Raw genomic sequence first — 228,548 nt, 5'->3', positions numbered from 1 at the left:
ATGTGCGCAGGCTAGTCGCCGGGCGTGGGAGCGCAATGACGGTCACCTTTGCGTGTCAGGTCTTCTCGCCTGCCGGTACTCCGGGTCCGCAAAAAAAAGGCGCCCCGAAGGACGCCCGCTCTTGCGATTCCCGATTCCCGATTCCCGAATCCCAGCTACTCACGCACCCAGGTCTGCGTACGGCCCAGCGCTTCGATGCCGACGTAGCCGCGCATCTGCAGCTTCTTGCCGCCTTCGGTCAGGGTGATCTTGGCCTTGTAGGTCTTGCCCTTGGCCGGGTCCAGCACCGAGCCGCCATCCCATACGGCGGTGCCGTCGGCCTTGAGGCCCCACAGGATGGTCATGCCCTTGATCGGCTTGCCTTTCAGCGCGCCGTCGCACTTGTCGCACATCGGATTGGGGCCATTGTTGGACTGCAGGATCTCGACCACCTTGCCGCTCAACGTGCCGTTGGCGGCCTGTTCGATCTGCACCACCGACTTGGGCTTGCCGGTCTCGTCGTCGATGGTCTTCCAGCGACCCACCGGCGAATCGGCGGCCTGGGCCAGCAGCGAGGCGGCCGCCAGCGGCAGAGCCACCATCAGGGTCTTGAAGGTCTTGCGCATGGTTCCCCTCCCAGGGATTGCTGTGGCCGCCGTCGGCGGCCTGATGGCGAATGTATACCGTGGGGTATGGTGGCGGAAAGCCGCACTGCGGGATGCGTTCATGCGTTGCCGGCGCGGCATTGGTACGCGCTGGCTCGGCAGTGCCGGCGAGCTGGGCGCGGCATTTCGGGAACGGTCGACGCTGGTCAGGACTTCGACCCGGCGGTGCCGATGCGAATCCAGGCCTGGAGCATGCTTGCGTCGATCAGGTTTTATCAACTAGCCACCCACGTAGCCGCTGTCCCGCCTTACAACATTGCGTTCGACACGTGCCGTCTTGCCGTAAGCGCGGGGGGGGGGGGCACGCTGCCGGTGCATGCGCGCAGCGCGACTGTGCGTGGCGCGGTAACCACATTAGCCGCAACGCCGACGTCAGCGTGGGATACCCCCCGCCCGCCAGCGCGGCAGAGCAGCTGCAGTTAGCCGATCTCGTACAGCTCCAGCGGCAGATCGTCCGGATCGGCGAAGAAGGTGAACCGCCGGCCGGTGTATTCGTCGATGCGGATGTCTTCGGTGATGACGCCATGGGCGTTGAGATGCGCCACCGCGCTATCCAGGTCTTCTACGCGAAAGGCCAGGTGACGCAGACCGCGTGCTTCTGGGCGGCTGGGGCGCAACGGGGCGTTGGGGAACGAGAACAGCTCGATCTGGCTGCCGTCGGGCAGAGCCAGATCCAGCTTCCACGAATCGCGCGCCTGGCGGTAATGCTCGTCGAGCACGCGCAAGCCCAGAATTTCGCAGTAAAACTGCTTGGAGCGCGCGTAGTCGCCCGCGATGATCGCCACATGGTGGATGCCGGCCAGCATCATGCTGCGCTCCGCTGCCATACCGACAGATCCTGTTGCTGGCAGCGATCAACCGCCATCACCGCCTCGCGCAGATCCAGCGCGCGGCGGTGTGGCGCATGCGCAGGTAGCGCGCAGCGTGCGCGGGGCGGCAACGCTGCAGGCAGGCGCAGGTAACGTGTGTCAGACATGACGGTGCTCCGCAAGATCGGCACGCGAGCATACCCGCGCCTGCCTGAAGTGCTTGTACAGCGTCACAGCTCGCCACCGCATGGCTGTGCTCGCCTGCATGCGCGTGGCAGGATGGTGCGCCGCCCATCAGACCGACGCATGCCAGACCCTTCTTCCAGCGCCGCACCGCAGTTCCAGCGCAGCATGCAGGTGCGCCACCTGGTGATGTTGTCGCTGGGTGGGGTGATCGGCACCGGGCTGTTCTTCAACACCGGCTACATCATCGCCAGCACCGGTGCGCTGGGCACGGTGATCGCGTATCTGATCGGTGCGCTGGTGGTGTATCTGGTGATGCAATGCCTGGGCGAACTGGCGGTGGCGATGCCGCAGACCGGGGCGTTTCATGTGTATGCGACGCGCTATCTGGGGCCGGCCACCGGGTATGTGGTGGCGTGGTTGTATTGGCTGACCTGGACGGTGGCGCTGGGGTCGAGCCTGACTGCCGCAGCGTTCTGCATGCAGTACTGGTTTCCGCAGAGCCCGGCGTGGCCGTGGTGTCTGTTGTTCTGTGCGCTGATCTTCGGCTTGAACACGGTGTCGGCGCGTTGGTTTGCCGAAGGCGAATTCTGGTTTTCGTTGATCAAGGTGATCACGATTTTGGTGTTCATCGTGCTCGGTGGCGCGGCGGTGATCGGCCTGCTGCCGTTGGCCGATGGTGCGCCTGCGCCCGGCTTGCGCCATCTGCGCGCCGATGGCTGGTTTGCGCACGGCACGTTGCCGATTTTGATGACGATGGTGGCGGTGAACTTCGCGTTTTCCGGTACCGAATTGATCGGCGTGGCTGCGGGCGAAACCGCGCAGCCGGCACGCGCCATTCCGCTGGCGATCCGCACGACGCTGGTGCGGCTGGTGGTGCTGTTCGTGGGTACTGTGCTGGTGCTTGCTGCCTTGCTGCCCGCCAGCCAGGCGGCCGTCGAGACCAGCCCGTTCGTGCGCGCGTTCGAGTTGCTGGGCATTCCGTACGCGGCGGACATCTTGAATGCGGTGATCCTGACCGCGATCCTGTCGGCGGCCAATTCGGGCCTGTATGCGGCGGCGCGCATGCTGTGGTCGTTGGCCAACGAAGGCACGCTCCCGGCGCGCCTTGCGCGCCTGACCCGTCGCGGCATTCCGTTGCCGGCCTTGCTGCTGAGCATGCTGGGCGGTCTGCTGGCCCTGCTCACCGGCGTATACGCGGCCGAGACGGTATTCGTTGCGATTTCCGCGGTGTCCGGCTTTGCGGTGGTGGTGGTGTGGCTAAGCATCTGCGCATCGCATTACCGCTTTCGTCGGCAGCTGGTCCGCGACGGGATTGCCGTGGAGACGCTGGCCTATCGCGCGCCCTGGTATCCGTGGACGCCGATCCTCGGATTCTCGCTGTGTTTGCTGGCCTGCATCGGCTTGGCATTCGATCCGCAACAGCGCATCGCGCTGTGGTGCGGCATCCCCTTTGTGGCGCTGTGTTACGGCGCCTATGCGCTGACCCAATGGCTCGCGACCAGGAGACTGCACGCATGACGATTCTTCCCCGCCAGCCGCGCGCAACTGCGCCGTTCAGTGCGGCGCTCCAGCACGATGGCTATGTGCTGCTGGATGGCGCGCTTGCCACCGAACTGGAACAACGCGGCTGCGATCTCAACGATGCGCTGTGGTCGGCGCGCGTGCTGATGGAGCAACCGGAGCTGATCTATCAGGTGCATCGCGACTACTTCGCTGCCGGCGCGCAATGCGCAATCACCGCCAGTTACCAGGCCACGCCGCTGGGGTTCGCCGCGCGCGGTCTGGATCTGGCGCAATCGCAAGCGCTGATCGCACGCAGCGTGGCCCTGGCCGCACAGGCGCGTGCCGATCATCTGCAGGCGCAGCCGCACGCTGCGCCGTTGTGGGTGGCAGGCTCAGTCGGGCCATATGGCGCGTATCTGGCCGATGGCTCGGAGTACCGTGGCGACTACGTAGTGCCGTTGGCGCAGCTGATGGCGTTCCATCGCCCGCGCATCGCCGCGTTGGCAGCGGCGGGCGTGGATGTACTGGCCTGCGAGACGCTGCCGTCGGCGAACGAGATCGTGGCGTTACGTCTGCTGCTGGAAGAGTTTCCGCAATTGCATGCGTGGTTCTCTTTCACCTTGCGCGATGCCGACCATTTGAGCGATGGCACGCCATTGGCGCAGGTCGTGCCGGCACTGGATGCCTGCGCGCAGGTAATTGCGGTGGGAATCAACTGTATTGCGCTGGATCGGGTCACCACCGCCTTGCACAGCCTGTCGGCGCTGACCGCCTTGCCGCTGGTGGTGTATCCCAACTCGGGCGAGCACTACGACGCTGGCGATAAGCGCTGGCATGCCGGCGATGCGCCCGCGTGCACCCTGGCCGACCAGCACACGCAGTGGCTGGCCGCAGGCGCGCGGTTGATCGGTGGCTGCTGCCGCACCACGCCGCGCGATATCGCCGCATTGGCCGCGGCGCGGGCGGTGGGTTGAAGGCACCACCCTCGTCGGTGGCGCGCCTTGAGGGGACGCCTCAAATCGGCGAGCGTGGCCGCTGCAGCACCCGCAACCGGCAACCGGCAACGTCATGCCGGTGTTGAGCGACGCATGCCAAGCGCAGATCCGCACCCAGGTCTAACACCAGCTTGAACGCGACGGCCGATAACCCTTCCATCGGCCGCAATCGCCGACCTCAGCCTTTCAGCGCTGCGATCCAGCGCTGGATCTTGTCCTGCAGGATCTCCAGCGGCACCGAGCCGTCCTTGAGCACTTCGGTATGGAAGGCACGCACGTCGAAGCGCGGCCCCAGCTCGCGCTGCGCCTGCTCGCGGAGCTGCGCGATCTTCATCTCGCCGACCTTGTAGGCCAGCGCCTGGCCGGGGATGGCCATGTAGCGGTCGACTTCGGCTTCGGCATCGGTGCGGCTCATCGCCGAGTTGTCCAGCATGTAATCGATCGCCTGGGTACGCGTCCAGCCCTTGCTGTGCAGGCCGGTATCGGCGACCAGCCGGATCGAGCGCCACAATGCGTTTTGCAGATAGCCGTAGGTGTTGTACGGGTCCTGATACAGCCCCAGCTCGCGCCCCAGCGATTCGGCATACAGGCCCCAGCCCTCGATGTAGGCGGTCTCGCCTCCGAGGCGGCGGAACTTGGGCAGGTCGGTCAATTGCTGCTGCAGCCCGAGCTGGTAGTGGTGGCCGGGAATCGCTTCGTGCAGGTACAGGCTCTCCGCTTCCCAGGTCTTGCGCGAGGGTAGGTCGGAGGTATTGACGTAAAAGATGCCTGGCGTGCCACCGTTGCTGCCATTGACGCTGGGACGCATGTACGAGCCGTTGGCCGCCGCTTGTGCCCGCTGCGGTTCCACCGCGCGCACTTCCAGCGGCGGCATGCCCTGGATGTTGAACAGGCGCGGCACCGCGCCCTGCACGCGCCCCTGCAGGCCACGGTAATAGTCCAGCAACTCGGTGTCGCTGCGGAAGCTGAAGCGCTTGTCGGTCTGCATGAACTTGTAGAACTTGGGCAGGGTGCCGCGGAACTTGACCTGCTTGGCCAGCGCGGCGATTTCGCCCTGCAGGCGCGCGACCTCGTCCAGCCCGATCTGATGGATCTGCTCCGGGCTCAGATCGGAGGTGGTGCTCTGACGCACGTCGTAGGCGTACCACGCCGCGCCGTTGGGTAGCGCCGCCAGGCCATCGGTATCACGGCAGGCGGGCAGGTATTCGGTGGCGATGAAACCGCGCAGCTCCCGGTAGGCCGGCATGATGCGCACTTCGATCAAGCGCTTGTATTCGGCGGTGATGCGCTGCTTGTCGGCTTCGGGCATATCGGCCGGCAGGTTGCGCACCGGGCCCCAGAACAGGCTGTCTTCGGCGCTGCGCGCGATGATCGCATCCAGTTGCGGCAGTACTTTCTGCATCAGCACCTTGGGCTGCACCACCCCGGCCTGCATGCCGGCGCGCATGTTGGTGATGGCCTGATCGAACAGGTCGGGAATGCCCACCGCACGCCGCGACCAATTGTCGTAGTCCTTGACCGTCTTGAACGGCTGGGCGCCGGTGCCCGAGCCCAGCACCACCGCAATGCTGGCGATGTTGTAGAACTGGTTGATCGGCAGCATCCAGCTGGGGAACTGCTCGGCGGCCAGCGCACTGCGCGCATCGCGCACGAAGATCTGGTAGCTGAGCAGGTCCTGCCCGCTCAGGCCGTCCGGCCCCAGCGCCTCTGCCTTGCCCAGCCACAGCACGGTGAAATCATGCGACTGCTGGCGGAACGCCGGCGACAGGAAGTTGGGCAGCTGGTCGTTGTAGCGGCTCTCGCCCTGAAAGGTGGCCTGCAGCGGGTTGAGCTTGAGCGAGGCGTCCCAGTACTGGTCGTAGAGCAGGTTGAGCTGCTGGGCCTTGGTCAGCACCACCGGCGCGGCGACTGCGCGTGGCCTGGCCTTGGCAGCCTTGCTGCCCTTGGCCGTCTTCGAGGCCTTGGCCGCCGGCTTGGTGGTCTTTTTGCCTTTGCTCGCCTTCGCGCGCGTTTGCGTGGTCTGTGCCTTGGCGGTCTTCTTCTTGGCCGCATCGGCGGGCGCTGCCACTGACAGGCTCAACACAGCGGCGAGGGCCAGCGACAGCAGGCGGGAAAAGCTGAGGGGCATTACCGGCTCCGGAAACAAGCGAGCGGGGAGCTTGCCCGATCCGCACCATTACGGCCAGCTATCCGGAGCATGCGGCGCACATGCAATTCAGATGCGGCACGGGCAGGCGCAGTGCATCGTTGGAATGGTGCGCTGCGATAACGCACCGCGCAGCGTGCTGCCACGGGCACAGCCGGCCACGGGCAGGCAGTGTGTGGGCGGGGCGCCGCCTTTAGAAAGGCTCAAAAAGCGTAGCGAGCAGTCGTCAGGTGGGTGTGGACGGCGCGGAGGAACCGGCGCGTACGAACGGTACATGCCGCACCGAGCACCGGCCGCGCCCGCCTGGTGGCTGCCCAGTTGCTTTGCTAGCTGCGCTTAGTCGGCAGCGGCTTCTTCGCGCAGCTGCTCGGCGCGATCGGCGCCCAGATACGCGCTGATGGCGCGGCGCGCGAGGTACAACAGCGGAATCAGGGCGATCGCAAAGCCCATCTTGTAGACGTAGTTGAGCGTGCTCACCGCCAGGAACTGGTCGATGGACCAATGCTGCGGGCCAAGCACGAAGGCGATGTAGATCACCACGAAGCTGTCCACCAACTGCGACACTGCGGTGGAGCCGGTGGCACGCAGCCACACGTGTTTTTCGCCGGTGACCTTGCGGATGCGATGGAACACCGACACGTCGATCAACTGGCCGAACAGAAACGCTACCAGCGAGCCGCCGATCGTCCACAAGCCCTGCCCGAACACCGCGGCGAACGCCGCTTGATAGTCCGGCACACCCTGGCTCTGCGCTGCGGTCACCCACCAGCCGGCCGGCGCCAGGGCAATGGCCGCGAACGCAAACACGAAGCCGTAGCCGATCAGCGCCACCGCCACCCACGAGATGAAACGCACTCCGCGGCTGCCGAAGAACTCGTTGATGGTGTCGGTCATGATGAACACCACCGGCCATAACAAGGTGCCGGCGGTGAAGCTGAGCGAGCCGGTTTGGCCGAACAGGTTCCAGTTCAGCGGTGCGATGCCGAGCGTGTCTTCCAGCGCGAAGATCTTGACGCCGATGAACTCGGCCAGCGCTGCGTTGACGCAGAAGAACGCCGCCAAGGCAATGAACAGCCGGACCGCACGGTCGTCGAGGGTACGCGTGTGTGTCATGGCATCAGCGATCCGCAGTACGGGTGAAAGGAACCGACTCCGGCGAAACCGCGCCGCCGGAGATGATGAAACTCATCGCCTGATCCACAGTCCAGTCGGTGGGCGTGAGCAACTCCACCGGCACGATTTCCAGATAGCCGGAGGTGGGGTTGGGCGTGGTCGGCACATACACCGCCGCCAGCTCGCGTCCGGTGCCTTGCTCCTTGATCACGCGCGTGACCAGGCCGACCGACTTCATATCGCGATGCGGGAAGTCGATCAGCACCACGCGCTGCGTGCTGCCGGGCTGGGTCTGCAGGATGTCGAGCAATTTGCGCGCGCTCTCGTAGACCACGCTGGCCAGCGGGATGCGCCGCATGATCGCCTCGAACCAGCGCAGCAGACGCTGGCCGATCACCCGCCGGCTCAGGATGCCGACGAACAGGATCGCCGCCACCGTGGCGACCAAGGCGATGGTGTTCTGCACCCACAGCGCCTTGATCCAGCCCAGGTAATCGGGAAACGAGGCGGCGATGCGCCCGGACAGCGGCACCACCCAGGGGCTGCTGATGCCGGAGAGCAGCGAGAAGACGAACTTCACCACCACCCAGGTCAGCCAGACCGGCAGCAGGGTGAGCAACCCGGTCAGAAACACGCGTTGCAGGGAAGGGCGGGTGTGCGGAGTGGGGGATTCGGACATCTGCGTAGTGTAGGCATTCGGCCGCGTCCGGTGCAGGTGGGGTGGGGATTTGGGATTGGGCAGTGGGGATTGGTAAAAGATGCGCTGCTGCGTGGCGAAACATCGCCATCGAGCGGTGGCACGTTGAGTGCAGGCCACTCTCTACTTCTGCCAGAACAAGGTGCGCGTCGCTGGGTGCGCGTAGGACAGCGGCGACTGCCTGGGCGACGGGGCCCGACACCGCCTTGCTCAAGCGAAACACCGCTTTCGGCGGGCGGTCAGTGGTGCTGTCTCGGCCAGCGGGGCGCGGTTGTCCGTCGGACGGCTGTCGATATTTTTGCATCCTGAAATACCGCACTGTTGATTGTCTCGATGCGCCTCCGCTCAGGTTGTCGTATGGGCGCGCTGTCGCACTAAGATGTGCCTCTCTCCAGGGAAGGTTGAACGCGCATGCTCGGCAAATTCCTCAAATCGGCGTTGCTGGGTGTTTGCATCCTGCTGGCAGCGTTGGTGGCGCTGTATGCGGTCTCCAGGCATTGGCCGATTCCCGAGGCGCAGCGTCAGGCGCTGGCGCAGCTGCGGCAACCGCCGCCGCCGTTGCGCGACACCAACATGTTCGTCGCGCTCTGGTCGCTGTCGTATGCCATGCCCGAGACGCAGCGAGAGAGCTTGCTGGCCGAGGATGTGGAACGGTTCAACCGGTTGCCGGCAGGCACGCCATTTCAGAGTGCTGCGGCGCGTCTGCCGGGCCCGCCGCGCTGGCCATCGTCTGCCCCTGCGCTGTGCAGCGCCAGTGCCGGCGGCTGCCTGGAGCGGGTGCGCCAGAACCCGCAGGCCTATGCCGATGCGCTGGCCGCGCAGGCGCCGCTGCTGGCCAGGCTGCGCGCGCTGGCCACGTACGCCGATTACCGCAGCCCGTTCCGCGCAGACATCAATGCGCCGCTGCCGGAGCTGCCACCGTTATCGTTGTCGATGACCGGCAACGCAGTGGACTTCGTGCAGGGACATACCTTGCAGGCGTTAGCGGGTGTCTGCGCCGATGCGCAGACTGCGCGGGTGTTGCTGCGCAGTGGCGACAATCTGGTGATGCCGTTGATCGGCGCGGCGATGTTGCGCGGCAATGCGCATCTGTTTGCCGACATGCTGGCCGAACTGCCGGCGCAGCACCCGTTGCCCGCACTGTGCGCTACTGCCTTTGCACCGCTGGCGGTGGAGGACATCGCGCTGTGCAATGCCTTGCACGGTGAATCGCGCATGGCGTTTTCGCTGCTGCAGGACAGGGTGCTTGCGCAAGACGGCAACCTGTCCTGGGAAGAGCGCATGTCGCTGCGCATGTTCGATCGCGAACGCACCCAAGCCTTGCTCGCACCGACCTATACCTGGGCCTGCAGCGCACCGGTGCGTACCTTGCTGGCGCAGGATCAGCCGGTGCCGCAGGCATGGATTGCGGCGCCTCAAACGGCATCGGTGGCCTGTGTCGCCAATGCGATGGGCTGCTTGCTGGCAAGTGCAGGGCAGCCGGACTACGCCAATTACCAGCACAAGATGCAGGACACCGCCGCTGCGTTGCGCGCGCTGTCGGCGCTGCAGTGGCTGCGCGATCGCCCAACCGATGCAAGGCCGCTCGCGCAGCGGCTTGCCGAGCTGCCGCCTGCGTTGCGCGGGCAGGCACGCGCGCTGCAGCCGGGCCCCGACGGCAACAGCCTGCTGCTGCACCAGTACGCACGGCCGGAAGGCAACGCGGCTGAAGACCGCTGGCCGTTGGCCGGCAGTGCGCTTGCGGCAGCGCGCCGGGCGACGACGATTCAGTAACAAAAGCGCCTTTTCGATGTGCCTGGCACGCGCAGACCGATTGCGGATACGTACCGCGGTTGCCTGTGCAAAGCAGCCAGTGGCGGCATCGGTCGAGCGTTGGAGCCGCGCGACAATCAGTCGCCGCAAGTGACCGAACGCAGCGATTGCCTGTTGCGTGCCGCGTGCGAAAGACGCGTGGTCATCAAACAATCCAATGCTGAAAACCAACATGCCGCATCCTTGCGGGACGCGGCATGTGATCGAGCAACGACTCGTTAAGACAAAACGCATGCACATCGAGTCAGCACAGTGCAGCGCGCTGACCAAACACCGCGTTTAGAACCGGAAGTTCAACCACCCCATCACGAAGGTCGAATCGCCGTAGCCGGCCTTTTCCAGCGCTGGACCGGCCATCAGGTGCTCGGCGCGGAAGGTCACCGACCAGTTCGGATCGATGTTCCAGGTGGCGTTGATACGCGGCATGGTGCCGATGCGCCGCTCGCCGGTGCTCTGGGTGCGTGCGTAGGCGCGCGCCTGGTTGTTGTAGATCGCATCGCTGGTGGTCTGGCGCCACAGGGTTTCCCATTCCAGGTTCACGATGAGCTTGGAGGTGGGCGAGAACGTGAAGGTCGGCGCGGCAGTGACCAGGTTCACCGGGCCGAAGAACGTGGCCCAGCTGAAGTAGATCGTGTTGCCATAGAGGAAATTGTTGTTGCGCAGCGTGCCGGTACCGGACGTGCCGCCGCCGCCGGAGGCGATTTCGCTATGAAAGCCCAGGCGCGGCTTCCAACCGGTGTCGCTCAGTGTCCACGCATTGGAGGTGCTGGCCATATAGGCGCGCAGGTCGCGTCCGCCGAAACTGCCGCGCTGCACGGTCACGAACGAATCGGTGCGCAGTTTGCCCACGTTGCCCCACAACCGCAGGCCGTAATAGTTGCGATTTTCTTCGGCGGTCTGGCGGCCCCAGAGCTGATTGTCGTTGCGGAACTGATAGAAGAACGGCTCCAGATACATCGGCTTGGCGGTCGGCAACCGATAGCCACCCACCACGCCGCGGAAATGCCGCGAGCGGTCGATGCGGTCGTCGCCCAGGCCTTCGGTGCCGTCCAGGTTGAAATTGAAATCGAACAGATCCACACGGGTCTTGTCGCCGATGGCCCAGGCGCGCGCACCGTTGAAGGTCACGAAGATATCGGTGTTGTCGCGCAGCGCCATCAAGGTGACAGGCCCGTCGACGAACACCTGGCGGCCCACACGCAGACCGGTATCGGCGCCGCCGATGTTGCCCTTCACGTCGAAGAACACCTGTTGCAGGATCGCGTTGTTTTCCTGGGTGCCGGTCTTGGCGCCTTCGTTGCGTCCATCCAGGCTGCCGTGCGCCAGTTCCGTATACAGACGGAAGTGCTCGCCCACATGCAGGTCCGCACCGAAGAACGCGCGCAGCAGGTATTGCTGCTGCGAATGGCTGCCGGGAATCAGGCCAGGATTGGTGATGGTATTGCTGCGCAGGCGCAGCTCGTTGCTGAGCGAGACGTAGATATCGCCCGACGCAGTGAGCGGGATGTACTTGAGCGGATCGAACGGGCTCTTGCGCTTGGACGGGTCCTTCAAATACGACCAATCTTCGGCCCAACGCACCTGCCACATGTTGCCGCCCTGCTTGGCGCCCCAGCCCTGCGCTTCGAGCGGATAGCCCTTGGCGGTGGCGGGCGCGGCGGTGACCGGCGGCTTGGCGGGCTCCGGTTGGGTCTGTTCGGCATTGGCTGGCGCAGGTTGTGTCTGCGCAAAGCCCAGTACCGGCAGCGCCAACCCGATCGCAAGGCACAGGCGCCGGGTGGCTCCAAAAGAAGTTTCAGCCGTGGCCGGCTGCGCCAAGCGTGTCAGTTGCATCGTATCGCCCCATCGAAAAGTGAAAAACCCCTGAGCGAAACTTATCGGCACGGGGGACGTCGACTGTAGTTAAGCCGTGCTAGAAAGGCAGTAACCCAAAGGTTCTAAGCTCATGAACGCACTAGGGTTTGCGCGGGCGGGCGCTAGTGGTGCGGCGATTGGGGAGTCGGCAGTGGGGATTCGCAACGGCGGCGCTGCGGGATGCGGTGAACTTCATTGCGATACCAATAATGCTCAACGTGGCTTGCCGACCAAGCCTTGGCCTTGGCCTGTGCGACTCCCCAAAAGCGACTCCCCAATCCCCGCCCATGACTACCGGCACATTCGCTATAGCTAGGTTCTACATAGCATCACCTTCGACCTAGCGGAGATGGCCGATGAGCGAGCCGGATGTCTACCTGCGTAAATTTCAGAAGGAGTTGAGTGCTGGCACGGTGTCGCTGGCCTTGCTGGCGGTGCTGGCGCAGGCCGATGAGCCGCTGTACGGCTATCTGATCGCCAAGCGGCTCGAGCGGCTGGAGGGTGTGCTCAGCGGCAAGCAGAGCGCCTTGTATCCGGTGTTACGCAATCTGGAAGGGGCGGGGCTGTTGCACAGCCATATCGAGCCGTCTGCATCGGGGCCGCCGCGCCGCTATTACCGCATTACCGACAGCGGGCGTGACTGCCTGCGCCAATGGACCGCCGCCTGGCGCGCCACCCGTGATTCCGTTGATTCAGTGCTGGAGGGGACCCACTCATGATGACGATCGCACAGACACGTCCGTTGCCGACCACCATTGCCGATTACCTGACGCAGTTGCGCCAGGCGCTGGCAGGTGCCGATCCGGCGATGGTCCAGGATGCGCTTTACGACGCCGAAGAATATCTGCGCGCCGAGCTTGCCGAACAGAGCGGCAAGAGCGAAGCCGAGGTCATTGCAGGGGTCGCCGGCAGCTACGGTGCGCCCGAGGAAGTGGCCGAGATCTATCGCGAAACCGAGGTCACGGTCAGCCGCGCGTTGCGCCCGCCACTGCCGCCCAAGCGTCCTTCATTGATCGGCAAGTTCTTTGGCGTGGCCGCCGACCCGCGTACCTACGGCGCGCTGTTCTACATGTTGCTGTCGCTACTCACCGGCGTGTTCTATTTCACCTGGGTGGTCACCGGGGTCAGCCTGTCGCTGGGCCTGTTGATCCTGATCATCGGTGTGCCGCTGATGGTGCTGTTCTTCGGCTCGGTGCGCGTGTTGTCGCTGGTGGAAGGACGCATGGTGGAAACCTTGCTCGGGGTGCGCATGCCGCGTCGCCCGCAACATCCGGGCGTGCAAGGCGGCTGGCTGCAGCGCATCGCTGCGATGTTTACCGACGTGCGGACCTGGAGCACGCTGCTGTACTTCGTGTTGATGCTGCCGTTGGGCAGTGTCTACTTCACGCTGTTTACTACTCTGCTGAGCGTGGCGTTGACGCTCACTGCTGCGCCGCTGGCGCTGTTCTTCGATCAAGGAATGTCCATCACCTGGGACGGGCAGGTGATCGTGATGCCGCTGATGGTGGTGCCGTTGTCTCTACTGGGGGTACTGTTGCTGTTCGTCACCCTGCATGCGGCACGTGGGATAGGCACGTTGCACGGCATGCTGGCCAAGCATCTGCTGGTCAAAAGCGGTGATGCGGATGCGTGATGATCGAGAGTAGCGTGCAACACGCGCGTGGCCATAGCGCAGCGCACTTTGCATGCCGCGTTTTACATTGCCTCTCGATTTTTCAGCATAAAAAAATCCCCGGACATGCCGGGGATTTTTTGTTGTGCAGATCAGGCGCGCTTGCCGCGTTTGCGAATCGGCGTGACGGTAGCCGGGTCGCGGCTGCCCACCGGGTCTGCGTCATAGCGCGCAATGAATTCGCGCACCTGCGGGTAGACCACTTCGCGCCAACGACGGCCGCTGAAGATGCCGTAATGGCCGGCACCTTCCACCACCAGATGGCGGCGGTGCGCCGCATCGATACCGGTGCACAGATCGTGCACCGCTTCGGTCTGGCCGAGGCCGGCGATGTCGTCCAGTTCGCCCTCGATGCTCAACAAGGCGGTGTTGCGGATCGCCGACGGCTTGACCAGCTGGCCGTCCACTTTCCACTTGCCCTGCGGCAGCAGGAAGTCCTGGAACACCACACGAATCGTGTCCAGGTAATACTCGGCCGGCATGTCGAGCACGGCGTTGTACTCGTCGTAGAACTGCCGATGCGCCTGCGCATCCTGCAGATCGCCCTTGACCAGATCGGTGTAGAAATCCCAGTGCGACATCACGTGCCGGTTGGGGTTCATCGACAGGAAACCGGCGTGCTGCAAAAAGCCCGGATACACCTGGCGGCCATGTCCCGGATACGGGAACGGCACGGTGTGGATCAGGTTGTTCTGGAACCACTCGATGCCGTTTTCCGTGGCCAGATTATTGACCTGGGTGGGGCTGCGGCGTGCATCGATCGGCCCGCCCATCATCACCAACGAGCGCGGCGTGGGCTCGTCGTTGGTCGCCATCAGCGACACCGCCGCCAACACCGGCACGGTGGGCTGACACACGCTCACCACATGCAGGCGCTCGGCGCCGATATGGCGGATGAAGTCCTGGATATAGGTGATGTAGTCCTCGAGCCGGAATGCACCGGCTTCCAGCGGCACCATGCGCGCGTCCACCCAATCGGTCACATAGACCTTGTGGTTGCGCAGCAGGGTGCGCACGGTGTCGCGCAGCAGCGTGGCGTGATGGCCGGACAACGGCGCCACCACCAGCACGGCCGGTTGCTCCTTCATCTTGCCGATCAGCTCAACGTGGTCGCTGAAACGCTTGAAGCGCAGCAGACGACAGAACGGCTTGCTCAGCACCTCGCGTTCGATGATCGGCAGCGAGTGGCCGTCGACCTCGACATCGTCCAGCGCCCAGGCGGGCTTTTCGTATTCCTTGCCCAGCCGATGGAACAGCTCATTGCTGGCCGCCATACGTTCGGCGCCGGGAAGCGAGGCCCACAGACTGTCGGGGTCGGAGAACATCTTGGCGTTCGCCTGGGCCTGATGCACCCAGGGGGCTAGCAGATTGCGGGTCAGCTCATGCAGTTGATAAAGCATTCCACCCATCCGTGCGGTTTTGCTGCCGCGCAGCATACCGGGTTTGGCGCATTTGCACCTTAATGGGGCTCCGGACGGTAGACGCTGTCACAGAAGCTAGGGCAGGCGTAAGCAGCCTTAGCTGCCGCTGGTCGTGGTCTTTCGAGCGGCTTCGTACGGCTTGAAGACCGCGTTCGCCGGCAGGGTAAGCCTCTGTCTCCCTGCCGGAGAGGGGGGCAGGGTACGGGCGAAGCCACATGTGCATCCAACTTTCTGTGGCTTCGTCCGTACCCTCATCCGCCCCTGGGGGGGTACCTTCTCCCGGTGGGAGAAGGAACAGCTCGCTGGGCTGGAAGATCGCGCTCGCCCGCAGGGTAACGGCGGGTCTGACAGGAGTAAGCCCTTCTCCCTGCGGGAGATTGGTGAGGGTACGGAGCGACGCTACACACGATAACTGCCTCAAACAGCCAACGCTGCGTCAACCATGCTCCAGTGCCGACGCCTCACTGACCAACTGCGGCGACAACCAGCAATGCGAACCCAGCGCAGCGAATCCAGCGCTGGCAAAGCGCTTGCGATACCAGCGCGCCGGGCGCGGTTGGAAGCCGTCGTGGTCGCCTTCGAATGCATCTTCCTGCGCAAAGGTCTCCAGAAACGCCACGCCTGCGCACATCTCGGCCAACCCTGGCAGGCCCTGGTTGAATTCGCGCGTGGGCACGTAATGCAGCACGTCCGCGCAGATCAGCAGATCCACTGGTGCGCAGGGACGTAGCCAGACGAAATCGCCAAAGCGGGCAGGGTGGATCTGACGGCTGCGTCCGTAGCGCTGCACGGCGTACGCGCTGCTGTCGAAGCCCAGGTAGCTGAGCTTGGGCCGCAGCGCCAGCAAGGGGGCGCGCCAGGCAGCTTCGCCGCAGCCGATATCCAGCACGCTGCGGATCGGTCGCTCCAGGTAGTACTCGGCCTGTGCCACGGCAAGTGCGACCTTGCGCCGCAGCCGGGCCGGGTCGGCTAGCCCGGCATCGCGGTACCAGCGGCGGAAATACTGGGCGTCGTACTTTTTTTCGTCTGACTGCTGCATGGGGCTCAGCTGCTTTCGCGTGCGCGGATAGGTGAAAATGCGGGTCATCCTACGCGAGCCAACGGAGCCAGCGCATGACCCTGTATGTGTGGATCAAAACCTTCCATCTGTTGTTCGTGATCTCCTGGATGGCGGCGGTGTTCTACCTGCCGCGCATTCTGGTCAACATCGCCGAAGCCGGCAGCGAACCCTCCGTGCGTGCGCGGCTGGTGCTGATGGGCCGCCGCCTCTACAGGTTCGGCCACAGCATGCTCGGTCTGGCGCTGCTGCTGGGCGCGGTGCTGTGGCAAGGCTACCGGGTGATACCCGATTTCCCGACGATGGTGACCGGCGGTTGGCTTCATGCCAAGTTGTTCGCGGTGGCGCTCATCCTGGCGCATTACATCGTGGCCGGGCGCTGGTTGAAGGGTGCGGGCCAGGGCCGCGCGGTCCCGAGCGGGCGGGCGTTGCGCTTGTTCAACGAGGTGCCGGTGATTCTGCTGGTCGGCGTGATCTGGCTGGTGCTGGCCAAGCCGTTCTGAGCACGTTCTGCACTGCGCCCGGAACACGCCTGCGCGGTTCGGTTTCGCAGGCGCGGGACGCTGCCTCTGCTGTCGGATCTGCATGCGGACCTTGTGTCGTGACGCATCACGCTGCCGTCGGTCGGTGGCCAGCCACTGACCTGACAGATCGATCTGCGCACGCGATGCAGCCACGGCCGGTGATCACTGGATGACGCTTGAGTCAAACCGCGCCGCGAAGCGGCGTCGGCTTGAATGCATTGCGAGACATCAGAGCCACGGAGCCTGCCCTTGGACAACGTTGGCGTAATAGCTCACGTTAGCTCGGACTGCGTAGATCGCGGCGAATCCGTAGCCTACCGCTCTCCCGAGCTGACCGAGGCCTACGAGCTCCAAGAGGGTTGCCAGAGCAATCGCCAGAAGCACGTAAACAACGGCCTGACGCCAGAGCCCCTTTGCCAAGAAATAGAACGGCCCCAGCAAGAATGCAAGCCAGTTGAAGTTGATTCCTCTCCTTTCGCCACTTCTCAGGGAGCGAAAGTCTGGCAGCTTTGTACCACCCGCCTTCGCGATCACCTTGAAACGCTTCTTCCATGTATCCGATACATTCAAGCGATCAATGCGATCTTCCTGGATGGCGCGCGGCACTGTTTCAGCGGTTGTGGGCATGGGGTGTAAACGCCATTAGAGTTGTATGAGTCTATCCGTAGAATCTCCAACGTGATGTCTAACGCACGCGGCAGGCGTAGTGAGGTTATGCGCCTGTCTGCTGTTGCTTGAGAAACATCTCCAGATAGATTTTCTGGTGTCCGGCAAATCCCCTCCTGCCATACAGCGCATAAATTTTGCCGAATACAGCGCAGGCGCGTGCGTCATTCCCGAGCTGAAGCATCGCTTCGCCTTCGGTCATCAGGACAAGATGATCGGTGTGGCCTGGATCGTCGTACATCAGTGCCATCACTTCGATCCATGTTCGCACGTTCTCCTCGTCGCGCCGGTCGGCATAATCCTTCACGAAACTTGCAGACAGGCTTTGCGGGTAGTCATCCCAATGCTGTTTGGGCTCGGGGATCAGCGCCCAGGCCCTTAGTCCCAGGGCGAGCGATTCCGCCAGGGCGCCGCTGCGAAATGTCTGTGCGGAATGCTCCAGCAAGTGATCGATCTCGGCTTTGAGACCTGCCTCGATGTCCGGCTTTCTCTGCATGATTGGTCGCCTTGATCAGATTGCCGATCGATTCAATGCAGGTCGCCTGTAGCTGCGCAGGTGCCTGCGAGTGACGATTGGATCAGGCGCTGGCGTCCAACTCGCTCAGACCCTTGCGCGCCTGGTCGATCCAGCTGCGTTGCTCGCGCTGGTAATGTTTGGGCGAGGCCGCAGCGCGACGCACCACCTGGTCGAACACGGCCTTGGCTTCCTCCGGGCGCGCGGCGCGTTTTAGTAACTGCGCATAGCGCACGCGTGCTTCTTCGCCTGGGTAGCCCTGCACCAGCGTCTCGTATTCGTGCAGCGCTTCTTCGATGGTGCCGCTGCTTTCCACCGCACGCGCGTACAGCAGATGCCCGTCATGCGAGCGGAAGTTGGGGTTGGCGGCGATCAAGGCATCCAGGGTCTGGCGGGCCTGCGCGGCATTGCCAAGACCGAACTGCGCCTGCGCCAGCCCCAGCATCAGGTCCGGGTCGTCGCGATACAGGCCGCGCAAGGCGCCTTCGTACACCTCGGCGGCCTGCGCATAGTTGCCCTGTTCGAGCAGGGTGCGGGCCAGCTGGCGGCGGTTTTCCGGGGTGTCGGACACGTCCAGTTTGCGTGCGGCATCGCGCTGCTCGCGTTGCGGGTCCAGCTTGCGGCGCACGCGCTGCAAGCCACGCCGTGCGGTCGGGTCGTTACGCATGTCCGGGATGACCGCGACAAACGCGTAGATCAATACGGCCAGATACGAAAACGTCAGCAGGATCAAGATCCAGTACAGCGGCCGGCCGCTGCGCACGACATGTACGCAGCAGGCGATTTGCAACACGATCGACAGAAGAATGAGTGGGCTCATGCCGGTAGGAGTCCTTGTCCCTGGTGCAAGTTCCTCGTGGCTCCGCCAGGCGGAGCCGCAGGATTCAGTTTCCTTCGTAGGCGCCGTAGCTGCGCAGGCGCTCGTAACGCTGTTGCAGCAGTGCTTCGACCGGGATTTTCTCCAGCGCGTCCAGCTCGTTGAGCAGCACGGCCTTCAGGCGCTTGCCCATCTGCTCGGGATTGCGGTGTGCGCCGCCGGTAGGCTCGCGGATCACCTTGTCGACCAGACCCAGACCCTTGAGGCGCTTGGCGGTGAGGCCGAGCTGTTCGGCGGCGTCCTTGGCCTTGCCCGCATCCTTCCACAGGATCGAGGCGCAGCCTTCCGGCGAAATCACCGAATAGGTGCCGTATTCCAGCATCAAGGTGCGGTCGCCGACACCGATGGCCAGCGCGCCACCGGAGCCGCCTTCGCCGATGACGGTGCAGATCACCGGGACTTTCAGCTCGGCCATTTCCAGCAGGTTGCGCGCGATCGCTTCGGATTGGCCGCGTTCTTCGGCACCGATGCCGGGATAGGCGCCAGGGGTGTCGATGAAGGTCAGCAGCGGCAGCCGGAAGCGCTCGGCGAGCTTCATCAGGCGCAGCGCCTTGCGGTAGCCCTCCGGGCGCGGCATGCCGAAGTTGCGCGCCACCTTGGTCTTGGTGTCGCGGCCCTTCTGGTGCCCGATGATGACCACCGGCCGGCCGTCGATGCGGCCCAGGCCGCCGACAATCGCCTTGTCGTCGGCATAGGCGCGGTCGCCGGCTAGCTCCTGGAATTCGTCGCAAATGGTGTTGATGTAGTCCAGCGTGTAGGGGCGCTGCGGGTGGCGCGCCAGCTGCGAGATCTGCCACGACGACAGGTCGCGGAAGATCTGTGCGGTGCGCACGCGAGCCTTGTCGCGCAGCGCCCGCACCTCGGTCTCCACATTGACTGCAGGCCCTGTACTGGCGTTGCGCAGTTCCTGGATCTTGGCTTCCAGATCGGCGATGGGTTGCTCGAAGTCGAGGTAGTTAGGATTCATGCAATGGCGTCGTCAACGTAAGGCGGGGAGTGTAGCCGAATGCGTCCGATGGACCCGTACGGTGGGGTTGGGAGAGGAATCGGGAATGGGGAATCGGGAATCAGAGCAAGACATCGGGGGTTCGCCCTTGCGATTCCCCATTCCCGACTCCCCATTCTCACGCCCACGGTGGGCTGTACTTGATCTTCACCGTACGCACCGCCGGGTCCGCGCGCAGGCTGTCCATCAGGTGCTGGTCGATGCGCACCGAGTGGCTGCCATTGAGGTCGAGCATGCCGGCCACGCCGCCGCCGGGGGCGCGCAGCAGCAGATCCAGACGTAGCGGCGTCTTGCCGGGGCGGTGCTTGGCCAGCAGGGCGTCGATGCGCTTGAAGGCCTGTTTTTCGCGCAGATCCAGGCGCAGCGACAGCCGTTGCGCATGATCGGCGCAGATCTGCTCGTAGTCCCAGCATTGGCGGATGCGCAGGCTGTAGCCGCCGTTGAATTCGTCCTCGCGCAGGCCGCCCTTGACGATCAGGATGCGGTCGCGGGTGAGCAGGTGGCCGAACTCGGCCATCGCATCGGAGAACGCGCTGCATTCCACCCGCCCGCGGCCGTCTTCCAGCTGCACGAACACCTGGCTGTCGCCCTTGCGGCGCACGCCGACCACCAGGCCGGCCAGGATCGCGCTGATTTCCGGGCGCCAGGCGCGTTTTTCGCCATCGCCGCCGCCCCCGCCGCCGCGTTGCTGTGAGGCCAGGATCTTTTCCAGCGACCCAAGATCGCAGCCGACCAGCTCGCGCACTTCGTCGCGGTGCGGGTCGAACGGGTGGCCGCTGAGGTAGAAACCCAGCGTTTCGCGCTCGCCGGTGAGCAATTGGCCCAGCGGCCATTCCTTGCTCTCGGGCAGATCCAGGCGCATTGCCGGCGCGCTCGGGTCCGGCCCGCCGAACAGCGAGTTCTGCCCCGAGGCGCGTTCGCGCGCCATCTGCTCGGTGGCCTTCATCACTTCCGGCAATTGCAGCATCAGCGAGGCGCGGTTGGTGCCCAGGCCATCCATCGCGCCGGCATTGATCATCGCTTCCAGCGTACGGCGATTGAGCTTTGCGGTGCCCACGCGCGTGCAGAAATCCAGCAGCGTGGTGTACGGGCCGCCACGCTGGCGTTCTTCGACGATCGCCTCGCATGCGCCCTGGCCGACGCCCTTGATCGCGCCCAGACCGTATTGAATCGTGTCCGGGCTGGCGGCCTCGAACATGTAGGCCGATTCGTTGACGCGCGGCGGCTTGACGGTGAGGCCGAGGTTACGCACTTCATCGAGAAAGCCGACCACCTTGTCGGTGTTGTCCATGTCCGAGGACAGCGTCGCGGCCATGAATTCGGCCGGGTAATGGCGTTTCAGCCACGCGGTCTGGTAGCTGACCAACGCGTAGGCGGCGGCGTGCGACTTGTTGAAGCCGTAGCCGGCGAACTTCTCCATCAGGTCGAAGATTTCGTCGGCCTTGGCCGCGCTCACGCCGCCCTTGGCCGCACCTTCGCGGAAGATTTCGCGGTGCTTGGCCATTTCGGCCGGTACCTTCTTGCCCATCGCACGACGCAGCAGGTCGGCGCCGCCCAGCGAATAATCGCCGACGATCTGCGCCATCTGCATCACCTGCTCCTGATACACCATGATGCCGTAGGTGTCTTTCAGGATGACTTCGGTGCGCGGATCGGGGTACACGATTTCCTGCTGGCCGTGCTTACGCGCGTTGAAGTCCGGAATCAGGTCCATCGGGCCGGGGCGGTACAGCGACACCAGCGCGATCAGGTCTTCGAAACGGTCCGGGCGCGCGTCCTTGAGCAGGCGGCGCATGCCTGAGGATTCGAACTGGAATACCGCGCCGGTATTGCCCGAGGCGAACACGCCCTTGTAGGTTGGCACGTCGTCGAGAGGAATGGTGGTGATGTCGACCGGGTCGATGCCGGCGCGCGCATGGCGCACGTTGATCGCCTTGACCGCCCAGTCGATGATGGTCAGCGTGCGCAGGCCGAGGAAGTCGAACTTCACCAGGCCCACCGCTTCGACGTCGTCCTTGTCGAACTGGGTGACCGGATTCTTGCCGCGGCCGTCTTCGTCGTGTTCGGCGAACAGCGGGCAGAACTCGCTCAGCGGTTCGGGCGCGATCACCACGCCACCGGCGTGCTTGCCGGCGTTGCGGGTGAGGTCTTCGAGCTGGCGCGCCAGGTCCATCAGGTCGCGCACGTCGTCTTCGACCTGATAGCGCTGGATCAGATCCGGCGAGGCCATCTCCGAGTCCTTGCCTTCGCCCATCGCATCCTTGAGCGTGATGCCCAGGATGTTGGGGATCAGCTTGGCGACGCTGTCGACCAACCCGTACGTGAAGCCGAGCACGCGCCCGGCGTCGCGCACCACCGCCTTGGCGGCCATGGTGCCGTAGGTGATGATCTGGCTGACCCGCTCGCGGCCGTACTTGCGCGCCACGTAGTCGATGACTTCGTCGCGGCGATCCATGCAGAAGTCGATGTCGAAGTCGGGCATCGACACGCGCTCTGGATTCAAGAAGCGCTCGAACAGCAGGTTGTACGGCAGCGGGTCCAGATCGGTGATCTGCAGTGCCCAGGCCACCAGCGAGCCGGCACCGGAACCGCGGCCCGGGCCGATCGGGATGCCCTGATTCTTGCCCCACTGGATGAAGTCGGCAACGATCAGGAAGTAACCGGGGAAGCCCATCTTGATGATGGTGTCCAGCTCGAATTCGAGCCGGTCGACATAGTCCTGGCGCGTCTTGCCCGGGGCGATCGGGCTCTTTTCCAGGCGTGCGGCCAGACCGTCGCGCGACTGGCTGCGGATCCAGCTGTCCAGCGTCTCGTTTTCGGGCACCGGGTAGGCGGGCAGGAAGTAGGTGCCCAGTCGCATCTCGATGTTGCAACGCTGCGCCAGCGCATGCGTGTTGTCGATCGCATCGGGCACGTCGGCGAACAGCGCGGCCATTTCATCGCCGGACTTCAGGTACTGCTGGTCGCTGTAGTCGCGCGGGCGCTTGGGGTCGTCCAGCACGCGGCCGGAGGAAATGCACACGCGCGCCTCGTGCGCATTGAAGTCGCTGGCATACAGAAAGCGCACATCATTGCTGGCCACCACCGGCAGCCCGCGCACGCCGGCGGCATGCAGGGCGAACTGGTTGAAGCGTTCTTCGCCGGCGCGCCCGGTGCGGGTCAGCTCCAGGTGCAGGCCATCGCCGAACACGCGTTGCCAGTCGGCGAGCTGTTGCTCGGCCAGATCGGCGCGGCCCTCGGAAAACAGGCGGCCGGCCAGGCTGTCGCGGCCGGCCAGGGCGAACAGGTTGGCGTGCCCGGCCTGCAGCCATTCCGGGTGGATCGCCACGCCGCCTTCGGGGCGGTGGCCTTCCATCCAGGCGCGCGTCAGCAGCCGCGACAGGCTCAGGTAGCCCTCGCGGTCGCGGCACAGCAGGGTCATGCGCCAGGGCGTCATGTCCGGGGTGGCGATCATCACGTCGGCGCCGGCAATCGGCTTGATGCCGACGCCTTCGGCGGCCTTGTAGAACTTGACCAGCGCGAACAGGTTATTGAGGTCGGTGACCGCCAGGGATGGCATGTCGAGCTCGACCGCGCGGCTCAGCAGGTTGGCCTGCTTGGCCTTTTTCGGGTCAGCCTGATCCGGTTTCTCGGGCACGCGGATAGTGGAATCCGCCAACGAGAACTCGGTGTGGACGTGCAGATGGACGAAACGGGAAGTGGACATGCGAGACCGGAATAATGCGCGGTCAGGGTACCGGCGGGGGCGGGGACGAACAAGGCTTGACAGGTGGGGGCGCGACGCGGGATCGGGCAGCAGGAACCCGGGAAAGCGCTGAATCGCCAGCTGCCGGGGCCTTGGGGAGGCATTTGGCTGATGAGGAATTCAGGTTCTGTGCGGGTAGAAGCAACCATGGCTGCAACCCCATCGACGGATTGCACGATGTGCAGATGTTCCGATCACAGGTCCCGAGGAAAGACCAAACCAACGGTGCCAGAACGCCCGCCGCCTATGGCCGGACAACCAGCTCCACGACCTGCAGCTGTTCCGGGTCGCAGGTCCCCGGTCCCGGGTCCCGGCTTTCACGGTCTTCCAGCGCCAGCCGCACCGGCGCAAAGCTGCGGCGATGTTGCGGGCATGGCCCATGGGTGCGCAGCGCGGTCAGATGCACCGGCGTGGCATAGCCCTTGTGCTGGTCGAAGCGGTATTCCGGATGCTGCGCGTGCAGGTCGTGCATCAGCCGATCGCGGGTGACCTTGGCCACGATCGAGGCGGCCATGATGGCGCGATCGAGCGCGTCGCCGCCGATCAAGGCCTCGGCTGGGCAGGGCAGCCCCTTGGGCACGCGGTTGCCGTCGATGCGCGCAAACCCGGCCACATGCGCCACGCCTTCCACCGCCCGCCGCATGCCCAGCATGGTGGCCTGGTAGATGTTGATGCGGTCGATCTCTTCGCTGTCGATCAACACCACCGACCACGCCAGCGCCCGGTCGACGATGCGCGCATACAACTGCTCGCGGCGCTCGGCGCTGAGCTGCTTGGAATCGTCCAGCCCGTTGATGCGCGGCTTGCTCGGGTCGAACACCACCGCCGCCACCGCCACCGGCCCGGCGAGCGGCCCCCGGCCGGCTTCGTCGACGCCGGCATAGAGCCGGGACTCGGGACCCGGGACCGGGGACCCGGGAAACAGCGACAGTTCGGTGCGGGAAGCTTTCATCCAGAGTCGCTCGCCCCGGTCCCCGGTCCCCGGTCCCCGGTCCCGACCAGCCCCGCCACCGCATCGGCCGCGCGCGCAGAAGCATCGCGGCGGAGTTCGGCGTGCAGGGCCAGATAACGCGGTTGCAGGGCGGCCACCTTGTCCGGGTGCTTGAACCAATCCAGCAGCGCCACGCACAGCCGCTCCGGGGTGCAGTCGTCCTGCATCAGCTCTGGGGCGAGGTCGGCGTTGGCCAGGATGTTGGGCAGTGCGTAGCGGTTGACCTTGAGCAGGCCCAGCGTCTTGACGATGCGGTAGGTCAGCGGCGCGACCTTGTAGCCCACCACCATCGGCCGCTTGACCAGCATCGCCTCCAGCGTGGCGGTGCCCGAGGCCAGCAGCACCACATCGGCCGCCAGCATCGCAGTGCGCGCCTGGCCGTCGAGCAGGTGCGAGCGCATCACCGGCAACGAACTGCGCGACAACTGTTCGGCCAGCAATTGCTTGCAGCCCGGGTTGGCGGCGGGGACCAGCACATGCAGGTTGGGCAGGTGCTCGGAGACCAGCCAGGCGGCCTGGAAGAAGGTGTCGCCCAGCTTGCTGATTTCGCCATGCCGGCTGCCCGGCAATACGGCCAGCACGGTGCTGGAGGCGGAAATTCCCAATGTGGCGCGGGCCGCCTCGCGGTCGGCCTTGTAGGCGATGTCGTCGGCCATCGGGTGGCCGACAAAGCGCGCATCCACGCCGTGCTTGGCGTAGATCGGCGGCTCCATCGGGAACAGGCACAGCACCAGGTCGGCGCTGGCGCCGATCTTCTCGGCACGTTTCTCGCGCCATGCCCACACCGACGGGCTGACGTAGTGCACGGTGCGAATGCCGCGCTGCTTGAGCCAGCGTTCGACCGGCAGATTGAAATCCGGCGCATCGATGCCGATGAACACGTCCGGCTTCCACGCCAGCACGCGCTCGCGGAAGGCGCGGCGTAGCTTGAGCAGGCGCGGCAGATGGCGCAGCACTTCGGTCAGCCCCATCACCGCCAGCTCGCTGGCATCGAACCAGGTCTGGCAACCGGCACCGCGCATCGCATCGCCACCGATACCCGTAAATTCCGCATCGGGATACCGCAGCCGCAACTGCGCAATCAGCCCGGCGCCCAGGATGTCGCCGGAGGCTTCGCCGGCGATCAGGGCGATGCGGGGCGCGCGCTTGCGCGCGCCGGGAATCGGGAGTGGGGAATGGGGAATCGGTCGTGCAGTCGGAACGCTGCCGACCGACGGGCCGTTGCGCTGGCCGTCCACGATTCCCGATTCCCGATTCCCGATTCCCGTCATCGCAGCAACGGCCTTTCTGCCGCTTCGATGAACTCGAGCATGCCGCGGACGTCTTCGCTGTCCTTGGCTTGTTCGGCCAGTTGCAACTTGGCGTCGGCCAGCGGCAGGCCGGCGACGTACAGCGTGCGGTAGGCGCGCTTGATGGCGGTGATGCGCTCGGCATCGAAGCCGCGGCGCTTGAGGCCTTCGCTGTTGATGCCGCGCGGGCGGCCCAGCGACTCGCTGCCGACCATGGTGAACGGCGGCACGTCGCCATTGGTCAGCGCGCCCATGCCCAGGAAGGCGTGTGCGCCGATACGGCAGAACTGATGCGCGCCGGCAAAGCCGCTGATGATCACGTAGTCGCCCACGGTGACATGGCCGGCCAGCGTGGTGTTGTTGGAGAACACGCAGTGGTTGCCGACATGGCAGTCGTGCGCCACGTGCGTGTAGGCCAGCATCCAGTTGTCGTTGCCGACCACGGTGATGCCGCCGCCGCCGCCGGTGCCGCGATTGATGGTGACGAATTCGCGGATCACGTTGCCGTCGCCGATCGTAAGCTCGGTGCGCTCGCCGGCGTATTTCTTGTCCTGCGGTTCGCCGCCGATCGCCGCATGCCCGATGAAGCGGTTGTTGCGGCCGATCCGGGTCGGGCCGTGGATCGAGCAATGCGGCCCCACCTCGGTGCCCGCCCCGATCTGCACATCGGGGCCGATCAGCGTAAACGCCCCAACGCGCACATCGTCGGCCAGCATGGCCGATGGATCGATGACGGCGGTGGGATGGATCAAAGGTGTCGAATCACGCATCGTCTCTCACTCCGGGAGCGGGTCATTACCTGGCGCCGGCGCACATCACCTCGGCACTGGCCACTACTGCGCCATCCACCTTGGCCTCGCCATAGAAGCATCCCACGTTGCGGATCAGGCGCTTCATCTGCACCTCCATGATCAGCACATCGCCGGGGATCACCTGCTTGTTGAAGCGGGCATTGTCCACCTTGACCATGTAGAACAGCTGGGACAACGCATCGCGGCCCAGGCCGAGCTGGGTCATCACGCCACCGACCTGCGCCAGCGCTTCGATGATCAACACGCCAGGCATCACCGGACGGTTCGGGAAGTGGCCCTGGAAGAACGGCTCGTTGATGCTGACGTTCTTCTGCCCGACGATGCGCTTGGCGTCCAGATCCAGTTCGATGACCCGGTCGACCAGCAGAAACGGGTAGCGGTGCGGGATCAGCGTGTGGATCTGGCTGACGTCGATCGGCAGCTCGTAAACGGGGTGACTCATGCGTTCTCCTTGCCCACAGCCAGGATGCGCCTTGCCAGCGCATCGAGTTGTTTGAAGCGCGCGGCATTCTTGCGCCACGTGCGATTGTCGGTGAGGGGGGTGCCGGACGAATACTCGCCCGGCTCATGGATGGAATTGCGCACCACCGACTTGCCGGTGATGACGACCTTGTCGCAGATCTCCAGGTGGCCGACCACGCCGACATGCCCGCCGAGCAGGCAATAGCGGCCGATCTTGGCGCTGCCGGCGATGCCGGTGCAGCCGGCGATCGCGCTGTGCGCGCCGATCCGGCAGTTGTGCGCAATCTGCACCAGGTTGTCCACGCGCACGTCTTCTTCGAGCACGGTGTCTTCCAGCGCGCCACGGTCGATGCAGGTGTTGGCGCCAATCTCGCAATCGTCGCCGATCACCACACCGCCCAGCTGCGGCACCTTGATCCAGTGGCCGGCATCCATCGCCAGGCCGAAGCCATCGGCGCCGATCACCGCGCCGGGATGAATGCGCACGCGCTTGCCCAGCCGCACCCGGGTGACCAGGGTGACGCGGGCGATCAGCTCGCTGCCATCGTCCACCACGCAGTCTTCGCCGATGATGCTGCCGGTGCCGATGATGCAGCCATCGCCCACGCGGCTACGCGCACCGATGCTCACAAACGGCCCGACATGCGCGCCAGGCGACACCTGCGCGCTGGGATCGATCACCGCCATGGGATGAATGCCGGGCTCGCGCACTGGCGCCACGTCGAACAACGCGGCGATCTTGGCGAATGCGGTGTACGGGTCCTTGGCAACCAGCACGGTGCCGTGCGCCGCCTCGGCATCGTCGGCGCGCACCACCACCACCGCAGCGCGTGTCTCAGCCAATTGCGGCCGATAGCGCGGGTTGGACAGGAAGCTCAGCTGGCCGGCTCCAGCGTGCGCCAGCGTCGCTACCCCGGTGACCTCAGTCGCGCCGTCGCCCACGACGGTCAGACCAAATTGTTCGGCAATCGCACTGGCGGTCAGGGGCATCAGGTAAACCTCGCGTAAACAGTAAGTGGCTGTTTTTACCGAAAAAAAACATCGCCAAGAATTTGCTAAACAGTCAGGCGTATCTGTTGCTTGGCCGCAACCGAGCGGCTAACCCAGGAAGAAGCATATGAAAACTCTCCTCTCCATGTTTGCCGGCGTCGTCCTGCTGGGCGCAGTCAGCAGCGCTTCGGCCGATGATCTTTCGCAGCAGCGTGCCGACGCTCAGAACTTCTGGGACCAGCAGGTCCAGTGTGTCGATACATCCGATTGGAGCGGGACGGCGAGCTGCCTGAGCACGCTGTTCCAGAGCTACTTCTGAACCCGTAACGCGTCTGGTACCACAGACAAACAATGGCGGCCCGACCAGTCGGGCCGCCATTGTTTTGCGTGCGTCTTAGAACTGGCCGCCGAAGGTGAACTGCAGGCGCTCGATCTCGTCGTTGTCTTCCTTCTTCAGCGGGAACGCGTAGCTGATCGAGATGGGGCCGACCGGGGCGCGCCACAACAGCGCCACACCAGTAGAGGCGCGCAACTCGTTGGCCTTGAAGTTGTCCACGCCGTCGTACACGTTACCGAAGTCGAAAAACGCCGACACGCGCGCCGACGGGCTGTCGAACAGCTTCGGGAAATACATTTCCACCGAGCCGACGGTCTTGAACGAACCACCCAGTGGCTGGCCGCGCGTGAAGCCGTTGATCGGCTCCGAACGCGGACCCAGGGTATTGTCTTCGAAGCCGCGCACCGAGTTGGTACCGCCGGCGTAGAAGTTCTCGTAGAACGGCAGGCCGGTCGCAGTGATGGTGCGCGAGGTGCCATTGGGGCCGGCCACGACGCGAGTGCTGTCGTTGCCGTAGCTGTCGCCGTAGCCCAGCTCGAAGCGCGTGTTCAACACCAGCGCCGGGATGATCGGCCAGTAGTTGGAGATCTGGTAGTTGAGCTTGTAGTACTCGACCGTGGAACCGGGCAGGGTGGTTTCCAGGCCGACGCGCTGGTACATGCCGCGGGTCGGCATGAAGAAGTCGTTGCGGGTATCGCGCGCCCAACCCAGTTCGCTGCGCCAGGCATGGAAGGTGCGTGTGCCGATCGCATCGATGTAATCGACGATCGCCTGCGGCGTGGTGCCCGGAAAGGTGGTGATCTGGTTGCTGTCGATGCCGATCATGGCCGAGACGGTGTCGTTCTCGGTGATCGGCACGCCGAACACCACCTGCGCCGAACCGTTCTTGCTGTTGAACTGCGCGGTGTTGAAGTCCGAGTAATCCAGCGAACGCCACGACAGGTTGTAGCCCAGCGACACGCCGTCGTCGGTAAAGAACGGGTTGGTGTAGGAGAAGGCGTAACGCTGCTGGAAGGTGCTGCGCGAGGCTTCCACCGCCACGCGGTTACCGCCGCCCAGGAAGTTGTTCTGCGACAACTGCACCGAGGTGGTCACACCGAAGCTTTGCGAATAACCCAGGCCGAACACGAAGCTGCCGGAGGTGGTTTCCTTGACGTCGTAGATCACGTCCACCTGGTCGTTGCTGCCAGGTACCGCCGGGGTCTCCACGTTCACCGACTCGAAGTAGCCCAGGCGTTGCAGACGGATCTTGGAACGGTCGATTGCCGCCTGCGAATACCAGGTGTTTTCGAACTGGCGCATTTCGCGGCGCAACACTTCGTCGGAGGTGCGGCTGTTGCCCTTGTAGAGGATGCGGCGCACGGTCACGCGCGGGCCGGGCACCACCTGCAGGTTCACCGCAACGGTGCGGTCCTCGCGGTTGGGGGTCGGAATCGGGTTGACCTTGGCGAACGCGTAACCGACGTTGCTCAGCGTGTTGGTGATCGCATCGGAGGTGTACTCCAGCAGCGCGCGCGAGAAGATATCGCCGGCCTTGGGAATCACCAGACGCTCGATATCGGCCTGCGGCAGCACGGTGTCGCCGGTGACCTTGATGTCGGAAATCTTGTACTGCTCGCCCTCGGTGACGCCGGCGCTGACAAACATGTCGCGCTTGTCGGGGCTGATGGCCACCTGGGTGGAGTCGATGCTGAAGTCCACGTAGCCGCGGTCCAGGTACCAGGAGTTGAGCTTCTCCAGGTCGCCGGACATCTTTTCCTTGGAGTACTGGTCGTCGCGGCGATACCACGAGGCCCAGTTGTGCTCCTTGGATTCCCAGTTCTCCAGGATGTCTTCGTTGGCGAACTTTTCGGTGCCGATCAGGTTGACGTGACGGATCTTGGCCGCCTTGCCTTCCTTGATCGCGATGGCCACATCGACGCGGTTGCGGTCCAGCGGGCTGACGGTCGGGGTGATCTCGACGTTGTACTTGCCGCGGTTGTTGTACTGACGGGTCAGTTCCTGGGTCACGCGGTCCAGGCTCAGGCGGTCGAAGGTGCCGCCTTCGGTCAGGCCGATATCGCCCAGGCCCTTGAGCAGCTCTTCGGACTTGATGTCCTTGTTGCCGGTCACAGTGAGCTTGTTGATCGCCGGACGTTCCTTGACCGTGATCACCAGGATGTTGCCCTGGCGGTCCAGCTGCACGTCTTCGAAGAAGCCGGTGCGGTACAGCGCCCGGATCGAGTCGGCCACCTTGGCATCGTCCACGGTGTCGCCGCGGTTCACCGGCAGATACGTGAACACGGTGCCGGAAGCGATGCGCTGCAGGCCGTCGACGCGGATGTCGCTGGCAACGAACGGCTCTGCGGCCAGGGCAACGGCTGGCAGGCTGAGGCCGGCGGCGAGAGCGAGGGCAAGCAGGCGGCGAGTGGGAAGACGCGTCATGTCACATCCGGTTGGAGTCGATTTCGGGTGTTGCTGGGTGCCGGCGTATGACGACGACAACAGGCGGAAAGAGTGGAGCAATTTCATCGTGGAACCAGGCCGAGGATATCGTTGTAGAACGCCAGTCCCATCAACCCGGCCAGGACCGCCAGGCCGACATATTGCCCGGCAATCATGGCCCGTTCGCTGATCGGGCTGCCCTTGACCAACTCAATAAGGTAATACAGCAGATGCCCACCGTCCAAGATCGGGATGGGCATCAGGTTGATGATCGCCAGGCTGAGCGACAGCAATCCCAGAAAATACAGGAACCAGTCGAGCCCGCGTTCGGCCGAGGCGTTGGCCGCGCGCGCAATCGTGACCGGGCCGGAAATGTTCTTGACAGAGGCCTGGCCGGTGAGCATGCGCTTCATCATGCCCAGCGAATCGGCGGTCATCTTGCCGGTTTCGCGGATCGCCGCCGGCACCGCAGCAAAGACGCCGTACTGCTGGCGGCTGTCGTATTCCGGCGCCGGTGCGGCGGCCGGGCGGACCCCGATCATCCACTGGCCCTGCGGCGATTTGCGCGGTGCGATTTCCAGCGCCAGGCGGTCTTCGCCGCGCGCCACTTCGATCATGCCCGGCCCGCCGTGCGCGCCCAGCGCCTGCACCTGCGGAATGATGTCTTCGGCCGAGCGGATCGGCTGGCCATCGATGGCCACGATGCGATCGCCCGGCTTGAGCAGGCCGTCGGCCACCGACCCTGGCACTACCTCGGCAATCACCGGCGGCTGCAACATGAACTGCCAGCCGATGCCGGCCAGCGATGCCACCCGGCGCTCGTCGAAACCGACCGGCAACTGCGAAAGACGCAAGGTGTGCTCGTTGTTGCCGCCACCCTCGGCGGCGGTGCGGACCTGGATGTCGCGCTTGTCCATCGCCGCGGTGGTGAGCTGCATGCTGGCATCGCTCCAGCTGCTCACGCTGCGTCCGTCGATGCGCACGATGCGCTCGCCCGCTGTCAGCCCGGCTTCGGCGGCCAGGCCATCGGCGCGGCCGACGGTGGCCGAATAATCCTGCTTGCCGACCACGAACATGGCCCACAGCATCGCCATGCACAGCAGCAGGTTGGCGATGGGGCCGGCAGCTACAATCGCGATGCGCTGCCACACCGTCTTGCGATTGAACGCCTGATCCAGTTCGGCCGGGTGCACGTCGCCTTCGCGCTCGTCGAGCATCTTGACGTAGCCACCCAGCGGAATCGCGGCCACCACGAACTCGGTGCCGTGGCGGTCGCGGCGCATCCACAGCGGCTTGCCGAAGCCCACCGAAAACCGCAGCACCTTGACGCCACAGCGGCGCGCGACCCAGAAGTGCCCGAATTCGTGGAATGTCACCAATAGACCCAGGCTGACGATCATCCACCAGACCGAACCGATGAAATCACCCATGGATGCAACTCGGCTGCGTGGATCGATCAGGCATGAAGGGCGTGGTTGGCGAGGGCGCGTTCGGTGATTTGCCGGGCTTGCGCATCGGCAAAAAGCAGGATGTCGAGGGAGTCGGCATTGTGCCGTGGGAGCGTTGTCAACGTGTGTTCGACCAACGCAGGGATCGCTAGGAAACCTATCTGGCCCTGAAGAAACGCTGAAACAGCCACTTCGTTAGCTGCGTTCAGGATCGCAGGCGCGGTTCCGCCGGCGCGCAGAGCCTCCCAGGCCAGGCGCAGGCACGGGAATGCGGCTGTATCGGGCGCTTCGAAATCCAGCCGCCCCTGTTGCAGCAGATCCAGTCCTGCCACACCCGATTCCACCCGCTCCGGCCACGCCAGACCCACCGCCAAGGTGGTGCGCATGTCCGGCAGGCCGAGCTGGGCCAGGGTGGAGCCGTCGACGAACTCCACCAGCGAATGCACCAGACTCTGCGGGTGCACCAGCACATCGATCTGCTCGCCGGTCAGGCCAAACAGATGATGCGCCTCGATGACTTCCAGGCCCTTGTTCATCAGGGTGGCCGAATCCACCGAGATCTTCGGGCCCATCGACCACTTCGGGTGCGCAACCGCCTGCGCGGGCGTCACTGCCGCCAGCGCGGTGCGATCCCAGCCCCGGAACGGGCCACCGGAGGCGGTCAGGACCACCCGACGCACGCCGCGGCTGGCGTCGCACGAGCGCAGGCATTGGAAAATGGCGCTGTGTTCGCTGTCGATCGGAATGATCTCCGCGCCTGCCGCGGCCGCGGTGCGGGTCAGCAGCTCGCCGGCCAGTACCAGCGATTCCTTGTTGGCCAGCAGCAGGCGCTTGCCGGCGCGAGCGGCGGCCAGGGTCGAAGGCAGGCCGGCGGCGCCCACGATGGCAGCTACCACGGTGTCGCAGGCATCGCTGCCGGCCAGCGCATCCAGCGCCGCTGTACCGGCGTGCGCCTGGGTGGCGAGGCCGGCGGCACGCAAGCCGTCACGCAGGGCCGGGTACAGCGCCTCGTCGGCAATCACCGCATGCGCAGGTCGATGCGTGGCGCATAGCGCCAGCAAGGCATCCACCTGGCGGCCCGCGGACAGCACGCTGACGCGCAGCCGCTGCGGATGGCGGGCGATCACGTCCAGTGCCGACGTACCGATCGAGCCGGTCGCGCCGAAGACGGCGACCTGGCGGGGAGAAGAGCCAGCCATGCTTAGAATCCGAGAATTTCCTTGCCGAGTGCGAACACCGGCAGGGCGGCGAGCACGCCATCGATGCGATCCAGCACGCCGCCGTGGCCGGGAATCACCGTGCCCGAGTCCTTGGCGCCGGCGTGGCGCTTGAGCAGGCTTTCGAACAGGTCGCCGAGCACCGACGCCAGCACCGCAACTGCCGCGACCAGAACCAGTTGCGGCACATGCGCCAGGGTCAGCCCGGCCAGCCAGCCGAACGCGCAGGCCACCGCGATACCGGCAACCATCCCGCCGAGCAGGCCTTCGATGGTCTTGTTGGGGCTGATGCGCGGCGCCAGCTTGTGCTTGCCGAACGCGCGCCCGGCGAAATACGCCCCCGAGTCGGCCGCCCAGACCATGGTCAGGGCGGTCAGCAGCCAAAGGTTGCCCTTGTCCGGGTTGGCGTGCAGCAGCACCAGCGCCGCCCAGGCCGGAAGCACCGCCAGGGTGCCGGCCGCCAGCTTGAGCGCGCGCGCCTGGCCGTTGCCGTGATCGGCGCCAAAGGTGAAAAAGCGTAGCCACAGCAGCGCCAGGACCCACCAGACCACTCCCACCAGGGCGGCGATTTGGAACAGCACCATGGAACCGGCCGAGGCCCACACCATCAGCACCATCAGCAGCAGATTGAGCATCAGCAGTACGGTGCGCGGCAGGCTGTCGTCGATGCCGGAGAGCTTGAGCCACTCCCACAGACCGGTCAGGAACAGGATCGCCGCCAGCGCCGCCAGCCATTGGGTGGGCAGCAGCACGATCGCGCAGATGGCGAGCGGCGCCATGATCAGCGCGGCAATCACGCGGGTCTTGGTCATGCGGAGGAGATCTCCGTCGCCTTGTCGGCGATCTGGGCACTGGTCAGGCCAAAGCGGCGTTCGCGCCCGGCATAGTCGTCCAGCGCCTGCTGCAGCACGCCGGCATCGAACTCCGGCCACAGGGTTTCGGTGAACCACAGCTCGGTGTAGGCCAGCTGCCAGAGCAGGAAATTGCTGATGCGGGTATCGCCGCCGGTGCGGATGAACAGATCCGGCGCCGGCAGGTCGGCCAGTGCGACCCGGCTGGCCAGCAGGGCCTCGTCGATCTGATGCGGTTGCAGACGCCCGGCAGCCACCTCTTCGGCCAGCGCACGCGCGGCCAGCGCGATGTCCTGGCGGCCGCCGTAACTGGCTGCGATGCTGAGCACCAGCCGCGCGTTGCCGGCGGTGGTGCGCTCGGCAGCGGCCATGCGCTCGCGCAGCGGCGCAGCGAAGCGGCTGCGCTCGCCGATGAAACGCACCTGCACGCCGCGCCGTTGCAGTTCTTCGACCTCGCGGTCCAGCGCATGCAGAAACAGCTTCATCAGCGCATCGACTTCCTCCTGCGGACGGCCCCAATTTTCACTGGAGAACGCGAACAGGGTGAGTGCCGATACGCCTTTTTCCAGGCAGAAATCGATGGTGCGGTTGACCGCCCGCGCACCGGCGCGATGGCCGATCATGCGCGGACGTCGCCGACGCTGCGCCCAACGCCCGTTGCCATCCATGATGATGGCAATGTGGCGCGGTATCGCGTCGGTAGAAGGGACTGGATGCATGGCAGGCGATGCCACGATCAGACCGTCATCAATTCCTGTTCCTTGCCCTTGACGACCTCATCCACATCCTTGATGGCCTTGTCGGTCAACTTCTGGATGTCGTCTTCGGCGCCACGGGCCTCGTCTTCGGTGACCTTCTTGTCTTTCAGCAGATCCTTGACCTGCTGATTGGCATCGCGACGGATGTTGCGGATGGCCACCTTGCTGTCTTCGCCTTCGCCATGCACGGACTTGCTGAGCTCCTTGCGGCGCTCCTCGGTCAGCGGCGGCAGGTTCAGACGGATCACGGTGCCCACCACGGTCGGGGTCAGGCCCAGATCCGAGGCGTACAGGGCTTTTTCCACATCCTTGATCATGCCCTTGTCGAACAGGCTGATCACCAGCGAGCGGCCTTCGGACACGCTGATGCTGGCAACCTGATTGAGTGGGGTATCGGTGCCGTAGGCCTTGACCTTGATGCCGTCCAGCAGCGCCGGCGAAGCGCGGCCGGTACGCACGGTGGTCAGTGAATGGCGCAGAGCATCGATGCTCTTGGTCATGCGCGCCTGCGCGTCTTGTTTGATCTGGTTGAGCATCGCCGGAATCCGTGTGGAGCTGAATCCGGGGATTATAGCCGGGACTGGGGTTTCACGACTCGCCGGCCTGCATGGGCCGGCGCAGCCGGTTCACCTGCCTGGCGCATTCACGCCAGGCGATGCGGTGGATCGGGCGCGAGAAGTGCCAGGCTCACGCTTTCACGAATCTCAAATTCCGATTCCCGAATCCCAAACCTCAGCTACGGCCCTGTACCAAGGTGCCGATCTGCTCGCCGCGCAGGATGCGCAGCAACACGCCGGGTTCGCTCATGCCGAAGATGCGCAGCGGCAGGTCGCTGTCGCGTGCCAGCGCGAAGGCGGCGGTGTCCATCACTTCCAGGCCCTGCATGATGACTTCGTCGTAGGTCAGGCTGTCGTAGCGCACCGCATCGGTGTGCTTTTTCGGGTCCTTGTCGTACACGCCATCGACCTTGGTTGCCTTGAGCAGCAGGTCGGCACCGATTTCGATCGCGCGCAGCGCCGCGCCCGAATCGGTGGTGAAGAACGGGTTGCCGGTGCCGGCGGCGAAGATCGCGATACGGCCCTTTTCCAGATGACGCATGGCGCGGCGACGGATGAAGTCTTCGCAGACGTCGTTGATCTTGATCGCGCTCATCACGCGCACCTTGGCGCCGAGCTTTTCCAGCGCGTCCTGCATGGCCAGCGCGTTGATCACGGTGGCGAGCATGCCCATGTGATCGCCGGTGACCCGGTCCATGCCGCTGGCAGCAAGACCGGCGCCGCGGAAGATGTTGCCGCCGCCGATCACCAACGCGACCTGTGCGCCGGCCTGCTGCGCTTCGATCACTTCATGGGCAAGGCGGTTGATCACCTTGGGGTCGATGCCGTAATCCCCGTCTCCCATCAGCGCCTCCCCGGAAAGTTTGAGAAGAATGCGGCGATAGGAAAGTTCAGACATGGGGGAGACCTCGGGGGTGGGGGACGGCAAACGCCGGCAATTCTAGCGGAAGCCTGCCACCGGGCGTGGTAAAAATTCCTTTGTCGTCATCGAGGTGACGCGCTGCTCAGTGTGCCCGCGGGTTCGGTGGCGTCGGGACATCGGTCGCATCGTAGGCGGTGACGCGGTTGCGGCCGCGATGCTTGGAGCGGTACAGCGTGCTGTCGGCGGCCTGCAGCAGATGTTCGATGCTTTCGAACTGGCGCTCGATGCCGCCATGCGTGGCCAGGCCCGCAGAGAAGGTGATGTGCAGCGGGCCGCCCTGCAGTTGCGCCATCGGCGTGCGCGCGGTTTCGGCAAGGATGCGCTCGATCACCATCAACGCCGCATCGGCAGGCGTGTTGGGCAGGATCACCAGAAATTCTTCGCCGCCATAGCGCGCCACCAGGTCGCTGGTGCGCACCATGCGTTGCAGGGTTTGCGCAAAATTACGCAACACCTCGTCGCCGACCAAGTGGCCGTGCGCATCGTTGACGCGCTTGAAGTCGTCCAGGTCGATGAAGGCGATCGACAGCGGCCAGCTCTGCCGCGATGCCAGCTCGAACTCATGTGCCAATGCGGTGCCGAGCTGATGCCGGTTGAACACGCCGGTCAGCGCATCGCGGCTGGCCTGTTCGGCCAGATGACGCATGCGGTTTTCCGATTCGTCGGCGTGTCGGCGCGCTTCGGCCACGTCCTGCAATTCGCGCAGGGTACGCAGCGTCGCCAGCTCGCGCGCCTGCTCGAAGATCAGCTGGATGTGCTCGGGTTGCGGCACGCGGATGTCGAATAACGCTTCGAGCTCGGGCAACGATTCGGCGATGCGTTCGATCACTTTTTCGAAGCGTTCCGCGTCCAGTTCCAGCACGTCCTGCGCCTGGCGCTGCGCATGCTCGGTGGCGGTGGCTGCACTGGCGGAGAGCCAGATGTCGGCCAGGCGCCCGGATAGCGCGACGCAGGCCATGAAGGGTTCCAGGCCCGCTGGTTCTTCTTCGCTTTGCGCGATCGCGTTCTGCAGGTAGTGCGGCAGCTGCCACTGGTGCGCAAGCCAGGCGCCGATCTCGGCGTGGGTGGCGCCCAGGTGTTCGCGTTCGGCATCCAGCAGCGATGCATTGTCGGTGGCCTGTTCCAGCAGCGGCGCATACAGCTCGGCCGCGCCTTGCAGCAGCGCCAGCTTGCCGATGTCCTGCAGCAGGCCGGCCAGCATCAATTCTTCGGGTTTGCGGATGCCGTAGGCCTGGCCCAGGATGCGACTGGCCAGCGCGCATAGCCCGGCGCGACGCCAGATACGCTCGTGCAACGGATGGGCGGCGAACGTGCTGCGCACGCCGTGCACCATCGAAAACCCCAGCGCCAGGCTCAGGGTCGCGTTGAGGCCGAGCATGGTCAGCGCTTGGCCCAGGTTATCGACACGGCGGCGACTGGCATACAGCGGCGAATTGGCCACGCGCAGCATGCGTGCGCTCAGTGCCATGTCCATGCCGATGACCTTCGCGGCGGTGGTCATGTCCACATCCGGGTCCTGCGCCAGCTCGATAATGCGCAGCGCGACGCCGGGCGGCGAGGGCAGGTTACGGCAGTAGTGCAGGGCGGCCTGAAGATCTGGTTGCATGAGTCATCGCCAACAGTGAGCGCAAGCATACAGCTGCGTTCGGTGAGTTTGAGCACGCCACGGCTCGCAATCGCTGCGCTGGAACGCATGCGTGAGGGGTGCTGAGAGTCTGGTTGGCATCTAGGCTTAGCGGCACGGCCGACGACATCTATAGCGTCGAGGTCGGTTGCAGGCACCACGGATGTGTGCGCTTCAGCTTCGCGCGCTTCGATGCAGCGCGGAGTGGCAAGCAAAAAAAAGCCGCGGCATGGCCGCGGCTTTTTTTTACGCTGTGGCGAAGATCAGGCCAGACCGGCCTGCTTCATCACTTCGGCGGCGTAGTCTTCCACCACCTTCTCGATGCCTTCGCCAACGGCCAGGCGCTGGAAGCCGATCACGTCGGCACCAGCCGCCTTGACGGCCTGCTCGACGGTCTGATCGGTGTTCAGCACATACGGCTGGCCGTACAGGGTGACTTCGTTGACGATCTTGCTGATCTTGCCGCTGATGATCTTTTCAAGGATTTCGGCCGGCTTGGACTTGTCCTTCTCGGACATCTTGGCCAGTTCGATTTCCTTTTCCTTGGCGACAAACTCGGCCGGCACGTCGGATGCCTTGACGTGCGGCGGGTTCATGGCAGCGATGTGCATCGCGATACCGCGCGCCAGCTCGATGTCGCCGCCCTTCAGCTCGACCAGCACGCCGATACGGCCGCCGTGCACATAGGCTGCGACGTTGTTGGCGCTGTCGATACGGACCAAGCGACGCACCTGCAGGTTCTCGCCAACCTTGGCGATGACCGCGGCGCGGCGCTCTTCGATGGTCTCGCCGCTGTCGAGCTTGACGCTCTTCAGCGCATCGGCATCGGCGACGTCGGAGGTCAGTGCAGCGTTGGCGACGACCTCGGTGAAGGCCAGGAAGTTCTCATCCTTGGCGACGAAGTCGGTCTCGGAATTGACTTCGACCAGCACGGCCTTGCCGCCGGCCTGTGCAGTGGCGATGCGGCCTTCGGCGGCAACGCGGTCAGCCTTCTTGTCGGCCTTGGCCAGGCCCGACTTGCGCAGCCACTCGGCAGCGGCATCGATGTCGCCAGCGTTTTCGACGAGTGCTTTCTTGCACTCCATCATGCCGGCGCCGGTGCGCTCGCGCAGTTCCTTGACCAGGGAAGCAGTGATTTCCATGGAATTACCTCGTATGGACGAATGCGTACGGCGGAAATGTTCCGCCAGTGAGGAGACGGTGCAGCATGCGGGCCGTCCCCGTAAGAATCTTTGGTGGCCTCAGCGACGGGGCGCGATGGACCCGTCGGGGCTGCGGCCGCCCAGCATGGGGCGGCCGCATTGCATGCCGATTACTCGGCAGCCGGTGCCGCAGGTGCTTCAGCAGCAGCGGCCGGTGCGTCGGCCTTCTTCTCGGCGGCCTTCTTGGCCGGGGCGCGACGGCCCTTGCCTTCGTCGCCGGCGTCAGCCGAGAACTCTTCTTCGCGCACCGACGCCGAGTTCGGCGCAGCCGCCTTGCCTTCCAGCACGGCATCGGCAGCGGCACGTGCGTACAGCTGCACGGCGCGGATGGCGTCGTCGTTACCCGGGATGGCGTAGTCGACCAGGGCCGGATCGTAGTTGGTATCGACCACCGCGATCACCGGGATGCCAAGCTTCTTGGCTTCCTTGATGGCGATGTCTTCATGGCCGATATCGATCACGAAGATCGCGTCGGGCAGGCGGTTCATTTCCTTGATGCCGCCCAGCGATGCGTCCAGCTTTTCGCGCTCGCGACGCAGGCCCAGCACTTCGTGCTTGACCAGCTTTTCGAAGGTGCCGTCGGTTTCAGCGGCTTCCAGTTCCTTCAGGCGGGCAACCGACTGCTTGACGGTGCGGAAGTTGGTCAGCGTGCCGCCCAGCCAGCGCTGGGTCATGAACGGCATGTTGCAACGTTCGGCTTCTTCCTTGATCGACTCGCGCGCGCTGCGCTTGGTGCCCAGGAACAGCACGGTGCCGCGCTTCTGCGCGATCGAGGAGAGGAAGTTCATCGCGTCGTTGAAGAGCGGAACGGTCTTCTCGAGGTTGATGATGTGGATCTTGCCGCGTGCGCCGAAGATGTACGGCGCCATCTTGGGGTTCCAGTAGCGGGTCTGGTGGCCGAAATGGACGCCGGCTTCCAGCATCTGACGCATGGTGACCTGAGGCATTGAAAAACTCCTGGTAGCGGAATCGCCGAGCGCAGCTGTTGTTTGAAGTCAGCGCAGGGAGTGCGGATATTGCGAAGACGCTCGCATCACACGCACAAGATTCCGGGGTTGGGCTTCCCTGTTGCCTCCGCGACGAACCCTGTGTGAGGGCACCCCGGCACGGATGGCGGCAGCAGGTGTGGATTCGTCGGTGACGTCCGACGTGGACGATGCAATGCGGCAAAGACGCAAAACAGCCGGCGGAGTATAGCCGCCAGGCCGGGTGTATGCAATCTGGGATTCCAGCGGAGCTGCGGACCGGCGGGCGCGTGATTCAGGGCTGCAGGGCGAGGGTGGTTTCGGTGTCGCTGTTGACGCGGGCCACGAAGCGGCCCAGACCGGCCGATAGTGTGGCCGGTAGCAGCCATTGCCGGGTCTGGCCGGGCAGCACATAGCCGGCCAGATCGTTGCCGATGCTGTGGCGGGTCCCGCCGGCATCGATGAAGGCCAGGTCGGCCAGGCGGGCGTGGTGCACGCCGGCATTGTAGACGTGCAAGGTGCGGCCGCTGCCCTGCCCGGATAGCGTCGCCTGTAGCTGAGGGTGCGGCTCGCCCGGCTCGCTCGGCATCGCAAACACCGGCGTGGAATAGCGCAGCAGCTCGGCTTCATCGCCGACCGCGTGCTGGGTCACCACCAGCCGATAGCTGTCTTCTATCCGGGCCGGGCTGGGGCCGAGGCGGATGACCCGCAACAGCTGGCGGCCTTGCGCCGGGATTTCGAACTGGCTGGGGCTGACGGTGGCGCCGGTGGCCGGTTCCAGCAGCTCGCGCCCGCCGTCCTGGCGCCAGCGGTAGAGCTTGGCGTCGGCGCGCCAGGGTTGCGCGGCCTGGTTGTAAAGCCACACGGCCGCCTGGTTGCTGTCGGCCGGGATGTGGGCGGTGGTCGGAGCGATGGCGATCTCGGCAGCGCCAGCGTGGCCGCTGGCAGCCATGCAGAGCAGTCCCAGCATCGGCAAGCTCCAGCTCCAGCGCGGACGGGCGGCGGCCATGCTCAGAATGCGATGGTGGTGATGCGCGCTGCACCGACAGGCGCAGGCCCGGCAAGTGCGCTGGCGTCCTGGCCGGTGCTGGTAGTCGAGAGGGCGTCCACGGTGAGCGATGGCTGCACAACCGCGACCGGCGTGCCGCGCGAGCAGCTGGCGCGCGGCGGGGTGGTGCGCAGCTCGCAACCGCTGAGCAGACGCAGGCCGATGTGCAGGCTGGAGTTGTCCGGGCCACGGTTTGTCGACGCGGTTGCGGCAGCGGCGCTGCAAGCGAGGGCGACCAGCGTGAAGCACTTAATCAGGGTGACCGGCGTCATGAAGGCAATCGTTTGCATTGGAGACGTTACAAATAGCGACGCCCCTGGTGCGAACTTAATTAACGGTCAGTAAGTGATCGAGACGGTCACCGTGTCGTTGTAGGCGCCGGCGATGGGTAGCTGCGGCGCCGGCGCGCGGCCATAGACCGTCACCGTCTGCGCGACCCCGTTGCCGGTGCCGGCCAGGGTATCGACCCCGATCGTGGTGCCCCAGCGGCTGCTGCGGCCCGGGTCCTTGTAGAGCTCGTAGGTGATGAAGTTGGCGCTGCTGGCGTGGCGCATCCGTCGGGTGGTGCCGCTGGCGTTGACGCCGACGTCCAGGCCGATGTTCCAGGCGGTGCGGTTGGTGCAGGCCAGGCTGATGGTCGAGCTGCGGTCGATCTGGGTGTCGATGCTGCCGGCGATGCTGCCGAAATCCAGATCGGTGGTGACATAGGTATTGCAGCGCGCCGGCACATCGGCCGAGGCGGTGAACGGGAATGCATTGCTGGCGGTCTTGGCGCCGCTGCCGCCCGTGTTGCAGTTGGCCGGCGACTGGATGCCGCCGATGATGCTTTCGTTGTAGGCGTAGCGCATCACCGTATCGGCGCCGCCGAAGCTGCTGGTGTGGTTGCCCACCGACAGCGTCTGGCTGCCGGGAATGCGTCCGTAGAAGGTGACCGTGGTGGTCTGCGAGCCGCCGACCAGGATCGGTACCGAATAGGCGAAACTCAGTACCAGCGGCGACGGCGTGCTCGATCCGGTGGCGCCCCAGACCTGCGTGCGCGCCGCATCGCTGTAGATCTGATAACTCAATGCATCGCTGGTGGCGTTGAGCATGCGGCGCGGCGTATACACGCCTGCGCTGGCACTGCCGGGCCCCAGGTCCAGGCACAGCGTCACCCGCGCCTGGCCCAGCACGCTGAGCGCGGTGGTGGCGCAGGACACAGTGAAGCTCGCGACCGCATCGGTGGCGCCATTGGCGGCCACGTTGCCGAAGGCCAAGGGCGTCCCCAACGTCACCGTGCAGGTGGTATCGGCATGCGCCGGCTGGCTGGGCGTCAGCCACAGCAGTGCAAGGCTCAGCGCAAGCAAGACCCGCCAGAGCGCATGCACGCTCACGGCGCCGGCTCCGCGATGCAGCGCAACGGGCCGACCCGCGGAATGCGGCCGGCGTCGGCCGGATAGGCGAACTGCGCGATACAGCGGCCTTCCGGCAACTCCACCAGGATGCGGTTGTCGTTCTGCAGATTGTCCAGATAGCTTTCGCCGTCGTAGCCGACTACCACGCGTTCGGCATCGCCTTCGCGCTGCGCCACGCTGCCCACTGGCACCGGTGCGCCGTTGGCGTCGTGCAAGACAATCACCGCAGACCGCACGCGGGTGATGCCAAAGCGCACCGCCACCCCGGATTGCTGACGCGGCGTCACCGTGGTGTCGACGCGATCCACGCGCAGATCCGCCGGCAGGCTCAGCGTGTCGATCGATAACTGATTGCGCTGCCACGATTGCAATGGCGTCACCAACAAGGTGCCGCGTGCATCGGTGACGCCGATCAAGCGGTTCTCCAGCCGTACCGGAATGCCGGCCTGGCCGTCGGTGGACACCACCGCGAACGCGTCCTGGACGTCGCGTGCCGCAAAGCTGCGGCCGTCCATCCACACCAGGCTGCCGCTGGCGCTGGCGTAACCGAACCTGTTGCCGTCCTGGGTGGCCACGCCAAAGTTGTAGCGGCCGATGCGGTTCAACCAGCCCAGCTCGGCCAGCCCGCCGCTGGCATCGTCGCCGGTGCGTGCCTGCAGGCGCCAACCGATGCCGCCCAGGTCGCCGTCGCCGGGCAGCGGTTGGCTGACATCGGCCACAAACCCGGTGCGATTGCCGTTGCGCTGCATCGACGCGCTGGCCTGGCGCAATTCGCCGAAGGTGGTGGACAGCGACAGATACAGGCTGCGGTCGCTGCGGATATCCAGGTTCTGATTGCCGGATAGATTGGCGGCCCAGTTGCGCCCGAAGCTGCGCGACCAGAACACGCTGGCATAACGCGAGGTGTCGCCTTGCGGGTAGCTCAGGCGCACATAGCTGGTGCCCAGCGAGCCGATCGGGTCGACGTTGACGCCGAACGCGGCGCGGTCGCTGACGCGCGCCGGCAGGCTGCCCTGCAATGCGCCCAGATCGCGGTAATCGCCGTGGGTGCGCTGGGTGCCCAGATTCACGTTGAAACGCCGGTTATTCCAGGCGTAGCCCAGCACAGACTGGCCGCCACGCAGCGCATGCATTCTGCTGTGTGCGTAGGCCGCATTGAACACACCGCCAGCGCCGAGCAACCACACCCCGCCTGCGCCAGCATTGACCACGCCGCCGCCGGCTTCGGTGTGCGCCTCGATGGTGAAGTCGTCGCGCAATCCCTTGCGCAAGCTGGCGCTTGCGACCGGATGCGAGGCATAGGAAAACGAACGCACACCGTAGTCGCGGCGCAGCTGGCCGATGCCTGCCGACCACTCGGAAATGCCGCGCGCCAGCAGTTGCGGCGTGCCGTAAAACGCGAAGTCCAGCCGACGCACCCGGCCGAAGGCATCGGTCACCACGATCTGCGCCTGCCCGGTGCCGCTGATTCCCGGTTGCGCGGCCAGTTGAAACGGCCCGGCCGGTACCTGGCCGCTGTATTGACGCAGGCCATCGACATACAGCTCCACCGTGGAGGGCGCCGCCGCTTCGGCCAGGAAGCTGGGCGTTGGGGTCAGCACGCGATACGGCTGCAGCGCGTAATTGCGGCCGATCTGCACGCCGCCCAGCCGCAGCGAACGGCTCCAGTCGACGAAGCCGCTATAAAAATCGCCTACCCGCAGGCTGGTGGCGCTGTCTGGAAAATCCATCTGCCAGGCGCTGTCCAGGCGCACCGCCTCGCTGCGCCAACGTTGGTCCTGCGGGCGGTCGTAGGCCAGGAAGACGGCCGTGGTATCGACCATGCCGCGGCCCAGGCCGAAGCCGCGCAGTTCGGTGGCCAGCGACATGCTGCTGGAACCGGCATTGCGCGTGGCATAAAAGTCGTAATTGAGCAGCATGCCCGGCGATGCGGTGGCGCTGGGCGGAGCGACTTCTTCCGGCTTGAGGATCGTGGTGGACAGCGACAGCTGTGCCAGCGGCACCTGCAGCGCGAGCCGCTGCAGTGCGGCGTCGTAGCGCACTTCCACATCGGGCAATAGATCCAGATCGATCAATGCGTCCGGTGCGCGATCGGCCAGGATGAAGCCGAGTTTGCGCAGCGTTTCCACCGAGCCACGCAGATGACCGTCGACCAGTTCGAACGGCGCCAGGCCGCGGTCGGCCTGATTCAAGGTGACGTCCAGATACAGCGACTGCGCTTGTGTGGCGGCGGCCGGCGCAACTTGGTCGGGCAACGCTGCGACATCGGCCAGGTCGCCAGCCATGGCGTTCGCCAGCGCGGTGGCGGTCGCAAGCAGCGTCATCGCCAGCCGGGCCGCATCACGGCGCCGCAGGCGCGGCCAACAGGGTGCGTTCGTTAGCCTCACCATTGATCCTTGCGACAATGGAACCGCGGCCGAACTGCGCCAGTGGTGCGCCCAGCGACCAGCGCATGGTCTGGCCCGGTAACACGTAGCCGACCAAGCCGTTCAAGGTGGTCTTGGTTGCGCCATCGACCCGGTGCTGCAGATCGGCGACCTGCGCATGCCCGGAGCCGCTGTTGCTGATCTGAATCTGCGCAGTGCCGTCGGTGCCGGCGACCACCTGCGCGCTCAGCGAGGGCGTGTGCTCGGTCTTGCCGTGCGGCAGCACGAAGATCGGCACCGAGTAGCGCAGCACGAACTGCATGCCCTTGCGATCGGCATCGGCGCTGGGCAGTTCGTCGACGATGATGCGATAGCAGAGCTCCTGGCGAGTGGGCGCAGGCCCGGCGCGGATCACGCGAATCAGTTGGCGCTCGCCTGCAGCCAAGGTGCGCATCGGCGGGCTGATCAGGATTTCCTGGGTCGGATCGAGCTGGTCCTGCCCATCGCGCTGGGTCCAGCGATAGGCGCGGGTCTGCACCTGCACCGGCGCGCCGCCACTGTTGCTCAGCCATAGGCCATCGGCGGTCTGTTCGGCGCTCAGGGTCAGCGAGGTCGGCGCCAGCTGCAGGCTGGCCGCCCGTGCAGGCGGCAACAGCCAGGTGCCGCTCAGCGACAGGCCCAGGGCCAGTCCCAGCGGGACCAGCCACGCACGAAGGCGCGACGGCAACGGTTGCGATGGCATACGTGAGCTCAATAGACGATGGTCGCGGTGATCGTGTCCTGGTAGCTACCGGTCGCAGCGTTGTTGACTGACGGGTTGGTCACACGACCGTAGACCGGGTAGACCTGGTTGATGCCGGTGGCGGTGCGGCTCAGGGTGTTGGTGCCGGTGGTGCTGCCCCAGACCGTGCTGCGGCCCAGATCCTGATAGAGCTGGTAGGCGATGAAGTTGTTGGTGGTGACCAGCGGGTCGGCGTTCTTCATGCGGCGGGTTGTCACATCGTTGGCGGTGCCCGCGTTGCTGCCTGCGCTCAACGCGATGTTGTAGGGCGTCAGCGCGGTGCATTGGGCGGTCACGCTGCCGTTCGCATCGGCGTTGGCGGTCGAGGTGGAGAGCACCGAACCGAAGTCGACGTCCGTGGCGGAGGCGGCGGTGATGGTGCAAGCCTTGGTGACGGCGATCTTGACGGTGAAGGTGGTGGTGTCTGCTGCAGTCGCCATGCCGATGGTCGAGAGCAGGCCGAGGGAGAGCAGGACAGGGTGGACAGTACGCATGGACATTTCCTTGACCGGTCAGGTCTTTGGTGGCGCGACGAGGTGTCGCCCTCCCTGCAATGCATCGGTCGTGCCAAACATAACGGTGAATTCATCTTGTATCTAGCTGTTTTGTTTGGTTCTTTTGCCGGATTTGCGATGTCCTGCAGATGACTCCGCTCATGCAATATTTGACGCGCGAAGAACTGCGTCACACATGAATAGGCGCTGGCGACGGTTTCCTGTTGCCCGGTCCGTTTGTGCTGTCGACACAACGTCCTGCAAAAAACGCTGACGCAAGTCGTTCAGATTCAGCCCGGATCGGCGATAATCGGGACCATGAGCGTCAATCTAAAAACCAAAGAAGAAATCGAACTGATGCGTATCGCCGGTCGTCTGGCCGCCGAGGTGCTCGACATCGTTGGCCCGCACGTCAAGCCGGGCGTGACCACTGCCGAGCTCGACCGCATCTGCCACGACCACATCGTCAACGTGCAGGGCACCATTCCTGCCAACGTCGGCTATCGCGGCTTTCCCAAGAGCGTGTGCACCTCGGTCAATAACGTGATCTGTCACGGCATTCCGAGCGCGGCCAAGGTGTTGAAGGAAGGCGACATCGTCAATATCGATGTCACCGTCATCAAGGACGGCTGGCACGGCGACACCAGCCGCATGTATTACGTGGGCACGCCGTCGGTAATGGCCAAACGCCTGGTGGACACCACCTATGAAGCGATGTGGCGCGGCATCCGCGCGGTCAAGCCGGGCGCCACGCTGGGCGATGTGGGCCATGCGATCCAAAAGTTTGCCGAGGCCGAACGTTTCAGCGTGGTGCGCGACTACTGTGGCCACGGCATCGGCAAGGTCTATCACGACGAACCGCAGGTGATGCATTACGGCCGTCCGGGCGAAGGCCTGGTACTCAAGCCGGGCATGACCTTCACCATCGAGCCGATGATCAACGAAGGCACCTATCACCATAAGACACTGCCCGACGGCTGGACCGTTGTGACCAAGGACCGCAAGTTGTCCGCGCAGTGGGAGCACATGGTCGCGGTGACCGAAGACGGCGTGGATGTGCTCACGCTGTCGGCCAATTCGCCCGCGCCGGTATGACCGACACGCCGGCGGATCGACCCGACCCGGGCGTCGCCGGCGATGCGGAATGGGCCGCGCAGGCCCGTCCGCTGCTGGTGCACGCGGACATGCGGTTGTGCAAACGCTTCGATCAGGGCGAGCCGATCGAACGGTTGGTTGCGTTACGCGCACGCGCAGTCGACCAGTTGATGCGCAACGCCTGGACCCGCTGCATCCCAGCCGATAGCGGCCTGTCGTTGCATGCGGTTGGTGGGTATGGCCGCGGCGAGCTATTTCCGCGTTCGGACGTGGACGTGTTGGTACTGGGCGACAGCGCTGTGCAGCAGCGCCACGAGCAGGCGCTGGCCCGCTTGTTCGCGTTGTTGTGGGACGTGGGGCTGCCGATCAGTCACGCGGTGCGCTCGCCGGCGCAGTGCACCGCCGCGGCGATCGATCAGACTGTGCTCACCGCGTTGATCGAGTCGCGGCCGTTGGTTGCCGATGGCGACGCGCGCGCGGCACTGGCTGCGGCGATCGCGCCGCAATGGGTGTGGCCGCCGCGCGATTTCTTCCAGGCCAAGCGCGAAGAATTGCTGGCACGGCATCAGCGGTTTGGCGACACCGCCGATAACCTCGAACCCGACATCAAGGACGGCCCGGGTGGCCTGCGCGATTTGCAGACCCTGGGCTGGATGGCGTTGCGTGCGTTCGGGGTCAAGGATCTGGAAGCATTGGTCGGGCTGGGCCATGTCGGCTTCGACGAAGCGGCTGCATTGCGGCGCGAGCGCGAAGAACTGGCGCGGCTGCGCTTCGGCCTGCATATCGTGGCCAACCGGCCGGAAGAACGCCTGCGTTTCGATTATCAAAAGACCCTGGCGCAGCGGCTGGGCTTTGCCGACGACCCGGAAAGTCTGGGCGTAGAAAAAATGATGCAGCGCTTCTACCGTAGCGCTGCGTTGATCCGCCGGATCAGCGACCGGCTGCTGCAGCGCTTTGAAGAACAGTTCGATGGCGACGCGGTACCGGAGCCGCTGGGCGACGGTTTCAGCTTGCGTCGCGGCTACCTGGCCGCCGATGCCGACAGCTGGCCGGATGGCGATGTGCTGCGGGTGTTCGCGCTGTTTGCGCAGTGGGCCGCGCATCGCGATGTGCGCGGGCTGCATTCGTTGACCGCACGCGCGCTGGCTGAAGTACTGCAGCAACTGCCGGCTTACGACGTGGCCGATGCCGCCACGCGCGACCGTTTCATGGCGCTGCTGCGCGGCCCGCGTGCGGTGGAAACGCTCAATCGCATGGCGCGGCTGGGTGTGCTGGGGCAGTGGATTCCGGCGTTTGCCAGTGTGTCCGGGCGCATGCAGTTCGACCTGTTCCACGTCTACACGGTGGACCAGCACACGCTGATGGTGCTGCGGAACATCGCGCTATTCGCCGCCGGCCGTGCCGACGAGCGTTTTTCGATCACCCACGAAGTCTGGCCGCGCCTGCGCAAGCCGGAATTGCTGCTGCTGGCCGGGTTGTTTCACGACATCGCCAAAGGCCGTGGCGGGGATCATTCCGAACTGGGCGCAGTGGATGCGCGCGCGTTCTGTCTTGCGCATCGGCTCAGCGAAGGCGATACCGAACTGGTGACCTGGCTGGTGGAGCAGCACCTGCGCATGTCGGTGACTGCGCAAAAGCAGGACATCTCCGACCCGGAGGTGATCCATCGCTTCGCCACCCTGGTCGGCACTCGCGAGCGTCTGGATTATCTGTATCTGTTGACCTGCGCCGACATCGCCGGCACCAGCCCCAAGCTGTGGAATGCGTGGAAGGACCGGCTGCTGGCGGATCTGTATTTCGCTGCGCGTCGCGCGCTGCGCGAAGGCCTGGAACATCCGCCGCCGCGCGCCGAACGCTTGCGCGAAGCGCGCGACTCCGCACGCGCGCTGATGCAGGCGCAAGGCCATGACGATGCCACCATCGACCGCCAGTTCGCCGGCATGCCGGACGAAAACTTCCTGCGCTTCCGTCCCGAGCAACTCGCCTGGCAGGCCGTCTCGCTGATCGAAGTGCAGATCGGCCAGACCCTGGTCAAGGCGCGTCGTGCGGTGCCGGACAACGATGCGTTGGAACTGTTCGTGTATTCGCCAGACCGCGATGGCCTATTTTCGGCGATCGTCGCCACGCTGGATCGCAAGGGCTACGGCATCCATCGCGCGCGCGTGCTGGATGCGCCGCACGATGCGATCTTCGACGTGTTCGAAGTGCTGCCGCAGGAAGGCTATGCCGATGGCGATCCGCAGCGTCTTGCCGCCGCGCTACGCCAGGTGCTGGCCGGCGACCTGCAAAAAGTACGGCCATCGCGGCGTGTCGTACCTCGCCAGTTGCGGCATTTTCGCTTCGCGCCGCGGGTGGAATTCAGCGAAAGCGCCGGCGGCCGCCGCACCCGCATCAGTCTGGTCGCCCCCGATCGCCCCGGCCTGCTGGCCGATGTCGCGCATGTCCTGCGCATGCAACATCTGCGCGTGCACGATGCGCGCATCGCCACCTTTGGCGAGCGTGCGGAAGATCAGTTCCAGATCACCGACGAGCACGATCGCCCGTTGTCCGAATCCGCCCGGCAGGCCCTGCGCGATGCGTTGTGCGCCTGTCTCGACCCCACCTAGTCCGTCCGGAGACCCCATGGCCACCACCAAGAAGACCGCGCGCAAGCCCGGCGCCACCACCGCCAGCGCCGCACCCAAGCGCGCAGCCACCTCCACCGCCAAGGCCGGAAAGACGCCCGCAGCAGACACGACCAAGCCGGTCGCGAGCGTCGGCAGGAAGGGTGCCGTCAAGACGGCGGCGGGCAAGGCCGCGCCGGTCAAGAACACCGCTGTAAACAAGGCTGCTGTAAAGAAGCCTGCTGAAAAGAAGACCGCCAGCGCACCGCGCGTGGCCAGGCAGGCGACCGGCGTGGTGTCGGCGCCAGCTGCAAAGAAGGCGGCCGCTGCGAAGAAACGGCCGATTGCCGAGCAGGCCGTGCACAGCGCGGCAACCCATGTGGGTAACGATGAACTGAAGTTCGGCATCGAAAGCGCCTTCGAGCGCCGCGCCACCTTGACGATGGACGAGATCGACGGCTCCACCCGCGCGATCGTCACCCGCGTGATCGATGGCCTGGAGAGTGGCGAATTCCGCGTGGCCGAGCCGGACGGGCAGGGCGGCTGGACCGTCAACGCGTGGCTGAAGAAAGCGGTGCTGCTGTATTTCCGCGTCAATGAGATGGCGGTGATCGACGCGCAGCCGGCGCCGTTCTGGGACAAGGTGGAATCGCGCTTTGCCGGTTTCCATGAAGCCGACTTCCGCAAGGCTGGTGTGCGCGTGGTGCCCGGTGCGGTCGCGCGTCGCGGCACCTATTTCGGCAAGGACGTGGTGCTGATGCCGAGCTTCACCAATATCGGCGCCTATGTCGGCGAAGGCACCATGGTCGATACCTGGGCCACGGTGGGTTCGTGCGCGCAGATCGGCAAGCACTGCCATCTGTCCGGCGGTGCCGGAATCGGTGGCGTGCTCGAACCGCTGCAGGCCAGCCCGACCATCATCGAAGACCATTGCTTCATCGGTGCGCGGTCGGAAGTGGTCGAAGGCGTGGTCATCGGCCATCACAGCGTGATCGGCATGGGCGTGTTCATTTCGCAGAGCACGCGGATCTACAACCGCGCTACCGGCGAAATTTCCTATGGCTATGTGCCGCCGTACAGCGTGGTGGTATCCGGCCAGTTGCCGTCCAAGGACGGCTCGCATTCGCTGTATTGCGCGGTGATCGTCAAGCAGGTGGATGCCAGGACGCGCAGCAAGACCAGCATCAACGAGCTGCTGCGCGGTCTGGCCGATTGAGTACCGCACACGCCCCTGCCGGCACCTTGCTGTCGCGTCCAGCCAGCGGCTGGATACGATGGGGCATCCCGGCGCTGTGGCTGAGCTGGGTGGCTGTCTACGTGGCGGGCTCGCTGGCGCGCGACGGCGTCCCACAGCAGCTGGATGTGCTGCGCTGGCTGGCGCCTGTCGCGATGCTAGGGCTGACCGTGCGGCATATCGTGTTGTGCAGGCGATGGGCGCAGGTGCGCGATGCCGGCGATGCGCTGGAGATCGTGCAGCAGGGGCGGTCGCAGCGTGTGGACCTGGCGCAGCTGCGTGCAGTCGATCCGGCCTGGCTGGTTCCACCGGTGCGGCTGGCGTTGAAATTCCACGGTGAGCGCGCACGGGTGGTGTTCCTGCCTGCGCGCGGGCAAGACCCCACCGCGTTGGCCACCACCCTGCTGGCGCGTGCAGGCGCGCACCAGGCAGTTGAAGAGAGCACGACATGACCACGTTGTATGGATTGAAGAACTGCGACACCTGCAAGAAGGCCACCAAGTGGCTGGACCGCTTCGGTGTCGCTTACACGTTTGTGGATTACCGCGACAACAAGACGTCGCCGGAGACACTGCTGGAGTGGGCCGGCAAGGCGGGCGGATTCGATGCCCTGATCAACAAGTCGTCCACCACCTGGCGGCAGCTGCCCGGCAACAAGAAGGCGCCCGGCTCGGAGGCGGAGTGGAAGCTGTTATTGCGCGAGTATCCGCAGCTGATCCGCCGGCCGGTAGTGGTGACCGATGACGGTGCATTGACCCAGGGCTTTTCCGATAACGGCTTCAAGAAAGCGTTTGGTGTGGGCTGAGCAGCTGCAGTCGCGACGGTGCCGGCAATGCCGCCGCAGCGGTGGCTGGTGCGGTGGCGATAGACGGCCATGCTGGGTGCAGTTTGGACCGCCGTACCACGACGCGCCGCGAGCGGTGATCAACGCGCGCGGCGCGGACCTGATCAGTGCGCTTGCTCTACGCTGTCCATGATCCATCCACGCCGCTGGTGCGGCCTCGCTATGGTGATGTTTCGATGAGTGATGTGCTGGATCTGACTCGTGATTTGATTGCACGCGCCTCGGTGACCCCGGTGGATGCCGGCTGCCAGGCCGTGATCGCGCAGCGCCTGGCCGCTGCCGGATTCGCCTGCGAACACCTGCGCTTGGGCGAAGTCGACAATCTGTGGGCCACGCACGGGAGCGGCGCGCCGGTGCTGGTACTGCTTGGGCATACCGATGTGGTACCGCCTGGCCCGCGCGAGGCGTGGACCAGTGATCCGTTCGATCCGCAGATCCGCGATGGCGTGCTGTACGGGCGTGGTGCCGCCGACATGAAAGGCAGCGTGGCTGCGTTCGTGATTGCCGCCGAGCAGTTTGTCGCCGCCCATGCGGAGCACCTCGGCACGTTGGCGGTGTTGTTGACCTCCGACGAGGAAGGCGATGCCATCGATGGCGTGCGGCGTGTGGCCGATCTGTTCCGCGAACGTGGGCAAGCGATCGATTGGTGCATCACCGGCGAGCCATCGTCCACCGAGCGGCTGGGCGACCTGCTGCGGGTTGGACGCCGCGGCAGCCTGTCCGGCACGCTGACCGTCAACGGCGTGCAAGGGCATGTGGCGTATCCGCACAAGGCGCGCAACCCGATCCATCTGGCAGCGCCCGCGTTGGCCGAATTGGTCGCACGGCGCTGGGACGACGGCTTCGAAAGTTTCCCGCCCACCAGCCTGCAGATTTCCAACATCCATGCCGGCACCGGCGCCAATAACGTGATCCCCGGTGAGCTGCAGGTGGCCTTCAATCTGCGTTACACCCCGCAGTGGGATGCGTCGCGTCTGGAGGCAGAAATCACCGCAGTGCTGGATCGCCATGCGCTGGATTACAGCGTGCGCTGGCACCGCAGCGGCGAGCCGTTCTACACGCCCGAGGGGCGCCTGCGCAGCGTTGCGCGCGAAGTGTTGGGCCAGTTCGCCGGCGCACCGCCGGAAGAGAGCACCGGAGGCGGCACCTCCGATGCGCGCTTCATCGCGCCGCTGGGTGCGCAATGCATCGAGGTCGGCCCGGTCAACGCGTCGATCCACCAGGTCGACGAGCATGTGCGCGTGGCCGATCTGGAGGCGTTACCGTCGCTGTACCGCACGCTTGTCGAACGCTTGTTGATCGGTTGAGCGACCATTGCGCCGCCGTCGTTGCCGCTGAAACAGTTGCGCCAGCGAAAACGAACGGTTAGCGTCGCCTGCATGGTCATCCGCCTCGCCAAGCTTAATAACGCCAACCGCAACACGCTGCGCGCGAATAATCGTGCGCGGCCGACGCGGGTCTGCGACTAGGCGAAGTACACCCAAACGCCCAGGAATCAGAAAACCCGCATCGGCCGATGTGGGTTTTTTTTTGGGCGTCACGTCCAAGCAGCATGCTCGTCCGCCGGCCATCCATCCCCGCAGTTTCATCAGGAGTGTTTCCATGTGTTCCATCTTCGGCATTTTCGGCCTGCAACCCGGCGACGATCTTCAGGCCCTGCGCCGGCAGGCGCTGGAATGTTCGCAGCGGCAGCGGCATCGCGGTCCGGACTGGAGCGGCGTGTATGTCGACACCGGCGCGATCCTGGTGCACGAGCGGCTGGCCATCGTCGACCCGGCCGGCGGCTCGCAGCCCTTACTCTCGGAAGATGGGCAGCTGGCCTTGGCGGTGAATGGCGAAATCTATAACCATCGCGAACTCAAGCAGGAGCTGCAGCAGCCGTACGCCTTCCAGACCGGCTCCGATTGCGAGGTGATCAACGCGTTGTATCGCGAAGATGCGCCGGCCTCGTATCTCAACCGCCTCAACGGCATCTTTGCCTTCGCACTGTGGGACAAGGCGGCCGGGCGCGTGATCATCGCGCGCGACCCGATCGGCGTGGTGCCGCTGTACTGGGGACATGATCGCGAAGGCCGCCTGCGGGTGGCCTCCGAGCTGAAATCGTTGGTCGACGATTGCGCCGATGCCGCACAGTTTCCGCCGGGCCATTGGTACGACAGCGCCACCGGCGCCTTGAGTCGCTACTACGAACGCGCCTGGCGCGAATACGGCGAAGTGGAAGGCGTGCAGGTGCAACTGCAGGAATTGCGCGAAGCCTTCGAGCGGGCGGTGCATCGTCAGCTGATGACCGACGTGCCGTACGGCGTGTTGCTCTCGGGCGGCCTGGATTCGTCGTTGGTCGCAGCCGTCGCCGCGCGTTATGCACGGCATCGCATCGAAGAAAACGACACCACCGAAGCGTGGTGGCCGCGCCTGCATTCGTTCGCGATCGGCTTGAAAGGCTCGCCCGATCTTGCCGCTGCGGAAGTCGCCGCCGCAGCGCTGGGCACCGTGCACCACGGGTTCGAATACACCTTCGAAGAGGGCCTGGACGCGTTGCCGGAAGTGATCCGTCACATCGAGACCTACGACGTGACCACCATTCGCGCGTCAACGCCGATGTTTTTGCTGGCACGGCGCATCAAGGCCATGGGCGTCAAGATGGTGCTGTCGGGCGAAGGCAGCGACGAAATCTTTGGCGGCTATCTGTACTTCCACAAGGCACCGAACGCGCGCGAATTCCATGAGGAGTTGGTACGCAAGCTGGATGCACTCAACAACTTCGATTGCCTGCGCGCCAACAAGTCGATGATGGCCTGGGGCGTGGAGCCGCGCGTGCCGTTCCTGGACCGCGAGTTCCTGGATGTGGCCATGCGCATGGATGCCAGTTTCAAGATGATCGACAAGACCAGCACCGGCGCCACGCGTATGGAAAAGGGCGTGCTGCGCGAAGCGTTCGCCGGCTACCTGCCCGAATCGATCCTGTGGCGGCAGAAAGAGCAGTTCAGCGATGGCGTGGGCTACGGCTGGATCGATGGGCTCAAGGCGCATGCCGCCGCGCATGTGAGCGACCGCGAGCTGGCCGCGGCCGACCGGCGTTTTCCGGTCAATCCGCCGCAGACCAAGGAAGCGTATTTCTATCGCAGCCTGTTCGAGCAGTTTTTCCCGAGCCAGGCGGCGGCAGAAACCGTGCCGGGCGGCAAGTCGATTGCGTGCTCGTCGCCGACCGCGATTGCCTGGGACGCGAGTTTTGCCGCGATGGCCGACCCGTCGGGCCGTGCGATCGCCGGCGTGCACGAACAGGCACTGGCCTCGTAAGGCGCGTTGCAACTGCAGCGGCCGGCATGCGCTAACGCGCTGCCGGCCGTTCTGTAGTGCGCGTGCTTATTGCTCGTGGCGCACGCAATAGCCGTAGCGCTGCGGCTCGATATCCACACCGGCCACATCGGCTTGGTTGTTGCGCCACAGGTTGGGCTTGAAGTCGGCCGCGGTGCAGTTGGCGGCACGGTCCACGCCGATGGTGTAGGTGAACGGCGTATTGGAGAAGCGGTTGTTCTCGAACACGTTGTCCTGACTCATGCTGTTGTCCCAGCACAGGATTTCCGGCGTGCGATAGCGGATGGCGCAGGCCAGGAACACGCCGGCCACCTTGTTGCCATCGAACACGTTGTTGCTGAAGCGGTTGCGCCGCGCATCGGACAGATAGATGCCCTGACTGCCGTTACGTTCGAAGCGGTTGTTGCGGATCTCGCTGTCTTCCAGATGTTCGGTGGTCAACCCGGCCGCCACGTTGTCGTGGATGTAGTTGTTGACCATGGTGACCTTGGCGGTGCGGTTGAACGACACACCGTCCCAGATCGCGCCGGACACATCGTTGTTTTCGATAGTGATCTCGCGCGTGTCGTATTCGCTCAACAGACAGGCGCTACGGCACTTGTTGACCTGCAACCCGGCCAGGCGAATGCCCTGGCCGGAGCGCACCACCACCGCGCTGTTGCTCAGGTACGGGCGCTCGGGCATGAATTCCTTGTCGCCGGTGCTGGCAACGATCTGCATGTCTTCGATGCTGACATTGCGGATCACGCCGGTCGGCTGCTGGTTTTCGTAGTCTCCCACCACCAGTGCCGGTTGCTGCACGCCATCGGCCATACGCACTACCGTGCTTGGGCCTTTGCCGCGCAAGGTCAGGTTGCCGCGGTGGATCGAGACCAGCCCACTGAGCGGAAATTCGCCTTTTTCCAGGCACAACACCGACGGCGTATCGCCTTGCGGCAGTTTGTCGATGGCCTTTTGCAGATCCTGCCCCGGCTTCACCTTGGCGGTGCAGCTGGCGACAGGCGCGTCGGGTGGGCCGGATTTAGCCGGTGGTGCGGCCGAGCAAGCGGCTGCAAACACCAGGGGCAACAGGGCGGAAACGGAGCGGGCAAGCTGAGGCATGCGGATTCCGGTCAGTGAGGGGAGGGGGGCGATCGGTGTGGAGAGATCTCCAGATCGCGACGGCCTCTAGTGTGTCCCACCGAACGTTAAGTTCCAGCCCATGACGGCCTGCGCGATTCGGCGCAGGTTCATTGCGTGGCAATCGTGCGCAGTGCAACTGTGCTTCAACGCGCAGTTGCGGTGGTGGCGAGTGCGTGTTGCATGGACGCAAGCGTGATGGCGATGCTTGCCGGATGGCGACACCGTCGTTGCAAGCGTCGCGTGCTGCAGATGTTTGAGCGACGAGTCGCCGTGCTCAGAAGGTATAGGCCAACTGCGCATAGATGCGTCGCGGCTCGCCCGGAAAGTGCCCGCCACGCGCATTGAAGCCGCTCATCGCGTACACCTTGTCGAACAGATTCTTGACGTTGATCTGCAGCTTCCATGCGTCCCATTGCGTCTGCCAGCTGATGTCGTAGATGGCGTACGGCTTCACGCGCTGGCCGTCCAGGCTGACGCGCTCGCCCACGTAGTCGGCGCCGAAAGCCACCGCCGAGCGCCAGGCCGGCAGGTCATAGCGGGTCCACAGCCCGAGCGTGTTGCGCGGTGCGTTGGCGAAGCGATCGCCCGATGCATTGGTGATGCCGTCGCTACCGGCATCGAGCACGCGCGCATCGTTGTAGGCGTAGGTCAGGTTGAGCACCCAGCGCTGGGTCAGATCGGCCAGCAGGTCGACCTCCAGCCCTTCGCTGCGCACCAGGCCCAGCGCAGATAGTTGGTTGACGCCATCGACGACGCTGCCGTTGGCCTGCACGATGTTGCTGCGCTCGATGCGATACAGCGCGGTGTTGAGCGTCAGGCCGCCATCGTTGAGCGCGGTCTTCAGGCCAAGCTCCCATTGCTTGCTGCGCTCCGGGTCGAACGGCCCGCCGACGCTCGCATCCTGATTTGCCGCGTCCTGCGGCACAAACCCGCTGGCGTAACTCGCATAGGCATTGACGCCATCGCGCAGCACGAAGGTGCTGCCCACGCGCCAGCTGAGGTCGTTGCCGGTGATGCGCGAGCCATCCAGCAGGTTGTCGTCCTTGAAGCCATCCCAGCGCAGTCCGGCCATCGCATACCAGCGTGGCGTCAGCGTCAGTTCGTCCTGCAGATACGCGCCGTAGCGCAGGCTGCGCGTGCTGGTGGCACGCCAGGGCAGCGTGTCCAGACCGTAATCGTAAAAGCCGCTGCGCCCGTAGACTGGGTTGAACAAGTCGATGCCCGGCACCGGCCCGCGCACGCGTCCGCTATCTGCGGTATTGGCCGTTTGCGCACGGAAATCGGCGTCCAGGCGATAGTAATCGGCGCCCATCAGCAGCTTGTGTGCGATGGCACCGGTACTGGTGCGGAACACCGCATTGACGTTGCTGGAAATCGCATCGTTGTCGCGGTACTGGTTGCGCAATTGCCGCGTCATCCATTCGGCGGTGCCGTCGCGATCGCGGTCGATCAAGCCCATCGGCTCGTGATAGATCTGGTGCTCATCGTTTTTGAACCAGCGCAGCGCCATGTCCACATCCCACGCACTGGAGGGCGCAAACCGATACTGCGCGAAGGCAACTTTGGCACGCATGTCGAGAAAATCGGTGGGCTCGTTGTGGTTCCAGCGACGGTCGGTGAGGAAATTGCCGTCGTCATCGACCGGCACGCCGCGCAGGCGATTGCCGCCCAGGTTCTGGGTGATATCGGTGTATTGCAGGATGAGCTCGCCGGTGTCGCCGACGTCGAAGGCCACCGAGGCATCGCCGATCTGGCTCTGGCTATCGGTGTTCCGGCGAAAGCCATCCTCGCCATCGGCATAGGCGCCGATGCGATAGCGGATGCGGCCGTCTTCGCGCGCCGGGCCAGTGGCTTCGAACGACGCTGCGCCGAACGATTGATTGCCCAGCTGCAGCTCCACGCGCCGCTGCGTCTGGTGCGCAGGCTTGCGGGTGACGTAGTTGATGACGCCGCCGGGTTCGCCGCCGCCATACAACGCACCCACCGGGCCCTTGAGCACTTCCACGCGTTCGATGTTGAACAGCTGCGGCACCGAGAAGCCTGCATACGGATCGCCACGCAGACCGTCATACAGCACGTTTTCCTGGCGAAAACCCCGCAAGGTGACGCCCGCGTAGCTGAAGAAACTGATGCCGCTGATACTACGATACAGATCGGTGATCTGGCGCGCGGCCTGGTCGTCGATCAACTCGCGCGGCAGCACCTGCACCGATTGCGGCACCAGCGACAGCGGCGTATCGGTGCGCGTGGCGACCGCTGCATCGTCGGATTTGTATAACGTCTGCGCACGACCGACCACGTTGATGCCATCGAGTTCGGTGACCGCAGGCGGGCTGCTGGTGTGCTGAGCGAAAGCGGAGGGCGAGGGCAGGGCAAGCGCAGCGGTCAGCGCGGTGACAAGAAGCGTGGGGCGCATTGGTTGTTAATGATAATGGTTATCAAGTGCATCTTATCATGCTGTGCTCGCTTGATGACATGCCCCGCCAGCCATGCGGATGCCTGGACGCTAAACGTGCAGATGTGCAAGGTGCAGCATCCAAAACGCCAAACGCCAAACGCCAAACGCCAAACGCCAAACGCCAAACGCAAATCATAAGCGTGGCTAACAAAACGTAGCCAGCAGTCGTCAGGCGGGGGGCGCGCGGAGTAAGCGGAGCGTATGCGTGGTCCATACCGCATCGAGCACCGGCCGCGCCCGCCTCGTGGCTGCACAGTCTTTTTGTTAGCTGCTCTACATGCAGACGTCAGAAGTGCAGCGCTCTCCTGCTTCCGATGGGAGAGGGTGCCCGAAGGGCGGATGAGGGGACGTACGAAACCTCGTGGTGTCTGTCATGCACAAGCCGCTTGAAACAAGCCGAGCATGCGTCGCATCGCACACCATCGGTCGCATGGCGTGCGCACGTACCCTCACCCCAACCCCTCTCCCGCAGGAGAGGGGCGACTGCGGCTCGACCATTTCTTCGGTTGCGTCGAGACCGGTATCCGACAGATCGAACAACGCCAGCGCGCTTACTGCGGTTGCAAACGCAGCGTGTGGGTTGTGGTGGTCGGCAGGAATGGCGTGGGGCGGCCATGCACCCAATCGTCGTGGCCCGCCCCCCAAAACGGCGACAGCGGATGTCCGCTCTGACCGCCGGGCATGTGCACGATGCCGTCCTGTTCGTGGCCGGGCGACACCACCATGCGTTCGGAGGCGCCAAAGGCCGGGCCCTGGACGCGCGGCATGTCGCGGTCGCCTGGGAGTTGGTCGGCCGGCATGCATAGCCAGCGCGCGGCCAACGCCGGCAGCGCGCGAGCGATCGGGTGGCAGATGGCGGCGGTATTGCGCTCGCCCCAGGTGCGCTTGTCGAGTGGCTGGCCTGGGGCGGCCTGCGCCATCAACTCCGCCTGCGCATTGCGTGCAGCATCGCTCAGCAATTGGTCCCAACTCGCAAAGGCAGGTGGCAGCAGGTTGGCGGGGCGCTGCTGCAAGATCGGCCAGACGATGCCTTCCAGCTGTGCGCGGCGCGGCGTCAGGAACTGCTCGCCCAACGCGGATTGGGCGGGCGCCAGCAGACCGGCTTCTACCGCATCGATGGTCTTGCTGCGGAAATCGCGCACGATGCTGTAGCTGGCCGACGTGGTGGATGCATGGCCGTCCCACTGGCGCGTTGCTTGTTCGATCTGCTGCAACGCCGGGTCTTTGCTGTGCTCGACCACGCTGCGCAACAGCTGCCACCACCGCGTCAGCAACAGCGCACGGTCGTCCAGCTGGATCGCCAGCAGATCGCGCTCGCTAAAACGCTGCTTTGCGAACAAGTCGTCGCGGATCTGTTGCGCACGCGCGCCGAGGTCGTAGCCGGCGTTGCCAAGCGTGGCCAGTTGTTGCGTGTCGACCACGCGGCTATTGGCTGTCCATAGCCGATGCGAGGGCGGGTCGATCAATGCCGGCGCCGCATCGCTGCGTACCGGCCATGGCATGCAGGTGGGCGGCGGTGTGCCGGCCGGCGCAGGAGGTGTGGGCGATGTCGGCTGCGCTGCGGAGGTCGCAAGCTCGGCAATGCCGGTCGGGCCGCATCCGGCATTGCGCGCAGGACGTGCGCCGATCAGGCGCCAGGCGATACGCCCGCTGCGGTCGGCCAGCAACAGGTTCTGTGCCGGAATGCTCGAGCGGTCGGCCACTTCAAATGCGCTCTGCAAGTCGCGTGCGCTGCTCATCTGCGCGAAGTCCAGACGGATCGCGCCTGGCAGCTGCGCGGCCCAGCGTAGCGCCAGCAGGCTGCCATCCGGGTTTTCATGCAGGATCGGCCCCCACGCCGCTTCGCGTACTTCCAGGCGCACCGGCGCCGCGCCCGCCACACGAATCGTTTCGACATGCGTGGTCAGGGCTTGCGGATGCTCGGGCGTGGCGGCGGGAATCCGCGCAAAGTCGGCGGTGTCGATATAGCTGTTGGTGAACGCCCAGGCCACATGGCCATTGCTGCCGACCACCACCGCGGGCAGGCCGGGCAGGGTGAAGCCGGTGACGTCCACCTTGCCGTCCGGCGCCGCGGTGTCGGGATAGCGCAGCCGCGCGCGGAACCAGATGTTGGGCGCGCGCAGGCCCAGATGCATGTCGTCGGCGACGATGGCGCGGCCGTCGGCAGTGAGGCTGCCATCCACCGCAAAATTATTGCTGCCCGGGGTGGGGTGCTCGGCAGGCGGTGTAGCGGGCGGATGCGGCAAGCGACGCAGATCCAGCGCAACCGCATCGGGTAACACGGCATCGCCGTGCGCGGCGCCGAACAGCGGCGCATCCCAGCTGGAGCCTTGATGATCGAGCAGCGCCGCCAGGGCGGGCGGCACCACGGCGCGGATGCGCGCGGCAGCCAGTTCGGTCTGATTGTCGCTGTCCTGCAGGTCGGCATACATCGCAAGGCCAGTGAGGATGGAGTCGTCCAACGTCCAGGCGCGCGGGGTCTGGCGCAGCAGCAGATATGGCCACGGCCGCACCGGCAGCGCGGCCAGACCTGCATTCACGCCGTCGGTGTAGGCCTGCAGAGCCGCGCGCTGGCTGCCGGCGGCGATGTCCAGGTTGGCATGCACGCGTGCGCGCAGCCGATGCACGCGGTTGCGCTTGTCCAGATCCACCGCCTTGGGACCGAACAGTTCGGACAATTCGCCGGCAGGCGCGCGGCGCATCAGGTCCATTTCGAAATAGCGCTCCTGCGCATGCACGTAGCCGAGTGCGCGCATCGCATCGGCCTGGCTGGCCGCGTCGATGGTGACCACGCCGTTGTGGTCGCGCTGCACGCTGACGGCGGCGGCCAGGCCGGTGAAGGGCGTGTCGCCATCCAGCTGCGCAAGGCTGCCGCGCAGCAGCAGATACAGCGTCAGGCCGGCGGCGAGCACCAGCACCACAGTTGCCAACATCAGCCGGGTCAGCCATTTGCGCATCGTCTGTTCCTTGGAGCGTGGTTCATGGGTAGCCGACAGACCTGGGCCGGCAGTGGGGCGGGAGCAGCAGCACTGGCGCATCAAATGCATGCCGGCCGATACCACCCGTTTGCCGCTGCGCTGTGGTGGTGTGGGTCGTCTCAGTGTGGCCGCAGATCATGACCGCGAGCGGTCTTGCCGCAAGCGCAACTGAAAGTGATTCCGATTAGATCATTGCCCGCCGGCTTAGTGCACCATGCGCGCATTGCGTTGCTGGAGCACACCATGAAAGGCCATCCCGAAGTCGTCGACTACCTCAAGCAGCTGCTACGCGGCGAACTGGCGGCACGCGACCAGTATTTCCTGCACTCGCGCCGCTACGAGGATCAGGGCCTGATGGCGCTGTACGAGCGCATCAATCACGAGATGCAGGAAGAAACCGAGCACGCCGACGCATTGCTGCGTCGCATCCTGTTCCTGGAAGGCGACCCGGATATGCGTCCGGCCGAGTTTGCGCCAGGCAAGACCGTGGTCGAGATGCTCGAGCGCGATTTGGTGGTGGAATACGAAGTCCGCGCGGCGCTCGCTGCCGGCATGAAGCTGTGCGAAGAGCACGGCGATTACGTCAGCCGCGACATGCTGCTCAAGCAGCTGCAGGACACCGAAGAAGACCATGCCTGGTGGCTTGAGCAGCAGCTCGGCCTGATCAAGCGGATCGGTCTGGAGCTGTACCAGACCTCGAAGATCGACAAGGGCCACGTGGCCGGTTGATTGCGGGATCGCTGCTGACCGTTGTGCGGTGCAAAGCCGCGCGGCGGTGGCGGAGGTGGCCTCGGCATATGGGCCAGCGCGATAGACGGCCCACGCATCGATTGCGCCAGATCGGCTCTGCTGATCTCATCGCTCTACCGCTGGTCGAGCTGAGATAGATCACCGGCGTGGTGCCGACGTTTTCGTCAAGGCCGTCCAGACGTCGAGAGTGGCGTTGCAGACCTTGTCTCGACGTTGCCTGCGGTCAGCCGCGGTAGCCGACACCGGCGGTGAGGCCGGGTGTCAGCTGCGTTGCAGGCGATATACCGCGGTGTAGAGTGCGGTGACGCCATCGGCACGGAAGCGCGGTTCCTGCTCCAGGATGTCGCGCTGTTCCAACTGCTGCACCTGCCATTGCGCCTGAAACAGCGTCTGCACCTCGGACGTATCCACCGCGAAGGGTGGGCCGGCCTTTTCGGCTTGCGGATAATCCAGCGTGATCAGCAGCCCGCGACACATGGCAGGCAAGCGCGCGTAGGTGGTTTGCAGATACCGCCGGCGCAGATCCGCCGGCAAGGCCACCAGCGCAGCACGGTCGTAGACCGCCGTGCAATCGGCCAATACGCTTGCGTCCAGCGCAAAGGCGTCGCCGCAGATGATTTCGATGGGGCCGGCGACGAAATGTTCGCCAGCGCTGCTGGTGTGGCGCTGCGGTTGCAGGTTGGCCTCATCGAAGAACTGCGTCACGGCCAGCGGCGAGAGCTCCACGCCCAGGACACGATGGCCTTGCGCAGCCAGCCAATGCATGTCCAGTGTCTTGCCACAGAGCGGCACCAACACGCATGCAGCGCGTGGCAACTGCAGTGCGGGCCAGTGCTTTTGCAGCAGCGGCATCACCTCATCCTGATGAAAGCCGGTCTGTCCGTCCTGCCAGCGCTGTAGCCAGAAGTTTGTGTCCATGCTGTTGCCTTGTTGGTTGCGTTGACGAGTGACGTAGTGGCGGGAATAGCAGTGACATCTCAGATCTAAAGGAGCCGATCAGACCGCACCGCGCCCGGCATCCGCGCGACATGCACACCGACCATCTTGACTGGTCCTTGCCCGCCCGCCGTCGCGGGACCTTATGCGGCATGGATGCCGCATAAGAGCTTACATGGACGTACTTGCAGCGTGTCCTGCGATGGTGGGCGGGCAAGGGCCCTGCAGTAAATCCGCAGATCAACCACGCTACAACCGACGCATCCGCACCGTGCGAGGCAGAGCTTGAGCTTCAGCGTCGTCTCGTTGTTCCAAGCCGAGCTGATCGAGGGCGCGATGCCCTCAGCGCTCGCGGGACACGTCGTATATCCATCCATGGAGACTCCGTGGCGACATTCATGTCGCCACAGGGTCCCGCGAGCGCTGAGGACATCGCACCTGTAATTTGGCCGTGTGCTGATAGGAACCACAACGCCGGCCGCGCCTATCTGGCGGTGATTTTATTAGCCACTCAAAACGCCCGGACAACGTGCAGTCGCGCGGCGCGTCAGCGAACCACCGTTAATGAGCTTCCAGCCTGTCCACCTTTTGTTGCGCCTCAGTGAATCAGGGCTCAGCGTCAGTGCCAACCGTGCCGCCGCGCATCACCGCGATGACAGACCGTTACTGCACTTCCAGTCCATCCACCTTCTGCCACCCGCGCGGCAACAACGAGCCGCGACTCGCACGTGTGCCCACATACGTGTCCAGATCCTTGAACGACAGGCTCATGGTACGTGCGCCGCTGCGGACCAGCAGGGTGTTGCCCGGTGCCACCGCGACCACCGCCACCACGCGCTCGGTGCCGAGTTTGGCCTTGGGGATCTCGATGATCTTGTTGCCTTTGCCCTTGTCCAGCTCGGGCACGTCGGTGGCCGGCACCGCCAGCAGGTTGCCGGCGCTGGTGACGGCGACGATGCGGTCGGTCTGCGGGTTGCTCACCTGCGCCGGGCTCAGCACATGCGAGCCGGTGGTCAGGTTGAGCATCGCCTTGCCGGCCTTGTTGCGGCCGGTGAGGTTTTCGAAACGGGTCACGAAACCGTAGCCGTGCGAGGACGCCAGCACGAAGCGGGTGGTGTTGTCGGCACTGGCCATGACCTGGAACGACGCGCCCGAGGCCGGCGAAAAACGCCCGGTCAGCGGTTCGCCGTTGCCGCGCGCCGAGGGCAACGTGTGCACGGCAGTGGAATAGGCGCGGCCATCCGAATCCAGAAACGCCACTTGATGGGTACTGCGGCTGCGCACTGCGGCCAGCAGGCTGTCGCCGTCGCGATACGACATGCCGGCCGGATCGACCTCGTGACCCTTGGCTGCGCGCACCCAGCCCTTTTCCGACAGCACCACCGTCATCGGTTCGCTGGCGACCATCTCGGTTTCGTCGATCGCCTGCGCGGCGCCACGCTGCACCAGCGGCGAGCGACGTGCGTCGCCGAACTTCTTGGCGTCGGCGGTGAGCTCGTCCTTGATCAGCTTCTTCAGCTTGGTCTTGCTTTCCAGGATGGCCATCAACTGCGCGCGTTCCTTGGCCAGCGCTTCCTGCTCGCCGCGGATCTTCATTTCTTCCAGGCGCGCCAACTGACGCAGCTTGGTTTCCAGGATGTATTCGGCCTGTTCCTCGCTGAGCGCGAAACGGGCGATCAACACCGGCTTGGGTTCGTCTTCGCTGCGGACGATGCGGATCACTTCGTCCAGATTGAGGAAAGCGATCAACAAGCCTTCCAACAGGTGCAGGCGACGCTCGACCTTTTGCAGGCGATGGTTGAGGCGCCGGGTGACGGTATCGCTGCGGAAGGTCAGCCACTCGGTCAGCAGCTGGCGCAGATTCTTCACCTGCGGCCGGCCGTCCAGACCGATCACATTGAGATTGACGCGGTAGCTGCGTTCCAGATCGGTGGTGACGAACAAGTGGCCCATCAATTGCTCGGCATCCACGCGGTTGGAGCGCGGCACCAGCACCACCCGCACCGGGCTGGTGTGGTCGGATTCGTCGCGGATGTCTTCCAGCCACGGCAGCTTCTTGGCGCGCATCTGCTGGGCGATCTGTTCAATCACCTTGGACGGCGATACCTGATACGGCAGCGCATCGATGACGATGTTGGCGTGTTCTTTTTTATACGTGGCACGTGCGCGCACGCTGCCATGGCCGGTCTCGTAGATGTTGCGCAGGTCGGCAGCCGGGGTAATGATTTCCGCAGTGGTCGGGTAGTCCGGGCCCAGCACGTGCTCGCACAGGTCGGCGACCGTGGCATCGGGGTTGTCGAGCAGGCGCAGCAGCGCGCTGACGATCTCGTTGAGGTTGTGCGGCGGTACGTCGGTGGCCATGCCGACGGCAATGCCGGTGGTGCCGTTGAGCAGCAGGTGCGGCAGGCGCGCCGGCAACCAGGTTGGCTCTTCCAGGGTGCCGTCGAAGTTGGCCGCCCAGTCGGTGGTGCCCTGGCTGATTTCGCCCAGCAACACTTCGGCGATCGGGGTCAGCTTGGACTCGGTGTAGCGCATCGCCGCGAACGACTTGGGATCGTCGGTGGAACCGAAGTTGCCCTGGCCTTCGATCAGCGGGTAGCGGTACGAGAACGGCTGCGCCATCAGCACCAGCGCTTCGTAGCACGCGCTATCGCCGTGCGGATGGTACTTACCGATGACATCGCCCACGGTGCGCGCGGACTTCTTCGGCTTGGCGGCCGCGTTTAGGCCGAGCTCGCTCATGGCGAAGATGATGCGGCGCTGCACCGGCTTCAGGCCGTCGCCCAGGAACGGCAGGGCGCGGTCGAGCACCACGTACATCGAATAATCGAGATAGGCGCGTTCGGCGTACTCGCGCAGCGGCAGCTGTTCGAAGCCGTGGAAGGTGGGGCGGGTCAGATCGGTCATGTAAAGCCAGGTCCTGCGAAAGAAGAGCCCGCACCAGAGCGCGGACTCGAAGAGCGCCGATTATCCGGATGCGGCGGGGGATGCCAAGCCGCGCGCGTGGCCGGCAGCCAGATAACGGGTGGGCGGAGCGCCGAAATGGCGGTGAAACACACTGACGAAGGCACTGGGGCTGCTGTAGCCGAGCTGGTCGGCCACCTGCGCCACCGCGCTGCCCTGGCTGAGCCGGCGCAGGCCTTCGGCCAGCCGGGCCTGCTGCCGCCATTGCGCAAAACTCAACCCGGTCTCGTCGCGAAAATGCCGGCTCAGGCTGCGCGGCGACAGCCCGCCCCAATCGGCCCAGGCATCGAGCGGGCGCGGGTCGGCGGGGGTGGCGAGCAATTGCCGGGCAATCCGCACCAGGCGGCGGTCGGCCGGCATCGGCAGGTGCAGGTGGTCGATCTGGACCTGGCATAGCTCGTCCAGCAGCACCGCGGCCAGCCGTTGCTGGGCGGTATCCAGCGGCTGATCCAGCGGCCAGCTGGCGGCGCGCATGATCGCTTCGCGGGCCAGCCCGGTCAGCCGGATCACCCCGCCTTGCGCGGGCAGGGCGGCGCAGGCATCCGGCCGCACCACCACGCCCCAGCCGCGCATCGGACCGGCCAGCTCCACGGTGTGCTGCTGGCCGGGCGGCATCCAGCCGGCGCAGCCCGGCGGCAGCGACAGCGCGCCCTGTTCGGTATGCACGGTCAGCACGCCTTGCTCGACGACCATCAGCTGCCCGCGCACATGCGCATGCCATGCGGTTTCCGGTGCCCATACCGCGCGCAGGTCGGCCAGGAACGCGATCAGCACCGGGCCGTCGGCCCATTCGAAGCTGCCACGCACGCCGGGCGGCAGTGCATCCACCGTCGTTGGCGGGTTTTCGATAGTCATTGGCTTGATTGTATTACCAGGCCAGCCAAAGCGGCGCGTAAGGTGACAATTCCTTGCTGACGGTTTAATCCCGGTTGAGATATTTGCGTTGACAAATATATTTTTCAGAACAAAATGTGTCGTATGAATTTAACGCCCACCGCTCCGCCGTCGTTCGGGTTGCTGTTGCGCCAAGTGCGCGACGCGCTGATGCGCCAGCTCGATGCCGAGATGAAGGGCGAGCTGCCCGATTTCGGTTTCAGCCACTACGTCGGTCTGAAGATCCTGGCAGTGCGTTCTCCCTGCACGGCCAACGAACTGGCGCAGGCGCTGGACCAGACGCCGAGCGCGGTGACCCGCCTGCTCGACAAGCTCGAGGCACTGGGCGCGGTGCGGCGCGAGCCGCATGCCGAGGACCGGCGCGCGCTGCAGATCGTCATGACCGAGCAGGGTGTGGCGCTGTGGGAACGGCTGCGCTTGCGTGGCGAACGTGCGATCGAGCATGGCCTGCGCGACCTGGATGCCCCTGAGCGCGAGCAACTCACCTCCCTTCTTATCCGTGTCCGCGATGCACTCAACTCATGAACGCTGCTAGTTCCTTCATCCAGACGCTGCGCCCGCGCTCGATGCGCCTGGCGCGGCCGCTTGTTCTCACCGCATTGACGCTGGCGCTGGCGGCCTGCGCCAGCAGCCGTGGGCTGGCGCCGCAAGGCACCGTGCTCGACGCCAGCCAGCTGCATGCCGAGCGCACCCTGGCGCAAACCTGGCTGAGCCCGGCGGCATGGCCGGCCAGCGATTGGTGGCGCGCGCTGGGCGATGCGCAATTGAATGCGCTGATCGGCGAAGGCCTGCAGCACAGCCCCAGCCTCGACGCCGCCGACGCGCGCCTGCGCCAGGCACAGGCCCGTATCGGCACCGCGCAGGCCGATCGCGGCCCCAGCCTGTCGGTCTCCGGCGGCTACGCAGGCGTGCAGTTGCCGGAATCGGTGGCCGGCGAGGAACGCGGCGGACGCTTTGGCGGTAACGGTCAGCTGGTGGTGGATTTCCGCTACGGCGTGGACCTATGGGGCGGCAAGCGCGCCGCCTGGGAAGCGGCAGTGGACACCGCGCACGCGGCCGAGGTGGATGCGCAGGCAGCGCGCCTGAACCTGTCGGCGGCGATCGCCGAAGCCTATGCGCAGCTCGACTACGCCTGGCGTCTGCACGATGTGGCCGACGAAGAACTGGCGCGCTCGCGCAAGACCGTGGAGCTCACCCAGCAGCGCCGCAGTGCCGGCATCGACAGCGATCTGCAGCTGCGTCAGGCGCAGGCCCGGGTGCCGGCCGCACAGCAGCAGGTGCAGTCGGCGCAGCAACAGATCGACGAGGCGCGTAACGCGCTGGCGGCGTTGCTTGGCCAGGGTCCGGACCGCGGGCTGGACATCGCACGCCCGGTGCTGGGCGCGACCATTGCCGCGCAGCTGCCGAGCAACCTGCCGGCCGATCTGCTCGGCCGTCGCCCGGACGTAGTGGCTGCGCGCTGGCGCGTGGAGGCGGCCGACAAGGACATCGCCACGGCCAAGACGCGCTTCTATCCCAGCTTCAACATCATCGCCCTGGGCGGCGTGGTGAACCGCGATGTCGGCCAGTTACTGGAAAACGCGTCGGTGTTCGGCGTGGTTGCGCCGGCATTGAGCCTGCCGATTTTCGACGGCGGCAAGCTGCGTGCCAGTCTGGCCGGCAGCGACGCCCAATACGACCTGGCGGTAGCCGACTACAACCAGAAGGTGATCGCGGCACTGCGCGAAGTGGCCGACCAGGCCAACGCAGTACGTTCGCTGGAGCAACGCGCACGTGCGCAGGACGACGCCGTGCAGACCGCTGCTGCGGCATTCGATCTGGCTCAGCAGCGCTACCGCGCCGGTATCGGCGGCTATCTGGACGTGCTCAGCGTGCAGGAGCAATTGCTTGTCGCACGCCAGCGTATGGCCGGGCTGCAGTCGCAACAACTTTTGGCCTCGGTGAGGTTGCAGCGTGCGCTGGGCGGCGGATTCACGCCGGAGCCCGCACACACCGCGCCCACTTCCGCACAACCGAATTCCTGAGACATCGACGATGAGCCAGACGACTCCAACTTCTTCCCAACCCGCGCCCGCCGCACCCAGCAAGCGCCGTGCGGCGCTGCGCATCGTGGCCATTGTGGTGATCCTGGCGATCATCGGCATCGTGACTTGGTACGTCCTGGTCGGGCGCTGGTACGAGGACACCGACGACGCCTACGTGCAGGGTAACCAGGTGCAGATCACCCCGATGGTGGGCGGCACGGTGGTCAGCATCGGTGCCGAAGACGGCATGCGCGTGGAACGTGGCCAGCTGCTGGTGCAACTGGACCCGGCCGATACCGCAGTGGCGTTGCAGCAGGCCGAAGCCAATCTGGCCAAGACCGTGCGCCAGGTGCGGGGTCTGTACCGCAGCGTGGAAGGCGCGCAGGCCGAGTTGTCGGCACGCGAAGTCACCTTGCGCAGTGCCCGTGCCGACTTTGCGCGACGCAAGAATCTTGCTGCCAGCGGCGCCATCTCCAACGAAGAACTGGCGCATGTCCGCGAAGAACTGGCTGCCGCCGAAGCGGCAGTGAGCGGCTCGCGCGAGAGCTTCGAGCGTAACCGTGCGTTGATCGACGACAGCGCGCTGTCCAATCAGCCGGATGTGCAGACGGCTGCAGCGCAGGTGCGTCAGGCCTATCTCAACCACGCGCGTACCGGTGTGGTGGCACCGGTGTCCGGCTATGTCGCACGCCGTTCGGCGCAGGTTGGCCAGCGCGTGCAGCCGGGTAGTGTGCTGATGGCGGTGGTGCCGCTGGAGCAGGTGTGGGTGGAAGCCAACTTCAAGGAAACTCAGCTCAAGCACATGCGCCTGGGCCAGGAAGTGGAGCTGCATTCGGATCTGTACGGCGGTGGCGTCGACTACACCGGTCGCATCGAGAGCCTGGGCCTGGGCACCGGCAGCGCGTTCTCGCTGTTGCCGGCGCAAAACGCCAGCGGCAACTGGATCAAGATCGTGCAACGCGTGCCGGTGCGCATTGCGGTGGACAGCAAGCAACTGGCCGACAACCCGCTGCGCATTGGCTTGTCGATGAAGGTCGACGTCAATCTGCACGACCAGCAGGGCAGCGTGCTGCCGACCAAGCTGGCGACCGGTTCGGTGTTCTCCACCGATGTGTATGCGCAGCAGTTGCAGGCTGCCGACGCCGACATCCATCGCATCATCCAGGACAACCTGCCGTCGCAGGCTGCCAGCAAGGCGGGCTAAGCCACCATGTCTTCGCAAGCTCCCACCGCGTCCGGCGGCCCGGCGGCGCCGGCGCCCGCTGCCGGCTTTCGTCCGGCCAGCGTGGCGTTGTGCACCATGGGTCTGGCCATGGCCTCGTTCATGCAGGTGCTGGACACCACCATCGCCAACGTCTCGTTGCCGACCATCGCCGGCAATCTCGGCGCCAGTTCGCAGCAGGCCACGTGGGTCATCACCTCGTTCGCGGTGAGCACGGCGATCGCGTTGCCGCTGACCGGCTGGTTGAGCCGGCGCTTTGGCGAGACCAAGTTGTTCGTGTGGTCCACGTTGGCCTTCACCATCGCCTCGCTGCTGTGCGGGCTTGCCCAGAGCATGGGCATGCTGGTGGTCGCGCGCGCGCTGCAAGGGTTTGTCGCCGGGCCGATGTATCCCATCACCCAGAGCTTGCTGGTGTCGATCTACCCGCGCGAAAAACGCGGGCAGGCGCTGGCGTTGCTCGCAATGATCACCGTGGTCGCGCCGATTGCCGGGCCGATCCTGGGCGGCTGGATTACCGACAACTACAGCTGGGAATGGATCTTTTTGATCAACGTGCCGCTGGGCATCATCGCCAGCAGTATTGTGGGCTCGCAGTTGCGGCATCGCCCCGAACAGCTCGAAAAACCGCGCATGGATTACATCGGCCTGATCCTGTTGGTGGTCGGCGTGGGCGCATTGCAGCTGGTGCTGGACCTGGGCAATGACGAAGACTGGTTCTCGTCCGACAAGATCGTGGTGCTGGCCTGTGTCGCCGCCGTGGCGCTGGTGGTGTTCGTGATCTGGGAACTCACCGACAAAGACCCCATCGTCGATCTCAAACTGTTTCGGCACCGCAATTTCCGCGCCGGCACCTTGGCGATGGTGGTGGCGTATGCGGCGTTCTTCAGCGTGAGCCTGTTGATCCCGCAGTGGCTGCAACGCGACATGGGCTACACCGCGATCTGGGCCGGCCTGGCCACCGCACCGATCGGCATCCTGCCGGTGTTGATGACCCCGTTCGTGGGCAAGTACGCATTGCGGTTCGATCTGCGCATGCTGGCCACCGTCGCCTTTATCTTTTTATCGTTCACCAGCTTCCTGCGCTCCAACTTCAACCTGCAGGTGGACTTCAGCCACGTGGCCACCGTGCAATTGCTGATGGGCGTCGGCGTGGCGTTGTTCTTCATGCCGGTGCTGCAGATCCTGCTATCGGATCTGGACGGGCGCGAGATCGCGGCCGGCTCCGGCCTGGCTACGTTCCTGCGGACGCTGGGCGGCAGCTTCGCTGCATCGCTGACCACGTATCTGTGGGCGCGCCGCACCCAGGTGCACCACGCGCACATCACCGAACACATCTCGGTCTACACGCCCGGCATGCAGGAACAGGTCGCCGCGATGGGGCAGGGCGACCTGCAGCGCGGCGCGGCCTCGCTCAACAACATGATCAACCACCAGGCCTCGCAGATGGGCTTCAACGACATCTTCTATCTGCTCGGCTGGACGTTCCTGGTGATCATCTTCTTCCTGTGGTTGGCCAAACCGCCGTTCGGCGCTGGCGCCGGTGGCGCGGCGGCGGCTGGGGGGCACTGAGCGCACGTCAGGTTGTGCGGCTCGGCTAGACTGGCGCTGTTCACTCAGGAGCAGCGCCGATGGTCAGGTGTTGGGCAGGTAGGGCATTCACGGATGGAGCTTCGCCAGCCACGTCGCGATCATCGCCTCTGCCAGCGCGGCGACTACAGCTGCCGCAGTGGTTTGCATGGTTGCTGCTGTGTCTTGCGGTGTGCTGTTGCTTTCCCGTCGCTGCCACGCCTGAGCCTCTTGCCGACCGCCTGACCCGGCAGATGCAGCTCAATCGGCAACGCTACGGCATCGTCGGCCAGGCGGTGGTTGTCGTGCACAACGGCAAGCGGGTGTTTCGCGGAGTCGACGGCGTTGCAGATCTGCAGACGCAGCAGCCGGTCACGGACGAGCAGATATTTCCGGCGTTTTCGGTCGCCAAGCTGTTTGTCAGCACCTTGATCATGCAGCTGGTCGAGGCAGGGCAGATCGACCTGGATCAGCCGGCCAGGCAGTATCTGCCTGCGTTACCAGAACCCTGGAAGCACATCACCGTTCGGCAGCTGCTCGATCACACCTCCGGTCTGCCGGAGTACTTCGAACCGTCGCAGATGCGTGGCGCGGACGATGCCAATGCGCGCTTTGCGTCCAGCGCGCAGGCGATGTTCGAGCGACTGGCCACACAGCCCTTGGCCGCCGTTCCCGGCAGCGAAACGCGCTACACCAACACCAATTACGTGGTGCTTGCGCAGCTACTGCAGGCCCACTACCGCAAGCCTTATCCACAGATCGCATCGGAGCGGATCATCGCCAAGCTGCATCTGACGCGCACATCAATTGGGCGCCCACTGCTGCCTGCGCACAGCGTGGCCAGCGCGTATCTCGGTACCGACGGCAAGCTGGAGCCGGAGCCCACTGTCGCCTGGCCGGAGTACGCGCTGGCGCATGGGCAGTTGTACACAAACGTCGACGATCTGAGCACGTTTCTGGAGGCGGTGCGGACCGGGCGCCTGGTGGGCAAGGAGACCCTGCGCAAGCTCTGGCAACCGCAGACGCTTCCCAACGGGCAGCGCGGCTGGTTCGCCAGCGGTTGGGAGGTCGGGCAAGACGATGCGTATCAATCTGTCGGCCACGATGGCGGCGCGCGAGTGCGGGTGCGGATCCTGTTCGATACGACGCTTGATGGTGACAGCTACAGCGTGGTCTATCTCACTAATGGCAGTGCGCGCGGTGTGTGGAGCAGGGTGCTGCTGGACAGCGTCCTTGCCACGCTCTCACCGCAACGGTTTCCCAGTAAATCGCTGGCTGAAACACTGATCGCCTTCGCACTGCACGCTCCTGACGAGCGGGAGACTCGCACCTTCGCGCAGGCACTTCGGGCACGGCCCGGCCTGTCCGATGCGGCGCTCGAACGGGCGATCAACGCGACTGGCTACACCGTGTTGTCCAACCTGGGCGCCACCGCCGCGATCAGGGTGTTTGCACTCAACGTGGACTTGTTCCCGGCATCGAGCAATGCGCGGGACAGCCTGGCGGAGGCGTATGAGGCGGCGGGAGATGTCGCGCGCGCCAAGCGCATCAGACAAACGATCAAGGACAGATCCAGCAGTCCTGACTAAGCGCAGTCAACACGCCACTGTCGCGGTAGAGCCAGATGCCTCCGCTGTCGGCGAGCACATTGAACGCTATGCCAAGCAAGGCCGCATTGGTGCGACGACACCTGCGCCTGATGCGTCTGCGATGGGCTTGCATGCGCCTGCTGTGCCCACGCGGGCGTGCTGAGCGTGGCAATCAGCAACGAGGCACGTGGCGGCGAGCGGCGCATGGGGAGTGCCGTGATGGTGGCGCGGCATCCTCATGCGTGTGGATCGCGTGCGGCGAGTGTCGAAAGTCACTGCCTGGCGCGGTACAGCGTTGGATCTACGTAAAACGCTGCGGCCACGCGCAGCCATGTGTCTTGTTTGCAACACATCGCGATGGATCACTACTTCTGTGCTTGCTGCTCGGCGTGAGCTTGGCTGGTGCTCAGTGACTTGGCCACGCGATGCAGGAATCAATCGCTCCGCGTGCGAGAGCAAACGCCCAAACGCAAAAAACCCCGCCGAAGCGAGGTTTTTTACGATCTACCGTGAGTCGTGGTGCCCAGGAGAGGACTCGAACCTCCACGAAGTTGCCCCCGCTAGCACCTGAAGCTAGTGCGTCTACCAATTCCGCCACCTGGGCGACTCAGGGGGCGAATTGTGCAAGCTGCGCGTGCGGCTGTCAACGCACTTTCTTACATTTTTTGTGTGCGGCATGCAGCGCTCGGCAGCCGGACGCGGCGGACGCATGGATCGCGCGCGCCGCGCGGCTTGTTACGGCAGTTGCGTCGCCTGCAAGCGGACCTCCGCACTCTGCACCGGCTCATTCGCCGAGCGCGCCAGTTGCACGCGGTAGGTGCCGGCAGCGATCTTCCAATGACGTGCCTTGGTATCGAAATCGGCCAGCGTCTTAGGTTCGGCCACCACTTGCACGCTGCGCTTTTCGCCGGGCTTGAGGGTGAGCTTCTGCCAACCGATCAGGCGCAGCGGTGTGGCATGGCCATCGGGCAAGGTGACGTAGAGCTGCGGCACTGCGGCGCCTTCGCGCGGGCCGGTGTTCTCCACCTCAAAGCGCGCGGTGAGGGTGCTGCCTTGCGCGTCCACCTGCAGGCCGCCCATGCGAAATTGCGTGTACGACAGACCGTGGCCGAACGGATAACGCGGGGTGAGCTTGCGCGCGGCAAACCATTTGTAGCCGACGTTGGCGCCTTCGATGGCGTAGTCGATGCTGTCTTCGCCCGGCTTGGCCGGCTTGAAGCCCAGCCCCGGAATCGACGGGCGCGGCAGCTGCGATTCGTCCACCGGCCAGGTCACCGGCAAATGGCCGGACGGATTCACCACGCCGGTGAGCAGGTTGGCGATCGCTTGGCCGCCGCCGATGCCCGAATACCACGCCTGCAGCACCGCCGGTACGCGCTCGGCCCAGGGCATGCGCACGGGGCCGTTGGTTTCCAGCACCACGGTGGTCTTGGGGTTGGCCTTGGCCACTGCGTCGATCAACGCATCCTGGTTGTCGGGCAGCTGCATGTCCGGCAGGTCCACCGATTCGGCGGCCCATTGGGTGGCGAACACGATGGCGACATCGGCTGCTTTGGCCGCACGCGCGGCCGCATTGCGGTCCTTGCCGTCGACATAATCGATCTGCACGTTCGGCAATGCCGCGCGCAGTGCCTGCAACGGCGAGGACGGATGGATGATCACCGGGCCCGGCCAGGTGGTCGGGGTGAGCCCGGGCACCGCGTTGCCGCCATTGATGGTGTAGTCCACCCGCGAGGAGCCGCCGCCGGACATCACGCCCTTGTCGGCGTAGCCGCCGATCACCGCGATGCGGCGCACGTCCTTGGACAACGGCAACAGGGCCTGCTCATTACGCAGCAGCACGCTGCCTTCTTCGGCCACATGCTGTGCGGCCAGTTGCCCGGCCTTGCCATCGATGGGTTGGCGCTGGGTCGGGTGATCGAACGCGCCATGCGCAAACAGGCTGCGCAATACGCGCTTGACCATGTCGTCGAAGCGCGCGCGCGGCACCACGCCGGCACCCACCGCCATGCGCAACGGCGCATCGAAGAACACTGCCGCATCGAACACTTCGCCGGCCGATTGTTGATCCAGGCCGGCCAGCGCGGCCTTGGAGCCGCTGTGCACACCGCCCCAATCGGACATCACATAGCCGGGGTATTTCCATTCCTGCTTGAGCACCTGGTTGAGCAGGTAATCGTGCTCGCAGCCGTAGACGCCGTTGATTTTGTTGTACGAACACATCACCGACGCCGGGTCGCCGATCTTCAGCGCAATCTCGAAGGCCAGCAGGTCCGACTCGTGCATCGCCTGCTCGCCAATCTCGGCGCTATGGAAGTTGCGCCGGGTTTCCATGTCGTTGAGCGCGAAGTGCTTCATCGTCGACAGCACGTGTTCGCTCTGCACGCCGCGGATCGATTCGCCGACCATGGTGCCGGCCAGCAGCGGGTCTTCGCCGGCGTATTCGAAGTTGCGCCCGTTGCGCGGATCGCGCTGCAGGTTGACGCTGCCGGCCAGCAGCACGTTGAAGCCCTGCTGCCAGGATTCGCGGCCCATGGTCTTGCCGCCGGCAAAGGCCAGCTGCGGGTTCCAGCTGGATGCCGTGGACGGGCCGGACGGCATCGCGGTGGCGAAGTCGCCCTTGCGGATGCCGCCGGGATTGGTCACGCCCACGCCGGCATCGGCCAGCTGCTGCGCCGGGATGCCCAAGCGTGGAATGCCGGGCACATAGCCTGCCGACCCCAGCGCGCCTTCCGGCTTAGGAATCTTGTCGGTGCCCAGGCCGAAATAGCTGCGCAGCATCTGGAATTTTTCGTCGTCGGTCATCTGCGCCAGCAGGCGGTCCGCACGTTGGTCAGCGGTCAACGCGGTGTCCATCCATGGCGGCGCTGCCGCTGCGGATTGTGCGAGTGCCAACGGCGCAGACAGCGCGATGCCCAGGCCCATGACCACCACCGAGACGCGCGGGCGCGGGCGAAGAGTGATCGTTGTAAACGGTTTCATAGCGGGATGTGGCACGGGGTGTCCTTGTGGTGCTGAGTCATGACGAAATTGGGGGCAGCGAGATGCCCGGATGGGAGGCGCGCTCAGGCGCCGCTCTGTCGCTCGCCTGGAGAGGCGGCGCGGTTAGAAGTCGGTCTGCGCGGTACGCAGCACCGGATAGAGCTGGTAGCGCTCGTCCCAGGAAGCGTGACGCTTGGCGAAGAACTCCAGGCGCGCTTGCGGGCTCTTGGCAAACTCCGGGTCGCTGGCGATGCGCTGTTCGAACTGGGCCTTCAACGCGGCGTCGTTGGCCAGCATGTCGCGCGCCACGTCTTCGGCCACATACGCCTCCATGTATTCCTTGCGCTCGAAGGCCGCGTTGAAAAAGCCCCACTGCAGCAACGAGTCCGGTGCCTGCGGCTCCAGCATCGCCATCAACAGGCGCGCCTTGGATTGCGCAATCGGCACGAACAACGCGCCGGCCGGCACGCTGCGGGTTTCATCGCGCCATTGCCCACCGACCTCCAACGTCTGGTGACCTTCGTTCGAGCGCGCGGCAAAGTTGGCGGTGTCGGCACGGAAGGTTTGCACCGGGTGCTCGGCCGTACTGGCGACGGTGCGGAAATCGATGCCATGCAGACGTAGTTTCTCGGCGACGAAGGCCGCTTGTGCTGCCGGCACCAGATAGCCGCCACGCGGTGCGTCGACCACCAGATCGGGTTTGATCTGATCGCGCAGCGGTACCTTCCAGATCTGCGGTTTGCTCTCGTCGTAGCGCGTCATCAACGCGCCGGAAATCGGCGAGGGCGTGCGCGTATACGCATAACCGCGAAACGCCACGGTGCGTGCGGCAGGGCCGGCGGCAAAGCGCAGCGGCTCGGGCATGCCGGCCAGCTGGCTGGCGCGTTGATCGGCCGCCAGCGCATCGGCGCGCCAGGCGCTGCCATGTCTTGCGGCCTGCTGCAGCACCGACACGATGGCATTGCGGGTGACCCGCACGCGCGTCGGGTAGTCCTTCCACGAATGGGTTTCCACCAGCATGCCGAAGCGGTTGCGCAGCAGGAAATAGCCATGCGAAAACCGCGGCGGCGACACGTCGTCGGCGAAGCCGGAGCTGGGGTCGTCTTCGTGCACGAAAGAGGGGTAATACGGCAGCGGCAGCGAGCCTTGCTTGGCCAGATCGCCCAGCACCGCATCGCGCCAACGCGTGCCGTCGCGCTGCAGCGTGGTGTCGCCGGCATGCACCGGCTCCACCTGCACCGAGACGTCGTGCTCGAACTTGGCGCCGTCGGTGACATGCAGGTCCACGTACATCAGCGGGTCCCACTGCTGCACCAGCCGCAGCATGGCCTGCATCTCCGGCGCGTCGGCCTTGACGTAGTCGCGGTTGAGATTGAGGTTCTGCGCGGTGGTGCGCCAGCCCATCTGCTCGGGGCCGCGCTGGTTGGGGCGGTTCCAGGCACCGAAACGCTCGTGTCCATCCACGTTGAACACCGGCACGAACACCCAGACTAGCTTGTCGAGCACGCCCTTGCCGGCCTTGCCATCGAGCAGCTGGCGCAAGGCCAGAAAGCCCGCGTCCTTGCCATCGATCTCGCCGGCATGGATCCCGCCCTGGATCAACACCACCGGCAGCTTGCGCTGTGCGGCGCTGGTCGCATCCAGCGCGCCGCTGGTGGAGGCGATCAAGGCCTTCATCGGCCGACCTTCCGGTGTGGTGCCGAACTCCACGCAGCGCACCGCCTGCGGATAGCGCTGCGCAAACGCATCGCACAGTGCGATGACTTCGTCATAGCGGCCGGTCTGCACAAAGCCGCTGCGCTCGGCCTGGGTGGTCAGCGGTTCGGCGGCCAGCACGGCAGGGGCGCAGATCAACAACAACAGGCTCAGGCCCAGGCGGGTGAAGCGGGGCATCCAGCGGTCCAGTGTTCCAGGAAAACGTTTGCAATGTAGCCGAGCCGAGCTGGCAGGCCAATCTGCACTGCGGCATGGCCGCCGACTTCAAGCGAGCGCGAGCGAATCGAAAGCAGTGCTTTTGCCCGGGGATCGACGCGTTCTGCGTACGCCCGCACTCGGCGCCGATTGCGTATGGCGCGATGCCCGTAGCGCGCGACGCCAGCGGCCGATCTGCTCCCACATGGCGGCCGGGCTCTCGGCGCCGGTACGATAGGGCCTGTCTTCGCTCGACCGGACCGCCTTTGACCACCTCGACCTTGCCGGGCCCCACGGCCGGCGCACGTCTGCCGCGCCAGATTCCTTTCATCATCGGCAACGAAGCCTGCGAGCGTTTCAGCTTCTACGGGATGCGCAACATCCTGGTGCAGTTTCTGATCACCTCGCTGCTGCTGCAGGAGGTTGGCGGGCCAGGCCGCGAGGCCGAAGCCAAGCACATCCTGCACAGCTTCATGATCGGGGTGTTTTTCTTCCCGCTGCTGGGCGGCTGGCTGGCCGATCGGCTGTTCGGCAAATACAACACCATTCTGTGGTTCAGCCTGATCTATTGCGCGGGCCATGCGTGTCTGGCGATGTTCGAGGGCAGCCGTCACGGCTTCTTCGTGGGGCTGGGCCTGATCGCGTTGGGCGCAGGCGGCATCAAGCCGCTGGTGGCCTCGTTCATGGGCGACCAGTTCGACCAGTCCAACAAACACATGGCCAAGGTGGTGTTCGATGCCTTCTACTGGATCATCAACTTCGGCTCGTTGTTCGCCTCGTTGCTGATCCCGCTGGCACTGAAACATCTGGGCCCGGCGTGGGCATTCGGCATCCCGGGCATTTTGATGTTCGTGGCCACGCTGGTGTTCTGGCTGGGGCGCAAGCGCTACGTGCTGGTGCCGTTGCCGCCGAAAGACCCGCACGGGTTCGGCGCGGTGCTGCGTACGGCATTGCTGGCACGCGCGCCAGGGCAGGGGCGGCCTGGTCTGGCGTTGGCAATCATCGCGGTGGTCGCTGCACTGGCCTGCATGACGCTGATCGAGCCGCTGGGCATCGTCATCTGTCTGTGCATGGCGCTGGTGCTGCTGCTGGCCGGGATCGGCGGCGGTACCTGGTGGCAGCTGGAACGCGCGCGTGGCACGCATCCGGATGCAGCGGTCGAAGGCGTGCGCGCCTTGCTGCGGGTGCTGGTGATCTTCGCGCTGGTGACGCCGTTCTTTTCGTTGTTCGATCAGAAGGCCTCGACCTGGGTGCTGCAGGGGCGCGAGATGACCATGCCCGCGTGGTTCACCGCCTCGCAGATGCAGGCGCTCAATCCGCTGTTGGTGATGTTGCTGATCCCCTTCAACAACCTGGTGCTGTACCCGCTGCTGCGCCGTCGTGGCTGGGAGCCGACGCCGTTGCGTCGCATGACCAGCGGTATCGCCTTCAGTGGCGTGGCGTGGATTGCGGTCGGCGCGATCCAGGTCGTCATGGACGGCGGCGAGCCGATGCATATCGCCTGGCAGATGCTGCCCTATGCCTTGCTCACCTTCGGCGAGGTGCTGGTGTCGGCCACCGGCATCGAGTTCGCCTACAGCCAGGCGCCGCCGTCGATGAAGGGCGTGGTGATGAGCTTCTGGTATCTGACCACCACGGTGGGCAATCTATGGGTGCTGCTATCGAACGCGGCGGTGCGCAACGCGACGGTGACCTCCCATATCGCCGATACTGGGCTCAGCGAAGCGGCATTTCTGATGTTTTTCTTCGCGGCCTTCGCATTTCTGGCAGCACTGGCCTTTGGCCTGTACGCGCGCCGTTATCGCATGGTCGACAATTACCGTTCTGCCTGAGGTCCGCATGATTACCCTGATCCTGATCGCCATCACCGGCATCGTCTCGTGGATGGCGTTCAACAACCGCAAGCTGGCCGACCGGCTCATCCTGTGGCCGCCGGCGTTGGACAAACAGCGCCAGTACGACCGCCTGGTGACCTACGGCTTCATCCATGCCGACCTGGGGCACCTGGTCTTCAACATGATCACGCTGTTCTTTTTCGGACGGGTGATCGAGAACGTGATGACGCAGCTGACCGGCAGCGTGCTGACCTATCCGTTGTTCTATCTGGCCGCGCTGGTGGTGTCGATCCTGCCCAGCTATCTGAAGAACCAAAAGAATCCCAACTACCTGAGCCTGGGCGCCTCCGGTGCGGTGTCGGCGGTGTTGTTCGCCTTCATCCTGCTGCAGCCGTGGACCATCATCCTGGTGCTGTTCATTCCGGCACCGGCGATCATCTATGCGGTGTTCTACGTGGGCTACAGCCTGTGGATGGACCGCCGCGGCGGCGATCGCATCAACCACAGTGCACACCTGGCCGGTGCGGCATTCGGGGTGATGTTCATGCTGATCATGGAGCCGCGGGTGTGGCAGATCTTCCTGGAGCAGCTGTCCAATCCGCGCTTCGGCTGAGGGCGCTGGCAGGTCCGGCCGCTCGGGTACCGGGCTGGCCGGCGTTGCGGTAATGCATCAGTGCAGCGGTTGCGTGCGGCAACCGTGCCAGGACCGACGCCATGGCGTCACAGGTCCTGGCAGGTGGACAAATGCCGGCATCAGGCCGCGCTGCGTTCCCGGTCGGTGCTGAGCGCCGCGCCCGACACCGCGCCGTAGGCCTGCTGCAAACGCTCGTAGACGGTATCGTTGAGTTGTGCGAAGTCGGGGTTGTGGGTGTCGCCAGTGATGGCGAACTGGAACAAGCCTTCCAGCAGCGAGCTGTCGCTGTCTGTGCCGTGTCCTGCCGAATCGTTGTGCATGCGGTGACTCCTCGTTGGTAAGGCGAGGGCGCTGGCCAGGCCGGAGACCGGTCGCAGGAAGCGCCTTCGAGTCAGCTATCGGCGCTGCCCGAGCGAACTTAAGGACGTCTTTGCCAAGCCGGGCTGGCGGTCACAGCGTGGATTCATTTTCACGCAGGCGCGGCGTCGCGCTGGTCACACTTGCCGCACATTCACTGCCGGGCGCACACCACGATGGAGGCAGCGACAGTGCACGCCGAACACGACCCGACACAGCAGCGCTTCGTTGTTGACACCGAGGGACATCGCGCCGAGCTGGTGTATCAGATCGAGGGTGCGCGCATGACCATCACGCACACGCTGGTGCCGGATGCGATTGCAGGGCGCGGTATTGCCGCCGTGCTGGTCGAGTCTGCTTTGCAGCATGCGCGCGAGGCCGGCCTGAAGGTCGTGCCAGCGTGCAGCTACGCCGCCGCCTACGTGCGCCGGCATCAACAGTTTCAGGATCTGCTGGCCTGACGGACAGCAGTAGATGGTTCGATCAGGGGAGCAGGTGGGAATGGTGCGGTTGCTTGGATTCAAGAGTGTGCGGGGTCTGCTGATGCTGGCCCTGTTGGCGGGCTGTACGCAGCGCGAACCCGCAGCAGTCGAGCCCATCGAACCGGCCGCCGATGTGGCCGCAGCGACAACGCTGGCTCCAGCACCGCTGATGGTGCAGAGCGGCCCGCTGGAAGATGTGATCGAACATGCGCCTGCCTATATGGTCGGCATCAGCTATCCGCCTGGGCTGGATGCGTATCCGGAACTGGCCGCGTTGATTCGTAAGTATGCGCAGGATGCCCGCAGCGAACTGATGCAAGCCGTCTCCGGTCTGGGCAACGACAAGCCGGCGGCGCCTTATGAGTTGTCGCTGGCATTCGAAAAACTATTGCAGACCACCGACCTGATCGTCATCTCTGCCGATGGCAGCCGCTATACCGGTGGCGCGCACGGCGAGCCGCTGGTGGCGCGCTTTGTGTGGTTGATCAAGGAGCGTAAGCAACTGACCGCACAAGCGTTGGTTCCCGATCCGGCTGGATGGGAAAAGATCGGGCGCGATGTCGCTGCGCAATTGCATGCCGCTGCCACTCAACGTGTGGAAGCCGATCGGGTGCCGGTCGAAGAACAGGCCGAACAAGTCGCATCGGCCGACCGCATGATCGCCGAAGGCACTGCAGCGCAAGTGGACAACTTCGCGCAGTTCGTCCCGGTGTTGAATGCGGCCGGGCAGATCGTTGCAGTGCGCTTCGTGTTTCCGCCTTATCAGGTCGGGCCGTACTCGGATGGCACGCAAACGGCCGAGGTCGCTGCATCCACGTTGATGCCGTGGATCGCGCCGGAATATGTACATCTTTTCGCTCGCTGAGGTGTCGCCCCGTAAGTGATGTGATTGAATGGTTCGGCCATTCAGTAATGTAGCCAAACGGGTGATATGAGTAGTTTCGATCCAACCGCAAATCGCGTGGACCACACCTGCGCGCGCTACCCAGCCTTTCCGCGGGAGCCGGGTGTCCTGGTGAGGTTGATCAAGCATGTCTACAAGCGGCTGCACACCATCAGTTGTGTGCGACTCAAGCCGTACGGGATCAGTCCGCCGGAATACGAAATCCTGATGATGTTGTACGGCACGCCCGAACAGGCGATTACCCCGACCGAGGCGGCAGAGGCGGCCAGCGAGAAGCCGGCCAACATCACCCGGCTCACCGACCAGCTGTGCGAGAAGGGCTTGATCGCACGTGGCAGCAGTCCCGATGACCGGCGCAAGATCATGCTGACCCTGCAACCGGCCGGGCTGGCGTTGATCGAAAACGTGTTACCGGAAGCATGCACGTTGTTGCACGAGGAGACGGCGGACATCAGCGAGGCCGAGCAGGTGCGTTTGGAAAAGCTGCTGAAGAAATTGCTCAATGGCGTGGACGCCATAGAGATCTGAAGGTCACGCGCCAGCTGCGTCGCACGCCACGGCCAAAACGACAACGCCGTCCGGATTGCTCCGGGCGGCGTTATGGTGACGCAGATCCGATTACGGCTTGGACTGCGGTGCCTGCGGTGTTGCGCCATCGCCGCCTTGCGCACTCAGGCCGCGCTTTTCAAGCAAGGGCTCGATCTGCGGTGCGTGCCCGGCAAAGTTCTGGAACAGCTCCATTGCATCCACACTGCCGCCCCGCGACAGCAGCGTCTGGCGGAAGCGGTCGCCATTGGCGCGGCTCAACCCGCCATGCTGCTTGAACCATTGCTGGGTGTTGGCATCCAGCACTTCGGACCAGATGTAGGCGTAATAGCCCGCCGCATAGCCGCCCATGATGTGGCTGAAATACGGGGTCTTGTAGCGTGGCGGTACCGGCGCGTAGGCAATGCCGTCCTGCTGCAGGGCCTTGGCTTCGAAGGCCATGACGCCGGCTGCGTCGGGCACCTGGTTGGCGCTGATCTGATGCCAGTTCTGATCCAGCATCGCCGCACCCAGATACTCGGTGGTGGCAAAACCCTGGTTGAACTTGGACGCGGCAATCACCTTGTCCAGCAAGGCCTGCGGCATCGGCGTGCCGTTCTGATAATGCTTGGCGTAGTTCTTCAGGATGGATGGCTCATCCGCCCACATTTCGTTGACCTGCGAGGGGAACTCGACGAAGTCGCGCGGCACGCTGGTGCCGGAGAAATACGGGTATTTGACGTCGGAGAACATGCCGTGCAGCGCATGGCCGAACTCATGGAACATGGTGGTCACTTCGTCCCAGGTCAGCAGCGTCGGCTGGCCGGCCGGCGGCTTGGGGATGTTGAGGTGATTGGCCACCACCGGCTTGAAACCGGTCAGGTCCGACTGCGACACGTATGAGTTCATCCATGCGCCGCCGCGCTTGGATTCGCGTGCATACATGTCGGCAAGGAAGATCGCCAGCTGCTTGCCGTCGGCATCGAACACGTCGTAGACGGTGATGTCGTCGCGGTAGGTCGGCAGGTCGGTACGCTGCTTGAAGGTCAGGCCGTATTCCTGGTTGGCCGCATAGAACACGCCGTTTTCCAGCACATTCTTGAGCTCGAAGTACGGCTTGAGCTGGGACTCGTCGAAGTTGTACTTGGCCTGGCGCACCTTCTCGCTGTAGTAGGCCCAATCCCAGGCTTCGAGTTTGAAGGTCGGCTTGCGTGCGGCTTTTTGTTCCTTGTCGATCATCGCCTGCAGATCGGCAGCCTCGCGCTTGGCGTTGGCCACCGCGGCCGGTGCCAGCTTGCCGAGCATGGCGTTGACCGCTTCCGGGGTCTTGGCGGTCTGGTTTTCCAGCGAATATGCGGCGTAGGTCGGGAAACCGAGCAGCTTGGCCTTGTCGGCGCGCAGCTTCATGATGCGCGACACCAGCGCGGTGTTGTCGTACTGACCACCATGGCTGCCGCGCGAGACCGACGCGTCATAGATTTTCTTGCGCAGCTCGCGATTCTTCAGCTGGGTCAGCGGCGGCTGGCCGGTGGTGTTGAGCAGCGCAATCACGTACTTGCCATCGAGCTTGCGTGCCTTGGCCGCTTCGGCAGCAGACGCGATCTGCTCGTCGGACAGGCCATCGAGCTGCTTGACGTCATCCACCACGACTGCCGCCGCATTGACCTCGGCCAGCACGTTCTGGCTGAAGGTGGTGCCCAGGTTGGCCAGTTCGGCATTCATCGCCTTGAGCGTGGTCTTGTCGGCATCGGAGAGCTTGGCGCCATCGCGGACGAAGTCGCTGTAATACTTCTCGACCAGACGCAGGCCTTGTGCATCCAGGCCCAGCTTGGCGCGTTGGTCGTACAAGCTCTGGATGCGCGCGAACAGCTTGCCGTTGAGCGAAATCGCATCGCGATGCGCAGCGAACTTGGCCGAGTAGTCGGCCTGCAGTTTCTTGCGTGCATCGTTGGTGTCGGCACCCACCAGGTTGAAGAACACCGTGGTGGCGCGATCGAGCGTGGCGCCGCTCTTTTCCAGTGCGACGATGGTGTTGTCGAAGCTCGGCTTGGCTTTCTGGGTGGCGATCTTATCCACTTCCTTCAACTGCTCGGCCATGCCGGCGTCGAAGGCGGGTGCGAAGTCGCTGTCTTTGATCTTGTCGAACTGCGGGTAATGCAGCGGCAGCGTGCTGTCGGCAAAGAAGGGGTTGGCTTGGGGTGCGTCCTGCGTGGCGGCGGGTGCGGCGATGCTGTAGGACGGCATGGCAAGTCCCAGGGAAGCGGCCAGAGCAAAAGCGAGACGGGTGGTCAAGAGGGTGGCTCCAAAGTGCGAACCGCCGAGGCTAACCCAGCCCGCCGGGACAGGCGTGTGACAAAAGGCATGGCTGGCTGGCGGACGCGACCATGCAACAGAAGACGCCACAACCCAAGGCCGCTGGCACGCGGTGACTTCGCCAAGACGAGCCGGCAACGGCTTGGCGACACATCCGGACATGCGGCAGCGCCTGACCCGCGAACGCGCTGCCGGGGTTGTCCTGCACACAGATAGACAAGCAGCCATCGATGCGCAGCGGGAGCGCATTGCACCGTGTCGCATGGGCGGAAGCGGCAGCTCTGCGCGCGCATGGCGTGGTGGGCCGATACGGCTGGGTTAGGCTGGCGCCTTCCCTATCGAGAGCTGTCGATGACCGCGCTATCCACCTTCGAGTTCACCGACCTGGACGGTCACCCGCATGCCCTGGCCGACTACGCCGGCAAGGTGCTGCTGGTGGTCAATGTGGCGTCCAAATGCGGTTTTACCCCGCAATACGCGGGATTGCAGGCGTTGTGGCAGCGTTATCGCGAGCGCGGGTTGGTGGTGATCGGTTTCCCGTGCGATCAGTTCGGCCATCAGGAGCCGGGCGATGCGGCACAGATCCGGCAGTTCTGTTCGCTCGACTATGCGGTGGATTTTCCGCTGGCGTCCAAGGTCGAGGTCAACGGCAATGGCGCGCATCCGCTATGGCAATGGCTCAAGCACGAACAACGCGGCCTGCTGGGCTCCGAGGCGATCAAGTGGAACTTCACCAAGTTCCTGATCGGCCGCGACGGCACCGTACTGGAACGCTATGCGCCGACCACCAAGCCGGAGGCGCTGGCCGCCGATATCGAGCGTGCGCTAGGAGCCTGAGATAGCAAACGCATGCCCACCTTTAAACGTGCCTGGATCGTAGGAGCGCACCCGGGCGCGACGAAGCGTTGCCGAAAATGCGAGGCGTCATGCCAGATATGAGGCGTTACCGGGATTGCTTCGTCGCGCCCAGGTGCGCTCCTACGGTGGTGCAGTAGCGGCTACCCCGCACGTTGCATCATTTCTCGACGAAGGCGCGCTCGAACACGTAATGCCCCGGGGTGCCGATGCGTGGCGAGGTCTGGAAACCGCGTGCGTCCAGCAAGGTGCGCAGGTCGGCCAGCATCTGCGGGCTGCCGCAGATCATGAAGCGGTCGTTGGCCGGGTCCAGGGTCGGCAGGCCCAGCGTCTGCTGCATACGGCCATCGGTCATCAGCTCGGTCAGCCGGCCCTGATTGGCGAACGCTTCGCGAGTGACTGCCGGGTAATACAGCAGTTTTTCGCGCAGGATGTCGCCGAGGAATTCGTGCTGCGGCAGCTCGCGCTCGAAGTAGTCGCGATAGGCCAGATCCTGCACGAAGCGCACGCCCTGGGTAAGGATCACCTTGTCGAAGCGCTCGTAGGTTTCCGGGTCTTTGATGATCGACAGCCACGGCGCCAGCCCGGTGCCGGTGCCCAGCAGGTACAGGTTACGACCCGGGTGCAGGTCGCTGATCAGCAGCGTGCCGGTGGGCTTCTTGCCGACCAATACCTTGTCGCCCGGTTGGATGTGCTGCAGCCGCGAGGTCAGTGGGCCGTCCGGCACCTTGATGCTGAAGAACTCCAGATGCTCTTCCCAGTTGGCGCTGGCGATCGAATACGCGCGCAGCAGCGGCCGGGTTTCGGTTTCCAGCCCGATCATCACGAACTGACCGTTTTCGAAGCGGAAACCGGCATCGCGGGTCGTGGTGAAGCTGAAGTAGGCATCGGTCCAGTGACGGACCTCAAGCACCGTTTCGGCGCCGAAAGCGGAAGACATACCGGTTTAGTGTCGTGGGAGGGGTACCCGGCAATTCTACCTCAAGCTGGCCAAATGAGATGAACTCTCATTTGGCGGGAATGGAGAATCGGGAATCGGGAATGGGGTGCAGGGCCGCAAGATCTGGGGCCTCTGCAGGATCGGGAGGCTCAGTTCCTGTCAGCCGCCGCAACGCCGCTTTTAACGATTCCCCATTCCCGATTCCCGGCCTCACCGATACCCCGCCGCCTGCAGCTCGAACAGCTCCGCATAGCGCCCGCCCTGCGCCATCAGTTCCGCATGGGTGCCGCTGGCCTCGATGCGTCCGTCGGCCAGCACCAGAATGCGGTCGGCCATGCGCACGCTGGAGAAGCGGTGCGAGATCAGCACCGCAGTGCGGTTGTCCGACAGCTCCTTGAAGCGCTGGAACAGCTCGAACTCGCTGCGCGCATCCAGCGCGGCGGTGGGTTCGTCCAGAATCATCAGCTGCGCATCGCGCATGTAGGCGCGTGCGATGGCGATCTTCTGCCATTGCCCGCCGGACAGATCCACGCTGTTCTTGAAGCGGCGGCCGATCAATTGATCGTAGCCATCGGGCAGGCTGTCGATGAGCTCGCCAGCCATCGCGCGCTGCGCAGCGGCGTGGATACGCGGCGCATCGTCCATCGCATCGACCTGGCCCACGCCGATGTTCTCGCCCACGCTCAGGTGATAGCGCACGAAGTCCTGAAAGATCACGCCCAAGTTGGCGCGCAGATCGTCCAGGTCGTAGTCGCGCAGGTCCTGCCCATCGAGCAGGATGCGGCCTTCGTCGGGGTCGTACAGCCGCGCCAGCAGCTTGACCAGGGTGGTCTTGCCGGCGCCGTTTTCGCCAACCAGGGCCAGCACTTCGCCGGCGCGCAGTTCGAAATCCAGGTGCCGCACCGTCCACGTCTCGGCGTCCGGATAACGGAAGCCCACGTCCTCGAACACGAAACCCTGGCGGATCGGACGCGGCACCGGCAAGGCGTTGGGGCGCGAGCGGATTTCCGGCACGATGTTGAAGAACGAATACAGATCGTCCAGATACAAGGCCTGGCCGGCGACCTGCGAAAACCCGATCAACAGACCTTCCAGCAACTGACGCAGACGCAGGAAACTGCCCGCCAGAAAGGTCAGGTCGCCGATGCTGAAATCCCCGCGCACCGTGCGCCAGGCGATATAGCCGTAAGCCATGTAGTAGCCCAGCGTACCCAGCGCCGCCAGCACCGCACCCCACACCGCACGCTTGCGCGCCAGTGCGCGGTTGGCCTGGAAGAACTTGTCGGCCAGGCGTCGATAACGCGCGATCAAGAAGCGATGCAGGTTGAGGATTTTGACTTCTTTTGCGGTCTCCACGCTGGCGCCGACCTGGCGCAGGTAATCGAGCTGGCGGCGCTCCGGCGTCCACTGGAAGTTGAGCGAATAGCCCAGCGCATTGAAGTGCGCCTCGCCGATGAAGGCCGGGATCAGCGCCACTGCCAGCAGCACGATCAGCCACGGCGCATACACCACCAGGCCCACCGCCAGGCTGACCACCGTGATCGCATCCTGCACCTGGCCGAACAACTGGCTCATCAGGTTCATGCGGTTCATGGTCTGACGCCGCGCGCGATCCAGCTTGTCCTGACGGTCGGGGTCTTCGAAGTCTTCCAGATCCAATTGGGCGGCATGTTCCATCAGTCGCACGCTGGCCGCGTTGTTGAACAGCTCCGACAACAGCGCATCGGCATAACCGACCATGCGCCCGAGCAGGTCCGAGCCGATCGCCAGCGCCAGTTCCACTACCAGCAATTCCAGCAAGCGGTTCAAGCGCCCGCTGCCCAGCGCCTGCGTAAAGGACTCGAACCCCGGCGGCTGTCCGACTAGGTGAATCGCCTCGTCGATGATCAATTTGCCGATGTACAGCGTGGCCACCGGCATCAACGCGCGCAGCACGCGCAGACCGATGCTGCTGGCGCTCAGCCAGCGGCTGGTCTGCCAGATCTGGCGCAGGAACGGGGGCAGATTACGCAGCGCATCCAGCCGCTCGCGCAGGGTGGGGCCGGTACGGGGAGCGGCGGGCGCAGTGGCGCCGGAACGGGAAGCTGACATCGCGCTAGTGTGCCGCGCGCGGCGTGGGTGCGGAGTGTTGGCCCGCCCGCCAGCCGGCAATCGCGCCACGGACTGGTCGTTGGCAGCGTGGTTGGCGGTGTCGGCACCGCAGGCCGGCGCAGTCCGTCCCGGCGATCGCGCGCGTTCCAGTTATCAATCGCTGCGATTGATGCCAGATCCGGTCGCGCCTGCGGTTTGCTCTAAAATGCGCGGATTGCCCCCGCCAGCCGTAGAGCCAGCCGTGACCTCGATCAAGCAGGAAGACCTCATCCAGTCCGTCGCCGATGCGCTGCAGTACATCAGCTACTACCACCCGGTCGACTACATCAAGAACCTGTCGGCTGCCTACGAGCGCGAAGAATCGCCGGCCGCCAAGGACGCCATCGCGCAGATCCTGATCAACTCGCGCATGTGCGCCGAAGGCCACCGCCCGATCTGCCAGGACACCGGCATCGTCACCGTGTTCCTGGAAATCGGCATGAACGTGCGCTGGGACGACGCGACCATGGGCGTGGAAGACATGGTCAACGAAGGCGTGCGCCGCGCCTACAACCATCCCGACAACAAGCTGCGCGCCAGCGTGCTGGCCGATCCGGCCGGCAAGCGTGCCAACACCCGCGACAACACGCCGGCAGTGGTCAACACCAAGATCGTGCCGGGCGACCATCTGGACGTGATCGTTGCGGCCAAGGGCGGCGGCTCGGAGGCCAAGAGCAAGTTCGCCATGCTCAACCCGTCCGATTCCATCGTCGATTGGGTGCTCAAGACCGTGCCGACCATGGGTGCCGGCTGGTGCCCGCCGGGCATGCTCGGCATCGGCATCGGCGGCACCGCCGAAAAGGCGATGCTGCTGGCCAAGGAAGCGCTGATGGAGCCGATCGACATCGTCGACCTGCAGGCGCGTGGCGCCTCCAATCGCGCCGAAGAACTGCGCCTGGAGCTGTACGAAAAGGTCAACGCGCTCGGCATCGGCGCGCAGGGCCTGGGCGGCCTGACCACGGTGCTCGACATCAAGGTCAAGGACTATCCCACCCATGCCGCCAACTTGCCGGTGGCGCTGATTCCCAACTGCGCCGCCACCCGCCACGCGCATTTCACCCTGGATGGCAGCGGCCCGGTGATGCTGGATCCGCCGTCGCTGGAAGACTGGCCCAAGCTCACCTACAACCCGACCAACGCGCGTCGGGTGAATCTGGACACCATCACCCGCGAAGAAGTCGCCAGCTTCAAGCCGGGCGAAGTGGTCCTGCTCAACGGCAAGCTGCTGACGGGGCGCGATGCCGCCCACAAGCGCATGATCGACATACTCAATCGCGGCGAAACGCTGCCGGTCGACTTCACCAACCGCTTCATCTATTACGTTGGTCCGGTCGACCCGGTGCGCGATGAGGTCGTGGGCCCGGCCGGCCCGACCACCGCCACCCGCATGGACAAGTTCACCCGCCAGATGCTGGAACAAACCGGCCTGCTGGGCATGGTCGGCAAGTCCGAGCGCGGCGATGCGGCCATCGATGCGATCCGCGACAACAAGGCTGTCTACCTGATGGCGGTCGGCGGCTCGGCGTATCTGGTGTCCAAGGCGATCAAGGCTGCGCGCGTGCTGGCCTTCGAAGACCTCGGTATGGAAGCGATCTACGAGTTCGAGGTCAAGGACATGCCGGTCACCGTGGCGGTGGATTCCACCGGCGAATCGGTGCACAAGACCGGCCCGCGGTTGTGGCAGTCGCGCATCGGCAAGATTCCGGTGGTGGTGGAATAACCGCATTAGCACCGACTGCGCAGCCCGTCAGCAAGGCGGGCTGCGCCAGTTGGCGCAAGACGTACGCGGCCACGCGGGTGTGTTTTCTCCGCACTTCTGCATCCGGCTGACGACCGTGCACGCCAGTGCGGTCGTCAGGCTCATGTGGAGCGGCGAGGGGATGGCGCGTCTTACTGTTTGCCGCAGATAACCATGCAGATGGAGGCGGTTGTCGGCAGCGTGTCTAGTGCTGTCGGGAAGCGGAGCATCTGCGACCTCTCGACAGAGGAAGACCGGCGTTGCTCCACGCGAACCGGCTATGCTCGCTGCAGTGGCCGGTAACCCAAGGAGAACAGGAATGCTCCGACTCGTCTGTATCGCGTTGTTGTTGTGCCTGAGCCTGAGTTCGGCGGCGCAGCAGCAAAAGGCACCCACGGTGTTGTTTCCCTCACGCAACTACGCGCCGCCACCTGCCGCCCCGGCGCCGTTCGCAGAGCGCAAGCCACTCAAGGCAAACGACACCGCGACTCGGTTCAACGGACCCTCGGCTGCGGATCGCTGCATCGCGCAGTGCAACAGCAGCGCCCGACAATGCCGCGCCGACCGGCCCAGCGAGTCCAGTTGCAGCAGCAGGGCAGCGCCGCGTGGAAAGCGCTGCGACGGCGTACAGAATCCGGCGCAACGGGCCAACTGCATGGCGCAAGTCTTCGACTGCACCCAGCAGAGCGACGACAATCGTTGCGAACCGCGCAAGCTCGCCTGCCTGCGCGCCTGTACCAACTGACCCGAGAACCCGCATGGCCGCTACGCTCTACCACACCCCCAGTACCGCCGCCCTGGTCGTCCATTGGCTGCTGATCGAACTGGACGTTGTCCACGTGCTGCATCCGCTGGATTTCGAACGCGGCGAGCAAAAGGCGCCGGCGTATCTGGCGCTCAACCCGGCCGGCGTGGTGCCGACGCTGGTCATGGATGGGCAGGTACTCACCGAGGCGGCTGCCATCGTCATGCATCTGGCCGATCTCTACCCGCAGGCCGGGCTGGCGCCGCCGGTCGCCACGCCCGAGCGCGCGGCGTACTACCGGTGGATGTTTTTCTGCGCCAATACCTTGCAGCCGGCCTATCGCGCCTGGTTCTACCCGCATGAGCCGGCCGGCGCTGCCCACGGGGATTCAGCGCAGGCCCAGGCACGCAACAAGCTGGAAGCGGCCTGGACCCAGGTCGATGCGCATCTGCACGCGCACGGGCCGTATCTGCTCGGCCAGACCCTGTCGGCCGCCGATTTCATGCTGACCATGTTGATGCGCTGGTCGCGCAACATGCCGCGTGCGACCGATACCTGGCCGGCGCTGAAGGCGCATGCGCAGCGGATGAAGGCCCGCCCGGCATTTCAGGAAACCTATCGGCGCGAAGGGCTGACCGACTGGACCTGACCTGCGCACAGGCATAAGCGAAGTTTTGTTTTCGATAATACCGGTCGCGTCCGTTGGGTTATGCCCGCTGCGGTGTACGATCGCGCGACGTACCAGAGAACAGGGGCTCTACCATGTTGCAGTCCGTCTCCCGTCGCAAGCTGTTGCAATGCGCATGTTGCGTGCCGGTGGCTGCCGCCGCCGCGTCGTTGCCGTTCTCGCTGCGTGCCGCGCCGAGCAAGAAGACCGACCTCAACGCCGAACAGGCGCTGCAGATGTTGCGCGACGGCAATGACGCATTTGTCCAGAACCGTCCCAAGAAAGTGATTTCCGATAGCAAGCGGCGTCTGGAGCTGGCGCTCGGCCAGACCCCCTTCGTGATCCTGGTGTCGTGCTCGGACTCGCGCGTGCCCCCGGAACTGCTGTTCGGCCGCGGCCTGGGTGAGATGTTCATCGTGCGCAACGCCGGTAATACCGTGGACACCACGGCGCTGGGCTCGATCGAATATGCGGTGAGCCAGCTCGGCGTGCCGTTGGTGGTGGTGATGGGCCACGAAAGCTGCGGCGCAGTGGCGGCGGCCGTGTCGGTGGTCGAGCAGAATGCGTTCTTCCCCGGTGCGATCGGCGCCATGATCGAACCCATCGTCCCGGCCGTGCTGGCCGCCAAGAGCAAGGGGGGCGAGGACCTGCTGGCTGCGTCGGTAAAGGCGAACGTCAAGCGCACCGTGGATCGTCTGCGTGACGCCTCCGAACCCGCATTGCTCGAACCGCTGCGCACAGGCGCATGCCGCGTGGTGGGCGCGTACTACACATTGAAAGACGGCAAGGTGGATTTCTTCGACGTCTGAGTCGCCGCCTGAAACAAGGGTGTCGGCAACGTTCTTCAGGCGTCCTTGTTTTACTTGCGCTACCGCTACAGATAAAAAAGCCGGCATCGCTGCCGGCTTTTTTATTGCAATCCGCTGCGTCGCTGACGTGGACACACCATCCAGCGCGTGGTCAATCTGCGACGTGCGCGTCTGGTAGCGCCGATGCCCTCAGAACCACTCCAGCAACGACACGCCCAGGCCGATGTAGGTTGCCTTGTGGTTGTAGTCGATCAGGCTCTCGCCGTAGCCATCGAATACCTGCACATGGCCACGCAGCAGGTTGGTGATGGGGAAGCCGTAATCCAGTTGCACCGAGCCATGCGAGCGATCGCCGCCGCGCAGCGAATGCCGCGCGATCAACGCAAATTCGTGGCCGTCCTTGTTGTAGACCAGGGTCGCATCGCCACGGCCCATGTAATCCTCGATGTCGGGATTGTTGTCGTCGGCACGGTCTTCCTTGATGCGGAACCACGGGCGTAACGTCAGCGCCCAGTTCTCGCGATCCAGGCCGATGTTGAGGATCACCCGGTTCCAGGAACGCGACAGCGGATCTTCGCGGCCGTTGGACATGTGGTTGAGGCTGATGCCGCTCATGCGGCCCTTCCAGCCAAACAGGCTGTAGTTGTTGCGGAACACCAGCATCGCTTCCGGCTCGTAATTGGTCTCGCGGAACGGGCGCGACGCATCGGAGTTGTAGGCCTGCCACCGCGAGCTCTGGGTATAGCCCATCCAGATGTCGCCGTTGTCGCCGAACAGGTCTTCGACCACCTTGGTCTTGAAGCTCAGCTGGAACTTCAACTCGGCGCTATCCAGCTGCTGTGGCATGCTAACCGAGTTGGCCGGATTCGGCGATTGCGGGGTCCGGTTGGTATCGCTGGTCCAGAATGCCGGCAGCAGGTAGACCGGCTTGTAGCCGCGCAGCTGGAACGTGCCCAGCTTTGAGTCTTTGGCCAGTTCCCAGCGGCGATCCAGCAGCGAACCGCGGCCGGCATTGGCGACCGCTTCTTCTTTCGGCTGGTCCTGGCCGTCGGCGCGGAAGAAATCGCCCACGCGGTCGATCTTGCGGGTGTCTTCCGACTTGGCGGCCTGCTTGGCCAACTGCGCCGCGGCATCTGCCTCCTGCACGGCCTGCGGAGTGTAGCCCAGCGCCTGGTCGTAGCACGCCAGGCGCGCGGCATCCGAGGTCACGGAGGTACAGGCCTGCGGCGATGCGGGTTGCGGAGCGATTTCCTGCCCATGCGCCAACGGCGCAGCGGCCAGGGCGATCAGCATCAGGGGACGGGTGCGGTGCTTGGGCATGGGCAGTCTGGCCGAGTGTAGGCGCCAGGCAGGCGCGTCAGGCGCGTAGCTTAACGGTCGCGTCTGCATACGCGGTGTGTACACGGAGACATAACATCTGCGGCGAGTCGACCAGAAAGGTATCGCTACGCTCGCAAGGTCTCTGCTGCGGGTTCTGCACGCCTGGCGCGACGGCGGATGCGCCGGCTTGGGACTTTAACTGCTGCGTCAAAAGAACCAGGCGACCGCAAACACGCCCAGCATGCACAGGCCCAGCGCCAGCTTGGTGGCCGTGCCCAGCATGATCCCAACCCAGGTGCCGAAGCCCACTTTGGTGGCCTGGCCGGTCTTGCGGGTCTGGGAGTACTCGCCCAGCCATGCGCCGGCGAACGGGCCGACGAACAAGCCGATCGGCATGAAGAAAATACCGGCGATGGCGCCGATCACCGACCCCCACATCGCCATCTTGCTGGCCCCCACGCGCTGCGCGCCGTACAGGGTGGCCAGGAAGTCGATGACAAAGGACAGCGCGGTGATCAGGCCTAGTATCACCAGCGCGACCCAACCGACATGCGTGAACCCGTCGGCCCAGGCGGCCACCAGCAGCCCGGCAAAGACCAACGGCAAGCCCGGCAGCGCCGGCAGGATGACGCCGGCAAGGCCGACCAGCACCAGCACGCCAGCCAGCACGTAATAAACGACAGTCGTGTCCATGATGGTTTGGAAATGTCCTATTTCGGGCTTGACAAAAATACGCAAGGGGTGCTTGAAAATTGGTTTTGCGCGGGTTAAGTTGCAGCCGCTGCTGTTTGCAAAGGTCACCGTGAATCGTGGCCTGATGCGGTAGATCGCCCGATCCGCTACATCCTTGTACCTCGCTTCCTCCTTGCAATCACAGCCGCCACCGCCAGTCCATCACAGTGTCGTCGGGAGTCAGTCGAGATGTCCAACATCGAACGCGAGAATGGTGTCGTGAAGTGGTTCAACGATGCCAAGGGCTTTGGATTCATCAGTCGCGAAAACGGCGAAGACGTCTTCGTCCATTTCCGCGCCATCCAGATCCAGGGCTTCAAGAGTCTCAAGGAGGGGCAGAAGGTCAGTTTCACCGTCGTGCAGGGTCAAAAAGGCCTGCAGGCCGATGCGGTGCAGGTGGTCTGAACCACTGCACTGACGGCGATCCATCACGCCTCCAGCAAAAAGGCCCGTTACCGGGCCTTTTTGTTGTCTGCACGTTGGCGACAGCCACTGCTCAGCGCAGTACCACCTTGCCGTTGACCACACGCACGTAGGCGTTTTCGCGCACGCCGGCCAGGTCGCGCTGGTTCACCACGATGACGCGGCCATCATCCATGCGCACCTGCACGTCGAAACTCTCGCTGGTGACGTTGTTCTGGATGGCGTTGCCCGCCAGCGCGCCGGCGGCGGCACCGGCCACGGCCGACACATTCTTGTTGCCCTTGCTGCCGCCGGTTTCCTTGGAAATCTGGCGGCCGGCCACTGCGCCGACGATACCGCCAAGCACCGCGCCGGTGCCGGTGGGCGCCGTGCGGGTGGGGCCGACCTCGTCTATGCGGGTGACGATGCCGCAATCCACGCAACGCGGTGCCTGCTGCGAAACTCCCTGGTCGTAGCCGCGGTCGCCGCGATAGCTGCCGTACTGGGGCTGGGACGTGGCGCAGCCGACCAGGGTCGCGGTTGCAGCCAGGCCAATAACAAGCAGTCGGGTCTTCATGAGATGTCTCCGGATGGTTCTGAATGCGGTCAGGGCCGCGGCGACGTCATCCTGTGTTGGTCCAGGTGAACGGTCTGCCAACTGGATCACTCCAGGCTTAACGAAACCCGAGCGCCGCCTTCATCCAGCCTCATCGAAAGTCGCGGTGACACGCCTCGCAGGCCTCTGAAATCTGCCGTTTGATCGGCACGAACGCGGCGCAGCCGGACGGTGCGCTGCGCTGCGCCTGCTCCAGTGCGACACGCAGTGCCTGGGCATGTTCGCCGAAGCGGCGATCCTCGCCGATCTGTGGAAATGCCGGCTCCAGTTCGTCGGCAAGCAGGCGCAGCGATTGCAGCCGCGCCAGTTGCTGCGCGGGTGTGCACACCGCGCCCGACGGTGGCTGCAAGGCGCGCAATTGGTAGTCCAGCACATGCATCAGGCTGTCGGGCACCGGGTCGCGCCGCGCCTGCAACACGCGCGCCACCATCACGGTTGTGATCAGCCCGATCAACACACCCAGCACCAGCATGAAGGCGTAACGGGCTGCGCGGGATTGGTTGGGAGGTGTGGCGGACATGGCGAGCTGCTCCGGCAGGAAGGCGTGCGATGGGGCGGACGCGCGGGAGGTGGCGCGCGTAAAATAGGCCGATGAAAGCACAATGGCGTGAACGCTTTGCCGGTATCGACCGGCTGTATGGAGTCGGCACGGTGGAGCGGCTGTCCGCCTGCCGCGTGGCAGTGGTCGGCATGGGCGGGGTGGGCTCGTGGGTGGTCGAGGCGCTGGCACGGACCGGCGTCGGGCATCTGCGCCTGATCGATGCCGACGACCTGTGCGTGTCCAACACCAATCGGCAATTGCCGGCATTGGCCGGGCAGTACGGGCGCAACAAGGCGCGGGCCATGGCCGAGCGCTGCGTCGCGATCAACCCGGAGATCGAGGTCGATGCGGTGGAGGCATTTCTCACCACCGGCAATATCGAAACGCTGCTGGGCGATGGCCTGGATCTGGTGATCGATGCTTGCGACAGTTTCCGGGTCAAGGTGGAAACCATCGCCTGGTGCCGCCGTCGCAAGCTGCCGCTGCTGACCGTGGGTGCCGCCGGCGGGCGTACCGATCCCACCCTGGTGCGCGTGCGCGATGTCTCGCGTACCGAACACGATGCGATGTTGGCGCTGATCCGCAAGAAGCTGCGCAGCGACTTCAACTTCCCCAAGAATGCGCAGCGCTATTTCGGCGTGCCGGCGGTGTACTCGCTGGAAAACGTCAAATATCCGCAAGCCGACGGCAGTGTGTGCGGCATTCGCCCGCAGCTGGATGCCGATGCCACGCTCAAGCTGGATTGCGGTGCCGGGCTGGGCGCGGCCACGCATATCACCGGCACGTTCGCGTTTGTGGCGGTCGGCAAGGCGCTGGAGATGTTGCTCAAACCCAAGGCCGCTGCGTCCAAGCCGGCGGCCGAGGTGGCCGCTGCGTCGCCATAACTGCCTGCGCGCGCTGCCGGGGCGGCGGGCCCGATCAGCCGGGCAAGCCGAACAAGGCGCGTGCGTTGGCCGTGGTCTGCGTGGCGATGTGTTCGGCGTCTTCGCCGCGCAGCTGCGCGATGCACGCCAAGACCGTGCGCAGAGCGGCCGGCTCGTTGCGCGCACCGCGGATGCTGGCATCGGGTTGATCGGGTGCGTCGGTTTCCAGCAGCAGGTGCTGCAATGGCATGGTCGCCGCCAGGCCGCGCAGGCGATTGGCGCGCGGGTAGGTGACCGGCCCGCCCAGGCCGATCATGAAATCCAGCTTCCACAATTGCTGCGCCTGCTCGGGGCTGCCGGCAAAGCTGTGCACCACGCCACGCAGGCCGCCAACGGCCTTGATGCGGGCGATGACTTCTTCGGTGGCGCGGCGCGCGTGCACGATCAGCGGCAGGTCGTAGTGCTTTGCCAGGCGCAATTGGCCGTCGAAATAGTCGCGCTGGGCCTGCGCGTTCAGGCCCTCCAGATAGAAATCCAGCCCGCATTCGCCGATCGCGCAGGGGCGCTCGCGTTCGATCCACTCGGCCAGCTGCTCCAGATGCTCGGGGCGGTGCTGATCGAGAAAGATCGGGTGCAGGCCATAGGCCGGATGCAGCCCCGGAGCCTGCGTGCACACCGCGCGCAAGCCCGGCCAGCTGGCTGCGGTGACGGCCGGCACCACCTGCTGCATGACGCCGGCGTCGCGCGCACGCGCGATCACCGCAGCGCGGTCGTGGTCGAATTCGCTCGCGTCCAGATGGCAATGGCTGTCGATCAACTGCATCAGTCGCGGCGCACCGGTGCCGGCAGCGGTGCCTTGCGGGTTTTCCAGTTCGCCAGCAGCAGCGTGGTCAGGCCGAACAGCAGCTCGTCCACGAATGGCACCAGATCCGGCACCAGTACATCCACCACGAACAGCGCGGCTGCCAGCTTGAACAAGGTGGGATAGCGCAGTTTGGCCGCCCACTCCAGGGCATGTGCGGTCAGGGAATTTCGCATGCGAGAGCTCCGACTGTTAGAAGTGCATGAAGTAACCGCTAGCTGAACTTAACCATGGCGTTCATGAGCGAGGGCGTTTTCGTTCAGGGTTGCCGTGCTGGAATCACCCCGTCAACAACGCGGTGCGTCCGCAGGGAGCTGGTTATGAAGAGCAATACGACAACTATACTGGTCGCTGCCGGTGCCTTGCTGGTGGGAGGCGTGGCCACTGCCGCCTTCATGAATAACCGTCCGTCGTCGGGCGATTTCGTCGCCAACGGCCAGCCGGCGCCGCGTGGCCTGGAGTACGCCGACGTGGTCAAGGTCGCACCGATCACCCAGCGCGAGCCGCAGTACGCGCAGGTCGTCAACAGCGCCGCAATCCGCGAAACCACCACCAGCTCCTCGCCGCGCGAAGTGTGCCGCGACGTGGTGGTGCAGGAACGTTTGCCCGAGCGCGATGGCAACGTCGGTGGCACCGTCGCAGGTGCCGTGATCGGCGGCTTGGTGGGTAACCAGTTCGGCAGCGGCAATGGCCGCAAGTTGGCAACCGTGGCTGGCGCTGTCGGTGGCGGCATGGTCGGTAACCGTGTGGACCGCAATCATGTCGGCGGCCGTGTGGTGGATCGCACCGAGCGCCAGTGCCACACCGAAAACGCCAATTCGAGCTCCGCGCGCGTGGTGGGTTACGACGTGACTTACCGCAATGCCGACGGCACCACCGGCACCATGCGCATGGACAGCAAGCCGGGCGAGCGCATTTCGCTGGGCGACGCCGACAACGTGGTGGCTTATGACGTGACCTACCGCTACGACGGTTTCGAGAAGACCGTGCGGATGAACGACAAGCCGGCGAGCGATCGTCTGCCGGTGGTCGATGGTCAGCTGGTGACCCAGACCGCGTCGACGGCTGGGGATTCCGGCGTGCGCCAGAATGGCGTCAGTACCCGTCAGTAAGCGCACGGAGCGAGATCCTTGCAACGAAAGAGCCGGCATTGCCGGCTCTTTTCGTTTCAGCCCGGCGAGCTACCGCACAAACACAGCGATGCTGAGCCGGGAACTGGCAGATAATCGCCGCTTCTCCTGTGGTGGAAACCAGCATGCCGGTGCGTCCCGATGATCTGTTCGATGTCCGTGCACTGCTGACCGACGAAGAGCGGGCAGTGCAGGATGCCGTCGCGCGTTTTACCGATGGTCGGGTGCTGCCGGCGATCGGCGATGCCTTCGATGCGGGGCGGTTCCCGCGCGAGTGGGTGCCGGAACTGGCGCAGCTGGGGCTGCTGGGCGCCAGCCTGCCGGTCGGCGATGGCGGTGCGGGCCTGGGGGCGGTGTCCTACGGGCTGATCTGCCAGGAACTGGAGCGCGGCGACAGCGGCCTGCGCAGTTTCGTCAGCGTGCAGTCTTCGCTGTGCATGTATCCCATTCATGCCTATGGCAGCGACGCGCAACGCCAACGCTGGTTGCCGGAGATGGCCGCCGGCCGGGTGATCGGCTGCTTTGGCTTGAGCGAGGCGCAGGGCGGCTCGGACCCGGCGGCGATGACCACCCGCGCGGTGCGCGATGGCGACGGCTGGCGCTTGAACGGCGCCAAGATGTGGATCACCAACGGCAGCATCGCCGGCCTGGCCATCATCTGGGCGCATACCGACGATGGCGTCTGCGGTTTTCTGGTGGACACCGCCAGCCCCGGGTTCACTGCGCAGGACATCGCGCACAAGATGAGCCTGCGCGCCTCGGTCACCTCCGCGCTGTTCCTGGACAACGTGTTCGTGCCCGAGCAGATGCGCCTGCCGAACGCGGCCGGGTTGAAGGCGCCACTGGGCTGCCTCAACCAGGCGCGTTACGGCATTGCCTGGGGCGCCATCGGTGCAGCGGTGGCCTGCCTGCGCGAGGCGCTGGCCTACGCGGGGGAGCGCATCCTGTTCGGCCGGCCGCTGGCGGCCACCCAGAGCGCGCAGATCAAGCTGGCCGATATGGCGCGGCGGATCTCCACCGCACAGCTGCTGGCGCTGCAGCTTGGCCGTTTGAAGGAGGCCGGGACGTTGCGGCCGGAACAGATCTCGCTGGCAAAGTGGAATAATTGCCGCATGGCGCTGGACGTGGCACGCGAATGCCGCGACCTGCTGGGGGCGGCCGGCATCACCACCGAACATGTGGCGATCCGGCATGCGCTCAACCTGGAATCGGTGATTACCTATGAAGGCACCGAAACCGTGCATCAGCTGGTGGTGGGACGTGCGCTGACGGGACTCAACGCGTTTTGACGAGGAGTGGGTGTTGATCGGCAAGGATGTGGTGCGACGCCTGAGAGGCGTCTTCTGGACGGTGTGGGTGATCTGCGCGATTGCCGCAATCGCGATACCGCCGGCGCAGGCAAACGAGGCGCCGAGCATGGCGCCGACACCGGCATGGGTGGTCGCCGATGCGGTGCCCGACAGCGTGCCGGGCGCGAGTGGGCTGCGCTATGAACTGGTGTCCGATCAGGTCGATCTGACCGGCCCCGCGGTACGCGCGTATCGGCGGCTGAGCTATACGGTGCAGCGGGCCAAGAGCCTGGACGAGGCCGGGCAGATCTCCATCGACTACCAGCCGCAGTATCAGACGCTGCAGCTCAACAGCCTGGAGGTCTGGCGCGCGGGCCAGCGCATCGACATGCGCAGCCGCGCGCATTACGCCAAGCTGCGCCGCGAAAGCGGCCTGGAAGACGGCTTGATCGATGGCGCGCTGACGCTGTCGATCACTTTGCCGGACCTGCGCGTCGGCGACCGGGTGGATTACGCGGTGACCATCACCGGCAGCAACCCGGTGTTCGGCAAGGGCTATTACGACGTCTTCGATGCGCGCTACGGCGTGCCGCTGGGCGAACGGCGGATTCGTGTGCGTTATCCCGCCGACATGGCCTTGCAGTGGCGCATCAGCGCGCCAGGCTTCAGCCGCAATGTCAGCAGTGCCGATGGGGTCACGCTGTTGAACATCGGGGCAAGCAATATCGCCGCGGTGCAGGAGGAAAAAGGCGCTCCCGACGATGTGGACCCGTACGGCCTGATCGAAGTGTCCACCGCCGGCAACTGGGCGAATGTGGCCGCATGGGCCGCGCAGTTGTATCCGGATGCGTTCAAGGATGCGCAGGTGGCCGCCAGCATGAGGCAGAGCCTGCGGCTGCACAGCGACGATGCGCAGGGCGCGTTGTTGCGCGCGGTGGCCTTCGTGCAGGGCGAGATCCGCTACGTCGGCCTGGACATGGGCGAAAACTCGCACGCGCCGCATGCGCCGGAAGTGACGTTGCGCAACCGCTACGGCGATTGCAAGGACAAGGCGACCTTGTTGATTGCGTTGTTGCAATTGGCCGGCATCCGTGCCGAGCCGGTGCTGGTCAGCAGCGACAAGGGCGCCGCACTGGACAAGCGCCTGCCCAGCCCCTACGCCTTCGACCATGTGGTGGTGCGCGCACATCTGCCGCAGGGCGATGTGTGGGTGGACGCCACGCGCGACCGCGAGGACGGCCCGCTTGCGCAGCGTCGGCCGCTGCCGTTCGTACGTGGATTGCCGGTCCTGGCCGGGCAGGACGCCCTGGTCGACGTACCGGCGCCGATGCCGACCTTGCCGCAGGTGGAGGTCATCGAAGACATCGCGATTTCGCTGCGCAAACCGCAGCGCGTCGCCACTTTCAGCGTGGACACCACGTATCGGCAGGGGCGCGGCGAGCGGGTGACATCGAGCTTCGAAAACGATGGCGCGCAAGCGATGGGCGAGCGCTATCTGGAGTTCATGCAGCAGTACTACACCGCGCTGACACAGGTCGATGCGCCGACCATCGACGATAGCGATGCATTGAATGTCCGCACGCACGAAACCTATCGGCTGGAATGGCCGGTGGCAGAAGGCGACGAAGTGGGTTTCCCGCTGTTTCAGCTCGGCGACTGGATGGATAGCTTGCCCAAGGAGGCGCGCAAGAGCCCGTTGGTGCTACGCGGGCCGCAGCTGGCGCGGCAGACCGTGCGCGTGCAGACCGACCCGGTAGCCAAGGTGGATGCAGACACGCAGAGCGTGAGCAACCCCTGGTTTCGCTTCTCGCGCACGATCGCGATGCGCGATGGCCGCATCGAAATTGTCGGCGAATGGCAGCGTTTTACCGACCGCATTCCCGCTAACGGGGTGGAGCGTGCGGCGGCCGATATGGAGCGTGCGCGCGACCTGCTGTACTTCAATCACGACCTCAAGCCGCAGCGGCGCAAGCAACCGACCGATTGGCGGGCGCTGAGCTATCCGCTGGTGGGTTGCTGGCCTTGATCGTGCTGGTGTTGGGTTGCTTGGCCTGGTGGCGTGGCGGCGGCCTGGGTGGGCTGCTGTTCGACCCGCATGGCACGATGCAGCGCATGCCGCAGCAGGTTGGTTTGCGCCGCAGCGCCTGGACAGTGTTTGCCGTGACCACGCTGGTGTCGGCGTGGATGTGGCTGCATGCGCTGCCATGGTGGATGCAGCTGGCCGGTGCTCTGGCCGTTGGGGTGGTGCTGGTGCTGGGCTGCGTGCTGCTCAAACAGTTATTGCGCTGGATGGGCAGTGCGGCGCAGGTCCAGCGGCTGCTGCCGGCGATGGCGGGCAGCGTCTTGCCATGGCTGGTGTGCGTGCTCGCCGGGCTGGTGGCGCTCAAGGGCAAGCCGGCCCTGCTGCAGAGCGGCGCCAGCGATCCGGCCGGCATGGCGCAGTTGTCGACGTGCGTGCTGCTGTTGATGCTGGGCGGCCTGTGGTGGTCGGTGTGCTCGGTGCAGGCCGTTGCCGGTGCCACCGGGTGCGGACGCGCGCGGGCCTTCGGCGCCTGGGCGTTGACGCTGTCGCTGCTGGGTGTGGTGATTGCGGTGCTGGGCGTGCCGGTGGCGATCGTGGCGACGGGGTGAGATGGGCCATCGCTGCGATGCTGGCGATTGCAGCGCATGCAGCGCATGCAAAGGGTGGCGGCAGGCGGCTGCCGATGCGTGCAAAGGGCTTTGCAAAGGCGCACGGGGCTGTGACACTGCCAGCCCCCTCGTCGTTGTCGCGGAGCCAGCTTGATGTCGACCGTGCGTCCCCCGTTGACCGTGCATGGCATGTCCAGTTCCGGCAACTGCTACAAGGTGCGTCTGCTGCTGGAGCAGCTGGGTAGCCGGTATCACTGGGTCGAAGTGGACAGCGTGGCAGGGCAGACCCGCACGCCGGAATACCTGGCCAAGAATCCCAACGGCAAGGTGCCGATGGTGGAACGCGACGATGGCCGCGTGCTCACCGAATCCAACGCCATTCTGTTCTGGCTGGCCGAAGGCACGCCCTACCTGCCCACCGATGCCTGGCAACGCGCGCAGGCGCTGAGCTGGATGTTCTTCGAGCAATACAGTCACGAGCCGTATCTGGCGGTGGCACGTTTCATCAGCCTGTGGACACCGCGCGATGCATCGCGCCGCACCGAACTGCCGCAGCTGCGCGCGCGTGGCGAACAGGCGCTAGCGGTGATGGAACAGCATCTGCAGCAGCACGCCTGGTTTACCGGGAGCGACTACGGCATCGCCGACATCGCGCTGTTTGCGTACACCCATTGCGCCGAGGACGGCGGTTTCGATCTGGAGCGCTGGCCTGCGATCGGTGCCTGGCTGCAACGCGTGCAAGCGCTGCCGGGCTTCGTGCCGATGCCCGCACCTGCGGCGGTGGCGGCATGAGTCGGCAGGAGCGCTGAGCATGTGCGGATTGGCAGGAATGCTGCTGGCATCGCCGCGTCTGCATGGCGAGCAGCTCGATGCGCTGGTGCGGCCGATGGGCGCGGCCCTGCGTCATCGCGGCCCGGACGATGCCGGCACCTGGTGCGATGCGCAGGCCGGCGTGGCGTTGGCGCACCAGCGGCTGAGCATTCTGGATCTGTCGCCGCTGGGCCATCAGCCGATGCGTTCGGCCGACGGCCGCTATGTTCTGGCCTATAACGGCGAGGTCTACAACTTTGCGCAACTGCGTGCCGCGTTGGCTGCGCTTGGGCATCGCTTCCGCGGGCATTCCGATACCGAAGTGCTGCTGGCAGCGGTGGTGGAATGGGGGCTGGACGACACCTTGACCCGCTGCAATGGCATGTTCGCCATCGCACTGTGGGACGAGCGCGACAACTGCCTGTTCCTGGCGCGCGACCGCGTCGGCAAAAAGCCGCTGTATTACGGTTGGGCCGGCGACACGCTGGTGTTCGGTTCCGAACTCAAGGCGCTGTGGCAGCACCCGGATTTCGACAACGGGGTCGATCGCGACGCGCTGACCTTGCTGCTGCGCCTGGGCTACATCCCGGCGCCTGCCTGCATCCACGAGCGCACCTTCAAGCTGATGCCCGGCCGCGTGTTGCGGATGGATGCGCAGACCGTGGCGGCAGGTGCGGCCGCGCACCGTCCCGACCAGGCGCAACAGCCGTTCTGGAATGCGCGCGAAGCGATGCAGCGTGCGTTGGCAGCGCCATTTACCGGCACCGATGCGCAGGCCGAGGAACAACTCGATGCGGTGCTGCGCGATGCGGTGGCGCTACGCATGGTGGCCGACGTGCCGGTGGGCGTGTTTCTGTCCGGCGGCACCGACTCGTCCATCGTCACCGCGATGATGCAGGCGCAAAGCAGCCAGCCGGTGCATACCTTCAGCATCGGCTTCGAAGGCTCGCATCACGATGAAGCGCCACTGGCGCGCGAAGTGGCCACGCATCTGCACACCGACCACACCGAGCTGTACGTCAGCGGCGCCGACGCACTGGCGGTGGTGCCGACCTTGCCGGACATGTTCGACGAGCCCTTCGCCGATGCCTCGCAGGTACCGACCGCATTGGTCGCGCGGCTGGCGCGCGGCGGCGTGACCGTGGCGCTGTCCGGCGATGGCGGCGATGAATTGTTCTTCGGCTATGGCCGCTACCAGCGTGCGCTGCGCAACTGGCGCATGCACGGCCTGGTGCCGGGCCCGCTGCGAAAGCTGATGGCGGTAGTGGCGCGCAGCAATGGCGAATCTTCGCGCACCGGCGGGCTGGCCGCGCTGGTCGCCGAAGCCGGCGCACGCGGCATCGGCGATATCTACCGCAATCGCATTTCGCGCTGGCGCGACCCGGCGGCGGTGGTGCTGGGTGCCACCGAGCCGGACAGTTTCTACAGCCTTGCCGACCCGCTGCACGGCTCCGGCACGCCGGCCGACGCGATGATGCTGGCCGATTTCGCCGCGTACCTGCCCGACGACCTGTTGTGCAAGGTCGACCGCACCACCATGGCGGTGGGCCTGGAGGCGCGCGCACCGCTGCTGGACTGGCGCGTGGCCGAATTCGCCTGGTCGCTGCCGCTGTCGCTCAAGTACCGCGACGGGGTCAGCAAGTACCTGCTCAAGCGCGTGCTGTGCCGCTATCTGCCCGAGCCGATGGTCTACCGCGGCAAGCGCGGCTTCGGCGCGCCGGTCAGCGCCTGGCTGCGCGGCGATCTGCACGGTTGGGCAGACGATCTGCTGGCGCACGGCACCCTGGAGCGCGAGGGCGTGTTCGCCGCCGATACCGTGGCCAGGCTATGGCGCGACTTCAACGGTGGCGAACGCAAATGGCATACGCACCTGTGGACGGTGCTGATGTTCCAGGCCTGGCAGGCGCATTGGCGCGAGCAACGCGCGGCGATCACGCGCTGATCTTGGTCAACGCGTCGATCCTGCGCGCGTCGACTAAGCGTTGCGTGGTGCGCGAGTGCGAGGCGCGCGCGCACCGCGCTGCCGTTGCTGAGGTGTTGCCGACGCTTGAAGCTGCCGTTCGGCCACCAGGCCGGGTAGGAGGCGTCAGCGCCTTGCAGACTGACACGCCACCGTTTGCGTCTATCTGCGGTTGATCTGCCGGAGTCGGGCGGCACTTCACCGGCTCTGAGCATCGCGCTGGGTAGGGTGGGGCCCTGTTTCCACGGAGCGTCCCCCATGAGCAAGATCACCATCGCCGTCCTGGTCGGCAGCCTGCGCGCAGCGTCGTACAACCGTCAGCTGGCGCGCGCACTGGAGCATCTGGCCGGCGACAAGGCCGTGTTCGAGTATGTGGAGATCGGCGATATCCCGCTGTACAACCAGGACCGCGACGGCGACTACCCGGCCGAGGGCACGCGCCTGAAGCAGCAGATCCGCGCGGCCGATGCGGTGTTGTTCGTCACGCCCGAGTACAACCGTTCGATTCCCGGCGTGCTCAAGAACGCCATCGATACCGGCTCGCGGCCTTACGGCGACAGCGCATTCAGCGGCAAGCCGGCCGCGGTGGTGGGCATCTCGGTCGGTGCGATCGGCACTGCTACCGCGCAGCAGCATCTGCGCAACGTGCTGGCGTATCTGAACATGCATGTGCTCGGCCAGCCGGAGGTCTTCCTGCAGTACAAGGACGGCCTGTTCGGCCCGGACGATCAGATCGCCAATGCCGACAGCCGCAAGTTCCTGCAGGGCTTTGTCGACGCATTCCTGGGCCTGGTCGCGCACCTCAAGCATTGAGTTGATCACAGCGTTGTCGCAGCGGATGCGCGCTCTCCGGGCAGCCTGGTCAGGGTGCCGAAAGCCAGGCAGGGCAGGGGTCGCGGCTGCTGCGACAGCGCTCGCGTACAAGGATGATGCACTGGCTGTCCACCAGTTATCCACAGAGTTGTGCATGGTCGTCGGCGCCGTCGATGACTATGCTTCCTGACCTCGTCTCCCCGCGTCAGGTTTGTTCGTCCATGTCCGCTCGTCCTGGTTTCCGTTCCAAGCGCAATCGTGATCGCGACGACGACGATTACGATCGTCCCGAGCCGCGTCTGGACCAGTTGCGCGTGCCGCCGCATTCGGTCGAAGCCGAACAGGCGGTGCTTGGCGGGCTGATGCTGGCACCGGAAGCCTTCGATCGGGTCAACGACCAGCTCACCGACAACGATTTTTACCGGCGCGACCACCGGCTGATCTACCGCGCGATCCGCGAGTTGAACGAGAAAGACCGTCCGTTCGATGCGGTGACGCTGGGCGAGTGGTTCGAGTCGCAGGGCAAGCTGGAGCAGGTGGGCGATGGCGCGTATCTGATCGAGCTGGCCAGCACCACGCCGTCGGCCGCCAATATCGCCGCCTACGCGGAAATCGTGCGCGACAAGGCCGTGCTGCGGCAGCTCATCGAAGTGGGCACCACCATCGTCAACGACGGCTTTCAGCCGGAAGGCCGCGAGAGCGTGGAGCTGCTGGCGTCGGCGGAAAAAGCGGTGTTCAAGATCGCCGAAGCCGGCGCGCGCGGACGCACCGATTTTGTGGCGATGCCGGGCGCCTTGAAGGACGCGTTCGAAGAACTACGCAACCGGTTCGAAAACGGCGGCAACATCACCGGCCTGCCAACCGGCTACACCGACTTCGACGCGATGACCGCCGGCCTGCAGCCGACCGATCTGATCATCCTGGCCGCGCGTCCGGCGATGGGCAAGACCACGCTGGCGCTGAACATCGCCGAATACGCTGCGATCAAGTCCAAGAAGGGCGTGGCGGTATTTTCGATGGAAATGTCGGCCTCGCAGCTGGCGATGCGTCTGATCTCCTCCAACGGCCGCATCAATGCGCAGCGTCTGCGGACCGGTGCGCTGGAAGACGAGGATTGGGCGCGCGTGACCGGCGCGATCAAGATGCTGAAGGAAACCAAGATCTTCATCGACGACACGCCCGGCGTGTCGCCGGAAGTGCTGCGTTCCAAGTGCCGCCGGCTCAAGCGCGAACACGATCTTGGCCTGATCGTCATCGACTACCTGCAGCTGATGTCGGTGCCGGGCAACAGCGAAAACCGCGCGACCGAAATTTCGGAAATCTCGCGTGGTCTCAAGGGCCTGGCCAAGGAACTCAATGTGCCGGTGATTGCGCTATCGCAGCTCAACCGCTCGCTGGAAACCCGTACCGACAAGCGCCCGGTGATGGCCGACCTGCGCGAATCGGGCGCGATCGAGCAGGACGCGGACATGATCGTCTTCATCTACCGCGACGATTACTACAACAAGGAAAATTCGCCCGACAAGGGCCTGGCCGAGATCATCATCGGCAAGCACCGCGGTGGCCCGACCGGCTCGTGCAAGCTCAAGTTCTTCGGCGAATACACCCGCTTCGACAATCTGGCGCACGATTCGGTGGGCAGCTTCGAATAAGTGTCTTGCCACCGTTAGTTACAGGCGGTCGTAGCTGGCAGTTGGGCGTTAGAGCGGCGCGTTATCGCACGCGCCCGGTCTGTAATATGTGCGTGGGCGCCGCCGCTACGGTAGCGCCTGAGCAATCCACTGCGACGCAACGTCTACCGATGCGCATCGCGGACTGATGCGCCTGCACGTTGGAGCAAGCAGGGCATCGCACCATCGTTGCGTGCGCTGGCTTATGCTGCGCAGCCTCACCGCCGCTGCCGAGTTCGCATGTCTTACGCCATCGTCTGGTTTCGTCGCGATCTGCGTCTGCAGGACAACCCGGCCCTGCGCGCTGCGCTGGATGCCGGGCATGACCCGATTCCGCTTTACATCGACGCACCGCACGAAGAGGGCGAATGGACGCCCGGCGCGGCCTCGCGCAGCTGGCGACATCGCTCGCTGGCGGCGCTGGACGCGGCATTGGGTGCGTTGGGCAGCGGCCTGGTCATCCGTGCCGGCAACAGCGCGCAGGTGCTGGATGAAGTGATCGCGCAGACCGGTGCGGTGGCGGTGTACTGGAACCGCAAATACGAACCGGCCACCCAGCCGCGCGATGCGCAGATCAAGCGCAGCCTGCGTGAGCGTGGCATCGAGGTGCAAAGCTGCAATTCTGCATTGCTGTTCGAGCCCTGGCAGTTGTCCACCCAACAAGGTGGCCCGTACAAGGTGTTCACCCCGTTCTGGCGTAATGCGCTGACCCAGTTGCAGCTGCCGGCCGCCGTGCCCGCGCCGCGCAGCTTGCCGCCGTTGCCGGCGACGTTGAAAACCGTTGCGCTGGAGTCGCTGGAGTTGCTGCCGCGCTTGAACTGGGACCATGGGTTCTGGGAGCACTGGCGGCCAGGCGAGGCCGGTGCGCATGAAATGCTGGAGATCTTCATCGACGGCGCGCTCAACGGGTATCGCGAAAATCGCGACCGGCCCGATCGCCTCGGTACCTCGCAACTGTCGCCGCATCTGCACTTTGGCGAGATCGCACCCTGGCGCATTGCCAGCATGCTGGAAGCGCAGCGCAACGCGCGCAATGGCGCCGAGATCGATGGCTACATCCGCCAATTGGGCTGGCGCGATTTTTCGTATCACCTGCTGCATCACTTTCCCGACACCACCCACCAGAATCTCAATCCGCGCTTCGAAGGGTTCGACTGGGCCAAGGTCGATCCGGTTGCGCTGCAGGCCTGGCAACGCGGCCGCACCGGCATTCCGATCGTCGATGCGGGCATGCGTCAGCTCTGGCACACCGGCTGGATGCACAACCGTGTGCGCATGATCGTGGCCAGTCTGTTGTGCAAGCACTTGCGCGTGCACTGGATCGAAGGCGCGCGCTGGTTCTGGGACACGCTGGTGGATGCGGACCTGGCCAACAACACCATGGGCTGGCAATGGGTGGCCGGCACCGGTGCCGATGCCGCGCCGTATTTTCGCGTGTTCAACCCGGTCACGCAGGCAGAAAAATTCGATCCGCAGGCTATCTACATCACGCGCTGGGTGCCCGAGCTCGGCAAGCTCGCGGTGAAGGAGCGCTTCGCGCCCTGGCTGCATCCGTTGTCGCTCGCGCGCTTCGCACCGGAGTATCCGCGCACACCCATCATTGGTCTTGCAGAAGGGCGCGATGCGGCATTGGCTGCGTATGCAAAGACGCGGGGCTGACTGCGGCGCATGTGCTGAGGCATGTGCGTGTGCGCCTGCAGTGCAGGCGAGTCGCAACGCCCAACGCGCCTTCGATGCGGTCGCGCCGCAACGCAGGTAGCTGCAGTTTTCGTCGTGTTTTCGCATGTGGCCACCGAAAACGTTTTCCTGAATGGACGGCTATCCACGCAGCATCGACGGCCGTTTTCATCATGCGCCAGTCGCGTTGGTCTGTTTATCCTCGCCGACACGATCGAGTGCCGGATGTTCCGGCCACAGGAGCACGCACACCATGTCCCCAGCAGCCACCAAGAGTCTCGCCGTTGCCCTGGCCAGCGCCATCGCGCTGTCCGCCTGCGCCACCGGCGGCTCGTATGTGCAGCGCGATCAATACGGCGACCAGACCCAACAGCAGAACCGTACCGGCCGCAATGCGCTGATCGGCACCGCGATCGGTGTGGCTGCGGGCCTGCTCACCGGCGACAGCGCCACCGAGCGTCGTCAGCACGCGATGGTCGGTGCCGGCATCGGCGCACTCAGCGGCGCGGCGGTCGGCCAATACCAGGATCGCCAGGAGCGCGCGCTGCGTGAGCGCACCGCCAACACCGGTATCGACGTGCAGCGCCAGGGCGACAACATCACCTTGAACCTGCCCGACGGCATCACCTTCGACTTCGGCAAGTCGGCGTTGAAGCCGCAGTTCTACAGCGCGCTCAATGGCGTTGCCTCCACGTTGCGCGAGTACAACCAGACCATGGTGGAAGTGGTGGGTCATACCGATAGCGTCGGCAGCGATGCGGTGAATCAGCGCCTGTCCGAAGAGCGCGCCGGCGCCGTGGCGCAGTATCTGACCGCCCAGGGCGTGCAGCGCGAGCGCATGGAAACCATGGGCGCCGGCAAGCGCTACCCGATCGCCGACAACAGCACCGACACCGGCCGCGCGCAGAATCGTCGGGTGGAAATCCGCCTGATTCCGCTGCGTGCGGAAGGCGCTGCCAGCAACACCGGCATGCGTTGAGTACCTCGTACCTGTGAAGTCTGCGCTGGTGACTCCTCGCTAGCGCAGGAGTCTGGAAACAGGCCGCGAAAGCGGCCTGTTTTTTTATGTCGAACGAAAAATTTCAAGCGAAATGCGCGGCGTGATTTCGTCATTCCAGTCTGCGCATGTAACCCATGTGCCCTTCGGGCACCTTCTGCCGACAGGAGAAGGATCCATCTAAGCCCAACTGACTCACACACTCGAGCGATCAAGCACTCAAGCACTCAAGCACTCAAGCGCTCAAGCACGCACTCACGCAGTCACGTGTTCGAGAATACGCTTGCCTTCCGCACGCTCGGCTTCCAGCTCCACTTCCACTTCCGCCTCGCTGTTGGCCTTTTGCGCGGCCAACCGTGCCGGGCACTGGGCCATCATGTAATCCGCGTCGAAGTTCATCCGCGTGACCAGAAAGTCCACGAACGCGCGCACTTTTGGCGACACCAGACGACCGCCGGCAAACACTGCGTTGAAATCCACTTCCGGCCCGGTCCAGCCAGCGAGCACGCGGCGCACCAGGCCCGATTGCACGAACGGTTTGGCCATCACATCGCCGGTCAGCAGTAACCCTTCGCCGCATAACACCGCACCGTTGAGCGCGGCCGGGTCGTTGGCCACCATCAATGGATTGACCGGAAAATCGCGTACATCGCTGCCGTCGCTGAGCGACCAGAAGAAGCGGTTGTTTTGCACGTTGCGGTTCTTGCGCAGCGCCAGCGTGCGATGGAATTGCAGCTCGTCCGGATGCAGCGGCTCGCCATAGCGTTCGATATACGACGGGCTGGCGAACACTTGCGTGCGCAGGCTGCCGAGCTTGCGCGCGACCAGATTCGAATCGGGTAGGGCACCGACGCGCAACGCCAGATCGGCTTCGCCGCCGATCAGGTCCAGCTTTTCGTTGCCAAGATGCATATCCAGCTGGATTTCCGGGTATTGCGCGTGGAATTCGCCCAGCAACGGCGCGATCCAGGTGATGCCCAGCGAGTACGGCACGGTAAACCGCAGCCAGCCGCGTGGGCCGGACTGCAGTTGCCCGACCGCGCTTTCGGCTTCTTCCAGTTCGCGGGCGATGCGCTGGCAATGCTCGTGGTACACCGAGCCGGCTTCGGTCAGGCCGATGCGCCGTGTGGTTCGGTGCAACAGGCGTGCACCCAGGCGCGTTTCCAGTTCCTGCACCTTGCGGCTGACGGTGGTCTTGGGCAGGCCAAGCGCATTGGCGGCGGCGATGAAGCTGCCTTGTTCGACCACCTTGACGAAGATCAGGGTGTCGTTGAGATCGTGTGTCATGGCACTGCCTTCCGGGGGTCAGGAGGGATTAGACCGCTTGCGGGACGATTATTCCCCTAAATCCGGACTAATCAAGTGCTGCTTTGAGGCCTAGCCTACGCAGCATCCCTTCAACGCAGGAGCACGGCCATGTGGTTGTGCGATGTCTTCGGCTTGTCCTCCAACTCTCGCAGCGCCATCGAAAGCGCCTTCGATCCTGTGGTTTCCACGGCAAGAAGCCCGCGCGCCAGCGTTTCGCGTGGCTTTTCCGCCTCGCCCAAGCGGCAGGCTGGCGGTGCGCCGATGCAGCGGACTGGGCTGCAGGCGCGCTGGGTGCAGCGCGGAATTGTCCCGATGTCGGGAGTGAAAGTCCCATGAATGGGATGGTCCAATCCGAAACCGTCGTGATCGGCGGCGCGGGCAACGTGGGTGCCGGGATCGTCACCGCGTTGCTCGACGCCGGCATGCCGGTGCTGGTGATTGGACGCGATGCCGCCAAGCTCGACGCGCTGCGCGCGCAGCATGGCAATGCCCCGCTGCTGGAAACCCTGCAAGGCTCGGTGGCCGACGATGCCTCGGCGCAGGCGCTGGCCACCGAGCTGGCGCAGCGCCCGCGCCCGTTAGGCGCAGTGATCGCCAGCCTGGGCAGCCCGCTGAAGGCCGGGCGCCTGCTGGACCGGCCGGTGACGGCACTGCGTCGGCGCCTGGAGCGCGACGTGCTGCCGCATCTGGCGGCGGCACGTCACCTGCTCCCGCTGCTGGCCGAAGCCGACGGCGGCGGCCGCTATCTGTTGCTGGGCAGCCCGTGCGCGTTACGCGCCTGGGCGGCGCACGGCGACAGTTCGGTGGCCGCCGCCGCCATCCGCATGCTCGCCCAGGTGCTGCATGAAGAAGCCAAACCGCTGGGCGTGCGCGTACATCTGCTCTCGGTCGAACAGCCGGTGTGCACGCCGGGCCGCGCCAAGGACGCATGCCCGGAATGGATTCGCGCCGTGGACGTCGGCCGCGCCGCCGTCTCGCTCATCACCGGGCCTGGCCAGCCCGGCCAACCCATCGTGACCGTCAGCCGTCGTCTTTCTACCGCTCCGTCGGTGGACCGGCTGGCCGGTCTGCATTTGCCCATTCCCACTCGAGAGATCTCTCCATGACCCCGAACGCCACCCCGTTCCGTTTTCCAATGCGTACTGTTCTGACGGGCGCCGTGCTCGCTGTCGTGCTTGCCGCCTGCGGCGGCGGTGCTGCGCAGACCGGCGCGCCGCCGCCGCCCAGCGTCAGCGTCGCGCCGGTGCTGATGAAGGAGATCAGCCAGTGGGACGAATTCAGCGGCCGCATCGAGGCGGTGCAAAGCGTCGAATTGCGCCCGCGCGTGTCCGGTTACATCGACAAGGTGAACTACACCGAAGGCGCCGAAGTGAAGAAGGGCGATGTGCTCTTCAGCATCGACGACCGTAGCTACCGCGCCGATTTCGCCCGCGCCAACGCAGCGATGGTGCGGGCGCGCACCCAGGCCACGCTGGCGCGCAGCGAAGCGGCACGTGCGCGCAAACTCTCCGACCAGCAGGCCATTTCCACCGAAATCTGGGAGCAGCGTCGCGCCGCCGCCGATCAGGCCGATGCCGATCTGCTGGCCGCACAAGCGGCAGTGGACACCGCCAAACTCAATCTGGACTGGAGCCGCGTGCGCGCGCCGATCGACGGCCGCGCCGGGCGTGCGATGGTCACCGCCGGCAACCTGGTCACCGCCGGCGACAGCGCCAGCGTGCTGACCACGCTGGTGTCGCTGGACAAGGTGTTCGTCTACTTCGATGCCGACGAAGGCACCTTCCTGCGCTATTCGCAGATGGCCCGCAATGGCGAGCGTCCGGACGAACGCGGCGGTGAATTGCCGGTGCGCATCGGCCTGGTCGGCGAGCAGGGCTTTCCGCACGCCGGGCGCGTGGATTTCCTGGATAACCAGGTGACCCGCAGCACCGGCACCATCCGCGTGCGTGCCGTGCTCGACAACGCGCAACGGCAGTTCACGCCGGGCCTGTATGCGCACGTGCAGTTGCTGGGCAGCGGCCAGTTCAAGGCCATGCTGGTCGACGAAAAAGCCGTGTTGACCGACCAGGACCGCAAGTACGTCTACGTGGTCGACAAGGACGGCAAGGCGCAGCGCCGCGACGTGGAGCTCGGTCGCAGCGCCGATGGGCTGCGCATCGTGCGCAAGGGTCTGGCCGCCGGCGACCGTGTCGTGGTCGATGGCGTGCAGAAGATCTTCATGCCCGGCATGCCGGTCGATGCCAAGGCCGTAGCCATGGCCGCCGCACCGGACAAGCGCACCGCGTCGAACTGATTCATCGCTGCATCGCGCTTCGACCACCGGCCTGACACCCAGACCGGATTTGGGCCGCTGTGCCGCGCCGCCACCCGGCGGCAACCTCTTTCAGGACCACCCCAATGGACTTTTCCCGTTTTTTCATCGACCGGCCGATCTTTGCCGCGGTGCTGTCGATCATCATCTTCGCGGCCGGCCTGATCGCCATGCCGCTGCTGCCCATCAGCGACTACCCCGAAGTGGTACCGCCGAGCGTGCAGGTACGTGCGGTGTATCCGGGCGCTAATCCCAAGGTCATTGCCGAGACCGTCGCCACGCCGCTTGAAGAAGCGATCAACGGCGTCGAAAACATGATGTACATGAAGTCGGTGGCTGGCTCGGACGGCGTGCTGGTGGTCACCGTGACCTTCAAGCCCGGCACCGATCCGGACCAGGCACAGGTACAGGTGCAGAACCGCGTCAGCCAGGCGCAGGCGCGTCTGCCCGAAGACGTGCGCCGACAGGGTGTGACCACCCAGAAGCAGTCGCCGACGCTGACCATGGTGGTGCATCTGACCTCGCCCAAGGGCAAATACAACTCGCTGTACCTGAGCAACTACGCCACCTTGAAGGTCAAGGACGAGCTGTCGCGTCTGCCTGGCGTGGGCCAGATCCAGATCTTCGGTTCGGGCGACTACGCCATGCGTATCTGGCTGAATCCGGACAAGGTGGCCGCGCGCGGGCTCACCGCCAGCGACGTGGTCGCTGCGATCCGCGAGCAGAACGTGCAGGTCTCCGCCGGCCAGCTCGGCGCCGAGCCGATGCCGAACAAGAGCGACTTCCTGCTCTCCATCAATGCGCAGGGCCGCCTGACCACCGAAGAAGAGTTCGGCAACATCGTGATCCGCAGCGGCAACAGCGGCGAGATCGTGCGCTTGAGCGACGTGGCGCGTCTGGAGCTGGGCGCCGGCAACTACACCTTGCGTTCGCAGCTGGACAACCAGAACGCGGTGGGCATGGGCGTGTTCCAGTCGCCCGGTGCCAACGCGATCGAATTGTCCGACGCCGTGCGCGCCAAGATGGCCGAGCTGGAAAAGCAGTTCCCGCAGGACATGGCCTGGTCGGCAGCGTATGACCCTACCGTGTTCGTGCGCGACTCGATCAGCGCAGTGGTGCACACGCTGCTGGAAGCGGTGCTGCTGGTGGTGCTGGTGGTGATCCTGTTCCTGCAGACCTGGCGCGCTTCGATCATTCCGTTGCTGGCGGTGCCGGTGTCGGTGGTGGGCACGTTCGCGGCGCTGTATCTGCTTGGGTTCTCGATCAACACCTTGAGCCTGTTCGGCCTGGTGCTGGCGATCGGCATCGTGGTCGACGATGCGATCGTGGTGGTGGAAAACGTCGAGCGCAATATCGAAGAAGGCCTTACCCCGCTGGCGGCGGCGCATCAGGCGATGCGCGAAGTGTCCGGGCCGATCATCGCCATCGCGCTGGTGCTGTGCGCAGTGTTCGTGCCGATGGCATTCCTGTCGGGCGTGACCGGCCAGTTCTACAAGCAGTTTGCGGTAACCATCGCCATTTCCACTGTGATTTCGGCGATCAACTCGCTGACCTTGTCGCCGGCGCTGGCAGCCATGCTACTCAAGGCCCACGACGCGCCCAAGGACGGCCCGTCGCGGTTGATCGATCGTTTGTTCGGTTGGTTGTTCCGTCCGTTCAACCGCTTCTTCAACAACAGCTCGCACAAGTATCAAGGTGCGGTGTCGCGTGCGCTGGGCAAGCGTGGCGTGGTGTTCATGGTGTATCTGTTGCTGCTGGTCGGCACCGGTTTCATGTTCAAGATCGTGCCGGGCGGCTTCATTCCGACCCAGGACAAGCTGTACCTGATCGCCGGTACCAAGCTGCCGGAAGGCGCCTCGCTGGAGCGCACCAATGAGGTGATCCGTCAGATCACCCAGATCGCGCTGCAGACCGAAGGCGTGGACCATGCGATTGCGTTTCCGGGTTTGAATCCGCTGCAGTTCACCAACACGCCCAATACCGGCACGGTGTTTCTGACGCTCAAGCCGTTCAGTCAGCGTAGCCGTACCGCCGCGCAGATCAATGCGGAAATCAACGCACGTATCAGCCAGATCCAGCAGGGTTTTGCGTTCGCCTTCATGCCGCCGCCGATTCTGGGTCTGGGCCAGGGCTCGGGTTACTCGCTGTATATCCAGGACCGTGCCGGTCTGGGCTATGGCCAGCTGCAGAGCGCGGTGAATGCGATGTCCGGTGCGATCGCGCAAACGCCGGGCATGCAGTTCCCGATCGGTACCTACCAGGCCAACGTGCCGCAGCTCGATGCCAAGGTCGACCGCGACAAGGCAAAGGCGCAGGGCGTGCCGCTGACCAATCTGTTCGACACGCTGCAGACCTATCTGGGTTCGTCGTACATCAACGACTTCAATCGCTTCGGTCGCACCTATCAGGTGATCGCCCAGGCCGATGGACAGTTCCGCGACAGCGTCGAAGACATCGCCAACCTGCGCACCCGCAATGCCAACGGCCAAATGGTGCCGATCGGCAGCATGGTCACGCTGGGCCAGACCTACGGCCCGGATCCGGTGATCCGCTACAACGGCTACCCGGCTGCCGATCTGATCGGTGAAGCGGATCCGCGCGTGCTGTCGTCCACCGAGGCGATGCACACGTTGGCCGGCATGGCACCGAAGGTATTGCCCAACGGCATGAACATCGAATGGACCGACCTGAGTTATCAGCAGTCCACGCAGGGCAACTCGGCATTGATCGTGTTCCCGATGGCGGTGTTGCTGGCGTTCCTGGTGCTGGCCGCGTTGTACGAAAGCTGGACCCTGCCGCTGGCGGTGATCCTGATCGTGCCGATGACCTTGCTGTCTGCGTTGTTCGGTGTGTGGCTCACCGGTGGTGACAACAACGTGTTCGTGCAGGTGGGCCTGGTAGTGTTGATGGGCCTGGCGTGTAAGAACGCGATCCTGATCGTGGAATTCGCCCGCGAGCTGGAGATGCACGGCAAGGGCATTGTCGAGGCCGCGCTGGAAGCCTGCCGCCTGCGTCTGCGCCCGATCGTGATGACCTCCATCGCCTTCATCGCCGGCACCGTGCCGCTGGTGTTCGGCCATGGCGCCGGCGCCGAAGTGCGCTCGGTCACCGGTATCACCGTGTTTGCCGGCATGTTGGGCGTGACTCTGTTCGGCCTGTTCCTGACCCCTGTGTTCTACGTGGCGCTGCGCAAGTGGGTGACCCGTCGCGGGCCTGCTGCACCGGCTGCCGTCTCGCATGACGCCCTCAAGGCGTAAGCCAATCACTTCCCCCCAATTGAAGAGGATTCACCACATGAGCAATACCAAGATCGCACTGGTCACCGGCGCCACCCGCGGCATCGGCCTGGAAACCGTTCGTCAACTCGCACAGGCCGGCGTGCATACGCTGCTGGCCGGTCGCAAGCGCGACGACGCAGTGGCCGCTGCACTCAAGCTGCAGGCCGAAGGCCTGCCGGTGGAAGCGATTCAACTGGACGTCAACGACGACATCAGCATCGCTGCGGCAGTGGGCACGGTGAAGGAGCGTCACGGCCACCTGGACATCCTGGTCAACAACGCCGGCATCATGATCGACGACATGCAGCGCAAGCCGTCCGAGCAGAGCCTGGATACCTGGAAGCGCACCTTCGATACCAATCTGTTTGCGGTGGTCGGCGTGACCAAGGCATTCCTGCCGCTGCTGCAGCGCTCGCTGGCCGGCCGTATCGTCAACGTGTCCAGCGTTCTCGGCTCGCTGACGCTGCACAGCGACCCCAGCTCGCCGATCTACACCTTCAAGGTGCCTGCTTACAACGCGTCCAAGAGTGCCTTGAACAGCTGGACCGTGCATCTGGCCTACGAGCTGCGCGACACCTCGATCAAGGTCAACGCCATCCATCCGGGCTACGTCAAAACCGACATGAACGGTGGTGAGGGCGAGATCGACATCGAGCAGGGCGCACACAGCAGCGTGCAGATGGCATTGATCGATGCGCACGGCCCCACCGGCAGCTTTACCCACCTGGGAGACACCTTGCCATGGTAAGGACATTGCTCGGCGCGGCGCTGGCCGCACTGGTGCTCAGCGGTTGCGCGGTGGGGCCGGATTACCGGCCCGACCCGCCGCCCCCGGTCACGCTGCAGGGCGCGCAGGATGCCTCGTTCAGCACTGAATCCGTTGTCGGCAACTGGTGGTCGCAGTTCGACGACCCGGTGCTGGAGCAACTGGTGCGCGATGCCTTGTTCGCCAATCACGATCTGCGCATCGCGGTGTCGCGGGTGAAGCAGGCGCGTGCGGTGTTTGTGGAGCGGCGTTTGGATCAGGCCCCGCACATCACCGCGCAGGGCAGCTTCGATCGACGCGAGCAACAGCAGGTGATCGCCGGCAATCAGCGTTTCCTCACCGAGCAGACCACCCTGGGCCTGGATGCGGCCTGGGAGCTGGATCTGTTCGGCCGCCAACGCCGCGCCTCGGAAGCGGCGCGCGCCGATCTCGATGCCGAGCAGGCCAACCTGCAGGACGTGCAGGTCACGGTGGCGGCCGAAGTGGCGCGCAATTACTTCGAATTGCGCGGCACCCAGAAGCAGCTCGATGTCTCCAAGCGCACCCTGACCAATCTGCGCGACACCCAGAAGCTGACGCAGACGCGTTGGGACCTGGGTGCCGGCAGCGAGTTGGATGTACAGAGCAGCCTGGCGCGTTTGAAGGCCATCGAAGCGGATATTCCGTTGCTGGAAACCGCCGAGGCGCAATACCGCCATCGGCTTGCCGTGTTGCTCGGCCAGCAGCCGAATGCGCTGGATGCCACCCTGGTCGCACGCAGCATGCCGCCGTTCGCGCGCCCGTTGCCGCTGGGCGATACGGCCGGATTGCTGCGTCAGCGGCCGGACGTGCGGAGTGCCGAACGTCGTCTGGCGGCGGCCACCGCGCAGGTTGGCGTGGCCACGGCCGATCTGTTCCCGCGCATCAGCGTGAGCGGCTTTGTCGGCTTTCTGTCCGGCGATGCGGCCAGGTTGACCCAGGGCAATGCAAAGGCCTGGTCGATCACCCCGTCGATCAGCTGGGCTGCATTCGACTTCGGTACCGTGCGTGCACGCCTGCGTGCCAGCAAGGCCCAGGCCGACGGTGCATTGGCGCAATACCAGCAAACGGTGTTGCTGGCGCTGGAAGACACCGAAAACGCCTTGATCGGCTACGGCCGTCAGCAGGCGCGTCTGGCGATCGTGGTGGACCAGGCCAATGCCGCGCGACGTGCCGAACAGCTGGCGCAGATCCGCTACCGCGAGGGGTCGGAAGATTTCCTGACCTTGCTGGATGCACAGCGCACCCAGCTGGCGGCAGACGATGCCCTGGCCCAGGCCGAGGCGGCAGTCAATGTCGGCGTGGTCGGTGTGTACAAGGCGCTGGGCGGCTGGAAGCAGGGTGAAGCACCCGCCGCACCGGTGGCGGTAGTCAACCGTTGACCGACGGACGGGGCGGCCGCTGGGTCGCCCCGTCTGGTAGAAGATCGTAACCGTCGTGTTCGATGCCGCGATCTAGCCAGCCAGCAGCGCGACGCTCAGTCGGCAACCCGTACGCTGTCGCGGCCGCTGTTCTTGGCCAGATACAGTGCCGCATCGGCACGCGAAAACCAGTCTTGCCAGTGCGTTTCGCCATCGTGGCGCGCAGCGCCCAGCGAGACCGTGATGCGTCCTCCCGGGCCACGCAACCCATTGCGGATCACCTTGCGCAAGCGCTCGGTGGCCGCTTCCAGTTCCGCCGATGAGCCGGCGCGCAGCAACACCACGAATTCTTCGCCGCCAAACCGGAACACCTGATGCGGCTCGCGGACTTCGTAGCGCAAGATGGTTGCCAGATCCGACAGCGCTGCATCGCCTGCAGCATGCCCGTACAGATCGTTGACCTCTTTGAAATGGTCCAGGTCCAGGATGATCAGACTGTTGAGCCGCTCCTGCGGTTGGCGCTGATCGATCTGATGGGTCAACGCGCGTTCGAGCATGCGTCGGTTGGGTAACCCTGTCAGCGCATCCAGCGACGCCAGCTCTTCCAGGTGTACGCGGTCGTCCTGCATGCGCAGCGAGAACGAATACCCCACCGCCAACGTCACCAACGTCACCACCACTGTCGACACGCCCTGGCCGGGGCTGACGATCAAGCCTGGCAAGAACAACAAGGCCACCATCAATGGCAGGCTCAGCGACACCGCGCGTTGCGGCCCGCACAGAAAATAATTGGTCGCCAGCACCGGAAACAGCCAGGGTAGGGCGCCGTCGCCCCCGGTCCAGCAGGCCACCAGGCAACCGGCGACATTGATCGATGCCAACCAGACACCGCCGGCACCCGTGCGTTCTGCCGCGCGCATCTGCCAGCCGCGCCAGATCGCCAGCACGCCCAGCGCTGCGGTGATGAGGCACGCAATCGCCTGGCCGGTCATGGCCAGGTACACCGCATACAGGCAAAGCAACAGCGCGGTGATTGGCCCAAGCATCTTGACGATGCCGAGGCGGAAATCCCGCCGCAGGTGGAGGATCACAGGCAAGGTTCTGTCGGAGTCGGCATCATTATCGGCCGGGTTGCGCGAAAGTTGAGCATGCAATCACCGCTGTAGCGGGTAGGAAAATGAAGCGTTGCATGGCAAGGCTTCGTGCGTTGTTGACGGCCTTGCGGCAACTGTATCGGCTGTGGGTCGGAGCCTGTTATGCCTAGATGCGAAGAGCTAGCGACGCGCCTGGATGCGTTGCAGAACGCACTGCCGCAGCTGCCTGCAGATGAAGATACGGATGTTGAGTCTCTGGATTTCCAGGCGCGTGCCGAAGCGGTGCTGCGCGGCGCTAAACCCGAAGAGGCGGCCCATGTGTGCACCCGCGTCGACGGCATGCTGGTAGGCGGTGATCTGATTCGTGCCGACGGAGAGGGGCGCGCCTGTCGGTGATGCTGCGCTGCTCGACGCAGGCGGGCGCGTTGGCGAGGGCGAACGCCAATCTCGGCGCGGTGTCTGAGCCGTATTCTCAACAACGCAGCGGCGCTCAGCGAAATGTCTGACCCGATTTGTCGCTGATGCATATAAGTGTCAGTGCATATTTGCGCCTGGGTCGCCAGGCGCCTAATCGGCCACTGGCGCCCGGCTGGCAGTTGAACGAAGCCTATCAAGGCATCTTGCCAGGGTCGCTACGACCAGCCTGCCTGCCGTCAGGATTCCTGCGCACATTCGGCGTCCGCCGCTTCCGGTGCGCTGATCACCTGATTGCGCCCGGCTTGCTTGGCTTGGTACAACGCCTCGTCTGCGCGCCGCAGCAGCTGCGCCGCATTGCCCGCGTGCTCGGGAAAGCTCGCCGCGCCAAACGATGCGGTGATCTTCGGCAGCGACACGCCATCGGCCATCACCTGCAAGGCCTCGATCCCGGCGCGCAACTTCTCCGCCATCCTGCGCGCAGTGGCCAGATCCACTTCCGGCAGGATGATCGTCAATTCTTCGCCGCCGTAGCGGCAGCAGATATCTTCGCCACGGGTCTGCGCCAGCAACAGTTCGCCGATTGCCGCCAGCACCCGGTCGCCGCCGCTGTGCCCATGCAGATCGTTGAACCGCTTGAAGTGGTCGACGTCCAGCATCAGCACCGACAACGGCTGCACCCGGCGCGTGCAGCGCGCCAGTTCGTGATTGAGCGCTTCTTCCAGATAGCGGCGGTTGTACAGGCCGGTGAGCGGGTCGCGGATCGATTGCTGGCGCAGTGTTTCGCGCAGACGCAGGCTATGCAGCACCAGCGAGAGTTGTTCCGCTGCCGCTTCGGCCACGGTCAGTGAGCTCAGGCCACCCGGCTGGTCGCTGCGCAGCGCCAGCATGCCCAACTGTGTGCCTTGTGCCGACAATGGGATGCACACCGTGCTGGCGTGCGTCGGAAGATTGGCGCCGGTATGGCGACACAGCATGCCTTGGCTGGCATCTTCGACCACATGCGTGCGATCGCGGCGCAGCGCCCAGCATGTCTCCGGCGCGATGCTTGCGCTGTCGTCGTCGGCCATCGCGCCCCAGGCCACCACCTGCTCAGCGCGATCGCGCGATGCGCGCAGCAAATACACCGCACCGGCCGCGCCGGGAATCAGCGGCGCAATCGTGCGTGCGGTAATTTCCAGCGCTTCTTCGGCGTCGCGGCAGTTCTGCAGCAATCCCGAGTAGCGTGCCAGCGCTTCCAGTCCCGCAGAGGTACGCTCCAGCGTCGCAAACGATTCGACCAGCTGCTCGCTGGTATGGCTGGCCTCGTCCTCTGCACGCACGCGGCGTTGCAGCTCGCGCGCCAACAAGCGGTAGGCCAGCAGCATCACCAGCAGCCCGCTGACGATGCCGGTCACGGTCATCCGCAGCACCCACTGCGCACTGAGTGCATTGGTCTGCGTCCGCTTCACCAGCTGGTGACGTTCCAGCTCGGTCATGGTTTGCACCTGACGCCGCAATGCCGAGGAGGTCTGGAACACGCCACGCGCGATCGACCCGCGCGCGCCATCCAGGCCATGGGTGCGATAGCTGTGCAGCAGATCGTTGATCTGCACCAGTCGCGTGTCCACTAATCGGCTGAGCACACGCACATTGCGTCCCTGTACCGGGTTGTCCTGCACCAGCGCCTCCAGCCGTACGATCCGCTCGGGCAGGCGCCCGATCACATCGGCATACACGCCTAGAAACGCCTCGTTGTCGGTCAGCACGTAACCACGCACCGACGACTCCGCCGACAGCAGCCCGGCCTGGATTTCGTCGATGCCCGCGAGCACTTCCTGCGTATGCGTCACCCATCCCGCATCGGCCAGCGAGCGCTGCGTGGTGAAGTAGCCGCCGATGCCGATCAGGACGAAGATGGCGCCGCCTAGCAGCAATGCCCCTGCTGCATGACGTTTTGCTTGTTTGGTCAACACCGTGTTCCCCCAACGCCGATGGTCTGGTTGAGGTCGATGCAAGCGGCGTGCCTCAATCAGCCCATCAGCTGGGTAGTGGCCGACAGACCGGCAGGACTCAGTGCCATGCCCTGGCACCAGTGAGCTCATACCGCACTGCAGAACCGAGCGCGCCTTGAGTATTTTTCTTCGAAACGGTCGGCCGATCTGTCGTACCGCCCCAAGTCGTGGCATCGGCGAGTCTTGGGGCGGGGTTTGGCGCATCGAAACAGCGGCACGGGCAGGGAAGCGCAGGCTCGCAGGCGCCACGCTTGCGTCTACCTTCCCCGATTAACGCAGCGCCGTGTTCGCTGGGCGAAGTGCCGGCAGGGCGTCCCATGCCATGGAAGCCATGCATGCCGAAGCGCAGCGGCAGCTCGACTCCACCTGAGCCGAGGGCGTTGGTCGCCAGCGGTGCAGAGCCGACGTGTAGGCAAGGGAGGGCGTCAACCAGGCCACTGCCATAGCCGGGCCTGAAAGCGCCACGCATTGCAGGCACTGATTCGCCCTAGTTGGTCCAGCCAGTGCCGGAGCAGCAACCAGCACCGGCACGCTGGCATGCGGTTTGCTTCGAGTGCATCAGGGGCGCTGGCGAGCGCCGTCGGAGTAGATGCAATGGATGAGCCCAACAAGAGCGCACTGGTCCTGCTGCAGCAGGAAGCGACCGAGCTGCTCGCACTGTTCGACCAACTCCGCGGCGACGTTGCGTTAGCCCACGCGTGTGACCGCCCTTTCGCAGGGTCGATCGCCACCACGTCCGAACCGACAGCCCGCGTCACTAATTGACGCGGCGGACAGTGGCGAGCGCAGTCTATGGCGCTAGCGGCGTCGCTGCTAGCTGCGTCCATGAAAAAAGCCGGGAACCTCTTGCGAGAATTCCCGGCCTTAGTCGGTCTTCTTAGGACCGTTGTGTGGTGGAGGTGGGCGGAGCCTGAAGACGCCCTTACGCAAGCTATTGACCCTAAAGCACTTCGGGTCTTCCAGCTGGGCCTGCTTTGATACCTTAAATGATACCTAAAGTCGTAGAGATGCGTTCGGGCGCCTGGTTCTGCTAAGACCAGCCTGCTGAGGGCATGATGTATCCTGTTCACAAAGTCGCAGCGGATGAGACAGGGGAGAGGTATGAAGGCTTCTAGGACGAAGCACTACCAGCGTTGGACTCATAGGATTTTGAGCTTTGTGATCTTTGCCGCCTTCGTCGGGTTCTTTGCCGTGGTCTGGCAAGTGCATGCATTTGATCTTCAAAACGCTCTCCGTAAGGTTCCCGGCAAAGCACTTGCTGCGCCCGTGCAGTCACAAGCTGCTCAGGTTGGTTCAACAGAAGCATCGCCTTCGGTCAATGCTTCATCGAAGCCAGACCGATGGAGTGATGGAGATGTGGTTTCAGCATTGAGCAGCTTCTACCAAACCATCATCACATTGATGGGTTTTTTGCTTGGTGTTATTGGAATACTGGCTGTCCTCACGCTTCGATTTCTCTCAAAGTCAGCTGCGGAGGATATGGCGCATGAAGCTGCAAAAGAAGCAATGCGTCATTATTTAGAGACCAGACAGTTTGGCGAAAACGTAAAATACGCTATTGAAGAGACAGGTCTAGCTTACGAACTTGAAGATTTAGCGAAAAAGATGGAAGCAATAAAGCGAATCGTAGAGAAAAAAGGTTCCGTCGGGCAAGATGATGAGCAAGTCGATGGCGTCGTCACCTAATAAAAGAAGTTGGATGGAATAAATGGCTGTTGTTCGTAAAAAAATACGCCAGATTGGGCCCGTGATGTCTGGTGCCCGACTTCAAGTGAACTTGCATCAGCGATTGGCTGAGGCGGGTCTCTTGTCTGTGCCTGTTAATATACTGGCAGTGGCAGAGTTTTTAGGCTTGGAAGTCGTAGAAGAGCCGATGGATGACGATTTGTCCGGATATCTTGAAAAGCGATCGGGGACGTGGGTTGTTGGAGTGAACTCACTTCATCATCGCAATAGAAAGCGATTTACGATCGCTCATGAAATTGCGCACTTTGTGCTGCACTCGGGAGAGAAAGAAAGCTTCCATGATCAGACCTTTGCCCGCCGAAACGGCAGTGAGGGAGCAAGCACCATGGAGCGAGAAGCCGACAAATTTGCGGCGGATTTGTTGATGCCCGAGTTTGATGTAAGACGATTGATTGCATCTGGTATTACGACGTTGTCAGGGCTAGCGGAACACTTTGGTGTTTCAGCGCTGGCGATGAAATATCGTGTCCAAAACTTAGGGTATCAAGTTAACTGATGATTAATTATTCTCCTGTCATTCGGACTCGTGCGGCCGAACTACGTGGACTGAAAGAGCTGGCGGATGCAGCAAGGAGAAAGTTATTTCCGATTGTAGAGCTAACGCGGTCGCGCCGCACGAGCAAAAATCCAGCAGGCAGCATCAGCAAGAGCGTTGAAGCGATCTGTGAGATTTTGGGGGGGCAGTCTTTTGTGGCTGATCTTACTTCTTTAGAAAGTCTTCAAAATTCTGAATTTGACCGCCTTCTAGACGAGGATGGCGGTTTCCAGGCTTGGACAAAGCTGGCAATAAGCAGTCTTCCCGAACAATGCATTCCTGTAGCGCATTTGCTCGAACCTTTCGATCTTTCTGAATTTCAAAAACAAGTATCTCAACTTAGGTCAAAGTTCACTCGAATAGCAATTAGAGTCCCGACAAACTATGGTGATTTTGCTGGGTTGATCCTCGGACTTCAAAAGGTCTTTTTAAATCCTAACGAGATTTTCCTGATTCTCGATGCTGGGTATGTCAATGAGCGGTCGCGCTCTGGCGCTGCTGCGCGTTTGAATGAGATGCTAAGTGCGGTTGCTGGTTTGAATTTTTTCAGAAAGTCGGTTGCATCTAGTTCCTTTCCCAACAGCGTAGTTTCGGCCGGAGGAGAAGATGATCAGGGGGCTTTTCGCTTATCTGAGGTCTATCTCTGGGAAGAGCTTGTTTTAAAATTTCCTGATCTAACCTATGGCGACTACACTGGGATCCATCCGATTGATTTCACGGGAACAGTCACAAATTGGGTGCCTCGTGTGGATGTGATGCTTGATGAATCTTTTTATTACCACCGCTATCGTCGCTCGGAAGGTGGCTATGAGAAGGCAGCATATGAGGCCTTCAATGATCCACGCTATGTCCCTTTGGACTGCTGGGCACAGGAGAACATTCGGCTGGCAGCGGGTGGATCACCTAATGGAAGAAGTCCGTCTTTTTGGATTGCCAATAGAGTAAATTTTCATTTGTCTAGGCAATTATTCAAAATCGGCCGCTGATCTGATCACTAAGCGTAAGCATCCGAATGTCATCTAAGGTAACTGTTCTCCCTAGTTCATTTCGAAAAATCTCGAACCTCGGGAGAAGCCGCTCATAGACTGCTTTGATCGCGAACCCTGAAAGGGCCAATTCTGAAAAGTGTGCTTTTGCCATGAGGCAAAGCGCTTCATAGTGACCATTTGGCGATATGCCATGTTCTCGTAATAATTTTCTCAAATCATCGGTATGCAGCCATTTAAGCGCTTCTTCCGATTTCAAACGACGACGAACACGCGGGACTCTTACCGTCAATAGCTCGGAACCACGGAGCGTCATCAGTCCGGCAGAACGGGGCATGCGCTTTCTAATGGCGGGTAGCCATAAATCGTCTGAGGCAACTGAGAAATCCAAGAACAAGGATGAGTAGCCAAATGCCTGATTAACCAATTTATCAAGGTTATCTCGTGGGCCTTTAATTTCAATGGCACTAAGTCGAAAGGGAGACGATATAACTAGATCAGCCCTGAACTTTCCATCTCCGAAGCGAACTTCTGAGCCCAATACTTCGTCTAAAATCAGGTTCGGTAATAATGCCGATACCAAAATCGCTTTGATGTCATCGGCATACATATCGCTAGGACCTCTGATGGTCGTCCATTGTGGCACACCATTGTGCTCATTGACAGTCTGTAAGATTTGATCTTATTTTTATTGTTCTATCAATAAATATACGGGCTTATAGGTAGATCCAAATCCACCCATGAAGAATTGATAATCACTTAACTCGTGCCGCAAGTCAGACATCGCCTCAACGCCGTGATTAAACGCGATGGCGTCAGTTTTAGATAAGAGGTGATTTGCTAGCAGTTCGGTTGAGATAGTGCTGATGGGTGAGCCGTCAGATTTAAGAAGTTCATGCTTGCTTGATCTTTCGAAGAAGAAGACATCTTCGTTAGGATCCTCATCCATAAGAGAAATCCAACGGATGGATTCCGTTTTTAGCTCGAACAACGATCTTGCCGCGCAAAAAGCTGCAATGGTGGGGATGCCGTATGAGTGCGCCTTCTGCGCAAACCGTACGATTTCATGATTAATTTTACCTTCGATAATCATGGGGTCGTCAGTTAGCTTGGGGCGACGTGCGAAAACGGCAATGATCTTGACTGCTTTGCCACCATTGACTTTCGAAGACATCTTTCCTCCTTCTCGCGTTTTCCAAAAAAATATCGGAACTACGCTCTTGCAAAAGGGGGACAGAATCCTGCTCAGCTCAGGAATAACGAAGTATTCCAGGCTGCGCTCATTCATAAAGCTGGTTGGATGCTTATTCCCCATAGATGGCCTCGTTTACCTAGACGTGTACTTGGCAAGCGCTTACTTCTGGTCAATAATTTACCAGGGTTCCAAAAGGTAAGAAGACACTATATCCAAACCGCCCCTCGACTACGTTACCTCTGCTAAAGTCAAATTGATTGATAAGCTTAAAGAAAGCTCGAAAAGCAGGAGGCCAATCTTCTTGGAAAGGAAGCTTCGAACGCTTTCCAGTAAGTATAAGACCTGCTAACGCGCTTTGGGCAACATCAATGCCAGCCAACCCGTCATCCAAGTGGTCACTGCCGACTACCCAGCGCAAGTGATGGAAGGGCTGCTCGACGGCAATCTCTGCGTCACAACCTGTGATTTGATCTTCAGACAAGCCCAAAGTTTTCGTTTCTCAAGATATGCCCGATGTTGGATGCTGTAGAGCAGGGCAGTTTAATGAGTTGCGCGATGGTGGCAGCTCTACCGCCAATTACCAACGCCCTTTCTCGCCGTCGACGTAGAATGATTGATCTTCGGCAACTGACCGCCATGCCATCCTGGCAGCCGGAGGCAGTTCTTCCTTCAGGCGCTGACGCGCGTGGGCACGAAGACTGTTGAGACTGATAAATTTCTCGGTGCAAAGGTAAGGGCGCACGGAGAACGAAACCCCGTGCGCAGAGCTATAACCGCTTTCAAAAAAGTGTGTAGCGAACTGATCAAGCGACGGATCTTGCTTCTTCAATGCGGTGAAAACCGCCTTGGTGCCTTTGACACCGGCGCTGGTGACTGCATTTAAAACCCGGCCAGGACCACGCAACTCCCATAGCGCTCCGCTGGATACAGCGGCTTCTACATTCGCAGTAAATCGTTCTGCTGCCCCTTTCAACTGAGCCTTGCTCAGGACAATGGAGTAGGGGGGCTTGGGGATGGCTTCATCTAATGTGTTGGCGATCACGATGCCTCCAAGCGTAAGTGCGTTTGGGTTGCGAGCGATAGCATCGGCAACCTGGCCGGCAATATTGGGTGTCTCTCCCGCTGCGATGGTTTCGACAGTTTGAAGCGCACGGTCCTCAACTCCAAGCGGTAATCGGCGCAAGGCTTCGCGGTCGAGCAACAGTGTGGGCTGATCGATCAACATGGCGACGTCTTGGCAAAGCTCTATCTTGTGCTTCACCAAATCACTGGGAAGATCTGCCCTCACTTTTCCGAGGATTTCCAAGAAGCCGTAAATGTTCTCAGCGGTCAGTTGTGCGCTGATTTTTTGCCTGCTTTCCGCATCCAGCAGATAGCGCCTGGCCTCGGCAATCGAAACATCGGTTTGGCCGATGGACATGCCCAGCGCAATGCCAAGCCGGCCAGGGGCCGCCAGGTGGCCTTCTACCTCCGAAGGCCGATTGTAGGAGTGGCCACCGCTGGCTTGGGCGGCGGCCGGAAAAAGATGACGCACAAGGCGTCGAACAGCGGCTGGGTTTGGGCTGCGGGCAAAGAGCTTATCCATTGACTCCTCATGATTTCTCTTTCTCTCACTGCCTGCTTGGTCAGAGATTTCTGTGACGAAAGGTTGCGGATCTCGCCGAAGCGCGGTATACACGCGCGGCGCGCGCACCATCAGGCACGCCAGTCCTAGGATGTCCGCAGGCACAATCTCGCCCCTCAGGCCCGGCTCAATCACATTGAAAGTATTGATCACGCGGGTGACATCACGGGGCTGTTCAAGAAGATCACTAAAGCCCCCGGCATAAAGCAGTTGGAGCCGTCGATGCTGATGTGGGAAGTGATCTTCGAATGCCAATGGATCGGCGGATTTAAGAGCCTCTTGGAACAGTTGCGCACGGAGCTGCCATGAAATGGCTGGAATTGGTAGGCGGACTTGGACGATCTTGTCTACATAGGTGGAAGCATGCGGAACATTGGCAGACCGAAGGGCACGCCTCACATAGTCCGGATCCCACGCCACCAAATATCCCACGCTCGGCAGCTGACCAACGGACTTGATGATGCGAACCATCTCGAAGACCTCTTCCGGATAGAGGCGGTCAACGTCATCGATGAAGACGTAGACCTTTTTGCCGAAGGCGGTCAACGCCTTTTCAACAGCTCGCTTCCGATCTTCCAGATCTAGCTCTTTCTGGGTGGCGAACCCCTTGGCTGCTCCTCCTGCACCCTTAACAACCGACTGGACAATGCTCGCCCACGGTTCGGCGCCGGGAATGAGTTTGACCAGATCGAAAGCTTTGGAGTAGTTGAGCAACTCATTGGCAACTTTGCGAGCCTCTTTACCTTTGTCGCCCAAGGCAATGGCGTGCGAAATACTGGCGAGGAATTGACGGAGCAATCCGTCTCGGTCGCCGATCAGCCAAGGGTTGAAGTGAACGATTACGGCGTGTTGGTTTGGATCTTGGCGCAGCACTTGCTCGATCATGGCAAACATCGAGGTTTTACCACTGCCCCAGGGGCCTTCGAGCGAGATCACAAAGCCGGCATTTGCAGACACAGCGCGCAGCGCATCAACAGTGGCCCGTGCAAAGCCTCCACGTAGCAGCCCGTCACTTTCAAGTGCGTTGACGGGATCGAGCGCCCCGTCGGTGCTGATTTCAAGCGATCTGGTCATCATGGCGCTCCTTGGGCGAAAGCAAATGATGGGATCTTGGCCCGGCTTTTTCCAGGCTCACCGTCCATAGATGCGCTGATTGTGTTCAAACGGGGCTTCCTGCGGGGGGGGGGGGCGATGATCTACTCTTCGCTGAGACGCTTCTTCATATCGAATCTCCTGATCGTTCGGATTAGACTCCAAACCTCGGTGCTACTCAAAATCAGGGGGACGTCGGGCGAGCACATGCGGCGTGTAGCCGTTATTTCAGCATCGCAGAAAAGCTCAATGGTTTGAGCAAGCACTCTCTTGGTTTAAACTCCTTGCGATACGGCTTGAACGTCGAGCTTCTTCGCAACTGTCTGAGTGCAAACGGAGGCGTGAAAGCTGTATCGTCTAGGTGTGTTCGGCCATCTCGTTAGGCCATTGCGAAAACATGCTACTAAGGTCAAAGAGTTCAGCTTGCTGACTTGATCAGACACGGCTTTACTACGATAAATTTCTACCGAATAATTTGCTAATCAATCGACTGGAATACTGCTAAATGACAACCGCGTCTTTGAGTGCCCTTGCCGCTGCTAAAGAGAAATTGGCAGAAGAAATCCGTAAGTTGGAAGAGCAGGAAGCTCAGCTACGCCAGCAGCAATCATCCGAAGCCTATTCGGAGATCGTAAAGCTACTTGAACAATACACCGAGCATTTCAGTGCAAAGCAAAAATCTGAAATTGCGGCTCTGATCGGTGCTGCTGTGGCCAAGCCGAAGAAGGCTGCTTCCACAAGAAAGGAAGTGGCGCCCAAGTATTGGTTGCCACACAACCAAGAGACATGGTCAGGGCGTGGTCGTCCGCCCAAGGCCTTCACCGTTTGGCAGGGCAGTGCTTCTTACAAAGAATGGAAAGCCAAGCATCCGGATGAGAAGTTCCCGGCTTTCCCGGGCTGAGGCTTGCGAATGCGAGGCAACGAGTGCCCGAAGGGACTTCGGGCACTCATTTCTTACGTCTGCGGATTGCCGTCTATTAGCTCAGGTCACAACCACTCGGCTGTGGCCAAGTAGTTGCCGGCAGCATCGCCTTGACGTCTGCTGGCGCCGTGATGCCAATCGTGCTGGCGCCAAAGGTGTCTTCCAGCTCATTGATGCTGACGATGTAGCTGTCCAGCGATCCGAGCGTGGCGCTGTTCGGAATGAGCCAACTGATGGCCCGCGAGCCGCCATTGGGATTGGCCGTGATGATGGTCTTCCAGAAGAAATCCGGCGTGCGGATGCCATGACTGGTGAGGAAGTAGTCGTTGGTCGTGTCGCTGTAAATGACGCCCCCATAGACTTGGACGCTTGCTATATCGCGATAACACTCAGCCACTTCTTCGGCACGGACCCAGATGCCTTGATTGAAGCTAGCCACCTGAGGAACGATGTTAGACATCAAGTTGGCGCGGCGGATGTAGGTGGCGTTGTAGTCCATGTGGTTGGAGGTCACCAAGTGCCCCCGGTCATAGCCCGAACGCACACTGGCATAGGAAGCACTCGACGTTTGGCCTGCGCAGCCACTGGGTAATTCGGTATCCAAGTTGAAGCTTGAAGGGCGCGCTGCCGAGCCGGTGTCGGCTTGCAATACATACTCGTAGCGCAGCGCGGTGCGGTTCGTGCAGTCGTAGCTCAACGTGTAGCCGCCCTTGTTGAGCGTGACCACTTGGGCCTGGGCCGCAGCACTGAACGTGGTGATCAACGACACGGCGAGGAAGATTCGGAATCGCATAGCAGCACATCTCCTTGTGTTTTCTGGGGTCGCACAAGCTCAGCAAGCACGGAACAAGGCCGTTGCCTGTTGAGGAACGCATGAGTTGACAGAGTTGAAGCAGGCAGCCCAACTGGGCGAGTGGCAGGGTTGCGCCGCGCCCCTATTGCCACGATGTGGCACGCGGTCGTCACTTGTATCTAACAAACGAACTCTAGCGTCAATCCCTAATTCTTGAAGTTGTGACCCAGCTCCAACGACCTGAGCCACCAGCAAGTGGGTGGCTCCACCAGCGTGGCACAGGCGGTGCGATCTCAGGCGATGCGACAGCGCCATCGATACTCTGGGTTATGGACAGAGCCCAGTTGCGAACCCACCTTGATCACTTGGACGATGCGGTGCCAGCGTTGCGGGCATCAAGTCCTGACAGATGCCATTTCTTACGTGCTTTCGCGGGCATGGCGCAGATCATTGAGGCAAAAGCTCTCACTGCTCAGGATGCCGAATTCGTTGGACGGCGGATCAATGAGATTTTGTTCTAGCATGGGCTCAGAAGCATGGACGAACAAGGCTGGGGTGACGTCTGTTGCCAATCAGCCGACCTACTCTCACGCCCACTGAAATCGCAGCGATAACCCAGTTCACTTTGCTATTGCCAGTGCGGTGGACGACAAGTTCTTGATTGGTCCTCTGACTCGGAAGTCCCTAGAGTAAGCGGCGGCAACTGCTTGTTCAGATCGATTGATCGCTTGGCTAGCGGCCGCCCTGAAACTTGAACGTAAAGCGAGCGGCGGGTAGTGGGGTGGCCATCCCATTGATGGGCACGGGTGTGGCGTCCACCAGTGTCAACGTGCCGTCGGCAACAGGCACCGGAACGCCAAGCGTGAGATCAATCTGCTGGGACCAGCCGCCGCCGAGCACGGTCGTCCTGACGATCAGCTGCCCTGCATGAATACATTGGACATCAGCCGGGCAACGGCTGTCCTCAATCACTTGGTCGGGACGCACCTTGGGCCCATCGACCGCCGCAATCTCGCCCAGACGCACGGGGCCTTCAATGGGCGAGCTAGTGACAGGGCCAGTCGCTGCGCACCCGGCAAGTGAGACGACCCAAATCGTTGTAAGCACTCGCACTCGCATTCGAGTAGCTAGGGCAGCTTTTAGCTGAGCGTTTCGCATGGTTGGCCGCAGGTCGCGAGATGGCCCGAGTGTCCCATAGCTTTACGAAACACGGTTGAGCTGCGTGCCTGAGACTAGTCCAGCCGAAATGCTGTGAGCACGAGCACTTCTTGTGAGCGGACTCTTATGGCATGAAAAAATTAGCGCTCGGCAAAAGAGTGAGGGCGATTGGCAAAAATTGCACGCCAGCAGCATGCAGCCCTCTTGGCGCCTCAACCACCGGCATGGGAGTAGCGCATCACTACTCTCCACCAGCGCTTGGCCTCTTGAAGGGAATCTTGGCTTCGCTGTCCCGACCGCAAGGGCAAGCCTCCTTCTCGACGCTTGCGCTTTGTTACGGCCCTGCGCTGCGCGCTGCTTGCGCAGTGCTCGCTCTCGGGTGCGGTAGGGCCGGACGCTTCGCCTGTCGGTTCCCACGAGGCGCACAACGCGCTGGTGGAGAAGAACCGATGAAGCGCACCCAAGACATCAAGGCTCAATACCAACTCCAGATGGACGAGGAGGGCATCTTGCTCGCCGCAGCCACCATCCTGGAACAACGCCTTCAACGCCAAGGCCGCATCCACAGCCCCGAGCAAGCTGGCGACTACCTCATTGCCCGCTGCGCTCACCTGCCGCACGAAGTCTTCGGAGTCGTCTTCCTGGACATCAAGCACCAGATCCTGGCAACCGAACATCTCTTCTTCGGCACCATCGACGGCTGCGATATTCATTCCCGAGTAGTCGCCAAGCGCGCCCTGGAATTGAACGCAGCTGCCGTCATCCTTTTCCACAATCACCCAAGCGGCAATCCGGAGCCAAGCGAAGCCGACCGCAAGGTCACCGAGCGCCTGCAGCAGGCTCTGGGCCTCCTCGACATCCGGGTGCTGGACCACCTGGTGATCGGCGGGCGTCAGCACACCAGCCTTGCAGCAAGAGGGTGGGCGTAGCCCTCCCTCTCTCTCATCGGCTGTTGGCATAGGCCACCAGTGCGCCTGATCTTGCAAAAGATATGGCGCTACGCTTGAGTTCGGTCATCACGCTCTTTCGCCGCTGACGCCATTACGGCAAGATCCAAGTGAAAGAGCTGCTGCTGAAAATTTTTACGGCATGGATAAAAATCGAAGGAGGGAGTTGTTGATGCGCCAGGATGCGATCCAACTGTTTCAATGCTTGGGGAAGCATGATGTCTGAGCGGGTTGAGAAGCTCTTTGAAGGTTCTGATGAGCTATTGGAGGCGTTGGCGCCCATTACGGCGGCTCCGCCGTTTGATCAAAGTGATCGACTGCAAGTTTGTCGCGCGCTATGCCTGCTTTCGATTGAGTACGCTGTTGCGAGTCGCTGCTTACTCGTAGTCGGCTCTGAGCCGTCCACCTTAGTCATCCATCGAGCGCAGTTCGAAGCGCTGGTGCGCGCCGTGTGGGTCCTTTACTGCGCAAGCGATACCGACGTGGCCTGCTTACAAGAAGAGCTGACACCGACAAGTGAATCACTAGCGGCTCGTTTGCCAATGCTATCCAAGATGCTGCTCGCTCTTGAAGCGGTGACGCAGGCAGCTGATCCGTTGCACGCGTTTATGGAATTTAAGAAATACTCTTGGGCGGCACTCAACTCGTTTGTCCACGCGGGTGCACACGCGCTTCATCGGTTGCGAACGGGCTTCCCGCTTGAACTCGTTGAAGTTGTGGTCAAACAAAGCAACGCGTTGGTCGTGATGGCTCACATGCAACTCGCAATCACCGCAGGTAGCCAAGAGGCGGTGCGCTGGGTTGCCAAGACGTCGGACGGATTTCCCGCTGTGCTTCCTCCACGAATACGTTAGGATTTTCAGGCAAGCGCCATCGCCCACAGGCTGTCAGGCTGATGAGTGGCAAGCTTGCGGTGCAAGTTGCTTGCAGTGAGACTAGAACGAAGGACGGTTTGAATGACAAATATCAGCAAGGCGGAAAGCTTCGAAGACGGATTTTTGCGGGCTGCGCTTGAAGTCATCGCAAAGCGCGATGAGCGCGAGGCCATCATCACCAGCCAGGATTTCGATGGCCTGAAGCAACGACTTGATCGCTCACCGAGCACGACGCGCTTCACCCAAGCCATGGCGGAGTTTTACCTCAGCATCCCAAGGCGTCAGTTCGACAAGCTCAAACGAGAACACGGCAATCCGTTTTTGATCAGCAAGAGCACGCCGAGATCTATCCCCAAAGTGGACCTCTTGACGTGGTATGCGCAAGTCACCAAAGCCCGGGAGAAGATCCAAGATCCGATCTCGGGCAAATTCGGTCGAACGGGGAAGGGCATTCCATTCATTGTGATCCGTGAATCGGCTGGCAAGATCAAGAGCGTGATCTCACATGCGGGCATCACGGGGCTCGACATGAGTGTGATTGAAGAAGCTTTTCAGCAAGGCGCAACGATCTTGGCCCTGACCATCGATCAAGCCTTGGCGCTGCCTTGGCAATCAAACCCTGAGAAGAGGCGTTGGCGAAACGCCTACCGGTTGCATCTGATGGCGGTCCATGATGCCAAGATGGCGTGGCTGGATCGCCAAGAGTTAGACGAAGACACGAAGCCCGTTTAGCGCGGCGGCCCACCCCACGTATTGGCTGCCTGGTGCATCCGGGCGCTGGCGTTATCGGCGACGGATGAATGGATGTTCAGCGATCGTGGCGATTTCGTCCTGTAGCGACGCGCCTGCGATGCATAGATTGCGTTCCGAAGCTTGGCAAGTCGTCAAGCGCGGAGAGCAAGATGAAATACACCATCGAGATCAATGCGACGGTCCAAGTCGCCCACTACATGACAGTTGAAGCAAGCTCGCCGCAGGAGGCGCTTGCTCAGTGCGATGTCGACACGATTGCGAACAGTGACTTCGATTTCGAAGAATGGTTTAGTGCACCCGAAATCCATCGCATCGAAGATGAAACCGGCACGCTCATTGCGTGTGACTACGAGGACCATGTTCCTGACATCGACGACCTGTAAGTCCCTTCTCGGCTTGTCCAATCGACTGATGCTGTCACGCTGCGATCTTGACGAAAGGCGTTTCGGCCTTAAGTTGAATGGAAAGGAGACGAAATGGACCAATCAATTAGAAGAAATATTAGACAAGCAGTGAAGCAGGGAAGCGAGACATATGTGCAGTCGCTTTGTCAGGCTCAGGGTGACATCGATGCTGCGGCACGCTACGCCATTGAGGTGGCGATCAAGAGCGGCAAAGAAAGCTTGGTTGATCAGCTGGCGCCACTGCTGTCAAAGTCGTTTGCGGTCTATCCGCTTGATGTCGCCGCCAAGGCGGGTTCAGCGCGGGCAGTTGAGCAGCTCATGGCGTTTTGCGACGCAGAAAACGACGAGGCATTGGTGCTTGCTGCCAGGCACGGGCACACGGAGTGCGTCAAACGCCTGCTCAAGGAGTGTAGTCCTTTGCAAGGCGATTCTCAGGCGCTGTATGAGGCAGCGCGTCATGGTCACGCAGATATGGTCTTTCAGTTGGTCCTTTTTTCAGATGCTAAAGCCCAGGACAGTCGAGCGCTGATCGCTGCGTGTCGGGAAGGCCACTTGGAAGTGGTCAAGCATCTGTTGCCGTTTTCATCCAAAATTCAATGTGCGCAGCATGGCTTTGCGGCGGCGGCCGAGAACAATCATGCCGAGGTCGTTGAGTTCTTGATCGAAGCTGGTCTTCCGGATCCGGAAGACACCTTTTCGCTGGGGCTCAACGTCGCTGCTGCCAAAGGTCATGAACAGCTGGTGCGGACGATACTTTGGGCGATCGTCAGAACAGGCCATGCGCCTCGCGACTTTGGCGAGAAAGCACTGTTCGCTGCAGCAACGAAGGGCGATGCAGGAATGGTCAAGTCGATCTTGGAGTTCGCCCACAAGACCGCCTATCCAGAGGCCGGCTTGTTTGCTGCACTCCAAAATGACCATGATGAAGTGGCGGATGTTCTGGTTCGCCGAGTGAACCTAGATAACGTGCGCGAATTGATCTCGGACGAAGAGATCGAAGCCAAGCTTGATGAAGCGATTGCCAGACTTGACGCTACGAAGCAGCACAGAGAGCTTCAATCCAACGAGCGCAAGAGATTTGCGCAGAGCAATACGTCAAGTTCAATAGAGAAGAGCCCTGCTCGCGGCGCACGCTTGTAAGCGAATGCTGTAGAAATACGCCTGGATGTCATCGGCATCCTCACTCCGCTCCGTTGCTTACTTCTAAGGACCTGCTCTCCGTATCTCCCAATCGCCCCGCGATAGGGTTCGTACCTGATGGAGGTCAGTGTCGTAGATGGCGATCAGGTCAGAGCTACTGGCAATGATGTGGCCTCGGATCTTTCGCTCACCCTTTTCCCAGAGTTCTGTATCGCCTCGCGATACCGGACCAAGGAGGCGGCGCTTCTCAGTAACTGCTTCCTTCTTTCCGTAACGCTCCCCAATCACGCCTGGGATTGTTGAAACGAGCAAGCCAACGGAATACAGCGTCAATGCTAGATAAATTCCCGAAAAGGCTATACCTCCTGAGGTGAGACCAAGCTTTACTCGTGGATGACGCCGATAGAAATCTTGAAGGCGACCATTGCGAACCGATTGTGCGGGGAGGCGGTAAACCCAGACAGCTAGCCATAACGTAAAAAAAGCGATCGCTATTGAACCCCACGGAAAAGCGCTGAACATTCCGAACCCTTGAAGCACAACGGCATAGTAACCGCGAACAACCTTCCAGTCGGCTGATTGGGGAAATAGGTCGGCTTGAACGCCCCAGGCTTTGAGGTAGCTGGTGTAGGCAACATGTCCGCATCCGTGAAGCACGATTCCAGCCAGCGTCGTCATGGCAGCTAGGCTACCGACGAAGCGTGTGATGGACCACGACCGTCTGGAGGACGCACTGTTCGAGTCTTCTGGTGACGAGGTGGAACGCTTCGATCTGACAATTTCGGTATGGCGCATGGTTGACGTGTTCGATGAGCTACTCAGCTACTTTGATCGTTCCGCAAGAATCCGATGTGATGCACCGAATTGACGTCAGCCATAAAACGCCCTGAGCCTGACTCTCGGGCGTAATCGAAAAGGAGAAGATAGTGGCCAACCATCTCATCGATACTCGATAGGCCATAACGTGCGAGGATAGGGGGGATCTTGTCCCGGTGAATGGCGATACGGAAGCTCTGGTGCGTGGGGCCGAAGTTGGAAAAGTAAGTGTTATGGCCCTGCCAGATGCTCCAAGATCTGACAATGCCCCAGAACCCTAGCCAGCGACCGGTGTGCTGCGCCATGCTGGCCGATTCAAAACGCACGAAAGCGTTATGGACCGCCAACTCAGGTCGGTCATTGCCTGGCATGCGAATCATCATGGCGCTTGTCTTAAAGCTCGGCCAATGCACAAGCTGTTCAAGAAGCTTTTGAGGACCGCGCGATACCGAGTTCGTCGATCGGGTCTGGTCGCCGCCGGCACGAGATCGGCTTTCGCTCTCCGTTGGGTCACCCGTTGAGACGTTATCGGCCGAGCCTTCATCTTGATCGGTCAAAATCCGAACAATCAGCGTAGTGTTTCGCTGCTCCCAATGAGCCACAGTCCGATCGGTATCATCGTCTTCCCATGGATCACCATAGCTTCGGGTAATGTCGCACTCGTCACCGTGGGGTAGGGCATAGAAATGCGCGACCTTGCTTCGTCGCCCTGGGCTGAGCCTCGACGCTGACCTGAAATGAGCGGTTGCCTCGCAATAGGGGCAGCGTAGATGGGGCTTCAGTGCCCGGCGAGCAGACGGATCCAAGTCAGCTACCTGTTGGGCCGTGTAGTCCTGGTCACTCCGACGATCCCTTGCTTTGTCCATTAGACCCCCTGTCTTGCCTTGCATGCTTTCAGGGGTTACGCCGGCAGTCAAGTGGTCGTAACTTTGATGAAGGAGATCAGTTGGTGGGCCTCAAAGAATTGGAGAAAGGCGATGCCAATGGACGACGGGGTGAGAAAAACTCAAATCAGTGGGCTTTGGACAGTATTGTCTTCGCGCGCGTTGCTGATGACGCCTGTCTTAACGGTCGACAGATATAACTCCTTGTCTTTGAGCATCGTTTCGCTCAACAAGCCTCGCTCTTGAAGCGAGACATAAAGCGCTGCGGCATAGGCCTGGCAATTGACTGACTTGTCCGGGTTAAACGCGATGTCCGAAAATGCTCGGTATGTGAGCACTTGTTCGGAAAGGTCCGGCTGCTTGTGCAGGGCGTTCATGTAAAGCCAGTCATAGAATGCGGTTCTTGGTTCTAGTTCCCAATCAACATTGAAGAAATGGAACTTGATCAATCGGCCACTTTCTTTCAAGCGCGGATCGCGCTTGGCGTCGAGGGATCGCGCGTTCAACAGATCTTTATAGGGCCCGCCATTCTCGAAGACTTTACTTGCTTGAAAGGCACACTCCAGGCTAAATTCTCGCTCGTGCTTGACGGTCTTGATCATCAAGTTGAAAGCGCTCAGATCAACCCCAAGTGAATCGGGTGACTTGCTGGATATCTCTAAAACTCGATCAACGCCAAGCTGCCGTTTTGCTTGGTCGTGAAGTGATGCAATAGATTTCTGCGACTGGCTTATGGCCATGCCTGGGTGCCACTGGAACTCCACATGACGGGTGGAGACCAGCATGGGTCCCTCGAAGCTCGGCATGAAGATGGGGCGAGTCGCCACGCTTAGGTCGCCTGTTTCCAATGTGCAAAATCCTGGCGACCACTGAAAAGAGCAGGTGCGTGGACTACATACGTGCCCGCATGCCTCGAAAGCATGCGGTTCTTGTCTTCGCTAGTGTGGGTGGCTAAGCCCATCAAGTATGTCGGTGGAATATCGTTCAGCACTAAAACTTCTGCCTGCGGATCAGTGGGATAATAGTTGGGAATGCCGAGCGAGCTTCTTGTCTTCCCACTACAATCACCATACATGTTCTGGAACGGTGCCAGGCCCATCCGTTGAGCCAAAGTGCTTGCTGTTACCGCATTTGATGCGGCATTGGTCGTGCAGAAAGCACATGGTAGCATCCAAAGCACCGAAGGCATAACCGCTATGACCACCCACTTCGTGTCAGGGTTCTTTATCCTGAGTGGGTAGAACATCTTATAGTTGGGAAAGCCAACTGAGAGGCAGATGGCGGAGGTGCGATCAAGACGAAAGTCGTCATTGAAGACCGCGCCTTCTGAGCTAGACAGCTGATCACGCCGCAACAACCCTCGACTAAGGATGGAAGCCAAATTCTCTTCGCGCGTGAAGTGGAAGAGGGCCTTAATGCCGCGCTCGGTGACAAACTGCTGGATATTTGCTGCCATATTGATTCCTTTCAATCTGCCTAACGATGCTTGAGGAGCGCGAGACCATGCCGTGCGCTTCCCTAGCACGACCTCACAGAGGCTTTATCGGCCGCAAGGTCAGAATCTTGAAGTCGAAGCGTTACGTTTCAGGCGGCAGGCAGTAGCGTTACGATAGGGAGGCCCATAGGGGGCGGAACAGGGGATGTTCATGCAGTTGGCAGTCGTCAGGATTAGTAATTTCTGGTCCTTCGGTCCAGAACCAGTTGAAGTTAAGCTGGATTCGATGACTTACCTTCTAGGCCCAAATGGGGCGGGTAAGACCGCCGTTCTAACGGCTTTGGCGCGTATGTTCGGCACCACAGGGGGCATGCGCGCTGTGCTCCCTTCCGATTTCCATGTGGCAATGGGCGAAGTTCCAGCGGAGGGGAAGGCCGCGAGTCTATGGATCGAGACAGACTTCACGTTTCCCGAGGTCGAGGAGGGCGAGGGCACCGCAGCTGTTCCGATCTTCTTCTCTCACATGCAGCTCCAAAGTGCGGGCGAAGTTCCCGGGGTGCGCATTCGCCTCACGGCTGAAATGGATGAAAGCGGAGAGATCGAGCAACGCCTGGAATACGTATTGACAGCCGACGAGGACGGCGCGCCTACGCAGCTTCGAGGTATGCCAAAGCTGGATCGGCAAGCCATCCAGGTTCACTATCTTCCGGCCCGGCGTAACCCGGCTGATCACATCGCATACAGCGCAGCCTCACTGCTCGGAAGGGCCCTCCGAGCGGCAGACTGGACCGCTGAGCGCACCAAGGCAAACGATCTATCTGAGCAGCTCGGTGCAGCAGTCACCGAAAACGCGGGCGTCGCAGCCTTCGGTAAGGCACTTACGACAGGGTGGGGAAAGCTTCACAAGGGGAAGTTCTTCGCCTCCCCTAGCATTGCTTTTGGCACAGGCGGACTCGCTGAGGTGTTGAAGCAAGTCAGTGTTCGCTTCTCGCCCGGTCATGAAACGCCCTCAGTGGATTTCGAGCGCCTCAGTGACGGTCAGCAGTCATTGCTTTACATCTCGCTCGTGTTGGCAGCACATGCGGTTGATGTCGCGGCGTTGACCGACGCAGAGTCACCTTTTGACTTAGCTCGGCTAAGGCCGGCTGCTTTCACTTTGCTGGCGGTGGAAGAGCCTGAGAACAGCCTTTCGCCTCAGTATCTAGGTCGCGTCATCCAATCGCTTCGGGATCTCAAAGAAGAGTCAGGAGGGCAAGCGATTGTGGCCACGCACTCGCCTGCCATCTTGCGCAGAGCAACGCCTGATTTAATCCGCCATCTGCGGCTTGATGCTGATCGAACCACACAAGTCAGCCAAATCGTTCTTCCGGATGAGGCCGGAGAGGCAGGTAAGTTCGTTCGTCAGGCAGTAATGGCCTATCCGGAGGTCTACTTCGCCAAGCTCGTCGTTTTGGGTGAGGGCGACAGCGAGGACATCGTGCTGCATCGCATGCTCGGCGCAATGGGCGTCGAAGCGGACGCATCCAGTGTCTGCGTGGCGCCTCTGGGCGGTCGCCATGTCAATCATTTCTGGCGCTTACTATCCAGTTTGCGCGTGCCTTATATCACACTGCTTGACCTTGACTACGGGCGCCATGGCGGAGGATGGGGGCGCATCAAAGTCGCACATGGCTATTTGCGCCAGTTTCCAAACGGCCATCCAGTGCGCACCGCTGCTGAGGTGAATGCGCTTCCCGGATGGAAAACATCTTGTGGCGGAGAGGACTTCTTTGAAGAGCTGCGCTTTTTGAAACGTGCGGGTGTGTTCTTCTCGCTCCCCATTGATCTTGATTTCATCATGATGCGCAAATTTCCAGACGCCTATGGTGCGATGGGGCAGCCATTGGGCGATGACGATGATTTAATAACTGCGGTCTTAGGCAAAAGCGGAATCGCCAGTCACTTAAGTGAAGAGGCTCAAAGTTTTTTTCACGACTACCATTGTCTGTTCAAACTTGGCAGCAAGCCAGTAGCGCATCTTCAAGCCTTGGCCAACCTGAGCGACGAAGAGTTGATAGCGGATGCACCAAATACGCTGAAAGTTCTTTGCCAGCGTGTGGTCACCATGTTGGCGGCAGACTCGGAATGATCACACCAGCTCAGTGGAGCCCGATCGCCATCAAAACCTTGGAACCCGGCGCAAAAGCTGCGATCACGGCACTTCATGGGAACAGCATGGTCATTGCTAATCCCGGATCAGGGAAGACAGAGCTTTTAGCTCAGCGCGCCGATTTTGTGCTCAGGACGGGCACGAGCCGTTATCCCAAGAAGATCTTAGCCATCTCGTTCAAGACCGACGCCGCTCACACTCTTCGTAGGCGAGTGAGGGATCGATCGGGCTTTGACCACGCCCACCGTCTGAACAGTATGACCTTCGACGCCTTTGCGCGTCGGATCATCGCGATCTACCGGCCGCTTCTAAAGCCGACGGATCGGCTGGATCACGGGTTCAAAGTCGGCGTGACCCGTGTCAATACCATCCAAGTAGCGTTCAAGGAGTTGGTGCCTCTGGCGCAACAACTCATCGAGCAGCATCCAATGATAAAGCGATCCATCAACATGGCTTACAGCCATGTGTTCTTAGATGAGTTCCAAGACTGCACAAGCGCGCAATACAAGCTGATCCACACTCTGTTCAAAGATAGCCACACCTCCATCACCGCTGTGGGAGATGCTAAGCAAAAAATTATGGGCTGGGCGGGGGCACTTGATGGGGTGATGGGGAAGTTTGCTGATGAATTCGCCGCTGTGCCCTTGAAGCTTGTCCAGAACTGGCGGTCTGCTCCTGCCATTCGTCGGGTGCAAAACCGGATGATCATTCAGATGGAGCCATCCTCGGCTATCGCGGAGAAAGATATTGTTGGTGAAGATGGCAAGGTCTACTTAGCGCGTTTCGCTGATGAGCGGGCCGAGGCCGCGCGCATTGCAGAGAAGATTGAGGAGTGGATTGCCGAAGGCATCGCGCCGCACGAAATCGCCATCCTTCACATTCGCCAAAGCGTTATGTTCAATCAAGCCATCGACGGTGAGTTGGATCGTCGTAGCATTCCGCGTCGCAATGAGCAGGAGCTACAAGACTTGGTGTCGGAACCCGTTACAGAGTTCGTGGTCAACCTCCTGCGCGTTCTTGGTCGAAAGCCTGCGCCAAACGCCTACGCATCGGTTCTGTATGCTTTGACTGCACAAGACGATGAGCAAGGCGACTGGATCAGGCTGCTGAGTGCCGCTCGCGATCGTGTAGCTAAGGGGCTTGCTGGTGATCAGGCGGAGATTGCCTTTGAGCAGCTGCAAGAGGTCATGGCGTTGATTCCGATTGCAACACTGCTGTCGCTCTCTTCGGAATACGACGCCCCGCGCTTAGCCGAAATTTTGAGCCAAGTTTACGAGGTTCTCGGAAACTTTATTCGTGAGCATCACCATCTGGAGCAAGCACTGGCAAGATTTTTGGATGAAGGATCAATCCGAGTAATGACGATCCATAAATGCAAAGGTATGGAGTTCGAGTGTGTCGTTTTGCCTTGCACAGAGCGCGAGACATGGTGGGGCGATCAAGATGAAAATAGAAATGCATTTTTTGTCGGTGTGAGTCGCGCTAAGCAAAATCTCGTTGTGACCTGCGTGGGCCAAAGAAGTGCACCAATAGGCGCAAATTCAAAATGGCAAATTTCACGGCATCCGCAGGAAGAATTCCTGGAATACGTGAGGTTGCATGAAGTTCATTATAGCGAATGAAAAATATTTTTGGCCGGTTTGGTTTGTTGTGCATTGACTGCTTGGGTGCCTCATTTAATATTGTAATAATATTTACGAGTGCGAGGCCTTGAATGAAAGATTACTTATTAAAAAAATACTCGAAGATCCCGACATTCGAAGATGTGTGGTATTTCTCAGTGGCAGGCGGGGCTTTACTTACTGTAGTAATGGGTGTTTTTAAGTTCCTGCAAGGGTCGATTTCTTAGCTATTTTTCCAACATATTTGATCTTCTGATTTGTAGGCTATTGATGAGGTGGGATGTGCCTGAGTTTATATATTTGATGGTCGGAATTCTGCTTGCCGGAGTTATCGGCTATGTTGCATATCTTCACAAAATTAAGTTGGCGACAGGAACTTTTTTGTTTCTTATTGTTGATGGAATTAGTGTGAGCGTGATATTAAAGATCTTTTATAAAATGTTTGATGGTAAGTATGATGCTGTTGTAGGTGGCGATGAAAAAATTTATATGGGTCTGGGGTGTGCGGGTATAGTTTACTTGGTTGTCATGCATGTGTTAAAGGCTCTTAACGCAGCGCGAGGCAAGGATTGGGATTTTGATGAAAGGCCAACGTTATAGTAATTTTTTAGTGCGGGACAGGGGGGGGCTGTAGCGGCAATGGATTTCGTTTTAATTTGTGGGGTGCGAATTAATGGTTTTTATCTATTCTTATATGCGTCGCAAATCTTTGCCTAGAGCGTGTTATGAATTTAAGGCTCCTGCGGCTATCGTAAGAGATTGAAGCCACCACGACCGTGTCCGACCGACGTCTCCGATGAAGAATGGGCCTTCGCTGCGCCCTATTTAACACTGATGGATCCGCAGGCACGGCAGCGCAAGTACGACCTGCGCTTGAGGTTCAACGCATTGCGCTGGATGGCGCGAGCTGGAGCACCCTGGCGCTTGATTCCCCACGAGTTTCCGCCGTAGGAGGCGGTCTACCAGCAAACCCAGCGGTGGTTGTAGGCTGGGCGCTATGAGGCCATGGTCAACGACTTGCGTTCGATCTTGCGGGTGGCGCAAGGCAAGCAGGGGCAGCCCAGCGCCGTGATCCTGGATGGCCGAACGCTGCAGTCCACCTGCGAAAGCGTGACACGTGCCGGCTACGACGGCTATAAGCGCAAGAAGGGCAGCAAGGTGCACATGGTGGTGGATACGCTCGGCCACCTGCTAGCAGTGCAGGTCACCCCCGCCGATGAGCAGGAACGCGCCCAAGTGCGATCGCTGGCGCAGGAAGTTCGGCATGTCACGGGCGAGACGGTGAAACTGGCGTTCGTCGATCAAGGCTACACAGGCGAAGGCCCGGCCGAAGCCGCACGGGAGGAAGGCATTGAACTGCACGTCGTCAAACTGCCGGAGGCCAAGAAAGGCTTTGTCTTGCTGCCGCGCCGCTGGGTCGTGGAGCGCAGTTTCGGTTGGGTCAATCGGTTCCGAGGCCTGGCCCGTGACTACGAACGCCTGCCGGAAACACTGGCTGGACTCCACTTCGTCGTCTTCTCCATCCTCATGCTTGGAAATTCCGCGTCTCTACTTCAAAATTCATAACACGCTCTAGTACAGGGCGGAAATTATACCCTTGGCTTGCTCCCGGATCAGAGCTTTAAGGTCAGATCAAGGGAGGACCACGCTGGATGCGACATGCCTATGCCTGCTTTCGGTCTTGCGGCGGTTTAGGCTTCCGCTGACAACGAGCAAGTGCTTCGTGCTGATAGCTGATGGCGTTCACCCGCAAGGCTATCGGATTGTTCGGATCTCGACCTCACCCTTCATGCGGGTGACCGCGATAACATGGTCAGCGATATCAGGCACGGCATGGTCGATGACCAGCTCCACAACCTCTTTGACAGGAGCGCCGCTGGCTTTGGCAGGATAGTCAGCAATGCGTTTGAAGATGTCGACATCTCTACGGTGTGGGATAGGCCAAGTATTGCCAGAGTTCATGTGGCATAGCCAAGTATTTTCTGCATGAGCGGCTAAAAGACTTGCCGTATCGATGGTCAGGACATCGTGCTCAAACTCATCATAAGAATTTAGTAGCCGTAGTAGGCGTTCGCGCTTGGCCCAGAAGAAGACTTTGCTGTTGATCAGTCGATACCAGTGTTCTGGCGTGACATGTGGGGGCAGAGCATGCACTAGTCGGCCCGGTGGCATCGGCTTCTGGTCGCGAAGCACGATGTCATCCGGAGAGTTGGGCTTCACCGATTGCATTTCCGGGCGATGCTCGGCTTCAAGGTGAGTGCGTCGGCTACCGCACACCCCTAGCTCGTCGAGCGCGCCCGTTGTAGAGAGGAGTCCACGCGCTTGGATGCTCGGCCAAGATCCAGCCAGCGCCATGTGGTAAACGCGCGGGTAGCGCTCAATCAACTTGCTCAATTCCACTGCTTTACTCCAAACGCGAACGCGCGGTCCAATTGCGACGGTCAATGATGGATCGAAGATCCTTGAAGTCGCTGTCTTTTTTTGGGAATCTCGTGTTGATCAGTGAAACGGGGGCTTGTGCCACGCGTTCCAGCTCTTCGATGAACTTGATTGTGTCTACTGCTAGTTGGTCAAAACGCCTAGCTTTCTGGTTGGCTTCATCTAGGTAGTCGACGAAGGTCAGCACAATGTCGGTCGGCGCATTGAGGTTGCACGCGCGGCGGAACTCGCTCCATTCGAACCAGCCAACGCGCCGATTGCGTTTAGTTGTGGAGGTGATCTCGGCGCCTTGAACTTCGGCGGCGTCCAGTCCTGCTGCCCCGGCAATGATGGCAAAGGTGGTTTCATTTTTGAGCTTTCCAGAGGTATTTCCGGCTTCACCGTCTGGGTCAGCAACTCGGATTGGCGTGGTGCGCACGACCATGAGGATCTTTCGGACACGACTAGGCGAGATGCCAGCTTCCGCAAGGCACCCTGCTACATTGGTATCGCGGGACGTGACATGCGGATACGCGCCATGATAGAGACTAAGTGCACTCCCTTGCGTTCCTTCCAAGAGCACGGAGTGGCCCTTTCGATAGGCATGTTCCAGATGCTCCTCGGTGGAGCCGATATAAGGTTTCAGCTCAGGAATGTCGCGGGCAAGTTTCACCAGCTTTGAGGCGTTTCCTCTGTTGAGAATGCGCCGCGCCTTGGCGGCGCCGCTTCCGCTGCCAGTGGATGCAATGGCACCAACGACACCGCCCTTTTCGAGTGTGATGTCTTCTTCCTCAATGATGGTCGCCTGTGGATCGATGAACAGCCGGTCGGGTCCGATCTTGAACTTTGCAATCTCCTCCAAGAGCCCTTTAACATTGATCGTAAAGCCAGCGCCCAGCAGGAGTTTGGCATTGGAGAAGCTTGCGCCGGAAGGAAGTTGATGGTGAATTGCCTTGCCTACGGCATTAGCCACAGTGTGTCCGGCATTGGGACCGCCTACGCGAACAAGCACATCGTATTCGTTAGCGAGATAAGCCACGATGTTGCCCTTGCCCTCACTACCATATTGTCCACCGACCAGCACATCCACACAGCGGACGTCCGGTGGCGTCAGGAGATGAAGGTGTGCAGCGACGCGGACGAGCGTGTCCTCATGATCAGCGCGGACGGTGTAGATGCGAACATCGGCATCTTCTTTGAGAATTTTGATCTCGCCGTCATCAAGATCGTCAAGTTGGTCGTAGACTAAGCCGCCCGGATTGTCCGTTGTTGATGCGATGTAGCGTTGCAGCAAAACTTCTTTTGACGCATACAAATGCACATGGGTAAGTCGAGTGTGAAAGCGTTGACGCAACTGATTGACTTGTTCAACAGAGCGCACCGCATCCACGACAATCCCTGGCTCGTCTTCTTTCAATGAGTCGTAGATCTTTTGCACACTCTCATTGACCCATTCGCCATATCGATCCCGATCCGGCATGGGTGTCCTGGGAGCGATACGGGGAGGGGCCACATGACCACTACTTAGTTCGAGTTGACCTGAAAGAATGTCATCGGTGGAAATGAGGCGAAATCCATAGCGCTCAGCCAACGCTTTGGCCAAGCCACTTTTGCCTGAGCATCGCTTGCCGCTGATGATGACCACCCGGTGGCTTGGCATCGTCAGCTCCAATTCTTGATGATGCTGGACGCTACCTGCTCGGGCGTCTGTGTTGATGTTTCGATCAGGCAATCGGCGATGCTTCGCAGCGAGCGAGCACTCACCTCGTTAGGGTGGGATACCGCATTTGAATAGTCGTCATCAGAATGGGCATAGCGTGAACGGAGCACCGCCTCAGGCGCTTCAAGATGGACATGGCGAACAGCCGATCCAAATCGCGAGCGGAAGTGCTCAACCTGCCGCGCCTTACGAACGGCATCAATGATCCAGCCCTTCGTATCCGGCGCTTGCTCAATGGCCCGGATGGTTACCGGATCAACGACCCATGTGTAGTCCGTCTCAGCATCAAGACGATCGCCGGCCTCTTGAAGCTGTCGGCGAAGCTCGGTTTCGGATAGCGAGGCGTCGGGGATGAAGCTTCTGAGATAGGCGCTTGTGCTGACCTTCTGAAAGCCGAACTCGTTGATGAGTTCAGTGGTGGCTGCTGATTTCCCGACACCAAATGCACCACTCAGTAGAACAATCCTGACTTGATTCATCTCAAAAGCGCCCCCTGCACTTTGACTGACAAACTTTAGGTTGAGGTCTATCTCGCTCAATAATGCTCTATGGAGAGGTTAGTCGACAAGACGGGACAAACAGCCACAACCGCGCTTGCCGGCGAACTTCCCTTTTTTGTTGAGGATGACTATCGACGTCCCCCCCGATTTTGAGTGGCACCCCAGTTTGGAGTCCAATTCCCTACCCCGAGGAGATTGGACGTGAAGAAGCGCTTTACCGAGGAACAGATCATTGGCTTCCTGCGCGAAGCCGAAGCGGGCGTGGCGATCAAGGACCTATGCCGGCGGCATGGCTTCAGCGAGGATCGACCCAAAAAAGCAATCGGCGGCATGACCCCGGCTGCTTATGCCCAACATCTGGCAAACACCGATATCATCAGCCCAGGACTCCAAACCCGACCATTACTCAGGGCGGGGGGACGTCGGTAGGGCCGCGCACTCTCTAAACCGCTGAAAGGCGCAGTAACAAAGGATCTTGGGGATCGATGGACGCAAAAACCAATCAGCTCGACGCTTTGTTCGACGGAAACAAGTTTTACCAAGTGCCGCTGTTTCAAAGGCCCTATGTCTGGGAGGAGAAAGAGAACTGGGAGCCGCTTTGGGAAGATATCCAAGCACTCTTGGACAAGCGGCTTCGCACAGGCAAGGCGCACCCGCACTTCATGGGCGCCATCGTGCTCGAACAGGTGCCCAACCCCGCAGGTTCCATCGAGACACGCCTGGTCATCGACGGCCAGCAGCGCTTCACAACCTTGCAAGTCTTCTTGATGGCTGCGCGTAACCTATGTGCTGCCAAAGGGGCGGAGAAGTTCGCTGGTCGCTTCACTGGCTTGATCGAGAACGCAGCCAACCGGGCAGAGACCGAAGAGGAAAAGTTCAAGCTTCTTCCCACTAACTCCGACCGGCCTGCATTCCGGCTGGTGTGTGAGTGCACTTCCGACGCCGAGGTAGAGCAGGGGGCCAAAGGGAAGCCAGAGCTTCATGGCAGCCAGATCGTTGGCGCCTATCGCTATTTCAGCAAGCACCTGGTCGACTGGGCTGCGGGCAAGCTTGATGACGAGGCCGATGCCGAAGCGCTATCTGGCAAGACGGTTGGGGACCGCCTGGAGTGCATCTGGTTGGTCGTGCAGGATGGCTTACAGCTGGTGGTGATCAACTTGACTGCGGGAGATGAGACGCAAGTCATCTTCGAAACGCTCAATGCTCGCGGCACCGAGCTCCTACCTGCTGATCTGATCAAGAACTATCTGTTCCGCAAAGCTGCGAGGGTAGAGGGTGCGACGGAGAAGTATGTAGAAAAGCTCTACGCCAAGCATTGGGAGCGCTTTGACAGCAAGTTCTGGCGAGAGCCCGTCCAGCAGGGTCGCATCTACCGCCCCCGCATTGACCTTTTCATCAACCACTACCTGTCCATGATGACTCGGGATGAGGTGAAGTCCACCCATCTGTTCAATGCATACAAGAACTTTGTAGATCATGCAGAGGCGGATCCAGAAGCAAGCATTCCGGCTCCCACCACACCTGCGGCCCATATCCAGCAACTCGCTCAATTCGGGGATATCTTCCAGGCGTTCTATGAGCCCAAAGACCATGACGCTTTGGCACTGTTCCTACGCCGTTTGGAAGCGGTAGACACTGCTACGGTCTATCCGTTCCTCCTGTATGCCTACGCGAGCTTGATGCCCGACAACAGGGACGAGTTCGACAAGATCTTAGGCGTGCTCGAAAGCTTCCTGATGCGCCGCCTGATCACCAATTACACGACGAAGAACTACAACCGGCTGTTTGTGGACTTGATCAAGGCCGTTGAGAAGGCGGGCGGAGTGTCCGCAGCCACCGTCGCTGAGCAACTGGGCAAGGGCACTGGCGAGAGCACCAAGTTCCCAACGGATGATGAATTACTCGTGGCGATCTTCGAGCAGGAGCTTTATGGCAGGTTGGCACAGAAGAAGGTACGTGCCGTGCTTGAAGCCTTGGATGCATTCTCCATGTCCAGCAAGAGCGAAGCGATCGCGATGCCATCGAAGCTCACCATCGAGCATGTGATGCCGCAAGCCTGGCTTACCCACTGGCCACTGCCGGAACAAGACCAGGTGGATGAGCTGACCAAGCAGAAGGCCATGGTTCGTAGAAGCGTCATGCTCAACACCTTGGGTAACTTGACCCTGATCACCGGAAAATTCAATTCGTCTTTGCAGAATGCTGCTTGGGCGAACAAGCGCCCGGAGCTCTTGAAGTATTCCAAGATGAACTTGACCCGCTACTTTCATGGGAAGGAAGCCGACGACTGGCACGAGGCGGCAATCCGGATTCGCACTGAGCACCTCTTTGCGCAGTTGCTTCGTATCTGGCCAGCTGCAGGCAAGACGGCGAACAGCTAGGTCTCTCCGAATCATATTTATTGGTCAACGCGAAAGGATGTTCCATCACGCAATCCTTGGGCAATCTGATGCCCAAGGATTGCTCTGCGCAGGCAAGCGGGCATTCCTCATACTAAGTCGCGGTCTCGATCCTCGTCGTTGTGGGATTGATGACGTGTAGTTGGAAGGCGGGCATTGCCGCCCATCGCAGAAGGCGAGTAACAAGATCTTTGGTCCCGTTTTTTTTGCAACACAGGCGACGACGTTCCGGTCTTCCATGAACACGTAAGGCTCGAAACTGATATGCAGCGATCCTGTCTCGCCTTTGACCTCGACGTGGCCGCTCGGCAAGATCCACCCAGCGTCGATCCCCGACACTTTGATGGACCTAGCGCCCGCCGCCTGGTCGGTCAACTTGCTGCCTTCCAGCTGCACAGCTTCGCCAGATACTGCGCTATGTGCAAAAGCTGCCAGGATTATCCACCCAACTAGGGACACATCTTCGTGCCCTTACGAAGCTTCTCTTTGAACTGACCCCGCTGATACACCGGCAACTGAACGCTAGGTTGATAGAGTGATAGTGCTGCAAGTTGTCTTTGCATGACATTGCCTGACGACTTATGAATGTAGTGGTCTTGCAGCACTGGCACGCTCTTAATAAGCGAATGTCCCGTGAGCAACGCGATGTCCCGAGCTGTGATGCCTGCCGCATGAAGCTCTGTGGCCAGGATGCAGCGGAAGCCATGGAAACCAATGCCTTTGGCAAAGCCTAGATCTTTCAGGTAGTCGCTGAATTGGTTCAAAAGTCCTTGGCTATACCGGCAATTGCTCGCACCGCTCTTCTTGTTCTTGCCAGCAGATAAGTGCGGGAGATGCTAAGCGGCATGCGATTCGCATCGCTCTCTCCGCCCGTGAGAAATACTTGTAAGCTCAATAGGCATTGATTTTTACAGAGCCACGTATGACCTAGCTGAGCACGTAGCCATGAATCAGCCACGCATAGCGATTGCGCTCAAATAGCGGACTTTGAATAGTTTAGAATTTGCAAGGGGAGGAGCGAGGCAAAAGCCTGCTCCCTCCTTTTGGGCAATTAGATATTGAGTGGCTTTGTGACAGGAGATTTCGCGCTCCCGTTACTGGTCGTAGCGTACGCTTTCCCTGCTGCTTGCGCGGCCTGATCGGCGGCATGGAAGTCAACCACCAATCCGGGTGAAGAAAGGGCTATTCCTACGATCTGAACGTAAATTGCTTCTGCAATACGCGCGGCTTGATCTTGCTGAAAACTGTTCATGGCCCACTCCTTGGTTGTGAGGTGCCAGTGTAGCTGATCACGGATACATCCTCGCCCCCTTCCTCAACCGTTCCTTGAACTGCCCGCGCACATAGCTCGGTAGCTTCACAGATGGCTGATAGTGGCCAAGCGCTTCAACTTGGATCTTCCGAGTGTTCCCAGCCGATTTGTGGACATAGTTGTCCTGCAGAACCGGAGCCTTCTTGTTGAGTGCATGTCCGGTGATGAGTGCAATGTGCTCGACCCGCACGCCCTTGGCATCAAGCTCCGTCGCAAGCGTGTGTCGGAAGGCGTGAGATCCAATGCCTTTGCCAAAGCCAAGCTCCTTCAAATACTTCGCAAACTGATTGACGAAGCCCTGGCTGTAGCGTCCATTCGGCTCGCCGGTCTTGCGGCAGGTGCCAGCCGATAGGTTAGGAAAGAGGCGAGGGTGGCCAGATGCCTTGATGTCGGCCAAGAAGTCGAGGAAGCCCGCCTGGATGAGGCTTGGGTGGATCGGCACTTTGCGGATCGCGCTCTTACCTTTGAGGCTTTGCCGGCTGCGTTTGCCTGCGCTTTGCGCGAGATCTTCGTCCACGGTCTTCTGGATTGAGAAGCACCAAACTCCTTGATCTTGGACGATGTCGGCCACTTTGAGTTGGGCGATCTCGTTGATCCGAGCACCCGTGAAAAGGGCAATGAGCGGGCACCACCAACGGTGCGGATACTTCTTGGCCCAAGGCAGGAAGGTCGCCGGGTTGAAGATCTTCTGAATTTCTTCTTGGGAAAGCAGCCGCTCGGGTTCGTCCTGATCAGCCAGTAGCTCTCCTCTGGCCGGCTTGAACGCATCCATCGGCGAGTGCGGGATGGCACGTGCTTTGACTAAGGTGTTGAAGAAGGACGCGAGGAAGCGCCGGTGCAGTTCTAATGTGGCATTGGCAGGCTGCGCCCGGCCCATACGTTGACCTTTGGCGATCAAGGCTTCGACGCTCAACCACTGATGCTTGGGGTTGGTCATGAAGTCTTCGGGTGCCCATCGCAGCAGATCCCACATCTGGTAGATATGCGTGTGATCAATCCGGGCAACGGACGTGTTGCCACTCACACGCTGCAAGATGGCAAGCGTTCGACGATAGGCCTCGATCGTGGTGGTGCGAAGGTTCTGCCGCTCCTTGTCTTTGAGGAAGTCGTCGACCTCTTCAGAGAGGAGTCGCGCCGGGGTGGCAAGGGGCAGGGGTTCTGGATAACGAGTTCCGGATCGGCGAAGTCGTCGCAGCTTTTCATGATGGTCGTAGGTCGCTTGGACCAAGTCTTGAAGGTGAAGCGCGCCGGCTCGGTCTTGAACGACCATATCTGTAAATTCGACTTTGCCGATGCGAATGCTTCGGATGGATAACTGACCTTTGGGCTGTTGCAAATATTGATGAAGTTGGGAGTGTTTAAAGTGCATCTACGATCCAATTATGAGGAGGTAGACGTTTGATAAGGGGAGGGGATTTTCTGTCAATGATAAAATAGGACAGAAATTTCGCGTCAATGATTGTCTAAGGTGGTCTCGCTAATTGTCGTTTAAATAGCTATATTTTTAGCTTTGCTTTTATAAAAGATTTTATCGCAAGGCTATATATTTCAATGATTATAGCTGTGTAAATGGGCTTGAAACCATCAATGCGCTTGTAGTGTTTAAAATTAACAAAAGGGCGGAAAGCGAGAGATATCTCGCGCAAATAAAATGAACGCCAGATAAATGAGGTGGTTTTGCCTAATCCAATCAATCTTAAGAAGACAGTTAGGCAATCAAATCTTTACCGGCCAAGATCGCATATGGTCGGTTGGAGGGGGGTGAGGGGTTTAATATAAAACTGGTCTCAAATTAGTCTCCGGAAGTGACCGTTAGAGGCTCCTAGAACCTTAAAGGCGGGGACTGGTTTATTTCAAGCGGATACAGGGACCTCGTGTTGATAGGTCCCTAAATTTGGGTCAACGTTGGATTGGCTTCTGATAACGAAGGTCGGGGCGGACAATTCTTTTAGCTTTGCGCTGTTGGCGTTGCTCATGGAAGTGTTCATTACTTACGCGTAATACATCTAAGGCGTTGGGGGGAACCCAGAGCTGCTGGCTGCCGCGAGTGAGAGCCGTGTAGACAGCTCGGACCGGATTATGAGCCCGTTGAGGGGTATAGATGCTTTCGAAGCAGCACCGCGCCATGCTGACGATGGGATGCTCCGAGTTTTTAACATGTTCAACGAGCGCAAGCTTCGTGCGTGCTGACTCAAATGGGGAAAGCTTGCCAACCAGTTCCTTAAACTGAGTGGATCCGAAACCTCTCTCAAAGAGTCGCGTAATTTGAGGTTTCCCCAATCGCGAACACTCCTTATGAAAATCCCGCCAGCGATAGTCGCCTGACACTCCATGGTCATAAGCACGAAACGCATCCTCAATGAGGCCGACTTCGCGTTGGATCAGTTCGACAGAAAAGTTATGAACGCCTACTCGTGCACCAGCGTCGATAAGCCGGAGAGCCTCTTCAAGCAAGGTGAACGGACTGCCAAAAAGTCGCGTTCCAACCTGCGGAACATCGCTCCATGCTTCATAGAAGCTCGTGACGGTAGCATGGTCAGCCGCCCCAGCGAAAAGAGAGCTGTATACGCCCGTAGAATCCAGGCTAATAGCGCCATTTACCAGCAACTCTACGGCTTGACCTTGGCGCACAGACTGCGTCATTTCCAATGACTTTCCTTGCAGAAAGCGTGGGGCTGTTCCGATCAGGCGCTGGTTGGGATCGCCCAGACTAATAACGCCACCTGCATAGTCAGACAGCAAGCTCTTCCAAGCAGCACTCATATCGTGTCCTTCGTCTACGACTATTGTGCCCCAGTGAATCGGCAGTTTAACGCGGTGCTGCGCAAGCCATTTGCCGATATGATCGACATTGATGACAATCTTGATTTGTTTCTGAACTTTGGCACTGAACATACAACGCCAAACGTGCTCAGCGGCTGCAATGTAAGCCGTTGCGTCAATCATCGCACCCATGACGATACGGCTAAAGTGGTAAGGTTGCAGATCTATGCTGGATGAGCGGCACCAGCGGTTGATACCCTCAAAAGCAATTCGTAACACTGCAGTAGGCGAATAGCCTCCGATACGCTGCACGCCTATAACGCTGGCGATGTCAGCAAGCGATGCGGTGGACTTTTGCCATACGGGCTTAAAATCCGTGGAGAGCGCAAGCTGCTCAAAAGCGCGAGCTGCCACCAGGTTTGCAAAGCGGATCATCGTCAGCACACGAAGCTTGCCTGCGCCTAGGCGGCTCCTGAGAGCCTGAGCTTGGGCTGCACTAGGCGTGACGAACGTAAAGTGTCGCGCATCGTGCGCCAGCAGTTCGCTGACAATGTGCGTCTTGCCAGTGCCGGCATATGCGTGTAGGTCGATGTGCTCATCGGCGTTAGCGATCAGGGACCGGATGGCTCTAACTTGATCTACGGTGTAGTCGGTCGTGCGCTCAACATAAGCTGAAATACGCTTACCCGTTTCACCGTCGTCGATGTCGTCCTCTTCGCTATCTTCCTGCTCAACGAGTGCACCTTCTCCGTAGAAGCGAACAGTGTGCGGACCAAGGGTCGTCCGACACGCTGCTTGGAATTGATCTACGGGAAATGCATCGGGTGACATAGCGCAGAAGCCATCTGCTGTGTTCTCATCAGCCAGCGCAATCCCTTGAAGCGACAGTTGGCGTTCCCAATCGTCAATATTTCGCGGGACCTCAAAAGCTAGTCGCAGAAGATACAAACGCCCCCTTTCTGGATCCGTCCCAAAAAGTCGGCACGCCTCATCAATCATTCGGGTCAATTTGGATGGCGGCGTAGACGGGGTGGCGCCAGTGATGGCAACAAGAAGGGCCGCCATGCCAAGTGGGGAGTTGGGCACCTGGTGGGCATCGAGAAAGCTGCTCAGAGTGGCCCGAGAAGCAGGGAGGAAGTAGTTAGGCTTGACGGACATTAGTAGTCTCTAACGGCGCTAATCAGCGTAAGAGCTTTCCATGAAGCGATGCTTAGGTCGGTAAAATGAAGCTGACTTGGCCTGTGCAACCTTCTCGAAAAGCTAATTAGTCGTTGCGTCTAGTTTCTGTTGCGTCGGCTCATCGCCTCAGGTCTTGCACGCTCCTTTTCACCACGCAATTGCATGTCCATGATCTCGATCATGATCGGGCTCATACCGCCAAGCTTAGCCGTATGATGCTTAAGCAGGTCGAGTAAGCGCGCTCCTCGGTCAACATAGATCTTCACATCAAAGAGGGGCTCGCAGTTATCGCGATAGATGGCGATTGCCTCGCAGTATTGGCCAAGGAGTAGTGCAAAATCTTCGAGAGCTTGCTGCAATTCCGGTCCCGAGGATCCCGCCGACAGCGCTTTGCTATTGAGCATGGCGCGAAACGTCAATTCGCTTCCGTGATTGCCTTTGATCTCGCGGTCCAGCAATTCGTTTAGGTCACTGTAAATTGCGTCGAGCCAGCGCAGATGTTCACCCGCCATCCTCGCGGATACGTCTTGCTCGATGGCCTTAGTCTGGTTTCTAAGGTTCGCGACAACGGCCAGCAGCGCCAGAAAGCTAAGCAAAGGACCCGTTGTGCTACCAAAGAAGGCGCCGAACTTATCAATGCTCACTGAGCCGGACGCCGAGAGATAGAAGTAGGTCGGCACGAGGAGACAAAGCACACCCAGAACGGCGAAGCTGATGATGGTTGCCATGAAGGGCTTTCCTTGTTCAGGTGAAGTCTTATCTTGGGAAGTGCCAGGGATATAGAAAAATACTGTACTGCCTTAGATCTTCTTTTGCCGCAGGCTGAAAGGCGCGCTCCGTTTCAAGAAATCCCGCGTGATCTTGTGAAGACTAGCTCAGCTCGCCATGGGCTTTGAGACGAATCGATTAGCTATCTCCGTTGTCGGGCAGGGGGCGCCATCGGGCTTTTGCTACCTCTCTAAGCGCACGCGCAATCTCCTGGCTCGCTCCTTGAACGCGGCTTCACCGCCTTCAAGGATGTCGCATACGGCTTTTCGGATGACTGCGGACTCAAGGCCGCCAGTGGTGTAAGTGATTTGAGGAAGCCCTCCCGAGCCATCATGTTGAGAATCTGCGATGATCACTTGGTCGGCGTCAGTGTTGATGACCAAGTTGGCGTTATGGGTGACCATGATCACCTGCCGGGTGGTCTTAGCCTGGACGAATAGCGACACAAGCTCGTCAAACACTGACTTGGGGTCCAGGTTCTCTTCGGGTTGGTCGATGATGAGTGGGCGATCATCGGCCTCGTCCAATGCAAGATAGAGCAAGAGCAGGACTATGCCTCGTGTCCCTGGGGAGAGCTTGCGAATATCAATGCCGTCGTAGGTGATCTCGTAACGAACCCGCAGGTGGTTGGTGCTAAAAAGCCATCGGGCAAACCGCTTCAGCCACGCCCGGATCTCCTCTGGTGCCTGCGGATTATAGGGAGCATGCGCAAGCAGGTTCTTCCAGTGAGTCGTGACGAACGTGGTCATGGCTTCACGGATGTCTGCCGCAGATCCCTTTTCCCACACATCTAAGAATACTTCCCGGGCGGTTTTAGTGAAGGCGCCGATACCCTGGAAGTTCCCGGCCTTTCGGCGGTCCAATAAGTCTTCTTCTGCTTCGGCCGCCCATGCATCGACATCAGCGATACGGCGGACGACCAGTCCGAGTTTGGCTAAGGTGCCGGAGGACGCAGCGAGGCGGTTCAAGAGCGGCGAGTAGAGCTGTTCCAAAGCCTGCTGCTCATGGATAACGGCCTTGAACGCTCGCTCGTAAGCGTTCTCTCTTTCGGTCTGAAGAAGCTTTCGGCGATCAGCGGCACCTTTTGCATCTTCTAGTCGCTGCTCAATCCCGTTGAGCGCCGTTTGCTCTTTACTGATGCGATCGGTCAAGGCGGTATATTGCCTCTGCGTCATTTGATCGGCGGTAAAAAAGGCTGCAAGCCTGGACAACTCTGCTTCCAGCGGAGCAAGTGGGACGCTATCGAGCGGAGCATCTTCGGCGATGTAAGGGATGCTTGGGTCGTGCGGTGTTGGCAGCACGCCGGTCAGTTTCGCGATTTCGCCGTCGGCCCATGCAATGTAGCCTTGCAAATCTTGATCGACATTGCCCTTATAAACGAGAAGGAAAGCATCCCACTGAGCGTCTCCCATACCATTGGCAAGGTGGCGCGCGCGAAGCTGCCGGAGCAGCTCAGGCGAGCCCGTGGCGCGTGTGGACGCCACCTCGTCCTGAAGCGAGGCGAACGACCGGCGCTGGTTGTTGAAGTTTTGGATCTTAGTTCTTAACGACTGAGCGACCTCGCTCAGTTGCGTGTGCCTTTGAAGCTGTGCCTGGGTGTCTTGCAGGGTGAGCTTGCTCCGGTCCGCCAAGTAGCCGGCAATGACTTGCTTCTTCTGCTCAACCTGTGCAGTCAGGCTAGCAACGGTAGCTTCCTTTTCCAGCTCTATCGCAACCGCGTCGGAGATCTGAGAAATCGCCAACTCTTCTCGATCTCGTGCTTGTTTGAAGAGCTGTGTCTTTTGGTCTCGAAGCTCTGCGAAATCACTCGCGAAGTTAGTTTCGCTGGGCTTATGTGACTGGAATACCACGCGCTCGATCTCTTCAATCAAGCCATCTGAGGCCCCAGAGGCTGAGCAGAGTTCGTCGACGAACTGCTGAGACAGGTAGCGCGCCTTTGAAAACGACACAGCATCAGGCCGGTAGGCGAGAGGCCGTTGATCATTGGATTCGCCTCCCCACGTCAAGTTGACCGATGCACCGCCCAGCAGGCTCCTGGCCCGCACGAGAAAGGAGGCGCTTGCATTCTCATTGGCGTTCCATCCATCCACGGGAATCGAATCGCAGCCCGCTGCGATGATATCGGCCAAGGCCGTCTTCCCGGAGCCGCGCGAGCCGATGATCGCTACCAGCCCCGGGTTCAAGGGCAGTTCAGGCGTCTGGAACCCAGGGGCGCCCTTGATGCTGACTTGCGTGATTACATGCGAAGGCATGGCTGACTTGGGCGGCGTCTCCCCAACGTACGCACGGCCTTCGGGATTGATGCAGGCTTGGCGAAGGGCATCAAACGATGCTGCACCCTTGATCCAAGAGTAGCGTTTGCCCACAGGCTGACCAACGGTATTCAATGCGTGGGCATCGCTGCCATGGAGGCACGGTTTGCATGCGCCGTAAGTGGTGATGATTTCGTCTTTGCTCAGTGACTTCTGGCCGAGCCAGAACTCGCGCTGAGAGGGACTACTTGAGAAGATGATGTGGGCGAACCTCTCTATTTCCCGCCGAACGGTGACGTCGGACGCTTGGTTCAGGCCACTAGTCCCGTCACCTGAGGCCCCGGCGACGGCAATCAAGATGTTGTCCTTGGCCCAGGTGCTGTCGACGTACGACTGTCGAAGTTCAACGAAGCTCACCCGAAATTGAGTGGCGCCGTAGCGCAAGGCGGCCGAGTCGTCCAAGATACCTGGGTCAGCCTTCCTGCCCAGTCGGATCAGATCTTGCCGGTTGCAGCTGAAGCGGTCGCCGTACGCAGAAAAAGTAAGGCGCTCCAAGAAGCGACCAGCCTCATGGACATGGTTTGGATCGAAAGGGCTGATCAACAGATGGGCATTGACGTAGCCTGACTTGGCATGCACGTCCAGCCGGATTTCAACGTTCGGAAAGACGAGGGGAATGTTCGCGAGCCTGCCCTTCGCCTTTGCGCCAAGCACGGACTCATAGCTGTCCAGCAAGTAGTAGTTGGTAACGCCCACGGCCTCAATAGGAGGAGAGGAGGTCTCTAAGGCATCCAAGTAGTCATTCCACGATCCTGTGCCGAACTGATCGTTAAGCACCGTGCCCGGCGTGTGGACGTGCGGATCCCACCTGCGCCATTCAGAACCTCGTTCCATCTCTCTTCCCCTATTTGGCCGATCCGGGCCCCTGTGGGAATCATATCCCTTGCTCGGCGACCACGGAACTCAGATGGTTGAGGAGGCTATCTAGCCGCTAGCCACATGCCGCCGTTAAAAGCCGATAACCCCAACCGGGGTGTCGCCACTTGAGCCTGTAACAACCTAAGCTGACCGAGCCGCTCTCAGATCGGGGGCCTTGAGGGACTTAGGGATGCAGTTGCTGAAGAGAGAAGCTGTGCTGCTGGCGTTGGCGCCGGCCTTGGGCATGCTCGGTGTGTATGCGTATGAGTCAGGTCGTTATCGGTTCCTTAAAGTCCCGTCGCTGCTGATCGATTTGCCGATCAACCGGCTGCTGATGGGCGGCGTGGCGATCGCAGTGCTCGTCACTCTCTTGCTGATGGCCATTGGAGTGCTGCTCAAATGGATGGTTGGCCGCTCTTGGTTTGCGCGGTTCCTGACGATGTTCGTGGTTTTTTACATCTTCCTCGGTCTCCCGCTCCTCCTCTATGCAACGACATTGAAGGGGGCACTGTCCTCGCTAATCGTTCCGGTCTGTTTCGCACTATCGGGGGTTAGCGAGATGGAGAAAAAGGTCACGACGAATACGGAGGATCGGAAAGTGCTTCCTTGGTTGCCAGATGCTCTGTTTCTCGCGTTCGGAGTGCTTCTGACATCGTGGCTGATTAGCGGGTTCGGGTTCTGGAACGAACGAATGGCAGGAGACCGAATTTGTCAAAACGGATCATTAGTAGTCGGGGTCTACCGAGATAACCTGATCATCAAGGCCTTGCCAAAGCCTGGTGCAGAACTGGACGATGCCGTGACGCTCGTTTCAGCGGCTGGCGCTGTGCTGCGCGAGTGCAGTCCTTCTTTTGTGGGAGGACGGGGTATATCTACTGCCGATCCCTCCCCGCGATAAGCGCTCGAAGAGTGCGCCAAAGAATCTCAGGAGATCCAGTTAAAGAACAGCCGTGGTTAGGGTCAGTGTGGACGTGGTCGCATTGCGGCTTCGCGAGTTGCCCGTGCTTGTAACCGCATGTGCCTTGAGGGTAAGGGCTAGGACTATGCAAAAATGGCCTCCGAAGCTTGGCATCCGGCACACCCTTTCGTCAGCTTGGGACGTCTCTTCGAAGTCGATCGAAATCCACACTGATTCCATCAATTAGGCAACGAAAATCAGCAAAAAATAGTGATCCCAAAGGCCTTGCGCTTCTCGAAATCTAGAGAAAGTGTTTCTCCAACATCAGGAGAAACGCATGGCCATCTACCACACCCGCATCAAAACTTACAGCCGAGCAAAAGGCCATTCCGCAATTGCCGCAGCGGCATATCGCGGTGGTTATCTGCTCACCGATCCCAACACAGGTGCTCGCCACGACTACCGGGGTAGGGCAGGCATCATCCAATCGCGTTGCTTGGCACCACTTGGTTCGCCAGCATGGGCCGATGACCCACAGCGCCTCTGGGCCGCTGCAGAAGCGGCAGAGCGACGCTGCAACAGCACTGTGTGCCGAGACTTCGCCATCGCGCTGCCGCACGAGCTTGATGACCCAAAGCGCTGGGACCTTACCCTGGATATCGCACATCGCCTGATTGAGCGATATGGCTTTGCCCTGCAAGCGAGTCACCATCGCCCGACCAAAGACGATCCTCGCTACTTTTACGCCCATCTGCTTTCAACAACCAGGCGCATGCAAGCCTCTGGCTTGACCCAGAAGACGCGGGTGCTCGATGGTCGTATCAACGGCCTGGCTGAGATCCAGTGGATTCGCGTGATGATCGCTGAGCGTATCAATGCACACCTTGAACAGGCTGGCATCGGCAAGGCGGTTGAGCATCGAAGCTTGACGGAACGCTTGGAAGCGATGCAAGGCAACGGGATCTTTGTCCAAGGACAAGCAAGCTTTGAGCAGCATCTGTCCCGCTACCGCCAATAGGGGCGACTGTTGAGCGTGCCGGATGGCCATACGGCGGAACAGGCCCAGCGAGAGCGCCCTGGGCCAGGCATGGATACTTCTGTTGATCAGGCTTCGGTGGCGCAGATGCCTATGCCGACATCCGTTGGCAGACTCAGTTCAAGTAGGGACGACGAAGCTCTGTCAACAATGCAAGTAGATCGAAGCGGCCATCAAGATACGCATTGAGGGCGTCGGTCATGTGCTGATCAATGCCAAAGCCAGCCGCGTTTTGTTGGGCGATCCAGCCTTCGACATGGGTCTGGCGGAGTTGATGCTCTTGATGGTCGAGGAGCGTAGTGAAGGAGTGCACGGCAGAAGGCATAATGACGAATCCAGTGTTGTGGTTCTTCGATTCGTAGCAGAGAAGTCTTCGCCGTCAAGCCCAGTCGCCTAGCGCAATTGTCGCTCGGTCAGAGCTTCAATTTTTCGTTGACCGCCTGACTGACCAACTCATACCACTTGTTCATCTCGGTCTCGTTGCCGAACTTGATCGTCCACACGGGATGATCGATATCTTTGACATTGAGCGTCAGCGTGCCCTCGCGATTGTAGTTGTGCCAGTGCTTTTCCCAGGACCGCACATCGCTCAACGCATACGCCTTGATGCGACTTCCGGCTTTGAACTTGATCATGGCGCGTGCTGTTGACACAGCAATGCGCGTGTTCTTGTAGCCGTGGAATCGTTGGAAGTCATGGTCAAATGTTGCGTTGTCACTGCGCGTTTTCACCGTTTTAGCAAGCACCAAGAAGATCGCGGCGCAGCCAGCGAAGAAGACCAGGGTAAGAAAAGTGCCGACGGTCATGCGAATTCCTGAGGAATGGATGGTGTCACCGTTGATCGCCAACGGTGGTTATTGGACGCGACCAGTGATTTTCCAAGTGCCGCCCATCTTGGTGAACGAATAAACCCCGTCCATCTGATTGCCAAAGTTGCGATTCATGGCTCTGACCTTGGCACTTACATCACAGGTGTAGCTGGGCGCGCCTTCCGCCTTCGTGCACTGGTTGCTCTCGAAGTCTTCAATGCGCGCCTTTTCGTTGCTGTTGTCTTGGACGAACAGCAGGAATGCATGCTCTCGCTCAGACTGCGAGGGGCCACCGGAAGAGCAGCTGGCCAAACAGACCGACATCAGGCCAACCAGCGCCAAGCAAAGCTTTGACATGTGCATCTCCAAAGAGGGAAGGGAAGAGCGCTAGGGATCCACCAGACCGACAGGTTCGGATGCCCTGATTGCCGGCATGCTCAATGGCTGCACGCCTCCGCACACCGCCAGGAATGACCGGTGTTGGTGCTTGGCAGTCGCAGTTGATTGGCTGACGGAACCATGTTACTGATAAAGTAACAGACAAGGCAAGTCGGAGACCTCATGCTCAAACACGTCATTGCATGTTTGTGGTCACATTTTGGATCTGGACGACGCTCGTCTCATCTTCGCCAACCGCCTCCGTCACGCGCGCCAGAAGGCCGAGCTGACTCAAGAAGCCTTGGGTGTTGCCGCTGGACTGGCTCCTGAGGTGGCCAGGACGCGCATCAATCGCTACGAGAAGGGCGTGAACGAGTGCGATCTACGCACCGCCAAGCGCTTGGCCGACGCTCTCGGCATGCCACTGGCTGCCTTCTTCGCCGAGACCGATGAGGTGGCAGACGCCATCCAGGCGCTCGCGAAGCTCTCCGTCGAGGAGCAGCGAAAGGTCGTGGCCGAATTGCAGCTCAAAGCCCAGGGCAGCAATCAGCCTAGCCCATAGTGCGGGGGGCCTTACTGCGGTCCTGGCATGCGTGCAGGTCAGACAATTCCTACACAAATGCCAATGCCCATCCGATCTGAGCGGGTGGTGTGATCCTGTAATCTTGCGAGCGGACGGTCGTTTTCAAACAAGCCAGGGATCACAGATGGAAGGCAGCGCGTCATGACCGGCAAGACCAAGCTCAGCGTCGCTATCGTGCTCTTGCTTCTTGCCCTCATTGCAGGGGTCTACCTCTCCGGTCAGTTGATTTTGATGCTGTTGAAGGTGGCTGGACCGCTCAGCGTCGGCACCTATTGGTCTTACGTCAAAGCGCTCGACCTTCCCCAGTTCGCTCCCTATGCCACCAAGATCAAGCTCGCTGGCGCACTCGGCTTCGGCGTGCCGCTCCTGGCCTGGTTCGCACTGCTGATTCCGCTGTTCAAGCCAAAGGCCGCCGCCTTGCATGGCGACGCCCGCTTTGCCTCCGGCAGTGATCTGGCCAAGAAGGACATGCTCAAACCGTCGCCAACCGGCATCGTGGTCGGCAAGCATGGCGGCAAGCTGGTGCGCTTGCCCGGTCAACAGTTTGTGATCCTGGCCGCGCCCACGCGCTCGGGCAAGGGCGTGGGCATCGTCATTCCCAATCTGCTCGACTACCAAGGCTCAGTGGTGGTTCTGGACATCAAGCAGGAAAATTTTGATCTGACTTCCGGCTGGCGCAAGAGCCAAGGCCAAGAGGTCTTTTTGTTCAACCCCTTTGCCGAAGACGGGCGCACCCACCGTTGGAATCCACTCAGCTACATCTCACCGGATCCGGCGTTTCGCGTGTCAGATCTGATGAGTGTCGCGGCGATGCTCTACCCGGATGGGTCGGATGCCCAGAAGTTCTGGGTAAGCCAAGCCCGCAACGCCTTCATGGCGTTTACGCTCTATCTGTTCGATAGCCTCGATGATCAGATCAAGCGCAAGCACCCGAAAGAGACCTGGATGTTCCCAACCCTTGGGATGCTTTATCGCGTGTCGTCAGGAGATGGAAGCGACTTGAAGGGCTATCTCAAAAAGCTCTCGCAGCGCGACTTCCTGGGTCGCGATGCCAAGATGGCCTTCGACAATTTGCTCTCGCAAGCCGAAGAGACCTTCGCCTCGATCATGGGCACCTTCAAGGAGCCGCTCAACCAGTTCATCAATCCGATCCTGGATGAGGCCACCAGCGGCAACGATTTTCTGCTGACTGATGTGCGCAAGAAGAAGATGAGCATCTACATCGGCATCCAGCCGAACAAGCTTGCCGAAAGCCGCTTGTTGATCAACTTGCTGTTTAGTCAGCTCATCAACCTGAACACGAAAGAGCTGCCGCAGAACAACCCGGCGCTCAAGCACCAGTGCTTGCTGCTGATGGATGAGTTCACGTCCATCGGCCGGGTCGACATCATTGCAAGCGCAGTGAGCTACATGGCCGGCTACAACATCCGCTTGCTGCCGATCATCCAGAGCATGGCGCAGCTGGACGCGACCTATGGCAAAGATGTCTCGCGCACGATCATCACCAACCATGCCTTGCAAATCGTCTACGCCCCACGCGAGCAGCAAGACGCCAACGACTACTCGGACATGCTCGGCTACACCACGGTGCGCAAGAAGAACAAGTCGCACACCAGTGGCAAGCAAAGCAGCGTGTCCTACTCGGAGACCGAGCAGCGCCGTGCCTTGATGCTGCCGCAAGAGTTGAAAGCGATGGGCTTTGACAAGGAAGTCTTCCTCTATGAAGGCATCCCAAGCCCGGTGCTCTGCGAGAAGATCAAGTATTACGAAGATGCCTATTTCACCAAACGGCTGCTACCAAAAGCCGAGGTGAAGAAGCTGTCTGCCGCCGTCTCGGGCTCATAGAAATAGCTCTCAACCACAAATTCAAGCCATGCCGGGAAACGAAGATGCCATTTGTAAATGAATATATTCCTGAGCCGGATGTTGCGAAATACGACTTGGAAGCAATCGACAAAGACTTTGTGGTCGGTGGCACCAATGCAAGAGACTGGACAATTGATCGTGATCGCGACATGTATTTGCGCAATGTCGCAAACGGTGGCGGCACCGAAATCGAGGTCAGAAACCAGACAAAGTTCTCTTTCTATTGGCGTGGCGAGCTCCTGACGCTGAGACTGGATCTGGTCGACGGTGGAGGCGCGCGAGGTCAGCCCGGTTGGTCCCATTGGAGACTGATGTGGATCAATGGTGGAGATGGACTGCCTGAGCATCTCAAGGCTGACAAGGAGCAATTCATAGCTGACCTCAAAGAGGCCTTGCTCTCCTACAAGGATTTTGGCGTCCACTCCAGAAACACGGACTACCACATCGTTTTTGAAATCGATGAGGGGTGCTTGGTGTGAATGGCACGATATCTGCCCAGGACGCAATCGATAGAATTCGTCAGAACCCTGGCGATTACCAAACACCAGAATCGCTGCGGTCGCTCGCCGCACAGGTGGATGCGAATGCCTTCGGCAAGGTCACTGTTCTCTACAGTGGCCCAGCAGCGAAAGACATCTGGTCGACTGATGTCATTGGATCGATGATCGATTCTGGTGAAGACATCCGGGTTATCGATAAAAGTCAGGCATCGAAGTTTCTTAATTCCCGCGAGTTCTATACCGCGCTCGCCGACATCTACGAAATTTCGCCTCGTGAGCTGATAGAGGGGTCTCATCGGGGACCTGCCACGGAGTGGCTCTACCACCCTACGCAAGGTCCTTGGGCAGATGCTTCCGGACGGTTTGCCGATGCAACCGTAGGTGAAGTTCATGCCATCGTGGGCGACGCTCAGCCAAGCCGCGTCTTTGGCGAAATTGAAGTGCCTCGCATTCTTGCCAATCCAAACGTCACCTCGATTGAGGGGCTTCCGCGTGAAGCGCTGGTCGGTGTGAAAGATCGGCTCGGTCAGCAAGCAGCCTTTGAGCTGATCGTGGCCCGTGCGCGTGAACACGAAGGCATGCTGCGCATCCCGGCCAGTGATGATGCGCTCCGCGAGAACAAAGTTCTGAGGCTCGATAACAGAGAGTATTTTCGTGGAACAGCCATTGAGGGAACGTCAAAGGCGTTAGACCAGAGCACGCTTCCGCTCAGTCAGCGTATGAAACCGCCAACCGAGCATGCCCAGGCGGGTCAGGCGCGTTGGGATGAGTGGCAGGGACGCAACATCCAAACCACGCCGGAACCTGAAATCCCAGGCTTGCGTCGCGCCGGGATGACAGCAGGGCTTGCGGGTTTGGGTGTTGCCGCTACCGCCTACGATGCGTCGCAAGCCGGAGAGCGTGTTGGCACGCTGTTGGCACAAGACAACCTCACCGCTGCACGCTCAGAAGCGTTGCACTTTGCTGCGCGAGGCGCGGGCGGCTGGGCGGGAGGCGCCGCTGCCGCTGCCGTTGTTGGCACAACCGGTGCAGGCCCTGTCGCGTTGGTAGTTGCCGATGGTTATCTGTTCAGTGCCGCTGCCGACAAGGCCGCGACCTTGTGGGACAACCGCCAGATCTACACACAGACCGATAAGCAGGGCGTGAGCTGGGAGTTCAACGGCAGCCAGTGGCTTCGCCAAGAAAAAGCCGACTTGCAAGACGATGGCGTGGATACGCCACAGAAGCAGGGCATGTTCGCGCTGCCCGAAAAAGCGCGCGAGCTGAACTATCACGCCAGTGGCGAAGCGACCGAGCAGGCGCTTGGCAAGGTGCAACCCAGTAATCCTTATGTGCAGCCATCCAGTGAGACAGATGCTGCGCATCTTTACGCACGGGATTGGCGGCATGATCCGGCAAGTGGCCAGTGGTCTCGGATGGTCGCCGACGAAGTCGATCGGAACGATCGGCCCATCTGGACGGTGGATCCAGCAAGCCCTGAGCGCAATGCCGCGTTGGACCAGCAAGCAGCCCAGGTGGTTCACGCCAACATCGCCCGAGGTCCGGCCGCAATTGCAGCAACCTATCAAGCTGCGTATCAGCGCAATGGTTGGGGGGACTTCGGCCCCGTGCCAGCGGCCGTGCAAACAGCCTTGAACCCGGACTCGTTGCAAGCCTCGGACGGCAAGCAGTATCAGCGCGATACGCAAGGCCAGTGGCGCCATGACGGCGTTGCTGCCGAAGGCAATGTCCCGTTGGAACTCAACGCAACGCGCGAACGCTTGCAACCGGCATTGGAGCAGCACGCGCAGGCATTGGCACAGATGCCCGCGCGGCAAACGCCAACGCCACAGCAGCAAGACCAGGCCAATACCGAAGCGACCTATGCCGCCTATGGCGTTGCGCCCAATGCCCAGACTGCAGGCGCGATCCAGCTGGCGGTGCAACGGACACGTGAGGCGAACGGAATCGATGCAGCGACCAGCTCTTTGGCATTGGAGCGTGATGCGACCGGCCAATATTCGGTAGACAGCCCCATCCAGCATCTGAGCCGTGGTGCTGATGGTCTGGTGCGCGTCGCAGCAACCACCAGCACTGATGAGATCCATCAGGCGCTTGGCGAAGTGCAATCGCTTCGGCAGGAGCAACCGCCTTCTGCCGGTGCACCGGAGCTGCGTATTGACGCGCAGTCGCCCCAAGAGCGCGATGCCTACGAGCAAGCGTTGCGGGAGGCCAATCGGCAGGGCGTTTCCACGCAAGAAGCACAACAAGTCGCAAGCTTCGCAGCAACGACCGTCACCGCTGCGCATGTGGATGAAACCCAAGCGCCTCAGGCAGCCATTGATGCGCAGCGGGATCGAGACGTTGCACGCACACCCGACGCGCCTGCCGTTGCGGAGACGGCAACGCCTGCTCCGGTCGTGATGCCTGAATCCGTCAGCGCGCCGCTGCCCGAAGACGTGCGCCCGGTCGCCAAGCCTGCCGAACCGAAGCCCGAACCTGTCCCGCAACGCGAACCCCAAGAAACCCGAACACCTGAGGTTGCCGCACCCCCGACAGCCGGCGCAGTCCAGCCTAAGGCGGAGGCATCGGTTCCAACGGCGGCGAGCGCGTCTGCGCCGAGTGTCGGGCCCGCATCATCCGCTTCGACCTCTGCCGATCAAGCGCCTACTCAGGCCACTGTGCCGACGCCGCCGCCGTCATTTCAGGAAGCGGGAGGGTTGCGCCTGGGCGACCGAGGGCAAGAGGTCGAGTTCTTGCAGTATCGTTTGCAGCAAGTGGATGCACGAGGTCCAAACGGTCAGGCCGTGCCGCAAGACGGGCACTATGGTCCGGAGACCGAACATGCCGTAAGGCAGTTCCAGCAAAACCAAGGGTTGCCGGCAACGGGCGTTGCCGGCCAAGACCTGGATGCTGCATTGTCCCAGGCACAACACGCGCGCCGAGATGCCTTGAAACCCGCAGCGCCGGCATCGGCGAATGCGGCGGTGGAGCAGGGCGGTGAGCAGCAAGCCCGAGTAGTCATGCCACAGAACGATGCGCCATCTGCTGTTCCATTGCAGGCAGAGCAGCAAGAGGCAATGCAGGCGTCGTCGCCGACAATCCCAACACAGAGCGATGCGCCGGCACAGATCGTCTTGCCTGAGCGCACGTCATCCTCCTATACGTCATTGCCTAGCTTTGGTGGTGCAACCGCCCGCTCAAACGCACACGAACACGATGAGGCTCGGGTCGAGCAAGTGAGGCCCTTCCAAGATGTCGCTCAGCAGGCGTTTCCCTCTGATCATCGGGATTACGCGTTGTTCTCCGCCATCCAGGCGCAGCTCCCGAAAGGCACCTCCGATGAGAAAACGGCCGAAGTGCTGCATGCCGTCAAAGAGTCAGGGATCGAGCGCGCGGATGAACTCCGGAAAGTGACCATCCAAGATGATGTCGCCTTTGTCTTTGGCAAAACGCCCGGCTTTCACTCGGAAACCTCGCTCAATACGCCATCGCCTGGCATCAATGAGACCTTGCAGAAGACGGAGGCAATGGATCAGCAACGGGCGCAGGAGATGGTGCAATTCCAGCGCGAGCGCGAAGAAATCGACAAGAACCCAACAGGCCCCGTGATGACGATGGCCGCTCGCTCTCAGCAACAGGCGATGTCAGGCGCGTCCAGTGGTGACGGAGGCGGGGCGGCTGAGGCTGAGGCATAGATTTCACCTCATTGTTGCTCGTGTCTTAGAGAGCTGAGTCTTGCAGTTCCTCCTGAAAGTTGAGGGCGTGCTTCGGAGCGAAATAATAGGCTGCCCCATGGAAAACAGCACCATTTGGCGGTGCAGGTGCATCTGCTGTGCGCCGTGGGCCATCCTCTGCAAGCTTTTTGAAAAGGCATATCAGAACTTGCACACCACGCATGTCCTCCGCTACGATCCGGCCCCTTGCAGGATCAGTGCCGCCGGGGATGGCGGACACAACAATACTGATAGGTTTAAGGCTCGCTTTCTCTGCTGCGTTGCGTTTCGAACGCTGTGGCTCGGCGAGCATGTCTGAAGTCGTTAGCACAGCTTCCAAAAATCGAAGGACATATGGACGATTCAAGTGTAGTAAGGCAGGAGGCCGTCGATAAGGCAGCTCCGTTTTTATTAGGCAATAAAAATATTCGTCGCCCGATGCTTGGCCTGGGCGCTTTTGCTCTATTGATGGCAGCCCAAGATGTCTTTGGCTTTGGTCACTACGTATGCGGGGGTGGCTATACATCGATTGGAGCAGGTCGAAGAGTGTTCACGCCAATCTGTTGGTTCCAAGAGGATTTCAGTCGCTCGGGTGGTCATGTAAGAGGGCCAGACGGTGGTGGCGGTGGTGGTAGTGGTGGTGGATTTTCCACATCTCCTGGTGCGAAAGAGCAGCCAACGAACGACAAGCGTGACAGCGCAGATTGTAGTGGCGAAAAAAGTGGCAATCCTGTGGTCATCTCGACGGGCAACAAGGTTGAGCCTGAGTTGGACTTCGCCGCTAATGGAGAGATGGGTCTTTATTTAGAGCGCACCTACAATGCGTTTTGGACCGCGCGTGGACTTTTTGGCACGTATTGGCTCAGCAACTTCGACTACACCCTTGTGCCAGCTGGTAATACCATCTGGGCACAGCGACCCGATGGGCGCCGTATCAAGTTCTTGTTAGACGCGGGCAGCGGTCACTACCTTGAAGAAAAAGCCTCGCCGGTCGCTTTTGTAGTCAAACAAGCTGACGGCTCGTTCGTTCTTTACAACGAGACACGAGGCACCGAAAAGTATGACAAGCGTGGCTACATCACTGAGCGGCGCAATGAACAAGGAGTTGCATGGAGCTTCCGTTACGACGGCGCATATCTGCAAGAAGTCACACACACTTCCGGGCGCAGCATCAAGTTTGCCTGGGCGGATGGCGTTGTCACCCAAGCAACCGATCCTGCTGGAAATGTCTACCGCTATGGCTACCAGCAGAACGTCTTCGGATTGGGGTTGAGCAAAGGCCGGCTTGCGTCGGCGACCCTTCCAGGAGCCCCAGAAACGGTCATCAGCTATCATTATGAAGATGCCCGATTTGTTGGTGCGCTGACGGGCAAGTCATTCAATGGTCAACGCTACTCGACCTTTGCCTATGATGCTCAGGGTCGGGCGACGTCAACTGAACATGCCGGAGGCGTTGAGCGCTTTTCGTTTAGCTACTCTGTTCCGGCGACACAAGCGATCACGTTACCTCCTGCTCCACTTCCACCTGGTGGGTTTACGGGCGGAGAGACCGGTGGATCATGTAGCACCCCGCGTCCTGGTAGTGGAGAAATTTGCGTCCGCCCATCTTCGGTAGGGGGTGGTGCCGTTCGACTGTCCGCGCAAAGCATGTCCACTAATGCTGGTAGCCCTATGGCAACGGCGGCGGCGACAGGCAGCACCATTCCGAAAAAGATGTTGGTAACCGAGACCAGCCCGCTGGGTCGGCAGACAACCTACACCTATGAAGACGGGCGACAAACCGAGGTTACAGGGGCTGCGAGTCCTCATTGCCCCGCAAGCTACAAGGCGAAGACCTACGATGCGAATGGATATGAGGACATCGCTAGCGACTTTGCTGACAACCTAACCGACTTCGATTACGACGCCCAAGGCCATCTACTGAAGAAGGTTGAAGCAAAGGGCACTAGTGCCGAACGCACGCTGACCTACGCATGGGATCAGGCCAATCGGATGGTGCGTGAAACCATTGCAGGAGATCACGAGACGCGCGTTGAATATGACACAGACGGCCGTGTCTCGAAGCATACGCTTGTTGATTTGACGGGCTACGGACAGGGCCGCACGAAGGCCACTACGTATAGCTACACCAAACATAGCAATGGCCTATTGGCCACCATGAAGGTAGACGGCCCGCTACCGGGATCTCAAGACAGCGTCATTCAGTCTTTCTCTTCAGTAGGCGATCTGACAAGTGTTGCAAATGGCATCGGCCAAGCGACCACCTACTCTGCGCACAACGCTCTTGGACAACCTGGCCGCGTGACAGGTCCAAACGGTGATGTCATGGAGTATCGCTATGACGGGCGCGGACGCGAGGTTGAACGCCGCACCTCAATCAACGGGGCATGGGTGGCTACAACCACTTCCTATGATAGTGCGGGGAATATTGCAACGGTGCGCACCGCAGATGGAGTCTCACAGACATTTCTCTACGATGCGGCTCGCCGCGTCAAAGAAGTTTACAAACCCAAGTCTGATGGGATGTATGAGCGCAAGCGTTTTGAATACAACAATGCGTCGTTGGTCACGAAGACCGAAGTGCTCGACACTGCTTATACTGGCTCAACGCATGTGACCGGAAGCATCGATGGCTTCTGGCACGACGCAGCCTGGAATTGGTATGTCGCGGGCTGGGCATGCTCAACTGGATACGCCGGATCGATAGATGTGCATCCCTATGTCGGCGGCTCGGCAGGGTCTGGCACCGCTCTGCCAGGTGCCACGGCAAACGTGGCAAGCGAGCCTGCTATTGCACAGCAGTGCCAGACAAACGGATCGGCGTATCGATTTAATATTGCGCTTCCTGCTGACGTTCGAAACGCGCATGGGGGCAAGCCTCTGTATGTGCATGGCATATCCCCTGCGGGCTTAGAACACTCTTTGCTTAATGGCTCGGGCCAGCACTTCATTCCCGAGGTGCCGAAGGTCGTTGGCAATATCGATCAGGTTTATCGCGATGGCGCCTACAACTGGTATGTAGACGGTTGGGCATGTTCGACTGGCACAGCAGCATCTATTGATGTGCATATGTATGTCGGCGGATCAGCTGGTGCGGGATCCTTCTTGCTGGCGGCGACTGCTAATCAAGGGAGCGATGCGTCCCTGTCCCAACAGTGCCAAGCCGCAGGAAGTGCCTATCGCTTTCATATCCCGCTTCCCGCTGACGTTAGAAAAAATCATGGTGGCAAAAGCATCTTCATCCACGGTATTTCACCTGTGGGTAGAGAGCACTCGACGATTGCCGGGTCTGGTGCTTTTGCCATTCCCGCAACTGGCATGCGGGGCGATATCCAGGCTGTCGAATACGATAGCAACTGGAATTACTCGGTAAAGGGATGGGCGTGCGGATTAGGCGTGAGCGACCATGTTGCGGTCTTACTCTATGCTGGCGGTGGGCCAGGCGCCGGCACACATTTCGCTACCGTGTGGGCCAACCAGGCGGAAGATGCTGGCGCAGCAGCCCAGTGTGATACCGCAACTCAAGGGCGCACCTTCCGCTTCCCACTGGACTTCAATCTCCGGAATTCGCTGGGAGACCGCCGTATCTATGCGGTGGCTTTGACGCCGGGAGGCGCTCTTTCTGACTACATGCTTCCCAACTCGGGAACGCACGCGCTGCCTCGCATGGACCGGAGCTCTGCCTTTGTTGGCTGGAACAATGTCGGTCCTTACGCCCCAGGTGAGACCCGCACAATATCGGCGACCTTCCAGAACACCGGAAACGTAGTCTGGGGAGCTGCTGGCGTTGGAAACATTTACATGGCAAGAGGATCTGCCACCAACAGTCTAAATCAGACTCACGGCTTGCCAAGGCCAATCTATCCGGGGGATCGGGTGTCATTCTCGTGGAGCTACACGGCACCTCGTCCGGTGACGACGACGCGCTACCACGTGGTATCTCAGATGCTTGTAGATGGAGCACCGTTTGGTGCACTAGCTTCAGGGATTATTTCGGTTGATGGCGCAGGTGGTTGCACAGGCATCCGTTGCACTCAGCCAATGTCGATTGGCGATAAAGTTCAGATTCAAGGAGATGCTAAGTGATCACAGGGATGTTGATGGGTGCTGCATTGGTTTTCAGCAGCACTACTGAATACGATGAACTCGGACGTGTCATTGTTGAGCGTGGGAATAATGGACAGGTCTATAAGCATGAATATGACGCCGAAGGACGTCGGACGGCATCGACCGATGCCTTAGGTCGGCGTTCGACGATGCGATACGACGCACGTGGTCGTTTGATCACCGCCACCGATGCATCGGGAAATACGACAAATTTTTCCTACGACCAAGGTGATCGCTTATCCAAGGTTGTTGATCCACGCGGAAAAGCAACCACTTACGACTATGACGGTTTTGGGGGCCTTCGTCGTCAAGTAAGTCCCGATACAGGGCAGACGGTGTTTGGATACGACGGAGCCGGTCAGCGCACCAGCATGACCCGAGCTGACGGCGTGGTGACCAACTACGCCTATGACGGCCTTGGTCGTGTGGTTCAGATTGCTGCGGGAAGCCAACAGCACACGTTTGGATATGATTCTTGCGCTGGCGGGATAGGTCTGCTGTGTAGTGCAGTGACTCCAACCACGACTCTTGGGATGAGCTATACGCTGCAAGGGCAAGTTGCAGAGCGGATCGATACGGTTGCAATGGGAAGAACAGTCAGCGAGATGCGGACTCGTTATGCCTATGATGGAATTGCGCGGTTAAGCAGTATCACTTATCCAAGTGGCGTTACAGCTGGTTACGGTTACACCGATGGCAAACCATCGGCGGTAAGTGTCAATGTAGGTGGTCAAGTGACTAGGCTCGTCGACTCGGCAAGTTATCTAGCTTGGAGTGACGTGCCCCGGCGTAGAACGTCAGGAAATGGCGTGGTGCGAGAATTGGGCTACGATTCCGATATGCGTTTGACGAGTATTGCCGTCAAGGCGGGAGACCGCGTTACTCAGCAACTGACCTACGGTTACAACAGCGTCGATGAAATTAGCTCTATCGCTGATGGCGTAAATTCCAACCTAAATCAAACCATTGGCTATGACACATTGGGTCGATTTGGAGAGCTTCAACGAGGAGGGCTGCAACACACATTGAAATACGACAGCAATGGGAACTGGATTTCTTATGATGACAGCCGCTCCGTTCGATCGTATGACATTGATGCCAATAACAACCGCCTACTGGGCTACGCTAGCACGAAATCCGGTGACGAAAGCCGTCAGTATGGATATGACGCCGTTGGTAATCGGGTGTCAGAGTTTGCTGCTGGTGATAGCCGCACTTACGAATATAGTCCGTTCAATCGCATGGCTAGCGCAACTGTAAATGGTCAGCGCACGGAATATGAAATGAATGCGTTGGGTCAGCGTATTGGTAAGCAGGATGCAAATGGCGCGAGCACTAGCGTCTTTACCTATGCGGGACAAAATCAACTGTTGTCCGAACAAGAGCCTAGTGGGGCAATTGCTGACTATGTCTGGTTGGGTGATGAATTGATCGGAATTGTTCGGCGAAATGGCGTTTATGCCGTTCATAATGATCATTTAGGCAGGCCTGAGGCGCTAACCAATGATGCTGGTGACGTTGTGTGGAGAGCGTATAACTACGCCTACGGACGGACCGTACAGCAAGATAGCATCGGCGGTTTCAATGTCGGTTTTCCAGGTCAGTATTTCGATAAGGAAACAGGGCTTTGGTATAATGGCTTCCGCGACTATGACCCAGGCGTTGGGCGTTACCTGCAAAGTGATCCAATTGGCCTATCTGGTGGTTTGAATTCATATGCCTATGTTGGTGGAAACCCAATCTCTGCAATTGATCCACTTGGCCTCAAAGCCTGTATTGATTTCCTGGGTTTGGTAGTAGGTGGTGCAGACATATATATGGGGATGAATGAAATCGCTTCTGCGGCACCGTTGGTAGCTGCCGGTGTGGCGATTGAGGACGAAAGGTTGGTTCTTGGCGGTGGGCTCGCTGGAATGCTTGGAATTGCAACCCTTTATGACGGGGTTGCAACGATGCGAACCGCAGTAGATGGCGAAGAACGCGATCCTCTGATGAAGGTGGTTGGTGGAGCATTACTCGGAGGCGTCGGCGCAAAGGCTGGCGAATTGGTATCCAAAGGGTTAACATTCAAGGGCGCACTTGGCGGAGTAGTTTCTGGGTGGAGAGGGCTGGCTACTGACAAGGATGTAATGGATATTATCAAGGGTGCTAAAGATGCAGTAGGTTCAACTCCTTGTAATTGTGGTGGATGATAAAATGTCATTATTCTGGCTTAAATTTTGGATCTTTGTATTCGGGCTTTCTGCCGTAAGATTTTTGTTCTATTTTTCAAGTAAGATTTACATGGGGCAAAAGCTTGAATCTGCCGATTACATGATAATCCCTTTCTTTCTTATTTGTGCCGCGCTCTGTTTTTATTTCATAAAGCGCTTGAGAAAAAGGCGGGCGCTCCTAGCAAAGTAGCATTATCAAAAAGGGCTTTGAAGCATTCGAAGCCCTTTTTTGTGCTTTGAAGTAAATTCGTTCAAAGATGCTAAAAAATATTCTTGCCGGCATGTATTAGAGGGCGGGGTTTGCATGGATAAGGCTTGAGCCAAGCTGAGTCAGAATACTGTTTACGTACAGCTTGGGTTTATATTTTGCTATAATTATATTTTATACCTGAATGGCTGGTTTCGCTATGATTGCCGGTATAAAAAATAAAAAATGTTCAACAGCAAGAGCGCACTTATGGTTTCTGCTTTGCAGAAACCGTGCGCCAACGCTGCGCGTCGGTGCGGTGGCTTTCGCCACCTCGTTGCCTATGCTCCGCTAGGCAACACAGCCTCTTCAAAAGCTTGTGATCAAGGTCTCTCTGTTGTCGAGTTCGCTTAACTCTCGACAGGGAATGTTCTGTCGCTTTTTTGTGTGCTCCACAAACAAACAGGAGTTTCACAAATGGCGATTTATCACGCAACAATGAAGTCTTTCAGTCGAGGCAACGGCGACTCTTCGGTCGCAGCAGCTGCTTACCGCGCAGGGTTTGATCTGCTCGATATGAGCACAGGGCTTGGCCACAATTATTCCCACCGAGGCGGTGTTGATTTCCATCAGATGCTTGCGCCGAAAGGAGCGCCCGAGTGGTGCTTTGATGCGCAGTATTTTTGGAACGCGAACGAAGCGGCCGAGACGCGCAAGAACGCACGCGTTTGCCGAGAAGTCGAGGTGTCGCTTCCGCATCAACTCGATCCACACCAACGGAGAGCGCTCGCTTTGGCGCTTGGCCAATTGCTCGTCAATCGGTTCAAAGTCGCCGTATTGGTCGCTGTGCACACACCAAGCAAATATGGTGATCAGCGCAATCATCATGTGCATTTGCTGATGTCAGCGCGACAAGTCGGACCGGGAGGACTGGGGCAGCGCGCCTGCGCTGAGTTTGATGCGCGACAAGGCGGCGGCACACGAGCGCTGCGGCAAATCCGCAAAGACATTGCAATGGTCATCAATGCGCACTTGAAGAATGCGGGCAATGCGGCTCGGGTAGATCATCGCAGTCTCCGAGCACAGGCACACGAAGCCGCGCGTAATGGAGAGTTTGAACGCGCCCGCGAACTCACGCGCCGGCCTGGCAAGCACTTGGGGAAAGCCAAAGTGGCGGTGATGCGCAAAACCAAGTTCACAGCAGAAGTCAGAGGTAGGGGCGGTCAAGCTGCGGCCTTGTCGCTTTCAAAGTTTGTCGCTGAGCATATGAAAAAAAGCGGTGGTCTCGTGCACGAGGTGCCACCGTCTCATAGCCATGCGGCAGCACTTCGGGATCTGGCCAACGCACAGGCTTCTGGATTGGACGGGCGCACAGCGGTTGGGCAGACACGATTGTCAGGCGCAGAGCGGGTGCGGCAGATCAAAGAGCGCTTGGCGCGTGCGCCAGCGCCTCGCCCGGGTCTCTACACGCCTTACAGCGGTCAGACCCGACATCTTAGTCGCGTGACGCGTTTGGCTCGTTCCTCGGGCCGACAAGACGCTGAGTTGCTCAATGCGCAGGCGCAGCTGATCGAAGATTGGCTCGAAGCCCAGCGAGAGGTGGCTCAGCAGTCTCTCGAAGTATTGCGGCAGATCCCTGGTATCCAGATTGAGCCCGAGTTCCAGCGGGCGCACTCCACACTCGTTTGCCGGCGAGCAGATAGCTACGCCACCAAGCCATTTTTCTTTGAAGACACCGAGATGCTTGCTCGCTCAATCAGCAAGTATGCCCATGCGTTGGTGCGACCCTACAAGGCGCGCGTGGCCGTGCTAGATGCGCAAGCCAAGCTCTATGAGCAAGAATACGATCCCGATACGAAAGTGGTGGCCAGAGCACAGCGGCGCTTGGCGCGAACGAAGAGGCATGTCTCCCCGCGCATCCAAGCGATCCAGCAGGGGCGGATCAAGCGGGCTCGAAAAGCGATGGTGGAGGCGGCTGAGGCCTTGGAGAAGAACTTCTCTCCGCAGCCGATTGAGCTGCTGACGCCTGAGGCATCTGGAGAGGACGCACTGCCACCGCAGGCCGAGGGTGAGGCAGGGCATTGGGAGTTGAAATTCCGTCCCCCGAAGCCAAGTCTATGATGGCTCAGATACTTCTGACCGATGACCGCGCAAGAGACTGATAGCAGGTGGAGACGGTGAGCGCGAGACTAGTGTTGTCGCGAAAGGTTCTCGCCAAATGATCGGAACAACGTCGCCAGCCTTTGGCACTCGGCGCCGAGACTGAGGCTTCAACGCCAGCGACACAGGAGCCCCGCATGCGGGGCTCTTTTTTGTGTGCAGGTCTTAATGCATACGGGGATGGAAGGCGTGAAGATCTTGAGTTTCGCTTTGTGATACGTAATGCCAGTGTTGATCAGTTCTTCTCGGCTTTAACGATGCCCGGCAATGGTGTGAAATCGGTCGCATTGAAGAATGAGTAGCGACTCTGAGGCGCGACGAGATCAAATTTTGCAGTGTGATGATTTTTAGGGGGCACTTCTTCAGAATACAAGTAGTAATTAAGTTCTGATGAGTCGAGCTCAATAATGAGGGCTGAGACATCAAGGTCATAACATGACTGGAGTGTTTTATGCTTAGCTGACGGGAATTTTATCTTGAATTTCTCGTTATAGCGCGGGCGGAAATATCGGATGAGGCCAGCCTCAATTAAGCCAATTTTTTGCTTCTTGTTTGGTGGGTTATGAATGGCATTAATAAGTCTGTCTTCATTCTCTTCCGTGTTGATTGCATCTATAGCCCGCCCATCCATTGAGCTGAAAACGTTGCCATGCTCAAATTGATACATCAACAGCGTGATGTCTTTGTCGGGGTAGTCGTAAGCGGTCAGCGCGAGGATTTTCTGCAGAGTGGAATGGGACAGTAGCCGCTGCTGAGCCGATCGATTACCTTGTCCGATCGATTGCCCAACATATAGAGCTTCATACTTGTTCAGGTCATTGGCGCCCAAGCCATTCTGATCAGTGAATTCGTGTGCTACCACATATGCAGGAATGTATCGAACCTCTTCTCCGGCTGCATTGTAGCTGCAAACCTCCCTATAGGGATACTTGCAGTTGATAGTCACGGCACCTTCTGAAAGTTTCCAAGGGAAATCCTTAAAATTTACCCATGTCTCTTTTCCATCAACCTTATATCCAATTTCGCCAGATAGAAGATCATTTTCCAGCTTCAAAGTATCAGGATTAAAATAGGTGGTTGGCTTGGCTGCGATGATATATATATGGCACTTATTAAGCTCATCTTGGTGGGATTTTTTTAAATCTCCGCCTTGCATCAGCTGATGGGCTGTGACAATGGCTGAGTAGCTATTCATATATCCCAGCGCATATTCCGTCACAAATTTTCTTTTCATGGCCTAACTGCGTCCTTGGGTTATTCGTCGATGGCTGTTGGCAAGCTCATGTTGGCTTTTCAAAAGTTGTGATTCTGATACGGGGTGTATCTGATGATCAAGAGACTGGCAGGACGTAACCCGGATTTGCCATAGGTTGTCAAATGAAATTCTTAGTGTTCAGTATGAATCGGATATCGGTGGAGTTTCTCCGCCGACTCAGCGGTCACCTGCGGCCTCATCCGTGAGTCTATTGATTTGGAATCCAATAAGAATTTCGACGTGATCTGCGACAGCCTTATCAGTAGGTCAAATTCGGCAGAGGACTTGCGGAGTCTTGACTACTAGCACTGGGTGAAAATATGTATCCAATTACTGACGTTGCGTCTTGCCAGGATGGAGAATGACCTGTCTTGCTGGTCATGATTTCAAGAAGAGCGTGTTCCAAAATAAAACCCCGTCGCCGCACCGACTAAAGCAGTGATCGGGCTAAGAAGCAGTTCTAGCGCATGGAGCATCACTTCGCTTGGAGCACCGAAGGCTAATGCAATGAGCGTAAACCCACAAACAAAAACTAAAAGCCAGATCAGTAAATAGGCGACATTCTTTCGCGCATGATCCAATGCTTTATTCGGGTCATAAGGTTCTGTTTGCTGCGCCGGCAAATCGGAAATATCTAACGGCTGCGTTGGATTGATGATCTCGCCCAATTCGGGCTCATCCAGATCAACAAGATCAATCACTGAGTAATCCGTTAGAGGCGGATCCACAGCGGTCATCGGAAGATTAGCTCTCTCATATTGCCGTCGCGGTCTTTGATCAACACCTTACCGCCTTGCTTAACCTCATTGAGCAAAAACTTCTCAGTGCTAATGGCGTGACGCAATACCTCAGTGACGCTTGTGCTTCGTTCTTGGGCCATGCTTTTGAGCGCTGAGGTGACTTCCTCAGACAAATTTACGGTGATTTTCGTCTTTTCGCTCATACTAAACTCCGGATTTTATACAGCTTTTGTATGGCTAAACTACAGAATTGTCAAGCCATTGTCTCATTTGACTGTGATATTGAGCTGCCCTAACTGTGATCAGTTCTTCCATCCTGTCGTTCTAATCCTAGTGCTCCTCTGTCTTGCCGCTTGCTCGCGTCGTCTCTCCATGTGGCGAACCTGCTTGAACGACCGATCAAATTGCCCTGGTGTGTAAGCGGGCAGGGGAAGTGGAGGGCCAAACTGCTCAATGGCCGAAAAGCGAGCGGGGACAGAAGGTGGGTCAACGTAATGCTTCAAGCCTGGCGGAAGCGTCAGTTCGTGGCCGGTGATTTGTTGGGAAATCGGAAGCGAGATGCCGTGCTCATTAACCAACGAATTGGACAAGGTGTGTCGGAAGCAATGAAAGCTTTTGAGCCGTTGTGTCAGTCCTTGCTTGATCGCATAGGCCCGGAACTGATCCCCGAGCGCGTCGCCGTAGCCGTTTTCGGCGTTGTAGGGCAAGTGCGGGAACAGTCGCTCAAAGCCTGCGTGCTTGACCTCATCCACATAGACCAAGAACCCAGCCTCGATCAGGGATGTGGGCAGGGGCACGAAGCGGGAGGAGTGGGGGTTCTTCAAGCGTTGATCCGGCTTGGCTCCCCGGAAATGCACGCCCCAGAAATCGCCGACCTTGCCGATGTCGTCAACATAGAGCTGGGCGACCTCATTGACCCGAGCACCGGTCGCAAATCCCAACAGCGTGCCAAACCATCGGTGTGGATACTTCTTGGCCCAAGAGGTGAACGCATTCAGTTCAAGCAGTGCTTCGAGCTCAGCCCGGCTAAACGGATCACGACTCGGCTCATCGGTGAGCGACTTGGCGCGATTGAGGATGGCTTTGTGAGGCGCCTTGCTAATCAGGTCTTCGTTCGCCAAGGCATTGAAGAAGGACGCAATACGATCCCGATGCTTTTCCTTGGTGCGCATGCTCAGTAGTTCATGACCACCTTGCCGCGCCTTGCTCAGGATTTCGACAGGGGTGAGGTCGGCGAACACCGCCTTCTTGGTGGCGTTGCTCGGGTAGTGTTCGAGGGCATCCAAGAACTTTCGGACGTCATCGGTCTTGTAGTCCTCGACCGGTTTGTCGCCGACAAGCGCCACGAACAGACCCAGGCTGTGTTCGGTATCAAGCACGTTTTTCGCGCTTCGCCCCACGCGCCGCATTTCACTGATGTGGATGGTGGCGCGCTCTGACAGCAGCGGTCCGGCGCTCTTCACAGAAGCCAGTTGCTGAAAGGGGAGGTGTTTCAGTGCGTCCAGCAGCCGCGCATGATCGTCCGCTCCGTTGGCAGAGAGCTCCACGCCACCGACCTTGATGGTGTAGGGGCGGGCTTCGTTCCCTTGCAACGCGGCCAGCGCCTGGCTCAGCAAATCGTCCCGCATGCCCGCTCCTTGCCGCATCTGATCGAATGCTTCCGAGAGTGCCACAGCAGTTCGTGCTACGGCCAGGCGGGCAGCATCACCCAGGGACAGGCGAACGGGACGGACAAGGTAGCGCGAGCCGATGAGGCTCTGCAGGTCGGTCGGGACGAAGAAGCGCACATAGAGCCCAGCAGGGCGGCGCAGAAAATAAGGCTTCGGCACGGGGTTTGATACCTCGTTTGATACCTAACGCAGGCTCAAACTGAACATCAAACCCCGGGCCTAACCTTCGCAGAATCAAGCACTTACTGCTCTTTTCCGCGATCAGATGGTGGAGGTGGGCGGAATCGAACCGCCGTCCGGAAGCACTCCATCCCCGGCACTACATGCTTATCCCTCCGTTAGATCTCATTCCCAGGCAGCACGGCGGGCAAAGCGCACCTGGAAACCAGCCTGCTTGATTTAGCCGGTAGCTGACAGGCAGCCACCACCGGCGGTTCCGTGATAATGACCCTACATCTACGAGCACGGGCACAAGTAGTTTCGGGGGTTCGCCTTAGGCGGCTGTAGAACTACAACTAAAGCCAATTAAGCGGCGATAGCGAAGTCCGAACCGTAGTTGTCGTCGTTGGCAACTAAAAGTTTGCTGCTGGATTAACGAGGAAAGCTGCCCCCTCGGCATGCGCCAAGCGACTTCGCGACCCCCGTCGAAACCAGTGCACCCCCGGGGAAAGCATCAAACGCTGACGGGGTCAGTGTAGGGATCGGCGCGCCCTGTCACAAGTGGTGAGATGGACTGCGCTTACAGTGGCTTCAGTCCTACCGGACCGAACAGTCTGTAACCGAAGGAGCGAAGCGATGGCGACAGGTAAGCCCCCACGTCCACGTTCGACACGCGCAGCACCACGCCCGGCCACTGCAACTGCCAAGCAGCCGGCACGGCAGCAACAACAGCGCTCACCGCAGTCAGGCGCGCAAGCCGCCGCGGCAGCCCGCGTGCAGGGAAAGGCGCGCACCGTGATCTACATTCACGGCATCGGTAACAAGCCGCCCGCCGAAGTGTTGCGTTGTCAGTGGGACAAAGCGTTGTTCGGGCGCCCAATGGGTGAGCGCACCCGGCTGGCGTACTGGGTCAATCGCGAGCGCTATCCGGTGGCAGAGCCCGGCAATTGCGATGGGCGCGATGTGGGGCCGACGCTCAACCAGAGCGTGCAGCGTGCATTGAGTACGCTCGGCCTGGTGCCGGGCGGGCAGGATCTGCACGTGCTCGCCGATGCGTTGGCACACAGTGAGCAGGAGCGGTCCGACCTGCATCGCTTGCTCGACGAACTGGAGACGGCGAGCGCACCCGGCAGCGTGCAGGCAAAGGGTCCGATCGATGCGATCAACCGCGTGCTGCTGCGGCTGATTTCTGCGGCGTTGCTACAGGACGTGCACGACCTGTTCTTCGTGCCCGAGCGCGCGGCATCGATGCGCGACAGCCTGACCCAGCGGCTGCGTGCAGGCGGCGGGCCGTTCGTGGTGGTCGCGCATAGCCAGGGCTCGATGATCGCCTACGACGTGCTGCGGCAGCTTGAGGCGTCCGACTGCGAGGTGACGCTGTTCCTGACCCTGGGATCGCCGCTCGGGTTGCCGCAGGTGCGCAGCATGTTCAAGCGCTGGACCGGCACCCGCAAGCTGCCGTTCCCCGCGTGCGTGCAGCAGTGGATCAACGTGGCCGAGACGCGCGACCCGATCGCGCTGGACCCGGATCTCACCGACGACATCGCCAACGCGAAGGGGCGTTTCGAGAACATTGCCGGTGCGCGGATCAATCCCGACTGGCAGCACAACGCGCATTCGGGATCGGGCTATCTGTCGATCCCGCAGGTACGCGCGGCGGTGCGTCAGGCGGTGGGTGTGGGCTTCGATCAGCCGGTGTCCAATGCGGTCTTGATCAAGGACCTCAGCGAGCAGCTCGAAGCGCACGGCGCCGAGCATCGGCATGAAGTCCTGATCGAGCTGGATCGGCGGCTCGCCGGCAACGATCCGGCCGGTGTGCGCGCGGTGCTGGTGCGCCATCTGCGCGAGGTCGCTGCGCTTAGCACCGGCTTGGAAGGCGACGCGCTGGATGAGGCGATCGAACTGGAGGATGGGTTGCAGCGTTTCGTGTCGGCACGGTTGACCCGCTTCGAAATCGAATCGTTGCAGAATCGCTACCGCGCGCTGGGGTTTCGCCGGGTGTGGCGCGATGCCGGCAAGCGCGCGCTGATTCACATCTCTGGCAACGTGCTGCATGCCGACGCAGCACGCAACGCCTATCGTGCGCGTGGGCAGCAGATCGGCTGGGCGGTGCTGGATACCGGCATCGCCGCCAGTCACCCGCATTTTTTCGTCAAAGGCCAGCGTGACAATGTGGTGGCGCAATGGGATTGCACCCGGCGCGGTGCGCCCAAGCGATTGACGCGCGCCGACGGCGATGCGTTTGCCCGGCTCGATCGGCACGGCCACGGCACCCACATCGCCGGGATCATTGCCGGCCACTGCCAGGCGACGCTGCCGGATGCGCAGGGCAAGCCGGGCCCGCCGCTGGAATTTGCCGGCATGGCGCCGGACGCGCAGCTGTATGGCTTCAAGGTGCTGGACGACGCCGGCGATGGGCGCGATTCGTGGATGATCAAGGCCGTACAGCAGGTGGCTGCCATCAACGAGCGCGCAGGCGAGCTGGTCATCCATGGGGTGAATCTGAGCCTGGGCGGTTACTTCGACCCGGAAAGCTATGGCTGCGGCTTTACGCCGCTTTGCAACGAGTTGCGGCGGCTATGGCGGCAGGGTGTGCTGGTGGTGGTGGCTGCCGGCAACGAAGGGCTGGCCTGGTTGATGGGCAAGGATGGCGATGCCTATCCGGCCAACATGGATCTGTCGATCAGCGACCCGGGCAATCTGAAAGAAGCCATCGTGGTCGGCTCGGTGCACAAGAGCAGCCCGCACAATTACGGCGTGTCGTATTTTTCCTCGCGCGGGCCCACCGCCGACGGCCGCGGCAAGCCCGACGTGGTGGCGCCGGGCGAAAAGATCGTCTCGGCGTATTACGACTTCGACCCAAAAGATCCGGCCAGCCTGATGGTGGAAATGAGCGGCACCAGCATGGCCGCACCGCATGTCTCCGGCGTACTGGCCGGCTTTCTGTCGGCACGCCGCGAGTTCATCGGCTTCCCGGACCGGGTCAAGCAACTGATGCTCGACACCTGCACCGATCTGGAACGCGATCGCTACGTGCAGGGCAGGGGAGTGCCGAATTTGATGCGGATGCTTGGCGCGACCTGAGGAATCGGGAGTGGGGAATCGGGAATCGTCAAAGCTGAGAGGCCGCGCACTGAGTCAGTTTGTGCTCTGGCAGAAGCTAAATTAAGCCCGAAGCAGGCAGCAGACCAGCTCTTGCGATTCCCCACTCCCGATTCCCGATTCACGCATCTCGGTTATGCCGCCGCATCACGCGCTGCTTGTCGCGCTGCCAGTCGCGGTCCTTGGCGGCGTCGCGCTTGTCGTGATTCTGCTTGCCCTTGGCGAGGGCGATTTCCAGCTTGACCTTGTTGCTGCTCCAGTACAGCGCGGTCGGCACCAGGGTGTAGCCTTCGCGCTCCACGCGGGTGAGCACCTTGTCGATTTCGCTCCGGTGCAGCAGCAACTTGCGGTCGCGACGTTCCACCGGCACGGTGTGGGTGGAGGCCTGGATCAGCGGGGTGATTTGCGCGCCGATCAGGTAAATCTCGCCGGAGCGCACATACGCGTAGCCGTCGACGATGTTGGCGCGGCCGGCGCGGATCGCCTTGATCTCCCAGCCCTGCAGCGCCAGACCGGCTTCGTAGCGCTCTTCCAGGTGGTATTCGTGGCGCGCACGCTTGTTCAGCGCGATGGTTTTCGTGGCCTTCGCGCCGTTTGCTTTATCCTTGGATGGTTGCTTGCTCATGACGCCATTGTCGCCGATTCGGCGTCGTCAAACGATCTTCCGTCTTTCACAAGTTAGCGAATGCCTACCATCCGTCGCAGCGCACTGGTCGAACACAGCGCCTCCCGCATGTTCGATCTGGTCAATGATGTCGCCGCCTATCCGCGCCGCTTCGGCTGGTGCGACGCTGCCCATGTGCTGGAGCAGGACGATGCGCATATCGTGGCGCGCCTGGACCTGGGCCTGGGCTCGTTCCGTACCTGGTTCACCACCGAGAACATGCTCGAGCGGCCCGAACGCATCGTGATGCATCTGCGCGATGGGCCGTTCAAGCGCCTGGAAGGCTTGTGGGAGTTTCAATCGCTGGGCGACAACGCGTGCAAGGTGAGTCTGACCCTGGAAGTGGAAACCAGCTCGCGCTTGCTGGGGCCGGCACTGGCGCTGGGATTTCAGGGCCTGGCCGATCGCATGGTCAACGATTTCGTGCGGGTCGCCGATCGCGGCGACGTGTGACCGTGCGGGTCGAAGTCGTCCTGGCCTGGCCGGATCGCTACAGCGCGGTCGTGCTGGAGCTGCCGGAGGGCGCCACCGCCGCCGAGGCGGCAGCCGCATCCGGCCTCTGCCAGGACAACCCGCCCGCAGCGCTCGCCATCCACGGTGTCGTGGCGCGCCCGGATCAGGTGTTGCGCGCCGGCGACCGGGTCGAATTGCTCAGACCGCTGTTGCTGGACCCGAAAGAGGCGCGCCGCCGTCGGGCTGCACCTGCGAACAAGGCCAATGCCGGTCGCTAAGGCGGCATCTGGCCGCATCGCCCGCCCGCACTGTTGGTGAGCGAACTCTTCCGGACAGTGCTCCATTGCGGCTTTTGCGTCGTGTGATGCGACGTCGCGTTGCAGTAGCTGCAGATATCGATGCCGAGGTGAGTGCGCAGAAGCGAGTTTCGAGAAAATCTAGATCTGCGTTGAGTCGGGCGGCTGCGCCGATAGTCGCGGCCGCAAAAGCATCGCCGCGGCCATCGGCGCGATCAGCCAGCCATGCGCTCTGCTCAGCCAGGGAAGCGCGTGGCAATCGGTAAATTGAAGCAGAACGTTCCAGCCAAGAAGGGCAAGCAAAAAGCCGGCATCAAGGCCGGCTTTCGAGTGCTTTTAGTGGTCAGGCGATCGGGTGATCGCTCTGACGCAGCGCATCAACGGCCGCGCTGCTTCTTCTTGTCGCGCGCTAGGTTGCGGCCGAACTGCTTGGGGGCCGACTTGGCCAACTGCTCGTCCTGCGACGGGAAGTAGTCGCCTTCCCAGCGCGCCACCTGATCGTTCTCGAAGAACACGGTGAAATTCTTGACTTCGGTGCGCGCCAGACGGTCGACGCGCTGGGTGGACGTATAGTCCCAACGTTGCGCATGGAACGGGTCCGGGATCGACGGAGTGCCCAGCAACGCGTTGACCTGCTGCTTGCTCTGGCCTACCTGCAGTTGCTCCACGGCATTCTGTTTAATCAGATTGCCCTGGTAGATCGGCTGCTTGTAGATGATGCCGCAGCCAGCGGTGGAGAGAGCAACGGCGGCGACCAGCAGGAGATTGCGCATCGGGGAATAAGTGATGAGGAAATCACGCCGATGATACACTCCCGCCGGTCGCCGCGACCCGTTTGATGGCAGCTGGCGCTAAATCGCCAATGAACGGAGAACATATGGAAACCCACGACCTGCGCAAAGTCGGGCTCAAGGTGACCCATCCGCGGATGCGGATCCTGGAATTGCTCGAACAGAAGAGCAACCAGCACCACCTCAGCGCAGAAGACATCTATCGGCAGCTGCTCGATCATGGCGACGAGATCGGGCTGGCCACGGTGTATCGCGTGCTGACCCAGTTCGAGGCCGCCGGCCTGGTGCTCAAGCACAATTTCGAAGGCGGCCAGGCTGTGTACGAGCTCGACCGCGGCGGCCACCACGACCATATGGTCGATGTGGACACCGGCCACGTCATCGAATTCGAAAGCGAAGAGATCGAGGCTTTGCAGCGTCAGATTGCCGCCAAGCACGGCTACGAGCTGGAAGAACATTCGCTGGTGCTGTATGTGCGCAAGAAGCGTCCGCGCTGAGGACGCGCCACCGCGTGGGTGAGCAACAAGGCGGCTTCGGCCGCCTTGTGCGTTGTGTGATGCGGGGTGGAGAGGTTTACTGGGAGCCGCCAGCAGAGGCTGCGATAACGCATCGACACCGCAGCCTCCGCAATAGACCTCGATCAGGCGCTCTGCAATAGCTTGCGGGCTGCTGCGCGCGCTTCCTTGCTCACTTCCACACCGCCAAGCATGCGGGCCAGTTCTTCCTGGCGCGCCTGCGGGCCGAGCAGCTCGACCGCGCTCTGGGTCATGCCGTCCACCGGCGCCTTGCTGACCCGGTAGTGCGCGTGGCCCTTGGCCGCGACCTGCGGCAAGTGGGTCACGCACAGCACCTGACGCTCTTCGCCCAAGGCACGCAACTTCTGGCCGACGATATCGGCCACCGCGCCGCCAATGCCGGAATCGACTTCGTCGAAGACCATGGTCGGCACGCTGTCCAGGCCGAGTGCGGCCACTTCGATCGCCAACGAAATTCGCGACAGCTCACCACCCGAGGCCACCTTGCGCAGGGCGCGCGGCGGCTGGCCGGCATTGGCGGCGACCAGGAATTCCACCCGCTCGGCGCCGTTGGGATCCGGCCGCGCACTGTCGTGCGGTTGCAGCTGGATCAGGAACTGCCCGCCGCCCATACCCAATTCGCCGATCAGCGTGGTGGTGGCCGCGGACAAGGCCTCGGCGGCGGTCTTGCGACTGTCGCTGAGCACGCCGGCCGCGCTGCGCCAGACGCCGGTGGCGGACTCGATGTGCTTGTCCAGCTGCTGCAGGCGCTCGTCGGCGCCGCGCAGGCTTTCCACTTCCAGGCTCATGCGCTCGCGGTGGGCGGCCAGCTCGTCCGGGGCGACACGGTGTTTGCGCGCCAGATCGTGCAGGCGGCCGAGACTGCGCTCCATCGCTTCGAACTGGGCCGGGTCGGCGTCCAGGTCGTCGCGCACGCGATCGAGCAGGGCCAGTGCTTCTTCGATCTGGATCACGGCGCTGTCCAGCAACGCGTCCACCTCGCCCAGGCGCGGCTCGTGCTCGGCGACGCGTGCCAGGTCGTGGCGGCTGTCCTGCAGCAGGCCCAGTGCCGACGCGCCGTCATCGCCGTTGAGCTGCTGGGCAACGCTGTCGCAGGCGCCGATCAATGCAGTGGCATGCGCCTGACGGCGGTGATTGACGTCCAGGGCCGCGATCGCGGCCGGGTCCAGGTCCTCGCGTTCCAGTTCGCCCAGTTGATGTTCGAGAAAACCGATGCGGTCGGACACATCGCCTTGCGCAGACAGCGCATCGCGCTCGTCCAGCAGCGCCTGCCAGCGCTGGCTGGCCTGGCGCACCTGCTCACGCTGGGCGCTGTTGCGGGCGTAGGCGTCGAGCAGGGCGAGCTGGCTGTGGCGAGCCATCAGGGCCTGGTGCTCGTGCTGGCCGTGGATTTCCACCAGCTTTGATGCCAGTTCGGCCAATTGCGAGGAGGTCACCGGGCGGCCGTTGATCCAGGCGCGCGAGCCGCCGTCGGCACGGATGATCCGGCGCAGCTGGCACTGCGCCTCGTCGTCCAGCTCGTTGTCGGCCAGCCAGCTCAGGCCCGGGTGTGCGGCCGGCAGCTGAAATTCCGCCGACAGTTCGGCGCGGTCGGCGCCATGGCGTACCACGCCGCTGTCGGCGCGCAGGCCGGACAAGAAGCCCAGCGCGTCCACCATCAGCGATTTGCCGGCGCCGGTTTCGCCCGACACCACGGTCATGCCCGGGCCGAACTCCAGTTCGGTGGCGCGGACAACGGCGAAATCCTTGATCGAGAGGTGTCTGAGCATGGGGGTCGAGTGTGAATGCGTTGGGGAAGCTTAGGGCAGGAAGGGGCGGGCAGGGAGTCGGACGCTTGCCATCCCCGGGGCCAGACATTATCTATGCCCAGTCTCACCGGATGATCCCATGCGCGCGTCCCAGTCCCCAATGCTCGACCCCCGCGCCCGCCAGTTGCTGCGCACCTTGATCGCACGCTACATCCGCGATGGCGAGCCGGTGGGCTCGAAAACCCTTGCCCAGCATGCCGGGCTGGATGTGAGCCCGGCGACCATCCGCAATATTCTGGCCGATCTGGAGGACGTGGGGCTGCTCAGCTCCCCGCATACCTCGGCCGGGCGCATTCCTACGGCACATGGCTACCGGGTGTTCGTCGACAGCCTGGTGCAGATGCAGCCGCCTGGCGAAGAGGAGGTGCGGCGTCTGCGTGCGGAGCTGGCCAGCGGCAATGGCACCCAATCGCTGCTGGGCAGCGCTTCGCAGATGTTGTCGGCCATGAGTCACTTCGTGGGTGTGGTGAGCGCCCCGCGCCGGGAGCAGTTCGCGTTCCGGCATATCGATTTCGTGCCCCTGGATGCGCGGCGGGTGCTGGCGATCCTGGTGTTTGCCGACAACGAAGTGCAGAACCGGGTGATCGAGCCGCGTCGCGCCTACGAGCCTGCCGAGCTGGAGCGGGTGGCCAACTACCTCAATGCGCAGTTCGCCGGGCGCGCGCTGTCGGACATCCGCGCCTCGCTGCTGCGCGAACTGCGCGTGGCCAAGAACGAGATGGAGCAGTTGCTGGCGCACAGCGTGGACCTGGCCAGCGAGGCGCTGGTGCCGGCCGAGGCGGACGATATGGTGATGGCCGGGCAGACCCGGCTGATGGGCGTGCAGGACCTGTCGGACCTGGACCGGCTGCGCGAGCTGTTCGAAGCCTTCGCCAGCAAGCGCGAGATCCTGCAACTGCTCGAACGCACCATCCAGGCGCCGGGCGTCCGTATCTTCATCGGCGAGGAGACCGGCATGGTGTCGCTGGAAGACGTTTCGCTGGTCACCGCACCGTACGCCGCCAATGGCCAGGTGCTGGGCGTGCTAGGGGTGATCGGGCCCAAACGCATGGCCTACGACCGGCTGATTCCGCTGGTGCAGACCGCAGCGCAGGTGCTGGGCGCGGCGATGGAGCCGCCCGGCACGCGATAACCAGCGGCAATCGAAACCATCGTTTTGCTTGAAACGCGGCCGAGCGCCCACATACGGGTGACGTTGGGGCGGGCGTTCCGCTTGCCCGGGAACTGCATATGAACCAAGACCACCCCGAATTCGACTCCGAAGACCTGTCCCAGAATCCACCCGAGACCGATCCGCTCAAGGCCGAGATCGAGTCGCTGCGCAGCGAGATCGCGTTGGTCAAGGCCGACGCCCTGCGCGAACGTGCCGACCTGGAAAACCAGCGCAAGCGCATTGCGCGCGACGTCGAGAACGCGCGCAAGTTCGCCAACGAGAAGCTGTTGGGCGAGCTGCTGCCGGTGTTCGACAGTCTGGATGCCGGGCTCACTGCGGCCGGCGCCCAGCCCAGCCCGCTGCGCGATGGCCTGGACATGACCTACAAGCAATTGCTCAAGGTTGCCGCCGACAACGGCCTGACCCTGCTGGACCCGGTCGGCCAGCCGTTCAACCCCGACCAGCACCAGGCGATCAGCCAGGGCGAGGCCGAAGGCATTGCGCCGGGCCACGTCGTGCAGGTGTTCCAGAAGGGCTACCTGCTCAACGATCGCCTGCTGCGTCCGGCCCTGGTGGTCGTGGCCAAGCACGACTGATTGCCAGCGTCCGGCTGAACTGCCGGGCGCGCCGTTAGAACACAGATGCGCACGGATGGCTTGAACACCTGCGCGCCACCCCCACATCTCAGCCAGACCCGGCGTCGCCGGACACAGCTACAGAATCATCAGGAGCGTATCCATGGGCAAGATCATTGGTATTGACCTCGGCACCACGAACTCGTGCGTGTCGATCATGGACGGCGGCAAGGCCCGCGTCATCGAAAATTCCGAGGGCGACCGCACCACGCCGTCGATTGTCGCCTACACCAAGGACGGCGAAGTGCTGGTCGGTGCCTCGGCCAAGCGCCAGGCAGTGACCAACCCGAAGAACACCTTCTACGCGGTGAAGCGCCTGATCGGTCGCAAGTTCACCGACGCCGAAGTGCAGAAGGACATCTCGCACGTGCCGTACGGCATCCTGGCGCATGACAACGGCGACGCCTGGGTGCAGACCAGCGATGCCAAGCGCATGGCGCCGCAGGAAATCTCCGCACGCGTGCTGGAAAAGATGAAGAAGACCGCCGAAGACTTCCTCGGCGAGAAGGTCACCGAAGCGGTGATCACCGTGCCGGCGTACTTCAACGACAGCCAGCGTCAGGCCACCAAGGACGCCGGCCGCATCGCCGGTCTGGACGTCAAGCGCATCATCAACGAGCCTACCGCTGCGGCCCTGGCCTATGGCCTTGACAAGAACGGCGGCGACCGCAAGATTGCGGTGTACGACCTGGGCGGCGGTACCTTCGACGTGTCGATCATCGAAATCGCCGAAGTCGACGGCGAAAAGCAGTTCGAAGTGCTGGCCACCAATGGTGACACCTTCCTGGGCGGCGAAGACTTCGACAACCGCGTCATCGAATACCTGGTGGACGAGTTCAACAAGGATCAGGGCATTGATCTGCGCAAGGACCCGTTGGCGCTGCAGCGCCTGAAAGATGCCGCAGAGCGCGCCAAGATCGAGCTGTCGACCAGCCAGCAGACCGAAGTGAATCTGCCGTACGTCACCGCCGATGCGTCGGGCCCCAAGCACCTCAACATCAAGTTGACCCGTGCCAAGCTCGAAGCGCTGGTGGAGGACCTGGTCAAGAAGTCGATCGAGCCGTGCCGCACCGCATTGAACGACGCCGGCCTGCGTGCCAGCGACATCAATGAAGTGATCCTGGTCGGCGGTCAGACCCGCATGCCGAAGGTGCAGCAGGCGGTTGCCGATTTCTTCGGCAAGGAACCGCGCAAGGACGTCAACCCGGACGAAGCCGTGGCCGTGGGCGCTGCGATCCAGGGCGGCGTGCTGGCCGGTGACGTCAAGGACGTGCTGCTGCTGGACGTGACCCCGCTGTCGCTGGGTATCGAAACCATGGGCGGGGTGTTCACCAAGATCATCGAAAAGAACACCACCATCCCGACCAAGGCTTCGCAGACCTTCTCCACCGCCGAAGACAATCAGTCGGCCGTGACCGTGCACGTGCTGCAGGGTGAGCGCGAGCAGGCCCGCTTCAACAAGTCGCTGGCCAAGTTCGACCTGTCCGGCATCGAGCCGGCGCCGCGCGGCATGCCGCAGGTAGAGGTGTCCTTCGACATCGACGCCAACGGCATCCTGCACGTGTCGGCCAAGGACAAGAAGACCAACAAGGAACAGAAGGTCGAGATCAAGGCCGGTTCGGGCCTGTCGGACGAAGAGATCCAGCGCATGGTCGCCGACGCGGAAGCCAACCGCGAAGAAGACAAGAAGTTTCAGGAGCTGGTGCAGACCCGCAACCAGGCCGATGGTCTGATCCACGCCACCCGCACCGCGATCACCGAGCATGGCAGCAAGGTCGGCGGCGATGTGATCGGCAAGGTGGAAGCGGCGCTGGCGGATCTTGAGACCGCCATGAAGGGCGACGACAAGGCGCAGATCGAAGCGCGCAGCAAGACGCTGGAAGAAGCCGGCCAGTCGCTGTACGCCGCCGCCGCTGCGGCAGAGCAGGGCGGCAACGCCGATGCGGCCAGCGGCAATGCGCAGGCCTCCAAGGCCGCCGATGACGTGGTGGACGCCGAGTTCACCGAGGTCAAGGACGACAAGAAGTAAGCCGTGATTTGGGAGTCGGGCATGGGGAGGGCAGGCGCTAAAGCGCATGTCCCTCCCGCCCGATATCCTCTACGCGTCGCGTCGCCAAGGCGGACCAGCAGCATGCTGTCCGCCTTCGCGTTTCAAACGAATCACGAATCACGAACCACGAATCCCCGCTTATGAGCAAACGCGATTACTACGAAGTGCTGGGCGTTGCCCGCGGTGCCAGCGACGACGAGCTGAAGAAGGCCTATCGCCGTTGCGCCATGAAGCACCACCCGGATCGTAATCCGGGCGACGCTGCGTCCGAGGCGCTGTTCAAGGAGTGCAAGGAAGCCTATGAAGTGTTGTCGGACGGCAATAAGCGCCGCGCCTACGATGCGCATGGCCACGCGGCATTCGAGCACGGCATGGGCGGCGGCGGCGGCGGGCCGGGCGGCCCGGACATGGGAGATATCTTTGGCGATATCTTCGGCAATATTTTTGGCGGTGGCGCCGCCGGTCCGCGCGCTGCGCGACGTGGCGCCGACGTCGGTTACGTACTGGAACTGGATCTGGAAGAAGCCGTCGCCGGGATCGAGCGCCGCATCGAGATTCCGACCCTGATCGAATGCGAACCCTGCCACGGCAGCGGCTCGGAAGACGGTAAGGTCGAGACCTGCGCGACCTGTCATGGGCGCGGCCAGGTGCGCATCCAGCGCGGCATCTTTGCCATGCAGCAAAGCTGCCCGCACTGCGATGGCCGCGGCACGCTGATCCAGAACCCGTGCAAGACCTGCCATGGCGCAGGTCGCGTGGAAGAAGACAAGGTGCTGTCGATCAAGGTGCCGGCTGGCGTGGACACCGGCGACCGCATCCGGTTGGCAGGCGAAGGCGAGGCCGGCCCGGCCGGCACACCGCCGGGCGACCTGTATGTGGAAGTGCGCGTGCGCGAGCATGCGATCTTCCAGCGCGACGGCGACGACCTGCACTGCGAAGTGCCGATCCGCATTTCGCAGGCGGCGCTCGGCGACACCGTACGCGTTGCGACCCTGGGTGGCGAAGCGGAAATCCGTATCCCGGCAGAGACCCAGACCGGCAAGTTGTTCCGCCTGCGCGGCAAGGGCGTGCGTTCGGTGCGCAGCCGCAGCGAAGGCGATCTGTATTGCCGTGTCGTGGTCGAAACGCCGGTCAACCTGACCGCCGATCAGCGCGAGTTGCTGCAGCAGTTCGAGGCAACCTTCACCGGTGAGGATGCGCGCAAGCATTCGCCCAAGTCGGCCACCTTCATCGATGGCGTCAAGGGCTTCTGGGATCGCATGACGTCGTAAGCGACGTCATGGGCAGTGAGGGGGCGCAGCCGAACAAAGGGCGTGCCTGCTCCTGCCCGGAGCAGGCGTGGACATTGGTGAGGCGAATGAGGAGAAGACAGCTTTCCTTCGCTCGATCGAAAGCGCTCCTGCGGAGATATCCTTTTCTTGTCGCGAGAAGCGCTACACGAACGACATCCTTCCCGCTCGGAAGAACTGCCAGAAGAGCGTTCGAAACAAACTGCCGGAACGAAACAAACTGCCAGAAGCTTGCTCGCAGGAAAGTACCAGACTCTCCCTCGCAAGAAAGTGCCAGAAGAACAACATCCTTCTCCCATTGGGAGAAGGTGCCCGAAGGGCGGATGAGGGTGCGGCGTAACGATCGCCAACGCCTAAGCTATCGGCAACTTGGCCTTGCTCCAGTGCAGCCGGGCATCAATAGAGATATCCAATTGACAACGCTTCGGGCTGACCTCCGTGCAGGCCTGCGCTTCACTCGCCTCGCGCGCGCAGTGCCCAGCACTCTCGATCGAATCACTGCGCGATGCCGCAAACCGCATCTGAGCCACTGACACCATCCCGACGCTGAGCCGATACCCGCTCACTCAGCGCGGTCGCGCCTCGTCAGATCGCAACGTCTGCAAAACATGCAGAGACTGCGCAGCGCTGAAGCGTTCGGCTCCGACGTCTGCGTCACCAAACGGCGTGAATGTCAGCGCCCATCCAGCTCGCCTCCAGTCACAGCGCGTCGCACTGCACATCGCACGGTTCCAAACACGCCACGCGCTCACGTATTGCAGCAGATAATGGGGCTCTCCTCTCACGACGGCGCCTCCCATGAGCGATGCAACCGACAGTCATCTCGTCCACGGTCGCCGCCAGCGCCCGGATGGTCCTTCGCCGGTCGATGTGATCTCGGTGCAGTCGCAGCTGGTCTATGGCCATGCCGGCAACAGCGCTGCCGTACCGCCGCTGCGCGCGCTCGGATTACGTGTGGCCGAAGTGCCGACCACCTTGCTCAGTAACGCGCCGTTCTACGCAACCTTGCGCGGCCGTATCTTGCCGGCCGACTGGCTGGCCGATCTATTGCTCGGCGCCACCGAGCGCGGCCTGCCGCAGCGGGCGCGCATGCTGGTCTCCGGCTATTTCGGCAGCCTGGCCAATGGCGAAGCATTCGCCGATTGGCTGGAGCAGACGCTGCCGCAGGCGCCGCAGCTGCGCTATTGCCTGGATCCGGTGATCGGCGACACGCACACCGGCCCCTACGTCGAGCCGGGCCTGGAGCGGGTGTTCGCCGAACGCTTGCTACCGCATGCCTGGCTGGTCACGCCCAATGCGTTCGAGCTGGGACGCTTGACGGGTATGCCCAGCCTGGAACAGCACGATGCCATCGCTGCGGCACGCGTCCTGCTCGCACGCGGCCCGCAATGGGTGCTTGCGCACAGCGTTGCCGGCGCAGCGAGCGAATTGGTGACCTTGGCGGTCAGCACTGATGCGGTGTATCGCTGGGCCAGCCCGCATCTGCCGGTCGACGTGGCCGGCACCGGCGATGTGTTGATGGCGCTGTTGATCGGCTTTCTGCTGCGTGATGTGCCGTTCGAGCAGGCGGTGGGACACGCGCTCACCGGTGTGCACAGCGCGCTGGAGGCCACGCTGGCGGCAGGTTACGAAGAGTTCGATGTGCTGGCTGCCGCCCCGGCTGCGCTTGCGGCACCGCCGCGCTTTGCCGCTGAGCGCCTGGCATGAGTGCGCAGCCGGTCGTCGGCATCGTCGGCATTGCCGGCGCCTACGGGCGCTGGCTGGCGCAGTTTTTGCGCACCCGCATGCAGCTGAAGGTGATCGGCTTCGATCCTGCAGTCAGCGGCGACATCGACGAAGCCACCCTGGCGCAGCGTGCGGATGTGCTGATTTTCTCTGCGCCGATTCGCCACACTGCCGCATTGATCCAACGCTATGTGGAACTGGCCGGCGCACGCGCTGCATCGCAGCTGTGGATGGACGTCACCTCGATCAAGCAGGCGCCGGTCGCTGCGATGCTGGCGTCGCAGGCAGACGTGGTCGGCCTGCATCCGATGACCGCGCCGCCGAAATCGCCAACCTTGAAGGGGCGGGTGATGGTGGTCTGCGAAGCGCGCCTGCAGCATTGGTCGGCGTGGGTGCAGACCTTGTACGCGGCACTCCAGGCAGAGTGCGTTTACGCCACGCCCGAGCACCACGACCGGGTGATGGCCTTGGTGCAGGCGATGGTGCACGCCACTCACTTGGCGCAGGCCGGCACCTTGCGCGACTACGCGCCGCTGCTTGGCGAATTGCAGGCATTGATGCCGTATCGCTCCGCGTCGTTCGAACTCGACACTGCAGTGATCGCGCGCATCCTCTCGCTCAATCCATCGATTTATGAAGACATCCAGTTCGGTAACCCGTACGTCGGCGAAATGCTCGACCGCCTGCTGTCGCAGCTGCAGCACTTACGCGCGCTGGTGGCGCAAGGCGACGACGCGGCGCGCGCGCAGTTCCGCAGTCAGTTCCTGGACGCTAACGTCCATTCCCTGCAACACACCGCATTGGCCGCAGGCAACTACACCTACGAGCGCGTGGGCTACCTGTTGGCCGACCTCACCGAACCGCTGACCTTGAGCGTGTATCTGCCCGAAGACCAGCCCGGCTCGCTGCGCGCACTGTTGCATGTCTTCGAGTGGAAAGGGGTCAACCTGTCCTCGATCCATTCCTCGCGCACGCCGGTGGGCGAGCTGCATTTTCGGATCGGGTTCGAATCCGATAGTGATCGTGCAGCATTGGCGCGTGCGGCAAGTGAGATCGACCTTAGTGGGATCGAGCGGGTGCTGGAGCGGTCGGATCGCGTCGCAGACTGACTTGCCGGTTGACTTGTACGTTAGCCGGCAAAATGCTGTTGTTGATGTGTCCTGATCATCAATTGCGTAACGCTGCACGTCGCATTCGGCGCTGCAAGCGGCGCAAATTCAAAGCCTCTGTTCGGAAGAGAATCACAATTTCATCCACACGGGGTGTGGATGAAAGTTGCACAAGCATGTGGATAAGCTGGCGCAGCCCTTGCAGGGCAAGGGCTGTCGTCTGGCTGGTCAAAAAATGACCAGGCAGCGCTCACGGTGTGGAGAGTTGCAGCTCGCCGCCTTCGGTGATGAAGCGTTGCCCTTGCCGTTGCAAATGACGGCCGTCGGGGAGTTCGTAACGCGGCGCGGGATGTGCGCCCTGGCCAGGCGACTGCTCGTTGCGAAATTCGATGATGACGTACGGCTCGCCATCTGCGCCGATCGCGGGAAATTGCCGAAAAGACATATGCACCTCCGAAGGATTGCAAGGTTGCCATGCGGGCGATTGGCCCGTACCGCCAGCGGTTGGCCGGCACGCCGAGCATGCGCACGCAGATGTTATTCGGACGTCGTCGTACGATGAGGCGAACGACCTGCAGGTTAAGATCGCCATGCGGGGTCCGACGCTGGGTGTCTTGGACCGAACCCATTGCAGCGATTCGCAACGTCGCGGCTGCTTATAGCTCAGCAAGCAACGTAGCTTCGAAATCCGTAGCGCCGTATCCAGTCGAGATCGCTGCCAGTTCTGCGGATCGCCCTGCGATATCGCCGGCCACGCTGTATAAGCCCTTACAAGCACTGCCAGCGGCGCAATTGGTATGGCGCAGGACCAATGCGCGCAGGCGCGACCAGCGCAGACTCAACGCGTCAACGACCTAACTGCAACGCATCCCGGTCAGCGGTAGCCGCTGCCAACTCTGCGCGCGCCGAGGCAATCCGCGCCTGCGCATCGATCAAACGCACGCGTGCGTCGTTGGCGGTTTCCTCGCGCTGGTTGACCAGGAAGAAATCGCCCGAGCCCAGTTCGAAGCGTCGCCGTTCGGCGGCGGCCAGGCGGTCGGCGAGGCCGCGTTCTTCGTCGGCCATCTTGGCCAGTCGTTCGGCTGCGTTGAGCGAGATCACGATGGACTCCACTTCCACCGAGATCTGGTCGCGCAGGAAGCGGCTGCGCTGATCCAGCGCTTCGATCTCCGCGCGTGCTTCGGCAACGCGGCCTTTGGCGGAACGGTTTTCCAGCGGCACGCTGAAACGGAAGCCGATGATCGCATCGGTCGGCGAGCGATTGGGCCCGCCCACGCCGGGGTCGCCCAGGTCCTTGCTGACTTCGAAACTCACATCGAGCCGTGGCCTCAGATCGTTCTGCGCCAGCATCAGCCGGGCAGTGGCCTGGTCGATGCGGGTCAGCACGGCGCGGTAATCGGGCCGCTCCACCGGCGCGGTGATCTTGCTGGCACCGGCCAGGCCTTCCAGTGCGGAAGTATCCGGTGGCAGGCGCTCGCTGGAGACGATCAGCGGCATGCCGGCGGCGTCGCGCAGATACAGCGACAAGGCATTGGCGGCGTTGGCGAAGTCCTGCTCCGAGCGCACCACCAGCGCGCGCCGGCGCACCAGGTTCTGGTCGTTTTCGGTCAGCAGAATGGTCGGGCGCGCACCCAGCGTCACCTGTCGCGAAATCGCATTGCGGCGCTGCTCGGCCAACGCCAGCAGGTCGTTGTACGCACGCAGTTTGAGGCCGGCTGCCACCCAGCTCTGGTAGGCGTCCACGGCGCGCCGCTGCACGCCGATCGCCACCATCTCCGCTTCGTACTGGGCGACATTGATGTCGGCGCTGGCAACGCTGCGCTTGGTGCGACGCTCGTCGACCACGCGGTCGCGCAACAGCGCGTACAGCGCGCCGACCTTCACTTCGCCGCCGCGGTCGGTATACGACTTGTCTTCGTAGACCGGGAACGCACCGCGCGAGGACCGGTAGCCGCCGTAGTAATAACCGCCGTTGTTCTCGAACGGCCGCTTGACGCCGCTTTCGATGGTGCTGCCGTCGTAGTAGCCGGCCTCGCGCGAGCGGCCTTCGATATCGAACACGGTGTCGAACGCGCCGTCGGCCGAGATTCCCTTGCCTTCGGCCTGGCGGACTTTCGCCAACGCTTCGACGATCTGCGGCGCAGAGCGGGCCGAGGACTGCAGCACTTCGTCCAGGGTCAGCGGCGCGGCCTGTGCGAAGGCCGCACCGGGGCACAGTGCGATCAGCAGGACAAACAGACGCCGCATCATTTCTTGCCCGTCGTGTCGTCTTCGGACTTGTCGGCGGCAGGCTTGGCCTTGCCATCGTCCTGCGTGGTCGCGGCGGGGCGGCGGCCGAATTCCAACGGGAAGTTGTTGAGCTGGCGCCATAGTTCGTAGCCCACCCGCACCGTTTCGCCCAGTACCCAGCCGCGCACCTTGCCGCCCTGGCGGGCGAATTCCTGCGCCGGCCATGCGGGTTTGCCCGGTAGCGGCTCGACCAGGATGCGGAACAGCCCATCCGGTGCGGCATTGGGGTCGATCGCGCGCACACGACCATCGAACATGCCGTGCGCCACCGACGGCCAGCCGCTGAACTGGATCGCCGGCCAACCTTCGAATTCGAGCCGCACCGGGCGGCCGGGGCGAATCAACGGCACGTCGCGGCCATCGATATACAGCTCCACGGCACGCTCCACGCGCTCGGGCGCAATCACCGCCAATACCGTGCCGGGCGAGACCATGGCGCTGCCGCTGGCGGCGTTGAGCTGCTGTACGCGACCATCGCGCGGCGCGTGCACCAGCTGTGCGGACTGGCGGTTCAACTGGATGTCGATGCGGGTCAACTTGGCGCGCGATTCGGCCAGCTTGGCGTCGGCTTCGGCCACCTTGATCTGGGTCAGCTCGTAATCGCGGCGCCCGGCCAGCCCTTCGGCGAGCAATTGCCGGCTGCGTTCCACGTCGATGCTGGCGACCGCGCGCGATTGCTGGATGGCGGCGATTTCCGCCGCGACCTGCGCGCGCTCGCTGGCAAGCCGAGTCAGTAGATCCGGGTCCAGGTCGCCGACGCGTGCGATCGGGTCGCCCTTGGACACGTGCTGGCCATCGTGTACGTACCAGCGCTCGACGCGGCCGGGCACGAAGGCGGTGACCTGCTGCTGGCGGTCGCCCGGGTCCAGCGAGACCACCTGGCCCTTGCCGCTGGCGGTCTGCACCCACGGTGCGAACGCGAGGATGGAACCTGCGATGGCGACGCCGATCAACAGCATCCACGCCAGCGCCTTGGCGATGCTCGGTGGCCGCATCGAGGCCAGCGTGGGGAAGTGCGCGATCCGATCAGGGGCGTGCTGCATTGGTGGCCTCCTGGGTGGATGCGATGAGTTCGGCGCGCGTGGCGTAGCGCTGCTGGCGCGCGGGTTCCAGGCGGAACCAGCCATCCAGGGTGATGTCTTCCGGCCTGCCGGTGCACAGCAGCACGGTGGTGCCGGCCTCCTTCAGGCGTCCCAGCACACGGGTCAGGCGTTCTGCGGGGAGCAGGTCGTAGAGCTGCGACAACATCAGCACGCGTGGGCGCACCAGCAAGGCGTTTGCCAGCTTCAGCGCCATCACTTCGCCGATCCACAGCGGAAAGCCGGACGCGGCAAGGCGCGTGTCCAGGCCCTGCGGCAAGGCGGCGATGCGTGCGCGCAGCCCCACCGTGTCGATGGCTTCCAGCATCGCTTCGGAGCTCACGTCGGCCGAGGCCATGGCCAGATACTCGCGGATGGTGACTTCGACAATCGTCGGTCGATCGAGCACGGTGACTTCCGAGCGCAGCAGGTACATGTCGAAGGTGGCCAGGTCCGCACCGCCCACCATCACCAGGCCGCGATCCGGCACCACATGGCGCTTGAGCACCATCGCCAGCAGCCGCTCGGCGCCGCCATCGGCCAGCGTCACCAGATGCTCGCCGGCTTCCAGGGTGAAATCGAACCGCGCCCCCTCGATCACCACGCCGTCCAGCCGCACCGCGCTGTTGCCGGGGATCTTGCCGGCCGCCACGACGGCACGTTCCTGCGGAATGGCATACAGCAGCGACAATTCTTCGGCACTGGCCACCAGATCGTAGAACGTGTCCAGATACGCGCCGAGCTGCGCGATGCCATAGAACACCGCGCTCAGGATCAGCTCGGCCGCCACCAGCTGGCCAATCGACAGCTCGCCACGCAGGATCAAGCTGCCGCCCAGCGCCAGCAGCGCCGCGCTGGCAACGGCGTACAGCAGCAGGAACGCCACCGTCTGGGTGAAGCTATAGCGGAAATGGCGCCGATGCCGGTCGACATAGGCCGCAGTGACCGCCTCGGAGCGGTCCATCGCAAAGTTGAGATGGCGGCTGGATTTGTAGAAGCCATTGGAACCGCCGACGCTTTCCAGCCAATGCGCGGCATTGTGCTTGGCGTGGCTGAGGTCGACCGCAGTGCGAATCGAACCGCGCGACCAGATCATCCAGATGGCGAAGATGATCAGCAGCAGCAAGGCGTTGAACCCGAGGAAAAACGGGTGGTAGAAGCTGGTGACGATCAGGCCGACGGCCGACTGCAGCACGATGGTGAAGGCGCCGATCGCCAGGCTGGGCACCGCTTTTTGCACCACCACCAGATCGAAGTAGCGGTTGAACACATCGCCGCGGTTCTGGTCGGCGAAGAAGGGGTTCTGCGCATGCACCGCGCGCACCGTGATCTCGGCCACCACGCGCGCGAACAGGCGGCGTTCGAACAGCGCCATCATCCACACCCGCATCGCGCTCAGGCACGCCACCAGCAGCAGCAGCCCCAGCAACAGGCCCGACAACGTCCACAGTGGCGTGGACAGTGCGGTATTGGCGACGCTGTTGATCAGCAACTGCACCGAGATGGGCGTGGCCAGCGACAGCAGGCTGATCGCCACGCCGTACACCAGGGCAAGACGCACGTACGGCATGTCAGGCCCGACGATTTCCGCCAGCCAGCCCGCCGCTTCCCGCCATCCGATCCGCTGTGACGCCATTGAACTTCCATTGATGAGTTCAGTGAAGCATTGACGAGTTACCGCTATAGGACAAGGCCGGAGCGCTTATCCGTTGTATAGGATTTTCCTATGCGGCTGCAGCGCGCAGCAAATCGGCGATCAAACCGAACGCTGGCGCACGTCCTGCGCCTTGCCGCCACAGCAGCCCAATCTCGCGGTAATAGCGGCCGCCCTTGATCGGGCGCACCACCACATCGTCGCCTTCGCGGATTTCCTGGCGCACGTACAGGTCCGGCAACAGCGCCAACCCCATGCCCATGCCGGCCATCTGCCGGATCGCATCCAGACTCGTTCCTTCGTAATCGCGCAGTACATGGGCACCGACGTCCATCGCGATGGCGGCCACCTGTTCGGCCAATCGGTATTCCGGCATCAAGGTGAGCAGGTTGGTACCGCGCAGATCGGCAGGGGTGATGTAGCGTTTGCTGCGCAGCGGGTGATCGGCGGCCATGGTCACGTGCAAGGGCTCACGGAACAGTCGTTCGCTGTGCAGGCTGCGCCCGGCCACCGGCAGTTGCGCCAGGATCAGATCGTGCACGCCATTGGCCAGGTCGCTGGCCAGTACGGTGGGCAAACCCTCGCGCACGTGCACGCGCAGCGCCGGGTGCTCGCGGTGCAGCCGCGCAACCAGGCTGGGCATCAGGTAGGCGCCCAGCGTGGGCGAGACACCGAGCCGGATGGTGCCAATCAATGTATCGGCCGCGGTGGTGCGCAGGTCTTCCAGATCGGCCACGTCGAGCAGGATGCTGCGCGCGCGGTCGAGCAGATCGCGCCCGAGCGGGGTCAGGATGGCCGGCACGCCGCGCTCGAACAGCGGTGCGCCGATGATGGCCTCCAGTGCGCGGATCTGTTGCGACAGCGAGGGCTGCGACACGCCCATCTGTTCGGCGGCGCGAGTGAAGCTGCCGGTGTCGGCAAGTGCGACGAAGTAACTCAGTTGGCGAAGGGTGGTCTTGGGGCGGGGCATGGTCGCATCGGCACGTCGGGTCGCTCGGAGTCGCACTGCCGGCCAGGCCGGTGAGTGAGCGTGTGGCCCGCAGTGGGCCTCAACCGGCCGTCATTGATCGATGAATTGCAGCCGTGCCAGCTCGGCGTACAGGCCGCCTTCGGCGATCAACTGCGCATGCGTGCCCTGCGCCACGATGCGGCCGGCATCCATGACCACGATGCGGTCGGCCTTGAGTACGGTGGCCAGGCGGTGCGCGATGACCAGGGTGGTGCGGCCCTGCATCAGCCGGTCCAGCGCTTGCTGCACGGCGCGCTCGCTCTGTGCGTCCAGTGCGCTGGTGGCTTCGTCCAGTAGCAGGATGGGAGCGTCCTTGAGCAAGGCACGCGCGATCGCCACGCGTTGCTGCTGGCCACCGGACAGGCGCGTGCCGCGTTCGCCCAGCTCGCTGGCATAGCCCTGGGGCAGGGCGCGAATGAAGACATCGGCTTCTGCCGCCGCTGCCGCCGCTTCCACCTCGGCATCGCTGGCCTCCAGGCGGCCATAGCGGATGTTGTCGGCGGCACTGGCCGCGAACAGGGTCGGTTGCTGCGGGACCAGCGCGATGTGCTCGCGCAAGCGCACCGGGTCGGTCTGGCGCTGGTCCACCTCGTCGATGCGCACGCTGCCGCTGGCCGGGTCGTGGAAGCGCAGCAGCATCGCCAGCACCGTGCTCTTGCCCGCGCCGGACGGCCCGACCAGGGCAACGGTCTCGCCCGGGCTGACGTGCAAATCAAATTTGTCCAGTGCCGGTGCGTCGGGGCGCTGCGGATAATGAAACGCCACCTGGTCGAAATGGATCGCCCCGCGCAGCGGCTGCGGCAAGGGCGTTGGCGTGGCCGGCGCCAAAATGGCCGGCTCTTCGTCGAGCAGCTCGCCGACCCGGCCCATGCCGCCGGCGGCGCGCTGCAACTCGTTCCATACCTCGGCCAGCGCGCCGACCGAGCCGCCGCCGATCAAGGCATACAGCACGAACTGGCCCAGCGTGCCGGGTGTCATACGCCCGGACACCACGTCATGCGCGCCCAACCACAGCACGCCAACGATGGCACCGAAGATCAGCATGATGGCGATGGCGGTTACGCCGGCCTGGGTGCGGATGCGCAGCCGCGCGGTATCGATCGCCGCAAACAAGGCCTGGCTGAAACGCTGGCTTTCGTAACGCTCGCGCGCATGCGCCTGCACGGTGCGCACTGCGCCCAACGTTTCGGCCGCCAGCGTATTGGCATCGGCCACACGGTCCTGGCTGGCGCGCGAAATCTTTTGCAACCGGCGCGCGCCCAGCACGATCGGCAGCACCGCCAGCGGAATGCCGATCATCGTGAATCCAGCCAGGCGCGGGCTGGTGACGAACAACATCGCCATGCTGCCGATCACCGTCACCGAGCTACGCAACGCCACCGACATGGTGGTGCCGATCAGCCCCCGCAGCAGCTCGCTGTCGGCCGACAGTCGCGATACCAGCTCGCCGCTGCGGCTGCGATCATGAAAGCCGGCGTCCAGGCTGATCAGGTGCGCATACAGACGGCCGCGCAGGTCGGCGACGACTTTTTCGCCCAGCAACGCTACGAAGTAAAAGCGCGCTGCCGTGGCCAGGGCGAGCACCACCGCCACCGCAAACAACAGGGCGAAGGCGTGGTTGATCTGCGTGCCGCCGGAGAAGCCGTGATCGATCATGCGCTTGACCGCGGCGGGCAGGCTCAACGTGGCCGCCGCAGACACCGCGAGTGCGATCAGCCAGGCGGCGAACAGGCCGCGCTGACGTTGTACGAACGGCCACAAGGTGCGCAGGCTGCCAAGCTTCCGCAACGGGTTGGGCCTGGCGGCGGCTGGCTGATTCATGCGGCTTCCGGTGTTGAGAGATGGACACGATTGCGAGTGGCGTCGCACAGGCGGGTTTTCAAGCCAGCCAGCTGATCTGCAGGCAATTGCACGCGTAACGCTGCGCCTTGGGCGTCGAAGTGTTCATCCAGCTTGTCGACATGGAACGCGGCAAGCGCCGCGTGTACCAGCCCCAGATCGTCGAACTGGCATTGCAGGTCGAGCCGGGTCAGCGCGACCAGCGGCCGCCGCATGGCCAGGCGCAGACATTCGGCTGCGTTGCCGCCGTAAGCGCGCACCAGCCCACCGGCACCGAGCTTGATCCCGCCATACCAGCGCGTCACCACCACCACCACGCGATCGAAGCCTTGGCCATCGATGGCCGCCAGAATCGGCCGCCCCGCAGTGCCACTGGGTTCGCCATCGTCGCTGGAACGGTACTCTTGACCGAACCGGTAGGCCCAGCAGTTGTGTGTGGCATCGGGCACCGACACGCGCTGCACGATCTCCAGCGCCTGCGCGGAAGAGTCGAGTGCAGCAGCATGGGCCAGAAAGCGACTGTGCTTGATGTCCAGGCTGTGTTGCGCGTCAGCGGCGAGGGTATCGAGCATCGTCGCCATTCTATGCGAGGCGGCGATCTCGATTGCTGCAGTCAGCGTGACTGCCGTTGCAAGCTGGCAGGCCGGGGCGATTGCAGCGTGCTGCTGCCGTAGCGATGGGCAGTTGCGTGCGTGGGACGTTGGCGACCGACGTCGCGCCTGGGGGATGTTCGGGCGCACGGGTTTGCCTGGTATTAGCGTGAGCATGCGTTCGCTGGGGCGATGCGCGTTGATGCTGCGCGCGCCTGTAGAAAGCGACGCGCGTTGCGGCCGTGCGGGTCAGGGATGCCTTCGATCACACCAGCGTCGAGCGGCGCTTCTCGTCGATCCACTTGGATGCCTGGGCCGGGGTGTAGTACTGCATCCAATCCAGCATCTGCGCCATGTCGTCGCCGTACCACAGGTCGGCGCGCTGATCCGGATGCAGAAAACGTTCTTCCACCATGCGATCGATCATGCCGATCAGCGGCGCATAGAAGCCTGCGATATCGAGGAAGGCGCACGGCTTGTTGCCGATGCCGAGCTGGCGCCAGGTCAGCATCTCGAAGATCTCTTCCATGGTGCCGAAGCCGCCGGGCAGGGCGACGAAGGCATCGGACAGCTCGAACATGCGCATCTTGCGCTCATGCATCGAGCCGACGATTTCCAGTGTGGTCAGCCCGCGATGCGCCACTTCCCAATCGGCCAGCTGCTGCGGAATGACGCCGGTGACTTCGCCGCCAGCGGCCAGCACCGCGTTGGCCACCGTGCCCATCAAACCGACATTGCCGCCGCCATAGACCAGACGCAGACCCTGCTTGGCGATGCGATCGCCCAGCGCCATGGCGCGCTCGACATAGACGGGTTTGTTGCCGGCATTGGAGCCGCAATAGACGCAGATTGATTTCATCGGGGATTGGGGAGTCGGGAATAGGGAATGGGTCAAAGCAAATATAGAAGCCAGAACGCATGACGCCGGACCTAGGTCCGGCGTCAGCATGAGGAGTGAGGTGATGGGACCGCTTTTACGATTCCCGATTCCCAACTCCCGATTCCCGGCTTAATTGGCCTTATGGATGGCGCGCTTGCTCACCGCCATCGCGGCGTCGTGGATCGCTTCGGACAAGGTCGGATGCGCGTGGCAGATACGTGCCAGGTCATCGGCCGAGCCGTTGAATTCCATCATCAGCACGCCTTCGTGCACCAGCTCGGAGACGCCCACGCCCACCAGATGCATGCCCAGCACGCGATCGGTTTCGGCATCGGCGATCACCTTGACGAAGCCGGCCGGTTCGCCCATGGCCACCGCACGGCCGATCGCCGCGAACGGGAAGCTGCCGGCCTTGTACGCCACGCCCTCGGCCTTGAGCTGCTGCTCGGTCTTGCCGACCCAGGCAATCTCCGGCTCGGTGTAGATGACCCACGGGATGGTGTCGAAGTTGACGTGACCCGGCAGGCCGGCGATCAACTCGGCCACTGCGATGCCTTCCTCGAAGCCCTTGTGCGCCAGCATCGGCCCGCGCACGCAGTCGCCGATGGCCCACACGCCGTCGACGCCGGTATGGCAGTGGCCATCGACCTCGATCTGGCCGCGGTCGGTCACCTTGACGCCGGTGCCCTCGGCCAGCAGGTTCTTGGTCGCGGCCTTGCGGCCCACGGCCACCAGCAGCTTGTCCACGGTCAGGGTCTGCTCGCCAGCGCCGTCGGTGTAGCTCAGCACCACCTGCTTGGCATCGCCGCTGCCGGTGATCTCGGTCTTACTGACCTTGGCGCCCAGCTTGATGTCCAGGCCTTGCTTCTTGAATTCCTTCAGCGCGGTCTTGGCCACTTCGGCATCGGCCAGCGCCAGAAAGTCCGGCAGCGCTTCGAGGATGGTGACTTCGGCGCCCAGGCGCTTCCACACGCTGCCCAGTTCCAGGCCGATCACGCCGGCACCGATCACTGCCATGCGCTTGGGCACGGCGGTGAAGTCCAGGCCGCCGACGTTGTCGACGATGGTGTCGCCGTCGAACTTGGCAAACGGCAGTTCGATCGATTCCGAACCGGCCGCCAGGATCACGTTGATGCCCTTGAGCTCGATCTCGCCGCCTTCGTGCTGGGCGACCTTGACGATATTGCCCGGCAGCAACTGGCCGAAGCCGTAGTACGGGGTGATCTTGTTGGCCTTGAACAGCATCGCGATGCCGCCGGTGAACTGCTTCACGATCTTGTCCTTGCGGGCGATCATGGTGGGCACGTCCATCTTGGCGTCGTTGAAGCTGATGCCGTGGTCGCCGAACAGGTGACCCATGTTCCAGAACTGGCGCGAGGAATCCAGCAGCGCCTTGGACGGAATGCAGCCCACTCGCAGGCAGGTGCCGCCCAGTGCGGGCTTGCCGTCCTTGCCGATTGCCGCGTCGATGCAGGCGACCTTCATGCCCAGCTGGGCCGCGCGAATCGCCGCGTGATAGCCGGCCGGGCCGGCACCGATGACGACGACGTCGTAGTTTTCAGCCATTTTAGCAATTCCTTGATTCGTTCTCCTTCTCCCGGAGGCGGGAGAAGGTGGCGCGAAGCGCCGGATGAGGGAGGGCAGCAGCGGCCGACGATGGCGCGGCCCTCACCCCAACCCTCTCCCGCAGACGGGAGAGGGAGCGATGGCTTACAGACCGAACAGCATCCGGCCCGGGTTTTCCAGCTGATTCTTGATGTCGACCAGGAACTGCACCGAATCCTTGCCGTCGATGATGCGGTGGTCGTAGGACAGTGCCAGGTACATCATCGGGGCGATCACGACCTGGCCGTTCTCGGCGATCGGACGTTCCTTGATCGCGTGCATGCCCAGGATGGCGCTCTGCGGCGGGTTGATGATCGGAGTGGACAGCAGCGAGCCGAAGGTGCCGCCGTTGGTGATGGTGAACGTGCCGCCCTGCAGATCGTCCAGGCCCAGCTTGCCGGCGCGCGCCTTGGCGGCGTAATCGGCAATACCCTGTTCGACCTCGGCGAACGACTGGCGCTCGACGTTACGCAGCACCGGCGTGACCAGGCCCTTCTCGGTGGAGACGGCGATCGAGATATCGCTGTAGCCGTGATAGATGATGTCGTCGCCGTCGATCGAGGCGTTGACCAGCGGGAAGCGCTGCAGCGCGTTGGCGGCGGCCTTGACGAAGAAGCTCATGAAGCCGAGCTTGATGCCGTGCGCCTTCTGGAACTCGTCCTGCAGTTCCTTGCGCGCGGCCGACACCTTGGCCAGGTTCACTTCGTTGAAGGTGGTCAGCATCGCGGTGGAGTTCTTGGACTCCATCAGGCGCTTGGCGATGGTCTTGCGCACGCGCGTCATCGCCACGCGCTCTTCCGGACGGGCGCCAGAGGCCTTGCCCACGCCACCGGCCTTGGCGAAGTTGACGATGTCTTCCTTGGTCACCGCGCCACGACGGCCGGTGCCTTCGACCTGCGACGGATCCACGCCCTGGGTGATCGCGGAGAAACGCGCACCCGGCGGCAGCGCATCGGCCGCCGACTTCGACGGGCTGGGCGCAGCGGCAGCAGCCGGTGCCGCAGCCGGAGCGGGTGCAGCGGCGGCCGGTGCATCGGCCTTCTTCTCTTCGGCCGGAGCCGCGGCGGCAACGGCGCCTTCTTCGATGATCGCCAGGATCTGGTTGCTGGTGACGGTGCTGCCGGCTTCGAACTTGATTTCCTTCAACACGCCGTCGACCGGCGAAGGAACTTCCAACACGACCTTGTCGGTTTCCAGGTCGACCAGATTCTCGTCGCGCTTGACCGCTTCACCGGCCTTCTTGTGCCAGCTGGCGATGGTGGCGTCGGAAACGGATTCGGGCAGTACCGGAACTTTGACTTCGGTGGCCATTCGGGGAGCGTCCTAGGGTTTTCGTTCTTTGGGGAAGAGGAGTTATTCAGCGACTTGGTCGTTGAACGGATTGAGTAGCGCATCGGCAACCAGCTTCTGCTGTTCGACGATGTGGTCGGCCATGTGGCCGGCGGCAGGCGAGGGCGAACGGGCGCGGCCGGCGTAATGCAGGCTCTGACCGCCGGCCAGGCAGAAGTTGAGGTGATGGCGGATCTGGTACCACGCACCCTGGTTCTGCGGCTCTTCCTGGCACCACACCACGTCGGTGGCGTTGGCATAGGCCTTGAGCTCGGTGGCCAGCTGCGCACGCGGGAACGGATACAGCTGCTCCACGCGCAGGATGGCCACATCGTCCTGACCGCGCTTGGTCTGGTCTTCGAGCAGGTCGTAATAGACCTTGCCCGAACACAGGACTACGCGCTTGACCTTGGCGGCATCGGCCTTGGCATCGGGAATCAGGTGCTGGAACTGCCCATCGGCCAGTTCTTCCAGGCTCGACACCGCCAGCTTGTGACGCAGCAGCGACTTGGGCGTCATCACCACCAGCGGCTTGCGGGTGGTCATGCGCATCTGGCGACGGATCATGTGGAAGCATTGCGCCGGCGTGGTCGGCACGCACACCAGCATGTTCTCCAGCGCGCACAGTTGCAGGAAGCGCTCCAGACGCGCGGAGCTGTGCTCCGGGCCCTGCCCTTCATAACCATGCGGCAGGAACAGCGACAGGCCGGCGATACGGCCCCACTTGGCTTCACCGGCGGCGATGAACTGGTCGATCACCACCTGCGCGCCATTGGCGAAGTCGCCGAACTGCGCTTCCCACACGCACAGCGCGTTCGGGTCGGTGGTGGAGTAGCCGTATTCGAAGCCCATCACCGCTTCTTCGCTGAGCAGCGAATCGATGATGGTGGCGTCTTCCGGGTTCTCGACCAGCTGACGCAGCGGCAGGTAGTAGTTGTCGTTCTTCTGGTCATGCAGGATCGCGTGACGGTGAAAGAACGTGCCGCGACCGGCGTCCTGACCGACCAGACGCAGCTTGTGGCCTTCGGCCAGCAGCGTGGCGTACGCCAGGTTTTCGGCAAAGCCCCAGTCGGCCAGCTGATCGCCAGCGGCCATCTTGACGCGGTCGTCGTAGATCTTGGCGACGCGGGCATGCAGCTCTACGCCCTCTGGAATGGTGGTGATCAGCTTGGCCAGACGGTCCAGCTGGTCGCGCTTGACGCGCGTGTCCACCGGATCGGCGGCGGTGCCGACCAGATACTTGGACCAATCGATCGCGAATTCGTCCGGCTTGCGCGTGGCCAGTTCGGTGGTGTATTCGCCCGAATCCAGCTTGTTGCGATAGCCGTCCACCAGAGCCTTGGCTTCGTCGGCGCTCAGCACGCCGTCGCTTTCTAGCTTGGCGGCGTAGAGCTCGCGGGTCGTCTTGTGCTTGCGGATGGTCTGGTACATCACCGGCTGGGTCGCTGCCGGTTCGTCGGCTTCGTTATGGCCCCAACGGCGGTAGCAGACCAGGTCGATGACCACGTCCTTCTTGAACTGCTGGCGAAATTCGTAAGCCAGCTTGGACACGAAGATCACCGCATCCGGGTCGTCGCCATTCACGTGGAAGACCGGCGCGCCGATCATCTTGGCCACGTCGGTGCAGTACAGCGTGGAGCGGGCGTCGTCGCGGGTACTGGTAGTGAAGCCGATCTGGTTGTTGATGACGATGTGCACCGTGCCGCCGACCGCGAAACCGCGCGCCTGCGACATCTGGAACAGCTCCATCACCACGCCCTGTCCGGCGAATGCGGCATCGCCGTGGATCAGGATCGGCAACACGGTCTTGCGTTCGGCATCGCCGAAGCGTTCCTGGCGCGAGCGCACGCTGCCGACCACGACCGGGTCGACGATTTCCAGGTGCGAGGGGTTGAACGCCAGCGCCAGATGCACCTGGTTGCTGTCGCCCACCGCGATATCGGCCGAGAAGCCCATGTGGTACTTGACGTCGCCGGTGTGCGCGCGGTCGTCGTGGGCGTGCTCGAACTTGCCTTCGAATTCGTCGAACAGCTTGCGCGGGTTCTTGCCCAGCGTGTTGACCAACACGTTGAGGCGGCCGCGGTGGGCCATGCCGATCACGATGTCCTTGACCTGGTCCTTGCCGGACTGGTGGATGATCGCGTCCATCATCGGAATCAGCGCATCGCCGCCTTCCAGCGAGAAGCGCTTCTGGCCGACGTACTTGGTGTGCAGGTAGCGCTCCAGGCCTTCGGCGGCGGTGAGCCGTTCCAGCGTGCGCTTGCGGCTTGCCGCATCGCCTGCGATCTTGCCGCCGGCATCTTCCAGGCGCTTGTAGATCCACTGGCGCTGGTCGAATTCTTGGATGTGCATGAATTCTGCGCCGATGCTGCTGGCGTAGGTCGCCTTCAGGCGGGCCAGCAGATCCTTCAGCTTCATCCGCGGCTGGCCACCGACACCGCCGGTGCTGAACTCGCTGTCCATGTCAGCCTGCGACAGGCTGTGGAACGGCAGGTCCAGATCGGGTGGGTTGACCGGCGGAGTGAGCCCCAGCGGGTCGAGCTGCGCGCCAAGGTGGCCGCGTGCACGGTAGGCGGTGATCAGACGGCCGACATTGCGCTCGCGCTCGTCGCTGGCGCCCGCGCCGGTACTGGCATTGGCGGCCTGTTTGGACGCGCTGAGAATGTGGGCAATGGCTGCCGAGTGCGGCACATCACCGGCATCGCGACCTTGGAAGCCGTCGAAATACGTCTTCCACTTCGGATCGACACTGTCCGGGGCGACGAGGTACTGCTCGTACAGATCCTCGATATAGGCGGCGTTGCCGCCGGCGAGCTGCGATGACTGCGCGAACTGCTTTAGGAGATTATCCACGATGGTAAGTCGGGTCTGCTGTGGGGATGATTGTGCGGAAGCGGCAGGGCGAGTTGCCCTATCGGTCGGTCTCAAATCTCGAAAAATTATACCCCCTTGCGCTTGTGAGGGGGCGTCTGCGAGCTGACCGGCCGGGTAGACCAATTGGTCGGGCGCCTACGCGCAAGAGGCGCTGCGGCGTCAGATGCCGAGCGCGCGCGGTTCGTTCCAGAGCGTGCTGCGCTCCCATATCTGCGCGAATTCGCGCTCCAGCTGGCGGCTGCGGGCCGCACCGGACAACCAGGTTTCGCCATCGTCGTAGCGATGACCTGTTGGACGAAAGTAGTAGGCGTCGTCGCCGACGACGTAAGCCGCCGCATAGCTGGTATCGACCGGATCGCTGACCGCGCGGAACCGGAACACACTCGGCAACCGCTGGGCCAGGCGCAACATCGCGCTGCTGCTGGCGGCGGCGCTGGCGGTGTCCTGCACCAGCACCTGCACGCGCTTGTCGTGGCGGGCGGTGGCGAAGCGGCGCAACGCATCGAGCACCGCGGGGTTGTCGAACAACGGTGGGTCCAGTGCGCGGGTGTAGATCAGCACCTGCCGCCGTGCGCTGCACAGCAGGCCGGTGGTGGCAGCCAGGGCCGCGGCGAGATAGTCCACCGCCATCGGGCCGTCGAGCCGGCGATGCACGGGCTTGGCGGGCGCAGCGCCACTATCGGCAGTACGCGCGTGCGAAGAATGCGAGGGCAGTTCGGGTAAAAAACCGAGGCGTGCGAACACGGCCTCGGCGTTTGCGGTGACGCGGGCGTGCAGGCTGGGCCAGCCACGCTCGGCTGCGGCATCCACCGCTGCGGCGAGCAGCTGGTCCGACAGGCCGCGCCGCCGCCAGTCCGGCAGCAGGCCGAGCCGGTCGATACGGCGATCCGGCGTCAACCGCACCGAGGCGACCAGCTGGCCGTCGTCGGTGCGTGCGGCCAAGTGCAGGCTGAGCGGGTCCAACGCATCCCACTCGGCATCGTGGGCAATGCCCGCGATGGCGGTTGTGCAGGCCTGCCGCAACGCGCGCAGGGCCGCGGCATCGGCTGCCGGGTCCAGCGCGACGATTTGCGGCCTGCCGTGCGGACTCATGCGCGCTCCGGGGTCTCGTCGTGGTTGCCATCATCGGCGATCTCCGAAGCCTCTCTGTCGCCATCCTCGTCCTGCGCGGTGTCGGCGATGTCAGCCGGGCTATCTGCGTCGTCCGCCACCGCTTCGACATCGGCGTCGGGATCGATGGCGTCGTCTGCGTCCGCGCTGTCGGCGTCGTCCTGATCGTCTTGTTGGTCGGCCGACACGGTGAGCACATGCGCTTGGTCGTCGTCGATATCTTCGTGCGCGTCGTCATGGGCGCGCTGGTAATGGCCCTGCGCCAACAGCTCCAACACCACCTCGCGGCCGCGTGCGCTCAGCTGCGCGTAAAGCCCGCCATCGATTTCTTCGGCCGCCGCCAGACGCGCCGCATCCTTGGCCGACAGCGCAAATTCCAGGCCGCTGCAAAACAGCGTGGCGCCGCGCTTGGCACGCCGCCAGGCCAGCCGCGACCAGGGGTGGCGATACAGCACCACGCCTTCTTCCAGCGCCTGTTCGACCGCTTCGCGCGGGATCGGCTCGGGCGCCGGCACCACGTCGCCGGAGGCGCGATAGGTGGTCATGAAACGGCCGAACCAGTCGCCCAGGCGATCCGGGTCGTTCATGCGCAGCGCGTTGAGCGCTTCGACCACGCGGTTCATCGCGGTGACGTCGATCTCGTACGGGTCGGCCGGCACCTTGAGGTCTTCGTCGTGATAGCGCACCGACTCGTCGGCATCGGCGATCAGGGTGTCCAGGTAGTCGCCGATCAGCTCGGCCGAGGACGGTGCGCGGGTGCCGATCGAGAAGGTCAGGCAGGCGTCTTCGGCCACGCCGTGATGCGGCACCAGCGGCGGCAGATACAGCATGTCGCCCGGACCCAGCACCCAGTCGTGGGTCGGCTTGAACTCGCGCAGCAGCTTGATGTCCACGTCGTCGCGGAACGCCAGCGGCGTGGGCTTGCGGCCTTGCGAGGTGCGTGCGTCGATCTGCCAGCGGCGGTGGCCCTGGCCCTGCAGCAGGAACACGTCGTAATGGTCGACATGCGCGCCGACCGAGCCGCCGGTGGCGGCAAAGCTGATCATGATGTCGTCGATGCGCCAGCGCGGCAGGAAGCGGAACTGCTCCAGCAGTGCGCGCACGTCGGCGTCCCACTTGTCCACGTCCTGCACCAGCAGCGTCCAATCGTGATCGGGCAGACCGGGGAAGTCGGTTTCCTGGAACGGGCCGGTACGCACGCTCCAGCCGTCGGTGGCGCGGTCGTGGCTGATCAGGCGCGCCAGCACGCCGTCTTCGCAGGCCAGGCCGGCCAGATCTTCCGGCTGCAGTGGCGAGGCGAAGTCTGCGAAGGCATTGCGGATCAGCAGCGGGTGCTTGTGCCAGTAGGTGCGCAGAAAGCGCTCCACCGGCATGCCTAGCGGCTGGCCGGGGCGGGCCTGGACTTCGATGACGGGAGGGTTTGCCTTGCGTGCAGCCATGGGGAGTCCTTGCAGGTGTCGATGGAATAGTGGTGCGCGGGCAGGGCCGGCGCAGATACCTCATTGTCCGATGCCTGCGCCGGATCTGCACCTGCGCGCGGGGCCGGCAACAGGCAATGCTTCAGGGACGTGGTGGTTCGGGCCTGCGCGGTTCCGGCGACTGCGCTTGGCAGGCGGTCACGTCGGTAGGTGCTGCAACGCTGTGCGGGCGGCAACAGCGTACTTGCCGTGAAGACTGATGCGGTGCGTGGACGGCTTCGCGGCCTGCGTTGGCTTGCGAAAAAGATGCGCGCTCTGCACGCGTGGCGCACCAAGGGCGCGTCATTCACCATTTAATTGCCTTATTGCCGTGCTGGGCGAAGGCGGCGCCACCGCGCCGTCGCGGCCACCGAGTTACATCACCTTGTTGTCGCTCCCGCGGTCGTCCAGTGTGGGCTTGCTGGATGGGTTGACCGTGTTGTCGTTGCCGGAAAAACGGACCTGCTTGACCTCGCGGGCCAGCACCAGATTCTTGTTGCCCTGGATGTCCACGCTGTCGACAGTGCTCAGATTGAGCGTGTTGTCGTGGCCGGTGACGCTGAGCTGGCCGAGCTGTTTGTTGAGCACGGTGAAGTTGCTGCCTTCCATGCGGATGCTGCGCGCGTTGTCCAGATTCATCGCGCCGCGTGAGGCGGTGATGGTCCCCGTGCCGCAGTTGCCATGCAGGATCCACTCGCTGTCGTCGCGGGTCAGGCGCACATCCTTGCCGTCGCAATCGGCGCCGCTGGTCGGGTCGGTCACTGTGGACGAGACGGCCGATAGCGCCTGGGCCGCAGGGCCGTCGGCGCCGCAGCCGCTCAATGCGGCGATGCTGTACAGGGCAAACAGCGACGCGATACTACGCACTGCACGCATGGGTGATCCCTCGCTTGGATGAGGCCGGCACCATAGCAGCCGCATCGGGGAGCGCCGTTGACGCCGGCTCGATGCTTGGGCGTTGCCGACATACCCGGCGAAGCAGCCGTTCCGTCACGTCGCTAGAAATGCCAGCACCTACCGCACCCTCCAGGACCTACCGCACCCCGACAATGGCCGCGCCCGCTTGGCGTGGTGCGGCCGATGGTGTTCCCGCTTAGGCAAGCGTTGAACGCATTTTCCACGTGCTGTCGATCAACAATCGAAGCACTCTTCACTACGCGCACGTGCTTGATCTTCAGCGTGGGAGGTCGCCGCATGTGAGCGAAATGCCGGGCCCACTCGGCACGCCTGACGTTGTTGAGAGCGTTCTTAGATCGCGCGCGCCAGCTGCTCGGCCAGGCCGGTGTAGCCGCCCGGGGTGAGCGTACGCAGCCGCTGCTTGTCCTCGTCGGGCAGCTCCAGGCTTTCCACGAAGGCCTGCATCGAGGCGGCGGTGATGCCGTGGCCGCGCGTCAATGCCTTCAATTGTTCGTACGGGTTGGGCAGGCCGTGGCGGCGCATCACCGTCTGCACGGCTTCGGCCAGTACTTCCCAGGCCGCGTCCAGATCGGCATCCAGGCGCTGCGGATTGACGGTCAGCTTGCCCAGGCCCTTGGCCAGCGAATCCAGCGCCACCTGGGTGTGACCGAACGCGGTGCCCAGCGCGCGCAGCACGGTGGAATCGGTGAGATCGCGCTGCCAGCGGCTGATCGGCAGCTTGGCCGAGAAGTGCTCGAACAATGCGTTGGCAATGCCGAAATTGCCTTCGGCATTTTCAAAGTCGATCGGGTTGACCTTGTGCGGCATCGTGGACGAGCCGACTTCGCCTTCTTTCAACTTTTGCTTGAAATACCCCAGCGAGATGTAGCCCCAGATATCGCGCGACAGGTCGATCAGGATGGTGTTGGCGCGACGCGTGGCGTCGCCGATTTCGGCCACGTTGTCGTGCGGCTCGATCTGGGTGGTGTAGGGGTTGAACACCAGGCCCAGGCTCTCCACAAACCGCTGCGCGAATGCGGCCCAGTCCAGCTGCGGGTACGACACCAGGTGCGCGTTGTAGTTGCCCACCGCGCCGTTGATCTTTCCGGTGAGTTCCACCGCGGCGATCTGCTTGCGCTGGCGCTCCAGCCGCGCGACCACATTGGCGATTTCCTTGCCCAGCGTGGTGGGCGAGGCGGTCTGGCCGTGTGTGCGCGAGAGCATCGGTTGCGCGGCCTGCGCGTGCGCCAGGCTGCGCAATGTTGCGGCCAGGCCGTCCAGCGTGGGCAGCAGCACGTCGCGGCGCGCCTGCTCCAGCATCAAGCCGTAGCTGAGGTTGTTGATGTCTTCGCTGGTGCAGGCGAAGTGCACGAACTCCAGTGCCGGGCCCAGTTCGGCATCGTCCTTGAGCTGTTCCTTGATGAAGTACTCCACCGCCTTGACGTCATGGTTGGTGGTGCGTTCGATCTCCTTCACCCGCCCGGCATGGGTCACGCTGAAGTCGTCGGCCAGCGCACGCAGACGCTGGCTGGCGGCGGCCGAAAACGGCGCCAGTTCGGCGATGCCCGGCTCGGCGGCCAGCGCCAGCAACCATTCGATCTCGACCTTGACCCGCGCCCTGATCAGGCCGTATTCGGAAAAGATCGGGCGCAGCGCATCCACCTTGGAGGCGTAGCGGCCGTCGAGCGGGGACAGGGCGAGCAGGGCGGAATCCGACATGGGGAGGGCACTGGGAAGCTGGCGGGGCCGATATTCTACGCCGCCCCTACGCCCGCTTCGCCCACCGGCCGCACCGTCACCGCCTGGATGCGGTGGCCGGCCATGCGCCGTACGATCAGCGCGTGGCCGTCCAGTTCCAGGGTTTCGCCTTCTTCTGGCAGCCGCTGCAGCTGATGCACGATCAGCCCGCCGACCGAATTGATATGGTCCGGGGCGCTCAGGTCCTGGCCCAGCAAGCGTTCCAGGCGGAAGATCGAGGTGCTGCCGGCGACCAGCAGCGAGCCGTCCTGGCTGCGCACCGGAGCGTCGCGCACCACATGGCGGTGCTCGTCCTCGATCTCGCCGACCACCACTTCCAGCAGGTCTTCCAGGGTAAAGAAGCCCAGGATGCGGCCTTCGTCCTCCACGCACAGCGCCAGATGGGTGGTACCGGTGCGGAACTGCTCCAGCGCGCTGGGGATGGGGGTTTCCAGCGGCAACAGGGTGGGTGGACGCAGCAACGGACGCAGGTCGTCCAGGTCCTGGCCGCGCGCCATCGCCACCAGCAAATCCTTGGTATGCAGGATGCCCAGCACCTGTTCGCCATCGGCGTCGAACCAGGGGTAGCGGCTGTAGCGCGACTCGCTGAATTCGGCCAGCACCGCGTCCAGGTTCATGCCCTCGCGCAAGCTGCGCATATGCTCGCGGGGGCGCATCAGGTCGCCGGCCACCAGATCCGGCAGTTCCAGCGCATGGCTCATCAGCGTCAACCCATGATCGGCGGTGGGCGCGTTGGGGTCCTGGCGCCCGACGATCAGCTTGAGTTCTTCGCGCGAATAGCGGTGCGACTGGTGCTCCACATCGCCCCAGCCCAGCAGGCGCAGCAGCCGGTTGGCGCTGGTGTTGAGTACCCAGATTGCCGGGTACATCGCCCAGTAAAAAACGTACAACGGCGCGGCCGTCCACAACGACATGCGCTCCGGGCGCCGGATCGCCATGGTCTTGGGCGCCAGTTCGCCCAGCACGATGTGCAGGAACGAAATCAGGCTGAAGGCGATTGCCAGGGCGGTGAACTGCGCAGCGTCCTCGGACATGCCCAGCACATCGAACAACGGCTGCAGCAGATGCGCGAATGCAGGTTCGCCGACCCAGCCCAATCCCAGCGATGCCAGGGTGATGCCGAGCTGGCATGCCGACAGATACGCATCCAGATGCGCGTGCACCCCCAGCAGCAGACGCCCGCGCCAGCCATGGGTCTGTGCCAGCCCCACCGCCTGGGTGTCCCGCAGTTTGACCAGGGCGAATTCGGCGGCAACGAAGAATCCGTTCAACAGCACCAGCAACAGCGCGACGATCAACAGCAGCACATTACCGAGCATGGTCGCCTCCGCGCGTTGCAGGTGCGGCGGGTGAATGCATCAATGCAGGCATTTGCGTGGTGGTGCGGGGTGCAGCGAAGCAGCGCGCGCGCAGTGCGTTTCTACAGTCAGGGTCGTCGCCCATGGCGGCGTGGTACCTCGTATGGATCAGCAGTGAGTCTAGTCCACGCGCCGCGATGACATCGTTGCAACGCTGACAGCGAGTATCGTAGTGACCCTCGCAAGCGTGGGTGCGCCCGCTGCCAGCCATTGCGTCACCACAATCCAACACTGTGCGGAGAAGACAGATGAGCGAACGTTTCAGGACCGAACACGACAGCATGGGCGAATTGCAGGTGCCCGCCGATGCGTTATGGGGCGCGCAGACCCAGCGCGCCGTGCAGAATTTTCCGGTGTCTGGTCAGCCGATGCCGCGCGGCTTCATTCGCGCGCTGGGGTTGATCAAGGCCGCCGCCGCCGGTGTCAATGCCGAGCTCGGGCTGTTGCCGAAGTCGATCAGCAAGACCGTGCAGGCCGCGGCATTGCAGGTCGCCGACGGCACGCATGACGCGCAGTTTCCGATCGATGTGTATCAGACCGGCTCGGGTACCTCGTCCAACATGAATGCCAACGAGGTGATTGCCACACTGGCCACGCGCGCCGGCAAGGACGCGGTGCATCCCAACGATCACGTCAATCTCGGCCAGAGTTCCAACGATGTGGTGCCCACCGCGATCCGTGTGTCGGCGTTGCTTGCGGTGCAGGAACACCTGCAGCCGGCGCTCAAGCATCTGCGCAAGACCATCGACAAGCGCGCCAGGTCGCTGGACAAGATCGTCAAGACCGGCCGGACGCATTTGATGGATGCGATGCCGCTGACGTTCGGGCAGGAATTCGGGGCTTGGTCTGCGCAATTGCGTTCGGCGCAGGACCGGCTCGACGATGCGCTCAAGCGGCTGCGCCGTCTGCCGCTGGGCGGCACCGCGATCGGGACCGGCGTCAACGCCGACCCACGCTTCGGCGGCAAGGTGGCCAAGGCTCTGTCGAGCCTGAGCGGCGCCAAGTTCGAGAGCGCGGAAAACAAGTTCGAAGGCCTGGCCGCGCAGGACGATGCGGTGGAATTGTCCGGCCAGCTCAACGCGCTGGCGGTGGCGCTGATCAAGATCGCCAACGATCTGCGCTGGATGAACGCCGGCCCGTTGGCGGGCCTGGGCGAGATCGAATTGCCGGCGCTGCAGCCGGGCAGCTCGATCATGCCGGGCAAGGTCAACCCGGTGATTCCCGAGGCGACCGTGATGGCCTGCGCGCAGGTCATCGGCCACCACACCGCGATCACCGTGGCGGGGCAGACCGGCAACTTCCAGTTGAACGTGACGCTGCCGTTGATCGCATACAACCTGCTGGATTCGATCACCCTGCTGGGCAACGTGTCGCGCCTGTTGGCCGATACCGCCATCGCCGGATTGAAGGTGCGTCAGGACCGCGTGCGCGAGGCATTGGACCGCAATCCGATCCTGGTCACCGCACTCAACCCGATCATCGGGTACGAAAAAGCCGCAGCCATCGCCAAGCGCGCCTACAAGGAACAACGCCCCGTGCTGGAGGTGGCGCTGGAAGACAGCGGGCTCAGCGAAGCGGACCTGCGCCGTTTGCTGGATCCTGCTGCACTGACGCGTGGTGGCATCCAGGCCGGAAGCAGTGGCGGCGGTGGCTGATCACCGCAATGTGCGTGTGTGCGTAGGAGCGCACCTGGGCGCGATGGGGGCGTTGTCGATAAAGCCCCGTCGCGCTCGGGCGCGCTCCTATCCTGGGTTCTAGCCTTCCGTTCTTGCGAATCAGCGTTTTCGCGCGGCTTCGCTAATACTCAGTGCCGCTCGGCCTGCACGTTGCCGAAACTTTCGCGGTACGGCTGCAGCGACGGGATTTCATCCAGCAATTCGTTGCTGAGCGTTTGGATCTCCGGCGTGGCGGTCAGCTTGATCGACTTGTACTCGGGGTCCGCGCCAGCGGCATTGACGGCCTGCTGGCGCAGCATCTGCAAATGCCCGAACAGCAACTGCAGCTTGGCGCGGGTCGGTTCCTTCTGCGGCAGCGCGATATCGTCGATCTTGAGCGTGCCGTCGGGCGTGATTTCCGCATTGGCAGCCGGCGGGCGGCGGATCATCACCGACTGGGTGGTGATGGCAACGCGCGGCTTGCCGCGTTCGGCGCGACGGGACGACTGGTCGCCACAGGCGGCAAGGGTGCACAGCAGCAGCGCCATGCAGAGCATCACGAACTTGTTCATGGGGTCGATCGGTCGTGGGAAGCGTCTAGTGTAATCCGCCCCCGCGCTATCGATCAGCGCGGCGGCCAGCCGGACCGGCTGACAAAATGTCGCAGGTCCCGCCTCTGCGCCATGGCGTGCGCCCAAAAACCGCATGATCCCGCGCGTCTTTGGGTTGCTGACAGCCGCTGCACTTGTCGGCGACGACGCAGCTGCTGTGGCCCCCGTCATTCTTTACGGCAATCGTCGACGTCGTGCTGGGTGAGGGTGGAGTAAGGCGCAAACGCCGGCACCAGCTGCACGGCGGCGTCCTGGGCGGTGCGTAGCTTGCCCAGCTGGTCGCAGATGCGCAGGGCGTTTTGCTTGAAGGCTTCGCCGTCGGCCTGGATCTTGTCGCCCATCTTCTCCACGTTGCCGCTGAGCACGCCCTTGAGCGCTTCGCCCGCGGCATGCGCACCGAACGCGGCGCCCTGCGTGCCGATGTCGATGCCCTTGTTGGCCACCGCGTGCACCTGCGCGTAATAGCCGCGCATTGCCTGGCGCTGTGCATCGTTCAGGGCCACCGGCTTGCCCCCGATGCTGAGCGTGCCATCCATGCCGATGGTGGCAGCAGGCAAGGTGTCGCGCTTGAGCGTCAGGCGCTTGCCATCGAACGTCACGCCGCTGCCCTGGATGTGCGCCGAGCCGTCGACGGCGACCTCTGGCCTGCCGCAGCCAACCAGCAGTGCACCGACCAACACCGCAGAGAGAAATGATTTCATCAGCAGTCCCCTTCGAATCGTGGATGAAGTGATCAGCGCTCGCCCGGCACGCGCGTGGTGCCGGCGACGTCCTTGACATTGATATCGCCGCTGCCATTGCGTGCAACGCTCACATCGCCGCTCACTTTACGCACGTTGAGCGTGCCGGAATTGATCGCCTCGACGGTGATGTTTCCCCGCACGCCGTTGAGCTCCATATCGCCGGACCCGATCGTGCCGACCTTGATGCTGCCGGCCACATCGCGCAGCGTGACGTCGCCCGAGCCCACCTTGCCGATCTCCGCCGCCCCGTGGATCTGCTTGGCCTTCAGATCGCCCGAGCCCACGGCCAGGACACGGAGCGCGCCGATGTCTTCCATTTCGATGTCGCCCGAGCCCACCTTGGCGGTGACTCGCCCTTTGCTATGGCGAATGGCCACATCGCCGGAGCCGACATCCGCACTCACTGCAGCGGCGCCGGTGATGTCGGCATCGCCGGAGCCCACATCCAACTGCACCAGCAGGTGATTGGGCACGCTGCCGCGCAGGTCCAGATACGAATAGTTTTCGCCGACGGACATACGCAGCAGGCGGTCGTCCGCCAGCGTCACCACCAGCCGGTCGCCAACCCGCTTCTGGGTGACGGTCAGGCTCTTGAGCCCATCGGCCTTGGCCGCACAGGCGCGGCCGTGCAGACGGCTGCCACTGCCGGGCGCCGCGTCCAGGTGCAGGTCGTTGGAACCGACGTCGAACAACACCGATTTCACTCCCGCAAGCTGCAGCTCCAGGCTGCGTGGCTCGGAGAATTTGCACTGCTCCTCGGCCACTGCGGTGCCGGGCAATGCGAACAGGATGGCCAGGGTCAAAGGCAGGCGCATGGGGTGTCCTCAGGCTTCGGAGCGCCGACGGCGCAGATAGATGGAAGCGGCGATCAGCGCGATGCCGATGGCGGCACCGATCCAGATGTCGGGGTCGCCATAGACCCGCGAACTGTCGGTGTGCTGCAACGCCCATTGCACCAGGTCGCTGGGGTTCTTCATCGCGCTGCTATCCAGGTTGCCGCTGACGGCAAGCGGCGACCACGTGCCTGGCAGGGCGCTGAGCAGGCCGCGATAGCCAACGATGTACCAGATGTCGCCAATCGGCAGCGACACGCCAGGCATCGCTGCCAGAATGCTCAACATCACGCAGGCCAGTAGCGGAAACAGCACTGCCCACAGGAACGGCTTGCTGCCGGCCCAGGCCGAGCAGAACATCAGCCAGCCGATGGTCGGCAACGACCACAACAGGCTCATCGGCACGGTCTTCAACAGCAGCCACAGCAACGCGAACGGATGCGAGTGGGTGGCCATCGCCCAGGGGCTGGGCACGCCTGCGATCGATGCGCCAACGATGGCGATCAACCATAACGCCAGGCCGACCGCCGTCCCGATCACGATGGAAATCAGCGGCGCCAGCAGCAAGGCCCAGGCGGCCTTGGACAATACGGTCTGTACGTCGGACACCGGCAACGATTTCCAGAACAGCACGCTGCGGTCGCGTCGATCGTCGTAAAGGCTGCCAAGCGCGTAGAAGAACACCACGAACGCCAGGACCACCGAGGCGATGCCGATGCCGCCGAGCAGCAGTCCATCGCCGACCTGGCCCAGGGTGCGCGTGTATTCGGCCAGATCGTCCATCCGGATGCTGTCGCCGGTCATGTTGCGACGTGCGCTGATCGCGCCGATCACCGCGCCCAGCAGCGCAAAGAACACCGCGATGCCGCCGGTGATCACCTGCGCCCAGACGAAGCCGCCGCGGTGTTCCCAGTATTCGCGTTTGAGCAGCCAGCCGAAGGTACGGGCAGGCGATGCGTGGTTGGTCATGGCATTCATGCGTAGGTCCCCTTCATGACGGCAACAAACAGGTCGGCCAGGCCGGGATTGCGGGTTTCGCCGAAGCGGGCGAGCTGATCCTTGGGTACGCCATCGAACAGCATCACGGTCTTGCCGAAGGGCAGGGCGCGTTCGTCGATCGGGGTCAGGGCGCGCGCAGTCTCCAGGTGTTCGGTACCGACCAGCACTTCGGTGTAGCGCTGCGCCACGTCTTCCATGTCGGCGGTGAGTACGATGCGGCCGTCGCGGATGAACATCACATCAGTGAGGATGTGTTCGATCTCTTCGACCTGGTGGGTGGTGACCATGATGGTCTTCTGCTCGTCGAAGTAATCCTCCAGCAAGCGCTGGTAGAACTGCTTGCGATACAGGATGTCCAGGCCCAGCGTGGGCTCGTCCAGCACCAGGATGCGCGCATCGATGGCCATCACCAGCGCCAGATGCAGCTGCACGATCATGCCCTTGGACAACTCGCGGACCCGCGATTTGCGATTGAGCTGGGTGTTGGCCAAAAAGCGCTCGCACTTGGCGCGATCAAAACGCGGATGCACGCCCGCCACGAAGTCGATCGCTTCGCCCACCCGCAACCAGCGCGGCAACACCGCCACGTCGGCGATGAAGCAGACCTCGTTCATCAGCGCGTTGCGCTCGGTGCGCGGGTCCATGCCAAGCACCTTCAAGTCGCCGTCGAAGTCGGTCAGGCCCAGCACGGCCTTGAGCGCGGTGGTCTTGCCGGCACCGTTGGGGCCGATCAATCCGACGATGCGGCCGGGGGCGATGGTGAAGCTGGTGTTGTCCAGCGCCAGCCGATGTTTGTAGGCCTTGCGCAGGCCACGTGCGTCGACGACATGGTCGGTGGAGACGGCGGTCATGGTGTTTTCCCCTGTGGCAACAGATCGTCGATGGACAGGCCCAGGCGCTGGATGCGTTCCAGTACCGCCGGCCATTCTTCGTTCAAGAAGCGGTCGCGTTCGCTTCCGCGCAGCTTCTGTGCGGCTTCCGGGGTCATGAACATGCCCAGACCGCGGCGTTTTTCCACCAGGTTCTCGTCGGCCAACTCCTGGTAGGCGCGCGAGACGGTGATGGGATTGAGTTGGTAGTCCGCCGCCACCTGGCGCACCGAAGGCAGGGCGTCGCCGGGTTTGAGGATTCCATCGAGCATCATGGCAATGACCCGTTCCTTGAGTTGGCGGTAGATGGGAGCGCCGTCGCTCCATTGGATGTCGTTCATGGTCAGCTCCGTGGACGCAGAACCTGCGCGAAGGAGAAATAGGGCATCGACAGCGAAGCGCGCAGGTGCCGGCCAGGCCGGGTGCGCTCCTCGGGGGGAGTTGTCGCGTTTTCCGTAACCGCCTCCGACACGCCATAATCGGCGCCGGACTCCGTGACCTGACTGGAAGCGGCTCCCAGCCAACCAATGGCAAACAGGGTGCTGCCGAACAGCAACAGCGGAACTGGTCGCGTGACACGTGTGCTGTTCATGCTTTCCCCCTGCGTTGGATGACTGGTGTTGTATTAAACTATAACACCGACACGCAGGCAGTCAACTGTCTGTCACACCCAACTGATGGCACCCTGCGCAAAACCGGGTGCCGCATCATCTTCGAGGGCCTGCCAATGCTGCTCAAACGTTTATTGGTCGTTGTATTTGCTGGCTTTTTTGCCAGCTCCGCGCTGGCCGCCACGGCGCCGTTGCTGGATCTGGACTACCGCCCGCTGGCCGGCAAGGCGCCAATCAACCTGAACCGGAGTTACGGCGGCAAGGTGGTGATGGTGGTCAATACCGCCAGCAAATGCGGATACACGCCGCAGTACGAAGGTCTGGAAGCGCTCAACCAACGCTTCGCCAGCCGCGGGTTTGCGGTGCTGGGCTTTCCATCCAACGATTTCCAGGGACAGGAACCCGGATCTGAGAAGCAGATCCAGGAATTCTGCACGCTGACCTATGGCGTCAAGTTCCCGATGTTTGAGAAGGTGCACGTGCTGGGCAAGGATGCGACGCCGCTGTATCAGCGGTTGACGCAGGCAACGGGCGTGGCGCCGGGTTGGAACTTCCACAAGTATTTGATTAGTCGCGATGGGCGGGTGGTGGCGCAGTTCCCCAGCAAGATCAAACCGGACGATCCGAGCGTGCTGGCTGCGATCGAACGCGAGCTCAATGCGCCGTCGCGCTGAGCGCGGCTCTCGCAACGCCGCGTGCGCATGCGACAATGCGTGTTCAGCGCCGTCGGTGGCGTGTCTTTTCACTTTCGGGAAGTGCATCGAATGAAGATGGGAAAGCGCGGCGCGGCGGCGTCGCTACTGATGGTGGCAATGACGGCTTCGATGCCGGCGATGTCGCAGCAACCGGCCGCAGCGGCCACCAAGGAGAAGCCAG

The 228,548-nt window shown here is 62.2% G+C and carries 191 protein-coding genes, 1 tRNA gene, 2 other RNA genes and 5 pseudogenes (1 of these 199 running past the window's edge); 87 read left to right on the top strand and 112 right to left on the bottom strand.

Annotated elements, in window-relative coordinates; genetic code table 11:
- Positions 1 to 155: 155 nt before the first annotated feature.
- From XdyCFBP7245_RS01250 to XdyCFBP7245_RS24010, 3 genes are all read right to left on the bottom strand, one after another.
- Entirely contained in the window at positions 156 to 605 is a 450-nt protein-coding gene (locus XdyCFBP7245_RS01250; RefSeq protein WP_104614015.1) for a DUF2147 domain-containing protein, read from the bottom strand.
- A 458-nt stretch (positions 606 to 1,063) separates the two neighbouring features.
- Positions 1,064 to 1,453, bottom strand: a complete 390-nt coding sequence (gloA2, locus tag XdyCFBP7245_RS01245) for an SMU1112c/YaeR family gloxylase I-like metalloprotein (RefSeq protein ID WP_104614235.1) — start codon at positions 1,451 to 1,453, stop codon at positions 1,064 to 1,066.
- Positions 1,450 to 1,620 carry a hypothetical protein gene (locus tag XdyCFBP7245_RS24010; RefSeq protein WP_158255496.1) on the bottom strand — a complete coding sequence of 57 codons (171 nt, stop codon included), beginning with the start codon at positions 1,618 to 1,620 and terminating at the stop codon, positions 1,450 to 1,452. The genes gloA2 and XdyCFBP7245_RS24010 overlap by 4 nt, the downstream gene beginning before the upstream one ends.
- A gap of 139 nt (positions 1,621 to 1,759) precedes the next feature.
- Between XdyCFBP7245_RS24010 and mmuP the strand changes: the two genes are divergently transcribed.
- Positions 1,760 to 3,157, top strand: a complete 1,398-nt coding sequence (gene mmuP / locus XdyCFBP7245_RS01235) for an S-methylmethionine permease (protein ID WP_104614013.1) — start codon at positions 1,760 to 1,762, stop codon at positions 3,155 to 3,157.
- On the top strand, positions 3,154 to 4,116 hold the full coding sequence (mmuM, locus tag XdyCFBP7245_RS01230) for a homocysteine S-methyltransferase (protein WP_104614012.1): 963 nt from the start codon (positions 3,154 to 3,156) through the stop codon (positions 4,114 to 4,116). The genes mmuP and mmuM overlap by 4 nt, the downstream gene beginning before the upstream one ends.
- 199 nt (positions 4,117 to 4,315) lie before the next feature.
- Here mmuM and XdyCFBP7245_RS01225 read toward each other — a convergent pair whose 3' ends face one another.
- From XdyCFBP7245_RS01225 to XdyCFBP7245_RS01210, 4 genes are all read right to left on the bottom strand, one after another.
- Positions 4,316 to 6,265, bottom strand: a complete 1,950-nt coding sequence (locus XdyCFBP7245_RS01225; RefSeq protein WP_104614011.1) for a DUF885 domain-containing protein — start codon at positions 6,263 to 6,265, stop codon at positions 4,316 to 4,318.
- A gap of 218 nt (positions 6,266 to 6,483) precedes the next feature.
- A non-coding RNA gene (locus XdyCFBP7245_RS01220) (sX9 sRNA) lies at positions 6,484 to 6,559 on the bottom strand.
- Between the two features lie 60 nt (positions 6,560 to 6,619).
- The gene (locus XdyCFBP7245_RS01215) at positions 6,620 to 7,396 is read right to left on the bottom strand and encodes a queuosine precursor transporter (protein ID WP_104614010.1); all 777 of its coding nucleotides are present in this window, start codon (positions 7,394 to 7,396) and stop codon (positions 6,620 to 6,622) included.
- A 4-nt stretch (positions 7,397 to 7,400) separates the two neighbouring features.
- A complete protein-coding gene (locus XdyCFBP7245_RS01210) occupies positions 7,401 to 8,075 on the bottom strand; it encodes a DUF502 domain-containing protein (RefSeq protein WP_104614009.1) in 675 nt (224 codons plus the stop codon).
- 429 nt (positions 8,076 to 8,504) lie between these two features.
- On the opposite strand from XdyCFBP7245_RS01210, the gene XdyCFBP7245_RS01205 reads away from it, so the two are divergent.
- Complete coding sequence (locus XdyCFBP7245_RS01205; protein WP_104614008.1) at positions 8,505 to 9,866, top strand: hypothetical protein; 1,362 nt, start codon at positions 8,505 to 8,507, stop codon at positions 9,864 to 9,866.
- A 318-nt stretch (positions 9,867 to 10,184) separates the two neighbouring features.
- Here XdyCFBP7245_RS01205 and XdyCFBP7245_RS01200 read toward each other — a convergent pair whose 3' ends face one another.
- Positions 10,185 to 11,738 carry an alginate export family protein gene (locus tag XdyCFBP7245_RS01200; RefSeq protein ID WP_104614007.1) on the bottom strand — a complete coding sequence of 518 codons (1,554 nt, stop codon included), beginning with the start codon at positions 11,736 to 11,738 and terminating at the stop codon, positions 10,185 to 10,187.
- Positions 11,739 to 12,115: 377 nt separating this feature from the next.
- On the opposite strand from XdyCFBP7245_RS01200, the gene XdyCFBP7245_RS01195 reads away from it, so the two are divergent.
- Both XdyCFBP7245_RS01195 and XdyCFBP7245_RS01190 read left to right on the top strand, forming a co-directional pair.
- Positions 12,116 to 12,478, top strand: coding sequence for a PadR family transcriptional regulator (locus tag XdyCFBP7245_RS01195; protein ID WP_104614006.1), 363 nt, complete (start codon positions 12,116 to 12,118; stop codon positions 12,476 to 12,478).
- Positions 12,475 to 13,392, top strand: coding sequence for a sensor domain-containing protein (locus tag XdyCFBP7245_RS01190; RefSeq protein ID WP_104614005.1), 918 nt, complete (start codon positions 12,475 to 12,477; stop codon positions 13,390 to 13,392). The genes XdyCFBP7245_RS01195 and XdyCFBP7245_RS01190 overlap by 4 nt, the downstream gene beginning before the upstream one ends.
- Before the next feature lie 131 nt (positions 13,393 to 13,523).
- Here the strand turns inward: XdyCFBP7245_RS01190 and XdyCFBP7245_RS01185 are convergent, their stop codons facing one another.
- Positions 13,524 to 14,867, bottom strand: a complete 1,344-nt coding sequence (locus XdyCFBP7245_RS01185) for a polyhydroxyalkanoate depolymerase (protein WP_005993627.1) — start codon at positions 14,865 to 14,867, stop codon at positions 13,524 to 13,526.
- 421 nt (positions 14,868 to 15,288) lie between these two features.
- Positions 15,289 to 15,891 carry a methyltransferase gene (locus XdyCFBP7245_RS01180; protein ID WP_170068434.1) on the bottom strand — a complete coding sequence of 201 codons (603 nt, stop codon included), beginning with the start codon at positions 15,889 to 15,891 and terminating at the stop codon, positions 15,289 to 15,291.
- 74 nt (positions 15,892 to 15,965) lie between these two features.
- Between XdyCFBP7245_RS01180 and XdyCFBP7245_RS01175 the strand changes: the two genes are divergently transcribed.
- The gene (locus tag XdyCFBP7245_RS01175; RefSeq protein WP_104614003.1) at positions 15,966 to 16,412 is read left to right on the top strand and encodes a CopD family protein; all 447 of its coding nucleotides are present in this window, start codon (positions 15,966 to 15,968) and stop codon (positions 16,410 to 16,412) included.
- A gap of 249 nt (positions 16,413 to 16,661) precedes the next feature.
- Here the strand turns inward: XdyCFBP7245_RS01175 and XdyCFBP7245_RS01170 are convergent, their stop codons facing one another.
- The 10 genes and pseudogenes from XdyCFBP7245_RS01170 to lpxD all read right to left on the bottom strand — a co-directional run bounded on the left by XdyCFBP7245_RS01170 (position 16,662) and on the right by lpxD (position 27,785).
- The gene (locus tag XdyCFBP7245_RS01170) at positions 16,662 to 17,060 is read right to left on the bottom strand and encodes a DUF2628 domain-containing protein (RefSeq protein WP_104614002.1); all 399 of its coding nucleotides are present in this window, start codon (positions 17,058 to 17,060) and stop codon (positions 16,662 to 16,664) included.
- 85 nt (positions 17,061 to 17,145) lie between these two features.
- Positions 17,146 to 17,632 (bottom strand): annotated as a pseudogene (locus XdyCFBP7245_RS01165) (hypothetical protein).
- A gap of 45 nt (positions 17,633 to 17,677) precedes the next feature.
- Entirely contained in the window at positions 17,678 to 18,433 is a 756-nt protein-coding gene (locus XdyCFBP7245_RS01160) for a tetratricopeptide repeat protein (protein WP_104614000.1), read from the bottom strand.
- A 64-nt stretch (positions 18,434 to 18,497) separates the two neighbouring features.
- A complete protein-coding gene (locus XdyCFBP7245_RS01155) occupies positions 18,498 to 19,457 on the bottom strand; it encodes an acetyl-CoA carboxylase carboxyltransferase subunit alpha (RefSeq protein WP_104613999.1) in 960 nt (319 codons plus the stop codon).
- 157 nt (positions 19,458 to 19,614) lie between these two features.
- Complete coding sequence (dnaE, locus tag XdyCFBP7245_RS01150) at positions 19,615 to 23,202, bottom strand: DNA polymerase III subunit alpha (protein WP_104613998.1); 3,588 nt, start codon at positions 23,200 to 23,202, stop codon at positions 19,615 to 19,617.
- 283 nt (positions 23,203 to 23,485) lie between these two features.
- A complete protein-coding gene (locus XdyCFBP7245_RS01145; protein WP_104613997.1) occupies positions 23,486 to 24,193 on the bottom strand; it encodes a ribonuclease HII in 708 nt (235 codons plus the stop codon).
- Entirely contained in the window at positions 24,190 to 25,470 is a 1,281-nt protein-coding gene (gene lpxB, locus XdyCFBP7245_RS01140) for a lipid-A-disaccharide synthase (protein ID WP_104613996.1), read from the bottom strand. The genes XdyCFBP7245_RS01145 and lpxB overlap by 4 nt, the downstream gene beginning before the upstream one ends.
- Before the next feature lie 29 nt (positions 25,471 to 25,499).
- Positions 25,500 to 26,291 (bottom strand): acyl-ACP--UDP-N-acetylglucosamine O-acyltransferase, encoded by a 792-nt coding sequence (gene lpxA, locus XdyCFBP7245_RS01135; protein WP_104613995.1) that lies wholly within the window; start codon positions 26,289 to 26,291, stop codon positions 25,500 to 25,502.
- 25 nt (positions 26,292 to 26,316) lie between these two features.
- Complete coding sequence (gene fabZ, locus XdyCFBP7245_RS01130; protein WP_104613994.1) at positions 26,317 to 26,775, bottom strand: 3-hydroxyacyl-ACP dehydratase FabZ; 459 nt, start codon at positions 26,773 to 26,775, stop codon at positions 26,317 to 26,319.
- A complete protein-coding gene (lpxD, locus tag XdyCFBP7245_RS01125; RefSeq protein WP_104613993.1) occupies positions 26,772 to 27,785 on the bottom strand; it encodes a UDP-3-O-(3-hydroxymyristoyl)glucosamine N-acyltransferase in 1,014 nt (337 codons plus the stop codon). Before lpxD ends, fabZ begins: the two co-directional genes overlap by 4 nt.
- A gap of 127 nt (positions 27,786 to 27,912) precedes the next feature.
- On the opposite strand from lpxD, the gene XdyCFBP7245_RS01120 reads away from it, so the two are divergent.
- A complete protein-coding gene (locus XdyCFBP7245_RS01120; RefSeq protein ID WP_104613992.1) occupies positions 27,913 to 28,104 on the top strand; it encodes a hypothetical protein in 192 nt (63 codons plus the stop codon).
- A 75-nt stretch (positions 28,105 to 28,179) separates the two neighbouring features.
- On the opposite strand, the gene bamA is transcribed toward XdyCFBP7245_RS01120, so the two are convergent.
- The 16 genes from bamA to XdyCFBP7245_RS01035 all read right to left on the bottom strand — a co-directional run bounded on the left by bamA (position 28,180) and on the right by XdyCFBP7245_RS01035 (position 46,173).
- Entirely contained in the window at positions 28,180 to 30,546 is a 2,367-nt protein-coding gene (gene bamA / locus XdyCFBP7245_RS01115) for an outer membrane protein assembly factor BamA (RefSeq protein ID WP_170068432.1), read from the bottom strand.
- Positions 30,547 to 30,629: 83 nt separating this feature from the next.
- On the bottom strand, positions 30,630 to 31,976 hold the full coding sequence (rseP, locus tag XdyCFBP7245_RS01110; protein WP_104613990.1) for an RIP metalloprotease RseP: 1,347 nt from the start codon (positions 31,974 to 31,976) through the stop codon (positions 30,630 to 30,632).
- Between the two features lie 26 nt (positions 31,977 to 32,002).
- On the bottom strand, positions 32,003 to 33,193 hold the full coding sequence (locus tag XdyCFBP7245_RS01105; RefSeq protein ID WP_104613989.1) for a 1-deoxy-D-xylulose-5-phosphate reductoisomerase: 1,191 nt from the start codon (positions 33,191 to 33,193) through the stop codon (positions 32,003 to 32,005).
- Positions 33,194 to 33,195: 2 nt separating this feature from the next.
- Complete coding sequence (locus XdyCFBP7245_RS01100; RefSeq protein WP_039423350.1) at positions 33,196 to 34,023, bottom strand: phosphatidate cytidylyltransferase; 828 nt, start codon at positions 34,021 to 34,023, stop codon at positions 33,196 to 33,198.
- Positions 34,020 to 34,781: a polyprenyl diphosphate synthase gene (gene uppS / locus XdyCFBP7245_RS01095; protein WP_170068430.1), complete on the bottom strand. Its 762-nt coding sequence runs from the start codon at positions 34,779 to 34,781 to the stop codon at positions 34,020 to 34,022. Before uppS ends, XdyCFBP7245_RS01100 begins: the two co-directional genes overlap by 4 nt.
- A gap of 17 nt (positions 34,782 to 34,798) precedes the next feature.
- Positions 34,799 to 35,356, bottom strand: a complete 558-nt coding sequence (frr, locus tag XdyCFBP7245_RS01090) for a ribosome recycling factor (protein ID WP_104613987.1) — start codon at positions 35,354 to 35,356, stop codon at positions 34,799 to 34,801.
- Between the two features lie 196 nt (positions 35,357 to 35,552).
- Positions 35,553 to 36,275, bottom strand: coding sequence for a UMP kinase (pyrH, locus tag XdyCFBP7245_RS01080; RefSeq protein ID WP_046963035.1), 723 nt, complete (start codon positions 36,273 to 36,275; stop codon positions 35,553 to 35,555).
- Positions 36,276 to 36,381: 106 nt separating this feature from the next.
- Positions 36,382 to 37,905: a sensor domain-containing diguanylate cyclase gene (locus XdyCFBP7245_RS01075; RefSeq protein ID WP_104613986.1), complete on the bottom strand. Its 1,524-nt coding sequence runs from the start codon at positions 37,903 to 37,905 to the stop codon at positions 36,382 to 36,384.
- A 281-nt stretch (positions 37,906 to 38,186) separates the two neighbouring features.
- A complete protein-coding gene (tsf, locus tag XdyCFBP7245_RS01070; protein WP_104613985.1) occupies positions 38,187 to 39,065 on the bottom strand; it encodes a translation elongation factor Ts in 879 nt (292 codons plus the stop codon).
- 170 nt (positions 39,066 to 39,235) lie between these two features.
- Positions 39,236 to 40,072 carry a 30S ribosomal protein S2 gene (gene rpsB / locus XdyCFBP7245_RS01065; RefSeq protein WP_104613984.1) on the bottom strand — a complete coding sequence of 279 codons (837 nt, stop codon included), beginning with the start codon at positions 40,070 to 40,072 and terminating at the stop codon, positions 39,236 to 39,238.
- 313 nt (positions 40,073 to 40,385) lie between these two features.
- On the bottom strand, positions 40,386 to 41,099 hold the full coding sequence (locus XdyCFBP7245_RS01060; RefSeq protein ID WP_104613983.1) for a fimbrial biogenesis chaperone: 714 nt from the start codon (positions 41,097 to 41,099) through the stop codon (positions 40,386 to 40,388).
- A 2-nt stretch (positions 41,100 to 41,101) separates the two neighbouring features.
- Positions 41,102 to 41,428 (bottom strand): hypothetical protein, encoded by a 327-nt coding sequence (locus XdyCFBP7245_RS01055; protein WP_104613982.1) that lies wholly within the window; start codon positions 41,426 to 41,428, stop codon positions 41,102 to 41,104.
- 48 nt (positions 41,429 to 41,476) lie between these two features.
- On the bottom strand, positions 41,477 to 42,511 hold the full coding sequence (locus tag XdyCFBP7245_RS01050; protein WP_170068429.1) for a Csu type fimbrial protein: 1,035 nt from the start codon (positions 42,509 to 42,511) through the stop codon (positions 41,477 to 41,479).
- A complete protein-coding gene (locus XdyCFBP7245_RS01045) occupies positions 42,508 to 44,856 on the bottom strand; it encodes a fimbria/pilus outer membrane usher protein (protein WP_104613981.1) in 2,349 nt (782 codons plus the stop codon). Before XdyCFBP7245_RS01045 ends, XdyCFBP7245_RS01050 begins: the two co-directional genes overlap by 4 nt.
- Before the next feature lie 16 nt (positions 44,857 to 44,872).
- Positions 44,873 to 45,640, bottom strand: a complete 768-nt coding sequence (locus tag XdyCFBP7245_RS01040; RefSeq protein ID WP_104613980.1) for a fimbrial biogenesis chaperone — start codon at positions 45,638 to 45,640, stop codon at positions 44,873 to 44,875.
- An 8-nt stretch (positions 45,641 to 45,648) separates the two neighbouring features.
- The gene (locus XdyCFBP7245_RS01035; protein WP_104614233.1) at positions 45,649 to 46,173 is read right to left on the bottom strand and encodes a Csu type fimbrial protein; all 525 of its coding nucleotides are present in this window, start codon (positions 46,171 to 46,173) and stop codon (positions 45,649 to 45,651) included.
- Between the two features lie 318 nt (positions 46,174 to 46,491).
- Here XdyCFBP7245_RS01035 and map point away from each other — a divergent pair, with 318 nt between their 5' ends.
- From map to dapE, 6 genes are all read left to right on the top strand, one after another.
- Entirely contained in the window at positions 46,492 to 47,268 is a 777-nt protein-coding gene (gene map / locus XdyCFBP7245_RS01030; RefSeq protein WP_055845099.1) for a type I methionyl aminopeptidase, read from the top strand.
- Positions 47,265 to 49,874, top strand: a complete 2,610-nt coding sequence (locus XdyCFBP7245_RS01025; RefSeq protein WP_104613979.1) for a [protein-PII] uridylyltransferase — start codon at positions 47,265 to 47,267, stop codon at positions 49,872 to 49,874. The genes map and XdyCFBP7245_RS01025 overlap by 4 nt, the downstream gene beginning before the upstream one ends.
- 16 nt (positions 49,875 to 49,890) lie before the next feature.
- Positions 49,891 to 51,087, top strand: a complete 1,197-nt coding sequence (gene dapD / locus XdyCFBP7245_RS01020) for a 2,3,4,5-tetrahydropyridine-2,6-dicarboxylate N-succinyltransferase (RefSeq protein ID WP_104613978.1) — start codon at positions 49,891 to 49,893, stop codon at positions 51,085 to 51,087.
- Positions 51,084 to 51,557: a hypothetical protein gene (locus XdyCFBP7245_RS01015; protein WP_170068427.1), complete on the top strand. Its 474-nt coding sequence runs from the start codon at positions 51,084 to 51,086 to the stop codon at positions 51,555 to 51,557. Before dapD ends, XdyCFBP7245_RS01015 begins: the two co-directional genes overlap by 4 nt.
- Positions 51,554 to 51,910: a Spx/MgsR family RNA polymerase-binding regulatory protein gene (locus tag XdyCFBP7245_RS01010; RefSeq protein ID WP_104613977.1), complete on the top strand. Its 357-nt coding sequence runs from the start codon at positions 51,554 to 51,556 to the stop codon at positions 51,908 to 51,910. The genes XdyCFBP7245_RS01015 and XdyCFBP7245_RS01010 overlap by 4 nt, the downstream gene beginning before the upstream one ends.
- A 215-nt stretch (positions 51,911 to 52,125) precedes the next feature.
- Complete coding sequence (dapE, locus tag XdyCFBP7245_RS01005; protein WP_104613976.1) at positions 52,126 to 53,256, top strand: succinyl-diaminopimelate desuccinylase; 1,131 nt, start codon at positions 52,126 to 52,128, stop codon at positions 53,254 to 53,256.
- Here the strand turns inward: dapE and XdyCFBP7245_RS24005 are convergent.
- Positions 53,209 to 53,553: a hypothetical protein gene (locus XdyCFBP7245_RS24005; protein ID WP_158255495.1), complete on the bottom strand. Its 345-nt coding sequence runs from the start codon at positions 53,551 to 53,553 to the stop codon at positions 53,209 to 53,211. The two genes, dapE and XdyCFBP7245_RS24005, sit on opposite strands and share 48 nt — an antisense overlap.
- Between XdyCFBP7245_RS24005 and asnB (XdyCFBP7245_RS01000) the strand changes: the two genes are divergently transcribed.
- A complete protein-coding gene (gene asnB / locus XdyCFBP7245_RS01000; RefSeq protein ID WP_055845080.1) occupies positions 53,552 to 55,246 on the top strand; it encodes an asparagine synthase B in 1,695 nt (564 codons plus the stop codon). The genes XdyCFBP7245_RS24005 and asnB (XdyCFBP7245_RS01000) overlap by 2 nt on opposite strands.
- A 66-nt stretch (positions 55,247 to 55,312) precedes the next feature.
- Here the strand turns inward: asnB (XdyCFBP7245_RS01000) and hpaM are convergent, their stop codons facing one another.
- From hpaM to XdyCFBP7245_RS00985, 3 genes are all read right to left on the bottom strand, one after another.
- Complete coding sequence (gene hpaM / locus XdyCFBP7245_RS00995; protein WP_104613975.1) at positions 55,313 to 56,365, bottom strand: type III secretion-associated outer membrane-bound protein HpaM; 1,053 nt, start codon at positions 56,363 to 56,365, stop codon at positions 55,313 to 55,315.
- Positions 56,366 to 56,660: 295 nt separating this feature from the next.
- A complete protein-coding gene (locus tag XdyCFBP7245_RS00990) occupies positions 56,661 to 58,802 on the bottom strand; it encodes a TonB-dependent siderophore receptor (protein ID WP_104613974.1) in 2,142 nt (713 codons plus the stop codon).
- 593 nt (positions 58,803 to 59,395) lie between these two features.
- On the bottom strand, positions 59,396 to 61,801 hold the full coding sequence (locus XdyCFBP7245_RS00985; RefSeq protein WP_104613973.1) for a penicillin acylase family protein: 2,406 nt from the start codon (positions 61,799 to 61,801) through the stop codon (positions 59,396 to 59,398).
- A gap of 264 nt (positions 61,802 to 62,065) precedes the next feature.
- Between XdyCFBP7245_RS00985 and bfr the strand changes: the two genes are divergently transcribed.
- Entirely contained in the window at positions 62,066 to 62,551 is a 486-nt protein-coding gene (bfr, locus tag XdyCFBP7245_RS00980; protein WP_074059611.1) for a bacterioferritin, read from the top strand.
- A 282-nt stretch (positions 62,552 to 62,833) separates the two neighbouring features.
- On the opposite strand, the gene XdyCFBP7245_RS00975 is transcribed toward bfr, so the two are convergent.
- From XdyCFBP7245_RS00975 to XdyCFBP7245_RS00965, 3 genes are all read right to left on the bottom strand, one after another.
- Positions 62,834 to 63,490: a thiopurine S-methyltransferase gene (locus XdyCFBP7245_RS00975; RefSeq protein WP_104613972.1), complete on the bottom strand. Its 657-nt coding sequence runs from the start codon at positions 63,488 to 63,490 to the stop codon at positions 62,834 to 62,836.
- Between the two features lie 681 nt (positions 63,491 to 64,171).
- On the bottom strand, positions 64,172 to 66,415 hold the full coding sequence (gene parC, locus XdyCFBP7245_RS00970; RefSeq protein WP_104613971.1) for a DNA topoisomerase IV subunit A: 2,244 nt from the start codon (positions 66,413 to 66,415) through the stop codon (positions 64,172 to 64,174).
- 60 nt (positions 66,416 to 66,475) lie between these two features.
- Positions 66,476 to 67,327, bottom strand: a complete 852-nt coding sequence (locus XdyCFBP7245_RS00965; protein WP_104613970.1) for an AraC family transcriptional regulator — start codon at positions 67,325 to 67,327, stop codon at positions 66,476 to 66,478.
- Positions 67,328 to 67,450: 123 nt separating this feature from the next.
- On the opposite strand from XdyCFBP7245_RS00965, the gene XdyCFBP7245_RS00960 reads away from it, so the two are divergent.
- From XdyCFBP7245_RS00960 to XdyCFBP7245_RS00940, 5 genes are all read left to right on the top strand, one after another.
- Positions 67,451 to 67,891, top strand: coding sequence for a MarR family winged helix-turn-helix transcriptional regulator (locus XdyCFBP7245_RS00960; protein WP_104613969.1), 441 nt, complete (start codon positions 67,451 to 67,453; stop codon positions 67,889 to 67,891).
- Positions 67,888 to 69,390, top strand: coding sequence for an efflux transporter outer membrane subunit (locus tag XdyCFBP7245_RS00955; protein WP_104613968.1), 1,503 nt, complete (start codon positions 67,888 to 67,890; stop codon positions 69,388 to 69,390). Before XdyCFBP7245_RS00960 ends, XdyCFBP7245_RS00955 begins: the two co-directional genes overlap by 4 nt.
- 10 nt (positions 69,391 to 69,400) lie before the next feature.
- Entirely contained in the window at positions 69,401 to 70,594 is a 1,194-nt protein-coding gene (locus XdyCFBP7245_RS00950; protein WP_055845048.1) for an HlyD/EmrA/EmrK family protein, read from the top strand.
- Between the two features lie 6 nt (positions 70,595 to 70,600).
- Positions 70,601 to 72,181, top strand: coding sequence for a DHA2 family efflux MFS transporter permease subunit (locus XdyCFBP7245_RS00945; RefSeq protein WP_104613967.1), 1,581 nt, complete (start codon positions 70,601 to 70,603; stop codon positions 72,179 to 72,181).
- 170 nt (positions 72,182 to 72,351) lie between these two features.
- On the top strand, positions 72,352 to 73,767 hold the full coding sequence (locus XdyCFBP7245_RS00940) for a serine hydrolase domain-containing protein (RefSeq protein ID WP_244907740.1): 1,416 nt from the start codon (positions 72,352 to 72,354) through the stop codon (positions 73,765 to 73,767).
- 517 nt (positions 73,768 to 74,284) lie between these two features.
- On the opposite strand, the gene XdyCFBP7245_RS00930 is transcribed toward XdyCFBP7245_RS00940, so the two are convergent.
- From XdyCFBP7245_RS00930 to XdyCFBP7245_RS00920, 3 genes are all read right to left on the bottom strand, one after another.
- Positions 74,285 to 74,371: transfer RNA gene (locus tag XdyCFBP7245_RS00930), tRNA-Leu, on the bottom strand.
- Between the two features lie 131 nt (positions 74,372 to 74,502).
- Complete coding sequence (locus tag XdyCFBP7245_RS00925) at positions 74,503 to 76,692, bottom strand: beta-glucosidase family protein (protein ID WP_170068461.1); 2,190 nt, start codon at positions 76,690 to 76,692, stop codon at positions 74,503 to 74,505.
- Positions 76,693 to 76,872: 180 nt separating this feature from the next.
- The gene (locus XdyCFBP7245_RS00920; protein WP_104613964.1) at positions 76,873 to 78,642 is read right to left on the bottom strand and encodes a M14 family metallopeptidase; all 1,770 of its coding nucleotides are present in this window, start codon (positions 78,640 to 78,642) and stop codon (positions 76,873 to 76,875) included.
- A 284-nt stretch (positions 78,643 to 78,926) separates the two neighbouring features.
- Between XdyCFBP7245_RS00920 and XdyCFBP7245_RS00915 the strand changes: the two genes are divergently transcribed.
- Both XdyCFBP7245_RS00915 and XdyCFBP7245_RS00910 read left to right on the top strand, forming a co-directional pair.
- A complete protein-coding gene (locus tag XdyCFBP7245_RS00915) occupies positions 78,927 to 80,492 on the top strand; it encodes a POT-type proton-dependent oligopeptide transporter (protein ID WP_104613963.1) in 1,566 nt (521 codons plus the stop codon).
- 7 nt (positions 80,493 to 80,499) lie between these two features.
- Complete coding sequence (locus XdyCFBP7245_RS00910) at positions 80,500 to 81,108, top strand: rhomboid family intramembrane serine protease (RefSeq protein ID WP_104613962.1); 609 nt, start codon at positions 80,500 to 80,502, stop codon at positions 81,106 to 81,108.
- Positions 81,109 to 81,248: 140 nt separating this feature from the next.
- Here the strand turns inward: XdyCFBP7245_RS00910 and XdyCFBP7245_RS00905 are convergent, their stop codons facing one another.
- Complete coding sequence (locus XdyCFBP7245_RS00905) at positions 81,249 to 81,449, bottom strand: hypothetical protein (protein ID WP_104613961.1); 201 nt, start codon at positions 81,447 to 81,449, stop codon at positions 81,249 to 81,251.
- Between the two features lie 213 nt (positions 81,450 to 81,662).
- Between XdyCFBP7245_RS00905 and XdyCFBP7245_RS00900 the strand changes: the two genes are divergently transcribed.
- The 3 genes from XdyCFBP7245_RS00900 (at position 81,663) to XdyCFBP7245_RS00890 (ending at position 83,400) form a co-directional block, all read left to right on the top strand.
- Positions 81,663 to 81,947, top strand: coding sequence for a GNAT family N-acetyltransferase (locus tag XdyCFBP7245_RS00900; protein ID WP_104613960.1), 285 nt, complete (start codon positions 81,663 to 81,665; stop codon positions 81,945 to 81,947).
- Positions 81,948 to 81,987: 40 nt separating this feature from the next.
- Positions 81,988 to 82,833: a DUF3298 and DUF4163 domain-containing protein gene (locus tag XdyCFBP7245_RS00895; protein ID WP_104613959.1), complete on the top strand. Its 846-nt coding sequence runs from the start codon at positions 81,988 to 81,990 to the stop codon at positions 82,831 to 82,833.
- A 66-nt stretch (positions 82,834 to 82,899) separates the two neighbouring features.
- The gene (locus tag XdyCFBP7245_RS00890; RefSeq protein ID WP_104613958.1) at positions 82,900 to 83,400 is read left to right on the top strand and encodes a MarR family winged helix-turn-helix transcriptional regulator; all 501 of its coding nucleotides are present in this window, start codon (positions 82,900 to 82,902) and stop codon (positions 83,398 to 83,400) included.
- A 90-nt stretch (positions 83,401 to 83,490) separates the two neighbouring features.
- Here the strand turns inward: XdyCFBP7245_RS00890 and XdyCFBP7245_RS00885 are convergent, their stop codons facing one another.
- Positions 83,491 to 85,689, bottom strand: coding sequence for a M3 family metallopeptidase (locus XdyCFBP7245_RS00885; RefSeq protein WP_211287620.1), 2,199 nt, complete (start codon positions 85,687 to 85,689; stop codon positions 83,491 to 83,493).
- A 372-nt stretch (positions 85,690 to 86,061) separates the two neighbouring features.
- Here XdyCFBP7245_RS00885 and XdyCFBP7245_RS00880 point away from each other — a divergent pair, with 372 nt between their 5' ends.
- Positions 86,062 to 86,547, top strand: coding sequence for a glutathione peroxidase (locus tag XdyCFBP7245_RS00880; protein WP_104613956.1), 486 nt, complete (start codon positions 86,062 to 86,064; stop codon positions 86,545 to 86,547).
- A gap of 178 nt (positions 86,548 to 86,725) precedes the next feature.
- Here XdyCFBP7245_RS00880 and XdyCFBP7245_RS00875 read toward each other — a convergent pair whose 3' ends face one another.
- Positions 86,726 to 87,505 carry a ferredoxin--NADP reductase gene (locus XdyCFBP7245_RS00875; RefSeq protein ID WP_104613955.1) on the bottom strand — a complete coding sequence of 260 codons (780 nt, stop codon included), beginning with the start codon at positions 87,503 to 87,505 and terminating at the stop codon, positions 86,726 to 86,728.
- Between the two features lie 210 nt (positions 87,506 to 87,715).
- Positions 87,716 to 89,596, bottom strand: a complete 1,881-nt coding sequence (locus tag XdyCFBP7245_RS00870) for an ABC transporter ATP-binding protein (RefSeq protein ID WP_104613954.1) — start codon at positions 89,594 to 89,596, stop codon at positions 87,716 to 87,718.
- Positions 89,597 to 89,837: 241 nt separating this feature from the next.
- Between XdyCFBP7245_RS00870 and XdyCFBP7245_RS00865 the strand changes: the two genes are divergently transcribed.
- The 4 genes from XdyCFBP7245_RS00865 to XdyCFBP7245_RS00850 all read left to right on the top strand — a co-directional run bounded on the left by XdyCFBP7245_RS00865 (position 89,838) and on the right by XdyCFBP7245_RS00850 (position 93,594).
- Positions 89,838 to 91,355 (top strand): fumarate hydratase, encoded by a 1,518-nt coding sequence (locus tag XdyCFBP7245_RS00865; RefSeq protein ID WP_170068426.1) that lies wholly within the window; start codon positions 89,838 to 89,840, stop codon positions 91,353 to 91,355.
- A gap of 298 nt (positions 91,356 to 91,653) precedes the next feature.
- Positions 91,654 to 92,118 (top strand): hypothetical protein, encoded by a 465-nt coding sequence (locus tag XdyCFBP7245_RS00860; protein WP_244907739.1) that lies wholly within the window; start codon positions 91,654 to 91,656, stop codon positions 92,116 to 92,118.
- 13 nt (positions 92,119 to 92,131) lie between these two features.
- The gene (locus XdyCFBP7245_RS00855; RefSeq protein WP_104613953.1) at positions 92,132 to 92,767 is read left to right on the top strand and encodes a glutathione S-transferase family protein; all 636 of its coding nucleotides are present in this window, start codon (positions 92,132 to 92,134) and stop codon (positions 92,765 to 92,767) included.
- 188 nt (positions 92,768 to 92,955) lie between these two features.
- A complete protein-coding gene (locus XdyCFBP7245_RS00850) occupies positions 92,956 to 93,594 on the top strand; it encodes a carbonic anhydrase (RefSeq protein ID WP_211287627.1) in 639 nt (212 codons plus the stop codon).
- A 189-nt stretch (positions 93,595 to 93,783) separates the two neighbouring features.
- Here XdyCFBP7245_RS00850 and XdyCFBP7245_RS00845 read toward each other — a convergent pair whose 3' ends face one another.
- Together XdyCFBP7245_RS00845 and XdyCFBP7245_RS00840 are read right to left on the bottom strand one after the other, a co-directional pair.
- Positions 93,784 to 94,914 (bottom strand): phospholipase A, encoded by a 1,131-nt coding sequence (locus XdyCFBP7245_RS00845; RefSeq protein ID WP_104613952.1) that lies wholly within the window; start codon positions 94,912 to 94,914, stop codon positions 93,784 to 93,786.
- Positions 94,915 to 95,121: 207 nt separating this feature from the next.
- Positions 95,122 to 95,607, bottom strand: coding sequence for a DUF456 domain-containing protein (locus XdyCFBP7245_RS00840; protein ID WP_104613951.1), 486 nt, complete (start codon positions 95,605 to 95,607; stop codon positions 95,122 to 95,124).
- 228 nt (positions 95,608 to 95,835) lie between these two features.
- Here XdyCFBP7245_RS00840 and XdyCFBP7245_RS00835 point away from each other — a divergent pair, with 228 nt between their 5' ends.
- On the top strand, positions 95,836 to 96,051 hold the full coding sequence (locus tag XdyCFBP7245_RS00835) for a cold-shock protein (protein ID WP_003483561.1): 216 nt from the start codon (positions 95,836 to 95,838) through the stop codon (positions 96,049 to 96,051).
- Positions 96,052 to 96,142: 91 nt separating this feature from the next.
- On the opposite strand, the gene XdyCFBP7245_RS00830 is transcribed toward XdyCFBP7245_RS00835, so the two are convergent.
- On the bottom strand, positions 96,143 to 96,625 hold the full coding sequence (locus XdyCFBP7245_RS00830) for a glycine zipper 2TM domain-containing protein (RefSeq protein ID WP_104613950.1): 483 nt from the start codon (positions 96,623 to 96,625) through the stop codon (positions 96,143 to 96,145).
- Between the two features lie 130 nt (positions 96,626 to 96,755).
- A complete protein-coding gene (locus XdyCFBP7245_RS00825) occupies positions 96,756 to 97,184 on the bottom strand; it encodes a hypothetical protein (protein ID WP_104613949.1) in 429 nt (142 codons plus the stop codon).
- 71 nt (positions 97,185 to 97,255) lie between these two features.
- Here XdyCFBP7245_RS00825 and XdyCFBP7245_RS00820 point away from each other — a divergent pair, with 71 nt between their 5' ends.
- Positions 97,256 to 98,089 carry a tRNA threonylcarbamoyladenosine dehydratase gene (locus XdyCFBP7245_RS00820; protein WP_104613948.1) on the top strand — a complete coding sequence of 278 codons (834 nt, stop codon included), beginning with the start codon at positions 97,256 to 97,258 and terminating at the stop codon, positions 98,087 to 98,089.
- 34 nt (positions 98,090 to 98,123) lie between these two features.
- On the opposite strand, the gene XdyCFBP7245_RS00815 is transcribed toward XdyCFBP7245_RS00820, so the two are convergent.
- Both XdyCFBP7245_RS00815 and XdyCFBP7245_RS00810 read right to left on the bottom strand, forming a co-directional pair.
- On the bottom strand, positions 98,124 to 98,891 hold the full coding sequence (locus XdyCFBP7245_RS00815; protein ID WP_104613947.1) for a TatD family hydrolase: 768 nt from the start codon (positions 98,889 to 98,891) through the stop codon (positions 98,124 to 98,126).
- A complete protein-coding gene (locus XdyCFBP7245_RS00810; protein ID WP_104613946.1) occupies positions 98,891 to 99,106 on the bottom strand; it encodes a DUF6116 family protein in 216 nt (71 codons plus the stop codon). Before XdyCFBP7245_RS00810 ends, XdyCFBP7245_RS00815 begins: the two co-directional genes overlap by 1 nt.
- A 144-nt stretch (positions 99,107 to 99,250) precedes the next feature.
- On the opposite strand from XdyCFBP7245_RS00810, the gene XdyCFBP7245_RS00805 reads away from it, so the two are divergent.
- The 9 genes and pseudogenes from XdyCFBP7245_RS00805 to XdyCFBP7245_RS00760 all read left to right on the top strand — a co-directional run bounded on the left by XdyCFBP7245_RS00805 (position 99,251) and on the right by XdyCFBP7245_RS00760 (position 111,889).
- On the top strand, positions 99,251 to 100,042 hold the full coding sequence (locus XdyCFBP7245_RS00805; protein ID WP_104613945.1) for a glycine zipper 2TM domain-containing protein: 792 nt from the start codon (positions 99,251 to 99,253) through the stop codon (positions 100,040 to 100,042).
- 131 nt (positions 100,043 to 100,173) lie between these two features.
- Complete coding sequence (locus XdyCFBP7245_RS00800) at positions 100,174 to 101,349, top strand: acyl-CoA dehydrogenase family protein (RefSeq protein ID WP_211287619.1); 1,176 nt, start codon at positions 100,174 to 100,176, stop codon at positions 101,347 to 101,349.
- Positions 101,350 to 101,437: 88 nt separating this feature from the next.
- Positions 101,438 to 103,980: pseudogene (locus tag XdyCFBP7245_RS00795) on the top strand (DUF3857 domain-containing transglutaminase family protein).
- A gap of 153 nt (positions 103,981 to 104,133) precedes the next feature.
- Positions 104,134 to 104,772: a glutathione S-transferase family protein gene (locus tag XdyCFBP7245_RS00790; RefSeq protein ID WP_170068424.1), complete on the top strand. Its 639-nt coding sequence runs from the start codon at positions 104,134 to 104,136 to the stop codon at positions 104,770 to 104,772.
- Positions 104,773 to 104,791: 19 nt separating this feature from the next.
- On the top strand, positions 104,792 to 106,732 hold the full coding sequence (gene asnB / locus XdyCFBP7245_RS00785) for an asparagine synthase (glutamine-hydrolyzing) (protein ID WP_104613944.1): 1,941 nt from the start codon (positions 104,792 to 104,794) through the stop codon (positions 106,730 to 106,732).
- A 276-nt stretch (positions 106,733 to 107,008) separates the two neighbouring features.
- Complete coding sequence (locus XdyCFBP7245_RS00780; RefSeq protein WP_104613943.1) at positions 107,009 to 107,563, top strand: NADPH-dependent FMN reductase; 555 nt, start codon at positions 107,009 to 107,011, stop codon at positions 107,561 to 107,563.
- Positions 107,564 to 107,784: 221 nt separating this feature from the next.
- On the top strand, positions 107,785 to 109,215 hold the full coding sequence (locus XdyCFBP7245_RS00770; protein WP_104613941.1) for a replicative DNA helicase: 1,431 nt from the start codon (positions 107,785 to 107,787) through the stop codon (positions 109,213 to 109,215).
- 258 nt (positions 109,216 to 109,473) lie between these two features.
- Positions 109,474 to 110,892: a cryptochrome/photolyase family protein gene (locus XdyCFBP7245_RS00765; protein WP_104613940.1), complete on the top strand. Its 1,419-nt coding sequence runs from the start codon at positions 109,474 to 109,476 to the stop codon at positions 110,890 to 110,892.
- Between the two features lie 271 nt (positions 110,893 to 111,163).
- Positions 111,164 to 111,889 carry a YiaD family glycine zipper/OmpA-like lipoprotein gene (locus tag XdyCFBP7245_RS00760; protein ID WP_104613939.1) on the top strand — a complete coding sequence of 242 codons (726 nt, stop codon included), beginning with the start codon at positions 111,164 to 111,166 and terminating at the stop codon, positions 111,887 to 111,889.
- A gap of 273 nt (positions 111,890 to 112,162) precedes the next feature.
- Here the strand turns inward: XdyCFBP7245_RS00760 and XdyCFBP7245_RS00755 are convergent, their stop codons facing one another.
- Positions 112,163 to 113,194, bottom strand: a complete 1,032-nt coding sequence (locus XdyCFBP7245_RS00755; RefSeq protein ID WP_104613938.1) for an XC_2801 family transcriptional regulator — start codon at positions 113,192 to 113,194, stop codon at positions 112,163 to 112,165.
- A 129-nt stretch (positions 113,195 to 113,323) separates the two neighbouring features.
- Here XdyCFBP7245_RS00755 and XdyCFBP7245_RS00750 point away from each other — a divergent pair, with 129 nt between their 5' ends.
- The 6 genes from XdyCFBP7245_RS00750 to XdyCFBP7245_RS00725 all read left to right on the top strand — a co-directional run bounded on the left by XdyCFBP7245_RS00750 (position 113,324) and on the right by XdyCFBP7245_RS00725 (position 120,970).
- Positions 113,324 to 113,551, top strand: coding sequence for a hypothetical protein (locus XdyCFBP7245_RS00750; protein WP_104614226.1), 228 nt, complete (start codon positions 113,324 to 113,326; stop codon positions 113,549 to 113,551).
- Positions 113,548 to 114,321 carry an SDR family NAD(P)-dependent oxidoreductase gene (locus XdyCFBP7245_RS00745; protein WP_170068422.1) on the top strand — a complete coding sequence of 258 codons (774 nt, stop codon included), beginning with the start codon at positions 113,548 to 113,550 and terminating at the stop codon, positions 114,319 to 114,321. Before XdyCFBP7245_RS00750 ends, XdyCFBP7245_RS00745 begins: the two co-directional genes overlap by 4 nt.
- Entirely contained in the window at positions 114,318 to 115,508 is a 1,191-nt protein-coding gene (locus tag XdyCFBP7245_RS00740; RefSeq protein ID WP_104613937.1) for an efflux RND transporter periplasmic adaptor subunit, read from the top strand. Before XdyCFBP7245_RS00745 ends, XdyCFBP7245_RS00740 begins: the two co-directional genes overlap by 4 nt.
- 104 nt (positions 115,509 to 115,612) lie before the next feature.
- Positions 115,613 to 118,783, top strand: coding sequence for an efflux RND transporter permease subunit (locus XdyCFBP7245_RS00735; protein WP_104613936.1), 3,171 nt, complete (start codon positions 115,613 to 115,615; stop codon positions 118,781 to 118,783).
- 37 nt (positions 118,784 to 118,820) lie between these two features.
- Entirely contained in the window at positions 118,821 to 119,552 is a 732-nt protein-coding gene (locus XdyCFBP7245_RS00730; RefSeq protein ID WP_104613935.1) for an SDR family oxidoreductase, read from the top strand.
- On the top strand, positions 119,546 to 120,970 hold the full coding sequence (locus XdyCFBP7245_RS00725) for an efflux transporter outer membrane subunit (protein ID WP_104613934.1): 1,425 nt from the start codon (positions 119,546 to 119,548) through the stop codon (positions 120,968 to 120,970). The genes XdyCFBP7245_RS00730 and XdyCFBP7245_RS00725 overlap by 7 nt, the downstream gene beginning before the upstream one ends.
- Positions 120,971 to 121,065: 95 nt before the next feature.
- On the opposite strand, the gene XdyCFBP7245_RS00720 is transcribed toward XdyCFBP7245_RS00725, so the two are convergent.
- Positions 121,066 to 122,040, bottom strand: a complete 975-nt coding sequence (locus XdyCFBP7245_RS00720; protein WP_104614224.1) for a GGDEF domain-containing protein — start codon at positions 122,038 to 122,040, stop codon at positions 121,066 to 121,068.
- A 165-nt stretch (positions 122,041 to 122,205) separates the two neighbouring features.
- Between XdyCFBP7245_RS00720 and XdyCFBP7245_RS00715 the strand changes: the two genes are divergently transcribed.
- The gene (locus XdyCFBP7245_RS00715) at positions 122,206 to 122,439 is read left to right on the top strand and encodes a hypothetical protein (protein ID WP_104613933.1); all 234 of its coding nucleotides are present in this window, start codon (positions 122,206 to 122,208) and stop codon (positions 122,437 to 122,439) included.
- 257 nt (positions 122,440 to 122,696) lie between these two features.
- Here the strand turns inward: XdyCFBP7245_RS00715 and XdyCFBP7245_RS00710 are convergent, their stop codons facing one another.
- The gene (locus tag XdyCFBP7245_RS00710; protein WP_104613932.1) at positions 122,697 to 124,412 is read right to left on the bottom strand and encodes a sensor domain-containing diguanylate cyclase; all 1,716 of its coding nucleotides are present in this window, start codon (positions 124,410 to 124,412) and stop codon (positions 122,697 to 122,699) included.
- Positions 124,413 to 125,045: 633 nt separating this feature from the next.
- Here XdyCFBP7245_RS00710 and XdyCFBP7245_RS24000 point away from each other — a divergent pair.
- The 4 genes from XdyCFBP7245_RS24000 (at position 125,046) to XdyCFBP7245_RS00690 (ending at position 127,718) form a co-directional block, all read left to right on the top strand.
- The gene (locus tag XdyCFBP7245_RS24000; protein WP_158255494.1) at positions 125,046 to 125,216 is read left to right on the top strand and encodes a hypothetical protein; all 171 of its coding nucleotides are present in this window, start codon (positions 125,046 to 125,048) and stop codon (positions 125,214 to 125,216) included.
- Between the two features lie 384 nt (positions 125,217 to 125,600).
- Positions 125,601 to 126,137, top strand: coding sequence for a hypothetical protein (locus XdyCFBP7245_RS23650; RefSeq protein ID WP_146091633.1), 537 nt, complete (start codon positions 125,601 to 125,603; stop codon positions 126,135 to 126,137).
- Positions 126,138 to 126,159: 22 nt separating this feature from the next.
- Positions 126,160 to 126,693, top strand: coding sequence for an ImmA/IrrE family metallo-endopeptidase (locus XdyCFBP7245_RS00695; RefSeq protein ID WP_104613929.1), 534 nt, complete (start codon positions 126,160 to 126,162; stop codon positions 126,691 to 126,693).
- The gene (locus XdyCFBP7245_RS00690) at positions 126,693 to 127,718 is read left to right on the top strand and encodes a beta family protein (RefSeq protein WP_104613928.1); all 1,026 of its coding nucleotides are present in this window, start codon (positions 126,693 to 126,695) and stop codon (positions 127,716 to 127,718) included. The genes XdyCFBP7245_RS00695 and XdyCFBP7245_RS00690 overlap by 1 nt, the downstream gene beginning before the upstream one ends.
- Here the strand turns inward: XdyCFBP7245_RS00690 and XdyCFBP7245_RS23645 are convergent.
- The 4 genes from XdyCFBP7245_RS23645 to XdyCFBP7245_RS00680 all read right to left on the bottom strand — a co-directional run bounded on the left by XdyCFBP7245_RS23645 (position 127,702) and on the right by XdyCFBP7245_RS00680 (position 131,611).
- The gene (locus XdyCFBP7245_RS23645) at positions 127,702 to 128,328 is read right to left on the bottom strand and encodes a hypothetical protein (protein WP_146091632.1); all 627 of its coding nucleotides are present in this window, start codon (positions 128,326 to 128,328) and stop codon (positions 127,702 to 127,704) included. The genes XdyCFBP7245_RS00690 and XdyCFBP7245_RS23645 overlap by 17 nt on opposite strands.
- A 78-nt stretch (positions 128,329 to 128,406) precedes the next feature.
- The gene (locus tag XdyCFBP7245_RS00685; protein WP_146091631.1) at positions 128,407 to 128,892 is read right to left on the bottom strand and encodes a hypothetical protein; all 486 of its coding nucleotides are present in this window, start codon (positions 128,890 to 128,892) and stop codon (positions 128,407 to 128,409) included.
- A 190-nt stretch (positions 128,893 to 129,082) separates the two neighbouring features.
- Entirely contained in the window at positions 129,083 to 129,394 is a 312-nt protein-coding gene (locus XdyCFBP7245_RS23640) for a hypothetical protein (RefSeq protein WP_146091630.1), read from the bottom strand.
- A 96-nt stretch (positions 129,395 to 129,490) separates the two neighbouring features.
- Entirely contained in the window at positions 129,491 to 131,611 is a 2,121-nt protein-coding gene (locus XdyCFBP7245_RS00680; protein WP_158255493.1) for a KAP family P-loop NTPase fold protein, read from the bottom strand.
- 523 nt (positions 131,612 to 132,134) lie between these two features.
- On the opposite strand from XdyCFBP7245_RS00680, the gene XdyCFBP7245_RS00670 reads away from it, so the two are divergent.
- Positions 132,135 to 132,530, top strand: coding sequence for an H-NS histone family protein (locus tag XdyCFBP7245_RS00670; RefSeq protein ID WP_104613925.1), 396 nt, complete (start codon positions 132,135 to 132,137; stop codon positions 132,528 to 132,530).
- Positions 132,531 to 132,606: 76 nt separating this feature from the next.
- Here XdyCFBP7245_RS00670 and XdyCFBP7245_RS00665 read toward each other — a convergent pair whose 3' ends face one another.
- A complete protein-coding gene (locus XdyCFBP7245_RS00665) occupies positions 132,607 to 133,344 on the bottom strand; it encodes a DNA/RNA non-specific endonuclease (RefSeq protein ID WP_104613924.1) in 738 nt (245 codons plus the stop codon).
- A gap of 329 nt (positions 133,345 to 133,673) precedes the next feature.
- Between XdyCFBP7245_RS00665 and XdyCFBP7245_RS24395 the strand changes: the two genes are divergently transcribed.
- Complete coding sequence (locus XdyCFBP7245_RS24395; protein ID WP_104613923.1) at positions 133,674 to 133,865, top strand: hypothetical protein; 192 nt, start codon at positions 133,674 to 133,676, stop codon at positions 133,863 to 133,865.
- 211 nt (positions 133,866 to 134,076) lie between these two features.
- Here XdyCFBP7245_RS24395 and XdyCFBP7245_RS00655 read toward each other — a convergent pair whose 3' ends face one another.
- Positions 134,077 to 134,502 (bottom strand): hypothetical protein, encoded by a 426-nt coding sequence (locus XdyCFBP7245_RS00655; RefSeq protein ID WP_386261080.1) that lies wholly within the window; start codon positions 134,500 to 134,502, stop codon positions 134,077 to 134,079.
- A gap of 449 nt (positions 134,503 to 134,951) precedes the next feature.
- Between XdyCFBP7245_RS00655 and XdyCFBP7245_RS00650 the strand changes: the two genes are divergently transcribed.
- From XdyCFBP7245_RS00650 to XdyCFBP7245_RS00630, 5 genes are all read left to right on the top strand, one after another.
- Positions 134,952 to 135,431: a JAB domain-containing protein gene (locus XdyCFBP7245_RS00650; protein ID WP_104613922.1), complete on the top strand. Its 480-nt coding sequence runs from the start codon at positions 134,952 to 134,954 to the stop codon at positions 135,429 to 135,431.
- A gap of 233 nt (positions 135,432 to 135,664) precedes the next feature.
- Positions 135,665 to 136,303: a DUF6988 family protein gene (locus XdyCFBP7245_RS00645; RefSeq protein ID WP_064509893.1), complete on the top strand. Its 639-nt coding sequence runs from the start codon at positions 135,665 to 135,667 to the stop codon at positions 136,301 to 136,303.
- Positions 136,304 to 136,405: 102 nt separating this feature from the next.
- Positions 136,406 to 137,056, top strand: a complete 651-nt coding sequence (locus XdyCFBP7245_RS00640; protein WP_005923911.1) for a hypothetical protein — start codon at positions 136,406 to 136,408, stop codon at positions 137,054 to 137,056.
- 170 nt (positions 137,057 to 137,226) lie between these two features.
- Complete coding sequence (locus XdyCFBP7245_RS00635) at positions 137,227 to 137,460, top strand: hypothetical protein (protein WP_005923902.1); 234 nt, start codon at positions 137,227 to 137,229, stop codon at positions 137,458 to 137,460.
- Between the two features lie 93 nt (positions 137,461 to 137,553).
- Entirely contained in the window at positions 137,554 to 138,621 is a 1,068-nt protein-coding gene (locus XdyCFBP7245_RS00630) for an ankyrin repeat domain-containing protein (RefSeq protein ID WP_064509892.1), read from the top strand.
- 63 nt (positions 138,622 to 138,684) lie between these two features.
- On the opposite strand, the gene XdyCFBP7245_RS00625 is transcribed toward XdyCFBP7245_RS00630, so the two are convergent.
- The 4 genes from XdyCFBP7245_RS00625 to XdyCFBP7245_RS00610 all read right to left on the bottom strand — a co-directional run bounded on the left by XdyCFBP7245_RS00625 (position 138,685) and on the right by XdyCFBP7245_RS00610 (position 141,777).
- Positions 138,685 to 139,299, bottom strand: a complete 615-nt coding sequence (locus tag XdyCFBP7245_RS00625) for a hypothetical protein (RefSeq protein ID WP_082862039.1) — start codon at positions 139,297 to 139,299, stop codon at positions 138,685 to 138,687.
- 140 nt (positions 139,300 to 139,439) lie between these two features.
- Positions 139,440 to 139,994: a hypothetical protein gene (locus tag XdyCFBP7245_RS24390; protein ID WP_239692219.1), complete on the bottom strand. Its 555-nt coding sequence runs from the start codon at positions 139,992 to 139,994 to the stop codon at positions 139,440 to 139,442.
- A 449-nt stretch (positions 139,995 to 140,443) separates the two neighbouring features.
- Positions 140,444 to 141,148, bottom strand: a complete 705-nt coding sequence (locus XdyCFBP7245_RS00615; protein ID WP_064509891.1) for a DarT1-associated NADAR antitoxin family protein — start codon at positions 141,146 to 141,148, stop codon at positions 140,444 to 140,446.
- Positions 141,149 to 141,150: 2 nt separating this feature from the next.
- Entirely contained in the window at positions 141,151 to 141,777 is a 627-nt protein-coding gene (locus XdyCFBP7245_RS00610; RefSeq protein WP_158255492.1) for a DarT ssDNA thymidine ADP-ribosyltransferase family protein, read from the bottom strand.
- Between the two features lie 184 nt (positions 141,778 to 141,961).
- Here XdyCFBP7245_RS00610 and XdyCFBP7245_RS00605 point away from each other — a divergent pair, with 184 nt between their 5' ends.
- The 4 genes and pseudogenes from XdyCFBP7245_RS00605 (at position 141,962) to XdyCFBP7245_RS00590 (ending at position 147,093) form a co-directional block, all read left to right on the top strand.
- Positions 141,962 to 143,884, top strand: coding sequence for an ATP-dependent nuclease (locus XdyCFBP7245_RS00605; RefSeq protein WP_239692218.1), 1,923 nt, complete (start codon positions 141,962 to 141,964; stop codon positions 143,882 to 143,884).
- Positions 143,881 to 145,527 (top strand): UvrD-helicase domain-containing protein, encoded by a 1,647-nt coding sequence (locus XdyCFBP7245_RS00600; RefSeq protein ID WP_064509889.1) that lies wholly within the window; start codon positions 143,881 to 143,883, stop codon positions 145,525 to 145,527. The genes XdyCFBP7245_RS00605 and XdyCFBP7245_RS00600 overlap by 4 nt, the downstream gene beginning before the upstream one ends.
- 282 nt (positions 145,528 to 145,809) lie before the next feature.
- A complete protein-coding gene (locus XdyCFBP7245_RS00595; RefSeq protein ID WP_146091629.1) occupies positions 145,810 to 146,127 on the top strand; it encodes a hypothetical protein in 318 nt (105 codons plus the stop codon).
- Between the two features lie 159 nt (positions 146,128 to 146,286).
- Positions 146,287 to 147,093: pseudogene (locus tag XdyCFBP7245_RS00590) on the top strand (IS5 family transposase).
- A gap of 189 nt (positions 147,094 to 147,282) precedes the next feature.
- On the opposite strand, the gene XdyCFBP7245_RS00585 reads toward XdyCFBP7245_RS00590, so the two are convergent.
- From XdyCFBP7245_RS00585 to XdyCFBP7245_RS00575, 3 genes are read right to left on the bottom strand one after another with little or no spacing between them, the layout of a single operon-like run.
- Positions 147,283 to 147,921 (bottom strand): DUF7002 family protein, encoded by a 639-nt coding sequence (locus tag XdyCFBP7245_RS00585; RefSeq protein ID WP_211287618.1) that lies wholly within the window; start codon positions 147,919 to 147,921, stop codon positions 147,283 to 147,285.
- Between the two features lie 10 nt (positions 147,922 to 147,931).
- Entirely contained in the window at positions 147,932 to 149,617 is a 1,686-nt protein-coding gene (locus tag XdyCFBP7245_RS00580; protein ID WP_211287617.1) for an adenylosuccinate synthetase, read from the bottom strand.
- Positions 149,608 to 150,204, bottom strand: a complete 597-nt coding sequence (locus XdyCFBP7245_RS00575) for an AAA family ATPase (RefSeq protein ID WP_082862035.1) — start codon at positions 150,202 to 150,204, stop codon at positions 149,608 to 149,610. The genes XdyCFBP7245_RS00580 and XdyCFBP7245_RS00575 overlap by 10 nt, the downstream gene beginning before the upstream one ends.
- Positions 150,205 to 150,366: 162 nt before the next feature.
- Here XdyCFBP7245_RS00575 and XdyCFBP7245_RS24110 point away from each other — a divergent pair.
- Together XdyCFBP7245_RS24110 and XdyCFBP7245_RS00565 are read left to right on the top strand one after the other, a co-directional pair.
- Positions 150,367 to 150,468 (top strand): annotated as a pseudogene (locus tag XdyCFBP7245_RS24110) (transposase); the annotation flags it as partial.
- Between the two features lie 182 nt (positions 150,469 to 150,650).
- Positions 150,651 to 152,546 (top strand): DUF262 domain-containing protein, encoded by a 1,896-nt coding sequence (locus XdyCFBP7245_RS00565; protein ID WP_104613920.1) that lies wholly within the window; start codon positions 150,651 to 150,653, stop codon positions 152,544 to 152,546.
- 467 nt (positions 152,547 to 153,013) lie between these two features.
- Here the strand turns inward: XdyCFBP7245_RS00565 and XdyCFBP7245_RS00560 are convergent.
- From XdyCFBP7245_RS00560 to XdyCFBP7245_RS00540, 6 genes and pseudogenes are all read right to left on the bottom strand, one after another.
- A pseudogene (locus XdyCFBP7245_RS00560) lies at positions 153,014 to 153,394 on the bottom strand (integrase); the annotation flags it as partial.
- A gap of 221 nt (positions 153,395 to 153,615) precedes the next feature.
- Positions 153,616 to 153,816, bottom strand: a complete 201-nt coding sequence (locus tag XdyCFBP7245_RS23635; RefSeq protein ID WP_146091628.1) for a hypothetical protein — start codon at positions 153,814 to 153,816, stop codon at positions 153,616 to 153,618.
- 37 nt (positions 153,817 to 153,853) lie between these two features.
- Complete coding sequence (locus tag XdyCFBP7245_RS00555) at positions 153,854 to 155,029, bottom strand: site-specific integrase (RefSeq protein ID WP_104614223.1); 1,176 nt, start codon at positions 155,027 to 155,029, stop codon at positions 153,854 to 153,856.
- 746 nt (positions 155,030 to 155,775) lie between these two features.
- Positions 155,776 to 157,797 (bottom strand): DEAD/DEAH box helicase family protein, encoded by a 2,022-nt coding sequence (locus XdyCFBP7245_RS00550; protein WP_146091627.1) that lies wholly within the window; start codon positions 157,795 to 157,797, stop codon positions 155,776 to 155,778.
- Between the two features lie 119 nt (positions 157,798 to 157,916).
- A complete protein-coding gene (locus tag XdyCFBP7245_RS00545) occupies positions 157,917 to 158,546 on the bottom strand; it encodes a hypothetical protein (RefSeq protein WP_104613918.1) in 630 nt (209 codons plus the stop codon).
- Positions 158,547 to 158,768: 222 nt separating this feature from the next.
- A complete protein-coding gene (locus tag XdyCFBP7245_RS00540) occupies positions 158,769 to 161,732 on the bottom strand; it encodes a TrlF family AAA-like ATPase (RefSeq protein ID WP_104613917.1) in 2,964 nt (987 codons plus the stop codon).
- A 214-nt stretch (positions 161,733 to 161,946) separates the two neighbouring features.
- Between XdyCFBP7245_RS00540 and XdyCFBP7245_RS00535 the strand changes: the two genes are divergently transcribed.
- Complete coding sequence (locus XdyCFBP7245_RS00535) at positions 161,947 to 162,654, top strand: hypothetical protein (RefSeq protein ID WP_104613916.1); 708 nt, start codon at positions 161,947 to 161,949, stop codon at positions 162,652 to 162,654.
- A gap of 337 nt (positions 162,655 to 162,991) precedes the next feature.
- Complete coding sequence (locus XdyCFBP7245_RS00530; RefSeq protein ID WP_244907738.1) at positions 162,992 to 163,672, top strand: MobA/MobL family protein; 681 nt, start codon at positions 162,992 to 162,994, stop codon at positions 163,670 to 163,672.
- Positions 163,673 to 163,805: 133 nt separating this feature from the next.
- On the opposite strand, the gene XdyCFBP7245_RS24105 is transcribed toward XdyCFBP7245_RS00530, so the two are convergent.
- From XdyCFBP7245_RS24105 to XdyCFBP7245_RS00515, 3 genes are all read right to left on the bottom strand, one after another.
- Positions 163,806 to 164,015 carry a hypothetical protein gene (locus XdyCFBP7245_RS24105; RefSeq protein ID WP_170068408.1) on the bottom strand — a complete coding sequence of 70 codons (210 nt, stop codon included), beginning with the start codon at positions 164,013 to 164,015 and terminating at the stop codon, positions 163,806 to 163,808.
- An 88-nt stretch (positions 164,016 to 164,103) separates the two neighbouring features.
- Complete coding sequence (locus XdyCFBP7245_RS00520) at positions 164,104 to 164,496, bottom strand: hypothetical protein (RefSeq protein ID WP_104613914.1); 393 nt, start codon at positions 164,494 to 164,496, stop codon at positions 164,104 to 164,106.
- A 48-nt stretch (positions 164,497 to 164,544) separates the two neighbouring features.
- Positions 164,545 to 164,862 (bottom strand): hypothetical protein, encoded by a 318-nt coding sequence (locus XdyCFBP7245_RS00515; RefSeq protein ID WP_211287616.1) that lies wholly within the window; start codon positions 164,860 to 164,862, stop codon positions 164,545 to 164,547.
- Between the two features lie 235 nt (positions 164,863 to 165,097).
- Between XdyCFBP7245_RS00515 and XdyCFBP7245_RS00510 the strand changes: the two genes are divergently transcribed.
- The 7 genes from XdyCFBP7245_RS00510 to XdyCFBP7245_RS24870 all read left to right on the top strand — a co-directional run bounded on the left by XdyCFBP7245_RS00510 (position 165,098) and on the right by XdyCFBP7245_RS24870 (position 180,149).
- Entirely contained in the window at positions 165,098 to 165,439 is a 342-nt protein-coding gene (locus tag XdyCFBP7245_RS00510) for a helix-turn-helix domain-containing protein (RefSeq protein ID WP_033485469.1), read from the top strand.
- Between the two features lie 162 nt (positions 165,440 to 165,601).
- Entirely contained in the window at positions 165,602 to 167,305 is a 1,704-nt protein-coding gene (locus XdyCFBP7245_RS00505; RefSeq protein WP_046932516.1) for a type IV secretory system conjugative DNA transfer family protein, read from the top strand.
- A gap of 44 nt (positions 167,306 to 167,349) precedes the next feature.
- The gene (locus XdyCFBP7245_RS00500; RefSeq protein ID WP_033485467.1) at positions 167,350 to 167,805 is read left to right on the top strand and encodes a hypothetical protein; all 456 of its coding nucleotides are present in this window, start codon (positions 167,350 to 167,352) and stop codon (positions 167,803 to 167,805) included.
- Entirely contained in the window at positions 167,802 to 171,503 is a 3,702-nt protein-coding gene (locus XdyCFBP7245_RS00490) for a peptidoglycan-binding protein (RefSeq protein ID WP_244907737.1), read from the top strand. The genes XdyCFBP7245_RS00500 and XdyCFBP7245_RS00490 overlap by 4 nt, the downstream gene beginning before the upstream one ends.
- A gap of 372 nt (positions 171,504 to 171,875) precedes the next feature.
- Positions 171,876 to 175,607, top strand: a complete 3,732-nt coding sequence (locus XdyCFBP7245_RS00485; RefSeq protein WP_104613913.1) for a DUF6531 domain-containing protein — start codon at positions 171,876 to 171,878, stop codon at positions 175,605 to 175,607.
- Positions 175,604 to 177,820, top strand: coding sequence for an RHS repeat-associated core domain-containing protein (locus tag XdyCFBP7245_RS00480; RefSeq protein ID WP_104613912.1), 2,217 nt, complete (start codon positions 175,604 to 175,606; stop codon positions 177,818 to 177,820). The genes XdyCFBP7245_RS00485 and XdyCFBP7245_RS00480 overlap by 4 nt, the downstream gene beginning before the upstream one ends.
- A gap of 685 nt (positions 177,821 to 178,505) precedes the next feature.
- A complete protein-coding gene (locus tag XdyCFBP7245_RS24870; RefSeq protein ID WP_104613911.1) occupies positions 178,506 to 180,149 on the top strand; it encodes a MobA/MobL family protein in 1,644 nt (547 codons plus the stop codon).
- A 274-nt stretch (positions 180,150 to 180,423) separates the two neighbouring features.
- On the opposite strand, the gene XdyCFBP7245_RS00470 is transcribed toward XdyCFBP7245_RS24870, so the two are convergent.
- From XdyCFBP7245_RS00470 to ssrA, 5 genes are all read right to left on the bottom strand, one after another.
- Positions 180,424 to 181,422 (bottom strand): hypothetical protein, encoded by a 999-nt coding sequence (locus tag XdyCFBP7245_RS00470; RefSeq protein ID WP_104613910.1) that lies wholly within the window; start codon positions 181,420 to 181,422, stop codon positions 180,424 to 180,426.
- 407 nt (positions 181,423 to 181,829) lie between these two features.
- Positions 181,830 to 182,144, bottom strand: coding sequence for a hypothetical protein (locus XdyCFBP7245_RS23630; RefSeq protein ID WP_146091626.1), 315 nt, complete (start codon positions 182,142 to 182,144; stop codon positions 181,830 to 181,832).
- A 32-nt stretch (positions 182,145 to 182,176) separates the two neighbouring features.
- Positions 182,177 to 182,386, bottom strand: a complete 210-nt coding sequence (locus tag XdyCFBP7245_RS00465; protein WP_104613909.1) for a hypothetical protein — start codon at positions 182,384 to 182,386, stop codon at positions 182,177 to 182,179.
- Positions 182,387 to 182,485: 99 nt separating this feature from the next.
- Positions 182,486 to 184,012, bottom strand: coding sequence for a site-specific integrase (locus XdyCFBP7245_RS00460; protein ID WP_104613908.1), 1,527 nt, complete (start codon positions 184,010 to 184,012; stop codon positions 182,486 to 182,488).
- Between the two features lie 107 nt (positions 184,013 to 184,119).
- Positions 184,120 to 184,516, bottom strand: a transfer-messenger RNA (tmRNA) gene (gene ssrA / locus XdyCFBP7245_RS00455).
- A 132-nt stretch (positions 184,517 to 184,648) separates the two neighbouring features.
- On the opposite strand from ssrA, the gene XdyCFBP7245_RS00450 reads away from it, so the two are divergent.
- Positions 184,649 to 187,096 (top strand): S8 family peptidase, encoded by a 2,448-nt coding sequence (locus XdyCFBP7245_RS00450; protein ID WP_104613907.1) that lies wholly within the window; start codon positions 184,649 to 184,651, stop codon positions 187,094 to 187,096.
- Between the two features lie 139 nt (positions 187,097 to 187,235).
- Here the strand turns inward: XdyCFBP7245_RS00450 and smpB are convergent, their stop codons facing one another.
- Positions 187,236 to 187,739: an SsrA-binding protein SmpB gene (smpB, locus tag XdyCFBP7245_RS00445; RefSeq protein WP_055844930.1), complete on the bottom strand. Its 504-nt coding sequence runs from the start codon at positions 187,737 to 187,739 to the stop codon at positions 187,236 to 187,238.
- 60 nt (positions 187,740 to 187,799) lie between these two features.
- On the opposite strand from smpB, the gene XdyCFBP7245_RS00440 reads away from it, so the two are divergent.
- Positions 187,800 to 188,231, top strand: coding sequence for a type II toxin-antitoxin system RatA family toxin (locus tag XdyCFBP7245_RS00440; RefSeq protein ID WP_046963470.1), 432 nt, complete (start codon positions 187,800 to 187,802; stop codon positions 188,229 to 188,231).
- A gap of 2 nt (positions 188,232 to 188,233) precedes the next feature.
- Entirely contained in the window at positions 188,234 to 188,509 is a 276-nt protein-coding gene (locus tag XdyCFBP7245_RS00435) for an RnfH family protein (RefSeq protein ID WP_104614220.1), read from the top strand.
- Positions 188,510 to 188,904: 395 nt separating this feature from the next.
- Here XdyCFBP7245_RS00435 and XdyCFBP7245_RS00430 read toward each other — a convergent pair whose 3' ends face one another.
- On the bottom strand, positions 188,905 to 189,300 hold the full coding sequence (locus XdyCFBP7245_RS00430; protein ID WP_104613906.1) for an outer membrane protein assembly factor BamE: 396 nt from the start codon (positions 189,298 to 189,300) through the stop codon (positions 188,905 to 188,907).
- Between the two features lie 104 nt (positions 189,301 to 189,404).
- Here XdyCFBP7245_RS00430 and fur point away from each other — a divergent pair, with 104 nt between their 5' ends.
- A complete protein-coding gene (fur, locus tag XdyCFBP7245_RS00425) occupies positions 189,405 to 189,815 on the top strand; it encodes a ferric iron uptake transcriptional regulator (protein WP_005988392.1) in 411 nt (136 codons plus the stop codon).
- A gap of 143 nt (positions 189,816 to 189,958) precedes the next feature.
- Here fur and recN read toward each other — a convergent pair whose 3' ends face one another.
- Positions 189,959 to 191,623, bottom strand: coding sequence for a DNA repair protein RecN (gene recN / locus XdyCFBP7245_RS00420; RefSeq protein WP_104613905.1), 1,665 nt, complete (start codon positions 191,621 to 191,623; stop codon positions 189,959 to 189,961).
- A gap of 139 nt (positions 191,624 to 191,762) precedes the next feature.
- Between recN and hrcA the strand changes: the two genes are divergently transcribed.
- The 6 genes from hrcA to XdyCFBP7245_RS00390 all read left to right on the top strand — a co-directional run bounded on the left by hrcA (position 191,763) and on the right by XdyCFBP7245_RS00390 (position 199,623).
- A complete protein-coding gene (gene hrcA / locus XdyCFBP7245_RS00415) occupies positions 191,763 to 192,794 on the top strand; it encodes a heat-inducible transcriptional repressor HrcA (RefSeq protein WP_161961808.1) in 1,032 nt (343 codons plus the stop codon).
- 98 nt (positions 192,795 to 192,892) lie between these two features.
- The gene (grpE, locus tag XdyCFBP7245_RS00410; protein WP_104613903.1) at positions 192,893 to 193,411 is read left to right on the top strand and encodes a nucleotide exchange factor GrpE; all 519 of its coding nucleotides are present in this window, start codon (positions 192,893 to 192,895) and stop codon (positions 193,409 to 193,411) included.
- Between the two features lie 142 nt (positions 193,412 to 193,553).
- Positions 193,554 to 195,479 (top strand): molecular chaperone DnaK, encoded by a 1,926-nt coding sequence (dnaK, locus tag XdyCFBP7245_RS00405; RefSeq protein WP_005988399.1) that lies wholly within the window; start codon positions 193,554 to 193,556, stop codon positions 195,477 to 195,479.
- A 161-nt stretch (positions 195,480 to 195,640) separates the two neighbouring features.
- Positions 195,641 to 196,771 (top strand): molecular chaperone DnaJ, encoded by a 1,131-nt coding sequence (gene dnaJ, locus XdyCFBP7245_RS00400; protein ID WP_104613902.1) that lies wholly within the window; start codon positions 195,641 to 195,643, stop codon positions 196,769 to 196,771.
- An 816-nt stretch (positions 196,772 to 197,587) separates the two neighbouring features.
- Positions 197,588 to 198,496, top strand: a complete 909-nt coding sequence (gene pdxY, locus XdyCFBP7245_RS00395) for a pyridoxal kinase (RefSeq protein ID WP_104613901.1) — start codon at positions 197,588 to 197,590, stop codon at positions 198,494 to 198,496.
- Entirely contained in the window at positions 198,493 to 199,623 is a 1,131-nt protein-coding gene (locus tag XdyCFBP7245_RS00390; protein WP_104613900.1) for a prephenate dehydrogenase, read from the top strand. The genes pdxY and XdyCFBP7245_RS00390 overlap by 4 nt, the downstream gene beginning before the upstream one ends.
- Before the next feature lie 250 nt (positions 199,624 to 199,873).
- Here the strand turns inward: XdyCFBP7245_RS00390 and XdyCFBP7245_RS00385 are convergent, their stop codons facing one another.
- The 16 genes from XdyCFBP7245_RS00385 to XdyCFBP7245_RS00310 all read right to left on the bottom strand — a co-directional run bounded on the left by XdyCFBP7245_RS00385 (position 199,874) and on the right by XdyCFBP7245_RS00310 (position 221,312).
- Positions 199,874 to 200,068, bottom strand: coding sequence for a hypothetical protein (locus XdyCFBP7245_RS00385; RefSeq protein WP_104613899.1), 195 nt, complete (start codon positions 200,066 to 200,068; stop codon positions 199,874 to 199,876).
- A gap of 401 nt (positions 200,069 to 200,469) precedes the next feature.
- Entirely contained in the window at positions 200,470 to 201,873 is a 1,404-nt protein-coding gene (locus tag XdyCFBP7245_RS00380; protein ID WP_104613898.1) for a TolC family protein, read from the bottom strand.
- Positions 201,870 to 202,955, bottom strand: a complete 1,086-nt coding sequence (locus tag XdyCFBP7245_RS00375; RefSeq protein ID WP_104613897.1) for an HlyD family secretion protein — start codon at positions 202,953 to 202,955, stop codon at positions 201,870 to 201,872. Before XdyCFBP7245_RS00375 ends, XdyCFBP7245_RS00380 begins: the two co-directional genes overlap by 4 nt.
- Positions 202,939 to 204,627, bottom strand: a complete 1,689-nt coding sequence (locus XdyCFBP7245_RS00370; RefSeq protein ID WP_104613896.1) for an ATP-binding cassette domain-containing protein — start codon at positions 204,625 to 204,627, stop codon at positions 202,939 to 202,941. Before XdyCFBP7245_RS00370 ends, XdyCFBP7245_RS00375 begins: the two co-directional genes overlap by 17 nt.
- An 88-nt stretch (positions 204,628 to 204,715) precedes the next feature.
- Entirely contained in the window at positions 204,716 to 205,615 is a 900-nt protein-coding gene (locus XdyCFBP7245_RS00365; RefSeq protein WP_104613895.1) for a hydrogen peroxide-inducible genes activator, read from the bottom strand.
- Between the two features lie 90 nt (positions 205,616 to 205,705).
- Entirely contained in the window at positions 205,706 to 207,475 is a 1,770-nt protein-coding gene (locus XdyCFBP7245_RS00360) for an ABC transporter transmembrane domain-containing protein (RefSeq protein WP_104613894.1), read from the bottom strand.
- Positions 207,472 to 208,074 carry an IMPACT family protein gene (locus tag XdyCFBP7245_RS00355; protein ID WP_170068418.1) on the bottom strand — a complete coding sequence of 201 codons (603 nt, stop codon included), beginning with the start codon at positions 208,072 to 208,074 and terminating at the stop codon, positions 207,472 to 207,474. The genes XdyCFBP7245_RS00360 and XdyCFBP7245_RS00355 overlap by 4 nt, the downstream gene beginning before the upstream one ends.
- Positions 208,075 to 208,348: 274 nt before the next feature.
- Positions 208,349 to 208,942 (bottom strand): LOG family protein, encoded by a 594-nt coding sequence (locus XdyCFBP7245_RS00350; RefSeq protein WP_170068416.1) that lies wholly within the window; start codon positions 208,940 to 208,942, stop codon positions 208,349 to 208,351.
- Positions 208,943 to 209,092: 150 nt separating this feature from the next.
- Complete coding sequence (lpdA, locus tag XdyCFBP7245_RS00345; protein ID WP_104613892.1) at positions 209,093 to 210,529, bottom strand: dihydrolipoyl dehydrogenase; 1,437 nt, start codon at positions 210,527 to 210,529, stop codon at positions 209,093 to 209,095.
- Between the two features lie 144 nt (positions 210,530 to 210,673).
- On the bottom strand, positions 210,674 to 211,879 hold the full coding sequence (gene sucB / locus XdyCFBP7245_RS00340; protein ID WP_104613891.1) for a dihydrolipoyllysine-residue succinyltransferase: 1,206 nt from the start codon (positions 211,877 to 211,879) through the stop codon (positions 210,674 to 210,676).
- Positions 211,880 to 211,921: 42 nt separating this feature from the next.
- Positions 211,922 to 214,750: a 2-oxoglutarate dehydrogenase E1 component gene (locus tag XdyCFBP7245_RS00335; protein ID WP_104613890.1), complete on the bottom strand. Its 2,829-nt coding sequence runs from the start codon at positions 214,748 to 214,750 to the stop codon at positions 211,922 to 211,924.
- Between the two features lie 180 nt (positions 214,751 to 214,930).
- Entirely contained in the window at positions 214,931 to 215,863 is a 933-nt protein-coding gene (locus tag XdyCFBP7245_RS00330) for a GNAT family N-acetyltransferase (RefSeq protein WP_104613889.1), read from the bottom strand.
- The gene (locus XdyCFBP7245_RS00325; protein WP_104613888.1) at positions 215,860 to 217,320 is read right to left on the bottom strand and encodes a ribosomal protein uL16 3-hydroxylase; all 1,461 of its coding nucleotides are present in this window, start codon (positions 217,318 to 217,320) and stop codon (positions 215,860 to 215,862) included. The genes XdyCFBP7245_RS00330 and XdyCFBP7245_RS00325 overlap by 4 nt, the downstream gene beginning before the upstream one ends.
- 393 nt (positions 217,321 to 217,713) lie before the next feature.
- Complete coding sequence (locus XdyCFBP7245_RS00320; protein ID WP_104613887.1) at positions 217,714 to 218,214, bottom strand: DUF3060 domain-containing protein; 501 nt, start codon at positions 218,212 to 218,214, stop codon at positions 217,714 to 217,716.
- Between the two features lie 372 nt (positions 218,215 to 218,586).
- A complete protein-coding gene (purB, locus tag XdyCFBP7245_RS00315; protein WP_104613886.1) occupies positions 218,587 to 219,954 on the bottom strand; it encodes an adenylosuccinate lyase in 1,368 nt (455 codons plus the stop codon).
- Between the two features lie 35 nt (positions 219,955 to 219,989).
- The gene (locus tag XdyCFBP7245_RS00310; protein ID WP_104613885.1) at positions 219,990 to 221,312 is read right to left on the bottom strand and encodes a hemolysin family protein; all 1,323 of its coding nucleotides are present in this window, start codon (positions 221,310 to 221,312) and stop codon (positions 219,990 to 219,992) included.
- Positions 221,313 to 221,599: 287 nt separating this feature from the next.
- On the opposite strand from XdyCFBP7245_RS00310, the gene XdyCFBP7245_RS00305 reads away from it, so the two are divergent.
- Positions 221,600 to 223,006, top strand: a complete 1,407-nt coding sequence (locus XdyCFBP7245_RS00305) for a class II fumarate hydratase (RefSeq protein WP_104613884.1) — start codon at positions 221,600 to 221,602, stop codon at positions 223,004 to 223,006.
- A gap of 149 nt (positions 223,007 to 223,155) precedes the next feature.
- Here XdyCFBP7245_RS00305 and XdyCFBP7245_RS00300 read toward each other — a convergent pair whose 3' ends face one another.
- The 7 genes from XdyCFBP7245_RS00300 to XdyCFBP7245_RS00270 all read right to left on the bottom strand — a co-directional run bounded on the left by XdyCFBP7245_RS00300 (position 223,156) and on the right by XdyCFBP7245_RS00270 (position 227,653).
- Positions 223,156 to 223,578 (bottom strand): hypothetical protein, encoded by a 423-nt coding sequence (locus XdyCFBP7245_RS00300; RefSeq protein WP_104613883.1) that lies wholly within the window; start codon positions 223,576 to 223,578, stop codon positions 223,156 to 223,158.
- Positions 223,579 to 223,784: 206 nt separating this feature from the next.
- Positions 223,785 to 224,318, bottom strand: a complete 534-nt coding sequence (locus XdyCFBP7245_RS00295) for a DUF2884 family protein (protein ID WP_104613882.1) — start codon at positions 224,316 to 224,318, stop codon at positions 223,785 to 223,787.
- Positions 224,319 to 224,350: 32 nt separating this feature from the next.
- A complete protein-coding gene (locus XdyCFBP7245_RS00290; protein ID WP_104613881.1) occupies positions 224,351 to 225,175 on the bottom strand; it encodes a GIN domain-containing protein in 825 nt (274 codons plus the stop codon).
- A 9-nt stretch (positions 225,176 to 225,184) separates the two neighbouring features.
- Complete coding sequence (locus XdyCFBP7245_RS00285; RefSeq protein ID WP_104613880.1) at positions 225,185 to 226,171, bottom strand: ABC transporter permease; 987 nt, start codon at positions 226,169 to 226,171, stop codon at positions 225,185 to 225,187.
- Positions 226,168 to 227,043: an ABC transporter ATP-binding protein gene (locus XdyCFBP7245_RS00280; RefSeq protein WP_104613879.1), complete on the bottom strand. Its 876-nt coding sequence runs from the start codon at positions 227,041 to 227,043 to the stop codon at positions 226,168 to 226,170. Before XdyCFBP7245_RS00280 ends, XdyCFBP7245_RS00285 begins: the two co-directional genes overlap by 4 nt.
- The gene (locus XdyCFBP7245_RS00275; protein WP_005988451.1) at positions 227,040 to 227,402 is read right to left on the bottom strand and encodes a GntR family transcriptional regulator; all 363 of its coding nucleotides are present in this window, start codon (positions 227,400 to 227,402) and stop codon (positions 227,040 to 227,042) included. The genes XdyCFBP7245_RS00280 and XdyCFBP7245_RS00275 overlap by 4 nt, the downstream gene beginning before the upstream one ends.
- Before the next feature lie 2 nt (positions 227,403 to 227,404).
- The gene (locus XdyCFBP7245_RS00270; protein ID WP_055844822.1) at positions 227,405 to 227,653 is read right to left on the bottom strand and encodes a hypothetical protein; all 249 of its coding nucleotides are present in this window, start codon (positions 227,651 to 227,653) and stop codon (positions 227,405 to 227,407) included.
- Between the two features lie 135 nt (positions 227,654 to 227,788).
- Here XdyCFBP7245_RS00270 and XdyCFBP7245_RS00265 point away from each other — a divergent pair, with 135 nt between their 5' ends.
- Positions 227,789 to 228,346, top strand: a complete 558-nt coding sequence (locus XdyCFBP7245_RS00265; protein WP_104613878.1) for a glutathione peroxidase — start codon at positions 227,789 to 227,791, stop codon at positions 228,344 to 228,346.
- 90 nt (positions 228,347 to 228,436) lie between these two features.
- On the top strand, positions 228,437 to 228,548 hold the 5' portion of the coding sequence (locus XdyCFBP7245_RS00260) for an FKBP-type peptidyl-prolyl cis-trans isomerase (RefSeq protein ID WP_104613877.1). 860 nt of this gene lie beyond the right edge of the window; the window shows 112 of its 972 coding nt (coding positions 1-112); the start codon lies at positions 228,437 to 228,439; the stop codon falls past the right edge of the window.

It is taken from the genome of Xanthomonas dyei (genome assembly GCF_002939865.1).
GTDB lineage: Bacteria > Pseudomonadota > Gammaproteobacteria > Xanthomonadales > Xanthomonadaceae > Xanthomonas > Xanthomonas dyei.
Note: the sequence above shows the minus strand (reverse complement) of the source record. Positions and strands in the feature narration are given on the sequence as shown.

Excerpts from the sequence above, each read along its gene's own strand:
- XdyCFBP7245_RS01250 (WP_104614015.1), bottom strand. The coding sequence starts at position 605 with ATGCGCAAGACCTTCAAGACCCTGATGGTGGCTCTGCCGCTGGCGGCC.
- gloA2 (WP_104614235.1), bottom strand. The coding sequence starts at position 1,453 with ATGATGCTGGCCGGCATCCACCATGTGGCGATCATCGCGGGCGACTAC.
- XdyCFBP7245_RS24010 (WP_158255496.1), bottom strand. The coding sequence starts at position 1,620 with ATGTCTGACACACGTTACCTGCGCCTGCCTGCAGCGTTGCCGCCCCGC.
- mmuP (WP_104614013.1), top strand. The coding sequence starts at position 1,760 with ATGCCAGACCCTTCTTCCAGCGCCGCACCGCAGTTCCAGCGCAGCATG.
- mmuM (WP_104614012.1), top strand. The coding sequence starts at position 3,154 with ATGACGATTCTTCCCCGCCAGCCGCGCGCAACTGCGCCGTTCAGTGCG.
- XdyCFBP7245_RS01225 (WP_104614011.1), bottom strand. The coding sequence starts at position 6,265 with ATGCCCCTCAGCTTTTCCCGCCTGCTGTCGCTGGCCCTCGCCGCTGTG.
- XdyCFBP7245_RS01215 (WP_104614010.1), bottom strand. The coding sequence starts at position 7,396 with ATGACACACACGCGTACCCTCGACGACCGTGCGGTCCGGCTGTTCATT.
- XdyCFBP7245_RS01210 (WP_104614009.1), bottom strand. The coding sequence starts at position 8,075 with ATGTCCGAATCCCCCACTCCGCACACCCGCCCTTCCCTGCAACGCGTG.
- XdyCFBP7245_RS01205 (WP_104614008.1), top strand. The coding sequence starts at position 8,505 with ATGCTCGGCAAATTCCTCAAATCGGCGTTGCTGGGTGTTTGCATCCTG.
- XdyCFBP7245_RS01200 (WP_104614007.1), bottom strand. The coding sequence starts at position 11,738 with ATGCAACTGACACGCTTGGCGCAGCCGGCCACGGCTGAAACTTCTTTT.
- XdyCFBP7245_RS01195 (WP_104614006.1), top strand. The coding sequence starts at position 12,116 with ATGAGCGAGCCGGATGTCTACCTGCGTAAATTTCAGAAGGAGTTGAGT.
- XdyCFBP7245_RS01190 (WP_104614005.1), top strand. The coding sequence starts at position 12,475 with ATGATGACGATCGCACAGACACGTCCGTTGCCGACCACCATTGCCGAT.
- XdyCFBP7245_RS01185 (WP_005993627.1), bottom strand. The coding sequence starts at position 14,867 with ATGCTGCGCGGCAGCAAAACCGCACGGATGGGTGGAATGCTTTATCAA.
- XdyCFBP7245_RS01180 (WP_170068434.1), bottom strand. The coding sequence starts at position 15,891 with ATGCAGCAGTCAGACGAAAAAAAGTACGACGCCCAGTATTTCCGCCGC.
- XdyCFBP7245_RS01175 (WP_104614003.1), top strand. The coding sequence starts at position 15,966 with ATGACCCTGTATGTGTGGATCAAAACCTTCCATCTGTTGTTCGTGATC.
- XdyCFBP7245_RS01170 (WP_104614002.1), bottom strand. The coding sequence starts at position 17,060 with ATGCCCACAACCGCTGAAACAGTGCCGCGCGCCATCCAGGAAGATCGC.
- XdyCFBP7245_RS01160 (WP_104614000.1), bottom strand. The coding sequence starts at position 18,433 with ATGAGCCCACTCATTCTTCTGTCGATCGTGTTGCAAATCGCCTGCTGC.
- XdyCFBP7245_RS01155 (WP_104613999.1), bottom strand. The coding sequence starts at position 19,457 with ATGAATCCTAACTACCTCGACTTCGAGCAACCCATCGCCGATCTGGAA.
- dnaE (WP_104613998.1), bottom strand. The coding sequence starts at position 23,202 with ATGTCCACTTCCCGTTTCGTCCATCTGCACGTCCACACCGAGTTCTCG.
- XdyCFBP7245_RS01145 (WP_104613997.1), bottom strand. The coding sequence starts at position 24,193 with ATGAAAGCTTCCCGCACCGAACTGTCGCTGTTTCCCGGGTCCCCGGTC.
- lpxA (WP_104613995.1), bottom strand. The coding sequence starts at position 26,291 with ATGCGTGATTCGACACCTTTGATCCATCCCACCGCCGTCATCGATCCA.
- fabZ (WP_104613994.1), bottom strand. The coding sequence starts at position 26,775 with ATGAGTCACCCCGTTTACGAGCTGCCGATCGACGTCAGCCAGATCCAC.
- lpxD (WP_104613993.1), bottom strand. The coding sequence starts at position 27,785 with ATGCCCCTGACCGCCAGTGCGATTGCCGAACAATTTGGTCTGACCGTC.
- XdyCFBP7245_RS01120 (WP_104613992.1), top strand. The coding sequence starts at position 27,913 with ATGAAAACTCTCCTCTCCATGTTTGCCGGCGTCGTCCTGCTGGGCGCA.
- bamA (WP_170068432.1), bottom strand. The coding sequence starts at position 30,546 with ATGACGCGTCTTCCCACTCGCCGCCTGCTTGCCCTCGCTCTCGCCGCC.
- rseP (WP_104613990.1), bottom strand. The coding sequence starts at position 31,976 with ATGGGTGATTTCATCGGTTCGGTCTGGTGGATGATCGTCAGCCTGGGT.
- XdyCFBP7245_RS01105 (WP_104613989.1), bottom strand. The coding sequence starts at position 33,193 with ATGGCTGGCTCTTCTCCCCGCCAGGTCGCCGTCTTCGGCGCGACCGGC.
- XdyCFBP7245_RS01100 (WP_039423350.1), bottom strand. The coding sequence starts at position 34,023 with ATGACCAAGACCCGCGTGATTGCCGCGCTGATCATGGCGCCGCTCGCC.
- uppS (WP_170068430.1), bottom strand. The coding sequence starts at position 34,781 with ATGCATCCAGTCCCTTCTACCGACGCGATACCGCGCCACATTGCCATC.
- frr (WP_104613987.1), bottom strand. The coding sequence starts at position 35,356 with ATGCTCAACCAGATCAAACAAGACGCGCAGGCGCGCATGACCAAGAGC.
- pyrH (WP_046963035.1), bottom strand. The coding sequence starts at position 36,275 with ATGTCTGAACTTTCCTATCGCCGCATTCTTCTCAAACTTTCCGGGGAG.
- XdyCFBP7245_RS01075 (WP_104613986.1), bottom strand. The coding sequence starts at position 37,905 with ATGCAACCAGATCTTCAGGCCGCCCTGCACTACTGCCGTAACCTGCCC.
- tsf (WP_104613985.1), bottom strand. The coding sequence starts at position 39,065 with ATGGAAATCACTGCTTCCCTGGTCAAGGAACTGCGCGAGCGCACCGGC.
- rpsB (WP_104613984.1), bottom strand. The coding sequence starts at position 40,072 with ATGCCTCAGGTCACCATGCGTCAGATGCTGGAAGCCGGCGTCCATTTC.
- XdyCFBP7245_RS01060 (WP_104613983.1), bottom strand. The coding sequence starts at position 41,099 with ATGGCCGCCGCCCGTCCGCGCTGGAGCTGGAGCTTGCCGATGCTGGGA.
- XdyCFBP7245_RS01055 (WP_104613982.1), bottom strand. The coding sequence starts at position 41,428 with ATGCAAACGATTGCCTTCATGACGCCGGTCACCCTGATTAAGTGCTTC.
- XdyCFBP7245_RS01045 (WP_104613981.1), bottom strand. The coding sequence starts at position 44,856 with ATGACGCTGCTTGCGACCGCCACCGCGCTGGCGAACGCCATGGCTGGC.
- XdyCFBP7245_RS01040 (WP_104613980.1), bottom strand. The coding sequence starts at position 45,640 with ATGCCATCGCAACCGTTGCCGTCGCGCCTTCGTGCGTGGCTGGTCCCG.
- XdyCFBP7245_RS01035 (WP_104614233.1), bottom strand. The coding sequence starts at position 46,173 with ATGCGTACTGTCCACCCTGTCCTGCTCTCCCTCGGCCTGCTCTCGACC.
- map (WP_055845099.1), top strand. The coding sequence starts at position 46,492 with ATGAGCGTCAATCTAAAAACCAAAGAAGAAATCGAACTGATGCGTATC.
- XdyCFBP7245_RS01025 (WP_104613979.1), top strand. The coding sequence starts at position 47,265 with ATGACCGACACGCCGGCGGATCGACCCGACCCGGGCGTCGCCGGCGAT.
- dapD (WP_104613978.1), top strand. The coding sequence starts at position 49,891 with ATGGCCACCACCAAGAAGACCGCGCGCAAGCCCGGCGCCACCACCGCC.
- XdyCFBP7245_RS01010 (WP_104613977.1), top strand. The coding sequence starts at position 51,554 with ATGACCACGTTGTATGGATTGAAGAACTGCGACACCTGCAAGAAGGCC.
- dapE (WP_104613976.1), top strand. The coding sequence starts at position 52,126 with ATGAGTGATGTGCTGGATCTGACTCGTGATTTGATTGCACGCGCCTCG.
- asnB (WP_055845080.1), top strand. The coding sequence starts at position 53,552 with ATGTGTTCCATCTTCGGCATTTTCGGCCTGCAACCCGGCGACGATCTT.
- XdyCFBP7245_RS24005 (WP_158255495.1), bottom strand. The coding sequence starts at position 53,553 with ATGGAAACACTCCTGATGAAACTGCGGGGATGGATGGCCGGCGGACGA.
- hpaM (WP_104613975.1), bottom strand. The coding sequence starts at position 56,365 with ATGCCTCAGCTTGCCCGCTCCGTTTCCGCCCTGTTGCCCCTGGTGTTT.
- XdyCFBP7245_RS00990 (WP_104613974.1), bottom strand. The coding sequence starts at position 58,802 with ATGCGCCCCACGCTTCTTGTCACCGCGCTGACCGCTGCGCTTGCCCTG.
- XdyCFBP7245_RS00985 (WP_104613973.1), bottom strand. The coding sequence starts at position 61,801 with ATGCGCAAATGGCTGACCCGGCTGATGTTGGCAACTGTGGTGCTGGTG.
- bfr (WP_074059611.1), top strand. The coding sequence starts at position 62,066 with ATGAAAGGCCATCCCGAAGTCGTCGACTACCTCAAGCAGCTGCTACGC.
- XdyCFBP7245_RS00975 (WP_104613972.1), bottom strand. The coding sequence starts at position 63,490 with ATGGACACAAACTTCTGGCTACAGCGCTGGCAGGACGGACAGACCGGC.
- parC (WP_104613971.1), bottom strand. The coding sequence starts at position 66,415 with ATGACCGATCTGACCCGCCCCACCTTCCACGGCTTCGAACAGCTGCCG.
- XdyCFBP7245_RS00965 (WP_104613970.1), bottom strand. The coding sequence starts at position 67,327 with ATGACTATCGAAAACCCGCCAACGACGGTGGATGCACTGCCGCCCGGC.
- XdyCFBP7245_RS00960 (WP_104613969.1), top strand. The coding sequence starts at position 67,451 with ATGAATTTAACGCCCACCGCTCCGCCGTCGTTCGGGTTGCTGTTGCGC.
- XdyCFBP7245_RS00955 (WP_104613968.1), top strand. The coding sequence starts at position 67,888 with ATGAACGCTGCTAGTTCCTTCATCCAGACGCTGCGCCCGCGCTCGATG.
- XdyCFBP7245_RS00950 (WP_055845048.1), top strand. The coding sequence starts at position 69,401 with ATGAGCCAGACGACTCCAACTTCTTCCCAACCCGCGCCCGCCGCACCC.
- XdyCFBP7245_RS00945 (WP_104613967.1), top strand. The coding sequence starts at position 70,601 with ATGTCTTCGCAAGCTCCCACCGCGTCCGGCGGCCCGGCGGCGCCGGCG.
- XdyCFBP7245_RS00925 (WP_170068461.1), bottom strand. The coding sequence starts at position 76,692 with ATGGGCCTGGGCATCGCGCTGTCTGCGCCGTTGGCACTCGCACAATCC.
- XdyCFBP7245_RS00920 (WP_104613964.1), bottom strand. The coding sequence starts at position 78,642 with ATGCCCCGCTTCACCCGCCTGGGCCTGAGCCTGTTGTTGTTGATCTGC.
- XdyCFBP7245_RS00910 (WP_104613962.1), top strand. The coding sequence starts at position 80,500 with ATGATTACCCTGATCCTGATCGCCATCACCGGCATCGTCTCGTGGATG.
- XdyCFBP7245_RS00905 (WP_104613961.1), bottom strand. The coding sequence starts at position 81,449 with ATGCACAACGATTCGGCAGGACACGGCACAGACAGCGACAGCTCGCTG.
- XdyCFBP7245_RS00900 (WP_104613960.1), top strand. The coding sequence starts at position 81,663 with ATGGAGGCAGCGACAGTGCACGCCGAACACGACCCGACACAGCAGCGC.
- XdyCFBP7245_RS00895 (WP_104613959.1), top strand. The coding sequence starts at position 81,988 with ATGGTGCGGTTGCTTGGATTCAAGAGTGTGCGGGGTCTGCTGATGCTG.
- XdyCFBP7245_RS00890 (WP_104613958.1), top strand. The coding sequence starts at position 82,900 with ATGAGTAGTTTCGATCCAACCGCAAATCGCGTGGACCACACCTGCGCG.
- XdyCFBP7245_RS00880 (WP_104613956.1), top strand. The coding sequence starts at position 86,062 with ATGACCGCGCTATCCACCTTCGAGTTCACCGACCTGGACGGTCACCCG.
- XdyCFBP7245_RS00875 (WP_104613955.1), bottom strand. The coding sequence starts at position 87,505 with ATGTCTTCCGCTTTCGGCGCCGAAACGGTGCTTGAGGTCCGTCACTGG.
- XdyCFBP7245_RS00870 (WP_104613954.1), bottom strand. The coding sequence starts at position 89,596 with ATGTCAGCTTCCCGTTCCGGCGCCACTGCGCCCGCCGCTCCCCGTACC.
- XdyCFBP7245_RS00860 (WP_244907739.1), top strand. The coding sequence starts at position 91,654 with ATGCTCGCTGCAGTGGCCGGTAACCCAAGGAGAACAGGAATGCTCCGA.
- XdyCFBP7245_RS00855 (WP_104613953.1), top strand. The coding sequence starts at position 92,132 with ATGGCCGCTACGCTCTACCACACCCCCAGTACCGCCGCCCTGGTCGTC.
- XdyCFBP7245_RS00845 (WP_104613952.1), bottom strand. The coding sequence starts at position 94,914 with ATGCCCAAGCACCGCACCCGTCCCCTGATGCTGATCGCCCTGGCCGCT.
- XdyCFBP7245_RS00840 (WP_104613951.1), bottom strand. The coding sequence starts at position 95,607 with ATGGACACGACTGTCGTTTATTACGTGCTGGCTGGCGTGCTGGTGCTG.
- XdyCFBP7245_RS00835 (WP_003483561.1), top strand. The coding sequence starts at position 95,836 with ATGTCCAACATCGAACGCGAGAATGGTGTCGTGAAGTGGTTCAACGAT.
- XdyCFBP7245_RS00830 (WP_104613950.1), bottom strand. The coding sequence starts at position 96,625 with ATGAAGACCCGACTGCTTGTTATTGGCCTGGCTGCAACCGCGACCCTG.
- XdyCFBP7245_RS00825 (WP_104613949.1), bottom strand. The coding sequence starts at position 97,184 with ATGTCCGCCACACCTCCCAACCAATCCCGCGCAGCCCGTTACGCCTTC.
- XdyCFBP7245_RS00820 (WP_104613948.1), top strand. The coding sequence starts at position 97,256 with ATGAAAGCACAATGGCGTGAACGCTTTGCCGGTATCGACCGGCTGTAT.
- XdyCFBP7245_RS00815 (WP_104613947.1), bottom strand. The coding sequence starts at position 98,891 with ATGCAGTTGATCGACAGCCATTGCCATCTGGACGCGAGCGAATTCGAC.
- XdyCFBP7245_RS00810 (WP_104613946.1), bottom strand. The coding sequence starts at position 99,106 with ATGCGAAATTCCCTGACCGCACATGCCCTGGAGTGGGCGGCCAAACTG.
- XdyCFBP7245_RS00805 (WP_104613945.1), top strand. The coding sequence starts at position 99,251 with ATGAAGAGCAATACGACAACTATACTGGTCGCTGCCGGTGCCTTGCTG.
- XdyCFBP7245_RS00790 (WP_170068424.1), top strand. The coding sequence starts at position 104,134 with ATGTCGACCGTGCGTCCCCCGTTGACCGTGCATGGCATGTCCAGTTCC.
- asnB (WP_104613944.1), top strand. The coding sequence starts at position 104,792 with ATGTGCGGATTGGCAGGAATGCTGCTGGCATCGCCGCGTCTGCATGGC.
- XdyCFBP7245_RS00780 (WP_104613943.1), top strand. The coding sequence starts at position 107,009 with ATGAGCAAGATCACCATCGCCGTCCTGGTCGGCAGCCTGCGCGCAGCG.
- XdyCFBP7245_RS00770 (WP_104613941.1), top strand. The coding sequence starts at position 107,785 with ATGTCCGCTCGTCCTGGTTTCCGTTCCAAGCGCAATCGTGATCGCGAC.
- XdyCFBP7245_RS00765 (WP_104613940.1), top strand. The coding sequence starts at position 109,474 with ATGTCTTACGCCATCGTCTGGTTTCGTCGCGATCTGCGTCTGCAGGAC.
- XdyCFBP7245_RS00760 (WP_104613939.1), top strand. The coding sequence starts at position 111,164 with ATGTCCCCAGCAGCCACCAAGAGTCTCGCCGTTGCCCTGGCCAGCGCC.
- XdyCFBP7245_RS00755 (WP_104613938.1), bottom strand. The coding sequence starts at position 113,194 with ATGACACACGATCTCAACGACACCCTGATCTTCGTCAAGGTGGTCGAA.
- XdyCFBP7245_RS00750 (WP_104614226.1), top strand. The coding sequence starts at position 113,324 with ATGTGGTTGTGCGATGTCTTCGGCTTGTCCTCCAACTCTCGCAGCGCC.
- XdyCFBP7245_RS00745 (WP_170068422.1), top strand. The coding sequence starts at position 113,548 with ATGAATGGGATGGTCCAATCCGAAACCGTCGTGATCGGCGGCGCGGGC.
- XdyCFBP7245_RS00740 (WP_104613937.1), top strand. The coding sequence starts at position 114,318 with ATGACCCCGAACGCCACCCCGTTCCGTTTTCCAATGCGTACTGTTCTG.
- XdyCFBP7245_RS00735 (WP_104613936.1), top strand. The coding sequence starts at position 115,613 with ATGGACTTTTCCCGTTTTTTCATCGACCGGCCGATCTTTGCCGCGGTG.
- XdyCFBP7245_RS00730 (WP_104613935.1), top strand. The coding sequence starts at position 118,821 with ATGAGCAATACCAAGATCGCACTGGTCACCGGCGCCACCCGCGGCATC.
- XdyCFBP7245_RS00725 (WP_104613934.1), top strand. The coding sequence starts at position 119,546 with ATGGTAAGGACATTGCTCGGCGCGGCGCTGGCCGCACTGGTGCTCAGC.
- XdyCFBP7245_RS00715 (WP_104613933.1), top strand. The coding sequence starts at position 122,206 with ATGCCTAGATGCGAAGAGCTAGCGACGCGCCTGGATGCGTTGCAGAAC.
- XdyCFBP7245_RS24000 (WP_158255494.1), top strand. The coding sequence starts at position 125,046 with ATGGATGAGCCCAACAAGAGCGCACTGGTCCTGCTGCAGCAGGAAGCG.
- XdyCFBP7245_RS00695 (WP_104613929.1), top strand. The coding sequence starts at position 126,160 with ATGGCTGTTGTTCGTAAAAAAATACGCCAGATTGGGCCCGTGATGTCT.
- XdyCFBP7245_RS00690 (WP_104613928.1), top strand. The coding sequence starts at position 126,693 with ATGATTAATTATTCTCCTGTCATTCGGACTCGTGCGGCCGAACTACGT.
- XdyCFBP7245_RS23645 (WP_146091632.1), bottom strand. The coding sequence starts at position 128,328 with ATGTATGCCGATGACATCAAAGCGATTTTGGTATCGGCATTATTACCG.
- XdyCFBP7245_RS00685 (WP_146091631.1), bottom strand. The coding sequence starts at position 128,892 with ATGTCTTCGAAAGTCAATGGTGGCAAAGCAGTCAAGATCATTGCCGTT.
- XdyCFBP7245_RS00680 (WP_158255493.1), bottom strand. The coding sequence starts at position 131,611 with ATGACCAGATCGCTTGAAATCAGCACCGACGGGGCGCTCGATCCCGTC.
- XdyCFBP7245_RS00670 (WP_104613925.1), top strand. The coding sequence starts at position 132,135 with ATGACAACCGCGTCTTTGAGTGCCCTTGCCGCTGCTAAAGAGAAATTG.
- XdyCFBP7245_RS00665 (WP_104613924.1), bottom strand. The coding sequence starts at position 133,344 with ATGCGATTCCGAATCTTCCTCGCCGTGTCGTTGATCACCACGTTCAGT.
- XdyCFBP7245_RS24395 (WP_104613923.1), top strand. The coding sequence starts at position 133,674 with ATGGACAGAGCCCAGTTGCGAACCCACCTTGATCACTTGGACGATGCG.
- XdyCFBP7245_RS00655 (WP_386261080.1), bottom strand. The coding sequence starts at position 134,502 with ATGCGAAACGCTCAGCTAAAAGCTGCCCTAGCTACTCGAATGCGAGTG.
- XdyCFBP7245_RS00650 (WP_104613922.1), top strand. The coding sequence starts at position 134,952 with ATGAAGCGCACCCAAGACATCAAGGCTCAATACCAACTCCAGATGGAC.
- XdyCFBP7245_RS00645 (WP_064509893.1), top strand. The coding sequence starts at position 135,665 with ATGATGTCTGAGCGGGTTGAGAAGCTCTTTGAAGGTTCTGATGAGCTA.
- XdyCFBP7245_RS00640 (WP_005923911.1), top strand. The coding sequence starts at position 136,406 with ATGACAAATATCAGCAAGGCGGAAAGCTTCGAAGACGGATTTTTGCGG.
- XdyCFBP7245_RS00635 (WP_005923902.1), top strand. The coding sequence starts at position 137,227 with ATGAAATACACCATCGAGATCAATGCGACGGTCCAAGTCGCCCACTAC.
- XdyCFBP7245_RS00630 (WP_064509892.1), top strand. The coding sequence starts at position 137,554 with ATGGACCAATCAATTAGAAGAAATATTAGACAAGCAGTGAAGCAGGGA.
- XdyCFBP7245_RS00625 (WP_082862039.1), bottom strand. The coding sequence starts at position 139,299 with ATGACGACGCTGGCTGGAATCGTGCTTCACGGATGCGGACATGTTGCC.
- XdyCFBP7245_RS00610 (WP_158255492.1), bottom strand. The coding sequence starts at position 141,777 with ATGGCAGCAAATATCCAGCAGTTTGTCACCGAGCGCGGCATTAAGGCC.
- XdyCFBP7245_RS00605 (WP_239692218.1), top strand. The coding sequence starts at position 141,962 with ATGTTCATGCAGTTGGCAGTCGTCAGGATTAGTAATTTCTGGTCCTTC.
- XdyCFBP7245_RS00600 (WP_064509889.1), top strand. The coding sequence starts at position 143,881 with ATGATCACACCAGCTCAGTGGAGCCCGATCGCCATCAAAACCTTGGAA.
- XdyCFBP7245_RS00565 (WP_104613920.1), top strand. The coding sequence starts at position 150,651 with ATGGACGCAAAAACCAATCAGCTCGACGCTTTGTTCGACGGAAACAAG.
- XdyCFBP7245_RS23635 (WP_146091628.1), bottom strand. The coding sequence starts at position 153,816 with ATGAACAGTTTTCAGCAAGATCAAGCCGCGCGTATTGCAGAAGCAATT.
- XdyCFBP7245_RS00550 (WP_146091627.1), bottom strand. The coding sequence starts at position 157,797 with ATGTCCGTCAAGCCTAACTACTTCCTCCCTGCTTCTCGGGCCACTCTG.
- XdyCFBP7245_RS00545 (WP_104613918.1), bottom strand. The coding sequence starts at position 158,546 with ATGGCAACCATCATCAGCTTCGCCGTTCTGGGTGTGCTTTGTCTCCTC.
- XdyCFBP7245_RS00540 (WP_104613917.1), bottom strand. The coding sequence starts at position 161,732 with ATGGAACGAGGTTCTGAATGGCGCAGGTGGGATCCGCACGTCCACACG.
- XdyCFBP7245_RS00535 (WP_104613916.1), top strand. The coding sequence starts at position 161,947 with ATGCAGTTGCTGAAGAGAGAAGCTGTGCTGCTGGCGTTGGCGCCGGCC.
- XdyCFBP7245_RS00530 (WP_244907738.1), top strand. The coding sequence starts at position 162,992 with ATGGCCATCTACCACACCCGCATCAAAACTTACAGCCGAGCAAAAGGC.
- XdyCFBP7245_RS24105 (WP_170068408.1), bottom strand. The coding sequence starts at position 164,015 with ATGCCTTCTGCCGTGCACTCCTTCACTACGCTCCTCGACCATCAAGAG.
- XdyCFBP7245_RS00520 (WP_104613914.1), bottom strand. The coding sequence starts at position 164,496 with ATGACCGTCGGCACTTTTCTTACCCTGGTCTTCTTCGCTGGCTGCGCC.
- XdyCFBP7245_RS00515 (WP_211287616.1), bottom strand. The coding sequence starts at position 164,862 with ATGCACATGTCAAAGCTTTGCTTGGCGCTGGTTGGCCTGATGTCGGTC.
- XdyCFBP7245_RS00505 (WP_046932516.1), top strand. The coding sequence starts at position 165,602 with ATGACCGGCAAGACCAAGCTCAGCGTCGCTATCGTGCTCTTGCTTCTT.
- XdyCFBP7245_RS00500 (WP_033485467.1), top strand. The coding sequence starts at position 167,350 with ATGCCATTTGTAAATGAATATATTCCTGAGCCGGATGTTGCGAAATAC.
- XdyCFBP7245_RS00485 (WP_104613913.1), top strand. The coding sequence starts at position 171,876 with ATGGACGATTCAAGTGTAGTAAGGCAGGAGGCCGTCGATAAGGCAGCT.
- XdyCFBP7245_RS24870 (WP_104613911.1), top strand. The coding sequence starts at position 178,506 with ATGGCGATTTATCACGCAACAATGAAGTCTTTCAGTCGAGGCAACGGC.
- XdyCFBP7245_RS00470 (WP_104613910.1), bottom strand. The coding sequence starts at position 181,422 with ATGAAAAGAAAATTTGTGACGGAATATGCGCTGGGATATATGAATAGC.
- XdyCFBP7245_RS00465 (WP_104613909.1), bottom strand. The coding sequence starts at position 182,386 with ATGAGCGAAAAGACGAAAATCACCGTAAATTTGTCTGAGGAAGTCACC.
- XdyCFBP7245_RS00450 (WP_104613907.1), top strand. The coding sequence starts at position 184,649 with ATGGCGACAGGTAAGCCCCCACGTCCACGTTCGACACGCGCAGCACCA.
- smpB (WP_055844930.1), bottom strand. The coding sequence starts at position 187,739 with ATGAGCAAGCAACCATCCAAGGATAAAGCAAACGGCGCGAAGGCCACG.
- XdyCFBP7245_RS00440 (WP_046963470.1), top strand. The coding sequence starts at position 187,800 with ATGCCTACCATCCGTCGCAGCGCACTGGTCGAACACAGCGCCTCCCGC.
- XdyCFBP7245_RS00430 (WP_104613906.1), bottom strand. The coding sequence starts at position 189,300 with ATGCGCAATCTCCTGCTGGTCGCCGCCGTTGCTCTCTCCACCGCTGGC.
- fur (WP_005988392.1), top strand. The coding sequence starts at position 189,405 with ATGGAAACCCACGACCTGCGCAAAGTCGGGCTCAAGGTGACCCATCCG.
- recN (WP_104613905.1), bottom strand. The coding sequence starts at position 191,623 with ATGCTCAGACACCTCTCGATCAAGGATTTCGCCGTTGTCCGCGCCACC.
- hrcA (WP_161961808.1), top strand. The coding sequence starts at position 191,763 with ATGCTCGACCCCCGCGCCCGCCAGTTGCTGCGCACCTTGATCGCACGC.
- grpE (WP_104613903.1), top strand. The coding sequence starts at position 192,893 with ATGAACCAAGACCACCCCGAATTCGACTCCGAAGACCTGTCCCAGAAT.
- dnaK (WP_005988399.1), top strand. The coding sequence starts at position 193,554 with ATGGGCAAGATCATTGGTATTGACCTCGGCACCACGAACTCGTGCGTG.
- dnaJ (WP_104613902.1), top strand. The coding sequence starts at position 195,641 with ATGAGCAAACGCGATTACTACGAAGTGCTGGGCGTTGCCCGCGGTGCC.
- pdxY (WP_104613901.1), top strand. The coding sequence starts at position 197,588 with ATGAGCGATGCAACCGACAGTCATCTCGTCCACGGTCGCCGCCAGCGC.
- XdyCFBP7245_RS00390 (WP_104613900.1), top strand. The coding sequence starts at position 198,493 with ATGAGTGCGCAGCCGGTCGTCGGCATCGTCGGCATTGCCGGCGCCTAC.
- XdyCFBP7245_RS00385 (WP_104613899.1), bottom strand. The coding sequence starts at position 200,068 with ATGTCTTTTCGGCAATTTCCCGCGATCGGCGCAGATGGCGAGCCGTAC.
- XdyCFBP7245_RS00380 (WP_104613898.1), bottom strand. The coding sequence starts at position 201,873 with ATGATGCGGCGTCTGTTTGTCCTGCTGATCGCACTGTGCCCCGGTGCG.
- XdyCFBP7245_RS00375 (WP_104613897.1), bottom strand. The coding sequence starts at position 202,955 with ATGCAGCACGCCCCTGATCGGATCGCGCACTTCCCCACGCTGGCCTCG.
- XdyCFBP7245_RS00370 (WP_104613896.1), bottom strand. The coding sequence starts at position 204,627 with ATGGCGTCACAGCGGATCGGATGGCGGGAAGCGGCGGGCTGGCTGGCG.
- XdyCFBP7245_RS00365 (WP_104613895.1), bottom strand. The coding sequence starts at position 205,615 with ATGCCCCGCCCCAAGACCACCCTTCGCCAACTGAGTTACTTCGTCGCA.
- XdyCFBP7245_RS00360 (WP_104613894.1), bottom strand. The coding sequence starts at position 207,475 with ATGAATCAGCCAGCCGCCGCCAGGCCCAACCCGTTGCGGAAGCTTGGC.
- XdyCFBP7245_RS00355 (WP_170068418.1), bottom strand. The coding sequence starts at position 208,074 with ATGGCGACGATGCTCGATACCCTCGCCGCTGACGCGCAACACAGCCTG.
- XdyCFBP7245_RS00350 (WP_170068416.1), bottom strand. The coding sequence starts at position 208,942 with ATGAAATCAATCTGCGTCTATTGCGGCTCCAATGCCGGCAACAAACCC.
- lpdA (WP_104613892.1), bottom strand. The coding sequence starts at position 210,529 with ATGGCTGAAAACTACGACGTCGTCGTCATCGGTGCCGGCCCGGCCGGC.
- sucB (WP_104613891.1), bottom strand. The coding sequence starts at position 211,879 with ATGGCCACCGAAGTCAAAGTTCCGGTACTGCCCGAATCCGTTTCCGAC.
- XdyCFBP7245_RS00330 (WP_104613889.1), bottom strand. The coding sequence starts at position 215,863 with ATGAGTCCGCACGGCAGGCCGCAAATCGTCGCGCTGGACCCGGCAGCC.
- XdyCFBP7245_RS00325 (WP_104613888.1), bottom strand. The coding sequence starts at position 217,320 with ATGGCTGCACGCAAGGCAAACCCTCCCGTCATCGAAGTCCAGGCCCGC.
- XdyCFBP7245_RS00320 (WP_104613887.1), bottom strand. The coding sequence starts at position 218,214 with ATGCGTGCAGTGCGTAGTATCGCGTCGCTGTTTGCCCTGTACAGCATC.
- purB (WP_104613886.1), bottom strand. The coding sequence starts at position 219,954 with ATGTCGGATTCCGCCCTGCTCGCCCTGTCCCCGCTCGACGGCCGCTAC.
- XdyCFBP7245_RS00310 (WP_104613885.1), bottom strand. The coding sequence starts at position 221,312 with ATGCTCGGTAATGTGCTGCTGTTGATCGTCGCGCTGTTGCTGGTGCTG.
- XdyCFBP7245_RS00305 (WP_104613884.1), top strand. The coding sequence starts at position 221,600 with ATGAGCGAACGTTTCAGGACCGAACACGACAGCATGGGCGAATTGCAG.
- XdyCFBP7245_RS00300 (WP_104613883.1), bottom strand. The coding sequence starts at position 223,578 with ATGAACAAGTTCGTGATGCTCTGCATGGCGCTGCTGCTGTGCACCCTT.
- XdyCFBP7245_RS00295 (WP_104613882.1), bottom strand. The coding sequence starts at position 224,318 with ATGAAATCATTTCTCTCTGCGGTGTTGGTCGGTGCACTGCTGGTTGGC.
- XdyCFBP7245_RS00290 (WP_104613881.1), bottom strand. The coding sequence starts at position 225,175 with ATGCGCCTGCCTTTGACCCTGGCCATCCTGTTCGCATTGCCCGGCACC.
- XdyCFBP7245_RS00285 (WP_104613880.1), bottom strand. The coding sequence starts at position 226,171 with ATGAATGCCATGACCAACCACGCATCGCCTGCCCGTACCTTCGGCTGG.
- XdyCFBP7245_RS00280 (WP_104613879.1), bottom strand. The coding sequence starts at position 227,043 with ATGACCGCCGTCTCCACCGACCATGTCGTCGACGCACGTGGCCTGCGC.
- XdyCFBP7245_RS00275 (WP_005988451.1), bottom strand. The coding sequence starts at position 227,402 with ATGAACGACATCCAATGGAGCGACGGCGCTCCCATCTACCGCCAACTC.
- XdyCFBP7245_RS00270 (WP_055844822.1), bottom strand. The coding sequence starts at position 227,653 with ATGAACAGCACACGTGTCACGCGACCAGTTCCGCTGTTGCTGTTCGGC.
- XdyCFBP7245_RS00265 (WP_104613878.1), top strand. The coding sequence starts at position 227,789 with ATGCTGCTCAAACGTTTATTGGTCGTTGTATTTGCTGGCTTTTTTGCC.